Here is a 226,117-nt window from a genome sequence, read left to right on the forward strand (position 1 = left end):
GGGGTTGTCGCGGGGTCAGGTTCTGACGTCGGCTCGTCGGTGGGCGCAGCCTCTGGCATCCGCGGGCCGGCGGGCGCAGTTTCTGGCGCCGGGGTTGTGGAGTGTGCAGGCTCTGGCGTCGGTGCCATGGGGGGTGGCGTTGGATGCCGGGGTTGTCGCGGGGTCAGGTTCTGACGTCGGCTCGTCGGTGGGCGCAGCCTCTGGCATCCGCGGGCCGGCGGGCGCAGTTTCTGGCGCCGGGGTCGTGGAGTGTGCAGGCTCTGGCGTCGGTGCCATGGGGGGTGGCGTTGGACGCCGGGGTTGTCGCGGGGTCAGGTTCTGACGTCGGCTCGTCGGTGGGCGCAGCCTCTGGCATCCGCGCGCCGGCGGGCGCAGCTTCTGGCGCCGGGGTCGTGGAGTGTGCAGGCCCTGACGCTGGCGCGGTGGCGGGCGCAGTCTCTGGCGCCCGCGCTCCGACGGGCGCAGCCTCTGGCACCGGGGCCGTGGAATGCAAAGCGTGGCGTCCGACGCCGGGGCCATCGCGGGCAGCCTCTGATGCCGGGCCATGGCGTGTGCAGACTCTGACTCCCGCGGTCATGGCGGGCGTGGCGTCCGGCGTCGGCGGTTCGGTGGGTGCGGTCGGCCCCGGGGCCCTCACAGTGGCGTGAGATGTCCTGGTTCGGATGTCGGCCGGGGCAGTAGTGCCGGTTCCGCTGATGCCGTTCCCGGGCGCAGGGCGAGTACCGCTGCGACGGGGTGTTCCTCGTCGTAGGCGGGCAGGGGGTCGGGCTCGGGTGTCGCCCGGGACAGCAGCACCACGCCCCACCCGGCGAGTCCCGCGCCCGCCAGGGCGAGGAGGACGCCGGCCGCCCCGCCCTGGAGCCGCTCGCCCAGGAGGACGACGCCGATCGCCGCGGCGGCCACCGGGTTGGCCAGCGTCACCATCGCCAGCGGGGCGCCGAGCCCGCCCCGGTAGGCGGTCTGCGACAGCAGCAGCCCGCCCGTCGCGAATGCCGCGACCAGCACCGCCACCCCGATCACCTGCACGCTCAGCAGGGAGCCCGAGCGGTCCGTCGCCGCCACCGTCACCGTCTGGGTGAGCGCCGAGGCGACCCCGGAGGCGAAGCCCGACGCGGTCGCGTGCCGCAGCCCGGGCCGGGTGCCGGGCCGCGCCAGCAGCCCGATCACCGCCGCCGTGGCGCCCGCCACGGCGACCGCCTCGGAGGCGCTCAGCACGTCCTCGGGGGCCGGACCCGACGCGGTGACCAGGATCGCGCCCAGACCCGCCAGCGTGTAGAGGGTGCCCCGCCACTCGGCCGCGGTGACCCGCCGCCCCGCGACCCGGGCGCCCATCGGCACCGCCGCGACCAGCGTCAGCGCGCCCAGCGGCTGCACCACGGTCAGCGGACCGTACTTCAGCGCCACCACGTGCAGCAGCGCGGCCGAGGCGTTCAGCCCCACCGAGGCCCACCAGGCGCCCCGGCGCAGCATCCGCGCCAGCCCCGCCCCGGGGGACCGGGAGGCGAGCCGCTCCTGGGCGACGGCCGCGGCCGCGTAGGCGACGGCCGAGAACAGGGAGAGGACTATGGCGACCAGGGTGGCGTTCATCGACCCGCTCCCACCAGGACCTGGTCCCCGGTCTTCGCCCGGGCCGGCCGCAGGACCCCGCGTCCGGCGGTGGTGTTCGTCCGCGCGGGCGCGTGGACCACCGCGAGCACGACACCGAGCAGGGCGCCCGCCACGACCGCGTCCAGCCAGTAGTGGTTCGCCGTCCCCACGATCACCAGCAGCGTCACCAGCGGATGCAGCAGCCACAGCCAGCGCCACCGCGACCGGGTCGCCACGACCAGCCCGATCGCCACCATCAGGGCCCAGCCGAAGTGCAGGGAGGGCATCGCCGCGAACTGGTTCGACAGGTGGTCGGTCTGCGGCGGCCCGTACACCGAGGGGCCGTAGACCCGCGCGGTGTCGACCAGGCCCGCCGCCGCGAGCATCCGCGGCGGGGCGAGCGGGAACGCCAGGTGCAGCACCAGGGCGGCGGCGGTGACGGCGGCCAGCACCCGGCGGGCCCACACGTAGTGCGCCGGACGCCGGAGGTACAGCCAGACGAGGAAGGCCAGGGTGGCCGGGAAGTGCACGGTCGCGTAGTAGGTGTTCGCGACCCGGACCAGGGTGTCGCCGTGCAGCAGCAGGGACTGCACCGCGCCCTCCCCGGGGAGGTGCAGCCACCGTTCGGCGTGCCACACGTCACCGGCGTTGCGGAAGGCCTCGGCGGTGTGGCCCGTGGCCAGCTGCCGCCCGAACTTGTAGACGAGGAAGAGTCCTGCGACGAGCAGGAGCTCGCGGACTATGGGCGGCCGCGCCGGCGGCGCCGGCTCCGCTTCTGCAGGCTCGGTGCGGGCATTCATACCCCGGCCCCTTCACTGGCGGTGGTGCGTGTGGGTGGTGCGTGTGCGTGCGGTCGTGCGTTTGATCGATCGATACGACATCGTACCGATACGGCAGTGTACCGATACGCGCGAGTACCGGTACACTGGCGTATCGATTGACATACGACACACTGGAGTGAGGGCCCGCACGGGCCGCGCACCAGGCGAACCGGAAGCGAGGAGAAGAGAAGATGACGTCGCAGGCCGCGGACGGACCGGAGCAGGTCACCGCCACGCGCCGCTCCAAGCTCACGCCCCAGCGCGAGCAGGAGTTCTTCGACGCCGTCCTCGAGCAGATCCGCGAGTGCGGATACGAAGCGGTCACCATGGAGGGCGTCGCCGCCAGCACCCGCTGCAGCAAGTCCACGCTCTATCGGCAGTGGAAGACCAAGCCCCAGTTCGTCGTGGCCGCCCTGCGCTCCCGGCGTACGGCGCGGCTCGCCGGGATCGACACCGGCTCGCTCGCCGACGACCTGCGCGAGGCCGGACGGTGCGCGGGCCGCTGGTCGATGACCGACACCCAGCTGCTGCAGGCCCTCGGCCACGCCGTGCACGGGGACGAGGAACTCGCGCGGGCGCTGCGCGAGGCGCTGATCGACCCCGAGATCGAGGCCCTGCGGGAGATCCTGCGGCGCGGGGTCGAGCGCGGGGAGATCCCCGCCGACCACCCGGCGCTGGAGTACATCCCGGCGCAGATGTTCGGCGTGGTCCGCGCCCGGCCCGTCGTCGACGGGGAGTACGCCGACCCCTGCTACCTGGTCCGCTTCGTGGAGGCCGCCGTACTGCCGGCGCTCGGGCTCGGTCCCCCGCAGGGCCCGGACTCACCCTGAATTCCATACAGGCTCAGGCCGCCGTCCACGGGATGACCGGACGGTGACCTGCTCGCGCCGCACCGTGGGGACGGGGGCGGCGCGCACCCCCCGGCCGGGTGGGGTTCCCCTTGAGCGGAGGGGCGCCCCACCCGGCCGACTGCTGTGCCTCACACGTCCTGGCCGCTGCCCCCGCCCGACGCCACCTTGATGCCCTTGGTGATGGTGTCGATGACGGACACGCTCTGGTCCGCGTCCACGCCGAAGCGCAGCACCACCAGCCGCTTGGTGTTCGCCGGCGCCGGGAACACCAGCGACTCGACATAGCCGTCGGCGCCCTTGCTGGTGACCGCCTTCCAGCGCACCAGGTAGCCCTTCTGCCCGGCCACGGTCACCGCCTTGGAGGCGAGCACGCTGTGCGAGGTGATCGCGCCGTACGTCGTACCGCCGTAGGACTGCTCGGCGTTGGCCGCGATGTCCGCCTTGGCGACCTCCTCGGCGGTGTCCCCCTTGGTGCCCAGCACCTCGACGGGCGAGGAGTACACCCCGCCCTTGGTGCAGGTCTTGGAGGTGTCGCCGGGGCACTTGTAGGAGGACTCGGACGTCACCGCCGCGCCCCCGCTCCCCTCCTGCCCGTACCAGCCGTCCGGGATCGGGATGCTGATCCCGTTGAGCGCGTCGGTCACCGACCCGCTCTTGATCTTCGGCGCCTCGGACTCCTCGGGGGAGGGCGAGGCCCCGCCCGAACCACCGGAGCCCCCCGAACCGCCCGAACCACCGGAGCCACCGGACCCGCCCGAGCCGCCGAAGGGACCGCCCGTGCCGCCGTTGCCGCCCGGTCCGCCCTGGCCGCCCGGCCCCTGGGCCGTACCGCCGCCACCGCCGCCGTCGTCCTTGGACAGCGCGTACACGCCGACCCCGATGCTGGTGAGGACCGCGACCGCCGCCGCGACGGCTATGCCCGTCCGCAGTCCGCGCCGCGGGCCGGTGCCCGCCGGCGGCGCCGGATACGCCGGATACGTCGGGTACGCCGCGTATGCGCCGTCGGTCGGCGCCTGCGCCGGCGGCCCCCATGCGGCGGCCGAGCCCGCGGGGCGGGTCTGGTCCGTCCATGCCCTGCCGTCCCACCAGCGTTCGGTGGCGGGACCGTCACTTGTCTGCCCCGGGTCGGGGTACCACCCGGGAGGAGTCACCTGCGTCATGACCCCACCGTATGAGGCATCGGTGAAAGGCGGATGAGAGGGGAGGGCATTGCGTCGAATCCGGCGGCGCGGGCGGCCGCCCCGGAGGTCGTCCCGGATGGCGGGAAACCGACGTCAATTCGATACGCGTCGACCGCCGTTGACGTTCCGGGGCCTCAGACGCAGGCCCGTCCCGGCGCACCGGGGTCCGCGCCGTCACCCGTGCAGGCAAGACCTGCCCGGACTGCCTCCACGGCGCGGTCCGGACGGCTACGCTCGAGTTCTGTACGTCGTCCGGGCGACATTGGGGAGGTAGCGGGATGACGGAGGCACGGCCGGCGGGGGCCGCCTCGGCTTCCCTGTGGGAGCGCGAAGAGGAGGTCGCCGAGATCGCGCGGGCGGTGGACGCGCTCTGCGCCGACCGGTCCTCCTCGGGTCACCTGCTGGTGCTCCGGGGCGAGGCCGGGGTAGGGAAGACCGCGTTGCTGGCCGAGACACGTCGCATCGCCGAGGAGCGCAACTGCACGGTCTGGGCGGCGCGCGGCGGCGAGACCCTCAGGTCCGTTCCCTTCAACGTGGTACGGCAGCTGCTGCAGCCCGCGCTGCTGTCCCTGCTGCCGGAGGAGGCCCGCGAATACCTCGGCGACTGGTACGACATCGCGGGCCCCGCGCTCGGCATAGCGGAGCCGGGCGAGGGCCAGGCCGACCCGCAGGGCGTGTGCGACGGCCTCGTCGCCGCCGTGACCCGGCTGGCCTCCCGCGACTACCCGCTCGTGCTGCTGATCGACGACGCGCACTGGGCCGACCAGGAGACCCTGCGCTGGCTCGCCGCCTTCGTCGAACGCCTCGACCACCTCTGCGTCCTGGTCGTCGTGGCGCGCCGCCCGGGCGAGGTGACGGGGGAGCAGGGCCGCTACCTCGACGCGATCGGCGAGGCCGCGGGCCGCTCCGTCACCAGCGTCAGCACCCTCACCCCGGCCGCGGTCGCCGGACTGACCCGCGCCAGGCTCGGGGAGCACGCCGACGCCGCGTTCTGCCGCGAGGTGTGGGCCGTCACCGACGGCAACCCCTACGACACCGTCGAACTCCTCGCCAAGGTCAAGGACAAGGGCCTGGAGCCGACCGAGTCCTCGGCCGTCGAACTGCGTCCCCTGAACCGCGCGGCGCGCGGCGGCGGACTCGTCGACCGCCTCGAGGAACTGGGCGTGGAGGCCACCCGGTTCGCCATGGCGGCCGCCATCCTCGGCGGCGTCGGCATCTCCATCGACGAGGCGTCCCGGCTCGCCGTCATGGGCCGTGACACCGCGGTCCGCTGCGCCGAACTGCTGCGCACCGCCCGCATCCTGACCGAACCGGACCCGGCGGCCGTCCCCGCCGCCGGCGGCGACCTGGAGTTCGTCCACCCGCTCATCGCCACCGCCGTCTACGACAACATCCCGCCGAGCCTGCGCACCGCGATGCACGGCATCGCCGCCCGGATCGTCACCGAGGCCGGCAAGGGCCTCGCGGCCGCCTCCCGGCACCTCATCCAGGTCCACCCGGAGGGCGACCAGGAACTCGTCGAGCAGCTGCGCGGAGCCGCCGGCGAACACCTCGCGGTCGGCGCCCCGGACGCGGCCCGCCGCTGCCTGGAGCGCGCCCTGGCGGAACCGCCCGACCCGGAGGTCCACGCGCGCGTGCTCTACGACCTCGGCTGCGCCACCCTCCTCACCGCGCCCGCGAAGACCGTCGAACACCTGCGCACGGCACTCGCCATGCCCGGGCTCGACGGCGACGAGCGGATCGACGCCGTCTACCGCCTGTCCCAGGCGCTCCTGCACAACGACCAGATGGAGGAGGCCGTCCGCACGGTCGAGGCGGAGGCCGCCCGGCTCGGCCCCGGCCCGGCGAAGATGCGGCTGCAGGCCGTGCAGTTCATGTGGGAGGGCGTGCACGCGGGCGAGGCGACCTCACCGGGCCGCTCCGAGCGGCTCGCCGCGCTCGCCGCGACAACGCCGAACGCGCCCTGCTCATCCTGCGCGGCTTCGACGCCGTGACCCGCGGGGAGAACGCCGAGGAGGTCGTCGAGTTCTGCGACCGCTCCCTCGTCAACGGCCGCCTCGCCCCCGGCCTCGGCTGGACGGACCAGGAGTGGGGCATCGAACTCCTGATGATGCTGTCCAGCTCCTACGCCTACACCGACCGCCTCGACCGCGCCGACGCCCTCTTCAACGAGGCCCTGCGCACCTACGAGTCGGCCGGCTGGAGCGGCGGCCACCTCGCGCTCGCCCACGCCTACCTCGGACTCGGCCTGCGCCGCCGGGGCAAGCTGAAGGAGGCGGAGGAGTCCCTCAGGAAGTCCCTGCTCATCGCCGAACGCGTCGGCCGCGGCCTGCCCCTGTACTGGTCGGCCACCTGCAACCTGGTCGACGTGCTGCTGGCCCGCGGTCATGTCGACGAGGCCTGGGAGGTCGCCGAGGAGTGGGGCTTCGCCCCGCCGTACCCGTCCACCATCGTGCTGCCCGACCCCCGCTCGGTGCGCGGCCGGCTGCTGCTCGCCGTGGGCCGCACCTCCGAGGGCGTCAACGAACTGGAGGAGGCGGAGAAGGCGGCGGCCGTGCGCGGGCACCTCAACCCCGTGATGGTGCCGTGGGCGGTCGACCTCGCCCGGGCCCTCGCGACCGAGGACCCGGCCCGCGCGGCCCGGCTCGCCGCCGACGCCCGCCGCCGGGCCGAGCGGTTCGGCACCGACACCGCGATCGGCGAGGCCCTGCGCTGCGCCGCCGCCCTGGAGACCGGCCAGCGCGCGGTCCGGCTGGCCCATCAGGCGGTCACCCTGCTGGAGTCCTCGCCCAGCCAGTACGAACACGCGGCCGCCCGCATCGAGTACGGCATCCTGTCCCGCTCGGTGTCCGAGCTGAACCGCGGTCTCACCCTGGCCCGCACCTGCGGCGCCGACGGCCTGGTGACCCAGGCGGAACAGGCCCGCGAGGGACTGCTGGCACTGGACCCCCGCTAGGGGGTCAGCCGGCCAGCAGTTCCTCGGTGAGCCGGGCCAGGCGGTCGCGCACCTTCGGGTCGTAGGTGTCCTCGTGGGCGCGGGCCGGGCGCGTCCCGTCGAAGTAGCGGCCCGTGCCCAGGTCCTCGGTGGCCAGTGCCAGGACGCCCGGTGCGCCGTCGGCGACCGTGGACCAGGGCGCGACGCCGCCCTCGCGGACCATCGCCGTGTCCATGAACGTGGCCGGGTGCAGCACGTTCACCGCCACCCCGCTGCCCGCCAGCTCCTCGGCGAGGCCGAACGTATGGGCCGCGAGGGCGAACTTGCTGCGGCAGTACGCCGGGAAGCCGCCGTAGTCGCGGGTGAACTCCGGGTCGTCGGGGTCGACGGGCTCCTGGCCGACGGAGCCGACGTTGACGATCCGTGCCGGCGCGTTCGCCCGCAGCACCGGCAGCAGCGCGCGGGTCAGCGCCACCGGCGCCAGGTAGTTGACGGCCAGCCGCAGTTCGTGCCCGTCGGCGCTCACCTCACGGCCCGAGCCGGGCGCACCGGCGCCCAGGCCCGCGTTGTTGACGAGCACGTCGAGCTCCGGATGGGCCTCGGCGACCCGCGCGCCCAGCTCGCGCACCCGCGCCAGCGAGGCCAGGTCGGCGACGAACCCCTCCGCCTCGCCCTCCGCCCGCAACTCCTCGACCAGGGCCGCGGTACGGTCCGGATCGCGGCCGTGGGCGAGGACGAGGTGACCGGAGCGGACCAGCTCGAAGGCGACGTACCGGCCGAGGCCGGAGGTGGCGCCGGTGATCAGGATGGTGGACATGCTTCCACGGTAGGCACGGGGCCCGGCGGTGTGCGAGACACCGCCGGAGCTACGACCACCGGGATCACCCTTCCTCCTCCAGCACCCGCTGGGCTGTCGCGAACGCCGAGTTCGCCGCCGGGACCCCGCAGTACACGGCCGTCTGCAGCAGGACCGCGCCGATCTCGTCCGGGGTGAGCCCGTTGCGCCGGGCGGCGCGGACGTGCATGGCCAGCTCGTCGTAGTGGCCGTGCGCGACCAGCGCGGTCAGCGTGATCATGCTGCGCTCGCGGCGGCTGAGCGTGGGGTCGGTCCAGATCTCGCCCCAGGCGTAGCGCGAGATGAAGTCCTGGTAGCGGGCGGTGAAGGGGGACTGCCGCGACTGCGCCCGGTCCACGTGCGCGTCGCCGAGCACCTGGCGCCGCACCTCCATGCCCCGCTTGGCGCCGCCGGCTGCTCCGTCGAAGTGGGCGCGCATCGAGGTCAGCACGGCCTCCGGCTGCTCCGCGGGCGCCAGATGCGAGGCGCCCGGGATCTCCACGAGCGCGGCTCCCGGCACCGCGTCCGCGATCTCCCGCAGATGAGCGGGCGGAGTCGCCGGATCCTGCCGCCCGGCGATCAGCAGCGTCGGTACGGAGATCTCCGCCAGCCGCTCCCGCAGATCGAACGCGCCCAGCGCGTCACAGCAGGCCGCATAGCCGTCGGGGTCGGCGTTCCGGTGGTCGGCGACCAGCTCCGGCACGGTGAACCCGGGCGTGAACCACCGGGCGTCGGCGGTCTCCGCGAGCTTGTCCAGCCCCTCGCGCCGCACCTGCGCGGCCCGCTCCTCCCACGGCCTGCTGCCGTTGAAGTGGGCCGAGGAACAGATCACCGCCAGCTTGGACACCCGCTCGGGGTGGTGCAGCGCGAGGTGCAGGCCCACCGCGCCGCCCAGCGACACACCCGCGTACGCGAACCGCTCCAGGCCGAGCGAGTCGGCGAGCGCCAGCACCAGGCCGGCGAGGTCGCCCATGGTCGCCCCGGGCCCGATCAGGTCCGCCGGGGAGCCGCCGTGCCCCGGCAGGTCGTAGCGGACCACCCGGTGGGTGATGGACAGCTCGGGCGCGACCTTGTCCCACAGGGCGTACGAGGTGCCCAGCGAGGGGCCGAGCAGCAGCGCGGGCGCGGAAGCCGGGCCCTCGGCACGGTGGTTGAGCAGCTTCTCGGTCAACGTCGCTCCAGCGCACGGTCGGTGAGGGCTCCGGCGGAGCCGGTGTAGCGGGCGGGGTCGGTGAGGTCGCCGAGGTCGAGGTCCTTCAAGTCGGGCTCCTCGGCCAGGAGTTCGGCCAGCGAGCGGCCCTCGGTGTAGGTGCGCGGGGCGAGCCGGGTGAGCAGCTCCTTGGCACCGGCACGGCCCAGCACGCCCGACAGCTCGGCGGACAGCCGCTCGGAGACGATCAGCCCGTGGGTGAGGTCCAGATGCGCGCGCATCGCGTCCGGGTGCACCCGCAGTCCCTCGGTCAGTTCGGCCGCGTCCCGGGCGGCTCCGCCCGCCAGCCGCAGCAGGTCCCGCAGCGGCTCCCACTCGGCGTGCCAGGCCCCGGCCGGACGTTCGTCCTCCGCCGCCAGCGACCCGTACAGCACGGCCGCGAGCTGCGGGGCGCGCCGGGCGGCGGCCGCGATCAGCGTCGAGCGCACCGGGTTCGCCTTGTGCGGCATGGCCGAGGACCCGCCCCCGCTGCCCTCCGCCACCTCGGCGATCTCGGTGCGGGCCAGGGTGAGGACGTCCGTCGCGAGCTTGCCCAGCGCCCCCGCCGTGAAGGCCAGGCAGGCGGCGAGGTCGGCGATCGGCGTCCGCAGGGTGTGCCACGGCAACAGCGGTGCCGCGAGGCCCAGTTCACGCGCGTACGCGGCGGGCAGCGCGGTCGCGTCCTCGGCGCCGTACGCCGTGAAGGCGGCCAGCGTCCCGGCGGCGCCGCCGAGTTGGGCGGGCAGCGCGTCCCGTACGGCCGTGATCCGCTCCCGGGCGTCCAGGACGAGGGAACGCCACCCGGCGGCCTTCAGCCCGAAGGTCGTCGGTACGGCGTGCTGGGTGAGCGTCCGTCCCGGCATCGCCGTGTCCCGGTGCTCGGCCGCGAGCCGGGCCAGCGCGCCCTGCGTGCGGTCGAGGTCGGCCAGGACCAGGTCCAGGGTGCGCACCGCGACCAGCATCGTCGCCGTGTCCATGATGTCCTGGCTGGTGGCGCCCCGGTGGACGTACGCCCCGTACTGCGCGCCGGCCGCCCTGGTGAGGTCCCCGACCAGCGGGATCACCGGGTTGCCGCCGGCGCGGGCGCGCTCGGCCAGCGAACGGACGTCGAAGTCACCGGAGGCTGCCTCGGTGACCGCCGCCCCGGCCCCCTCCGGGGCCAGCCCCAGCGCCTCCTGGGCGCGGGTCAGCGCGGCCTCCGCGTCCAGGAGCGCCCGCAGAAAGGCGCCGTCGCCGGTCGCGGAGGCGGCGGGGGAGCCGGTCCACCCCGGGGAGAGCAGACCGGACTCGGGCTGAGCAGAAGTCACTGGAACTCCAGGAAGACCGTCTCGCCTTCGCCCTGAAGGCGGATGTCGAAACGGTAGGTGCCCAGCGGGCCGTCCTGGGCGATCAACGTGGCGTGCCGCGCCGGGTCCAGCTGCCGCAGCAGCGGGTCGGCGGCGAGGGCCGCGTCGTCACCGGGCAGGTAGATCCGGGTGAACAGGTGCACCAGCAGCCCGCGCGCGAACACACAGACACTCAGGTACGGGGCGCTCTGCCCGCGCGCGCCCGGGCGCAGCGTCCGCGCCGACCAGTGCCCGTTCGCGTCCGTCTGGATGCGGCCCCAGCCGGTGAACTCCACGCCGTTGCGGCCCAGGAAGCCGCCGGACGACGCGTCGCGCCGCATCGAGCCGTCGACCCGCGGGACGTTGCCGTCCGGGTCGGCGCCCCACAGCTCCACGAACGCGTCCGGCAGCGGGTTGCCCTCGCCGTCGTAGACGTACCCCTGCAGGGCGATGGTGTCCGGGTGGCCGATAGGGGCGATGTCGCCGCCGCCGGGGAACGGCAGGGCGTGGCCGTAGAACGGGCCGACCGTGTGCGACGGGGTCGGGAGCACGGTCTCCGGACGGCTCGTGTCGATCTTCGTCATGGCAGGTCAGCGTCCTTCTTCGATCCAGGTGGCGTTCGGTCCGTCGAGCACGATGTCCCAGTGGTAGCCCATCGAGAACTCCGGCACGGACAGGTCGTGGTCGTACGTCGCGACCAGCCGCTGGCGCGCCGCGTCGTCCGTCACCGACTGGATGATCGGGTCGTACGGGAACAGCGGGTCGCTCGGGAAGTACATCTGCGTCACGAGCCGCTGGGTGAACGCCGTCCCGAAGAGCGAGAAGTGGATGTGGGCGGGCCGCCAGGCGTTGAGGTGCTGGCGCCACGGGTACGGGCCCGGCTGGACGGTCGTGAAGTGGTACTGCCCGTCGTCGTCGGTCAGGGTGCGGCCGACGCCGGTGAAGTTCGGGTCCAGCGGGGCGTCGTGCTGCTCGCGCTGGTGGGCGTAGCGGCCCGCCGAGTTCGCCTGCCAGATCTCGACCAGCTGGCCCCGGATCGGCCGGCCGTCACGGTCGAGCAGCCGGCCGGAGACGGTGATGCGCTCGCCGATCGGTTCGCCGTTGTGCTGCCGGGTCAGGTCGTTGTCGATCTCGGTGATGTCACGCTCTCCGAAGGCGGGGGAGTGCAGCTCCACCAGCTCCGGGTCCTTCGTCACGTCGATGGTGATCGGCGGCTGCTTGGGGTGGCGCAGGACCGAGGAGCGGTACGGCGCGTAGTCGCGGCGCGGCTGGTGCTCGACGGGCGCGCCGTCGGCGATCCGCTTCTCGTACGCGGCGTGCTCGGCCGCGATCTCCTGGTCGATGTCGTGCTGGGTGAGAGTCATGGCGATTCCTGGAGGCCTAACGTTCGAGGACGAGGGCGAGGCCTTGGCCCACGCCGATGCAGAGGGTGGCGACGCCGACGCCGCTGCCCTTGCGGGCGAGCTGGTGGGCGACGGTGCCGGCGAGACGGGCGCCGGAGGCGCCGAGCGGGTGACCGAGGGCGATGGCCCCGCCCTGCGGGTTGAGGACCGCCGGGTCGAACTCGGGCCACTCGGCGACACAGCCCAGCACCTGGGCGGCGAACGCCTCGTTCAGCTCGAGCACCGAGAGGTCGTCGAACCCCTTGCCCGCCTTGGCGAGCGCCCGGTTGACCGCCTCGACGGGGGCGAGCCCGAAGTAGTGCGGGTCGATCGCCGAGACCCCGGTGGCGGACACCCGGGCCAGCGGCTCACGGCCGGTGGCGGCGAGGCCCTCCTCGTCGACGAGCAACAGCGCGGCGGCACCGTCGTTGAGCGGCGAGGCGTTGCCCGCGGTGACGGTTCCCTCGGAGGTGCGGAAGGACGGCTTCAGCTTGGCCATCGCCGCGAGCGAGGCATCCGGCCGTACGCATTCGTCGGCGCCGTACACCACCGGCTCGCCCTTGCGCCGCGGGATCGGCACCGGCGCGAGCTCGGCGTCGAACAGCCCCTCCGCCTGGGCCTTCGCGGCCTTCCGGTGGGAGGCGAGGGCGAACTCGTCCTGCTGCTCCCGGCCGATCTTGTGCTTGTCGGCGATCAGCTCCGCCGACTCGCCCAGCGGGATGGTCCACTGCGGGTCCATCTTCGGGTTGACCATCCGCCAGCCCAGCGTGGTCGAGTACAGCTCGGCATGCCCGGCGGGGAACGGCCGGTCCGACTTCGGCAGCACGTACGGCGCCCGGGTCATCGACTCCACACCGCCGGCCACGGCGACGGAGGCGTCGCCGACCGCGATGGCGCGGGCCGCCTGGATCACGGCCTCGAGGCCGGAGGCGCACAGCCGGTTGACGGTGACGCCCGGCACGGAGGTGGGCAGGCCCGCCAGGAGCGCGGCCATCCGGCCGACGTTGCGGTTCTCCTCGCCCGCGCCGTTGGCGTTGCCGAAGTACACGTCCTCGACCCGGGCCGGGTCGAGGTCCGGCGTACGGGCGAGGAGCTCGCGCACGGCGTGCGCGGCGAGGTCGTCGGGGCGCACGCCCGCCAGGCCGCCGTTGTAGCGGCCGATCGGGGTGCGCACGGCGTCGACCACGTACACGGTCTTCATCACTCGACCTCCTCACCGATACGGAGCGTGGCGGCGGTCCTCGTCACGACGTCCTCGACACTCACCCCGGGGGCGGTCTCCACCAGCACCAGCCCCTCCTCGGTGACGTCGAGGACACCGAGGTCGGTGATGATCCGGTCGACACACGCCTTCCCGGTGAGCGGCAGCGCGCACTCCTCGAGGATCTTCGGCGAGCCGTCCTTCGCGGTGTGGGTCATGACGACGATGACCTTACGAGCCCCGTGGACGAGGTCCATGGCGCCGCCGATCCCCGTGACCAGCTTTCCCGGAATGGCCCAGTTGGCCAGGTCGCCGCCCTCGGACACCTGCATCGCGCCGAGCACGGCCACGTCGATGTGCCCGCCCCGGATCATGCCGAAGGACAGGGCCGAGTCGAAGAAGGAGGCGCCGGGCAGGACGGTCACGGTCTCCTTGCCGGCGTTGATCAGGTCGGGGTCGACCCGGTCCTCGGTCGGGTAGGGGCCGGTGCCGAGGATGCCGTTCTCGCTCTCCAGCACCACCTCGACGCCCTCGGGGAGGTAGTTGGGGATGAGGGTCGGCAGTCCGATGCCGAGGTTGACGTACTGGCCGTCCTGAAGTTCGCGCGCGGCGCGGGCGGCCATCTCCTCGCGTGTCCAGGCCATCAGTTGCTCACCGTCCGCTGCTCGATCTTCTTGTCGGCCGCCTGCTCCGGGGTCAGCGCGATCACCCGCTGCACGAAGATCCCCGGCAGGTGCACCGCGTCCGGGTCGATCTCGCCGGGCTCAACCAGTTCCTCGACCTCGGCGATCGTCACCCGTCCCGCCATCGCCGCGAGGGGGTTGAAGTTGCGGGAGGACTTGTTGAAGACCAGGTTGCCGTGCCGGTCGCCCTTGGCCGCCCTGACCAGCGCGAAGTCGGTGCGGATGCCGCGCTCCAGCACATACTCCGTGCCGTCGAAATCGCGCACCTCCTTCGGCGGCGACGCCAGCGCGACGCCGCCCTCACCGTCGTAGCGCCACGGCAGTCCGCCCTCGGCGACCTGGGTGCCCACTCCGGCGGGGGTGTAGAAGGCGGGGATGCCGGCGCCGCCGGCCCGCAGCCGTTCGGCGAGGGTGCCCTGCGGGATCAGCTCGACCTCGAGCTCCCCGGCCAGGTACTGGCGGGCGAACTCCTTGTTCGCGCCGATGTAGGAACCGGTCACCCGGGAGATCCGCCCGGCGGCGAGCAGGACCGCGAGGCCCGACTCCATCGCCCCGCAGTTGTTGGAGACGACCGACAGGCCGGTGACCCCCCGCTCGTACAGGGCCTGGATGAGGACGTTCGGCACGCCGCTCAGTCCGAAGCCACCCACCGCCAGCGACGCGCCGTCCGGCACGTCGGCCACCGCCTCCAGGGCCGTGGCGACCACCTTGTCCATCCGTTGAGCCCCATCTCTGCGAATTAATCAGCGCACTGAGTATTTCAGCGAGGTGTCCCACGCTGCCACCGGAGGGTGAAGGCGTCAAGAGCTGGGACGACGAGGTGGCGCTCACGGAGACAGGCGCGGGGATGGCGAGTATTGTTCAGTGCACCGACTAATTCGGACGGGGAGTGCACATGGCCGCGCTGGACCTCACCACCCACCCCGGGCACCTCGCCCGGCGGCTGCAGCAGGCGCACTACCTGCTCTGGAACACGATGGTCTCGGAGGAGATCACCTCGCCGCAGTTCGCGGTCCTGAACACGCTCGTCGCCGAGCCGGGGCTGGACCAGCGCACGGTGGGGGAGCGGGTCGGCCTCGACCGGTCGACCATCGCCGAGGTCGTCAGCCGGCTCGGCCGCCGCGGGCTGCTCGACAAGGTCCGCGACCCCCAGGACGGCCGCCGCTCCCTGCTGCGCCTCACGGACGACGGCCTGCGCACCCACCGCAAACTGACCGTCCGCACGGCCCGAATGAACCAGGTCTTCCTCGCCCCGCTCTCCGCCGCGGAACAGGCACAGTTCTTCGACCTCATCCGCAGGGTCTCGGACGCGGCGGAAGACCTGCGCAACCCCACGGAACCGCTCGTACCCCAAGGCTGACCCCCTGGGCCGTGTCCGACCTAGGGGGCCTCCGGCGGCGCCTTCGCGAAGACGATCCACACCTGGCCCTCGGCGAAGTCGACCGGGTTGCCGTCGTCGGTGGTGAAGTCCGTGCCGTCCCGCACCGTCGGCCGCTTCCAGCGCACGTCGTAGACCCGCCCGTCGCGCAGCACCTCGGCCGTCCCCGAACCCACAGTCTCGGTGTACGGCGTGTTGTTGCCGAGGACGTCGTGGAAGCCCGACTCGCGCACCTTCACGTACTGCACGACCACCGTGGCCGGAGCCACCCGCTGTCCGTCGGCCGTCACCGTCGGCGTGCCGTCCGTGGAGACCAGCCAGCGGGCCCGGTCCGCCGACCAGGTGAAGGTGAAGCGCGCCGCCGGATAGCGGACGGTGTGCGAGGCCTGCGCCCGGCCGCCGGAGGGCGCGGGGCCGTAGTGGAAGCCGGTGGTGAGCGCGGCCGCGCCCGGCGCCGAGGTCAGCAGCCGGTCCGGGCGGAGGTAGAGGTTGTGCGGGGCGGCCCGGTCCGCGCCGCGGTAGTAGGCGCCGGACGCGTCGCCCGGTGTCACGGCGTCCAGCGGAGCCCGGTCGATCAGCGGCAGCAGTTTGCTCTGCGCCCCGGAGAAGGCCAGCACCGGCCGACGGAACTGGCCCAGCAGCTCCAGATCGGACTCCCGGGCACTGCGCACCGGCCCCACGGACCGCGGCAGCCTGCTCGCGTACACCGCCATCAGCCGGCTCAGCCCGCCCTCGACCTGCTCGACGTACACCAGGTCTGCGGCGTCCACACCGGTCTGGGGGCGGGCCGCGTCCGCGTTGTCGATCTTCACGGCGAGGACCGCGCCGAGGGCTGTCGCGGGCGGGCTGACACCGTTCGGTCTTCCCGACGTGCTGCGTCCGTCGTCGGGGCTGGGGGAGCGGGTCGTCGTACAGCCTGCGGCAAGGGCGAGGGCGGCGGCGAGTGCCGCGGCGACCGCCGGTGCCCTGGTCGTCCTGGCCCCGGCCGCCGTCGTGGAGCGTCTCGCGCGTCGTGTACCCACCATCGCCACCCCGTTCCGTGTCTCGATTGTGCGCTCGTCTGTTCGGTCACGCCTCTGCGTGACCGGGATCGCGCCGGTGCGAGCGGGCCGTGTGACGGAGGCGGCGCCCCGGGTACCCGGAGGGGCACAGTCAGGACCGGGACCCCCGGACCCGCCGGGACGGACCGGACCGGCGGAGGGAGTGCGGCACCATGAAGGCAGTGACCTGGCAGGGGAAGCGGGACGTCCGGGTGGAGACCGTGCCCGACCCGGGGATCCAGGAACCCACGGACGTCGTCATCCGCATCACGTCCACCGGGCTGTGCGGCTCCGATTTGCACCTGTACGAGGTGCTCACCCCGTTCATGACCCCGGGCGACATCCTCGGCCACGAGCCGATGGGCATCGTCGAGGAGGTCGGCGCCGGGGTGCCCGACCTCATGGCCGGCGACCGGGTCGTGGTGCCGTTCCAGATCGCCTGCGGCAACTGCTGGATGTGCCTGAACTCCCTGCCCACGCAGTGCGAGACCACCCAGGTCACCGGCGAGGGCATGGGCGCCGCCCTGTTCGGCTACACCCGCCTGTACGGCGCGGTGCCGGGCGCCCAGGCCGAGTATCTACGCGTCCCGCAGGCCCAGTTCGGCCCGATCAAGGTCCCTCCGGGCCCGCCCGACGACCGGTTCGTCTATCTCTCCGACGTCCTGCCCACCGCCTGGCAGGCCGTCGCCTACGCCGACGTCCCCGAGGGCGGCAGCGTCGCGGTCCTCGGCCTCGGCCCCATCGGTGACATGGCCTGCCGCATCGCCCAGGTGCGCGGCGCCGGCCGGGTGTTCGGCGTCGACCTGGTCGGCGAGCGGCTGCGGCGGGCCCGGGCGCGGGGCGTGGAGACGTACGATCTGCGCGCCTTCGACAGCGAGAAGGAACTGGTGGCCGCCATCCGCGACCAGACCGACGGGCGCGGACCCGACGCCGTGATCGACGCCGTCGGCACCGAGGCTCACGGCAGCGCGGCCGCCCGCCTGGTGCAGAACGCCGCCGCGCTGCTGCCGCGCACCCTGGGCGGCCCCCTCGCGGAACGCTTCAGCGTCGACCGGCTCGCCGCCCTGCACACCGCCATCGAGCTGGTGCGGCGCGGCGGCACCCTCTCCCTGGTCGGCGTCTACGGCGGCACGGCAGACCCGCTGCCCATGATCACCCTGTTCGACAAGCAGCTCCAGATCCGCATGGGCCAGGCCAACGTCCGCCGCTGGAGCGACGACATCCTGCCGTACCTCACCGACGAGGACCCCCTCGGCGTCGACGACTTCGCCACCCACCGCCTGTCACTGGCGGAGGCGCCGCACGCGTACGAGATGTTCCAGCGCAAGCAGGACGGCGCGGTGAAGATCCTGATGACGCCGTGAGTCACGGGGTCACCGGGGGCGTCCCGAGGATCTCCGCGAGGTCGTAGCGGACCGGCTCCTCCAACTGCGCGTACGTGCAGCTGGCCGGGGTGCGGTCCGGGCGCCAGCGGCGGAAGCGGGCCGTGTGCCGGAAGCGGGCCCCGTTCTCCATGTGGTCGTACGCCACCTCGGCCACCCGCTCGGGCCGCACCGGCACCCACGACAGGTCCTTCTTGCCCAACCAGCGGCTCGGCGCCCCCGGCAGCCGGGCCGTCTCGTGCGCCGCCTCCTCGGTCCAGGCCGCCCACGGATGCCCGGTCGCGTCCGCCATCCGCAGCGGCTCCAGCTCCTCGACCAGCTCGGCCCGGCGCTTCATGGGGAAGGCCGCCGACACCCCGACGTGCTGCAGGGCCCCGCGCTCGTCGTACAGGCCCAGCAGCAGGGAGCCGACCACGGGACCGCTCTTGTGGAAGCGGTAGCCGGCGACCACCACGTCCGCGGTGCGCTCGTGCTTGACCTTGAACATGGCCCGTTCGTCCTGCAGATAGCGCAGGGCGAGCGGCTTGGCGATCACACCGTCCAGGCCGGCGCCCTCGTACCGCTCGAACCACTGCCGGGCCACCTCGGCGTCGGTCGTCGCCGGCGCCAGGTGCACGGGCGGGGTCACTCCCCCCAGCGCCCTGGTCAGCAGCTCCCGCCGGCCGGTCAGCGGCACGTCGAGGAGCGAGGTGTCCGCCAGCGCCAGCAGATCGAACGCCACGAACGACGCCGGGGTCCGCTCGGCCAGCGTGCGCACCCTCGACTCCGCCGGGTGGATGCGCTCGGTGAGCGCGTCGAAGTCCAGCCGCCCCTCCCGGGCGATCACGATCTCCCCGTCCAGCACGCACCGCTCGGGCACCCGCTCCTTCAGCGCCTCCACCAGCTCGGGAAAGTACCTGGTCAGCGGCTTCCCGGTACGGCTGCCCAGCTCGACCTCGTCCCCGTCACGAAACACGATCGCCCGGAACCCGTCCCACTTCGCCTCGTACTGCATACCGGGCGGAATCGCCGCCACCGACTTGGCGAGCATCGGCTTCACGGGTGGCATCACCGGCAGATCCATGCTCCGATTCTGCGCCCCACCCGTGCGGATCGCCCGGTATGCGCGCCATGGGCGTTACGCCTACCGTGGCTCGCATGGGTGACGCGGTGGAACTGGAGGCGGGCGGTCGGACCGTACGGCTGTCCAGCCCGGACAAGGTCTTCTTTCCGGAGCGCGGCTTCACCAAGCTGGACCTCGCCCGCTACTACCAGGCGGTCGCCCCCGGCATCCTGCGCGCCCTGCGCAACCGCCCCACCACCCTGGAGCGCTATCCCGACGGCGTGACCGGCGAGTCCTTCTTCCAGAAGCGGGCCCCGAAGAACATGCCCGACTGGATCCCGACCGCCCACATCACCTTCCCCAGCGGCCGCAGCGCCGACGAGATGTGCCCCACCGAGGAGGCGGCGGTGCTGTGGGCCGCCCAGTACGGCACACTCACCTTCCACCCCTGGCCCGTCCGCCGCGACGACGTCGACCGCCCCGACGAACTGCGCATCGACCTCGACCCGCAGCCGGGCACCGACTACGACGACGCCGTCCGCGCTGCCCACGAACTGCGCGCCGTCCTCGACGAGTTCGGCGGCCTGCGCGGCTGGCCCAAGACCTCCGGCGGCCGCGGCCTGCACGTCTTCGTGCCGATCGAGCCCCGCTGGACCTTCACCCAGGTCCGGCGCGCCGCCATCGCAGTCGGCCGGGAGATGGAACGGCGCATGCCGGACCGGGTGACGATCAAGTGGTGGAAGGAGGAGCGCGGCGAGCGCATCTTCGTCGACTACAACCAGACCGCCCGCGACCGCACCATCGCCTCCGCCTACTCCGTACGCCCCCGCCCGCACGCGCCCGTCTCGGCGCCGCTGCGCTGGGAGGAGGTCGGCGAGGCCCACCCGCGCGACTTCGACATCGCGACCATGCCGGCCCGCTACGCCGAACTCGGCGACGTCCACGCCGACATGGACGACCACGCCTTCTCCCTGGAAGCCCTCCTGGACCTCGCCCGCCGCGACGAACACGACCACGGCCTGGGCGACCTCCCGTACCCCCCGGAGTACCCGAAGATGCCGGGCGAACCGAAACGGGTCCAACCGAGCAGGGCCCGCGACGAGAACAACCCGCCGCCGCCCCGCTCCCGGCGCGAGGGCGACCCGTCGGCACCCTGAGCCACGCGCCCCACTGACACTCGGTCACCGACGGCGTCGGGCGACGCGACGAGAGCGCTCTCACCGCCGCTCGTTCCCGGAGCTATCCTGAGCCGCACCCGGCGAGGAGGAGCCCCGACGTGACCGAGACCGCGCAGCGTCCCACCCTGGAGGCCGTGGCCGCGCGGGCCGGGGTGTCCAGGGCCACCGTGTCGAGGGTCGTCAATGGTGGGGACGGGGTCCGGGAGCCGCTGGTGGAGCGGGTGCGGCGGGCCGTGGAGGAGCTCGGGTACGTGCCCAACCAGGCCGCGCGGAGTCTGGTGACGAAGCGGCACGGTGCCGTGGCCGTCGTCATCGCGGAACCGGAGACCCGGGTCTTCGCCGACCCCTTCTTCGCGCTCCAGCTCCGCGGCATCAGCAAGGAGCTGACGGCACAGGACAACCAACTGGTGCTGCTGCTCACCGAGGGCCGCGACGACCACACGCGCGTCGCCCGCTATCTCGCCGGCGGGCATGTCGACGGCGCGCTGGTCTTCTCCCTGCACCTGGACGACCCCCTCCCCGGCCTCATCCAGGGCGCCGGCGTCCCCACCGTGTTCGGCGGCCGCCCCGGCTGGAGCGACGGCAGCAGTGGGGTGGTGTACGTGGACAGCGACAACCGAGGCGGCGCCCGCGAGGCCGTACGGCATCTCGTCGGCCTCGGCCGCACCCGCGTCGCGCACATCACCGGCGCCCTCGACCAGACCTCCGCCGCGGACCGGCTCGACGGCTACCGGGACGTCGTGGGCGAGGCGGCGGACCCGCGGCTCGTCGTGGAGAGCGACTTCACGCCCGGCGGCGGAGAGCGCGCGATGCGCGAACTCCTCGACCGCTGCCCCGACCTCGACGCCGTGTTCGCCGCCAACGACCTCGCGGCCTCCGGCGCGCTGCGCGTCCTGCGCGAACACGGGCGGCGGGTGCCCGAGGACGTGGCCGTGGTCGGCTTCGACGACATGCTGCCGGTCGCCGAGGGCACCGACCCGCCGCTGACGACGGTCCGTCAGGACATCGAGGAGATGGGCCGGATCATGGCTCGCCTCCTGCTGCGCCGCCTCGACCCGCGTGGCACGGACGAGGCCCCGGCCGGGGTGGTCCTGCCGACCACCCTGGTGCGGCGCGCCTCGGCCTAGGGGGTGTTCGAAAGTCCCGTGCGGGCATGCCTCACACGTCGTCCGGGGTCGCCCTCAGGTCTGCTGCGGTGCGCTCCTGATCACCGCGAAGCGGGCCCCGTACGGGTCGGCGAGCCTGGCCATGCGGCCGACGCCCTCGACGTCCGTCGCGGGCATCCGGACCGTGCCGCCCCGCCGCTCGGCCTCGGCGACGACCGTGTCCACGTCCGTGACCTCGAAGTACGGCAGCCAGTACGCGCCCGACCCCGCCTCCACCGGATCGTCGGCCAGCGGGACGACCCCGCCGAACATGGCGTCCTCGCCCGCGCCGGAGGGGTTGACGCACGTGTAGACGCCGCCGGGGAAGGACACCGCGGAGGTCTCCAGGCCCAGTGTCGTGTAGTAGAAGGCGGCCGCCGCGGCGATGTCCGGCGTGTACAGCTCCACCCAGCAGAGAGAGCCGGGCTCGCCCGCCACGTCCACGCCCTTCGTCAGACCCGGCTGCCAGAGGCCGAACGGCACCCCGGCCGGGTCGGCGACGATCGCCATGGTGCCCTGCCCCATCACGTCCATGGGTGCGAAGAGCACGCGGCCGTGGGCCTGTTCGGCGGCCTTGGTGGTGGCGTCCGCGTCCGCCGTACGGAAGTACACCGTCCAGGACGGCGGGCCCTGCTCGGGTGGGTTCTGCATGCCGCCCGCGACGGTCCTCCCGTCCAGCTGGAGGAAGCCGTAGCCACCGGCCTCGGGCCCCGCCGACCGGAAACTCCAGCCGAAGAGGGCGCCGTAGAAGGAGGTGGCGCCGTCGATGTCCGGCGTACCGAGGTCGATCCAGTTGGGAGCACCGTCGACGAAACGGGTGGTGAGCATGATCGCCCTCCTCACAAGGGTCCCCTTGCCTGCACTGCCGAGTCTTGCACCGCCCACTGACAATCGCTGCCGGAGTGCGGCCCCGGCGCGGCGGCCCCCCTTCCGGTTACCTGCGGTTACTTTTCGGAGTCCCTGTGTTTCCGCGCGCCGCCGTGCGCGACGGCCCGGCCCCGGTCATCATCGAGGCGGCCGGACGGCCCTGCCGTGCCGCGTATATCTGGCGTTGATCGAACGTTTTTCGCCGCGCGCCACGATCCTGGCCATGCATACCGACACGATCCCCACACCCGACCTCGGCTGGCAGCGCGAGGCGCTGTGCGCGCAGACCGGGGCGGACTTCTTCTTCCCCGAGCCCGGCAGTTCGGTGCGGGAGGCCAAGCGCATCTGCGGCATGTGCGAGATGCGCGTGGCCTGTCTCGACTACGCCCTGGCCAACGACGAGCGCTTCGGCGTCTGGGGCGGCCTGTCCGAGAAGGAGCGCCTCCAGATCAGGCGCACGTCCCGCTGAGCCGTCACCACGCCACTGAAGGCGGCCCGAAAATCCGAGCGACCGCATCGCGGGGGTGCGGTTAGGATCCGGGAGCGCCTCCGGACGTAGCGCAGAGGCAGTCGCGCCGGCTTGCCCAGCCGGATACGCCGGTTCGAATCCGGTCGTCCGGGCGCGACGGGGGTCCCGTAGAGCAGAGGCAGACTCGCCACCCTGTCAAGGTGGATACGCCGGTTCGAATCCGGTCGGGACCGCGGTACGGCGAGCGCGGGGGCGGGGACGGATGGGCGAGGAGAGCACGGCGGCGGCGGTCACCTCGCCGGTCACCGAGGCGGAGATGGCCGCCTTCCACCAGGTCGTGGGCAAGCTGCGCGCCCTGCCCGTCGACGATCTCGTACGGCTGCGGGCCGAGCAGGTCGCCGCGTCCTTCGCGCGCGACGGACGGCTCAGGCGGCGCAAGGCCCGGGGCGCAGAGGTGTCGGCCGCCGACGCCGCGGCGATGGCCGCCACCGTGACCGGCGCCGTGGACCGGCGCGAGGACGCACCCCTGGCGGGCTCCGGCACCGGAGGCGTCTTCCAGCGGCCGCGCACCTGCTACGTCTGCAAGTCGCCGTATCGACACATCGACACCTTCTACCACCGGCTCTGCCCCGCGTGCGCCGCCGACAACACCGCGCGCCGCGCCCTGAGCACCGATCTCGGCGGGCGCCGGGTCCTGCTGACCGGCGGACGCGTGAAGATCGGCTTCCAGCTGGCGCTGATGATGCTGCGGGACGGCGCGGAGGTCCTGGTCACCTCCCGCTTCCCGCACGACACCGTGCGCCGCTTCCACGCCGAACCGGGCAGCGGGACGTGGCGGGACCGGCTCACCGTCCTCGCCGTCGACCTGCGCGACCCGCGCCAGGTGCTGGGCCTGTGCGAGGAACTGCGCGCCGAGGGCGAGCCCCTCGACATCCTCGTCAACAACGCGGCCCAGACGGTGCGCCGTCCGCCGCAGTCGTACGCCCTGCTGGCGGCCGACGAGTACGACGCGCTGCCCGAAGGAGCGCGGCAGGCACCGGGGTTCGCGCCGATGCGGATGCTCGAGGGCGGTGCCGCCTCCCTGCCGGCGGCCCTGCGCGAGGCCGACGAGGCCGGACTGCTGCCCGACCCCTCCCCGGAGAACTCCTGGTCGGCGACGCTCGGCGCGCTCGACCCGGCCGAGGTCCTGGAGACCCAGCTCGTCAACGCCCTCGCCCCCGCCCTGCTGTGCGACCGGCTGCTGCCGCTGCTGCTCGCCTCCCCGCACCCGCGCCGCTACGTCGTCAACGTGACCGCCGTCGAGGGCCGGTTCGCCGTGCGCAACAAGATGCCGGGCCATCCGCACACCAACATGGCCAAGGCGGCCCTCAACATGCTCACCCGCACCAGCGCCGCCGAACTCGCGGGACAGGGCGTCCACATGTGCGCCGTCGACACCGGCTGGATCACCGACGAGAACCCGGCACCGAAGAAGGCCCGTATGGCGGGCGCCGGCTTCCGCACCCCGCTCGACGTCGTGGACGGCGCGGCGCGGGTGTACGACCCGATCGTGCGCGGCGAGGCCGGCGACCCGGTGTCGGGCGTGTTCCTGAAGGACTACCGGGAGGCGGAGTGGTGAGCGAGGAGAACCCGGCGACCGTGCCCGGGCCGACGACCGTGCCCGGGCCGACGGCCGGGCCCGGGCCGACGACCGCTCCCGGGCCGGCGACCGGGCGGGCCGGCTTCGCCGGAGTGCCGTACGTCGTTCCCCGCCCCGTCGCCGATCTCGCCCCGCTGCTCGACTGGCTGCGCGCCGGCCGGCCGGCGGGGGAGCGGTTGGACTTCGCGGCCGGGACGGCGCTGCCGGACGGCCGCCTGGACCTGTGCAAACAGGGGCTGGGCGCGGAGGGCGCCGCGCTGATCGCCGAGGCCCTGGCCGACGGCCCGTCACCGGTACGCCATCTGCTGCTGGGCACCGACGCCCTCGGCGACGACGGAGCCGCCGCCGTGGCCGCCACGGACGCGCCGGTCGAGACGCTCTACCTCGGCTGCAACGGCATCACCGCCGGCGGCGCCTGCCGGATCGCCGACCAGCTGCGCGCCTCGCCGCAGGTCGTCACCGGCGTGTGGCTCAAGCGCAATCCACTGGGCGGCGCAGGAGGCCGGGCGGCGGCCGAACTCATCGACTCCGCCCGGACGTTGCGCACCCTCGACCTCGTCCAGACCGGCCTCGACGCGGCGGGCCTCGCCGTCCTGGCCGACGCGTTGCGGGCCGCCGCCGGCAACGGACGCCGTATCGAGCGGCTCTTCGTCGGCGGCAACCCGCTGGGCGAACCGGGCGCCGAGGCACTCGCCGCGGTGATCGCCGCCGGCGCGATCGACGAACTCTACGTGTCCGCCGCCCGGTTGGGCGACGCCGGCGCCCTCCGCCTCGCCGACGCGCTGGCCCGGGCGCCCTACGGGCGGCTCACCCGGCTGTCGGTCGCCAGCAACGGCATCGGACCGCGGGCCGCCGCCGAACTGGTGTGCGCGGCCACCGCGGCCGGGGTCACCCTGCTGGACCTCGGCCGGGTCCGGGCCGCCGCCGTGCTCGGCGCGGCGGACAACCGGCTCGACCTCGCGGCCGCCGACACCATCGGACGGACGCTGGCCGCCGGCGAACACCGCCTCGCCCATCTGTTCCTGCGCCACACCGGCCTGCGCAGCCGCGAGGCCCACCGCCTCCTCGACCACGCTCCCCGGGCCACCACGCCCACCCGCTTCGTCCTCGGCCAGTCCATCGCGACCAGCGTCAAACGCCGCCTGACGGCCCTCAGCGCCCAGGTCCCGCCCCCGACCGTGTCCCCCGACGTCGCCGCCGTCCGCAGCGTGCACCGCACGGCACCGGCCCCACCGACGTCGTCGGAAGAGGACTGATGTCACCTCCCCCTGGCCTCACCGTCCTCCCTGCCCCGTGAACACCTCCATCCAGAACCGCTGTTGCTTCTCCGACGCCCCCACCAGGTATGTGGCCCGCAGCTTCGGCGGCAGATGGACGACCAGCCGGGCCACCACCGCGCGGTGCCTGCGCAACTGGGACAACTCCGCGTTGGCGAGGATCTGGTGGACGACGTCACTGTCGTTGCCGCCCTCGTCCGACCGCGCGGCCGCACGGCGCAGCCGGGCCTCCCAGGCGTCCGCGTCCCGGGCCAGTTCGCGCAGGCCGGTGACCTGACGGCCCTGGAGCCGGTCGATCAGGGCCGTCAGCGGCACGGGCGCGTACTCGCCGTCGCCGAGGTAGACCGTCGCCATCTCCAGCGGCAGCCCCCGCCGGTGCAGCTTGATCAGCCGCTCCAGGGTGCGCTTGGTGATCCAGGCGCGGCCCTCCTCGTCGATGTCGTGCTTCCACCACTCCAGGACCGTCTCGGCGTCCGCCCCGTACCGCTCCAGCAGCCACTCGTTGGCCGGGATGTCCTCCGGCGCCACCTCCAGGGAAGCCGTGAACCGGGTCGCCTGCGCGATGTTGTTCCGGGACACCAGCAGCTTGCGGCCCAGGTGGTACGGCGGGTTCTGCACGGCTATCTGGGCCCGCAGGTTCTCGATCCGCCGCCCGGCCAGCGACCACTCCTGGGTGATCTCCATCAGCTTCGCGAACGCGGCTCTGTCCTTGGGCCGGTTGTACTCGTCCCACACGATCGCCTTGGGCTCGGGCCCGGTGAACCGCACGGCGAGCAAATTGTCCAGGGTGCCGTCCGGCGACGGCACCGGCGCGCACAGGTCCTCCACGTTCGTCACCGGCAGCGAGAAGTACAGCGCGTCCCGGCCCAGCCCCTCCCGGACCGTCTCCCGCACCAGCTCCGTCTTCCCGCACCCGGGCGGGCCCTGCAGCAGCACCGTCCAGCGGTTGCGCAGTGCCGCCCGCACCACCTGCCGTACCGGGTCGGGGATCGTGGCCGGGTTGGGCACGCCCAGCGCCCGCGCGAGCCGGTCCAGGATCTCGGCCGTGCGGTTCTGCCCGGGCCGGCCGTCCGGTCCCGGCTCGGCGAGCCGCAGCCGCTCCCCGTCGACCAGGGGCAGGCCCCAGCGCAGCGGGAAGCCCTCGCGCGCGTTGGCGAGGACGTGGTCGAGGGTGCGCGGGGACAGCAGTTCACGCAGGGCGGGGGAGAGCGACGCCCACAGCGCGAACACCGGACGCAGGTCCCAGGGGCGGTACGTGGCCGCGAGGTGGCGCCGCCACGACGTGTCGTTCGCCGTGATCCGCAGCGTGACCATCCGGTCCAGCAGCGCGAGGTCGCCGCGCCGTGCCGAGGTCTCCGCGAGCGACTCGTTGTCCGTGAGGAAGACCCCGACACAGCCCAGGGCCCGCAGGTCGTGCTCGCCCAGCGTCCAGTTGCAGGCGATCTGCATCAGCTGCGACTGGATGGTGTCGCCCGCCTGCAGCGAGTCGTCGATGAGCAGCACGAACGGCCGGCCCGGTTTCAGCTGGCTCATCACCAGCTGACGCAGCACCAGTTCACCGGAGTGCGGGTCGCGCACCGGCGCGTTGACGAGCAGGTCGTCCGGCGTCAGGTTGGCCGCCGGCACGTACACCAGGGTGGTGTCCGGACGGGTGCGCGTGATGTGGGAGAAGAACGTCGCCGTCTTGCCGATGCCGTGTTCGCCGAAGATCTGGCCCGTCTGCCCCAGGTCGATCATCGCGTCGATGAAGGACTCGAGGCGTGAGGTGGTCGACTGCTGTGCTTCCGTGGTCATCTACCGCGATCCTGTGGTCACGCGATGGCAGGCCATCGCAGGGGTGTGCGTCTCGGGCCACTCACTGCCGCGCTCGGTGATCAGCCAAATCCATTTGTCCGGCTCGGCGGGCGTGATCGGCGGCGCGTACCCGTCGGTCAGGACGAGGACCGCGTCCGGGTTCTCGTCGAAACGGCGGCCGTTCACCTCCGTACGCCCCTCCACGTAGTCCGCCACCGCCTCGAAGCTGGTGCCGCCACCGCCGTAGACCTTCCCCCAGACGTCGTCCGGGGGCACCCCCATCTCGCTTCGCTCGCCCGGCTTGAAGGGCATCACCACGCCGTCGAAGGACAGCCAGTGCGCCTCCACCCCGTCGATCCGTCCGACCAGGTCGGTGAGCCAGCCGATCACATGGTCCGGCATCGACCCCGACGTGTCGTACGCGATCACCAGGACCTTCTCGCGGACGGGGCCGCGCCGCGCCAGCATCGGGTCCTGGCCGAGCGCCGCGAGCAGCGCGCCCCGCTTCTTGGGGTACACCAGCCGCTCGCCGTCCCGGAGTTTCGAAGCGAGCACGTCGACGAGCCAGCGCTGCCACCAGTGGACCGTACGCGTGCGCGTGGTCCCGCCGCGCAGCGCACCCGCCCCCAGGGTGCCCCAGAGCCGGGCGGCCCGCGCCGAGTCGCCCTCGGTGCGGCCCATCAGCTCGAGCAGTTCCCCCTCCGCCCCGGCGTGCCCGCGCCGGGCCGCCAGCAGGGAGTTCAGCAGCGCCGAGGACGTCACCGCGTCGACGGTCTCCTGGTCGGCGGGGACCCCGCCCAGCAGGTGCACGCAGAGCCGCCGCTCGACGACGGGCGGGTGGTGCATCCGCTTCAGCTCGCCGTACACCCGCATGTCCGTCTCGGCGAACGTCTCGTACGCCACCGGCTCCAGCCCATGGGCCGTCAGGTCCTCGACGTAGGCGTCGTACACCTGCCTCGGGTCGATGCCCGTGGGACGGCCGTCCAGCAGCGGCAGCCCCGCCCGCTCGAGCCGGACCAGGGCGACATGGTTGACGGCCACCTCGGCGGCCAGCTCGAACACCGGGTCCTCGCGCAGCTCCGGCTCGGCCAGCAGGTGCCGGTGTACCAGATGCCGCGCCTCGTGGAAGAGGACGAACTTCACGCCGTCCAGGCCCAGTCGGACGAAGAAGTCCGGGTTGTACAGCAGCAGGCAGGTGCCGTCGCCGGAGGCGACCACGGCCGCCGTGTCCACAACCGTCGTCGGGATCTGGTGGTGGCACTTCGCGTACAGCCAGGACGCCACCGCCGACTCCGTCAGCCCGAAGTCCAGCAGCGCGGCCTCCTTCAGCCGCCGGGCCTCCTCGACGACCTCCGGATCGGCCGGCCGGTACGCCTCCAGCGCCCTGCGGTCGGCCAGGTCCACCACCGGCGCACGCCGCCCCTGCTCCCCGTACCCCATGCTCACGCCCCCCGTGCCGTGCTTCCCCCGGTGCCTCATTGGTAGCAGGCCGCACTGACAACGGGCCAAGGCATTACGCTCTGCGGCAAGGGCGGGGCCGTAGCGCAGAGGCAGGCGCACCGGTCTCCAAAACTGGAACACGCTGGTTCGAATCCAGCCGCCCCGTCCCCTCGGCCGTGGTCATGCGAGGGCGCCGGCCGTCACCACCAGCTCGGGTGCAGTCCCGTGGAAGGTCTGGGCGATCTGGGCCAGCACGGCCCAGGCCTCCTCGCGCCCGCCCAGGTGCTTCCGGACGAGCGGGCGCAGCGCGTCCTCGGCGTCGTGGACGCGGTGCGGGAACATCAGCCGGCCCATGGCCAGGACTTCGAGGACCCGGACCGCCGGGCGGTGCGCGGTCGCGTACTCGGCGGGGCCGTCGAGTACGCCCGCCTCTCGCACCCGGTGGGTGAACCTGGCGTGCGAGCCGAACTGGGCGCGCAGCGCGGGCGGGCAGTCCGGGCGCACGGACAGGACCCAGCGCGTGTAGCCGGGCAGCGGTTGCTCGGAGTCGGCTGCGGTGACCGTCTCCCAGTCGTCCCGGGTCAGCACCATGGAGCCCGCCGCGCGGGCGCGGGTCAGGGAGTCCGCCGCGCGCAGGGAGCCGACGAGGCCGAGGCGGACGTAGCTCTCCGGGACGTCGGGTTCCTGCTCCCGCAGCGAGCGATCCACCGGTACGGGCTCGGTGCGGCCGGGACCGAAGGGCACCCCTCGGGCGACCGCCCGGCGCAGGCCCGCGTTCTGGCCGAGGCGCGGCCAGGCCAGGACGTTCAGCTCAGGATCGTCCTGTTCCAGCACCCACAGTGCGACGGACGACGGTACGGGGGACCAGCCCCAGGCACGCCTGATCCGTCGCCGGTCCAGTCCGGGGGCCTCGTCCTGGGGCAGCCCGACGCGCGCCCGGACGCGCGCGGAGGTGTCCTCGTCGGCCAGGCCGACCAGGAAGCCGACCGCCAGCCGTGTCGTGTCGTCCAGCATGGCGGCATGATGCCGCAGCGGACCAACAGGACGCACCGCCAATTCGACGCGCCCCACGCGCGGCGCTACGGGCCCCGGCGCACGCCGCAGATCACGTCCCGGCGCCCGCCGCGGACCAGGCTCCGGCGCTCGCCGCAGATCATGTCCCCGCGCCCGCCGCGGAGCTGGCTCCGGCGCGGCGTGCGCCGTGTGGATCAGGATCCGGCGCGTGCCGCGGTTCAGGCCCGTGCAAGCCGCGGACCAGGTCCCGGCCCGCGCTGCAGACCGGGTCGGCGCTCGCCGCAGATCATGTCCCGGCGCCCGCAGGGGAGCTGGCTCCGGAGCCCGCGCAGGGCGGGTCGGCGCACGCCGCAGATCATGTCTCCGCCCGCGCCGCGGACCAGGCTCCGGCGTGGCGTGCGCCGTGTGGATCAGGCTCCGGCGCGGGCCGCCATCCGGGCCTTGCGTGCGGCCAGCTTCTCGTCGAACTTCGCGGCCTCCGAGTCCAGGCCGCCCAGGAACAGGCCCAGCTCCTCCTGGGCCTGGCGGCCCTCGGCGCCGAGGCCGTCGATGTCCATGACCTTGAGGTGGCGCAGGACGGGCTGGAGGACGTCGTCGTGGTGGATGCGCAGGTTGTAGACCTCGCCGATCGCCATCTGCGCGGCGAACCGCTCGAAGCCGGGCATGCCGTGGCCGGGCATGCGGAAGTTCACGATGACGTCCCGCACGGCCTGCATGGTGAGGTCGGGGGCGAGCTCGAAGGCGGCCTTCAGCAGGTTGCGGTAGAAGACCATGTGCAGGTTCTCGTCGGTCGCGATGCGGGCCAGCATGCGGTCGCAGACCGGGTCGCCGGACTGGTGGCCGGTGTTGCGGTGCGAGATGCGGGTCGCGAGCTCCTGGAAGGCGACGTAGGCGACCGAGTGGAGCATCGAGTGGCGGTTGTCCGACTCGAAGCCCTCGCTCATGTGCTCCATCCGGAACCGCTCCAGCTTGTCCGGGTCCACCGCGCGCGAGGCGAGCAGGTAGTCGCGCATCACGATGCCGTGCCGGCCCTCCTCGGCGGTCCAGCGGTGCACCCAGGTGCCCCAGGCGCCGTCCCGGCCGAACAGGGAGGCGATCTCGTGGTGGTAGCTGGGGAGGTTGTCCTCGGTGAGGAGGTTCACCACGAGCGCGATACGGCCGATCTCGGTGACCTTGGACTGCTCCTTGTCCCAGGCCTCGCCGTCCTCGAAGAGCCCGGGGAAGTTGCGGCCGTCGCTCCAGGGCACGTACTCGTGCGGCATCCAGTCCTTGGCGACCTTCAGATGCCGGTTGAGTTCGGTCTCGACCACTTCCTCCAGCGCGTACAGCAGCTTGGCGTCGGTCCAGACGGCGGGGCTGCCGAGGTGAGGGGAGGTGATCGTCACGAGGTACTCCAGGGGGACAGGGAAAAACGGAGCAGAACACTCCGGCGCGCGGCACCGGAACCTACGGGATCGTAGGCTACGAATCCGTAGGTTACGAAGCCGTAGGTTAAGTTCGTTGTAAAGATCGCTGATCAGCCAGGCTTCGCAAAGGAATTCGGGACATCCGGAAGAGCCCCGGGATCCGCAGGTCCCGGAGCTGAGAAGGTGATCCGCTCACCCACTCAGGCGTACAGCTCCCGCAGCCGGACCGAGAGGCATGTCACACAGCCCTCGAGCTTCTCGAACTCGCTGATGTCGACCACGACGGGCTCGAACCCGAGATCGGTGAAGAGCTCCGCCGTCTTCGGCGCGCTCGCCGCCATGAGCAGCTTGGGACCGCCCAGCAGCACCACGTGCGAGCCGGCCTCCTCGGGCACCGACAGGAACCGCGGGAACAGCGAGGGCCGGTCCACCTTCGGGATGTGCCCGATCACCGTGCCGTCGGGCAGCGCGGTGACCGCCGACTTCAGGTGCAGCACCTTGCTCACCGGTACGCCGACCACCCGCGCCCCCAGCGGCTCGAACGCGGCCCGCACCTGCTGCAGCCCGGCGGCGTTGGTCCGCCCGCCCCGCCCGACGTAGATCGTGTCGCCGATCTTCAGCACGTCCCCGCCGTCCAGCGTGCCCGGCTCCCAGATCCAGTTCACCGAGCAGCCCAGCCGGGCCACGGCCTCCTCGACCCCGTCGGTCTCGTCCCGCCGGGACTCGGCGCCCGAGCGCGCGATCAGCGCCACGTTCCGGTACATGACCACCGTGTCCTCGACGAACACGGAGTCCGGGCAGTCCTCGGCCGGATCGACCTCGATGGTCTCCCAGCCGTGCGCGCGCAGCGCCTCCCCGTATGCCTCCCACTGCTCCAGGGCGAGCTCCGGATCGACCTTCTCCCGCTCGATGTGGGTCACCAGACCGTCGGCGAGGCGGGGGCCGGGGCGGCGGACGAGGGCCTTCTTGCTGGGCACGGACGGGTCTCCGAATCGGCGGTGGCTCGGGCCCGTACCGGCGGATCGCACCGCGGGCCCGACCGGCGCCCCTGACAAGGCGCCGGTCCGCCATCATGCAGCGCCGGTCCACCAGGACAAAACCCCTGTCGCCCGGCTGTGCCCCTCCTGAGACCGCGGGCCTAGGCCGGACCGGCCACCTCCTCGAGGCTGCTCTCCCGCACCTCCCCGTCCAGCAGCAGCCAGCGGGTGATGCCGATCGACTCCAGGAAGGGCAGGTCGTGGCTGGCCACGACGAGGGCACCCTCGTAGGACTCCAGGGCCGTGGTGAGCTGCCGGACGCTCGCCATGTCGAGGTTGTTCGTCGGCTCGTCCAGCATCAGCAGCTGGGGAGCCGGCTCGGCGAGCATCAGCGCCGCCAGGGCCGCCCGGAAGCGTTCCCCGCCGGAGAGCGTGCCCGCCTTCTGGTCGGCGCGGGCGCCCCGGAACAGGAAGCGGGCGAGCCGGGCCCGGACCCGGTTGTTGGTGGCGCCCGGCGCGAACCGCGCCACGTTCTCGGCGACGGTCGACTCGTCGTCGAGGACGTCCAGGCGCTGCGGCAGGAACCGCAACGGCACGTGCGCGTGCGCCTCGCCCGCGAGCGGCGCCAGCTCCCCGGCGATGGTGCGCAGCAGGGTCGTCTTGCCCGCGCCGTTGCGTCCGACCAGCGCCACCCGCTCCGGGCCGCGCAGTTCCAGACCGCCCGCCACGCGCGCGCCGTACGCGAGCTCCAGGTCCCGCAGGGTGAGGACGTCCCGGCCCGGCGGGACGGCCGTGTACGGCAGGTCGACGCGGATCTCGTCGTCGTCCCGTACGGCCTCCACGGCCTCGTCGAGCCGCTCCCTCGCCTCGGTGAGCCGCTCCTCGTGCAGGATGCGGTGCTTGCCCGCGGACTCCTGCGCCGCACGCTTGCGCGCCCCCATGACGATCTTCGGCTCGCGCTTCTGGTCCCACATCTTCTGCCCGTACCGCTTGCGGCGGGCCAGTTTGACCTGGGCGTCGGCCAGTTCGCGCTTCTGCTTGCGGAAGTCGGCCTCGGCGACGCGCACCATGCGCTCGGCGGCCTCCTGTTCGGTGGCGAGGGCCTCCTCGTAGGCGGAGAAGTTGCCGCCGTACCAGGTGATCTCCCCGGCGCGCAGGTCGGCGATCTGGTCGACGAGGTCCAGCAGTTCCCGGTCGTGGCTGACCACGACCAGCACGCCCGGCCAGGACGCGACGGCCGCGTACAGCCGGCGCCGGGCGTACAGGTCGAGGTTGTTGGTCGGCTCGTCGAGCAGCAGGACGTCCGGGCGGCGCAGCAGCAGCGCGGCCAGCCGCAGCAGGACGGACTCACCGCCCGACACCTCGCCGACGGTGCGGTCCAGACCGACGTGGCCGAGGCCGAGTTCGCCGAGGGCGGCCAGGGCGCGCTCCTCCACGTCCCAGTCGTCGCCGACGGTCTCGAAGTGCTCCGCGCAGACGTCGCCGGCCTCGATGGCGTGCAGGGCGGCGCGCTGTACGGCGATACCGAGGGCCTCGTCGACCCTCAGCCCGGTGTCCAGCGTGACGTTCTGCGGGAGGTAGCCGACCTCGCCCGCGACCCGCACGGTGCCGTCGGAGGGGCTGAGCCGTCCGGCGATCAGCTTCAGCAGGGTCGACTTTCCGGAGCCGTTGACGCCGACGAGCCCGGTGCGGCCGGGGCCGAAGGCGACGTCGAGGTCCTCGAAGACGGCGGTGCCGTCGGGCCAGGAGAAGGCGAGGGAGGAACAGGTGATGGATCGTGTCATGAGGGGCCTCGCGGTGGCGTGTGCGGTCAGGGGCAGACGCGTGTCGAGACACCGGAGGGCGGCGACCACCGCGGGAGCGGGGAGCGCGGGGGCATGCAGAAAGCCCTGTTGCGCAAGGACGGCTCGAACGCCGAGGTCGCACGCAGCGCCCACACGTGGGTGGGGCGAGGTGTCTCAGGACCTCAGACGAGCAACGTCCTTCTCCAATCGACGGCAACAGGACCGCTTCAGACGATAGGAGGGGCCGGCAGCCCCGTCAAAGGATTAAAAAGGCGCCGCAGCAAGGGAGTCGACGCGAGGGAGCCGCGCGGGCGACGGGAAGGGCCGCCGAGGATCAGCAGGCGTCCCGCATGAGCTCCGCCAGGTCGTGGTCGAGGTCGAGCTGGAGGTGCTCCAGACCGACCGGCACCAGCTCGCCGGCGGCCCGCAGGAAGCGGCGGATGTCCGCCGAGTGGACGTGCACGACGGCGGTGCCCTCGGGGGCGTGGAACTCCAGCACCGTGCGGTCGTACCCGTACGGGCGGACGCGGACGTCGCCGTGGCCCTCGGCCTCTTCGAGGCCGGCGGCCAGCAGTTCGCGGGCGAACGTCCAGCAGACCTCGACGCCCTCCAGGGTCGCCGGCGCCGGGAAGGTCATGCGGACGGCGAAGGGATCGCGCCGGTCGTAGTGCAGCATGGCGGGGATGCTCGGCATCCGAGGCGCGGCGGCGACCAGGCGGGCCTCTACGGGCTGCTCGATGACGGTGGACAACGCCTTGCTCCCTTGCTGAGGACGGTCGGGACTTCCGGGCGGGTGGGGCCGGACACAGGAAGAGACGCTGGAACCGGCCGATCCGTGCACACCGATTCCGAGTGACCTCGGTCACCGCCTTTCATGCACGGGAGTGACGCATCTCTTCTGCCGTGTCCGGTAGGGCGGTTGAGGCGAGCGAGGGCCTCTGGACGCCACCGGTGCCGTGGGCTAGCTTCCCCCGCCATGAGGCGCTTGGGGAAGACGCGACGCACGGTAAGGACGGTAAGAACAGCGCGGGGGAGGGCGTGGGCGGCCGCGGCGGTCGCCGCGGCGGCACTGGCCGCGCTGACCGCCGTCCCGGCACAGGCCCACGGCGATCCGCACTGGGCGCTCAAGGACACCGGCAGCGCCTCCGTGCGCTTCCGGGGGCTGTCCGCGGTGGACCGGCACACCGCGTGGGTGTCCGGAACCCAGGGCACCGTGCTGCGCACCACCGACGGTGGGGCGAGCTGGCGGAACGTCTCTCCGCCCGGCGCGGCCGACCTGCAGTTCCGGGACATCGAGGCGTTCGACGCGCGCCGCGCGGTGGTGCTCGCGATCGGCGAGGGCGAGGCCTCGCGCGTGTACCGCACGGAGGACGGCGGAGCGACCTGGACGGAGTCCTTCCGCAACACCGACGCGAAGGCCTTCTACGACTGCCTGACCTTCTTCGACCGCCGCCACGGCCTCGCCATGAGCGACCCGGTGGACGGGAGGTTCCGCATCCTGTCGACCAGTGACGGCGGCCGTTCCTGGAAAGTGCTGCCGGACAAGGGCATGCCGGCCGCGCTGGACGGCGAGGCGGGCTTCGCGGCCAGTGGCCAGTGCCTGGTCTCCTCCGGCCCGAAGGACGTCTGGCTGGCCACCGGCGGAGCCGCACGCGCGCGTGTGATGCACTCCGCCGACCGCGGCCTGACCTGGACGGTCACGGACACCCCCGTCCCGGCGGGCGATCCCGCGCGCGGGGTCTTCGCCCTCGCCTTCCGCGACCGCGCCCACGGCCTCGCCGTCGGCGGCGACTACCGCGCCGACCAGCCCTCCCCGCGGTCCGCCGCCGCTACGGGCGACGCAGGCCGCACCTGGCGCCCCGCGGCCACCCCGCCGCCCGCCTACCGCTCCGGCGTGACCTGGCTCCCGCACAGCCGCACCGCCGCCCTCGCCGTCGGGCCCACGGGCACCGACCTGACCACCGACGCCGGCCGCACCTGGCGCACCGTCGACACCGGCTCGTACGACACCGTGGACTGCGCTCCCGACCTCGGCTGCTGGGCCGCCGGTGAACAAGGGCGGGTGGCACGCCTGGAGAACTGACCGAATTCGGGGTACCCGGACCGCGGACAGGAAGCGCACCCGGAAGGAGTGAGCGCACATGCCACGCGGTTCCAGCCCCAAGCGGGAGCGCCAGTACGAGCACATCAAGAAGAGCGCGCAGGACCGGGGCGAGAGCACCGACCGCGCGGAGGAGATCGCCGCGCGGACGGTCAACAAGGAACGCGCCCGGTCCGGCGAGTCGAAGACCGCCAGCCGCACCTCCACGCAGGACATGTCGTCCGGCAGGCGGGGCGGCCTGCGGTCCGGCAAGGGCTCCCAGGGGCCCACGTACGACCAGCTCTACGAGGAGGCCAAGCAGCGAGGCATCAAGGGCCGTTCGGACATGAACAAGAGCCGGCTGCAGCGCGCCCTGGGCGGCAGGAAGAGCTGACGGGGCGCCGGGAACCCGATCGCGGGCCCGCGCGCGGGAGCCGTACGCTCGTCCCCATCATGACGACTGTAGGCATTCCCGCGGGCTGGCCCGCGACCGAGGAGGAGGCCCGCGCCGTCCAGGACGAGCTGCGGGCCGAGGTGGTGCTCGACGAGCCGGGGCCGCCGCCCGGCACGGGACAGGTGACGGGGGTGGACGTCGCCTACGACGACGAGCGGGACGTCGTCGCGGCCGCGGCCGTCGTGCTGGACGCGGCGAGCCTCGACGTCGTCGCCGAGGCCACCGCCGTGGGACGGATCTCGTTCCCCTACGTGCCCGGCCTGCTCGCCTTCCGGGAGCTCCCCACCGTGCTGGCCGCCCTCGACGCCCTGCCCTGCCCGCCCGGCCTGGTCGTCTGCGACGGCTACGGTCGTGCGCACCCGCGCCGCTTCGGTCTCGCCGGCCACCTCGGCGTCCTCACCGGCCTGCCCACGATCGGCGTCGCGAAGAACCCCTTCACCTTCACGTACGACGACCCGGACGCACCGCGCGGATCCTCCTCGTCGCTGCTCGCCGGGAGCGAGGAGGTGGGGCGTGCCCTGCGCACCCGGGCGGGCGTCAAGCCGGTCTTCGTCTCCGTCGGCCACCGCGTGTCCCTGGAGAACGCCTGCGCCCACACCCTCGCCCTGACCCCGCGGTTCCGCCTCCCGGAGACGACCCGCAGGGCCGACTCACTGTGCCGCCGGGTGCTCCAGGAGGCGACGACCCGCCCCTGACCCGTCTCCGGGGCAGGGTGCCGAGTACGCCGTTTGAGTACGTCGCCTGAGTACGTCGTCTGAGTATCCGTACGGATGTGCGCCCCGCCCGCCGCCCGCGAGGCTGTGCCCATGACGACCCACCGCATGACCACGCACCGCATGCCCACGCACCGTGCCCCGAAGCCTCTCGCCGACCCGAACCGGCCCGTCGAGCGCGCCGTGAACGCCGCCCTCGTCCTCGCCGTCCTGGCGGGCCTCGGCTGGATCGTCGGGATGGTCTACACGCTCGTCCAGTGGCCGATGTGAGCTTCGCCCTCCAGTCGGCTGAAGGCGAAGTCGATCCCTCGGATGCGGAACATCGCCACATCCACCCGGCCACCCGCGCCCATGGGGCGCCATCGCTTTCCTGCGACTTGGTCCGCCGGGCAGGCCCTACCGGCTCGCCGCCACCCGGAACCGGATGCCCGCGCGGATCAGCCGCTCGGTCAGCGCGTCGCCCATCGCCACCGCCGTGGTGACCTGTCCGGCCGTCGGCGGAAGATCGTCGCAGGCCAGGGCCAGTGCTCCCTCGGCGAACATCTTCGCCGTCTCGTCGTAGCCGGGGTCGCCGCCCGAGACCTCCGTGTACACCCGCCGGCCACCGCCCTCGCCGACGAACCTGACCGAGAACCAGCTGCGGGCCCGCTTCTGCGCGCTCGGCCCCTCCCCGGGCTTGAGCCGGTCCGACAGCCAGCGCCGGGCGGGGGGCAGCTGGGCGGCCGCGACGAGCGTCCCGACGGCCGCGACCCCGCCCACGGCGACCGGCAGCCGCCGTACGGCCGCGTAGTGGCGGTAGCGGAAGTCGGGGCCGTAACGTTCCAGCGCCTTCGCCGACCGGCGCACGATCTGCGGGTCCACGGTCGGCAGCGGCAGTGCCCAGGCGCCGACCTCCGGGGCGAACCGGGGCGCGCCGACCGGCGCCGAGGCCCGCCGGCCCACCAGGCGCGGCTCGTGCCGGCCCCGGTCCCGCGCTGCGGCGGCCATCTGCCGCCCGCGCGCGAACTGGCCCAGCGCGGAGGCGAACGTCCCGCCCGAGAAGGTCGCGTCGACCGTCACGAACCCGTCCACCGTCAGCGGCACGCCCTGCGGCAACTGTCGGACGGTGAAGTACACGCCCAGGTCGTGCGGGACGGAGTCGAAGCCGACGGCGTGCACCAGCCGCGCACCGGTCTCCCGCGCGCGTGCGTCGTGCCGGACGTACATCAGGTCCAGGAACTCCGGCTCGCCGCTGAGGTCCAGGTAGTCGGCGCCGGTGTCCGCGCAGGCGGCCACGAGCTCCTCGCCGTACTCCACGTAGGGGCCGACGGTCGTGGCCACCACGCGCGCGTGCTCCGCGAGGGCCCGCAGCGACGCCGCGTCCGAGACGTCGGCCGTCAGCACCCCGGGCGCCCCGCCGAGCCGTTCGCGCAGCCGCTCCAGCTTCTCCTCGCTGCGGCCGGCGATCGCCCAGCGCAGATCCTCGGGCGCGTGGGCGGCGAGGTACTCGGCGGTGAGCGTCCCGACGAATCCGGTCGCACCGAAGAGCACGATGTCGTACGGACGATCCGTCCTCTTTAGCCTGCTCATGACACCCCTTGCCCGTTCATGACACCTCTTGGTCCCGCAGCCCGCGCCGCTGTCGGTGGCTGAGGCTAGCGTGAGGAGTGCGGAGGCCGACGACGAGCCCGGAGGCAGCAGGTGGCCGTGGACAGGAACGCCCTGAAGAAGTGGGAGAAAGTACGCGAGTTCGCGCTCGGGATGCCGGGCACGACCGAGGAGTTCCCGTGGGGCGAGACGGTCGCCAAGGTCAACAAGAAGGTGTTCGTCTTCCTGGGCGTCGACGACGGCAGCCACCCGCTGGGCGTCACCGTCAAGCTCGGGGACGAGACGGCCCACGCCCACGCGCTGGCCTCCCCGGGCGCCGAACCCGCAGGTTACGGCCTGGGCAAGGCGGGCTGGGTGAGCGTCCCCCTGGAGCAGAAGGGCGCCCCGCCGGCCGAGCTGCTGTGCGACTGGGTCGAGGAGAGCTACCGCACGGTCGCACCCAAACGGCTCATAGCGGAGCTGGACGCCCGCTGAGCAGGCGCTCCTCGGAGGCTTCGCGTCTAGACTGGCTAAGCGCTTGCTCGCTCAGCTCTTGTGCCCACTGGAACACGTTCTTAACATCACGGGTGTTACATCGGTTGTGTCACAGCAAGGGGGCTGGATGACGACGGCACGCACGTCCGGGCACGGCCCGCTGGCCGGGGTGCGCGTGGTGGAGCTCGCCGGGATCGGTCCCGGCCCCTTCGCCGCGATGCTCCTCGCCGACCTCGGCGCCGACGTCGTACGCGTGGACCGCCCCGGCGGCCCCTCCCTCGCCGTCGACCCGGCCTACGACATCACCAACCGCAACAAGCGCTCGGTGGTCGTCGACCTCAAGGCACCGGACGGCCCCGCGCGCGTGCTCGACCTGGCCGCCCGCGCCGACGTGCTGATCGAGGGCAACCGGCCCGGTGTCGCCGAGCGGCTGGGCGTGGGCCCCGAGGACTGCCACGCCCGCAACCCCCGGCTGGTCTACGGCCGGATGACCGGCTGGGGCCAGGAGGGCCCCCTCGCCCACCGCGCCGGCCACGACATCGCCTACATCGCGCTCACCGGCACCCTGGGCATGATCGGCACCCCGGACACACCCCCGCCGGCCCCCGCCAACCTGCTCGGCGACTACGCCGGCGGCTCCCTCTACCTCGTCGTCGGCGTCCTCGCCGCCCTCCACCACGCGCGCGCGACCGGCACGGGCCAGGTCGTCGACGCGGCGATCGTGGACGGCACCGCCCACCTCTCGGCCATGATCCACGGCATGCTCGCCGCCGGCGGCTGGCGCGACCGGCGCGCCGCCAACCTCCTGGACGGCGGCTGCCCGTACTACGGCACCTACGAGACCGCCGACGGCGGGTACATGGCGGTCGGCGCCCTGGAACCGCAGTTCTACGACGAGTTCACGGACCTCCTCGGCCTCGGGGACTTCCGCGACGCCCGCCGGGACTGGACCCGCTGGGGGGAACTGCGCGAGGCCGTCGCCGCCCGCTTCAAGGCCCGTACCAGGGACGAGTGGGCGGCGCTCTTCGAGGGCTCCGACGCGTGCGTGGCGCCTGTGCTGTCGCTGCGCGAGGCCCCGCACCACCCGCACCTCGCGGCCCGCGGCACCTTCACCGACCACGGCGGCATCACCCAGCCGGCCCCCGCGCCCCGCTTCTCCGCCACCCCCACGGCCGTACGCTCCGGCCCCGCGCAGCCCGGCGCCGACACCCGCGAGGTGGCCCGGGACTGGGACCTGCCGGGGCTCACCGGCGACCTCGCGCAGACCCCCGTGAACGACCTCCCCCAGCAGGGCGACCGACCCGGTCCGGCCCACCCTCCCCGAAAGGCTTGACCAGTGAGCACCGAAGCGTACGTGTACGACGCGATCCGCACCCCGCGCGGGCGCGGCAAGGCGAACGGCGCCCTGCACGGCACGAAGCCCATCGACCTCGTCGTCGGCCTCATCCACGAACTGCGGAGCCGCTTCCCGGGCCTCGACCCGGCCGCGATCGACGACATCGTCCTCGGCGTCGTCGGCCCCGTCGGCGACCAGGGCTCCGACATCGCCCGGATCGCGGCGATCGCCGCCGGACTGCCGGACACGGTGGCGGGCGTGCAGGAGAACCGCTTCTGTGCCTCGGGTCTGGAGGCCGTCAACCTGGCCGCCGTCAAGGTCCGTTCGGGCTGGGAGGACCTCGTCCTCGCGGGCGGTGTGGAGTCGATGTCCCGGGTGCCGATGGCCTCCGACGGCGGCGCCTGGTTCAACGACCCGATGACCAACCTCGCCGTCAACTTCGTGCCGCAGGGCATCGGCGCCGACCTCATCGCCACCATCGAGGGCTTCTCCCGCCGTGACGTCGACGAGTACGCGGCCCTGTCGCAGGAGCGGGCGGCGACGGCCTGGAAGGAGGGCCGTTTCGACCGCTCGGTGGTCCCGGTCAAGGACCGCAGCGGTCTGGTCGTCCTCGACCACGACGAGCACCCGCGCCCCGGCACCACCGCCGACTCCCTCGCGGCGCTGAAGCCCTCCTTCGCCGACATCGGCGAACTGGGCGGCTTCGACGCGGTGGCGCTGCAGACGTACCACTGGGTGGAGAAGATCGACCACGTCCACCACGCGGGCAACTCCTCCGGCATCGTCGACGGCGCCTCCCTGGTCGCGATCGGCTCCAAGGAGGTCGGCGAGCGCTACGGCCTCACCCCGCGCGCGCGGATCGTCTCCGCCGCCGTCTCCGGGTCCGAGCCGACCATCATGCTCACCGGCCCCGCGCCCGCCACCCGCAAGGCCCTCGCGAAGGCCGGTCTGACCATCGACGACATCGACCTCGTCGAGATCAACGAGGCGTTCGCCGCGGTCGTGCTGCGGTTCGTGAAGGACATGGGCCTGTCCCTGGACAAGGTCAACGTCAACGGCGGCGCCATCGCCCTCGGCCACCCCCTCGGCGCCACCGGCGCGATGATCCTCGGCTCCCTCGTCGACGAACTGGAGCGCCAGGACAAGCGCTACGGCCTCGCGACCCTCTGCGTGGGCGGCGGCATGGGCATCGCCACGATCGTCGAACGCATCTGAAATCCCCGGCGGAACCAACAGACTTCTACGGAGACCCTGTCATGACCGAGAGCACCACCATCCGCTGGGAACAGGACCGCACCGGCCTCGTCACCCTCGTCCTCGACGACCCGAACCAGTCCGCGAACACCATGAACGCGGCGTTCCGCGCCTCCCTCGCCGCGGTAACCGACCGCCTGGAGGCCGAGAAGGACACCATCCGGGGCATCATCTTCACCTCGGCCAAGAAGACCTTCTTCGCCGGCGGCGACCTGCGCGACCTGATCCGTGTCACGCCCGAGACGGCCCAGGAGCTGTTCGAAGGCGGCCTGGAGATCAAGCGCAACCTCCGCCGCATCGAGACCCTCGGCAAGCCGGTCGTCGCCGCCCTCAACGGCGCGGCCCTGGGCGGCGGCTACGAACTCGCCCTCGCCTGCCACCACCGCGTCGCCCTCGACGCCCCCGGCTCCAAGATCGGCTGCCCCGAGGTCACGCTCGGCCTGCTCCCCGGAGGAGGCGGCGTCGTACGCACGGTGCGCCTGCTGGGCATCGCGGACGCCCTGCTGAAGGTCCTCCTCCAGGGCACCCAGTACAGCCCGCAGCGGGCTCTGGAGAACGGCCTGATCCACGAGGTCGCCGCCACCCCCGAGGAACTCCTCGCCAAGGCCCGCGCCTTCGTCGACGCCAATCCCGAGTCCCAGCAGCCCTGGGACAAGCCCGGCTACCGCATCCCGGGCGGCACACCCGCCAACCCGAAGTTCGCCGCCAACCTGCCCGCCTTCCCGGCGACCCTGCGCAAGCAGACCAACGGCGCGCCCTACCCGGCCCCGCGGGGCATCCTTGCTGCGGCCGTCGAGGGCGCCCAGGTCGACTTCGAGACCGCGCAGGTCATCGAGGCCCGCTACTTCGTCGAGCTCGCGGCGGGCCAGACCTCGAAGAACATGATCCAGGCGTTCTTCTTCGACCTCCAGGCCGTCAACTCCGGCGCCAACCGCCCCAAGGGCGTCGAGTCCCGCCAGGTCCGCAAGGTGGCCGTCCTCGGCGCCGGGATGATGGGCGCCGGCATCGCCTACTCGTGCGCCCGCGCGGGCATCGAGGTCGTCCTGAAGGACGTCTCGCTCGAGGCCGCCGTCAAGGGCAGGGGCTACTCCGAGAAGCTGTGCGCCAAGGCCGTCTCCCGGGGCCGTACGACCCAGGAGAAGGCGGACGCCCTGCTCGCCCGCATCACCCCCACCGCGGACCCCGCCGACCTGGCCGGCTGCGACGCCGTCATCGAGGCCGTGTTCGAGGACACCACCCTCAAGCACAAGGTCTTCCAGGAGATCGAGCACGTCGTCGCCCCCGACGCCCTGTTGTGCTCCAACACCTCCACCCTCCCCATCACGGCTCTCGCCGAGGGCGTCGAGCGCCAGGACGACTTCATCGGCCTGCACTTCTTCTCGCCCGTCGACAAGATGCCGCTCGTCGAGATCATCAAGGGCGAGCGCACCGGCGACGAGGCGCTCGCCCGCGCCTTCGACCTGGTCCGGCAGATCAAGAAGACCCCGATCGTCGTCAACGACTCGCGCGGCTTCTTCACCTCCCGGGTGATCGGCCACTTCATCAACGAAGGCGTCGCCATGGTCGGCGAGGGCATCGAGCCCGCGTCCATCGAACAGGCGGCGGCCCAGGCCGGCTACCCCGCCAAGGTGCTCTCCCTCATGGACGAGCTGACGCTCACCCTTCCGCAGAAGATCCGCCGCGAGTCGAAGCGGGCCGTCGAGGAGGCCGGCGGCACCTGGTCCGCCCACCCCGCCGAGGCCGTCATCGACCGCATGGTGGACGAGTTCGGCCGCACCGGCCGCAGCGGGGGAGCGGGCTTCTACGAGTACGGCGAGGACGGCAGGCGCGCCGCCCTGTGGCCGGGCCTGCGCGAGCACTTCACGCGCGCGGGTGCCGAGATCCCCTTCCGGGACATGCAGGAACGCATGCTGTTCTCGGAGGCCCTCGACACCGTCCGGCTCCTCGAAGAGGGCGTCCTGACGTCCGTCGCCGACGCCAACATCGGCTCGCTGTTCGGCATCGGCTTCCCCGGCTGGACCGGCGGTGTCCTGCAGTACATCAACGGCTACGACGGAGGCCTCCCCGGATTCGTGGCACGCGCGCGTGAGCTCGCCGAACGCTACGGCGACCGCTTCGCCCCGCCCGCGCTGCTGGTGGAGAAGGCGGAGCGGGGGGAGACCTTCACCGACGCCCGCTGACCGCACTCCATGAGCCGGACTCCGTAACCCCTGCCGGGCTTGCGGGGTTCGGCTCGTGGGCCCCGCCGCGTAACGCTCCTCGCGCTCCGGTCCAAGAACAGCCGTAGGACCTCCCGGGAGAAAGAGACGCGAGTGAACGGCGCGCAGCGGTCACGGTTGGACTGGCTCGACGCGCTCCGCGCCGTCGCGGCACTCGTGGTGGTCCTCGACCACGCGTCCCGCACCTTCATGCCGGAGTTCCGGCGGGACCTCATGCCGCACTTCAACACCAGCCGCTACGGGATCATGGTGTTCTTCTTCGTGAGCGGCTACATCATCCCCGCCTCACTGGAGCGCCGGGGCTGCGTCCGCAGCTTCTGGACCGGCCGGATCTTCCGCCTCTACCCCCTGTGGGCGCTCGCCGTCGGCGCGGTCCTCGTCCTCGACCTCGCGGGTGTCGCCCGGGTCCGTGGCGACTTCGGCGGGGAGAGCACGGTGAGCGTGGCCGTCGCCCATGTCACCCTGCTCCAGGAACTGCTGGGGACGCCCAACCTGCTGCTCGTCCTGTGGACGCTGTCCTACGAGATGGCCTTCTACCTGCTGGTCGTCGCCCTCTTCACGGTCCGCCGGCACGACCGGTCCGCATCGGTCGCCATGAGCCTGGCGGTACTCGCCGCCGTCGCCGCGGTGGCGGGCGCCGGCCTGCCGGTCTCCGCCCTCGCCGGCCTGATCGGCACCGGTCCGCTGATCGCGCTCACCGCTGCCGCCATGGCCCTCGCCCTGTGCTGCGCGAGCGCCGGACCGCCCGCCCTGCGCGTGGCCGGGGGAGTGCTGGGCGGGATTCTCGCGCTCGCCCTGGTGGCGTTCGACAGCACGGTGCCGCAGTGGGAGAGCCTGGTCGTCCTCGCCGTGATGTTCCTCGGCACCGCCGTCCACCGGGCGGAACACGGCGGGAGCACCTGGCGGGTCGCGGCCCGTACGGCGGCCGTGGTGCTGGTCTGCGCGGTGGGCAGCGCCTGGTCCTACGGCGACGGCGCCTACTTCACCCGGCGCGGCTGGATCACGGCGTTCCTGCTGGCCGCGCTCACCTTCGGCGCCGGACTCGCGGTGCGCAGGCGGCGGATCCCGCGGGCCGCGGCCGCGCTGGGTGTGATCAGCTACTCGGTCTACCTGCTGCATCCGGTGCTGCTCGCCGCGGTCGACGGCACGATCGGCCGGGAGCGGCGGGACCACCCCTTGCTCCTGGTGTCCTTCTTCGCCGTACTGCTGCCGCTGTGCGTACTGACCCACCGCTGGGTCGAGGTGCCGGGCCAGTCATGGGGCCGCAGACTGACCCGCCGCATGAACCGTCACTGATCCCGGGAGCCCTGTCCGTCCTGTCCGTCCCGCCCCGACCACTGGCGCAGCTCGTCCCTGAGCGACCGCTGGAACGTCGTCAGCAGGGCCTGCACCACCAGGGGATGCATCTGGGCGGTCAGCGACCGCACGTCCTCCGTGTCCCGCTCGGCCACCGCCTCCCGCAGCAGCCCGGACAGCTCCTGCGCCGCCACGCGCGCGTGCTCGATCAGCGCGGTGCGGGCCGCGAGGATCACCTCCTGCGACAGCGCTACGTCCAGCAGCCGCACCCCGAGCGGCAGCAGACCGGTGTCGACACGGAACGAACCGGCCCCGTCGGCCTCGACGATGTCCATCGCCACCAGGCGCGCCACGTCCTCCTCGGACAGCGGCCGCCCCGCCCGCCGCCTGAGCTCCTCCCCGGACACCGTCTCGACGGTGTCCGGGGCCCAGGAGGCCACGACCGCCCGGTGCACGGCGAGATCGTGCGCGTCGAGACCGGGCGGCAACTGCCCCAGATAGCGCTCGATCGCCGCCAGCGTCATGCCCTGCCGCTGCAGTTCCTCGATCAGCGCGAGACGCGCGAGGTGCTCCGGGCCGTAGTGCCCCACCCGGCGCGGACCGATCACCGGCGGCGGCAGCAGCCCCTTGGTGCTGTAGAAGCGGACGGTGCGCACCGTCACCCCCGCGCGGGCGGCCAGCTCGTCGACCGTGAGGGGCGGCCCATCGGTGTCGATCGTCATGCGCAGCAGTATCGCCGCCGCGGCGGCGGCCGTGTGAGAAGTAACGCTCTGTGACGCGGGACACGTGTGATCGCAGAGGGCTCTGGGAAGCTGCTGCCTTGGTCCGCGCCCCTACCCGGGAGCCGCCGGCCACGACAGTACGGACACCCGGACGCACAACGCCCGGGCGCACCAGAGAACGGAACCACCCGTGAGCAAGGACGCCGTGCACACGGCCGAAGTCGCCGCCCACCCCCAGGCGACCACGACGCCCGCGGACGCGGGCGACGCCGGTTACAGCAAGGACCTCAAGCACCGCCACGTCAACATGATCGCCATCGGCGGCGCCATCGGCACCGGCCTCTTCCTCGGCGCGGGAGGACGCCTGCACAACGCGGGCCCCGCGCTCGCCCTCGCCTATCTCGTCTGCGGCGTCTTCGCCTTCTTCGTCGTCCGCGCCCTCGGCGAGCTGGTCCTGTACCGGCCCTCCTCCGGCTCGTTCGTGTCGTACGCGCGCGAGTTCCTCGGCGAGAAGGGCGCCTATGTCGCCGGCTGGATGTACTTCCTGAACTGGTCGACGACCGGCATCGCCGACATCACCGCGATCGCGCTCTACACGCACTACTGGAGCATGTTCACCAGCATCCCGCAGTGGCTGCTCGCGCTCGTCGCCCTCGCGGTGGTCCTGGCGGTGAACCTGATCTCGGTGAAGATCTTCGGCGAGATGGAGTTCTGGTTCTCCGTCGTCAAGGTCGCCACCCTCGTCGCCTTCATGTGCGTCGGCATCTTCCTGCTCGCCACGCGGCACGAGGTCGGCGGCGGGACCCCCGGTCTGCACGTGATCAGCGACAACGGCGGTGTCCTCCCGCACGGCCTGATGCCCGTCGTCCTGGTCATGCAGGGCGTGATCTTCGCGTACGCCGCCCTGGAACTGGTCGGCGTCGCCGCCGGCGAGACCGCCGAGCCGGAGAAGGTCGTCCCGCACGCGGTGAACTCGATCATGTGGCGCGTCGGCCTGTTCTACGTCGGCTCCGTCGTCCTGCTCGCCCTGCTGCTGCCCGGCTCGGTCTACTCGGCCGACGAGAGCCCCTTCGTCACCGTCCTGTCGAAGATCGGCGTCTCGGGCGCCGGTGACGTGATGAACCTGGTGGTCCTCACCGCCGCCATGTCGTCGCTGAACTCCGGCCTGTACTCCACCGGCCGCATCCTGCGCTCCATGGCCATGGCGGGCTCGGCCCCGAAGTTCACCGCCCGCATGAACCGCAGTCAGGTCCCCTACGGCGGCATCCTGCTGACCTGCGCCGTCTGCGTCCTCGGTGTCGGCCTGAACTTCGTCATGCCGAGCCAGGCCTTCGAGATCGTGCTGAACATCGCCTCCCTCGGCATCATCAGCACCTGGGTGATCATCATGGTCTGCCACCTGGTCTTCGTCCGCCGCGCCCGGGCGGGCCTGGTCGAGCGGCCCTCCTTCCGGCTGCCCGGCAGCCCGGTCACCGAGATCGTCACGATCGCCTTCCTGCTCGCCGTCCTCGGCCTGATGTGGAACGACCCCGAGGTCGGCCGCAAGACCCTCCTGCTGATCCCGGTGATCGCGGCCGCCCTGGTCGGCGGCTGGTTCGGGGTGCGCGGGCGGGTGTCCCAGGCGGCGGACCGGGAGCTGGCCGACCTGACGAAGTAGCAGGTCAGGGCCACTGTCAGTGGCATCGCCTACGGTGGCGTCATGTCGGAGGAGATCACGTATGTCCGGGGTGACGCCACCGTTCCGTCGGTGAAGGGCGTCAAGGTGATCGCCCATGTCTGCAACGACATCGGGGGATGGGGGAAGGGCTTCGTCCTGGCGCTCTCGCGCCGCTGGCCGGAGCCGGAGGCGGCCTACCGCGCCTGGCACCGTGAGCGCGCCTCCAACGACTTCGGTCTGGGTGCGGTCCAGCTCGTCCAGGTGAAGCCCGACGTGTGGGTCGCCAACATGGTGGGCCAGCGCGGCATCCGCACGGGCAGCAAGGGCGTCCCCGTGCGCTACGAGGCGATCGACACGGCCCTGTCCCGCCTGGCCGACCCGGTGATCGAACTCGGTGCGTCGGTGCACATGCCCCGGATAGGCTGCGGCCTGGCCGGCGGCAAGTGGTCCCGCGTCGAACCGCTCGTCACCGAGCGGCTCGTGCGACGGGGCATCGCGGTGACGGTGTACGACCACGGGGAGGGCGGGAGTTGAGCCGTGACACGGACGTCCTGGTGCTGGGCGGCGCGGGCGTGGACACCGTCATCCCGGTGCCGGAGCTGCCGCTCCCGTACGCCGACAGCTACATGATCGACAGCGGGATCCGCACCCGCGCCGGTCACACCGGTGACTTCGTCGCCGTGGGCCTGGCCGCCCTCGGCCTGCGCACCCACCACCTGGACTTCCTCGGCGACGACCCCGAGGGCGACCTGGTCCGCGCCCTGCACCGGGAGAAGGGCATCGCCCTCACCGCGATCCCGCAGCCCGCGGGCACCAAGCGCGCCGTCAACCTGGTCGGCCCCGACGGCCGACGGCTCTCCCTCTACGACACGAGCCGCGCGCACGACGGAGACCGGCTCCCCGAGTCCGTGGTCCGGTCCCTGGCCGAGGCGAGCCGGCACGTCCACGTCTCCATCACCCACCCCTGCGCCTTTGCCCTGCCCGTGCTGCGCGAGACGGGCGTGCCCCTCTCCACCGACCTGCACGACTGGGACGGGGAGAACCCCTACCACGAGCCCTTCGCGTACGCGGCGGACGTCGTGTTCGTCTCCGCCGCCGCCCTCACCGACCCCGAGGCCACCATGCGCCGCATCGTCGAGCGGGGCCGCGCCGAAGTGGTCGTCGCCACGGCCGGCGCCGAGGGCGCCCATCTGCTGGCGGACGGCGAGTCGACCCGCATACCGGCCGCCGCGCCTCCCGCGCCGGTGGTCGACTCCAACGGCGCGGGCGACGCGTTCGCCGCCGCCTTCCTGTTCGGCCGCCTCAACGGCGAACCGCCGTCGCGGTGCGCACAGTACGGCGCGGCGGCCGGGGCGTACGCCTGTACGATCCCGGCCGCACAGAGCGCGGCCCTGTCCCACGAGGCGCTCCTGGCGGCGCTCGACCGCTGACCCCGTCGGCGGACGTCCCGGCTACTTGCGCCGCGCGGCGGTCAGCCCGATCACACCGACGATGGCGAGAGGAGCTCCCAGCAGGCCCAGGACGGGTACGCCCGCGATCAGGCCGATACCGACACAGAGCGCGCCGATCCCGGTCAGCACCCGCCACACTCCCTCGTTGCCGTTCTGCGCGCCTGCCATGACCTCTCCCCTCGGTCTCCATGACTCCTTCACGCCTTGTTACCCAAAGCCGCCTCGGGTCAGACAGGAGTTCGGGGAGCGGGTGTCCGCCGTCGCGCGGTGCCGGGTGACGGAGACTCAGGGCGCACAGCGGACCCTCAGATGCCCTCTTCTGCACGGGAGTTGACCGAGGTACCGTCCCGCGCATGCCGATACGCATGCGCTTCACGATCTGGAGACCGCTCGCGACCGTCGCCATCATCCTTCTGCTGGCGACCTTCCTCACCCCGGCAGCCGCCCACGGCACCCCGCGCGAGAGCCGGCCCGTCTACTCCTACGCGAACGCGATCCGCGAGGCCGTCTGGGTCGACACCGGACTCGACGGCGACGGGGACGGCAAGCGGGACCGCGTCGCCGTCGACATCGTCCGCCCCCGCGAACCCGCCGCACAGGGCCGCAAGGTGCCCGTCATCATGGACGCCAGCCCCTACTACTCCTGCTGCGGCCGCGGCAACGAGAGCCAGCGCAAGACGTACGACGCCGCCGGCAACGTCGTCCGGATGCCGCTGTTCTACGACAACTACTTCGTCCCGCGCGGCTACGCCTTCGTCGGCGTCGACCTCGCCGGCACCAACCGCTCCGACGGCTGCGTCGACGTCGGCGGCCGCTCCGACATCCTCTCCGCGAAGGCCGTCGTCGACTGGCTGAACGGCCGCGCCAGGGCGTACACCACCCGCACCGGCACCACCACCGCCAAGGCGCGCTGGACCAACGGCAGAACCGGCATGATCGGCAAGAGCTGGGACGGCACCATAGCCAACGGCGTCGCCGCCACCGGCGTGAAGGGCCTGAAAACCATCGTCCCGATCGCCGGCATCTCCTCCTGGTACGACTACTACTTCGCCCGGGGCGCCCCGCTCTACGACTCCGGCCCCGACTGGCTCTCCGACTACGTCGACAGCCCCGACGCCCGCGCCAAGTGCGCCGCCGTCCAGCGGAAACTCGTAGACGAGGCACCCCGCACGGGCGACTGGACCTCCCTGTGGACCGAGCGCGACTACGTCAAGGACGCGCGCAAGGTGAAGGCGAGCGTCTTCCTCGTCCACGGTCTGCAGGACCTCAACGTCCGCACCAAGCACTTCGGCCAGTGGTGGGACGCCCTCGCGAAGAACGGCGTGGAGCGCAAGCTCTGGCTCTCCCAGACCGGTCACGTCGACCCGTTCGACTTCCGCCGAGCCGCCTGGGTCGACACCCTCCACCGCTGGTTCGACCACGAACTCCTCGGCTACGACAACGGCATCGACCGTGAGCCGATGGCCGACGTCGAACGCCACCCCGACCAGTGGGTCACCTCCGAGGTCTGGCCGCCGCGCGGCACCCAGCCCACCACCCTGCGCCCCGCCACCGGCAGCCGGCCGGGCGTCGGCACCCTCGGCCTGCGCGGGGGAACCGGCACCGAGACCTTCACCGACGACCCGCGGCTGAGCGAGACCGACTGGGCCGCGCGGATCGACACCCCGACCCCCGACAAGGCCGGATTCGTCACCGGGCCGCTCACCCGCGACCTGCGCCTGTCCGGCTCCTCCGAGGTCACCGTCACCGCCACCCCGACCACCGCGACCGCCCACCTCAGCGCCGTCCTGGTCGACCTCGGCCCCGACACCGTCCGCGACTACGCGGCGAGCGGCGAGGGCATCACCACCCTTACCGACCGCACCTGCTGGGGCGAGAGCACGGCCGGCGACAGCGCCTGCTTCAAGGAGACCAGGGCGAAGACCGCGGACGTCGACTTCACCGTCCTCAGCCGGGGCTGGGCCGACCTCGGCACGTACGCCGACCCCGGCAGGGGCGTCCCGCTCACCCCGGGCCGGGCGTACACCCTCACCCTCGACCTGGCCGCCACCGACCACGTCGTCCCGGCCGGACACCGCCTCGCACTGATCGTCGCGGGCACCGACAAGGACCTCATCGACCCGCCCGCCGACACGGGGGCGCTGACGCTGGATCTGGGCCGTACGTCTGCGCGGGTGCCGGTCGTCGGCGGTAGTGCCGCGTTCACCGCGGCGACTGCGGGGGCGGCGCCGGGCAGGTCCGACTCCGGTCCGCTGGACGGTGTACGTACGCCGCACGGCACGTATCGGATTCCGTAGGGGGTGCTGGGGGTCGTCGGCCGGACGCGGGTTCGTCGTGACTGGTCGCGCCCGCGCGGCGGAGCCGCACATCGACACGGCCCCGCGCCCCTTTCAGGGCGTCGCTGCTGAGGAGGTGGCCAGATTCGCCGCCTCCTCGGCGCAGCCCCAAGCCACCGTCACGCCCGCGCCGCCGTGGCCGTAGTGATGCACCAGGACGCGCCCGTCCGGCAGGTCCTCCCGCTCCAGCCGTACCTCCGGGCGCACCGGCCGCAGCCCCACCCGGTGCTCCAGGATCCGCGCCCCGGCGATCTCCGGCCGCAGCGCCGCGCACCGCCGTACGATCCCCTCGGCCACCGTCGGGTCCGGCTCCAGCGACCAGGCGTCGTCGTCCGCCGTGCCGCCCAGCAGCAGCCGCCCCGGCTGGGGGAACAGGTAGGCCATCGCGCCGTCCGGGGCGGTGGAGACGAGCCAGGTGTCGACGCCGGGGTTCTCCACCACGACCAGTTGCCCCCGCTGGGGCCGTACCGACGCGTCCGCCACCAGGTCCCGCGCGCCGAGGCCCGTGCAGTTGACGACGACCGGCGCGTCGGCCTCCGCCAGATCGGACACCGTCCGCTCCTCGACCGCGCCGCCCGCCCGCAGCAACCGCTCCCGCAGCCACGGCAGATGCACCGCCATGTCGATCAGCGGCAGCCGCGCCCAGACGCCGCTCCCGGCCCCGTACTCCCGCGCGGTGGCCCGGCGCAGTCCGGGCAGCCGGCCCGCCGCCCAGCCCTCGACGTCCGCCAGGTCGGTCTCGCCCATCACCCCGTCGACCAGCCGCACCCCGGTCACCCCGGGCCGCTCGGCCAACTCCTCGTACACCTCCAGCGAGCGCAGCGCCCAGGTCCACGCGGACACCATGGGCTCGATGTGGTACGGCCACCACAGCGCGCCCGCGACGGCCGAGGTGGTCCGCTCGGCCGGCTCCCGCGTCCACACCCGCACCCGCCGGCCCCGCTCGGCGAGCACCACCGCCGTCGCCAGCCCGATGACCCCGCCGCCGACCACCACGACCTCGTCGTTCCCCTGAGAGTCCACGCCCGGACGGTAGCCGACCGCACCCCCGGACGGCGACGGGGAGAAACCGCGGCGACCCGGACACCGCACGCCGACTAGGATCTACGACCTGTGACCGCCATCCTCGTCGCCAAGAACCTCGCCGCCGGGCACGGCGACCGCTCCCTCTTCTCCGGGCTCGACCTCGTCGTCGCCCCCGGTGACGTGATCGGACTGGTCGGTGCCAACGGCGCGGGCAAGTCCACCCTGCTGAAGCTGCTCGCCGGGCTCACCACGCCCGAGCAGGGCGAGCTCAGGCTCTCCCCGCCGACCGCGACCGTCGGCCATCTGCCCCAGGAGCCGGAGCGCCGCCCCGGCGAGACCGTCCGGGAGTTCCTCGCCCGCCGCACCGGCGTCGCCGAGGCGCAGCGCACCATGGACGAGGCGACCCAGGCCCTGGTCGACGGGGCGCCGGGCGCGGACGACGCGTACGCGACGAGCCTGGAGCGCTGGCTCGGCCTCGGCGGCGCCGACCTCGACGAACGCGCCGAGGAGGTCGCCGACTCCCTGGGCCTGGGCGTGGACCTCGACCAGCCGATGACGTCCCTGTCCGGCGGCCAGGCGGCCCGCGCGGGCCTCGCCTCCCTCCTCCTCTCCCGCTACGACGTCTTCCTCCTCGACGAGCCCACCAACGACCTCGACCTGGACGGCCTGGAGCGCCTGGAACGCTTCGTGACCGGCCTGCGGGCCGGCACGGTCGTCGTCAGCCACGACCGCGAGTTCCTCACCCGCACCGTCACGAAGGTCCTCGAACTCGATCTCGCCCAGCAGCGGATCAACCTCTACGGCGGCGGCTACGACGCCTACCTGGAGGAGCGGGACGTGGCCCGCCGGCACGCCCGCGAGGACTACGAGGAGTACTCCGACAAGAAGGCCGCCCTCCAGGACCGCGCCCAGATGCAGCGCTCCTGGATGGACAAGGGCGTGAAGAACGCGCGCCGCAAGGCGGGCAACGACAACGACAAGATCGGCCGCAAGTTCCGCAGCGAGGCCAGCGAGAAGCAGGCTGCGAAGGCCCGGCAGACCCAGCGCATGATCGAACGCCTGGACGTCGTCGAGGAGCCCCGCAAGGAGTGGGAGCTGCGCATGGAGATCGCGGCCGCCCCGCGTTCCGGCGCGGTCGTCGCCACCCTGCGGGACGCGGAGGTACGGCGGGGCGACTTCACCTTCGGCCCGGTCACCCTGCAGATCGACTGGGCCGACCGGGTCGCCGTCACCGGCGCGAACGGCGCGGGCAAGTCGACCCTGCTCGGCGCGCTCCTCGGCCGGATCCCGCTGGACGCGGGCCACGCGGCGCTCGGCTCGGGCGTCCTGGTCGGCGAGGTCGACCAGGCGCGCAAGCTGTTCCACGGCTCCGAGTCGCTCCTGGACGCCTTCTGTGCCGCCGTCCCGGACACCGAACCGGTCGAAGTCCGCACCCTGCTGGCCAAGTTCGGTCTGAAGTCGGACCACGTCCTGCGTCCGGCGGCCACCCTGTCACCCGGCGAACGCACCCGTGCCGCCCTCGCCCTCCTCCAGGGCCGGGGCGTCAACCTCCTCGTCCTCGACGAGCCCACGAACCACCTCGACCTCCCGGCCATCGAGCAGCTTGAATCGGCCCTCGACGCCTACGAGGGCACCCTGCTCCTGGTCACCCACGACCGCCGCATGCTGGACGCGGTCCGTGTGACCCGCCGCCTGGAGGTCGCGGACGGCAAACTGACGGAACGCTGACGCCGGGGCACCGGGCCGCAGGGGCGTCAGGCCGGCCCGGCGGCCTCCTTCGCGGCCCTTTCCACCCGCTCCCGGTGGGCCGCCCACCACACGGCGTCCCCCTCGGGGGTGTTGACACCGGCGGCCCGCTGTCCGGCCGCCCCGTCGATCAGCTCCCGCACGATGTCGGCGTGTCCGGCGTGCCGGTGCGTCTCGCCGACCATGTGGGCGAGGAGCTGGTGCAGCGTCACCTCGCTGCCCTCGCCTCCCGGGATCCGGCCGACCGCGTCCAGCGGCAGCGCGGCGATCGTCTCGTCCGCGTGCGCGCAGGCCCGCCGGTACAGCCCTACGACGTCCTCGCGGCTCTCGTCGGCCCGCGCCCACAGGTCCGCGTTCGGTTCGGCGTCCCCGGTGATCCACAGCGGCGGGCCGGCGAAGGGCCGCCCGAAGGACGCGCCGAAGTACAGCGCCTCGGCGCCGGCGAGGTGCTTGACCAGGCCCAGCAGATTCGTGCCGGTCGGTGTCATGGGCCGGCGCATGTCGTAGGCCGACAGCCCGTCGAGCTTCCACAGGAGCACGTCACGGGCGTCCTGCAGACACCGCTGGAGGTTGGCCTTGGGATCCGATCCGCTCATCCGGTCAGTCTGTCGGCCACACGATCCCCGGCAACCGCTTTTCAGCGCAGGCGCGTTGCGAGCCCCGGGTAGTCGACGACGAACCCGTCCCCGTCGAACTCCACGTCACTGCGGAAGGTCCCGGAGACGAACCGGACCCGTGCGCCCCGCTCGCCCGGCCCGAGATACGTGTACGTCTGCCACGACGGCCGCACGGTCAGCGCCGGCACCGACACCCAGGCCATCAGCAGCCGCCGTTCGCCCGGTGCCCGGTGCAGGCCGTGCCGCAGCACCGGCATGGTGTTGGTGAGCGGGCACAGGCCCAGATCGCAGTCGACGGCGTCCCGGAAGCCGGGCAGCCGCTCCCCGTCGGCCGTCCAGCCGCCGTGCCCGTCGTGCCGCAGATCCAGCGACCTGGTCCGCTCGGCCGTCTCGACCGTCACCCGCAGCCGCCGCGTCACGAACCCTCCGGCGGTGTCGAGGTCGTACGACACCCAGTACGGCTCCGGCACCGTCCCGACCGCCCGGCCCCGGGCCCGCAGCATGTCGTCGCCCGTCTCGGTCCACGCGGTCTCGTAACCGCCGCTCGCCGTGACGTGCCAGGTGAGGACACGGGAAGTGGTCACCCCGTCACTGTACGAGCGAACCGGGCACCCGGCGCCCTGCCGGGCCCCGGCCCGCTCGTCCCGGCTACGGCCCGCCTCGGCCGGCCGTCCTCAGCCGCGCCCCTTCTTCGGGTCGAGCAGTCCCGCCCGGCGCAGCGCGTCGGCCATCGCGCTGTTGGCCGGCGGGGGAGCCTGCCGCGCACCGCCGCCACCGCGCTGACCCTGACCGCCGTTCCCGCCGCGCCGGTCGCCCTGCTGCCGCTGCTGCGGCGGACGCCCGCCGCTCCGCTGCGGCCTGCCCCCGCCGGAGGACCGGTCCTGGCCCTGCGGGGCGGCTTCGTCGTCCAGCCGGAGCGTCAGCGAGATCCGCTTGCGCGGGATGTCGACGTCGAGGACCTTCACCTTGACGATGTCACCGGGCTTGACCACGTCCCGCGGGTCCTTGACGAACGTCTTCGACAGCGCGGAGACATGCGCCAGACCGTCCTGGTGGACGCCGACGTCGATGAACGCCCCGAAGGCCGCGACGTTGGTCACGACCCCCTCCAGGACCATCCCGGGCGCCAGGTCGGAGATCTTCTCCACGCCCTCCTTGAAGGAGGCCGTCTTGAAGGCGGGCCGAGGGTCGCGCCCCGGCTTCTCCAGCTCCTTCAGGATGTCGGTGACGGTCGGCAGACCGAACGTCTCGTCCACGAAGTCGTTCGGCCGCAGCGAACGCAGCACGCCCGTGTTGCCGACGAGGGACGCCACCTCCTGACCGGAGGTCTTCACCATGCGCCGCACCACCGGGTACGCCTCCGGGTGCACGCTGGAGGCGTCCAGCGGGTCGGAGCCGCCGCGGATCCGCAGGAAGCCCGCGCACTGCTCGTACGCCTTGGGGCCGAGCCGCGGCACCTTCTTCAGCTCCGTACGGGACGTGAACGGCCCATTGGCGTCGCGGTGCGCCACGATGTTCTCGGCGAGGCCGGAGGTGATGCCGGAGACCCGGGCGAGCAGCGGCGCCGACGCGGTGTTGACGTCCACTCCCACGCCGTTCACACAGTCCTCCACCACCGCGTCCAGCGAACGCGACAGCTTCACCTCGGACAGGTCGTGCTGGTACTGGCCGACGCCGATCGACTTCGGGTCGATCTTCACCAGCTCGGCGAGGGGGTCCTGCAGCCGGCGCGCGATGGACACCGCGCCGCGCAGCGAGACGTCCATGTCGGGCAGCTCCTGCGAGGCGAACGCGGAGGCCGAGTACACGGAGGCGCCCGCCTCGGACACCATCACCTTGGTGAGCTTCAGTTCCGGGTGCTTGGTGATCAGGTCACCGGCGAGCTTGTCGGTTTCCCGGGACGCCGTGCCGTTGCCGATCGCGATCAGGTCGACCGCGTGCTCCTTCGCCAGCCGCGCGAGCTTGGCGATCGCCTCGTCCCACCTGTTCGCCGGGACGTGCGGGTAGATCACGTCCGTCGCGACGACCTTGCCGGTCGCGTCCACGACGGCGACCTTCACACCCGTACGGAAGCCGGGGTCCAGGCCCAGCGTCGCGCGCGTGCCGGCCGGGGCGGCGAGCAGCAGGTCGCGGAGGTTCGCCGCGAACACGTTCACCGCCTCGTCCTCGGCGGCCGTGCGCAGCCGCAGCCGCAGGTCGATGCCGAGGTGGACGAGGATGCGGGTCCGCCAGGCCCAGCGGACGGTGTCCGTCAGCCACTTGTCGGCGGGGCGGCCGCGCTCGGCGATGCCGAACCTGGACGCGACGATCGGCTCGTACGACGACGGGCCGGGCTGCTCGGAGGGCTCCTCCGGCTCCAGGACGAGGTCGAGGACCTCCTCCTTCTCGCCGCGCAGCATCGCCAGGATCCGGTGCGAGGGCAGCTCGGTGAACGGCTCGGCGAACTCGAAGTAGTCGGCGAACTTCGCGCCCGCCTCCTCCTTGCCGTCGCGCACCTTGGCGGCCAGCCGGCCGCGCACCCACATTCGCTCGCGCAGCTCGCCGATCAGGTCGGCGTCCTCGGAGAAGCGCTCGGTCAGGATCGCCCGCGCGCCGTCCAGCGCGGCCTGCGGATCGGCGACGCCCTTGTCGGCGTCGACGAACGCGGCCGCCGCGGCGATCGGCTCCACGCCCGGGTCGCCGAGCAGACCCTCGGCGAGCGGTTCGAGACCCGCCTCGCGCGCGATCTGCGCCTTGGTGCGCCGCTTGGGCTTGTACGGGAGGTAGATGTCCTCCAGCCGCGCCTTCGTCTCGGCGCCGCGGATCTGCGCCTCCAGGGCGTCGGTGAGCTTGCCCTGCTCGCGGACCGACTCCAGGATCGCCGTCCGCCGCTCCTCCAGCTCCCGCAGATAGCGCAGCCGCTCCTCGATCGTGCGCAGCTGCGCGTCGTCGAGCATCTCGGTCGCTTCCTTGCGGTAACGGGCGATGAAGGGCACCGTCGAGCCGCCGTCCAGCAGCTCCACGGCGGCCTTGACCTGCCGCTCCCGTACGCCGAGCTCCTCGGCGATCCTGCCTTCGATGGACCCTACGAGGGGTGTGGTCACGACCCGTACCGCCTTCTCCACTGAGGTTGCGCCGCAATTGTGGCAGGTGGCACCGACAACCCGCCGCTGCCCCGACGACATCACCCCTCATGGCAGGAAAGGTGGGGTACTCGTCATTGCCGCCCTCCGCGTGTCCCGCGAAGAATCGTGCCCATGGCGCAGCGCACCGTTCCCACCGTCCGCACCGTCCTCTTCGTTCTCTTCGACGACGTCCAGAGCCTCGACGTCACCGGCCCCCTGGAGGTCTTCACGGGCGCCGAGCGGCACACGCCGGGGTCGTACCGCATCCGTACGGCCTCCCTGGACGGCGCACCGGTGCGCACCTCCAGCGGGCTGACGCTGATCCCGGACGAGGCCCTCACGCGTGCGCGTGTCCCGCACACGCTCGTCGTCCCCGGCGGCCGGGGCACCCGGCGGGACGATCCGCGGCTCACCGACTGGCTGCGGACCCACGCCCCGCGCGCGGAGCGCCTCGTGTCCGTGTGCACCGGCGCGATCCCGCTCGCCGCGGCCGGGCTGTTGGACGGCCGCCGGGTGACGACCCACTGGGCCTACAGCGACACCCTCGCCCGGCACCACCCCGCCGTCCGGGTCGACCCCGATCCGATCTACGTCCGCGACGGCAGCGTCTACACCTCGGCGGGCGTCACCTCCGGCATCGACCTGGCTCTCGCCCTGGTCGAGGAGGACCTCGGCCGGGACGCGGCGCTGGCCGTCGCCCGTCATCTGGTCGTCTTCCTGCGCCGACCGGGCAACCAGGCCCAGTTCAGCGTCCAGCTCACCGCCCAGACCGCACGGCGGGAGCCGCTGCGGGAGGTCCAGCAGTGGATCACCGAGCATCCCGCCGCCGATCTGAGTGTGGAGGCGCTCGCCGCCCGCGCCCGGCTCTCGCCCCGCCACTTCGCCCGTGCCTTCCTGGCCGACACCGGCACCACCCCGGGCCGCTACGTCGACCGGGTCCGCCTCGAACACGCCCGCCGGCTCCTGGAGGACACCACCGACGGCGTCGAGGAGATCTCCCGGGCCAGCGGCTACGGCACCCCCGAGGCGATGCGGCGCGCCTTCGTCAAGGCACTGGGCACGGCCCCGGCGGAGTACCGCCGCCGCTTCCACCCGGCCTCCGCCCACTGAAGCCCCCTGAAAGGACCCCGATGCAGATCGCGATCGTCGTCTACGACCGTTTCACCGCCCTGGACGCCGTGGGCCCCTACGAGATCCTCTGCCGGACCCCGGACGCGGAGACCGTCTTCGTGTCGCTGAGCAGCGGCCCGGTCCGCACCGACCGCGGCAGCCTCGCGGTGACCGCCGACAGGGCGCTGGCCGAGGTGCCCAACCCCGATGTGCTGGTCGTCTCCGGTGGCCCGGGGCAGAGCGCGCTGATGGACCACGAGCCGCTGCTGGAGTGGCTGCGCGCCGCCGACGCCACCAGCACCTGGACGACCTCCGTGTGCACCGGATCCCTGTTGCTGGCCGCCGCCGGACTCCTGCGGGGCCGCCGGGCCACCTCGCACTGGCTGGCCCTGGAGCAGCTGGCGGCGCTCGGCGCCCAACCCACGGGTGAACGCGTCGTCTTCGACGGCAAGTACGTCACCGCGGCCGGCGTCTCCTCCGGCATCGACATGGGGCTCGCCCTGCTCGGCCGGATCGCGGGCGACGACCACGCCCGGACCGTACAGCTGGCCACGGAGTACGACCCGCAGCCGCCCTACGACGCCGGCGCCCCGCACAAGGCGCCCGGGCACCTCGTCGACGCGCTGCGGTCGCGCAGCCGCTTCATCCTGACGCAGTCCAGGTGAAGCGGGGCTCCCTGCGCTCCAGGAACGCGGCGACGCCCTCGGCGGTGTCGCCGCTCGCGCGCGCCGCCGCGGTCCAGTGGGCGTCCCGGTCGGTGCGGCCGTTCGCGAACTCCTTCGCGGCGGCCTGCGTCAGCTGGGAGCGCGACGCCAGGATCCGGGTGAACTCCGCGACCCGCTTGTCGAGTGCGTCCGCCGACAGCACCTCGTCGACCAGACCGGTACGCAGCGCCCGCTCCGTGTCGATCAACTCGCCCGAGAACAGCAGGTACTTGGCGGCCGCCGGACCGACCAGCGCCACCAGCCGCCGGGTGGCGGAGGCCGGGTAGACGATGCCGAGCCTGGCCGGGGTCACCCCGAACAGCGCGCCCTCCTCGGCGAACCGCAGATCGCACGCCGCCGCGAGCTGTGCGCCGCCGCCCACGCAGTGCCCCTTCACGGCCGCCAGCGTCGGCTTCGGGAACGCCGCGAGCGCCTCCTCGGCCCGTACCGCGAGGGCCTGCGCCTCCTCGGCGGATCCCCGCAGCGTGGAGATGTCGGCGCCCGCGCAGAAGGTGCCGCCCGCGCCCGTCAGCACCAGCGCCCGCACCTCGGGATCCGCGCCCAGCGCCTCCAGCAGCGGGGGCAGCCCGCCCCACATCGCGGCCGTCATGGCGTTGCGCTTCGCCGGGTGGTGCAGGACGACGGTGGCGACCCCGTCGGTGACGCCGTGCAGCAGTTCGGGCTCCATGGCCCGGATGCTAACCCTGGGCCGTACAACCCGAATAATGCGGGAAGGAGGCACCCACCGTGACAGGAGCAGTCGCGAATGTGGCCAGGTCATAGGCAAACGGTCGGAAACGCTCGATAATTGCTGACTTCTGTTCAGTCATCCGGAGCGAAGCGTCTCGTTACCAACACTCGAGGTGTGGTGACAATCGAGCGCGAGGGTGGCGACCGGACGATGGACAACCACGGGCGCGGGCCCGACCCACGCCCAGAGGGCGGCGCGGACGCACCTCTCGAGTCCGTGGAGAACCCGGGGCCGCGACCGCTGCCCTACGAAGGCGTCTGGCGGTTCACCGCACCCGCCGTGGACGCCTCGGTCCCGCAGGCCCGGCACGCCGTACGGGACCTGCTGTTCCGCCAGGGGGTGCCCGTGTCGGACGACCTGATCCAGGGGCTCCTGCTGATCGTCTCCGAGCTGGTGACCAACGCCGTCCGGCACGCCGCGCTGCTGTCGCCGGTGCTCGCGGTGGAGGTCGCCGTCGGGGCCGAGTGGGTACGGGTGGCCGTGGAGGACAACCACCCCTACCGCCCGACCGCCCTGGAGGCGGACCACGACGAGACCAACGGCCGGGGCCTGCTCCTGGTGCGGGAGATCACCAGGGAGGCGGGCGGGGTGTGCGACGTCGAGCACACCGCCGGCGGCGGCAAGGTGATCTGGGCCGCCCTGCCGCTCAAGCCCGTACGGGTGCTCTGAGGGTCACCAGCCGGCCGACGGCCCCGTCAGCTCCCGCACGGCGGGCCGGGCCGCGTCCAGCACGGTCATGAACCAGGAGGAGAAGGTGTCCTTGGCGTGCCGCTCGGCCAGCTCGGCGGGTGTCACGAAGGCGGTGTCGCCGACCTCCTCCGGATCCGGTCCGAGCGGCGACTGCACGAGCCCCACGAAGAGATGGTTGTACTCCTGCTCCACCAGCCCCGACGCCGGGTCCGGATGGTTGTAGCGGACCGTGCCCGCCTCGGCGAGCAGCGACGGGGACACTCCCAGCTCCTCGAACGTGCGCCGGGCGGCCGCCGCGAACGGCGCCTCGCCGGGGTAGGGGTGACCGCAGCAGGTGTTGGACCACACACCGGGGGAGTGGTACTTGCCGAGCGCCCGCTGCTGGAGCAGCAGCCGGCCCCGCTCGTCGAAGAGGAACACGGAGAACGCGCGGTGCAGCCGGCCCGGCGGCTGGTGGGCGGCGAGCTTCTCCTCGGTGCCGATCGTCACACCGTTCTCGTCGACCAGTTCCAGCAGAATCGCGTCCGCGGTGCCGCTCGACGAGCTGTGCGTCGCGGTGGCAGGTGTGATCGGCATACCCATCCTTAGCATCGGTCCTCGCATCCCCAGTCTGCCGTACGAGCCCGGCGCTCTTGGCGCTTCGTGCAAACGCCGCGCCTGTCCCGCGCGGGGCGACCGGCACCCCCGGGAGTGATCTTGCCCGGGGCTTCGGAGGGGAAATCGTCCTGAACGGGTGTGCGAATTTCTGAGCGGCTCGGCCCGGCGGACGCGTGGGTCCGGCTCAGTGGCAGAGCCGCGCCTCGTGCTCCGCGTGGCCGCTCGGCTCCAGCTGGAAGGTGCAGTGCTCCACGTCGAAGTGATGGCCGAGGCAGCCCTGCAGTTCGTGCAGCATCTTCTCGTGGCCGATCGCGTTCAGCACGTCCGAGCGCACCACCACGTGCGCCGACAGCACCGGCATCCCCGAGGTGATCGTCCAGGCGTGCAGATCGTGCACGTCCTCCACCCCGTCCAGGGCGACGATGTGTGCCCGCACCTGCGCCATGTCGACGTCCTTGGGCGCCGACTCCAGCAGCACGTCGAGCGTCTCGCGCAGCAGCTTCACCGTCCGGGGCACGATCATCAGGCCGATGACCAGCGAGGCGATCGGGTCGGCGTACTGCCAGCCGGTGGTCAGGATCACGGCCGCCGAGATCAGCACCGCGACCGAGCCCAGGGCGTCCGCCGCCACCTCCAGGAACGCCCCGCGCACGTTCAGGCTCTCCGCCTGGCCCCGCATCAGCAGCGTGAGCGAGATCATGTTCGCGACCAGGCCGATCGCGCCGAACCAGAGCATCAGCCCGCCCTCGGTACCGGCCGGCGTGAAGAACCGCTGCACCGCCTCGTACAGGACGTAGCCGCCCACCCCGAGCAGCAGCAGACAGTTGGCGAGCGCGGCCAGGATCTCGGCACGCGCGTACCCGAAGGTGCGGTTGGTGCTCGCCGGACGGTTGGCGAAGTGGATGGCGATCAGCGCCATGCCCAGGCCCAGCGCGTCCGTCGCCATGTGCGCCGCGTCCGCGATCAGCGCGAGGGAGTCCGCCAGGATCCCTCCGACGATCTCGACCACCATGACGGTGAGCGTGATCGACAGCGCGACGCGCAGCCTGCCGCGGTACGCCGCCGCTGCCGTGCCGGTGGTCGGCGCATGGGAATGCGCGTGGCCGTGGTCGTGCCCAGCCCCCATGGGAAGCACCCTCCTGTGGTCGCCCGGGATCACAGTGAACTACGGGTGGGGGGTATCCGGCAACGCGGCACTGAACACCGTTGTCATGTGCCCTGACCTGCGGAAACGAAACGCAGGTCAGGGCGCCCTCACCGGGTGCTCAGCGGTGGTGGAGCCGCCAGCCCCGCCAGGCCGAGTCCACCATCTCGCGCACCCCGAGGCGGGCCGCCCACCCCAGCTCCCGCCCGGCCAGCGCGGCCGAGGCGACCGCGCGCGGCGCGTCCCCGGGGCGCCGCCCCTCCACGACCGGGGGCCGGGTGTCGCCGGTCACCTCGCCGATCAGCGTGACCAGCTCGCGCACCGAGACGCCCTCGCCGCGCCCGATGTTCACCGTCAGGTCCCCGGACACCGCCGGGTCCGCCAGCCGCCGGGCCGCCGCGAGATGCGCCTCGGCCAGATCGGCGACATGGATGTAGTCCCGGACACAGGTGCCGTCCGGCGTCGGATAGTCGTCGCCGAAGATCCGCGGGGCCTCGTCGCGGGTCAGCCGGTCGAAGACCATCGGGACGATGTTGAACACCCCGGTGTCGGCCAGCTCGGGCGCCGCCGCCCCGGCCACGTTGAAGTAGCGCAGACACGTCGTCGCGATGCCGTGCGCCTGCCCGGCCGCCCGCACCAGCCACTCCCCGGCGAGCTTGGTCTCGCCGTACGGGTTCACCGGGGCGCACGGGGTGTCCTCCGTGACGAGGTCCACGTCCGGGTTGCCGTACACGGCCGCGGAGGACGAGAACACGAACCGCCGCACCCCGGCCTCGGCCACCGTCTCCAGGAGCGTGGCCAGACCGCCGACGTTCTCCCGGTAGTAGCGGGTGGGCTGCGCCACCGACTCGGCGACCTGCTTGTGCGCGGCCAGGTGCACCACACCCGTCACCGCGTGCTCGGCCAGGACCCCCTTGAGCAGGGCGGCGTCCAGCGACGAGCCCCGGACGAGCGGCACGTTTGCCGGCAGCCGGGCCGGGACGCCGGCCGAGAGGTCGTCCAGGACGACGACGCGCTCCCCGGCCCCGGTCATGGCACGCGCCACATGGGCCCCTATGTATCCGGCTCCGCCGGTGATCAGCCACGTCATGGCCGCCCACCCTATGCCGCCGCCCCGCGCCGCCCGCAATGTCCCCGATGTCTGCTCCGGGGGTGCGCGGTTTGTGGGGCGGGCCGCCGATCGATGATGATGATCTCGGCAAGGGCCGGTGCACACCGTGCCGCCGAACCGCGTTGATCGGAGCTGAACGGCCGGTGAACACGGCCTTCCCGGCATCCGATAGCCTCTGCCGACATGCCGCCCGCCCGGCCCCGACCGGGGCAGGCCAAGGGTGCCCCCACCGCGTACACGACCGGCGCTGACGCGTCGGGACCCAGGGAGTGAGTTCGGTTGCCGACCGCCATCCTCACCGGTCAGCCGGTCCCCGGATCGTCGATCGAGGGCGATCTGCGCTCCCTCGGCTTCGACGTCCGGCCGGCCGCCGACGCCGCCGACACCGAGGCGCTGCTCGCCGCGGTGCCGGTCCAGGAGCGGGTCGCCGTCGTCGACGCCCGGTTCGTGGGCCACGAGCACGCCCTGCGCCTCGGCCTGACCGACCCGCGTTTCCCGCTCGCCGCGATCCCGGGCGCGCTCACCGCGCAGCCCGAAGGCCGGCAGGCCCTCACCCGCGCGCTGGCCCGCGAGAACTCCTCCGGCGGCGGCACCGCCCCCGGGGGTGCCCCGGCGCGGACGCAGTCGAGCGTGGAGGACGTCGACAGCCTCGCCGACCGTGTCGTCACCGCGCTCGACGCCGAGGGCGCCGACGTCCACCGCCCCGAGCTGGGCAGCCTGGTCGCCGTGGTCCCCGCCGATCCGCAGGCCCGCAACGAGGCTCGGCAGGCCGTCGCCGCCGTCGACGACGAGGCCGTACGCCTGAAGTCGGCCGTGAAGGCCCGGGACGGCTTCTTCACCACCTTCTTCATCAGCCCCTACTCCCGCTACATCGCCCGCTGGTGCGCCCGCCGGGGCCTCACCCCGAACCAGGTCACCACCGCCTCCCTGATCACCGCGCTGATCGCGGCCGGGTGCGCGGCCACCGGCACCCGGGGCGGCTTCGTCGCGGCCGGCGTCCTGCTCATCGCGTCCTTCGTCCTGGACTGCACCGACGGTCAGCTCGCCCGCTACTCCCTGCAGTACTCCACACTCGGCGCCTGGCTGGACGCCACCTTCGACCGGATCAAGGAGTACGCCTACTACGCCGGACTCGCGCTGGGAGCCGCCCGGGGCGGCGACGACGTCTGGGCGCTGGCGCTCGGCGCGATGATCCTGCAGACCTGCCGGCACGTGGTCGACTTCTCCTTCAACGAGGCCAACCACGACGCCACCGCCAACACCAGCCCCACCGCCGCCCTCTCCGGCAGGCTCGACAGCGTCGGCTGGACGGTCTGGGTGCGGCGGATGATAGTCCTGCCCATCGGCGAACGATGGGCCATGATCGCCGTCCTGACGGCGGCCACGACTCCCCGCATCACCTTCTACGCGCTGCTGATCGGCTGCGCCTTCGCGGCGACGTACACCACCGCAGGCCGGGTCCTGCGGTCGCTGACCCGCAAGGCCAAGCGGACCGACCGGGCGGCGCAGGCGCTGGCGGAACTGACGGACAGCGGCGCGCTCGCCCAGTTGTTCGCGCGCTTCCTGCCGAGCCGGCTCCCCGTACTGGCGCCTGTCCTCGCCGCCATCGGCGCGGTGTGTCTCGTGCTGGCGGCCTGGATCGACGGGCCGGGCTGGTCGGTCGTCGTGTGCGCCGCCGTCTACGTCCTGCTGTCCGCCGACGCCGTCTCGCACGCTCTCAAGGGCGCCCTCGACTGGCTGATCCCGCCGATCTTCCGCGCCGCCGAATACGGCACCGTCCTGATCCTGGCAGCCAGAGCGGACGTGAACGGAGCCCTTCCTGCGGCTTTCGGGCTGGTGGCCGCCGTCGCCTACCATCACTACGACACGGTGTACCGCATCCGCGGCAACGCCGGCGCGCCGCCGGCCTGGCTGGTGCGCGCCATCGGGGGGCAGGAGGGGCGGACGCTGCTCGTCGCGGTGCTGGCCGCCCTGCTCACCGGCACGCAGTTCAAGGTCGCGCTCACGGTCCTCGCCGTGGCCGTCGCCCTCGTGGTGCTCGTCGAGAGCATCCGCTTCTGGGTGTCCTCCGGGGCCCCCGCCGTACACGATGAAGGAGAACCCGCATGATCGGCCTCGTGCTGGCGGCCGGCGCCGGACGGCGTCTGCGCCCCTACACCGACAGCCTGCCCAAGGCTCTGGTGCCGGTGGGCCCCGCGGGCATAGAGGGCGAACCCACGGTCCTGGACCTGACCCTCGGCAACTTCGCCGAGATCGGTCTGACCGAGGTCGCGGTCATCGTCGGCTACCGCAAGGAGGCCGTGTACGCGCGCAAGAAGGCGCTGGAGGCGAAGTACGGCCTCAAGCTCACCCTCATCGACAACGACAAGGCCGAGGAGTGGAACAACGCCTACTCCCTGTGGTGCGGCCGTGACGCCCTCAAGGACGGCGTGATCCTCGCCAACGGCGACACCGTGCACCCGGTCTCCGTCGAGAAGACGCTGCTCGCCGCCCGTGGCGAGGGCAAGCGGATCGTCCTCGCCCTCGACACCGTGAAGTCACTGGCCGACGAGGAGATGAAGGTCGTCGTCGACCCCGACAAGGGCGTCCAGAAGATCACCAAGCTGATGGACCCCGCCGAGGCCACCGGCGAGTACATCGGTGTCACCCTCATCGAGGGCGACGCCGCCCCCGAGCTGGCCGACGCGCTGAGGACGGTGTGGGAGACCGACCCGCAGCAGTTCTACGAGCACGGCTACCAGGAGCTGGTCAACCGCGGCTTCCGGATCGACGTCGCCCCGATCGGCGACGTGCAGTGGGTGGAGATCGACAACCACGACGATCTCGCCCGCGGACGGGAGATCGCGTGCCAGTACTGACCCGGCTCATCCCCTCGCCGGTCGTCGTGGACATCCGCCCGGGTGCCCTCGACGACCTGGTCGGGGTCCTCGCCGACGAACGCATCTCGCACTCCGGCAAGCTCGCCGTCGCCGTCAGTGGCGGCTCGGGCGCCCGGCTGCGCGAGCGGCTCGCGCCCTCCCTGCCCGGCGCCACCTGGTACGAGGTCGGCGGCGGCACCCTCGACGACGCGGTGCGGCTCGCCGGCGACATAAAGGCCGGCCGCTACGACGCGGTCGTGGGCCTGGGCGGCGGCAAGATCATCGACTGTGCCAAGTTCGCCGCGGCACGCGTCGGCCTCCCGCTGGTCGCCGTACCGACGAACCTCGCGCACGACGGCCTGTGCTCGCCGGTCGCCACCCTCGACAACGACGCGGGCCGCGGCTCCTACGGTGTGCCCAACCCGATCGCCGTCGTGATCGACCTGGACGTCATCCGCGAGGCCCCGGTGCGGTTCGTGCGCGCCGGCATCGGCGACGCGGTGTCGAACATCTCGGCCATCGCGGACTGGGAGCTCGCCAACCGGGTCAAGGGCGAGAAGATCGACGGCCTCGCCGCCGCGATCGCCCGCCAGGCCGGCGAGGCCGTCCTGAGGCATCCCGGCGGCATCGGGGACACCGGCTTCCTCCAGGTGCTGGCCGAGGCGCTGGTGCTCAGCGGCATCGCCATGTCGGTGTCGGGCGACTCCCGCCCGTCCTCCGGGGCCTGCCACGAGATCAACCACGCCTTCGACCTGCTCTACCCCAAGCGCGCCGCGGCCCACGGCGAGCAGTGCGGCCTCGGCGCCGCCTTCGCGATGTACCTGCGCGGAGCCCACGAGGAGTCGGCCTACATGGCCGAGGTGCTCAGGCGGCACGGACTGCCGGTACTGCCGGAGGAGATCGGCTTCACCGTGGACGAGTTCGTCCGCGCCGTGGAGTTCGCCCCCGAGACCCGGCCCGGCCGCTACACGATCCTCGAACACCTCGACCTCAAGACCGAACAGATCAAGGACATCTACGCCGACTATGTCAAGGCCATCGGTAGCTGAACTCAGACCGGTCGTCCACCCCCCGGGGGTGAAGGACCGGCGCAGCGGTGAGCACTGGATGGGACGCCTCTACATGCGAGAGGTGTCCCTGCGGGTGGACCGCTACCTGGTCAACACCAGGGTCACGCCCAACCAGCTCACGTACCTGATGACCGTCTTCGGCGTCCTCGCGGCCCCGGCCCTGCTGGTGCCGGGGATCTGGGGCGCCGTGCTCGGTGTGGTGTGCGTCCAGCTGTACCTGCTGCTGGACTGCGTCGACGGCGAGATCGCCCGCTGGAAGAAGCAGTACTCGCTGAACGGCGTCTATCTGGACCGGGTCGGGGCGTATCTCACCGACGCGGCCGTCCTGGTCGGCTTCGGGCTGCGCGCCGCCGACCTCTGGGGCAGCGGCCGGATCGACTGGCTGTGGGCCTTCCTCGGCACGCTGGCCGCACTCGGCGCCATCCTGATCAAGGCCGAGACCGACCTGGTCGGGGTCGCCCGCCACCAGGCCGGGAAGCCGCCCGTCAAGGAGGCCGCCGCCGAGATGCGCTCCTCCGGCATGGCGCTGGCCCGCCGGGCCGCCGCCGCGCTCAAGTTCCACCGGCTGATCCTCGGCATCGAGGCGTCCCTGCTGATCCTCGCCCTGGCGATCGTCGACCAGATCCGCGGCGACCTCTTCTTCACCCGGCTCGGCGTCGCCGTCCTCGCCGGCATCGCCCTGCTGCAGACCCTGCTGCACCTGGTGTCGATCCTCGCGTCGAGCAGGCTCAAGTGAGCGCCCCGAAGGTCGGCGCGGTGATCATCACCATGGGCAACCGCCCCGACGAGCTCCGAGCCCTGATCGACTCGGTCGCCAAGCAGGACGGCGACCCGGTCCAGGTCGTCGTGGTCGGCAACGGCTCGCCCGTCCCGGACGTCCCCGAGGGCGTCAGGACGGTCGAGCTGCCCGAGAACCTGGGCATCCCCGGTGGCCGCAACGTCGGCATCGAGGCCTTCGGCCCCAGCGGCCGCGACGTCGACATCCTGCTCTTCCTCGACGACGACGGCCTGCTCGCCCACCACGACACCGCCGAGCTGTGCCGCCGGGCCTTCGGGGCCGACCCGAAGCTGGGCATCGTCAGCTTCCGCATCGCCGACCCGGACACCGGCGTCACCCAACGCCGGCACGTCCCCCGGCTGCGGGCCTCCGACCCGATGCGCTCCTCCCGGGTCACCACCTTCCTGGGCGGCGCCAACGCCGTTCGTACGAAGGTCTTCGCAGAAGTGGGCGGACTGCCGGACGAGTTCTTCTACGCCCACGAGGAGACCGACCTGGCATGGCGGGCCCTCGACGCGGGCTGGATGATCGACTACCGGTCCGACATGGTGCTGTACCACCCCACGACCGCGCCCTCGCGGCACGCGGTCTACCACCGGATGGTCGCCCGCAACCGGGTCTGGCTGGCCCGCCGCAACCTGCCGGCCGTGCTGGTCCCCGTCTATCTCGGGGTCTGGCTGCTGCTCACGCTGGCGCGCCGCCCCTCGCGGTCCGCCCTGAAGGCGTGGTTCGGCGGCTTCCGGGAAGGCTGGACCACATCGTGCGGTCCGCGCAGGCCCATGAAGTGGCGTACGGTGTGGCGGCTGACCCGACTGGGCCGCCCCCCGGTCATCTGACAAGCTCGTCCCTGAGGGCTCCCGGACCTGACCGCGAGCCCCCCGGCTCATGCCGGCCCCGTCAAGGCCGCGCATCCCGAAGACGAAAGTTTCCTACTTGTGAGTGAGACAACGCATGACGGCGGAGTCGCGGTGAGTGCGCCTCCGTCGCCCGACGAGGGCCTCACGGCCGCGCAGCTGGCCGCCAAGTACGGGCTGGCCGTGAGCGGCGCCCGGCCCCCGGTGCGGGAGTACGTCCGCCAGCTCTGGGGCCGGCGCCACTTCATCCTGGCGTTCTCCCGGGCGAAGCTGACCGCCCAGTACAGCCAGGCCAAGCTCGGCCAGCTGTGGCAGGTGGCGACGCCGCTGCTGAACGCGTTCGTGTACTTCATGATCTTCGGCGTGCTGCTCAACGCCAGCCGAGGGATGTCCAAGGACGTGTACATCCCGTTCCTGGTCACGGGCGTCTTCGTGTTCACCTTCACCCAGAGCTCGGTGATGAGCGGCGTACGGGCGATCTCCGGCAACCTCGGCCTGGTGCGCGCCCTGCACTTCCCGCGCGCCTCGCTGCCGATCTCCTTCGCGCTGCAGCAGCTCCAGCAGCTGCTGTACTCGATGCTGGTGATGTTCGTCGTCGTGATCGGCTTCGGCAGCTACCCGGACGCCTCCTGGGCGCTGATCGTGCCGGTGCTGATCCTGCAGTTCGCCTTCAACACCGGACTGGCGCTGATCTTCGCCCGGGCCGGCGCGAAGACCCCCGACCTGGCGCAGCTGATGCCGTTCGTGATGCGGACCTGGATGTACGCGTCCGGCGTGATGTTCTCCATCCCCGTCTTCCTCGCGGACAAGCCGCAGTGGGTGGCGAACGTCCTGCAGTGGAACCCGGCGGCCATCTACATGGACCTCATGCGCTTCGCGCTCATCGAGGAGTACGGCGCCGAGAACCTCCCCGACCACGTCTGGGCCGTCGCCGGCGCCTGGGCCCTGCTGATGGCGGTCGGCGGCTTCCTGTACTTCTGGAAGGCGGAGGAGAGGTACGGCCGTGGCTGACCAGATTCCGGGGCAGCGCATTCCCACCGTCATCGCCGACGACGTGCACATCGTCTACCGCGTCAACGGCGCCAAGACCGGCAAGGGCAGCGCCACCGCCGCCCTCAGCCGCATCCTCAAGCGCGGCGAGGAACGCGGTGTGCGCAAGGTCCACGCGGTGCGCGGCGTCTCCTTCGTCGCCTACCGGGGCGAGGCCATCGGCCTGATCGGCTCCAACGGCTCCGGCAAGTCCACCCTGCTGCGCGCCATCGCCGGTCTGCTGCCGCCGGAGAGCGGCAAGGTCTACACCGACGGGCAGCCCTCGCTGCTCGGCGTGAACGCGGCGCTGATGAACGACCTCACCGGCGAGCGCAACGTCATCCTCGGCGGCCTGGCCATGGGCATGGCCCGGGAGCAGATCAAGGAGCGCTACCAGGAGATCGTCGACTTCTCCGGCATCAACGAGAAGGGCGACTTCATCACCCTGCCGATGCGCACCTACTCCTCCGGCATGGCGGCCCGGCTGCGGTTCTCCATCGCGGCCGCCAAGGACCACGACGTCCTGATGATCGACGAGGCGCTGGCCACCGGCGACCGCAAGTTCCAAAAGCGCTCCGAGGAACGCATCCGGGAACTGCGCAAGCACGCGGGCACGGTGTTTCTGGTCAGTCACAGCAACAAGTCGATCCGCGACACCTGCGACCGCGTCCTGTGGCTGGAACGCGGCGAACTCCGCCTCGACGGACCCACGGAAGAGGTCCTCAAGGAGTACGAGAAGTTCACGGGCAAGTAGCCGGGATCGACCTGGGCCCTGCCGGAACTGCCCGGTGGGGCCCCGCGTCTGCAAAGGAAGCGTCAACTCCTGGCCGCCGTAGGAATCTTGACACCAATCGGTGTGTTGTTGTGATCTGCGGGACACCCGCGCGAACCTCGCTGCGTTGTACAACGTAAGCTGTGACAGGTCCCGAAACGCGTCAAGTGGGGCGATAATGCGCGACACCCTTGGTCGGGGCTGCCGTGCGGACGGCCGGGCGGCGTGTCCGAAATAGTGTGTCTTGGGTCGGCGGTGTAGAACGGGAGATGTGACGGCAATGGCTACGGAAACTCCCCAGCTCAACGCAGCATGTGCCGTCCCTGCCCCGGGCAGTAAACGATGACGGCGCCGACCGTGTCCCGCACCGGCGACGTGGAGCGCGGCACCCTCGACAAAGCCGCGGACGAGAACTTCCCGGTGGCCCCGTTCTTCCTCCCCAGGGCCTGGCGCGAGGACCTGACGGCCGTCTACGGCTTCGCCCGCCTCGTCGACGACATCGGCGACGGCGACCTCGCCCCCGGCGGCACCGACGCCCGCCTGCTCGGCGTTTCGGCCACCGACGCCGAGGACCGGCTCCTCCTCCTCGACGCCTTCGAGGCCGACCTCCGGCGCGTCTTCGACGGCGAGCCCCGCCACCCCCTGCTGCGCCGCCTGCGCTCCACGGTCCACCGCCGCGCCCTCACCCCCGAACCGTTCCTCGCGCTGATCGCAGCCAACCGCCAGGACCAGCTCGTCAAGCGCTACGAGACCTACGACGACCTCCTCGCCTACTGCGAGCTCTCCGCCAACCCCGTGGGCCGCCTCGTCCTCGCCGTCACCGGTACCGCGACCCCCGAGCGGATCCGCCGCTCCGACGCGATCTGCACCGCACTGCAGATCGTCGAACACCTGCAGGACGTGGCCGAGGACCTCGGCCGCGACCGCGTCTACCTGCCCGCCGCGGACATGAAGCGCTTTCACGTCCAGGAGGCGGATCTCGCCACGAAAAGCGCGGGCGCATCCGTGCGCGCCCTGGTTGCGTACGAAGCGCAACGCGCCCGCGAACTCCTGAATGAAGGCGCCCCCCTGGTGGGTAGCGTCCACGGCAGGCTGAGGCTGCTGCTCGCAGGTTTCGTGGCGGGGGGAAGGGCGGCAATCCACGCGATCGCCGCCACCGAATACGACGTACTTCCCGGCCCGCCCAAGCCCGGCAAGCTCCGGTTGCTGCGCGAGGTGGGCGTGACCCTGCGAGGAGAGGGGTGATCCGGACCGTGGAGTCGTCACCGCACGTGTCCGCACCGGTACTCGCCGCCTACAGCTACTGCGAGGCCGTCACCGGGCAGCAGGCCCGGAACTTCGCCTACGGCATCAGGCTGCTGCCCACCGCCAAGCGCCGCGCGATGTCGGCGTTGTACGCGTTCTCACGCCGCGTCGACGACATCGGCGACGGTGCCCTGGCGGCCGACGTCAAGACCGCCCGGCTCGAGGACACCCGCGCGCTGCTCACCCGGATCCGGGCCGGTGAGGTCGACGAGGACGACACCGACCCCGTCGCGGTCGCCCTCGCCCACACCGCCCGCGCCTTCCCGGTCCCGCTGGGCGGCCTGGACGAACTGATCGACGGCGTCCTGATGGACGTACGCGGCGAGACCTACGAGACCTGGGACGACCTGAAGGTGTACTGCCGCTGTGTGGCGGGCGCCATCGGACGCCTCTCGCTCGGCGTGTTCGGCACCGAACCGGGGGCGCGCGGCGCCGAACGCGCGCCGGAGTACGCGGACACGCTCGGGCTCGCACTCCAGCTGACCAACATCCTCCGGGACGTCCGCGAGGACGCGGCGGGCGGCCGGACCTATCTGCCCGCCGACGACCTCGCCAAGTTCGGCTGCTCGGCCGGGTTCGACGGGGCGCGCCCGCCGGAGGGCTCCGACTTCGCGGGGCTCGTGCACTTCGAGGTGCGCCGGGCCCGCGCCCTGTTCGCCGAGGGCTACCGGCTGCTGCCCATGCTCGACCGGCGCAGCGGCGCCTGTGTCGCCGCCATGGCCGGCATCTACCGCCGCCTCCTCGACCGCATCGAACGCGACCCCGCGGCCGTACTGCGCGGCCGGGTCTCGCTGCCCGGCCGGGAGAAGGCCTACGTCGCCGTGCGCGGCCTGTCGGGCCTGGACGCCCGGCACGTCTCCCGCCAGACCGTCAGGAGGCACGCCTGATGGACGCCCTGGGAGACACAGTGGACCAAGGTGATGCCGCCGGAGAAAACGCAGGAACCACGGAAAAGCGGCACGCAACCCTCCGCAACGGCGCGGCGTCCCTGACTGCAACGACCCGCCGTGCAGAGTTCACCTACCACGGCGGGACCGCAGGGGAGGGTGCACGATGAGCGAGGAGCGGCAGGCCGCGGACGGGCGCCACACCGTCGTCGTCGGCGGCGGGCTCGCCGGCGTCACCGCCGCGCTCGCGCTCGCCGACGCGGGTGTGCGCGTGACGTTGCTGGAGGGCCGGCCCCGCCTGGGCGGTCTGGCCTTCTCCTTCCGGCGCGGCGAACTGACCGTCGACAACGGCCAGCACGTCTACCTGCGCTGCTGCACCGCCTACCGCTGGTTCCTCGACCGCGTCGAGGGCAGCGCGCTGGCACCGCTGCAGGACCGTCTCGACGTGCCCGTCGTCGACGTCGCGAAGCCCGAGGGGCGACGGCTGGGCAGGCTGCGGCGCGACGCGCTGCCGGTGCCCCTGCATCTGGGGCGCAGCCTCGCCACGTATCCGCACCTCTCGCTCGCCGAACGCGCCAAGGTGGGCCGGGCCGCGCTCGCGCTCAAGGGGCTCGACCTCGCCGATCCGGCCCTGGACGCACAGGACTTCGGCAGCTGGCTGACCGCGCACGGCCAGTCGGCGCGCGCCGTCGAGGCCCTGTGGGACCTGGTCGGGATCGCCACCCTCAACGCGGCCGCGGGCGACTCCTCGCTGGGGCTCGCCGCGATGGTGTTCAAGACCGGTCTGCTGTCCGACCCGGGCGCGGCCGACATCGGCTGGGCGCACGTCCCGCTGGGCGAACTGCACGACGGGCTGGCCCGCAAGGCGCTCGACTCCGCGGGCGTGCGCACCGAGGTCCGTACACGCGTCACCTCCGTCTCCCCCGACGAGAACGAGACGTGGAGCGTTCAGGTTCCCGGCGAGACGCTCACCGCGGACGCCGTCGTCCTCGCCGTACCGCAGCGCGAGACGTACGACCTGCTGCCGGCCGGGGCGCTCGACGCCCCCGAACGGCTGCTGGAGATCGGCACCGCGCCCATCCTCAACGTCCATGTGGTCTATGACCGCAAGGTGCTGGACGCCCCGTTCCTCGCGGCACTGGGCACGCCCGTGCAGTGGGTCTTCGACCGCACCGACGCCTCCGGGCTGCGCGAGGGCCAGTACCTCGCGCTGTCGCAGTCGGCGGCGCACGACGAGATCGACACCCCCGTCGCCGAGTTGCGCGAGCGCTATCTGCCCGAACTGGAACGGCTGCTGCCGGGCACGCGCGGCGCCGAGGTGAGGGACTTCTTCGTCACCCGGGAGCGCACGGCGACGTTCGCTCCCGCCCCCGGCGTCGGGCGCCTGCGTCCCGGCGCCCGCACCCAAGCCCCCGGCCTGTACCTGGCCGGTGCGTGGACCGCCACAGGGTGGCCCGCGACCATGGAGAGTGCGGTCCGCAGCGGCGTGAGTGCGGCGGACGCCGCGCTGAGCGCCCTCGGCCGGCCCCGACCAACCCGCCTCTTCGCGTTCGAGGAGGCGGCCTGATGCTCGATCAGCACGGCTCGGCACACCCCCGCACCCCCTCCGGTACCGCAACAAGAGGAGAAACTGTGCCCACTGTGCCCCCGGCCTCGCCGGCCGCTCACAGGACCGCGGTGGACGTGACCGCGCTCCTGGAGCGCGGCCGCACCCTGGCCACACCGGTGCTCCGGGCCGCCGTCGACCGGCTGGCGCCGCCCATGGACACGGTCGCCGCCTACCACTTCGGCTGGATCGACGCCCACGGCAACCCGACCGACGGCGACGGCGGCAAGGCCGTACGTCCCGCGCTCGCCGTGCTCTCCGCCGAGGTCACCGGCGCCGCCCCCGAGGTCGGGGTGCCCGGCGCGGTCGCCGTGGAGCTGGTCCACAACTTCTCGCTCCTGCACGACGACCTGATGGACGGCGACGAGCAGCGCCGCCACCGCGACACCGTCTGGAAGGTGCACGGCCCCGCCCAGGCCATCCTGGTCGGCGACGCCCTGTTCGCCCTCGCCAACGAGATCCTCCTCGAACTCGGCACCGCCGAGGCCGGCCGCGCCACCCGCCGGCTGACCACCGCCACCCGTGCCCTGATCGACGGTCAGGCCCAGGACATCTCCTACGAGCACCGCGACCGCGTCAGCGTCGAGGAGTGCCTGGAGATGGAGGGCAACAAGACCGGCGCCCTGCTGGCCTGCGCCAGCTCCATCGGCGCCGTGCTCGGCGGCGCCGACGAGCGCACCGCCGACACCCTGGAGAGGTACGGGTACCACCTCGGCCTGGCCTTCCAGGCCGTCGACGACCTCCTCGGCATCTGGGGCGACCCGGTCTCCACCGGCAAGCAGACCTGGAGCGACCTGCGCCAGCGCAAGAAGTCCCTGCCGGTCGTGGCCGCCCTCGCGGCGGGCGGCCCCGCCTCCGAGCGGCTCGGCGAGATCCTCGCCGCCGACGCCAAGAGCAGCGACTTCGAGAACTTCTCCGAGGAGGAGTTCGCGGCCCGCGCGGCCCTCATCGAGGAGGCGGGCGGCCGTGAGTGGACCGCGGAGGAGGCACGCCGTCAGCACACCATCGCCATCGAAGCCCTGAACGCCGTCGACATGCCCGAGCAGGTGCGGGCCCGGTTCACGGCGCTCGCCGACTTCGTCGTCGTACGAAAGAGATGAGCACTATCGGTCGAATAGTCCTCGCGTAGTCGCCGGCCGGTGCAGCGAGGCGAGAGACGCACCGGCCGACGGCGTTCCCACAGCAGCACGACTTCGCACGACTGCACGAAGGGGAAGCCATGACAGCGACGACCGACGGAAGCACCGGGGCGGCCCTGCCGCCCCGGGCGGCCGCGGCCAGCGAAACCGACATCACCATCCCCGTGGCGGCCGGGGTACAAGAAGCCGCCGAACGCGCGGTGCGGCGCGCCACCGACTTCCTCCTCGCCCGGCAGGACGTCGAGGGCTGGTGGAAGGGCGATCTCGAGACCAACGTCACCATGGACGCCGAGGACCTGCTGCTCCGTCAGTTCCTGGGCATCCGGGACGAGGCCACCACGCAGGCCGCCGCCCTCTTCGTCCGCGGCGAGCAGCGCGACGACGGCACCTGGGCCACCTTCTACGGCGGCCCGCCCGAACTCTCCGCCACCATCGAGGCGTACGTCGCCCTGCGCCTGGCCGGGGACGCCCCCGACGCGCCCCACATGGCCAAGGCCTCCGCCTGGATCCGGGACCACGGAGGCATCGCCTCGGCCCGGGTCTTCACCCGCATCTGGCTGGCCCTGTTCGGCTGGTGGAAGTGGGAGGACCTGCCCGAACTCCCGCCGGAACTCCTGTACTTCCCCAGGTGGTTCCCGCTCAGCATCTACAACTTCGGCTGCTGGGCCCGGCAGACCATCGTCCCGCTCACCATCGTCTCGGCGAAGCGCCCGGTGCGCCCGGCGCCGTTCCCGCTCGACGAACTCCACACCGACCCGGCCGACCCCAACCCGCCCAAGCCCCTCGCTCCGGTGAACAGTTGGGACGGGCTCTTCCAGCGGCTCGACAAGGTCGTCCGCGGCTATCGCACGGTCGCGGTGCGCAGGCTGCGCAAGGCCGCCATGAACTCCGCCGCCCGCTGGATCATCGAGCGGCAGGAGAACGACGGCTGCTGGGGCGGCATCCAGCCCCCGGCCGTGTACTCGATGATCGCCCTGCACCTGCTGGGCTACGACCTCGAGCACCCCGTGATGCGCGAGGGGCTGAAGTCGCTGGATCGTTACGCCGTGTGGCGCGAGGACGGCGCCCGGATGATCGAGGCCTGCCAGTCGCCGGTGTGGGACACCTGCCTGGCGACCATCGCGCTCGCCGACGCCGGACTGCCCGACGACCATCCGCAACTGGTCAAGGCCGCCGACTGGATGCTCGGCGAGCAGGTCGTGCGGCCGGGCGACTGGTCCGTACGCAGGCCCGGACTCCCGCCGGGCGGCTGGGCGTTCGAGTTCCACAACGACAACTACCCCGACATCGACGACACCGCCGAGGTCGTCCTGGCGCTGCGCCGGGTCCGCCACCACGACCCGGAGCGGGTGGAGAAGGCGATCGGGCGCGGGGTGCGCTGGAACCTCGGGATGCAGTCGAGGAACGGCGCGTGGGGCGCCTTCGACGTCGACAACACCAGCCCGTTCCCCAACCGGCTGCCGTTCTGCGACTTCGGCGAGGTCATCGACCCGCCGTCGGCCGACGTCACCGCACACGTGGTGGAGATGCTCGCCGTCGAGGGTCTCTCCCACGACCCGCGCACCCGGCGCGGCATCCAGTGGCTGCTCGCCGAACAGGAGCCGGACGGCTCGTGGTTCGGCCGCTGGGGCGTCAACTACGTCTACGGCACCGGCTCGGTGGTGCCCGCGCTGACCGCCGCCGGACTGCCCACCCACCACCCGGCCCTGCGCCGGGCGGTCGCCTGGCTGGAGCGGGTCCAGAACGACGACGGCGGCTGGGGCGAGGACCTGCGCTCCTACCAGGACGCGTCCCGCTGGAGCGGCCGCGGCGCCTCCACCGCCTCCCAGACGGCCTGGGCGCTGATGGCCCTGCTGGCGGCGGGGGAGAGGCACTCCAAGGCCGTCGAACGCGGTGTCGCCTGGCTGGCGGAGACCCAGCGGGAGGACGGCTCCTGGGACGAGCCCTACTTCACCGGCACCGGCTTCCCGTGGGACTTCTCGATCAACTACCACCTCTACCGGCAGGTCTTCCCGCTGACCGCGCTTGGGCGGTACGTCCACGGGGAGCCGTTCGGCACCAAGGCCCGGCCGGTCTCCGGTGAGGCGGCTTCCTCCGAGGTCAAGGGGAGCTGAATGAGCACGCAGCCCGTCCCGGCCCCGCTGCTGATCGCCTGTGCGCTCGGCATCGAGCACCTCGCCCTGCGCATGGGCGACCGCAGCGGGGCCGGCGGGCCCGTCACCGTCCTGCGCACGGGCATGGGGCCCAAGGCGGCCGAACGCTCCGTCACCCGGGTCCTCGCCGACCCGGTGCTCGGCGGGGCGGCCGTCCTGGCCACGGGCTTCTGCGCCGGGCTCGCCCCCGGCATGCACCCCGGCGACCTGGTCGTCGCCGAGGAGACCCGCGACCCGCGCGGCACCGTGCCGTGCGTGGGCACCGAACTGCTCGTCAAGGAACTCGTCCGCACCCTGCCGGGCCGTACCGTCCACACCGGCCCCCTCACCGGCTCCGACCACGTCGTACGCGGTCACGAGCGGGCCGATCTGCTCGCGACCGGCGCCATCGCCGTCGACATGGAGTCGGCGGCCACGCTCCTGAGCGCCGTGCGCGCGGACGGACGCCCGGTTGCGGCCGTCCGAGTGGTCGTGGACGCTCCAGAACATGAACTGGTCCGGATCGGCACGGTGCGCGGTGGAATATCGGCTTTCCGTGTCCTTCGTTCCGTCCTGCCTGCATTCTTCGAATGGCACCGTAATGTGCTGCTCCCCCGGAGGTGAGCCGAATGGCCATGCCGCTGCGCCAGTCCATCAAGGTCGCTACCTACCTGGCCGAACAGAAGATCCGCAAGCGTGACAAGTTCCCGCTGATCGTCGAGCTGGAACCGCTCTTCGCCTGCAACCTCAAGTGCGAGGGCTGCGGCAAGATCCAGCATCCGGCGGGAGTGCTCAAGCAGCGCATGCCCGTCGCCCAGGCCGTGGGCGCGGTGCTGGAGTCCGGTGCGCCGATGGTGTCCATCGCGGGCGGTGAGCCCCTGATGCACCCTCAGATCGACGAGATCGTGCGGCAGTTGGTGGCACGCAGGAAGTACGTCTTCCTGTGCACCAACGCCATGCTGCTGCGCAAGAAGATGGACAAGTTCACGCCCTCTCCCTACTTCGCCTTCGCGGTGCACATCGACGGCCTGCGGGAGCGCCACGACGAGTCGGTGGCGAAGGAGGGCGTGTTCGACGAGGCAGTGGCAGCGATCAAGGAGGCCAAGCGGCGCGGCTTCCGGGTGACCACGAACTCGACCTTCTTCAACACCGACACCCCGCAGACCATCATCGAGGTGCTGAACTTCCTCAACGACGACCTCAAGGTCGACGAGATGATGATCTCGCCCGCCTACGCCTACGAGAAGGCGCCCGACCAGGAGCACTTCCTGGGCGTGGAGCAGACCCGCGAGCTGTTCAAGAAGGCCTTCGCGGGCGGCAACCGGCGCCGCTGGCGGCTGAACCACTCCCCGCTGTTCCTGGACTTCCTGGAGGGCAGGGTCGACTTCCCGTGCACGGCGTGGGCGATCCCGAACTACTCGCTCTTCGGCTGGCAGCGCCCCTGCTACCTGATGAGCGACGGGTACGTGCCGACGTACCGGGAGCTGGTCGAGGAGACCGACTGGGACAAGTACGGCCGGGGCAAGGACCCGCGCTGCGCCAACTGCATGGCGCACTGCGGCTACGAGCCCACCGCCGTCCTCGCCACCATGGGCTCGCTCAAGGAGTCGCTGCGCGCGATGCGCGAGACGGTCTCCGGAAACCGGGAGTGACGCCATGACCGCCGTCTCCCTGGGCGTCCCGGAGGTGCCGGCCCGGCCGGTCGCCGAGCGGCGTGTGTCGCGGCGGATCCACGTCGGCCCGGTGGCGGTCGGCGGCGGGGCACCGGTGTCGGTGCAGTCGATGACGACGACCCGTACGTCCGACGTCGGCGCGACCCTGCAGCAGATCGCCGAGCTGACCGCGTCCGGCTGCCAGATCGTCCGCGTCGCCTGCCCCACGCAGGACGACGCGGACGCCCTCGCGACGATCGCGCGCAAGTCGCAGATCCCGGTGATCGCGGACATCCACTTCCAGCCGAAGTACGTGTTCGCCGCGATCGAGGCGGGCTGCGCGGCGGTCCGCGTGAACCCGGGCAACATCAAGCAGTTCGACGACAAGGTCAAGGAGATCGCGAAGGCGGCGAAGGAGCACGGCACGCCCATCCGGATCGGTGTCAACGCCGGCTCGCTGGACCGCCGCCTGCTCCAGAAGTACGGCAAGGCGACCCCGGAGGCCCTGGTCGAGTCCGCGCTGTGGGAGGCGTCCCTCTTCGAGGAGCACGACTTCCGGGACATCAAGATCTCGGTCAAGCACAACGACCCGGTCGTGATGATCGAGGCGTACCGCCAGCTGGCCGCCCAGTGCGACTACCCGTTGCATCTGGGTGTGACGGAGGCGGGCCCGGCCTTCCAGGGCACGATCAAGTCGGCGGTCGCCTTCGGGGCCCTGCTGAGCCGGGGCATCGGCGACACCATCAGGGTCTCGCTCAGCGCCCCGCCCGCCGAGGAGGTCAAGGTCGGCATCCAGATCCTGGAGTCGCTGAACCTGCGGCAGCGGCGCCTGGAGATCGTCTCCTGCCCGTCCTGCGGGCGGGCCCAGGTCGACGTCTACAAGCTGGCCGACGAGGTCACGGCGGGGCTGGAGGGCATGGAGGTCCCGTTGCGCGTCGCGGTCATGGGGTGCGTGGTCAACGGCCCCGGAGAGGCACGGGAGGCCGACCTCGGGGTCGCCTCCGGCAACGGCAAGGGGCAGATCTTCGTCAAGGGCGAGGTCATCAAGACCGTCCCCGAGTCGAAGATCGTGGAGACCCTCATCGAAGAGGCGATGAAGATCGCCGAGCAGATGGAGCAGGACGGCGTCGCGGCGGGGGAGCCGGCCGTCACCGTGAGTTGAACAGCACGGACCGAAGGGGGCCCGATCGTGACGATCCTGGAGAACATCCGGCAACCACGTGACCTGAAGGCGCTGTCCGAGCCGGAGCTCGGTGAACTGTCCGAAGAGATCAGGGACTTCCTGGTGCACGCGGTCGCCAGGACCGGCGGACACCTCGGGCCCAACCTGGGGGTGGTGGAACTCACCATCGCGCTCCACCGGGTCTTCGAGTCACCGGTCGACCGCATCCTGTGGGACACCGGCCATCAGAGTTACGTCCACAAGCTTCTGACGGGACGACAGGACTTCTCCAAACTGCGGGGCAAGGGCGGTCTGTCCGGCTACCCGTCCCGCGAGGAGTCCGAGCACGACGTCATCGAGAACAGCCACGCCTCCACCGCCCTCGGGTGGGCCGACGGGCTCGCCAAGGCCCGCCAGGTGCAGGGCGAGAAGGGCCATGTGGTCGCGGTCATCGGCGACGGCGCGCTCACCGGCGGCATGGCCTGGGAGGCGCTGAACAACATCGCGGCCGCCAAGGACCGGCCGCTGATCGTCGTCGTCAACGACAACGAGCGCTCGTACGCCCCCACCATCGGCGGCCTCGCCAACCATCTGGCGACCCTGCGCACCACCGACGGCTACGAGAAGGTCCTCGCCTGGGGGAAGGACGTCCTGCTGCGGACCCCGGTCGTCGGACACACCGTCTACGAGTCGCTGCACGGGGCGAAGAAGGGGTTCAAGGACGCGTTCGCCCCGCAGGGCATGTTCGAGGACCTCGGGCTGAAGTACGTCGGCCCGATCGACGGGCACGACATCAAGGCCGTGGAGTCGGCGCTCAGGCGCGCGAAGCGGTTCCACGGGCCGGTGCTGGTGCACTGCCTGACGGAGAAGGGGCGCGGCTACGAGCCGGCCCTCGCGCACGAGGAGGACCACTTCCACACCGTCGGCGTGATGGACCCCCTCACCTGCGCGCCGCTCGGGCCCGCCGGCGGGCCGTCCTGGACGTCCGTGTTCGGTGACGAGATCGTCCGCATCGGCGAGGAGCGCGACGACGTCGTGGCGATCACCGCGGCCATGCTGCACCCGGTGGGGCTCGGCAGGTTCGCCGAGCGCTTCCCGGACCGGGTGTGGGACGTCGGCATCGCCGAGCAGCACGCCGCCGTCAGCGCGGCGGGCCTGGCGACCGGCGGGCTGCATCCCGTCGTCGCCGTCTACGCCACCTTCCTCAACCGCGCCTTCGACCAGCTGCTGATGGACGTGGCGCTGCACCGGTGCGGGGTGACCTTCGTCCTGGACCGCGCCGGGGTGACCGGCGTCGACGGGGCCTCGCACAACGGCATGTGGGACATGTCCGTCCTCCAGGTCGTGCCGGGACTGCGCATCGCCGCCCCGCGCGACGCCGAACAGCTCCGCGCACAACTGCGCGAGGCCGTCGCCGTGGACGACGCGCCGACCCTGGTCCGCTTCCCGAAGGAGTCGGTCGGGCCCGAGATCCCGGCCGTCGACAAGGTGGGCGGTATGGACGTGCTGCACCGTGCGGAGGACGCGCAGGTGCTGCTGGTCGCCGTGGGCGTGATGGCGCCGGTCTGTCTGCAGGCCGCAGAGCTGCTGGAGTCGCGGGGCATCACGTGCACGGTGGTGGACCCCCGTTGGGTCAAACCGGTCGACCCCGCCCTGCCCGCACTCGCGGCCCGGCACAAGATGGTGGCCGTCGTCGAGGACAACAGCCGTGCGGCGGGCGTCGGTTCGGCGGTGGCGCTGGCCCTGGGGGACGCCGAAGTCGACGTACCCGTACGGCGGTTCGGCATCCCGGAGCAGTTCCTCGCGCACGCCAAACGCGGCGAGGTGCTCGCCGACATCGGCCTCACCCCGGTCGAGATCGCCGGACGGATCGGCGCGAGTCTCGCCGTCAAGGAGGTCGACGGCCCTGTCAAGGAGAAAGACGTATGACCAAGGAGTTCGACCTCGGCGCCCTCCTGGCCGAGCGCGGAGCCGAGCGCTACGAGCTGCACGCCAAGTACCTCAACCACCAGCTCCCGCGCATGCTGCACACTATCGGCTTCGACAAGGTCTACGAGCGGGCCGAGGGCGCCCACTTCTGGGACGCGGACGGCAACGACTACCTGGACATGCTCGCCGGGTTCGGGGTGATGGGCCTGGGCCGCCACCACCCCGTCGTCCGCAAGGCGCTGCACGACGTCCTCGACGCCTCCCTGGCCGACCTCACCCGCTTCGACTGCCAGCCGTTGCCCGGACTGCTGGCCGAACGGCTGCTCGCCCACAGCCCCCACCTGGACCGGGTGTTCTTCGGCAACAGCGGGACCGAGGCGGTCGAGACCGCGCTCAAGTTCGCCCGGCGGGCCACCGGAAAGCCCCGGATCCTCTACTGCGACCACGCCTTCCACGGCCTGACCACCGGCTCGCTGTCGGTCAACGGCGAGGACGGCTTCCGCGACGGCTTCGCCCCGCTGCTGCCCGACACGGCCGTACCGCTCGGCGATCTCGACGCGCTGGCGAGGGAGCTGAAGAAGGGCGACGTGGCCGCCCTGATCGTCGAGCCGATCCAGGGCAAGGGCGTGCACGAGGCCCCGCCCGGCTATCTGCGCGCCGCCCAGGAGCTGCTGCACCGGCACAAGGCCCTGCTCATCGCAGACGAGGTGCAGACCGGCCTCGGCAGGACCGGCGACTTCTACGCCTACCAGCACGAGGACGGTGTCGAGCCGGACCTGGTGTGCGTGGCCAAGGCGCTCTCCGGCGGCTATGTGCCGGTCGGCGCCACGCTCGGCAAGGACTGGATCTTCAAGAAGGTCTACTCGTCGATCGACCGCGTCCTGGTCCACTCGGCGAGCTTCGGCGCCAACGCCCAGGCGATGGCGGCGGGCCTCGCGGTCCTGTCCGTGATGGAGAACGAGCAGATCGTCGCGAACGCCCGGGCCACCGGGGAGCGGCTGAAGTCCCGCCTCGCCGCGCTGACCGAGAAGTACGAGCTGCTCGCCGACGTACGCGGCCGGGGCCTGATGATCGGCATCGAGTTCGGCAGGCCGACCTCGCTCGGGCTGCGCAGCCGGTGGACCATGCTGCAGGCCGCCCGCAAGGGACTCTTCGCCCAGATGGTGGTCGTACCGCTGCTCCAGCGGCACCGGATCCTCACCCAGGTCTCCGGCGACCACCTGGAGGTCATCAAGCTGATCCCGCCGCTGGTCGTGGGCGAACGGGACGTGGACCGGTTCGTCGACGCCTTCACCGAGGTGATGGACGACGCCCACGGCGGGGGCGGCCTGATGTGGGACTTCGGCAAGACGCTGATCAAGCAGGCGGTGGCCAACCGCTGACCGCCGGAGCGGGTGCTTTTGCCTCTGAGGCAAGAAATTTGCCCCAGGGGCAAGAGTGCTGCTGAATGGACGTATGAGTTCGTTTTCGTCCGAGCCCCCCGAGGCCCCGGCGGAACAGGCTGAGGTCCTCCCCGTCGTCGCCCCGCAGCTGCGGTCCCTGCGCCGCAGGGCCGCCCTCACCCTGGAGGCCGCCGCCCGCGCCGCCGGGCTGTCGCCCGCCCATCTCTCCCGTCTGGAGACCGGACAGCGGCAGCCCTCGCTGCCGATGCTGCTCGCGCTCGCCCGGGTCTACGGTACGACGGTCTCGGAACTGCTCGGCGAGACGGTCGCCGACCGGGACGCCGTCGTCCGCGCCACCGACATGGAACCGACCCACGCGGGCGGCTGGACGTACTGGAAGGCCGGCGCGTCCGGGCGGGGCATGCAGGCGCTGCGCGTGCACCTCCCGTACGGCTCCCAGGGCGACATCGTGCGCGTGCACCCCGGGGAGGAGTGGCTGTACGTCCTGCGCGGGCGGCTGCGGCTGCGCCTCGGGGACACCGCCCATCTGCTCGGCCCCGGTGACAGCGCGCACTTCGACTCGCTGACCCCGCACCGCCTCGCCGCGCAGGACCCCGACGGGGTCGAACTGCTCTTCGTCCACACCCTGCTGCAGAGCCCCACGGCCACGCTGTGCCTGGGCCCCACCCCTGGAGAGACGTCATGACCGACATGGAGGAGCGTTTTCCGCGGAGCCTCTGGATCCGGCTGATCATCTACATCGCGGTGGGGCACGTCCTCGCGGCGTTCATCTGGCTGCTGTTCGAGGTGGGGGCCAAGCAGTAGTGCCCGCTCGCGGGCGCCCTCAGTCGAGCAGGCGTCCGCGCAGCCGCTCCCGGCTCTCGGGTGCCAGCCCGAGGCCCCGCTCCAGGTAGATGTCGACGCCGCCCCAGGTCTCCTCGATGGTCTCCATGGCCGCGGTGAGGTACTCCTCCCGGGCGTCGAAGAGGGGGCTGAGCAGCTCCATCACCTCGGGGGTGTAGGCCGTCTCCGGAGAGCCGTTGCGCCGCACCTTGTAGCGGCGGTGCTTGGCGTTGGACTCCAGATAGTCCGCGAGGATCGCCTCGCGCTCCACACCCAGGGCGAGCAGCGTCACCGCGACGGACAGACCGGCGCGGTCCTTGCCGGCCGCGCAGTGCATCAGGGCCGGGACGCCGTCCTCGGCGAGGGAGTGCAGCACGCGCGAGTGCTCGGCCGTGCGCTCCTTGATGATCGTGCGGTAGGAGGCGATCATCCGGCCGGCGGCCTTGCCGTCGCCGAGGATGCCGCGCAGCTGGTCGATGTCGCCGTCGCGGACCAGCTTCCAGAACTCCGAGCCGTCCGCCGGGTCCGACAGCGGCAGGTTCACATTGCGCACGCCCGGCAGCTCGACGTCCGGGCCCTCCAGCTTCTGGTCCGCCGCGTTGCGGAAGTCGAAGATCGTGTGCAGGCCCAGGGAGGACAGGAACGCGGCGTCCTCGTCGGTCGCGTGCGCGAGATGGCCGCTGCGGAACAGCACGCCGTGCCGCACCCGCCGTCCGTCGACGGTCGGCAGACCGCCCACGTCACGGAAATTGCGGACACCGGCCAGTTCGGGCTCGGTCGACGGGATCTGCTGCGTCACGGGGGCTCCCTCCCGGTCGGGCTCCGTCGGCGCGGCTCGTGGTGGCCGGCGGGACCTCCTCGACCATACGACATGGATTCCCGGGGCAACGGGTTGTCCACAGGTGGACGAATCCCTCGTCTCCCCTGGTGAACGGTTTGTCCACAGGCGTTGCAGGACGGGGCATGTGCCCCTGATGATGTTGGGGCTTGATCGCACCTGTTCGAATCAGTGGGGGTTTGATGCCCGAGACCGTGAAGCCCGAGATCGCCGCGGGCGGCCGCACCTGGCTCCTTTCGGGGCCCACGAGCAGCTACGCCCTCCACCTCACCGAGGCCGACGAACTGCTGCACCTGCACTGGGGGCCGAGGATCGCGCTTGCCGACGCGGAGGCCCTCGCCGCCCTCCCCCTCCAGGGCCGCGCCTCCTTCGAGGCCGCCCTGGACGGCCACGAGGAGTATCCGGTGGAGGGCGGTCCCCGATTCGTCCGCCCCGCCCTGTCCGTGCGCACCGCCGAACGCCGCGGCACCGAGTGGACCTTCGAGTCGTACGAGACGGATGAAACGGACGGCGCGGACGGCGCCGAGCTGCGGCTGCGGTTCCGGGACGGTGGGCTGACGATCACCCTGCACTACCGGATGCGGGGCGATGTGCTGGAACGCTGGACGACCCTGGGCAACGAGGGCGAGGAGCCGCTGGAGCTGCTGCGCGCCGACTCCGCCACCTGGACCCTGCCCGAGCGCGACGGCTGGCGGCTGACGCACCTGCACGGCCGCTGGGCCGCCGAGTCCCGGCTCGTCCAGGCCCCCCTCGCCTACGGCGAGAAGGTCATCGGCAGCCGCCGCGGCCACACCGGCCACCAGTACCTGCCCTGGGTCGCCCTCGACACCGACGCGACCGAGGAGCGCGGCGAGGTCTACGGCTGCGCCCTCGGCTGGTCCGGCTCCTGGCGCATCGCCGTCGCCCAACTCCCGGACGCGCGCGTGCAGATCACCGGCGGAGCCGGCCACGACGACTCCGGCCTGCTGCGGCTGGCGGCGGGGGAGTCCTTCACCACCCCCCTCTTCGCCGGCCTGTGGAGCGACGGCGGCTTCGGCGGCGCCAGCCGCACCTGGCACGCCTACCAGCGCGACCATGTGATCCCGCACGCGGAGCAGGACCGGCCGGTGCTGTTCAACTCCTGGGAGGCCACCTTCTTCGACATCTCCGAGGAGCAGCAGGCGACCCTCGCCCGGCGCGCCGCGGCGATCGGCGTCGAGCTCTTCGTGGTCGACGACGGCTGGTTCGGGGCCCGCACCAGCGACCGGGCCGGGCTCGGCGACTGGCGGCCCAACCCGGACCGCTTCCCGAAGGGGCTGAAGCCCCTCGCGGACTACGTGCACGCGCTCGGCATGCAGTTCGGCATCTGGGTCGAGCCCGAGATGGTCAACCCGGACAGCGACCTGTACCGGGCGCACCCCGACTGGGTGCAGTTCCAACCGGGACGAAAGCGGACGGAATTCCGCAATCAGCTCATGCTGAACCTCGCGCGCGAGGACGTCCAGGAGTACCTCTGGCAGCAGCTCGACGGGCTCCTCTCCAGCGCCCCCATCGACTACGTCAAGTGGGACTTCAACCGCTGCTTCACCGACGCCGGCTGGCCGGACGACCCCTATCCGCAGCGCCTCTGGGTCGACCATGTGCGCGCCCTGTACGCCCTCCTGGACCGGCTGCGGGCGGCCCACCCGGGCGTGGCCTTCGAGTCCTGCTCGGGTGGCGGCGGGCGGATCGACCTCGGCATCCTCAGCCGCACCGACCAGGTGTGGACCTCCGACAACACCGACCCGCTCGACCGGCTCGACATCCAGCACGGCTTCAGCCAGATCCACCCCGCGCGCGTGATGGCCGCCTGGGTCACCGACAGCCCCAACGCCCAGCTCAACGGGCGGATCAGCTCGCTGCGCTTCCGTTTCGTCAGTGCCATGGCCGGTGTGCTGGGGGTCGGCGGGGACCTCTCCGAGTGGACCGAGGAGGAGCTCGCCGAGGCCCGGCGGTGGGTCGACCTCTACAAGGAGATCCGGCCCCTCGTCCAGCACGGGGACCTGTACCGGCTGCGCCCCCCGGCGGGCGGTCTGAGCGCCGTCCAGTACGTCCGCGGCGACGAGGCCGTCGTCCTCGCCTGGCTCCAGGCACAGCGGTACGGCGAGCCCGTTCCCGCGCTGAGGCTGCGCGGCCTCGACCCGACAGCATCGTACGAATGCCGCGAAACGGGCGAAGTGCATCGAGGCGCGGTGCTGTTGCATCACGGGCTGCGGACCGGGCTCCGGGGTGACCTTGATGCGACGGTTATCCGCCTGCGCCGGATCTGAGGGTTCTGTCCGAATTGGATCCTTCGTTCCAACTCGCTCTGGAATAAAGGAACCTGGAGAGACATCACGTGAGCAGCGTCATATTCGTGACCGTACGTCGCCCGTCATGTTCACGTAATCAAGGTGCTTTTCCTGGGCGTTAGGCGAAAAGAAGCGTGCTTGATGCACGGAGCGTCACCGGGAATTCTCACAGCGGATCAAGAGAAAGGCATTAACAGGGCAACCTCTGCTTGTTCCTGTGCGTCTGGGTCGCTTACGTTCCAGACCAATCCGGACGGACGCCCAATCCTGCCGCCGCCCGGAGTCCGCACACTTACCCGTACCCGGCAGGAGCGGGGGACCCACAGGTAGAACCGCCTGTTCCGGTCTCCGGAACAGGCTTGGGGTAAAGCCGCGCCTCGGCGCGGCCGGGCATCTCCAGTCCGCACCCGACAGCTCACCTCGCAGGCGCCGGAGAGGAATTCGTCATGCCCGCGAAGGGTAAGCACCGCCGCCCGAAGACCCTGCGCTTCACCCGTTCCATCGCCGTCGCCGGAACCGGCGGGGCCGCTCTCGCCCTCCCGCTCATGGGGGCCACCGGCGCCCATGCGGCCACCGCCGAGACGGTTTCCCAGTCGGCCGCCCAGGCCGTTTCGAAGTCGGTCGCGGAAAGCGCCGTACAGGCCGCTCCGGTCTCGCGGAAGTCCGCCGCCTCGAGCATGAAGACCTACACGGTGCGGGCGGGCGACTACCTCGCCAAGATCGCCGACGAGCAGAACGTCAGCGGTGGCTGGCAGAAGCTGTACGAGGACAACCGTGAGGCCGTGGGCAGCAACCCGTCGCTGATCCACCCCGGCCTCGAGCTGTCGATCGGCAAGAAGGCCGCGAGCACCAAGTCGTCGTCCGGTTCGTCCGGTTCCGCCTCGTCGCAGTCCTCGAAGTCCTCGCAGTCCTCCCAGTCGTCGAAGTCGTCGTCCTCCTCGAAGTCCTCCGACTCGCAGGCCTCGACGTCCTCCTCCTCGAAGGCGACCACCCAGGCCGCCGAGAGCGACACGGCCACCTCCAGCGGGTACACCCTCCCGGTGGCGGGCGCGACCGTCGGTACCGCCTACCACGTCGCCGGCAGCATGTGGTCCAGCGGCTACCACACCGGCGTCGACTTCGTCGTCCCGACCGGCACCTCCCTCAAGGCCGTCGGCGCGGGCACCGTCGTCTCCGCCGGATGGGGCGGCGCGTACGGCAACCAGGTCGTCATCAAGCTCAACGACGGCTACTACGCCCAGTACGCCCACCTGTCCCAGCTCTCCGTCTCGGCCGGCCAGACCGTGACCGCGGGCCAGCAGGTCGGCCTCTCCGGCGCGACCGGCAACGTCACCGGCCCGCACCTGCACTTCGAGATCCGCACCACCCCGAACTACGGCTCGGACGTGGACCCGGTCGCCTACCTCCGCTCCCACGGCGTCGCCGTCGGCTGACCCCCGCCGACGACCTCGTCCGACACGCCTGACACGCACAGGCGTGACACGCACACCTGACACGCAACCGAAGGCCGGACCCCGATCCCCGGGTCCGGCCTTCGGCGTGCCCTGGCTCTCCGATCCTGGGTCCGGCCTTCGGCGTGCCTGGCAGGGTGCCGTCCACCGGGCGGCGTTCGGCTTTGCTCGATCATGATCGTTTTATTGCGGTCGTGTGGCATCCCTTTTCGCCCCATCGACAGCCGGGACAAGGTGGGGACACAGTGATCTCCGTCAGGGAGCAAGCGCTTTCTATCGCTCTACGGAGGTCCCGTGTCCGGCGTCGACCGACGCACCGTCATCAAGGGCTCCGCACCAGACGTCCACGCCGGCGCCACCCGGGGTGTGCCCGACGGTTCCGTGAAGTGGACCGCGCACGTGATCGCGCCGGACGCGCCGAAGGCCGACCGGTACCTGCTGAGCGCGGGCACCCCGGCCGCCCCGGAGCACCGAGTGACGGTCACCCGGGGCAGCGCCGGCCGGATCGAGGTGTCCACCGGCGTGATCACCGCGGCCTTCGCGGCCAAGGGCACGGTCGAGCAGGACGGTCCCGTCCGCGCCGTGATCCGGGCGCACCGCAAGGTGGCCGACCGGCTCATCTCCCTTCTCCGGCAGGACCACCAAGACCAGCAGGCCCCCCGAACCACAAAGGAGCACCAGTGCACCCCACCCGACGCCGAAGAACCGTCGCCGTCACCGCCGCCGCCGCCCTGCTCGCCGGCCTCTTCTCCGCGCCCGCCGGCCACGCCGGCGAAACCCCGCGCCGGACCGTCGAGAACCTGGACCGTGGCCTGGTCGCCGTGTCCTCGGGCGAGGGCACCTTCCTCAGCTGGCGCCTGCTGGGCACCGAGTACGCCCGGTACGGCGACGCGATCGCCTTCAACGTGTACAAGAACGGCCGCCGGCTCAACCGCGAGCCGGTCCGGAAGTCGACGACCTACCAGGACGACTCCCCGGGCACGGGGACGTACACCGTGCGCGCGGTCGTGGGCGGCCGTGAGCCGAAGGCGGGTTCACCCGCCCTGGACGTTCCCGCCCTGGACTTCACCGACGGCTACGCCGAGATCCCCCTCGCGGCCGCCGACGGCTACACCGTGCAGCACGCCTGGCCCGGCGACCTGGACGGCGACGGACGCTACGAACTCGTCGTCAGCCGCCTCTCCCGGACCCGCGACCGGCCCGACCTGCTGGAGGCGTACACCCTCACCGGCGAGCGACTGTGGCGGGTCGACCTCGGCCCCGGCTCCTACACCCAGGCCGGCGGGAACGGCGCCAACGACCCGGCGCCCGCCGCGATCAGCGGCTCCACGGCGATCGGCGGCTACCGCAACGACGACAACGTCACCGTCTACGACCTCGACAGCGACGGCAAGGCCGAGGTGCTGGTGCACACGGCCGCCGGGACCACCTTCGCCGACGGCTCCCGGGTCACCGCCGCCTCGCCCGCGAACCAGTTCGTGTCGGTGATCGACGGCGTGACCGGCACCGAGCGCACCCGGCAGCCCGTCCCCGACGACTTCGTCGCCGACGGCCCCTCCGGCGGCCACTTCGGCATCGCCTACCTCGACGGCGAACACCCCAGCCTGGTCACGAAGCTGGTCACCCGGATCGGCGCCAAACGGGGGGCGTTCCGGGTGCTGTTCCAGACCTGGGACTACAACGGCACCGATCTGACCCGCCGTTGGAAGCACGTCGTGGATCCGGCCACCGGCGCGACCAGCTTCCACCAGATCCGCACCGTGGACGTCGACCAGGACGGCAGGGACGAGATCGCCGACGGCAACTACGTCGTGAACGGCGACGGCACCCTGCGGTACGTCGTCGACCGGGCCATCCACGGCGACCGCTTCGACATCGCCGACCTCGACCCCGACCGACCCGGCCTGGAGGGCTTCGCCATCCAGCAGTCCGAGCTCGGCATCGTCTCGAACTTCCCCTGGTACTACTACGACGCCGACACCGGCGAGCGCCTGGTGACCGGCGCCCACCCCACCGACCCGGTCAGCGACGCCGACCTCGACGTCGGCCGGGGCAACGCCGCCGACATCGACCCCGGCCACCGCGGCTACGAGTACTGGACGTCCACGGCCGACGTGACCCGGCCCGGCGCCGGCGTCTTCAACGTCCGGGACGGCAAGGTCTCCACCACCACGCCCAGCGTCAACTTCCGCATCTGGTGGGACGGCGACAAGGCGTCGGAACTCCTCGACTTCACCCGCGTCGAGAAGTGGGACCCGGCGACCGAGACCAGCGCCGTCGTCTTTGACCCGTCCGGGGTCGTCTCCGGCGCCCGCAACGCCACCCCCTTCTACGGCGACCTCGTCGGCGACTGGCGCGAGGAGATCCTCGCCGAGACCGCCGACCACACCGCCCTGCGCCTCTACACCACCACCGAGCCGACCCGCACCCGCGTCTACACCCTCGCCCAGAACCCCGAGTACCGCCTCGGCTGGACCGTCCGCGGCTATCTGCAGTCGACGTACACCGACTACTACCTCGGCACCGAGACCCGCCGCATCCCCAAGCCCGCCCTCACCCTTCCCGAAGGAGCCGATCGACGTGACGACCACGCGTAGAGCATTCGGAGCACTCGCGGCCGGCGCCGCCCTGGCCGCCCTCGCCCCCACCACCCCGGCCTCCGCGAGCGCCGGACCCCGCCACCGCCGGCTGATCGCCCACGACGACTTCCGGCACGGCCTGCGCCAGTGGGCCGTGGAACTGGAGAAGGGCGGCACCGTCACGGCCTCGCGCGGCACCCTGGAGGTCGATGTGCCCGCCGGCGCCACGATCTGGTTCCGCCGGCCGCTCGAAGGGCCGTACGTCCTCGAGTACGTCGCCACCCCGGTCGCCGCGGGCGGCGCCAACGACCGCGTGTCCGACCTCAACAACTTCTGGAACGCCGTCGACGTGCGCTCCCCGGACGACCTCTTCGCCACCCCGCGCGGCGGCGCCCTCGCCGAGTACGACTACCTCAAGACGTACTACGTCGGCTACGGCGCCAACACCAACACCACCACCCGGCTGCGCCGCTACGTCGGCCAGGCGGGCGTGCGGCCGCTGATCTACGACTACACCGAGCCGCTGCTGGTCGCGAACGAGCCGAACCATGTGCGGATCGTCTCCGACGGCTCCACGGTGAAGTGGTGGAACAACGGGCGGCTGGTCTTCGACTACACCGACCCGGAGCCCTACACCGGCGGACACTTCGCGTTCCGTACCACCTGGAGCCACTTCCGGATCAAAAGCTTCCGGGCGTGGTCTCTTATTCCCTGATGGGCAAATTCTTTAGGAGTGGCTTATCTCACCGCCCGTCAACCCTTTCCTACGGTCGCGTAGGTCACATTCGAAGGTGAATCATGATCTGCCGTGGCAGACGATTCGAAGAGTGACAACAGATCAGTGATCGGGTCGTACGTGGCGGTGGGGGACAGCTTCACCGAGGGCGTGGGCGACCCCGGCCCCGACGGGGCGTTCGTCGGCTGGGCCGACCGGTTCGCGGTGCTGCTCGCGGACCGGCGTCCCGAAGGCGACTTCGAGTACACCAACCTGGCCGTGCGCGGAAAGCTGCTCGACCAGATCATGGAGGATCAGCTTCCGCGGGCCGTCGAACTCGCCCCGGACCTGGTCTCCTTCTGTGCGGGCGGCAACGACATCCTCCGGCCCGGCACCGACCCCGACGAGGTCGCCGAGCGCTTCGAGCGGGCGATCGCCTCGCTCACGGCCGTCGCCGGCACCGTCATGGTGACGACCGGTTTCGACACGCGGGGGGTGCCCGTGCTCAAGCATCTGCGCGGGAAGATCGCCACCTACAACGGACATGTGCGGGCCGTCGCCGACCGGTACGGGTGTCCGGTGCTCGACCTGTGGTCCCTGAAGTCCGTGCAGGACCGGCGGGCCTGGGACGACGACCGGCTGCACCTCTCCCCGGAGGGGCACACGCGGGTGGCGCTGCGGGCCGGGCAGGCGCTCGGGCTGGAGGTGCCGGCGGATCCGGAGCAGGTGTGGCCGCCGTTGCCGCCCCGGGGGACGCTCGAGGTGCGCAAGGACGACGTGCACTGGGCGCGGGAGTATCTCGTGCCGTGGATCGGGCGGCGGCTGCGGGGGGAGTCGTCCGGGGACCATGTGACCGCCAAGGGCGCGTTGTCGCCGGAGGACATCCGGATGCGGATCGCTTCGGTGGCGTGAGGGGTGGGGTGCGGCGGGAGTTCTTCGCCCCCGCCGCCCCTACCCGTCCCGCCCCTGGGGGCTCCGCCCCCAGACCCCCGTTTCGGCCCTTAAGGGGCCTCGTCCTCAAACTCCCCCAGAGGGGGCACCCCCAGACGGGCTGATGTACTCAAGCCCAGTTCTCTCGTCAGGGTTTCCTCCACCCACTCCTGTGCCCTGGCCCGGGACACCGTGCCGCCGTACGACGTCAGTTGTACGGCCAGGCCGTCCAGGAGGGCGGTCAGGCGCAGGGCCGTTCCCGGCGGGTCCGGGCAGGTGAACTCGCCTGCTGTCACGCCCTCGGTGATCACCTCGGTGAGGGCGGTCTTCCACTGGCTGTCGAGGTCCCGGGCGACCTCCCGCAGTGCGGGCTCGCGCAGGGACACCGCCCAGCCCTCGATCCACAGCCGCCAGCCCTTGGCCTGGCCGGTGGGGGCGTACCAGCGCACGGCCGAGCGCAGCCGGCGCAGCGCCGTCGTACGGCGGCCGAGCAGCCTGCGCAGATGGGCCAGGTCGTCCTCGGCGGCGTACGCGAAGGCGGCGGCGACCAGCCTCTCCTTGGACGAGAAGTGGTAGAGGACCAGGGCGTTGCTCACGCCGAGCGCCGCGGCCACGTCGGCGATCCTGACCGCCGCCACGCCCCGCGCCTCGATCTGCTCGATGGCGGCCCGCAGCAGCTCCTCGCGCCGCTCGGCCACGCTCAACCGGACCCTCGCCACGCCGTCACCCTACACAGCGGCCCCGCCCGGTGCCGATCCGCACAGCTGCCGCGACCTGCGCCGACGTCCTCACCGGTGATGCCCGAACCGCTCCGCGATCACCGGCAGCCGCTCCGCCGCGACCGCGTGCGCGGCGGCCCGGGGTGTCGTCCCGTCCGCCTCGGCGCGCGCCAGGACCAGCTCCACCAGCGCGCGCATCGCACGCCGGGTGTACGCGAACGCCTCGTCCGCGTCCGCGCCGATGTCACCGAACAGCGTCCACCACCACCAGGCGTTCGTCCCGGAGTTGACCACGACGTCCGGCAGCACGCTCACCCCGCGCGCGTGGAGCGACGCCTCCGCCTGCGGCAGGACCGGCATGTTGGCCGCCTCGGCGATCCAGCGGGCCGTGATCCGCTCCTGCTCCTCGGCACCGATCGCGTACGACACGGCCGCCGGCACCAGCACCTCCGCGTCCACCGACAGCCAGGCCTCGCCCGGCAGTTCACGGTCGGCGGGCCGCAGCACGGCGCGGTCCACGGTGCCGTGGCCGTCCCGCGCGGCGAGCAGCGCCTCCACGTCGAGCCCGTCCGGGTTGGCGATCGTGCCCTTGACGTCGGCGACGGCCACGACCGTCAGCCCCGCGCGCGTGAGGAAGCGTGCCGTGGCGCCGCCCATGGTGCCGAGCCCCTGGAGCGCGACCCGTGTCCCGGCGTACGGCACCCCGGCCCGGTCCAGGGCCGTCAGCACCGACTCGGCGACCCCGCAGCCGCCGACCAGTTCGTCCAGGCCGATGCCGTCCACCTCGACGGCGAAGGCGTCGGCCAGGCGCGCGCGGGCCGCCTCCTCGTCGTCGAGCAGCGGGTACACGGCCTGCACGGACGAGACCAGCCCCACCTCGGCCGCCGCCCGGTCCACCAGGTCCTGGGTCAGGCCCAGGTCCTCTCCGGTGGTCCAGCAGCTCTCCACGTACGGCCGCACCGCCCGCAGGTAGCGCACCAGCAGCCCGTACGCCTCCGGGTCCCGGGGATCGCAGTCGATGCCGCCCTTGGCGCCGCCCAGGGGGACGTAGCGCGCCTCGGGGTCGTAGTGCAGCGCCTCCTTGAGGCTCATCCCGCGCGCGAGGCCCGTCACCTCCTCCAGGGTGCACCCCTCCCGCATCCGCAGGCCGCCGCTGCACACACCGCGCACGAGGCGGTCGACGACCAGGAAGCCCCGGCGGCCGGTGACGTCGTCCGTCCAGGTGAGGGACAGCACAGGGGCGGCGGGCATACGGACTCCTCGTACGGATTGCTACTGAACAGTGGGTCAGTATCGGGAGCCGGGAGGAGGGCTGTCAACGCGTTGTCGGAGCGGGCGACCATAATGGAATGCCTCAGCGACTCCACCTGGAGGTACCGTGTCCGGTTTCCGTTCCCTGAGCTCCGGGCTCCGCGCCGCGTTGCAGCCCGAGGCCTTCGGCGCGGATCCGAGCGGTGAGCGCATGGCGCGCATCCGCAGATCGCCCCACTTCAAGGACGGGGTCTTCGAGAACCCCGGCGGCCCGGCGCGCACCCGTCCCTCGGGTTCGTCGCTGGAGCTGGCCAAAGTCTTCTTCGACAAGGAGCAGCGGCCGCGCCGCGCCCCGGCGGGCACGGTCCCGGTGCACGCCACCACCCTCGCCGACCTCGCCAAGCCGCCCGCCACGGGCCTGCGGCTGACCTGGATGGGCCACTCCAGCGTGCTCGCCGAGATCGACGGGCAGCGTGTGCTGTTCGACCCGGTCTGGGGCGAGCGCTGCTCCCCGTTCTCCTTCGCGGGACCCAAGCGGCTGCACCCGGTGCCGCTGCCGCTGGCCGCGCTGGGCCCGGTCGACGTGGTCGTCATCTCCCACGACCACTACGACCACCTGGACATGCCCACGATCAAGGCGCTGGCCGGCACGGACACCCTCTTCGCGGTGCCGCTCGGCGTCGGCGCCCACCTGGAGCACTGGGGCGTCTCGGCGGACCGGCTGCGCGAGCTGGACTGGCACGAGGCGACCAAGGTCGGCGGACTCACCCTCACCGCCACCCCGGCCCGCCACTTCTGCGGCCGCGGCCTGCGCAACACCCAGCACACCCTCTGGGCCTCCTGGGTCGTCGCCGGCGAGGAGCACCGGATCTTCCACAGCGGCGACACCGGCTACTTCGAGGGCTTCAAGGACATCGGCGCCGACCACGGCCCGTTCGACGCGACGATGATCCAGATCGGCGCGTACTCGGAGTACTGGCCCAAGAACCACACGGATTCTACGCCGGTGCCGGGCGCGTGGCCGGACATTCACATGAGCCCTGTCCAGGGCGTTCAATCGCACCTTGACCTGCAGCAAGGCGAGCCCGGTGGTGTGCTGCTGCCGATCCATTGGGGGACCTTCAACCTGGCCTTCCATCCGTGGGCCGAGCCTGGTGAGTGGACCAAGGCTGCCGCTGATGCGGTGGGGCAGGCGGTTGCGCTTCCTGTTCCGGGGCAGCCGTTCGAGCCAGCTGGGGTGTTGCCGGTCGAGCCGTGGTGGAGGGGCGTTGGATTTGTGCCCGACCGCGAGTGGCCCGTCCCCGCGCTCGCATCGACGACGACTCGTGAGGATCTCGATCTGGTGGGCGAGGTCTGATCTTGGACGAGCTGAGGTGCGTGACGGATGCCTTGGCGGGCATGACGGAGGCTGAGCGGAATCAGGTGCTGCGATTCATCGATGGGCCCGCGCGTCGACCGGCAGAGGAGAGGACGTGGGAGTACCGGCCGCTGCCTTCGATGCACCGTGGAGAGGTGACTGTTCGGGTGAGGGTGACTGGCGCAAGCGTCAGCGGTACTTCGGCGACGTTGATCTGTTTGTGATGGCGCACTGTGCGGAGCGGACGCAGTAGAGGCTGAGGGCGACATGAAGAACAGGGTGGACTGGACGGACGAGCGGCTTGGATCCAACGTCTACGAAGACATGGTCTCCGTCCTTATCAGTCGTCTTCATCCGCAAGCTCAGCGCATCGATGGAGCGGGCGGAGACAAAGGACGTGACGTTCAGGTACCGCTCCTTACGGGTCTGGAAATCTTCGAGCTTAAGAGCTTTACCGGGCGCCTTGATGAAAGGTCCGGCAGGAGACGCCAAGTTTCCGACTCGCTCAAAAATGCGGCCAAGCACACCCCTGTGGCTTGGTACCTTGTGGTACCCATCAATCACACCGATGGCGAACTCGTGTGGTTCAATAACTTGACTGCCAAGTACTCCTTCCCGTGCGTTTGGCGCGGGAAGGATTGGCTCGACAGTCAGATGGCCTCCCACCCGGAGCTCCCGCGTTACTACCTAGAAGGCAGTAATGACGAGATCGTTAGCATGATGCGGGAGATCAATCAAGAGCAAGCTGCCCTCACCCGAGGTGTTGCTAATCTAGTAGATCGTGTACGCGCGCTCAAGGACCGACTCAACTCCCTCGATCCACATTACGAGTTCAGTTTTAGTGTCCAGCCAAACGGCTCCGTCAACGTCGCAACGCATCCTCGATATCCGGGTGCCGAGAAGGATCGCCCAATTCAGATTGGTGGCGCATTTACCTTCCCCGGTACTGAGGACGGAAAGAAGGCTGCACAGGCGCTTCAGGATAGTTTCGACTATGGGACAGCCACTGTTGTTCCAAGCGAGTTCGTGAAGAAATTTTCCATCGACGCACCCGCCGAGTTCGGCGGAAACTTCGATGGTGGTGAACTGCGCATCGGTGGCGAAATTGACAACACCCCGCTGTCGGACGCACGATTTGCCCTCCGTATTCGGGATGCTCAAGGCACTATTAAAGCTCACCTCCCGCTCGAAGCCAAGGAACGGACATCGGGTAGGAGGGGAATCGAGTTGAGGCTTGAAGATCTTGGTGGCGTTGCGAGGATTGTGACACGGTTTGACGTGACTACCCATCACGCCAAAATTACATACTCGTTCCAGATGCCCGAGCGCAGCTTGCCGTGCATCCTGTTGCCTGTCGTTCGCTTTCTAGCGGAAGCGAAAGAGGGTCGCGGTGCAACCTTGGTGCTTAATGGCAAGGAAATTGGTCCGCCAATGGATCTGCCTGCCTCGAATTCAAGCGTCGATGCGTCACTGCAGATTCTTCGTACCCTCGACGACATTCAGCGCATCAGTGGTGTGTACTTTCCGATTCCTCAAGACCTCACCGATGAAGAATTCAAGTCAGTCAGGGAAGTCCATTGTTACCTGATTGGCGAGACAATCGTCTCGCAGTGGGACTATGCTTCTTTCACGATCCCGCGAACAAGTTTGGAGAACCCCGAGTTTCAGCAACTCCAGCAGGGTGACAGCGTTCCCAACCTTGTTCTAAGAAATGATCTAGTCCTTCGCTTGGGTGAAGACTCCTACAGCCTGGGATTTCTCAACCGGACGTATTCCTCGGTAAAGCTGGAGTCTCTGTCCGATGTCGCCGATGACTCTGGCGCTGAAGATACCGTTAATGTGAAAATCGTGCCGGGTGATGACACGTCTGTATCAGTCTGTCTGGCCGAGTAGACGTCGCGCAACTGAAAAATCGAAAATTTGATGACCCGGCACCGCAGCGAGAACCCGGACTCAGCTACCCAAGATACCGGCGGGGTCCGGAAGCCAATAGCTCCGTCAGAGCGGCGGCTGCACCGCACCTGCGATGAGCGATGTCCTAGCGGGCACAATCCGATGCCACCCGTCGGCGACGGCGCTGCAGGACCTCGGAATGCGGTCCCGACATGGAATCCAGGATCGTTCGGCCCGTCGGGACGCGCATCCAGGTAGGTCAGCCCATGTTCCCCAGCCTGGTGTCTGGACAGCAGTGTGGGCACCGGCGGCGAGGCGAGGTTCGGGGCTCTGCCCGAGTCTGCCGTATCCGCCCCACTGCATCTCCGCAACAGGGGATGATGCGCCCAACAGCACCCTCGGGGGGATCCATGAGTACCCGCACCACATCCACTGCTCTCGCAGCCACGCTCACCGCCGGCCTGCTACTTTGCGCCTGCTCGAGCAGTGATAGCACTGACGACAGGGCGAAGGCTGAGACCGTCAAACCTGCCGCGACCATCACAGCCACCGCAACCAAACTGCTGAGTGAGGAAGAGGTCAGCCAGCAGTGCACGGACGCCGTCGCCGACGCCGCTCCCGGATGGGACGACTGGAACTTGGATTTCGCGGGCTACAAGGACAACCCTCAGGTACCCGAGGTGTGCAAGGGACTCGACACCCTTGCATTCAGCGATGCATACGTCGAGGGCTTGGACAGTGCGGCTGCGTGCGATACGCCCGCCGCCCTACCGGGCAGGTGCTGACGATGCTAGCCCCCTGAACCCAGGCGGTATGGTCCACGTATCTCGCCGAGCCCGCCTCTAACGTTTTTCGGGCGTGACCCCGCGGAATCGGACGACTTCAATTCACGCAATCACCCTGGAGCAGGTACAGGCGCTTGTCACTTGCCGATGACGACTCCGTCCCGCGTGCGAGTGTGTCCGGGGAGTGGTCGTAGCCCTGGCCGCGACGGCGCGTAGGCGCCAGACTGGGTTCCCCCGGTAGATCCCTGCTAGCAGCATGGCGCGTTCGGTGGTGGCGGTGTTTGCGCTCCGGGCTCAATCGAACGCCAGGACATCCTCGTGTGGGACATCGAGGGTCCAGTACGCGTAGCGGGCGCCGAGCAGTTCCATCAGAGCCGGGAAGTTAGGTGTCTGGCGGTGGGATTCCAGCCCGAGGCTCTGGAGCGTGGACAGGGTACTGGTGGCGAGGGCCTGCTTCAGGGCGACTGGTGTGAAGGCGTCATCCGGTGGTGCCGGATCGTCTTCGGTTTCTGGCCGTCGCAGCGCTGCTGCCCTGTGGATGACGTCCTGTGGATTCGCCGCGGGATCAGTGGTCAACTCCAGCGATAGCCGGTAGTTGATCACGATGTTGAGCACAGCGGTGAGGAGGTGCCAATCGCGCCAGCCGTCGTCCCGCAGCGTGAAGGCTGTGGCGCGAAACGACGTGGATGCAGTCAGCCTTTTCATGGTGTACCGCACGATGGGAAAGGCTTCATATCGGTGACGTACGGCCTCGATGGCACTGGCCTCGTCATACCCGGGGCCGGGTGTGTGCGGAAGGTCCAGAGCCGGGTGGGCCGCTGCACGGAAGGGAGGAACGTTCTCAAGCCGAGTGGGGCGGAGGCTTGAGAGCTGGCGGTAGTGATCGTCTGGCAGCAGGTCGGCGAGTTCGTCGTAGGCCCGGCCGGCAATGAGTTTGTGGTTGAGTCCCCGCTCGAATGCTGTTTGCACCCTCTGCATGAACTGCTCTTGGGGCAAGAGCGATTCGGCCATGAGGATAGCCATGAGCGGGGCGGCCAGGTCGGCAAGGTACTCCCCGTCGTGCGCATCGGTCTCCTCGTTCCAGGGGGCGAGGTATACGCGCCACCGACTGACGTGGTTGTCCGGGAGCTGCTCGGGCTCTGGTGCCCGGGCGTCGAGTTGCACGTCAATGTGGATGTGGGCCGGCTGCAGCAGCGGATCGAGAAGGACCAGCTCCGCGATCAGGATTTGCGCCGCGGCGACGAACCGCTCGCAGGCCAGCACGGCGTGCCGCGTGTTCTCGCACTCCGCCTGCCAGGTGGGGCCCCCGGCCGCCCAGTGGTAGACGCGCCGTGGCCCCTCATCGGCGAAGAGCCGGCCGCAGCCGCTGCGCATGGCCATCTGCATCCACTCGGCTTCATTGCGCGCAGGCGCGTCGACGTCTTCGAGCTGAGCATCGATGAGAGCATCCAACCCGGTCCGCGTATGCACGTCCGCCAGGACCGGGACGAGGTGGGGACGGATCTGCCGGGCGGCCAGGAGGGCCATACCGCTGTCGACCACCACGGCCTGGAAGTCGTCATGCTCCTCCTCGTTCCAGGGGTCATCTACGTACTGGCCTTGAGCCGTGATGGCGTACTCCGAAAGCGCGGCTGAGGTCAACAGGTTGCCGGCCTGGTAGTCGCAGTCGGAGGCCCGCAGCAGTCCCTGGGCGATGAACGGGGCCAGTGTGGGGTTTTGGGAACTTCCTGCCGCGACGCACACGGCGAGGGCACACTGCTTGGCGGCCAGCGGCAAATGGAGGAGGCTGTAGAGCCTGCCCGCCATGAGCAGTGCTTGCAGTGCCCAGGGCAGGGTGTCGCCGAACCACGTGCTGACCTTCATGGTGCGGACTTCCCCCAGCGCTTCGAGGGGGCGCTCGATCCGCAGGAATTGCAGGGCCCGGTTGCGGCTCTTGCGAGCGCGGGCGATACCGCCTTCTGTCCGTTCGACGGCCTCGTCGAGTGCCTGGCGCACCTGCGGATAGGCCGGGTGCGCGGCCAGCAGCGGGGCGGTCAGATCGAAGGCGTCGGCGATGGATGCCACAGGGAAGGTCTGCGCCTGGGGGAGCAAGTCGCACAATTGCTGCAGGTGTGCCATGACTTGAGGCAGATCGGCCACGGTGAGCCGGTTCGGATCAAGGGGGCCGATGTCCTCGGCTGTCAGATAGCGCGGCGGCGGTTCTGCCCGGTCCGCGGTCGGCTCGGGCCGATAGTTCGCTGGCTGGTCGGCCGGGCGGATCCGCAACGCCACATGCGCGGCCAGGGCGTGGAGCCTGGCCCGGCGGTTGACCGGCGGATTCTCCTCCAGGAGGGTGCGGATACGCGTGGTGAGCAAGGCCGTCCAGCGCTCTAGGTCCTGTGCCGTGAGTGCGGTCGCGTGTCCGGTCCAGGCCCCGTAGACGTAGGTCAGCAGCATCTCAGCGTCGTGTAGCAGCCCCATGTCGCTGCTGCTGAGTGCCTGATCGAAGAAGTCTCGTACCAGAGCGTCTACGGGAGTGAGGTCGCCCAGACCGCGCAAGTGGGCCACGGCGATCTCGTACTGCAATCTCGGCCGGACCCTGTCGGGGTCGGCGACCTGCAGCACGCGGCGAGCCCAGTCGAGCCAGTCCGCAAGGTCGGCGCGCGCCCCGGCGTTGAACGTGGCATGGCGAAGAGCCCGTCGCAGTTGGGCGAACTCGCCCAATTGACCGGTAAATTCCTTCTGTTCACGCCAGCGGGCGCGGGCCTGCAGGTACCACTCGGGGTGGGCTTCCGTGGGTTCGGGCGCAGGGGCGAACTCGCTGGGGACCTGCAGGTATGTCTCGGCGAGATGGAACAGCTCTGGTTCTGCGAGCTCTTGGGCCAGCCACAGGCTGTCGAAGATGTCCACGCTCACCTGGAAGTTGGTGCGGGCCTTGTCTTGCAGGTCGTGGCGGGTGCTGACAGGCACCGGGGCCACGGTGAAGTAGGCGATTCGATGCACGGGGGTGCCGGTGGAACAAATGGAGGCAATGTCGTTGCGGATCTTGCTGGCAACGTTGCTGCGCTGGATCGTGCAGGCCAGCACGATCGTCTCGTTCGAAGCGAGCCGTGCGAAGGCTGAGGCTTCAGGGGCCTTATTGCGCAGGCGGGTGAAGTAGCTTTCCGCATCGCGGCCTTGGTCTCCGCCCGTGCTCACCGGTCCGGTGGCTGGCAGTAGATTGCTTGCGATCCGCCGTCGGGCCACGGCGAGGGACAGCGTCTCGAAGTCGTGGTGGGCGTTGCGCTCCCCCAGGGTGTCCAGGCCGAACCGGATGAACTGCTGCAGTTGCGACGCGGTCGCCACGGAAGGGGCCTCCTTGCTGCTCTGCGCCAACGAGCGCAGCGGTTCGGTCATGGGGTGTCTGCCTGCAGCACACCCGGCTGGGGCTGCGGTGGGCGCAAGTCAGGGTTCCGATCGAGATACTGAGCGCGCCCTGGTGTCGGCCTGTCGTCGAAGACAGGATCTGGTCAGCGGACGTTGTCGATGATCTTCATGAGGCGGGCGACGGACCGTTTATCGTGGCCGTGCGCGACCATGTGTCCCACCACGATGTCCGTATCGATGGCGTCCTGCCGCAGCAGGTCCTCCAAGATGGAGGCGCTGCGGTCGGCGCCGAAGCCTCTCGTCCACCCGTTGTTGCCGTAGCCGTGGATCCGTTCAAGTTCTTGGCGCTGTTCGGGGCTGCGGGTATCGGCGGTCACTGCTCCGGTCGTCAGGTCCACGGCCTGAACCTCCATCGCCCACCCGATCAGGGGCGCAGTGTGGCTTTCCACCACTGCCAGAGCGCTATTGCGGGCGTATGAAGCCGCAAGATACATGTCGCCGTAGTCCGGCACGTAAGCCAGGACAGGCCGCTGCCTGAACTGCGCGCCGCGGCCCCGGCTCGTCGTAGCCTCATAGGTGCGAGCGAACCGCCTGATCACGTCCGGTCCTGCCTGCCACTGCTGCTGGGTCGGCGTCACCAACAGGGGCTGGCCTCCCAGAACATGGGCCTGCTCCAGCAGCCAAGCCGCCGCCGGTTCCGCAGCCTCGTCCCAACTCCGCTCGGGGTCGTCATCAGGCACCCAAGCTGCGGTGTAGGTCACTATCGTCATTCCTCGACCGTAACGCCAGGCACTGACATTCACCCTCGGCGGGAGCACCCCTGGGTTTCACCTCGCCCGGCCGCTGTCGCGACAGACGCAGAGTTGCCCGCCGCCCGCGCGTCGAACGGCGCACAGTGCCCCGCCCGCGTGCTACGAGTACCCGCGCCTCGTACACCTTGACCAACCGATCGGACCGTGGCCGCACGACCCATGCCGACGAGGCCGCACCACCCCGGATCCCAAGTCGACCAACGACGTCAACTTCGACGACGCTCAGCTGAATGGGTGACGGACCAGCAGCACTGGATGAGCCCCTCTGTCCGAGCCTGGCTCGGAGTTTTGGGGAGATAGCTCGCTCCGGAGCGGAACAGCCCTTGCTGCCGGCGGGCTGTGAGTGACTGACCTGGTCCTGGTGCGCTGGTCATGGTTGAGAACGCCGCTAATGGTCAACTCGCGCTATTCGCACGGCATTTGACCTAGGGATGCCGAGAACGACTTGTGCTGCAGCAAGGCGAGCCGGGTGCGGTGCTGCTGCCGATCCACTGGGGAACCTTCAACTTGGCGTTCCATCCGTGGGCTGAGCCCGGTGAGTGGACCAAGGCTGCGGCTGATGGGGTGGGGCAGGCGTTTGCGCTTCCTGTTCCGGGGCAGCCGTTCGAGCCGGATGGGGTGCTGCCGGTCGAGACGTGGTGGCGGGGTGTGGGCTACGTGCCCGACCACGAGTGGCCCGTCCCGGAGATCGCTGTGAAGACGAGCCGGGAAGACCTTGATCTTGTGGGCGAGCTGAGGCGTGTCACGAACGTCCTGGTAGCCATGTCGGAGGCGAAACGGAATCAGGCGTTGCGAGCGATCGATGGGCCCTTGCGTCGGCACAGACAGGAGCAGACGTTGGGGTACCGACCGCTGCCTTCCTTGGCGCGTAGCGTCCGAGATGCGGCGGCGTGGTGTTGATATCTTCCCGAGCCATGCTGCCTGACGGCGGTTCGCATGCCCAGCGCGGGTTCACAAGGATGCCGACGGTGGGCTCGGGCGCGGTGAACCATGCGGAAGGTGTCACTGTGCTCCGTGGCTACTCCTTGGTGAAGTCCACGAACAGTCAGCACTGCGGTGGGGGCAGAGGCGTCCAGGGGGTGTTACGGGTGTTCTCCCTGGCGCGCTGTGGGAATTGTGCTTGTCGTAGAACGGCCGCTGGTGTGATCCTTCTTGTGGACGAGAAGGACGCACGACATGGCATACGCTCGCTGGCGCCACATCCTCACGGAATCGCAGCGTCACGCCCTCAAAGCGGTCGATGAGTGGAATTGCTCGACTGGAAATTACAGCGACTTCCTCACTCACATGCACAAGGCGTGGCACTACCTGCTCCACGCGGAGTTTCACAAGGAGAAGATCGACTATCACTACCGGGATCCCAAGACCGGTCAGCACCAGCTCATCGACGGTGATCCGAAAGCATGGGATCTGGACCGATGCCTTCGGGAGCGCTTCCCTGACAACAGGCATCCGGTGCGCTTGAACGGAGAGCTGTTCGTGGCGCTCCGTAACAAGGTGGAGCACCGGTACGAGCACAACCTGAAGATCGCCACGGGCGGCAGGGCGCAGGCCCTCGTCATGAACTACGAGCAGGAGTTGGTCGCCCACTTCGGCGCCGAGTACAGCCTTGCCGACCGGCTTCGTTTCCCGATGACACTGCAGGCTCTCACCGCTGAGGGGCGAGAGCAGCTCCAGGAAGCTGCGAGGAAGCTACCGAAACGCACCCGCGACCTTGTGGCGAAGTTCGATGCCGCTGTCGATCCGGCCGTGCTCGACGATCTCAGGTACGACTACCGCGTGCGGCTCGTGCCGATCATCGGCTCGAAGACGGACGCCGACCTGGCGATCAACTTCGTCAAGCTCGACGAACTGAGCGAGGAGGAGCGTACGGTCATGGTCGAAGCCGGGCGTCTCGGCACAGTGATCGAGAAGGTCAAGCACGTCGAAGTGGTTGATAGGGGCAAGCTGCTCCCGAAGCGAGTGGCTCGTCTCGTGGAAGAGCAGGTGCCCTTCGAATTCAGCGCCAGCCACGAGCACGCGATCATGTGGCGACGCTTGGGAGTCAGGCCTGCCACAGGGGCCCTCGATCCCCTCGCCACGGACGCGAAGTACTGCGTCTACAGCGAGGCATTCGGTGCGTACGTCTACACGCACGCCTGGGTGAAGAAGGTCGTGAGGGAGATCGGCACGGTTGAGAAGTACCGCGTGTTCTTCGGCCGGGAGCCTCGCATGAAGAAGGTGACCCACTTCCCGAAACAGGCAGGGACGCCAGAAGTGAGCGAAGCGCAGCAGCACGGCAGGTCTGCTTGAATCTCCGGCAGGAGTGTCTCACTCACCGAACAAACCGTCCTGCATATATTGGATGGCCTTCCGCTCCGGGTAGAAGACGGCCAGCAACATGAAGGTCTTGGGGTGGGCCGCGATATTGCCGACGAAGAAGTGGACGGCCCGGTTCGGGGCGCACATCCGGTCGTACCAAACCTCGCGCAGTGCCTCACGGACTCCGCGCTCGCCGTACTTGCGCCGGAACTTGCGGTACGACTGGCCGGCCTCCCAGTCCTTGAGCCCCATGTCATGGGTCGGGCAGCTGTCGTCAGCACAGCGGAAGCTGTAGCGGAGGTCGAGGGGCACCCATTCCAGCGGATTCAACTCCTGTTCGAACAGGTCGAGTTGATCGGCCAATGCCGCCTTGGAGGCTGACCAGGACGCTGCGGGTTCCAGTCGGAAGCGGGTGATCTCAGCGGGCTGGAAGACGCCGAGGGATGTCCCCCGCGCCTCCTGATCCCGCTTGATGGCGCAGAGCGACGGGGCGACCAGCGGTTCGACGTAGCGGTACCGATTCTTCCAACCTCCGTCTGGCGGCACGTCCCCGACGATCTCCAGAGTGTCGAGGTCGGGGCGGAGACTCTCTGGGCGTGAGTCCCGTTCCGGCCGGTGCGGTTCGACGTCGACCTCGATGATCGAATACTTGGAGAACTGGGCTTCTTCGACCAGGAGCCGGAATGGCACCGGGAAAAGCCGTACGTGCTGCGGCTCGCGCTGGTCCAGGCGTATGCCAGCCACACAACTGGTCTCGCGGTACTTGTTGGATAGCTCTGGGTACGTCTTGACCGTGATCAGTATCCGTGCGCGCTGCCGATTCCCCGCTCCCATGGACGCCCCCTCCGTGATCTCCCGGATCTGATTGGAGGAGAGGCACGCGCCACGGGCAAGGGCGCGTGCGGGAGCAGGCGGTGAAGTCAGGCCAAGGGAATCACAGGCACTGCGGCACGCCTACGCACCGTCTCGAGGACGACCTGCCGGTGGCAGCGGTTCTCGTCCTGCTCGAAGCACAACACCGCCACCCGTGACTGCTGGGCGCGCTCGGCGAGGCGATCGAGATCGGTCTGCGCCTCCTCAGACCGCAGCACCCCCTGGAACCGGGCCCTGCCCTCGGCGACGCGGCCGTCCCAGAACGGCGCACGGTTGTCTTTCGGATTGCCCAGGCCACGTAGGTGGGTGTACTCGATGCCAGCCTCCGCAAGCGCCTCCCCGAGCCGGGTCTTACTGAAGCCCTTCTTGCGACTGATCGGCGTGAGCCGCACGTCCGCCACCACATCGATATGGCTCTCGACAAGCGAGGCGACGAACGAGTCGATGTCCCGTCCTTCATACCCCGCAGACCACAGTCCGGGCCTTGCCTTGGTTTCCCGGAACAAGTCGTCGAGAGAGACTTGAAGGGCTTCGGCGACCGCTCCAACGGTCAAGAAACCTGGCTGGATTGCTCCCTCGCTTTCCAGGCGAGCCACCGTCTGTACAGAGACGCCCCCTTCCTTGGCGAGTCGCTCACGCGACCACCCGCGTTCCTCCCGCAACGCCCGCAACCTCTGGGCGAGAACGCGGGCGTGGTCATGAGGACGCGCTGAGTGGTGGCTTGCCATGGTCGTGATCCTAATGGCCGCTGAGAACGCAAGGGGCGGCGTTCCCGGTCAGGTATGGGGCGGGACTGGCGAATACCCTCCGCCTTTCCGACGGCCATGGCGTCACACACCTCCTCTTACGAGCCAGCTGGCCCCGCCCAGGCTCGATGTGGTCGCCTCGAGCCGACTGCAAGATCTACTCCCCTGCAGGGCGGGGGCGTCGAGGACTGCTCGCAGGTGAGGGACGCCGCGAAGTCGAGGGCGGCCTGGTCCTAGAAGGCCCGGTGATGACGTTGACGCCGGTTGGCTGCCGTCGTTCTCGGCGGCTGGGACGGCGGCGGTGGCCAAGGATGGGTCTCACCATTGGTGGCCTGTCAGCTGAACCGGAGGCTTCGGAGGAATTGCCTGCGGCGCAGCTGCCTTGAAACGTGGATGGGGCGTTCAGTGTGACGGGCCGAGTGCGGGGCCCATTCGCTCGGGGTGAAGAGGACTCACAACCCTGTAACAGGTTGCCCAGTGAGGGCTTGGGCGATCTGCCAGAGTTGGCCGCCGCGGGATGCCTTGACGAGTACGACGTCGTCGGGGCGGAGGATGGAGTCGAGGTAGGCGGCGGCGGTGATGTTGTCGCCGACCAGCGCGATGTCCGGCACTCCGGCCGCACCTGCCGCGAGGGCGAGTTGCTTGGCCATGTCCCCGCCGACCGCTACGACGAGGTCGACGCCGTTCTCGGCTGCCATGCGACCGACCTCGCGGTGGGCTTCGACGGCAGCATCGCCCAGTTCCAGCATCTCTCCGAGTACGGCGATTCGCCGGCCGCCTGTGGCCTCGGTCGTGTCGCCGACTGCCTCGGTCATCAAGACTCTCCGTTGGGATTGAGGGGCGCGAAAGTGATCGCGCGGCCGGTGTAGGAAGCGGACACGCGGCTGAGGGGGACAAGGTCGTGGGTCTGGCCCCAGGCCGAGGGGTCCCGGAAGTGGATCGTCGGGTCGGGGCCGTCGTCGTAGCCGCGGAGGATGACGAGATGGCCGCCGGCGCGGCCGTCGTCGGGGAATTGCTCGGTCACGGACACGATGAGCGGGGCGTGGTCGAGGCGTGCCGTCAGGTCTTCGAGGGGGACGGGCTGGGCGGTCGAGGGGACTCCGAGGTCGGTTGCCAGGCTCGCGATGCCCGCGTGGAGTGCTCCACGCGGGGTCAGCACCTCGTGCTTGACGGCGAGTTTCAGGAGCTCCGTGACCGTGGGTGCTTCGCGGCCGTAGGCGAGCAGGATCATTCTCAGCGAGGCCAGGCCGCACGCCCGGTTGGACCATTCGATCCTGTCCCCGAGCGCCCATCCCCCGTGCAGATCCCATTCGGCGGGGTCGATCAGCTGACGGCACAGGGGGACATCGTGGACGCGCGGCACAGTGGCGGGCTCCTACGGCGAGACGGCAGCCTCCCGAGCCCGTGTGGTGTCGGCGAACGCGGGAGTGGGCAGGGGGACATCGTATGGCGGGCGGGCCAGGGCTTCGTGGAGCATCGCCAACACGACGTCCGTGTGTGTGAGTCCGACCATCGCTGCCCCCACGGCGAAGTTGCTGTCGCGGGACATGCCGGGCGTGCTGTTGACCTCCAGCACGTACGGATCGCCGTCGTCAGTGAGGATGAAGTCGATGCGTGCCGAACCACGCAGCCCGAGGCCGTCCCACAGCGTCCGGGCGTGCCCGGTGACCTGGTCCAGCACCTCGGGCTCCAACTCGGCAGCGCGCACGGTGACCGCGGCCCTGGAGTCCACGTCGAGCTTCGAGTCGGCGTCGTAGAAGTCGGCTTCGGCCGCCTCGGTGGTCAGCGGCGGGAAGACGACGACCGAGTCGCCCGGTAGTTCCAGGAGTCCCACAGTCATGGGCGTGCCCGCCACGTACTCCTCGATGAGCACCTCCGCACCCTCAGGACTGGCCGCATCCGCCAGAGCGGCGGGCAGGTCCGCCGGGTCGCGTACGAGGCTCATGCCCACGCTGGACCCGCCGAAGGGCGGCTTGACCATCACGGGACGCCCGTTCCAGGCCACCGGGCCGCCGCCGGACCAGACGTGCCAGCCGGGCGTGGGGACGCCGAGGGTCAGCATCACCCGCTTGCAGAGGATCTTGTCGGCGGCCACCGCGGATGCAGCGACTCCGCTGCCGCAGTAGGGCACGCGCAGGTAGTCGAGCAGTCCCTGCAATCGGCCGTCCTCGCCGAAGGGGCCGTGCAGATTGGAGAGTGCTACGTCGTACCCGGCCAGGTCGATGATGAAGTCGGGTTCGCACGGGTCCAGCACTTTCCAGCGGGCACCGATCTCTTCCAGCGCTGTGCCCAGGGCGGTGACGGATCGCTGCTCGACGGGGCACTTGGAGTGATAGAGCCGGTCCTCGGCGGACACGGGCCCGTAGATGAGGGCGACCCGGAGGCCCTGGCGGCTCCGCCCCCACTCGCGAAGCTCCTCGGCAGCCTTCTGCAGTGCGTTGTCCGAGCTGGGGTTGAGGAAGCGAGTCATGCGAGTACCCCTTCGAAGATGTGGGTGACCGGGCCGCCGACCCAGTGAGTTCGGGTTGGCCGGGCGTCGTGCGGCCGGACGGTGAGCGGCTGCCCGGCGCGGTTGTGGACGGTGACGGCGCGCCCTGCGACCAATCCGCGCAGGGTGGCGATGACGACGGCGGCGACGGCGCCGCTTCCGCACGACAGGGTTTCGGCTTCGACTCCGCGTTCGTAAGTGCGGATCTTCAGTGCCTGATGGCCTGCGGATTGAACGAAGTTGACGTTCGTGCCCAACGGGGCAATGTCGGTGTGGTGGCGCACGAGGCGCCCGACTGTCACCGTGTCGATGGCGTCCACGTCGTCGACGATGGCTACGGCGTGTTCCGTGCCTGTGTGGGCGCTGTCGAACCAGGTCGGTCTGCCGTTGATGACGGTCTGTAAGCGCCGAGGGTGTACCGTGCCGACCTCGGCCGTGACCCACACGGAGTCGTCGGATACGACCGCCTCGTGCTCCACGCCGGCCATGTGGAGACTCATCTGTTGAAAGCCGTGATCGCGGTGCGCGGCCCAGGCGGAGCATCGTAGGGCGTTGCCGCACATGGTCGCGGTCGAGCCGTCAGCGTTGAAGCAGGTGATGTTGAGGACGGCGGGGCTGTGGCTGATCAGTCTGCTGATGACCAGGCCGTCGGCACCCACGCCGGTACGCCGGGCGCACAGGCGTTCCGCCTCCTTGGGCCACTCCTTGTCGTCGTCCGGACCGAGGTCGGAGAGCAGGATGAAGTCGTTTCCCGCGCCGTGGATCTTGCGGAAGCGCATGGCGAAGCTCCTCGCGTCGTGAGGTGAGGGTGAGGCGCCCGAACAGGGCGGGGGTCAGCGGCGGTCGATGGGCCGGTAGGTGGTCCGGGCTTCTCGCATGACCCAGGGCTCTCGTCCGGAGAAGATCAGTACGCGGTGGGCTGCGGTGCCTGCGGACCTCATGTCTCGGACGCGCTGGTACTTGCCGTCGAGGTAGACGAAGTCACCGATGCGGACATCGCCCGGCGGTCGGGTATGCCCGATCGTTCCGACCGGCGGAGGGGGCATGGGAGGCGCTTCCTTGGTCCTGCGCTCGTACATCAGCCCCTCCAGATGCCGAGCAGGAGTGAGCCACCGAGTGCGATGAGGCTTGCCGCGTAGGCGAGTTGTTGGTTGCGGGGGCTCATTGGATTCCGATCAGGTGGTGCTCCACGCGGGCGCGGACCGACGGGATGCCTATGTCGGTCAGGGGCACCCAGGCCGCCGCACCCGTTTCGATCATCGACGGGAACACGGCGCCCGAGTGGGCTCGGTAGAGGTAGCGGATGCCGACGCGGAGGCGGGGCCCGTACCGGTGCTGGCCTGGTCTGGTCACGTCGACCAGGAAGGGTCTCTCGGCGCCGGGCTGCGTCCAGACGTCGCGGATGCCGGCCTCCTCGGCCAGCAGGCGCAGGGCCGCCTCGCTGAGGGAGTCGTCCCTCTCCTCCGGCTCCGCCTCGGCGAGGGCATAACCTCCCTCGTGCCGCAGGCACAGGACGCGATCGTGCTCGTCGACGACGACCGCTCCGGTGGTCACGAGGGGGCAGCGCTGGTCGTGGGTGCAGGCTCGGCGCTGTGAGTGGTCTCGGGCCGCGTCGTAGACCGGCATCAGCGCCATCTGGTCGGTGGGGTGCGTGTAGATGTAGTGGGAGAGTTCCCGCACGATCTGGTCGTCCCTGACGCTCACGGGGCATCCAGCCCGTTGCGCTGGGAGTAGATCCACAGCAGGCGCCGCGTCAGCAGGGCGAGATTGCGGAGGTAGAGGTAGGTCCCGAAGGTGGGCGTCTCGGGGGTCGGCCGGCTGGTGAGGTCGACCAACTTGGTGCCCTCTCGCAGGAGTTTGCGTACCTCGCTGTCGTTGTCGGCGCCCAGGTCCTCATGGAGTAGGCGGTTCAGATGCCCGGCGATCGCCGGCACCTGCTGGTCCATCGCAACGCGGGTCGTGGTGTCCATCCGCAGACCGAGGACGGTATTCGTCTGCGAGGAGATCGCCTCTACGTCGATGGGGGTGCCGTCACCCCCGATGTCCTCGGCCGCCTCGAATGCCTTGCCCGTACTTGCCACAGTCATCACTGGCCCCTCCGAACACGTTGTCAGCCGTGGCTATAACGCTAGGAAGGGAAGTGGATGGGGCTCCACGAGTGTGCCGGAACTTGCCGGGCATTCACCCTAGAGATTCGATGGCAGCGGTGATGATTTCCCGCGCTGCGGCACCGTAGACGGCAAGTTCGGCCAGTTCGCCGAACGTTTTGGCATACATGGCAAGTTCGTGGTTCTGGACGACGGTGAGATGAGCAGAAACCAGTTCGACGTTCACCAACTCGTCGTCGTACAAGAAGAATCCCTCGACCGGCCATAGGCCCGAGCGGTCGGCGTCCTGGGGGATGATGCCGATGCTCACTGACGGCAGTGCCATGACGCTGAGCAGGTAGCCGAGTTGGCCGGCCATCACGTCGGTGCCGCCGATGCGGTAGCGCAGCACGCTCTCCTCCAGCAGGATCGCGAACGTGTGGTTCCCGTAGACGACCTGCTGCTTCTCCACGCGCACCTTGACGGCCGCCGGCACGTCGTCGATGAGCCCTCGGCGGTCACGAATGGAGGTCAGAAGCGCGGTGATGTACGAGGCCGTCTGCACCGGGCCGGGGATGAGCCAGGGCGAGTAAATCCGGAAGCGCTCCGTGCGCTCCCACAGAGGAACCACGGATTCCTGCGCCCACTTGAGGCCGTGGCGTTCCATCTTGCGCCACTCGACATACATGCCCTCAATTCCGCGGGCAGTCGAGATGAGGTCCTCTGCTTGGTCCTCCGCGTTGCACGCGGAACACCACGCCAGAAGGTCGCGCTCCGAGGGCGCGCGTGTGCCGCTCTCGAAGCGCGAAGCCTTCGACTCGTGCCAGCCCAGGATTTGGGCCAGCGCTCGCTTGGTGAGTCCGGCTGTTTTGCGGATTTCGGCCAGACGTTGTCCGAGTGCCTTGCGGGCTTCCTGGACGCTCGAAGAGGGCGATGTCATATCGGTGCGAGGGTGATCTTCGCGCTGTCAGGCCGGCTCGAACTCGGCGTGGGGTGTCGCGCGCTGCCACACGGCCTCGAAGGCCGACTCGCACAGCTTTGCCACCTCGGGGTCTTCAGTGAGCTCGACCTCCATGTTCTCGCCCTCGCCGTCGAAGTGATTGACGAGGACGAGGTGGGAGTCGAACAGCCAGAAGTCGTTGCCCGGAAGCGCGATGTCGGTCGCGGAGCGCCGCGAGAGCCACCGCACGCTCTCGCCGGCCGCGATGTTCAGCCCGTCCGTCACGTCGTACTCGAAGCGGATGTACTCGCTGACCGGCATCGAGATGACGCGGGCGCGTCGCACCTCGACGCCGCGCGAGGTGGCCTCCGTGACGATGGCGTGCCAGTCGGCCCAGCGCTCGGCGGGGTCGAGAACCACGCCGGCCTTCCAGTCGATGAAGGCCGGGTCCGACTTCATGTAGGCGTCGCGCATCTCCAGATGGACGGCCGTCCTCTGGCAGTCGCGGAACAGCTCCTCAAACGTCGGGGGCCTCGTCATCCTTCTTCACCTCCAGGAAGAACTGCACCATGCGCCGGGGGATCTCCACCACCGACTCGTGACCGGGGATGTCCATCTGCCCGAGGCGCTCGGCGTCCTCCACCTTCCACCCCTGCACGAGGTAGCTGTCCTTCTCCTCGTCGAGGTAGATGGTGGGCGAGCCGCCACTGGGACTCTCCGGGTCCTTGCCGAGCCTGCGCAGGGCCATGATGTCCTCCTCGGGTGCCGGTAAGGATCTCTGTGCCAGAGCTTGCCCGCGACTGAGCCGTCAAGCCAGGAACTTGCCGAAACTTGCCAGAACTTCGGAAAGTGACCCGAGCAGGGAAGCAGGCTGCCGGCGCTGGGCGCGTGGATATCCATTCGTTTGGACAGGGCTGGCAGCTCCAGGACCGCGCCCTGGTGATCCCAGGCAGGTCGATCCCTACCGGATCGGGCCTTGATGCGAGAGCGGAGTAACACCCGCGGCGCCGACGGTGAGTCGGTATGTGCAAGATCTTCGTCGACGTGTGGACCTGACACATGGTGGGCGTTGCCTGGCGCGCACCACGGCGCACCAGGCCCTCGGGAGTCGTCGTCCCGGGCAGGGTGGATCAGGCCGAGGTGCTTCGCGTCTGTGTGATCAGGTCCAGTGCGATGTCGGTGATCATGTCCTCCTGGCCGCCGACCATGCCGCGGCGGCCGACCTCGACGAGGATGGTGCGGGTGTCGAGGCCGTAGCGGGTGGCGGCGGTCTCCGCGTGCCGGAGGAAGCTGGAGTACACGCCCGCGTAGCCGAGGCTGAGGGTCTCGCGGTCCACCCGTACCTCGCGGTCCTGGAGCGGTCGTACGAGATCGTCGGCGGCGTCCATGAGCGGGAACAGCTCGCAGGCGTGCTCCCAGCCCATCAGGTCGGCGACCGCGATGAACGCCTCCAGGGGGCAGTTGCCGGCGCCGGCTCCCTGGCCTGCGAGGGAGGCGTCGACGCGGACGGCGCCGCTCTCCACGGCGACCACGCTGTTGGCGACGCCGAGTGCGAGGTTGTGGTGGGCGTGGATGCCCAACTCCGTCGCCTGGTCGAGGACTTCGCGGTAGGCGCGGAAGCGGTCGCGGACGCCGTCCATGGTGAGCCGGCCGCCGGAGTCGGTGACGTAGACGCAGTGGGCGCCGTAGGACTCCATCAGCTTGGCCTGGCGGGCGAGTTCGGCCGGTTCGGCCATGTGGGACATCATCAGGAACCCGGCGACGTCCATGCCCAACTCGCGGGCGGCGGCGATGTGTTGGGCGGAGATGTCGGCCTCGGTGCAGTGGGTGGCCACGCGCACCGAGCGGATGCCGAGGCGGTGCGCCTGGCGGAGGTCGTGCAGGGTGCCGATGCCGGGCAGGAGCAGGGTCGTGGGTACGGAGTGGAAGGCGACGTCGGTGACGGCCTCGATCCACTCCCAGTCGGTGTGGGCGCCGATGCCGTAGTTGATGCTGGAGCCGGCCAGGCCGTCGCCGTGGGCGATCTCGATGGCGGCCACGCCTGCCGCGTCCAGGGCGGCGGCGATGGTGCGGGCCTGCTCGACGGTGTAGCGGTGCCGGACGGCGTGCATGCCGTCCCGCAGGGTGACGTCCTGGATGTACAGCCGGGTCATCGCGCGGCCCTCTCGGTGATGCGGTGGGTGGCCATGCGTTCCGCGGTGCGCAGCGCGGCCGAGGTCATGATGTCGAGGTTCCCGGCGTAGGCCGGGAGGTAGTGGGCGGCGCCCTCGACCTCCAGGAGGACCGAGGTCTTCAGGAGATCGCCGCCGGAGGCCAGGGTGCGCAGCGGATCGTCGGCGGCCACCTTCTCGTACTGCACCTTCTGCTTGAGCCGGAAGCCCGGCACGTACGCCTGGACACGGCCGACCATCTCCTCGACCGACGCCGTCACGGCCTCGGTCGCGCACTCGGAGACCAGGCAGTGCACGGTGTCCCGCATGATCAGCGGGGGTTCGGCCGGGTTGAGCACGATGATCGCCTTGCCGCGCGCGGCCCCGCCGACCTGCTCGATCGCCGACGACGTGGTCTCGGTGAACTCGTCGATGTTGGCCCGGGTGCCGGGGCCTGCGGAGCGGGAGGCGATGGACGCGACGATCTCGCCGTAGTGGACGGGCGACACGGCGTTGATCGCGGCGACGATCGGGATGGTGGCCTGGCCGCCGCAGGTGACCATGTTGACGTTCGGTGCGCCGAGGTGGGTGTCGCCGTTGACCGGCGGGACGACGTACGGGCCGATCGCGGCCGGGGTGAGGTCGACCAGGGTGCGGCCCAGCGGGCGGAGCACTTCGTCGTGGTGGCGGTGGGCGCCGGCCGAGGTGGCGTCGAAGACGATGTCGACGTCGGCGAACTCGTCGAGTTTCACCAGGCCTTCGACGCCCTCGTGGGTGGTGGCCACCTTGAGGCGGCGGGCGCGGGCCAGGCCGTCGGAGTCCGGGTCGATACCGGCGAGGGCGGCTATCTCCAGGCTCTCCGAGAGCCTCAGGACCTTGATCAGGAGGTCGGTGCCGATGTTGCCGGAACCGATGATGGCGACCTTGGTGGTCATCGCTGCTGTCCTTCCCGTGCCTGAGCGGTGGTCTCCTGGGCGAATCCGACCTGGACGGAGCCCAGTCCGAAGATGTGGGCGTCGAAGACGTCACCGGGGGCGGCGGGGGCCATCGGTCCGAGAGCCCCGGTCAGCACGAGGTCGCCGGCGCGCAGCGGGTCGCCCCGTTCGGCGAGGGCCTGGGCCAGCCAGACGGCCGCGTTGAGGGGGCTGCCGAGACAGTCGGCGCCGGTGCCCTCGGAGACGGTCTCGCCGTTGCGGGTCATGGTCATCGACACCGAGCGCAGATCGAGCCCGCTGAGCGGTACGGGGCTGCCGCCGAGGACGTACAGGCCGCAGGAGGCGTTGTCGGCGACCGTGTCGACGAGGGAGATGTCCCAGCCGGCGATCCGGCTGTCGACGATCTCCAGGGCGGGCAGCGCGAAGTCCACCGCGCGCAGTACGTCCACGACCGTGCACGTGCGGTGCGGCAGATCCTCGGCGAGGACGAGCGCGACCTCGGCCTCCACCTTGGGCTGGAGCAGCCGCCCGGCCGGCACCTCGGTGCCCTGCGGCACCGCCATGTCCGCGAACAGGGCGCCGAAGTCGGGCTGGTCCACGCCCAGTTGCCGCTGCACGGCCGTCGAGGTCAGACCGATCTTGCGGCCGACGATCCGTCGCCCGGCGTCCAGCGCGCGGCGGACGTTGACCTGCTGCACGGCGTAGGCGGCCTCCAGGTCGCCGGCGTCGAGCAGGGTCCGCACCGGTGGGCAGGCGGCCCGGGTCCGGGCGGCCTCCTCCAGTAGGTCGGCGGCCTTGACCACGGCCGGTGAGGCGGCGTGCGGCATGGATCCCTCCAGGGGGTGCGAGTGCTGACACCGATATAGACAGCTGTCTCCGGATGAGCCAAGCTTTGTTCCGTGTCACGGAACATCGCGAGCGGCAGCATGCTGGAGAAGGCCGCAGCTATCTTGGAATGCTTCAGCCCGAGCGGCGGTCCGTTCCGTTTGTCGGAACTTTCGGAGTGCGCCGGCCTCCCTAAGCCGACCGTCCACCGACTGGCGGCGGACCTCGTCCGACTGGGCTGGCTGGAGCGCTCGGGCACCCAGTACCGGCTCGGAGCCAAGCTGTTCGAGCTCGGCTCCCTGGTCCCGCACCGGCTCGACCTGCGCGAGACAGCCCTGCCGTTCCTCCAGGACCTGTTCGAGGCCACCCGCGAGACCGTGCACCTCGGTATCCGCGAGGGCATGGAGGTCGTCTACCTGGAGCGCATCCACGGCCACGAGGCCCTGCGACTGCCCTCCCGTATCGGCGGCAGCCTGCCCCTGACTTGCACGGCCGTCGGAAAGGCGCTCCTGGCCTTCTCCGGCAAGGAGTTGACCGAGCAGGTGCTGGCCGAGCCGTTGCCGAGTCTCACGCCGCACTCGATCACCGACCCGGTGCGGCTGCGCCTCGCCCTGGAGCAGATCCAGGTGTCGGGCCTGGCCTACGAGGAGCAGGAGGCCGCGGTCGGCGTGAACTGCATCGCGGCCCCCGTGTTCTCGGGGGGTACCGCGGTCGCCGCCCTTTCGGTTGCCGTACCGCGCTCCCGCTTCAGCCCGGCGCAGTTGGCTCCTGCGGTGCGCACGGCTGCCCTGGGGTTGTCTCGGGCGTTGCGTGGGGGCGGCTGAGCCGTCAGTCCGTGGTGGGTGGGGTTTTGGGGGCCCGGAGCAGGGCACCGATCGCGGCTGCGAGGACCACGCAGCAGACGGCGACGAGCGAGGCGGACAGGCCGTCCATGAAGGCGGACTTGACGCTGTCGGCGAGGGCCTTGCCCTGGGTGCCGAGCTGTTTGGCGACATGGAGGCCGCCGGCCGCCGAGTCCCTGACGTTCTCGGCGGCGTCGTGGGGGAGTCGGTCCACCGAGTCGGGCAGGCTGGAGCGGTAGTGGCTGCCGTAGATCGAGCCCATGAGGGCGATGCCGACGGCCGAGCCGACCTCGCGGGTGGTGTCGTTCATCGCGGAGGCCACCCCCTGCTGACCCCGCGCGAGCGATCCGGTGATGGCGGAGGTGCCGACGGCGCCGCTCAGACCGATGCCGACGCCGGACACGATCAGGCCGCCGAGGAAGGGGCCGTAGCCGGAGTCGACGTCGAGCCGGGAGATGACGAACAGGCCGACGGCGAGCAGGAGCAGTCCGGTCGACATGGTGACTTTCATGCCGGCCTTGCGCACCAGGTGCGGAGTGGCTTGGGAAGTGGGCAGAACGACCACGGCGACCGGCACCAGGGCGAGGGCGGCCTTCAAGGGGCTGTAGCCGAGGACGAGTTGGAGATATTGCAGACCCACGAAGAAGAACCCGAACACCGCCATGAACTGCACGAGGACCGTGACGGCGCCGGCCCGGAAGCCGGGGATGCCGAACAGCGCCGGGTCCAGCAGCGGGTGTTCGGTACGCAGGCCGAAGAAGGCGTATGCGCCGAAGCACACCACCGTGACGACGAGGGCGCCGATCACCACGGGCTCACCCCAGCCCTGTTCGTTACCCTCGATGATCGCGTACACGAGGGTGCCGATGGCCAGCGCGGTGGTCACGGCGCCGGGCACGTCGGGCGGGCCGGGGTGCTCGTCCCTGGTGTTGGGTGCCAGGAGGCCCGCGGCGATCGCGGCCGCGAGGGCCACGGCGGCGCTGGTCACGAAGATCGACCGCCAGGAGAACTGCTCCAGCAGGGCGCCCGCGGCGAGCATGCCGATGATGGCGCCCGCCGCGGCGAAGCCGGACCAGACGGCGACACCCCGGGTGCGCTGCTGAGGAGGGAAGGCCGCGGTGATGGTGGACAGCGTGCCCGGCATGATCATCGCGGCGCCGACGCCCATGACGACCCGCCAGGCGATGAGCATGCCGGTGGAGTCGGCGAAGGACGCCGCCAACGACGCCGCACCGAAGACGAACGTGCCGACGATGAGGACGTTGCGGCGGCCGACCCGGTCGCCGATCGCGCCGAGCGGGAGTACGAGGGCGGCCAGGGCGACGGTGTAGGCGTCGGCGATCCAGGTCAGGGAGGAGTTGGAGGCCGACAGGTCGAGAGCGAGGTCGGGCAGGGCGAGGTTGAGTGCGGAGACGGACGCGACGACCAGGACGAGCGCCAGGCACATCGCGAACAGGACGCCACGGTGTCCGGCCCGTCCGGTGGCGATGGACGCTTCGGGTGTGTGTGCCTCTGGTTCGGGGGTGATGGACGCTTCGGGTGCGCGCGTCTCGGGTTCGGGCGCGGTGGACATGGGGCGTGCCTCGATCGGAGTCGTGGGAAGCGAGCTTGAGGTGTGTCAGCCGGTACGCGGCTGCACGAGCTTGAAGACGAGGCGCGCGGCGGCTCGCTGCGCGGACTGTCGTAGGCGTGCCCGGGGCCGGGAGGGCGCGGCGGCCCCGCCGAAGCGGGGGAAGAGTGCCTCGGCGTTGGCGCGGTTCATGGCCTTGAGCGCGTCCGGCGTGAGCGGGTGGTTGTCGAGGCCGTTCGCGAAGTACTGCCCGGCGGGCGTGGGGGCGAAGGGCCAGTCGCTGCCGAACAGGACGTGTCCGGGCTGGGCGAAGGCCAGCAGCGTCGGCAGCGCGGCGGGGCTGGAGGAGAGCGCGGTGTCGAAGTAGAAGGCGCGGAAGTCGTCCAGGACGTCCAGCGGGCTGCGCCCGGTGTCGCCCGCGATGGCGACGGCCATGCGGTGTGAGGAGTAGGGGACGAAGCCGCCGGCGTGGCTCAGGATGAACCGGATACGGGGGTAGCGGCGCGGGATTCCGTTGCGTACGAGGAGGTAGGCGGCCCGCGTCGTGTCGAGCAGGAAGTCGGCGGCGAACGGCGGGATGCCCTCGACCGGCGGCGCGGGAAGGTCGGCCGGGTGTACGAACACGATGGCCGCGTGCTCGTCGAGGACCTGCCACAGCGAGTCCTGCCCCTCCGCTCCCAGGTAGGTGCCCCGGTTGTTGGCCAGCAGCGTGACCCCGTCGGCGCCCAGTTCGGTGAGCGCCCGCCGAGCCTCGGTCGCGGAGGCTTCGGCCTCCGGCATGGGCAGGGTGGCGAACCAGCCGAACCGGCCCGCGTGCCCGGCTGCGAGATCGGCGGAGAAGTCGTTGAGCCGGCGGGCGAGGGCGGTGGCCTCGGCCCGATCGTCGAGGAACCCGGCGCCTGGCGTGGACACCGACACGATCGCCGTCGCCGTACCCAGGAGATCCATAAGTGCCAGTGCCGCCTCGGGACTCCACTCCGGCAGCGCCCGGCCACCGGCCTCGGCGATGCCCCGCTTGGCGAGGAGGTCCCGGTAGAAGGCGGGGACGATGTGCTGGTGGACGTCGATGCGGTGCGGGGTGGAGGGCATGAGGCGGCTTCCTTGGTGAGGGGCGAAGCAAGGTGACGTGGATGCCGTGCGCCTTCCACGTGGCCCCGGCTGTCCGCCGGTCTCGGTGAGAAGGCAACGGCGGTGTCGGCCGTAGGGCGTGGAGGCGGGCGCGGTGCGACAAAGGGTCCGGGAACTACCCCTCCGGTGGCTCAGACGAAGGTCACCGACACCGGCCCGAGGACACCGAAACGGGCCTCGACTCGCTGACCGGCGCTGACGAACGGTGCGGTGGTCATGGCGCCGGGCAGCACCACCTGGCCCTGCTCCAGCCCGGTGCCGAAGGTGGCGAGGATGTTGGCGAGCCAGGCGACCGCTGCTGCGGGGTGCCCCAGCACCTCGCTGCCGCGACCGCGGGCGACGCGCTCGCCGTCGACGAGGAGATCGACGCCGACGTCGGCGAGATCGGGAACGTCGGCGAGCGGCGTCCAAGGGCCGCGGACCAGTCCGGCGGAGCTGGCATTGTCGGCGACGGTGTCGGCGAGCGTGATGCGCCAGTCACGGATCCTGCTGTCGACGATCTCCAGGGCCGGGGCGACCGCCTCGGTGGCGGCGAGGACGTCCTCGACGGTGACGTCGGGGCCGCTGAGAGGTCGGCCGAGCCGGAAGCAGATCTCCGGTTCGACGCGCGGGGCGCAGTAGCGGGTCGCGAGGACCGGCGCGCCGTCGCGGTGGAGCATGTCGTCCAACAGGTGGCCGAAGTCGGGCTCGTCCACGCCGAGCAGCTCCCGCATCGCCGCCGAAGTGAGCCCGACCTTGTGACCGACGACGCTCGCCCCGTCCTTGAGGCGCAGTGCGATGTTGTCCCGCTGGATCGCGTAGGCGTCGGCCAGGTCCAGGCCCGGCAGCAGCTCCGACGGCGGCTCGACGGGTGTCACGTGGTGCTCGGCCCGGCGCAGCATGGCTGCCGCGGTGGCTCGCTCCTCGGCGGTCAGCGTCACTGTCCGCCCACCTCCGTCAGGCGGCTCGCCGCATCGAAGACGAACCGTGCGTGCAGCTCGAACAGGGCCACCAGGTCGATGGCGTCGCCGTGGATCTCCCGGTGCACGAACAGGCCGTCGGCGCCCGCCACGGCGTAGGTGGTGAGGGTGCGCACGGCCTCCTCGTCCAGGGCCGGGAACAGGGTCTGGACCATCTCGCGGACCTTCTGGCCGGCGATGTCGCGGACCTGGAGGAAGACGGTACGGCCGCGCGGCTCGGTGGGCCGCCGCTCCAGGGCGAGCATCAGACCCAGGCGCAGGAAGTCCGGCGCGTCGACCAGGGACTTGGCGACATGGGCGGCCATGGCGGTGACCCGCTCCACCGGCGTGCCGGTCTCCTCCCCGGGCAGTTCGACGGCCGTGAGCCAGGTCTCGAAGCTGCGCTCGATGACCGCGGCGATCAGATCGTCCTTGTCCTTGAAGTGCCAGTAGATCGAGCTGGCGGGCAGTCCGCACTTGGCGCTGACCGCCGCGATCGACGTTCCGTCATATCCGCGCTCGCCCGCGATCTCGACGGCGGCGTCGAGGATGCGCTGCCGCGACTCCACCCCGTTGGCGCGCTTCTGCCGCGTCGTCCGTGGCCTGGTCATGCGCTCCGCCTTCCCGTCGCACCGACACTTGACCGCTTCCCGAGCCGAGCTTACCGTATCGGTCATTCCAATTGGAGTGAACGCTACACCAAGAGTCGACAGGGACACAGTGAGGTGGCCTGATGAGTGAAATCAGTGCCGAAGACGGAGCCGCGGAAGGCTCCTACGACGTGGCGGTGATCGGGTACGGCCCCACCGGCGTCACGGCGGCGAATCTGCTGGGGTCGATGGGCCTGAGGGTCGTCGTCCTGGAGCGCGATGCGGAGGTCTTCTCCCGGGCCCGGGCGATCTCCACGGACGAGGAGGTCGTCCGGATCTGGCAGCGGATAGGCCTGGCCGACCGGCTGAAGCAGGACATGCTGGCCGACCGGCCGCTCGACTTCGTCGACGCCAAGGGCCGTACCTTCGTCAGCGCGTGCCCGACCCCGCGCGGCCATGGCCATCCGCCGCAGATGTTCATCTACCAGCCGGCCCTGGAACAGGTCCTGCGCGACGGCGTCGACCGCTACCCGAACGTGGAGATCCTGCTCCGGCACGAGTGCCTGCGCATGCGGCAGGACGCCGAGGGAGTGGAGTTGACGGTGCTGGGCACCGCCGACGACTCCGTACGACGGGTGCGCGCGAAGTACGTCATCGCGGCCGACGGCGGCTCCAGCCTCACCCGGGCACAGCTGAACGTGGGCTACGAGGGGCGGACGTACGAGGACCGGTGGGTCGTCATCGACACCGAGATGCTGAAACCGTGGCCGGACCACGACCGGCTGCGCTTCCGCTGCGACCCGGCCCGACCCGCGGTCGACTGTCCGACGCCGCTCGGGCACCACCGCTGGGAGTTCCCGATCCTCCCTGGGGATGACGAGGAGTACCTGGTCACCCATGACGCCATCTATTCGATGGTGGCCAAGTACGGCATCGGCCGGGACCAGATCAAGATCCTGCGCGCCACGGTCTACAGCCACCATGTCCGCTTCGCCGCCCGTTTCCGGGTCGGCCGGGTCTTCCTCGCCGGTGACGCCGCGCACGCCATGCCACCGTGGATCGGGCAGGGCATGGCCGCCGGGGTGCGGGACGCGGCGAACCTGTGCTGGAAACTGGACGCGGTGCTGCGCGGCCGACTGCCCGAGTCGGTGCTCGACTCCTACGAGGTCGAGCGCAAGCCGCACGTCAAGGAGGTCACCAAGCGGGCCGTCTTCGTCGGGCGGGTCATCACCGAGCGGCGGCGGGCCGTCACACGGGTCCGTGATGCCGTGATGCCGGTGCTGAACCGGGTGGGTGGGTTCAGCGCCTGGCTCCAGGACTCCAACTGGATTCCCGTCGCCCATTACGCCGAGGGGCTGCAGGCCCGCCCCCGCACCAAGGCCTCCGGACGCCAGATACCCCAGCCGTGGGTGACCGCCGCCGACGGTGAACGGGTACGCCTGGACGACGTGCTGGGGAGTCGCTGGCTGCTGCTGCACCTCGGACTCCCCATCGCGCAACCGGCGTGGGAGCACCTGGGCGTCGAGTCGCTCGCCGTCCTCCCGGTGGGCTCGAAGCCCGCCGAGGGCGCGGTCGTCGACAGCGACGGCGTGTTGCTGCCCTGGCTGACCGAGCACCGCGCGACCACGCTCGCCCTGCGCCCCGACGCCTACGTGTACGCCGCCGCCCCCGCCGGAGGCCAACTCCCGCCCCCGCCCGCCGGGTTCGCTCCGGCATCCCGACTGATTGCGAAGTGAGGACCATCCCCATGACCGCACACACCGAGCTTCCCGAGATGCGGGAGCGCCTGCTCGACGTCGACGGTAAGAAGATCTTCGTGGCGGAGACGGGGGAGGGGGCGCCCGTACTTCTGCTGCACGGCGGCGGTCCCGGTGCCTCCGGCGTCTCCAACTATTCCCGGAACATCGCGGAGTTGGCGAAGGAGTACCGGGTCATCGTGCCCGACCTGCCCGGCTACGGCCGCAGCAGCAAGGGAGTCGACGGAGCCGACCCGTTCGGCCACCTCGCGGACTCCATCCGCGGAGTGCTCGACCAACTCGGCCTGGAAAAGGCCCACTTCGTCGGCAATTCCTACGGCGGTGCCTGCGCTCTGCGCCTCGCCCTGGACACGCCGGAGCGGGTCGACCGCATGGTGCTCATGGGCCCCGGCGGCATCGGCACCACCCGAGCGCTGCCCACGCCGGGTCTGAACAGCCTGCTCAACTACTACGGCGGGGACGGCCCTTCGCGGCTGAAGCTGGAGAAGTTCATCCGCAACTACCTCGTCTTCAACGCCGCCCAGGTACCTGACTCGGTCATCGATGCCCGCTACGAGGCGAGCATCGACCCCGAGGTGGTCGCCGCACCACCGCTCCGGCGCCCCAAAGACCTGCGCACCGTCTGGAAGATGGACTTCACGCGCGACAAGCGACTGTCCCGGCTGCCCGTGCCGACCCTCGTCCTCTGGGGCGCGGCCGACCAGGTCAACCGGCCCTCCGGCGGCCGCATGCTGGCCGACCGCATGCCCAACTGCGATCTGTACGAGGTCGCCAACACCGGACACTGGGTGCAGTGGGAGCGAGCCGAGCTGTTCAACCAGCTGTGCGCCGACTTCCTGGCAGGCCGCCGATGAACACCGCGTCCGTGTTCGGAGCCGTCCACCTCGGTTACCTCGTCATCGAGACCAACCGCTTCACCGACTGGCGCCGCTTCGGCACCGACGCCATCGGCATGCACCACGACGACATCTCACGTGACGTCATGCGCTTCCGCCTTGACGACCAGGAGTGCCGCTTCCTGCTCCGGCGCGGCCCCGCCGAGGACGTCGTCGCCACCGGCTGGCACATCGACGACCACGCCGCCTTCGAACAGATCGAGGCCCGGGTACGCGCCCACGGCGCCCCCTGTACCGAGGGCTCCGCCGAGGAGGCCGCCCTGCGCGGCGTCGAACGCCTTCTGCGCTTCCCCGGCCCCAAGGGCATCACCCAGGAGATCTACACCACCCCGGTCGTCTCCTCCGAGCCGCTGCACATGCTGGCCTCCGGCTGGGTCACCGGCGACGCCGGCATGGGCCACGTCGCGATCACCTCCGCCAAACCGGCGCAACTGCGCGGGTACTTCGACACCGTCTTCGACGCCCGCCTCACGGACTACATCGACGAGACCATCAGCGGCGTCAAGCTCAAGATCCGCTTCCTGCGCGTCAACGAACGCCACCACTCCATAGCGATCGCCGCCGTCCGAGGCCTGCCGATCGACCCGATCCGCACCCGCGTCCAGCACCTCAACATCCAGGCCACGTCGCTCGACGACCTCGCGCAGAGCTACGACCGCGTACACGAACTCGGCTTCGACATGGCCCTGTCGGTCGGCCAGCACACCAACGACAAGGAACTCTCCTACTACGCCCGCACCCCCTCGGGCTTCGAGTGGGAGGTCGGCTGGAACCCCCTCGTCATCGACGAGTCGACCTGGGAGCCCACCACCCACCAGGGCATCAGCATCTGGGGTCACAAGCCCGTCGGCCAGACCATCGTCGACCTGCTCGACCAGTTCCGCTTCGGCGCCCGCTCCCTGGCTCGCCCGGAGACGACCGTGCCGGCGCTGAGCGGCAGGGGCATCCCCGACGACTGAGCAGCGATGACGCCACGATGGCCCGACCGCACCGAAATGTCGTGCGCTGAGCGCACGGGACATCCCGCCCGAGGGCCGAGTGCGATGTCCCGTGCGACGCGGTTCAGCGCTTCAATCGGGCGGCCACACGCGGCAGTTGGACGAGCGCGTTGCCCCGCTCCACCCGTAGCCGCTCGGCGGTGCTGAAGGTCTCGTCCAGCTGGGGGGCCGGATCGCCTGCGGCGGGGAACAGCTCGGCGGTGAACGGCCAGTCGGAGGCGAACATGATGTGGCCGACACCGGCCAGTTCCCTGGTCGACTTCATCGACTGCGGCGCGGGGGAGAGGGCGGTGTCGAAGAACAGCTTCCTGTACAGGACGTTGGCGTCGTCGAGTCGGTCCAGGCCCAGGGTCTGCGCGAGCCCCACGGTCTTGGAGTAGAGCAGACTGGTCCGATACGACAGGAACGGCAGGGTGCCGCCGGCGTGGGCGCCGATCCAGCGGATGCGCGGGTAGTGCACGTATGTGTTCTTGTAGAGCATGTTGACCAGCGCGCGGGTGGTGTCGAAGGTGAACTCGTAGAGGAAGGTAGGCAGTCCCAGGTCCGGGGCGTGTTGCGGGGTGACCGGGTGGATGAAAACCATCGCGCCCAGGTCGTCGAGTGCCTTCATGAGCGGGTCGAGGAGCGGGTCGCCCAGGTAGACGCCGTGGTAGCTGCTGAAGATGCCGATGCCGTCCAACTTCAGCTCGCCCAACGCCCGCTTGACCTCGGTGACGGCGTTCTGTACGTCGTCGGAGTCCTCGATGTCGGACAGCGGCAGCACCGCGAAACCGCCGAAGCGCTTGGCGAGTTCGGCGCTGTTGGTGTGCACGAGGTCTTCGCTCATGAAGTCGTTGAGCCGCCGCGCCATTTCCAGACGCGCGTCGGAGGTGGTCAGGTGCTCGACGCCCGGTTCGGAGACGGAGACCACCTGGGTCTGGATGCCGTAGCGGTTCATGAAGTTCACCGCGAGCTCCGGGCTCCAGTCCGGGATCGGGCGGCCTCCGATGTCGGTGATGCCGGCGGAGTCCAGGGACTCGCGGTAGAAGTCGGGGAGGAGGTGGCAGTGCACGTCGATGCGGTAGCTGCCGGTCGGCAGTGAGGCGATGGCAGCACTCGCCGTGTCGCGTGACGTCAGCACCGTCGCACTGCCGACAGCGGCGGCACCGACCGCACCGGCAGCCTTCAGCACGCCCCGTCGGCCCGGGCGGTGCGCGGGGGCGCGACGGATCTGGGTCTTTTCGGGCTTCATGGGCTCTTGGGCCACGTCAACTCCTCGGAGGAGGGGGATGTGGGGAGGGAGGCGGCCACCCGGGTGTGATCCTCGATCTTGGCGATCGTCCTCGTCAATCGACATCGGTATTGACGAATTCATCATTATTGACGGATGGCGTGATTCTTATGGCTGAACCAGAGGACTCGTCCCGCAGGCCCGGGCGCATGCTCCGCCGTAAGGCACACACCCGGACAGCGTTGGTCGAGGCGACGCAGCGCCTGCTGGTCGAGCGGCACCGGGAGGGCATGACCATCAAGGAAATCACCGAGGCCGCGGACGTGGGATTCGGTACCTTCTACGGCCACTTCGCGGGCAAGGAGGAAGTGCTGGAAGCGGCGTTGTCCCTCACGCTCGAACAGCACAGCGCCTGGCTGGAGTCGGTGGTCGAGAAGCTGGACGACCCCGCCGAGATGCTGGCCGTCGGTGTGCGCCTGACTGGCCGTCTCCAGCGCAACCGACCCCAGGTGGTCCGCATCCTGCTGCGCCTGGGACTGTCCCGGTTGCTTTCCTCCGAGGGTCTGGCCCCGCGGGCCCGGCACGTCCTGAACGCCGGCAGGGTCACCGGCCGGCTGCGCGTCGGTGACGTGGACGTGGCACTGGTTGGGGCCGGGGGAGCCCTGCTGGGGCTCATGCAACTCCTGGAGGCCGAGCCGCGCGTGGACGCCGACGCTGCCGCGGACCAACTTGCGGCGAACCTCCTTTGCATGTTCGGCCTGCCGCACGACGAAGCCAGGGCCCTGGCCACGGGCCCGCTGCCGACGGCGTACGGCGCAGTCCCGGCCCCGCGACCGTGAGACTGCACCACCGCACTCCACGGCCACCCGCTCATCAGCCGTGTGACCACGAGGTCGCCGGAGCCGGCGCGAAGGCGGTGGTCGTCTGCCTCGGGAGCTCCAGCAGCGCTATGGGGTGGCCGCAGTACACTGCCGCCCTGCTGCCCGCCGACGTTAAGATCGCCGTCGTCAACCGTGGCATCGCGGGCAACCGGATACGCCTGGACGCGCCGCGACAGACTCCCTCGTGGGGCAGGGCCGGGTTGTCCCGGTTCGAGGAGGACGTGCTCGCAACCCGCGGCGCTACGCACCTGGTGATTGCTTACAACAGCAACAGCCGGGGTCTTCCCGGCGGGATCACGCCCGGCTACCGGGAGCTCGTGGAACGGGCCCGGAAGGAAGGGCTCACCGTGGTTCTCGCCACCGTCACCCCACTCGCCCCGGAGATCGCGGGCGAGCCTGGCCGAGAGGACCTTCCGCCTCGCCGTCAACGATTGGATCCGCACCTCTGGGCATGAGTTCGTTGACTTCGACACAGCGACCTGCTCCCAAGCCGACCCTTCCCATCTCGAACGCGAGTACGCCGCCCCCGACCAGACCCACCCCAACGGCAATGGGACCAAGCGCCTCGCCCAGGTGATGGCCGAAGCCCTGCGCGGTTACAGCTCCAACCGAGGAACCCCTAAAGGCCAGGCCGTCAGGGTCACCGGCCCCATGGTCCGCCACATCGCCAGGGGACGCGCTTCGCGATGCCTGGCACCCCTGCCGCGAGGGCGAGTTGCTCGGCGAGGGCTCCGCCCGACCTTGTGGTGGCGAAGGTCGCGTGTGCGCACGGAGCTACTGCGCGGACAGTGGGCTTCAGGAGCGTTTGCAGGCGGCCGCCAGCCGATGTACGTGCTCGACGGCACCAACACCCCGGCCGGTGCCGTCGCGCACGAGCGGTCGACGATCAATTGATGTGCCGGTCGACGTCGATCCACTGTCCGCTGTCGGCGGCGGCAAGCACCGCGTCCGTGATCGAGGCGGCCGCCAGCCCGTCGGCGAAGGTCGGCAGGCCCTCAGGGACCTCCCCGGTGTGGATCGCCGCATAGGTGTCCCCGACGAAGGCCTCGAAGCAGGATGCGTACCCTTCCGGGTGACCGGCGGGGAGCGTTGCCATCCGGCCGCCGGCCGCGGTCAGCTGAGCAGGGTCCCGTCGCAGGACAGTGGCCGACTCCCGGCGGCCGCACCACAGAGTCTCGGGCTCTTCCTGGTTGAAGACCAAGGACTCGTCGCTGGCGTCCAGTTCGATCCACAGCCGGTTCTTGCGCCCGGGGGAGACCTGGCTGACGGTGACCGAGCCGAGCACGCCTTCCGCCGTCTCGAAGTGGACGAGCACGGCGTCCTCGGTGTCCACGAGCGAGGTCCCGCCCGCCGTGGCGGCGCCGGTGAAGGAGGAAGCGCCATCGCCCCGATGACGCCGGGGGACGGCGATGAGCTTGCGCGCGCTCACGCGGACGATGCTCTGCTGGGAGATGAACTGGGCCAGGTCGCACCAGTGAGAGCCGATGTCGGCGAAGGCCCGGGACGCACCGCCCAAAGCCGCGTCGACGCGCCAGTTGTCGTCGTCCTCCCGCAGCAGCCAGTCCTGCAGGTAGCTGCCGTGCATCAGCCTGAGCCGACCGGCCTTCCCGCTGTGCAGGCGCTCCCGGGCCTCCCTGACAAGGGGGTAGTAGCGGTAGACGAAGGGAACCGTCGCAATACGTCCGGAGCTGTTCGCCGCCTCTACGAGGCCGGCCGCCTCCGCGGAGGTCAGGGCGAGGGGCTTCTCGCAGATGACGTGCTTGCCCGCCGCAAGGGCTCGGACCGCGAGCGGAGCGTGCAGATGGTTCGGGGTGCAGATGTGCACGACGTCGACACCGTCGTCGTCGATGAGATCCTCGGCCGATGCGTAGGCGCGTGCGGCGCCCAGGGCTTGGGCGGCGGCCTGCGATCGCTCGGGAGTCGAGGACACCACCCCGGCGAGGCGCGCGCCGGCTTGGAGTGCGGCGCGGGCGTGGACGGAACCGATGAAACCGGTACCGATGAAACCTGCCTTGAGCGGTCGGAGCATGGGCGGTCCTTGGTGTGGTGGGAGGAGAGGGGGCTGGATCAGGCCGTCGCGGCCTGCGGCAGGGGATCGCGGCAGAGTCTGTGCGTCCATCCGGGCAGCTGCCGGGGTGCGAGCAACTCGTCTATGGCCGTGAAGGCCGCGCCGACCATGCCCGCCTGACTGCTGAGCGCCGACATCTCGACGCGCAGCGTGCGGGTGGCCAAGGGCAGGGACAGCGCGTAGACGGAGTGCCGGATGGAGGCGAGCAGGAGGTCTCCGGAGAGGGCGACGCCGCCCCCGATGACGACCAGTGAGGGATTGAAGAAGTTGATGAGTCCGGCAAGGGTTCGGCCGATCTGCTCGCCTGCCTGCTTGAGCAGGTCGGCGCAGGTGTGGTCTCCCGAGCGAGCCCCGGCCGCCACATGGGACGCCATGAGCGCCGGCCGGTCGTCTCCGAGCCGTGCCGAGAGGTAGGGGCTGCTCCCGTTCTCGGCGCAGGCGAGGGCGTCCCTGGCCAGGGCGGCGCCGCCGGCCAGGGCCTCCAGGCACCCTCGCTTGCCGCACCTGCAGGGCTGAGGCGCGCCACCGACCACCGCGATGTGGCCGATGTCCCCGGCGCAGCCCCCCGTGCCCCGGTGCAGGCGCCCGTCGGACACCAGCCCTGCGCCGATGCCCGTGCCGACCTTGACGTAGAGGAAGTCCCGTACGCCGACCGCGGTTCCCGCCCGTAGTTCGCCCAAGGCCATGACATTGACGTCGTTGTCCACCCACACGCCGACGCCATGACGGGCGGCGAGGTGATCTCTTACGGGGTATCCGTCCCAGCCGGGCATGATCGGCGGGGCCACGGGCGTACCGGTAGCGAACTCCACCGGGCCGGGAAGACCCACACCGATGCCCACCAGGGGGACCGCTCGGGGCTGGTGTGCGGTGCGCAGGCGATCGATGATCACGTCGATCTGGTCGAGGGTGGCGTCCGGTCCACGCGCGACGTCCCAGGACTGCTCGTGACAGCCGAGGGGACGCCCTGCCAGGTCCGTCAGGGCCACGTCGATGCTGGAGGCCCCCACTTCCACACCCACGACGCACGCGGCCTCCCGTCTGAAGCGCACTTCGCGAGGGGCGCGGCCTCCGGTGGATTTCCCGCGGCCGGTCTCAGCGAGCAGGCCGGTCTCGATCAGCTCGTTGACCCGCTGCGTGACGATGGTCCGGCCCATCCCACTGCGCTCGGTGAGGGAGGCGCGGGTGCTGGTCGGCTCGGAGCGGACCAGTTGGAGCAGGGTCCCGACGAGAGCGTCGTGGTCGGTGCCGGGCGGGTCAGGCAGGGCGGACATGGGCCCTTTCCCCCTTCTTCTCCTGTGGCTGGTTGATGCGGTTCAGACTGTTGACTTACGTCGCAGTCAGACTTAACTTTGCCGCAATCTGGCGAGAGGTTAACTCAGTAACCGACTCTTCGGACAGTCCCAAAACTGAAGTAGGTCGCCGACGGCATCCATTGCCCCGCCGTTCGGCAGCAGGCGGTAGCCCGGCGGGAAAGCGCCGACGCCGCCGGTCCATTCCGCCGGCCAACCCCCGCCCGAAAACGCCTCGCTCCATCGCTCAGGCGGAGCGAACGCCGCCCGTCCCAGAGGAGTACCTGTGAGATCAATGACGACTCGACGCCTCAGCTCCGCCGCTATAGGCCTGACCTGCGCCATCACTCTGGGCGCATGCGCGAACAGCGCGGCGGACTCCTCTGGTGCGTCGACGACGGGCGCACCGAAGAAGATCGACTCCGCTCTCGGCGCGACGTTCAGCGGCGGGAAGAGCGGCACCAAGGCCAAGGGCACGCCGGTGACGATCGGGCTGGTCAACCAGCAGGGTGGCGCCGTGTCCAATCCCGAGTTCACCGTCGCGGCTCAGGCCGCCGCGGAGTACATCAACGCCAAACTCGGGGGCATCGACGGACACCCGATCAAGCTGAAGACCTGTTACATCGTCAGTTCGGAGGAGCAGGGGCAGGTGTGCGCCCAGCGCCTGCTCGCCGACCGTTCGATCAGCCTGATTCTGCAGGGCGGGCTCAACGTCGGCACTCAGTCCCTGCACCGCACCATCGCCGGCGAGAAGCCCGTCCTGATCGGGCAGGCGAACCCGGGACCGGACACCGTCGCCGCCAACAGCTATGCCACCAACGCCAGCGCACTGGCGTCGCTCAACGGCGTCGGCCCGTACCTGAAGAACACTCTCAAGGCCAAGAAGGTCGCGATCGTCTCCAATGACAACGCCGGAGACCTGGCCATCGCGAAGATCTTCAAGACCGACCTCGAGTCGCGGGGCATCAAGGTCACCTATGCAACGTTTCCGGCCACCAGCACCGACCTGATCTCTCCGCTCACCGCCGCGGGCGCGCAGAGCGCCGACGCCGTCGTCCCCATCGTCGTCACCACCACCGGATGCACGGCCCTGGCCAAGGCGTACCAGCAGATGAGCCTGACGACGCCCGCCGTCGTCTCCAACCTCTGCGCCACCGACCAGATCAAGAATGCCCTCGGCGACTACCCGAAGTGGATCTACAGCAGCTCCACACTCAGCCTGCTGGTCGACGATCCGACGAAGCAGACCAACCTCTACCGCGCTGTCATGGCTGCCTACGCGCCGAAGAACGCCGAGCTGGGCATCAACGCCCCCTACGGGTTCTCCTCGGTCTTCTCCGCCGCCACGATCCTCAACAAGGTGGGCTACGGCGAGATCAACGCCAAGTCCGTTAAGGCGGCGGCCCGCGACTACACCGGACCGGTGCTGCTCGGCTCACCGACTCTCGACTTCGGCTCCGTGCCCGACAACCCCACCATCGGATCCCTGGCCGTGCGCTTCTACCAGTACGAGGGCAGCGGTACCTGGAAGGCCTCCGGGTCCTGGATCAACGCGCCCAAGTAACACCGCGACGACGCGTAAGGAATCCCACCGTGGAACAGCTGCTCCTTTTCGTCCTGCTCGGACTGGGACCGGGCGCCCTGATCGCGGGCATCGCCCTGGGCCTGGTCCTCACCTACCGGGGCTCCGGTGCCATCAACGTCTCCGCCGGAGCCATGGCCATGTTCGGCGCCTACTTCTACTACGGGCTGCGCGAGGGACACCTACTGCTGCCCCTGCTCTACCCGGACATCGGCGGACCGCTTCCGCTGCCCGTGGCCTTTGTCGTCGCGGTCGCGGCCACCGGCGCGCTCGGGCTGCTCATCGACTTCGCCGTCTTCCGCCCCCTGCGCCGGCAGTCACCACTGGCCAAACTCGTGGCCGGAGTCGGCGTCCTGATGACCATTCAGGCGGTCATCGTGCTGCGCTTCGGCGGCCAAGGCCAGAGCGCGAGCGACGTCCTGGACACCACAGCCCTGCACGTCCTGGGCGGAACCGTGCCCGTCAACCGGCTCGAACTCGTCGGCATCGTGCTGCTCGCCGCCGTACTCCTCGCCGCCGTCAACCGTCGCTCCCGCTTCGGGCTCGCCACCCGCGCCGCCCAGGAGAACGAGGCGGAGGCCCTGCTGACCGGCCTGTCGCCGCAGAAGCTCTCGATGGCCAACAGCTTCCTGGCCGCGACCGTCTGCGGAGCCCTGGGCATCCTCGTCGCGCCGATGACCCAGCTCGATCCGAACACCCTGACCATCGCCGTGGTCCCCGCGCTCGGCGCCGCCCTGATCGCCCGCTTCACGTCGTTCCCGATCGCCGCCCTGGCCGGAATCGGCATGGGCGTACTGCGCGCCGTGACGACCTACTGCCAGACCCAGCCGTGGTTCCCCACCGCCGACGGAACCGCCGTCGTCGGCCTCACCGACGTCGTCTACTTCCTGGTCATCGTTGCCGCGCTGATCTGGCGCGGGAAGTCGCTCCCGGTGCGCGGCGCCTATGTCGAGCCGCGACTGCCACCCGCCCCCGCGCCGAAGCGGGTCGTCCGGCCCGCCGTCGTCCTCACCGGGCTGTGCGTGCTCGCGCTGCTCACCTTCCCCTACGACATGCGCCAGGCCCTGACCAACACCATGATCGGTGCCATCGCCTGCCTCTCCCTGGTGGTGCTCACCGGATTCGTGGGCCAGATGTCCCTGGCGCAGTACGCGTTCGCGGGCGTGGCAGGCCTGACCGTCTCCAAGCTGGCCATCAACGCCGGCATCGGTTTCCCCTTCGGCCCTGTGCTGGGCGTGCTGGCCGCAACGGCTCTCGGTGTCCTCATCGGCATCCCGGCCCTGCGAGTGCGCGGAGTCCAGTTGGCTGTCCTCACGATGGCCGCCGCGGTGGCCGTCCAGGCCTTCGGCTTCAACAACCCCTCCTGGGGCGCGGGAGGCAACGGCTCTCCGGTCGCCGCCCCGACCCTGTTCGGCGTCAATCTCGGCCCGACGGGCTCGTTCCCCATCAACGACGCCGACCAGCCCAGCCCCTTGTTCGGGTTCGTCTGCCTGATCCTTCTGCTCGCGGTCGTGAGCCTGGTCGTGGGCGTCCGCCGCAGCAGCCTGGGCAAGCGCATGCTGGCGGTGCGCTCCAACGAACGGGCGGCAGCGGCGGTCGGCATCTCGACCCGGACCGTCAAGCTCACCGCGTTCGCTCTCTCCGCCTTCATCGTCGGGATCGCGGGTGTGCTGTACGCGTACAACTTCGGCTCGGTCGACCCTTCGCGGTTCGACATCGTCAACACCTTCGCCCTGATCGCCTTCGCGTACATCGGCGGCATCACCACCGTCAAGGGCGCGCTGATCGCCGGGTTCATGGTCACCGAGGGCGTCGCCAGCCACATCCTCGACAGCTACCTGGGACTGCCCACGAACTACCAACTGCTCATCGCGGGCGTCCTCCTCGTCGTCACGCTGATCATGAACGGAAGTGGCATCGCCTTGCAGCCACCGCCGAAGTTCACCTTCGTCCGACGCCTCCTGCGCCGATCTGACGACGACGCACCCGCGACTGCGACTACGGCTGCCGCCATGTCCATGGCCAAGGTCGGAGGAAAGTGATGGCCGAGACCCTGACCATCGATTCACTCAGCGTCCGATACGGGGGCGTGGCCGCCCTCACCGACGCGTCTGTGTGCATCGCTCCCGGAGAACTGGTCGGACTCATAGGTCCCAACGGCGCCGGCAAGACCACCTTCATCGACGCGGCCACCGGCTTCACCCCCGCGTCGGGCACCGTGCGACTCGGCGACACGGAGCTGAGCCGGCTCGGCGCCGCCAAACGCTCCCGACTGGGCCTGGCTCGCACATGGCAGCAGGCCGAACTGTACGACGACCTGACCGTGCGCGAGAACCTGGCCGTCGCGGCTTCGCCGCCAGGCCTTCTGCACGCCCTGCGGGATGTGGTCGGCGTCGGGACGAGCGAGCCCCCCGCCGTCTCGATGGCACTCGAACTCCTCGACCTGGAGGCCCTCGCCGACTGCGCCACCGACGAGTTGACCCAGGGCCAGCGCAAGCTCGTCGACGTGGGCCGGGCCCTCGCCTGCTCGCCCGACGTGGTGCTGCTGGACGAGCCGGCCGCCGGCCTGGACACCGACGAGAGCCGGACCCTCGGCGAGCACCTGCGCACCATGGTCACCCAGGGCATCGGCATGCTCCTCGTGGACCACGACATGGGGCTGGTCATGGGGGTGTGCGACCGCATCGTCGTCCTGGAGTTCGGCAAGGTCCTCGCCGTCGGCACCCCCGACGAGATCCGCAACAATCCGCGCGTCGTCGACGCCTACCTCGGCCAGAGCGGCACCTCCCAGGACACCGGAGTCATGACATGACAGCGCAGCCCCTGCTCCAGGTCGATGCACTCGCCGCCGGCTACTTCGGTATGCCGGTCGTCCGTGGCCTCTCCCTGAAGGTCGGCGCCGGAGAGGTGGTGGCCCTGCTGGGCCCCAACGGGGCCGGCAAGTCGACGACGCTTCGGGCGATCTCCCGCCTGCAGCCCGCCATGGCCGGCACCATCCGGTTCCGCGACGAGGACATCACGTCCCTGAAACCGCAGGCTGTCGCCCGCAAAGGGCTCGTCCACATGTCCGACCGGCGGGGCATCTTCCATGGCCTCAGTGTCGAGGAGCACTTCCGGCTCGGCGACGGGGGGAAGTCACTGGACCTGGGCACGGCCTTCGCGTACTTCCCCGCGCTCGAACCGCTGCGCCACCGCCGTGCAGGGCTGTTGTCAGGCGGTGAGCAGCAGATGCTCGGCCTGGCCCGGGCGCTGGCGCGCCGGCCCTCGGTGCTCATCGTGGACGAGCTCAGCCTGGGGTTGGCACCGGTCATCGTCGAGCAGTTGCTGCCGGTGGTCCGCCGCTACGCGACCGACTCCCAGGCCGGCGTCCTGCTGGTCGAACAGCACATCCACCTCGCCCTGGAAATCGCCGACCGCGGGCTGGTGCTGTCGCACGGCGACCTCGTGCTGGAGGAGTCCGCGGAGGCCATGAGGGCGGACCGCCAACTGATCATGTCCAGTTACCTCGGCGAGGGGCCGCAGAGCGGAAAGCGGCCGGCGGCTGCCGGATAGACCGGCGACCGACCGGCGCACGGGCCCGCCGTGTGCCTCGTCGTCCACCGCATCATGGTGCGAGCAAAGGAGTCAGCGTGTCCCGTCCCCATACTCTGTTCACCGGCCAATGGGTGGACCTCACGTTCGAACAGGTCGCCAAGAAGGCCGCGGACTGGGGATTCGACGGTTTGGAGATCGCTTGCGATCCCCGCCATTTCGACGTGCACCGGGTGGTGAACGACGCGGCCTACCGGACCGAGCGGCGGGAGATCCTCGACCGCTACGGGCTCGGCTGCTGGGCGATCTCCGCCCACCTGGTCGGCCAGGCCGTCTGCGACGACCCCATCGACTTCCGTCACCAGGCCATCGTGCCGGCGTCCGTGTGGGGCGACGGCGATCCCGAGGGGGTCCGGCGCCGGGCGGCCGACACCATGAAGGTCACCGCGCAGGCGGCCCGCAGCTTCGGGGTGGATGTCGTGGTGGGCTTCACCGGCTCCGCCATCTGGCCTTACGTGGCGATGTTCCCGCCGGTGGGGGAGGACGTCATCGACCGGGGATACCGGGACTTCGCCGACCGTTGGCGGCCGATCCTGGACGTCTTCGCCGAGCAGGGAGTGAGGTTCGCCCTGGAAGTGCACCCGTCCGAGATCGCCTACGACTACTGGACGGCACAGCGTGCGCTGGCGGCGGTGGACCATCATCCGGCCTTCGGGTTCAACTGGGATCCCTCGCACCTGATGTGGCAGCGGGTCGATGTCCGGGCCTTCATCCACGACTTCCGCGACCGCATCTTCCACGTCGACTGCAAGGACACCAAGATCCAGCTCGACGGGCGGGCGGGGGTCCTGGGCTCGCATCTGGGCTGGGGCGACCCCCGGCGCGGCTTCGACTTCGTCTCGGTCGGCCGCGGGGACGTGCCCTGGGAGGCGTGTGTACGCATGCTCAACGCGATCGGCTACGACGGGCCGATGTCGGTGGAATGGGAGGACGCCGGTATGTCACGGGACGAGGGCGCGCCGGCCAGCCTGGCCTTCCTGCGCGGCCTGGACTTCGCACCGGCGACCACGCGCTTCGACGCCGTGTTCGCCCAACCCGAGGTCTGACGCCACGTAGTGCAGCGAGCCCGGACATCGTGAGGTGGCCGGGCTCGTTGTCAGTCCTTGAGCGGCTGCTCGGCCCACCACGCGAGACGGTCCGCACGCAGCACCGCGTCCAGCGCGGTGAAGGCGGCTCCGACGATGCCCGCGGTTTCGCCCAGGCCCGCGGGCACGATCTGGAGGTGGCGTGTGGCGAGCGGTAGTGAGAACTCGTAGACCGCTTGACGAATGGCCGCCAACAGAACGTCGCCCGCTTTCGACACGCCTCCCCCGATCGCGACGAGCGAGGGGTTGAAGAAGCTCACGTACGTGCCGAGGGCGGTTCCGATGAACCTGCCCGTCTGCACCAGCAACTCGGTCGCGGCGGGATCGCCGGCGCGGGCGGCCGCCGTGACATGGGCGGCTTCCAATACCGTCCCCTCGGCTGCCAGCGACGCCAGATAGGGGCTCTCCCCGGTGTCCGCCAGGCGCTGTGCCTCGCGTGCCAGCGCCGCACCGCTGGCGTGCGCGGCCAGACAACCCCGGCGTCCGCACCGGCACAGTGCCGGCGACTTCGCGGGCACGACGATGTGGGCGATGTCGCCGGCACAGCCGTCGGCGCCGCGATGCAGCCCACCGCGCGAGACCAGGCCCGCCCCGACGCCCCAACCGAGCTTGACGAACATGAAATCCGACGCGTCGCGGGCGAGTCCGGCGCGCAGTTCCCCGAGGGCCATGGCGCTGACGTCGTTGTCCACCCAGGCCTCTACGCCGAAACGGTCGGCGAGTTGGTCACGGACCGGGTAGTCGTCCCAGCCCGGCATGTAGGGCGGAGAGACGGGCCTGCCGCTGGAGAACTCGACCGGTGAGGCCAGGCCGGCTCCGACGGCGACCAGCGGTGCGTCAGGCGCTCGCGGATCGGTGCGAAGTACGTTCACGATCTGCTGGAGCTTGTCGAGGGTGGCCTCCGGGCCCTGCGCGACGTCCCACGCTTCGTGATGGGTGACAGCCGGGTGACCGGCAAGGTCGGTGATGCCGACGTCGATTCCGGAGCTGCCCACTTCGATGCCCACGACCGCTGCCGCCTCACTGCGGAAACGAACCTCGCGCGGGATGCGTCCTCCGGTGGACTTTCCGATGCGGTCCTCGACCAGCAGGCCGACGTCGATCATTTCGTTGATCTTCTGCGTGACGAGGGTGCGGCCCGCGCCGACTCGCTCGGTCAGTGCCGGCTTGGTGGCGGGCCCGGTGAACCGCAGCATGTTCAGCAGGGTCTGTGAGAGATCCTCAGGACCGCTGTCCGTCCCGCTCCTGACCGTGTTCACCAATCTCCCCTATGCGTCGACGCCTGCTTCTGTCGCCATGCGACATTAGCATCGACAAGCCGGACGGAAGGGGTCGGGGTTCATGATCGACACGGGAAGGGGGGCCGCAGCCGTCGCTCGGCTGCGGCCCCCAGGGGCATCGGAGTGTCACGGAGACTCCGTGACGGGCCCCTCCTGTTCGGTCTCCACCTGACGGTTCCACTGCCGCTTGGACTCCTGCCATCCGTCCTCGTCCTGGCCCGCACGCCAGTAACCGGAGATGGACAGATCCTCCCGCGGCACGTTCCGCTCGTTCCTCAGCAGCCCGCGCAGCTGCTTGACGAATACGGCCTCACCGTGCGCGAAGACCTGTGGTCGACCTGAGGGAAATTCGAGGGCCCGGACCGCGGCCACCAGTTCCTCGCCCACCTGCCCGTCACCGCGATGGAGCCAGCGGATCACCGCCTTCTCGGGGCAGGCCAGCTTCAACTCCTCGTCAGGCCCGGCGACTTCCACGAACACGTACGCCTCGGCATGTGCGGGCAGCCGCTCCAGGGCCGCCGCGATCGCGGGCAGCGCGCTCTCGTCACCGGCCAGCAGATGCCAGTCGGCGGCGGGGTCGGGGACGTATCCGCCTCCCGGTCCTACGAAGTAGAGCTCGTCGCCCGGCTGCGCCCGGGCCGCCCACGGTCCCGCCAGGCCGTCGTCGCCGTGGACGACGAAGTCGACGGTCAGCTCCCGCGCCTCGGCGTCCCAGCGGCGGACGGTGTAGGTGCGCATGCGTGGCCACTGTTCCCGCGGCAGCTCCTCCCGTACACGGCGCAGGTCGAAGGGCTCGGGATAGACGGCGCCGGGCGCGGGGAACAGCAGCTTCACGTAGTGGTCGCTGTACTCGCCGGCGTCGAACCCCGACAGGCCCTCGCCGTCGAAGACGACGCGGATCATGTGTGGTGTGAGGCGCTCGACGTATCGCACTCGCGCGCGCAGCGCGGTCGGAGTGGCGCGTCCACGACGAGCGGGAACCGGTGGTGTCACGGGTGCTCCTTGCTCCGGCTCGACCGCCGGCGGGTTCGTCTCGATCACCGGCTACAGCGATTCCAGGATGTCTCGGCTGAGCCGGTGGTGACGCTGCACCGTGGCTGCGGCGTCCGGCGTCGGGTCCCAGTGCCAGCCCTCCCACTCGCTGCTGAGGTATCCGGTGTAACCGGCGTCGACAAGCACCTTGAGCAGGTCGGCCAGCGGGATCGCGGGTTCGTCGCCGTCCTCGTCGAACCCGAAGAACTTGCTGTGTACGTGAATGATCTGGGAGCCGATCTCAGCCCAGTCCTGCGGATCCTGGTGCCCGTGGATGCCCGCGCAGAACATCGCCAAGGGGTGGGCGAAGGCGCCCAGCCCGAGGGAGTGGGTGAGCTCCGAGAACTCGCCCATCAGCTCGCTCTCCGAGGGCCGCTGGTCGGAAGCGTGAATCTCGTTCCAACGTGCGTCGAGCGTGTCCAGGGCCTCCTGGGAGACCCCGCGCCGACGGTACTCCTCCCACACACTGGGGGAGACCCGCCGGGTGCTGGAGCCGAAGTCGGGGATGAACCCCAGGTACGGCGAGTCCAGCCGGGCGTACAGCTCACGCAGCGCCATGACCCAGTCGCTGTGGACGCTGTCCGGAGCGTGGATCTCGAAGCCCATCTTGACCTGTTCCTTCTCGGCGACAGGCAGCAGCAGCTCCACGGCCTCGGGTGCGGCGGGCTTCTGCAGCCGCACCGCGGGGAAGCCCAGCTCGGCCGCGGCCCGCACCTGGGGGGCGAGATAGTCGGCCATCTCCTGCGGCGACAGCAGCCGGTCGGGCAGCAGGCCGAGGTCGGCGTTGACCGCCAGGCAGGACGGCTCCAGCCCGTACTCGTCGACCAGGCCGCGGAAGAGGCGTACGAAATCGTCCGGGATCTCGGGGAAGCCCTTGATGCTCTGGAAGCCGACGATCTCCAGCCCGGGCCCGATGCCGAGGGACCCGATACGGCGGACGATGTCCTCGAAGGACAGCTCCAGACCATGGTACTGAGGGGTGAAGCTGTAGGTCGTGACGCCGAGCTTCGGCAGCGGGCGGCTCATGCGGCGCTCCTTGCGTTCAGGGGGAGGGCCCTGGTGAGGGTCTCCTTGATGACGAGGGCCTCGGTGCCCAGGACGATGTAGGGCACGCGCGCCCCGACGGTCGCCGTCACCTTGTACTCGCCGTCCGCGACCGGCTCCAGGCCGCGAACGCGCACCCGCAGCGGATCCAGCACGAACCACCACGCGTCGCGGAGCCCCGCCACGTCTTCGTAGGGCCGCCAGGTGCCGTCGATCTCCACGTCCAGTCGGTCGGACGCGACCGGCCGGCCGTCGAACGCGACGTCGGACAGGTGGAGCCCGTCCATGGGCAGCGCCCGGTACCACGGAAGCCGTACCCGGAAGGTCACCGCGGTCGCTCCACCGGCGTCTTCCTCGACTCCCAGCTCCTCCGGGACGATGAGGCGATCAGGAAACACGGGCGTTCTCCTCGTGGTACCGGCGGGCGATGTCCTGGGCTCCCCGGGCGGCCAGTGCGACCGAGGTCAGGGTGGGATTGCAGGCGGTCTCGGTGGGGATCACGCCGTTGCCCGCGACGTAGACGTTCTCGGTTCCCCAGACTCGGCAGTGCGTGTCGCACACGGACGTGCCGTCGTCGACGGCACCCATCCGCACGGTCCCCTGGTAGTGCAGCGAGGATCCGCTGGGCAGCCGACGCGGTCCGCGCGGGTCGAGGAAGGCGCCCAGCAGCCGAGCCGCCCGGGCGGCCGCACGCTTGGCGGCCTCGATGCGGTCCTCGTCCACCTCGGTCAACCGGTAGTGGAGGGTCATCGCCGGCATGCCGTAGGGATCGGTCTCGGTCTCGCTGAACTCCACACGGTCCTGGGCGCGCACGTCCTTGGCGCAGAACCAGCCCAGGCCGACGATGGAGCCGGGTTCGACCTCTTCCTCCAACGGGACGGGGGAGGCGTCGAGTTGCATGACCTGTCCGTGGAACGGGTGCGTCTCGTGGTCGTAAGGGACCCAACTGACGCCACTGACCGGGTTGAACGAGGCGTCCGGGCGTTCCACGGCGGCCGCGTCACGGGCCGCCGCCAGGACCGCGGGGTCCAGCCGGACGGCGACGACGATCTGCGGCTGGTCGTTGAGGTAGCGGCCCAGTGCGGCCGGCCGGATACCGGACGCGAACAGCAGCTGGGGCGTGCGCAGCGCATCGCCGGCGACGACCACCCAGCGGGCGTTCACCGTGGTGCGCCGGCCGGTGGGGAGGTGTTCCAGCTCGGCGCCGTTGACGGTGGCCCCCTCCAGCAGCAGCCGTCGGCACAGCGTGTCGGGGCGCAGCTCGAAGGTATCGGTGTCCTTGTCGGCGAGATCGCCGAGGATGACGTCGGTTCCCGACCAGTGCCGGCTGCCGTCGGGCCAGGTCTCCACGGCCAGTGGCATGGTCTGCACGCGCCGCTCGGGCGAGCGCCCCGCGTCCAGTTCGGCCGACAGGCGCTTGCGCACCTCGTCGGCGAAAGGAGCGTCGGTGAAGGCGGTCGTGGTGACGTTCAGCAGCTCCTCGGCCCGATCCAGCGCCGCGTCCAGTTCGGCGTCCGGGATGTCGGTGATCCGCTCGCCCTCGCCCGGCCTTGGGCAGGCGCACGTCCAGTGAGCGCCCATGCCACCGACGTTGGTCGACAGCGATGCCCCGGGCATGCCCACCGAGCCGTCGGCGGAGTCCCCTTCGTCCGGCACGCCCGACGCCTTCTCGCCCAGCAGGTAGGTGCCGGGGCGCACCATCACTCCCGGCGGGCGCGAGTGGACCGGATCTCCGGGGCGGATGTCCCGGTCGGGTCCCTGGGAAGCGGTCTGGGCCGCGACGCGCAGCGCGGGATCCGTGATGTTCTTGACGTGGCGGCCCCTGGGGGTGCTGACCTGAGGGCCGGCCTCGACCATCAGCACGCGGGCGCCGGGTGCCTCGTCAGCGAGAACGCGGGCGTACGCGGACCCGGTCGGTCCACTCCCGATGATCAGTACGTCGACGTGCTCGACGGGCCCGACCGGGCCGTCGCTGCTCACTCCGCGCGGTGCGGAGTGCGGTGATGTCATAGCAGGTTGCTCCCTAGCGGCTCTCGTGGCGCATGCGGTCCAAGACGGGGTCGGCGCGGGCGCGGTGGCTGTCTGCGGCGGCGTCGATCGGCCGTCAACGCGGTGGTGCGGGGCCACAGTCGCCCCTCAGCATCTTACGTTGCCTAACGGGAGACTAATGTCGCGCTGCGGCATTAGTCAATGAGGATTCGGTTCCGCTGGGTGGTACATCGGCCTGAGTCGCACCGAACTGCGGCCGACGTTCATCAAGGTCTGCTTGCCGCGGTCGACGGTCGCAGGAATCGGCTGGTGGGCGCGCGCTCCGGATAGTGGTCGCGTGGCCGCCTGCCTACTGTCGCCCCTCGCTCGAACAGACCATTCGTCGAGGAGCCGCATTTCATGGACGCATCCCGAAGCCCCTCCGCCTCTCCGGCGCCGCACTGGCAGCCAGGAAGGCGGCAGGCCGCCATACTGCTGACGGCCGCCTGCGCGTCCGTCCTCGGGTCGCTGCTGATAGCCCCCGTGCTGCCCGAACTCGAGCGTGCCTTCGCGGGCACCCCAGGCGTCGACACGCTCGCCCCCATGGCGATGACCCTGCCCGCCTTGGGTATCGCCGTGCTCGGTCCGCTCGCAGGGTCGGTCACGGACCGCTTCGGCAGGACACGGCTGCTGTTCGGTGCGATGCCGGCCTATGCGGTACTCGGCACGGCGCCCCTGTGGCTCGACTCCCTCCCGCTCATCCTGCTCAGCCGTGCACTGCTGGGAGTCGTCGAGGCGGCGGTGATGACCGTCGCTTTGACATTGCTCGGTGACTACTTCACCGGTGCGCGGCGAGACCGGTACATGACCTGGCACTCGGTGATCACGTCCGTCGCTGCAGTCGGCATCCTGGCGGTCGGGGGCGGCCTCGGTGCAGCGGGCTGGCGTACGCCCTTCTGGCTCTATGCCGCAGCGCTTCCGCTGCTGGGGGCCATGGTCGTGCTGCTGCGCGAGCCGTCCTTCGACCGGGCGGCGGCAGGGCTGGCCGACCGACAGGTGACCTCCTTGCCCTGGCGGGCTCTCGCCCCCCTGCTGGTGCTCACCGTGGTAGGCGCGGCCTGCATCTTCTTCGTGCTGCAGGTGCAGCTCGGTTTCGTGCTCGACGACCTCGGCGTGGCGAGCGCCGGGATCGGTGCATCGGCGGCGATCGCCAATGCCGGAGTGGTGGCCGGGTCGTTGTGCTTCGTGCGGTGGGTGCGTGATGGTGCGGGCCGTCTTCTGGTCGCGGCCTTCGTCGTCGGTGGTCTTGGGCTGATGCTCGTCACCGCGGGCCACGGCTGGGTGGCCGTGACGGGCGGCGGCTTCGTGTCGGGCGTCGGCTGTGGGCTGATGCTTCCGTCCCTGCTGATCGGCACCACTTCGCGGCTCGCCTTTGATCAACGAGGAAGAGGCACTGCTGCCTGGACGTCGGCCTTCTATCTGGGGCAGTTCCTCTCGCCGGTCGCGATCGGAGCGCTGGGTGCCGCCGTAGGGGGTCTGGCTCACGCCATCAGGTTCTGTGCCGTGGGCGGCCTGCTTGCCGGCCTGGCGGCGATTCTTGTCCTGCGTCGCCGTCCGCTGGCTGTCAGCGGGCAGGATGACGTGGGGTGCTCCGGTGACGCCACTCGCGCGGCACCCGCCGGGCGGGGCTGATCGAGGCGGCGCAGCGGCGTCCGATGCCCTGTCGGGGGCGCGGTGGACCGGGCGGACCCACTCATGGAACTTCCGACCGCTATTCGTTGACTTACGCTTGATTGCGGCATAACTTGCGTGTAACGCGATCTATGTAGGTCGCGGAACCCAGCCGAGCCCCCAGGCACACCCTGGGCGGCCCGAAGCACCACGGGAGTTCTCGATGACGAACGCCTTGGCGTACCCGCCGACGGGGCATCCCGATGCGAACACCGAGATCCTCGGTCGATTTCCCCTGGTGCGCTCAGATGATCCCGAGCAGTTCGTCGCCGCCGTCAACCGGGCCTATGGGACACCGACCGTCGCGCTGGCCGAGCCGGCCCGTGGGAAGCAGCACTACGAGTTGCGGGCGTTGATCGGCCACGGCTTCACCGTCGGCTACGTGCGATCAGGCCTGGCGGTGACCATCACTCCACCACCCGATACCGGCCCCTACTACCTCAACCTCGCGCCCAGCGGCGCCGTACTGTCGGAAGTCGGAGATGTGCGGATCCTCAACGATCCGACCACCGCAGTGATCATGCCGGCCGGTGCCCGGCAACGGCTGACCCCCAGTGCCGATGCGACCGAATCCATCGGCATCAAGATCGATCGAGCCCTGGTCGACGCCGAACTCACCGCCTTGCTCGGCAGGGAGCCGCGACGCCCCGTCCAGTTCACTCCGATGCTGGATCTGACAGGCGCCGCGGGCAGCGGCATAGTGGCCCTCATACGGTTCATGCTCGTCGAAGCGAGCCGAATGCCGGGAGGGCTCTTCGACCAGCCGGCCGTGCAACTGCACCACATCCGCACCTTGGTGGTCGCACTGCTGACCACGCATCAGCACAACTACTCCGACGCGCTGGCCCTGCCTGATTCCACGCCCCGCCGCTCCCGCACCCTGCGCCTGGCGCTCGAATACGTGGAGAGGCACCTGACCGAGCCGATCACCGTCAGCGACATCGCGGAAGCAGTGGGGTGCAGCGTCCGTACACTCCACGAACACTTCCAGGCAGGCGTGGGTGACACTCCTATGGGCTGGGTCCGTGAACAGCGTCTGCAGCATGTGCACGACGAACTGCGCATCAGTGGCCGTTCGGTGACCGATGTCGCGTCCGCCTGGGGCTTCACTCATCTCAGCCGTTTCTCCGCGAGTTACCGCAGCCGTTTCGGCGTTCTGCCCTCGGAGACCGTCCGCAACGCATGACGCCGTCAGGGGTTGCAGCGTGCGCCCTGAGGCCGTCGCAGAGTGCGCTGGGATCACGACGACTCCAGGCGATGAAGGACCCGTAGTGTCGCCCGCCTGCCGCGCACCTCCTCTGACCTGCACGAAGAGACCCCGCAACTTCGATGCAGGAAGCGGACAGCCCCCTCACGATCCGGATAGTTGCGGCGCTCCCATGGTCCTACGGTCACCTCCGTCACGTTGTCTGTTTCTGGAGGCCGAATGAACGCGCGCGACGACGCACGCCGTCAAGTCCTCATCGTGGGAGGAGGAATCGCGGGTATGACCGCGGCCATCGCCTTGGCCGGCCGCGGACATACCGTCGACGTGGTCGAGCGAAACCCCGACTGGTCCGTCACGGGCTGGGGGCTGAGTCTGACCGGGCCGTCACTGCGGGCTCTGCAGCGGCTGGGACTCGCCGATGCCTGCATCGACGGCGGTTTCGGACTCACCCAGATCTCGAACTGCGACTCCGCGGGCCGGACGCGGAACGTCATCGACCTGCCGTTGCTGCTGGGTCCGGACATGCCCGCACTTGCCGGCCTCAGCCGGGGCGTGCTGCACGAGGTTCTGCGTGACGCCGCACTCGCCCGAGGGGCGGTACTGCGCACGGGTATGAGCGTCGCGGCGCTGGAGCAGACCGCGGACGGTGTCACCGCGCGGCTCACGGACGGCTCCGCACGCCACGTCGACCTGGTCGTCGGGGCGGACGGCATCCGTTCGACGGTGCGCGACATGCTCGGCATGCCCGCCGAACCCGCATACACCGGCCAAATGGTGTGGCGCGCGATCGTTCCCCGGCCGGGATGGGCCACCACGCTGCACACCTTCGCCGGGCCGGTGCACAACGCCGGTCTCATCCCGATCTCCCAGGACCAGGCCTACGCGTTCGTCACCGAGAACCACGCCGATTCAGGTGTCCTGCCACAGGAGGAACTGGCGGAACGTATGCGGGACTTGCTGAACGTGTTCTCCGGTCGGGTCGCCGAGGTCGCCGCGACGATCAAGGACCCCGAACTCGTCGTGCGCAGGCCGGTGCACGCAGGGGTCGTGGACGGACCGTGGCACCGAGGCCGCACCGTACTGATCGGCGACGCGGCGCACGCGCCCTCTCCGCAGATGGTCAGCGGAGCGGCGCTGGCGATCGAGGACAGCTTGGTGCTCGCCGAGGAACTCGGACTGCACGACGACGTCGAGACCGCCCTGGAGGCCTTCGGGCGGCGTCGTCTGGAGCGCTGCCGACTGGTGGTGGAGACCTCGGTGAAGGTGGGCGAACTGGAGCGTGAAGGCCGCCACGCCGAAGCCCACAAACTGCAGGACCGCTGCCACCAGGTGATGGCTCAGCCCATCTGATCCCCAACCCCCACATATTCAGGAGCCGTCATGTCACACACCGACGCCCAGCGTGTCACCTTCGCGGGACGCAGTTACCGCCTGGTCGATCTCAGCCAGCGCATCTCCAACAGCACCTCGGCCATCGAGCCGATGCCGCATCACATCGAGTACACCGATCACCGCACCAAAGCCAAGAACATGAGCTACATGCTGGGCGAGGGGGTGCACTGGCCGCACGAGTGCGCCGCCGCGACCGAGGTCGTCAAGCTGGGCACCCACTGCGGCACCCACGTCGACGCCCCGTACCACTACTGGCCGCAGAGCGCGGACGGCAGTGAGGCGACGACCATCGACAACGTGGACCTCGGCTGGTTCGCCGGTGACGGCTTCGTGCTCGACATGACGCACAAGAAGACCGGTGAGGGCATCACGGACACCGACGTCATCGCCGCCCTTGAGCAGATCGACTACGAGGTCAAGGCCGGGGACGTCGCCCTCATACGGACGGACACATCGCTGCGCTTCAGCGAACCCGGGTATCACAACGCCCATCCCGGGATGCGGCGCAGCGCCACCGAGTGGCTGATCGACCACGGGGTCCGCCTCATGGGCATCGACGCCTGGGGCTTCGACCGGCCCTTCGACGTGATGTCCCGTGAGTACCAGGCCGGGGACGTGGACCAGCTCTGGGAGTCGCACCTGCTCGGCAGGGAGAAGCCCTACTGCCACATCGAGAAGCTGGACAACCTGGCGGCCCTGCCCGTGAGCCACGGCTTCCACGTGACCGCGTTCCCCGTCAAGGTCGACCGGGCCAGTGGTGCCTGGACCCGCGTCGTCGCCTGGATCCCCGAGGAGGGCGACAAGTGACCGACCAGCTTTCCCGCGTGGCCCTGCCCGTGACGTCCGAGACGCCGCCCACGCTGTACGACCGCCCGGCCGAGTACGACGACTTCATCGCCGAACGGGATGTACGCGTCCCGATGCGCGACGGGGTCGAGCTGTGCGTGGACATCTACCGCCCGCGCACCGAGGAACCGTTGCCCGCCCTGCTCGCCTTCGCGATCTACAACAAGGACCTGCAGGGCCCGGACATCGCCACCACGATCCCGCCGCAGCCCTCCTGGTCGCCGCTGTGGTGCGGTCCGCAGGAGGCCGGCGACACCCGCTTCCTCACCTCCCGCGGCTACATCCATGTGATCGGTTCCCCGCGCGCCATCGGCAAGTCACAAGGCGGCGGTGAACGCACGTGGGACTCCTATGACTTGATCGAGTGGATCGCCGAACAGCCGTGGTGCGACGGCCAGGTCGGCATGGTCGGCATCTCCGGCTTCGGCGCCGAGCAGATGTATGTGGCCCGGCAGCAGCCCCCGCACCTGAAGGCGATTTTCCCCTTCGACCCGCGCGGCGCCTACGGCACCCTCGGCGGCTTCCGCGAGGAGTACCCCGGCGGCGTCGTCCATCTCTTCCGCTACCTCGTCTCCCACTTCGGGGTCTTCCACCAGGACAAGGGCGCGCCCGGCGAACTGAGCGCCGAGAAGGAGACCTTGTGGAAGGAGGCGATGAACAACGACGACTACAAGCTCCACCCGCACCTGTACAACGTGCTGACGATGAAGGGCCAGCACCTGCCGGCCTACTTCGACGTCCTGATCGACCCGTACGAACCCGAAGGCACCGTCGAGCGCAGCGAACACGAGTTCGCGCAGATCGACATCCCCGTCTACACGGGATCCGGCTGGTACGCGTACACGTACAAGACGCACCTGCAGGGCGCCCAGACCTACTGGCGTCACCTCGACAAGGCACCCAAGAAGATGCTGTTCGCGGGACCGGCCCACCTGGAGCGGCCCTTCCACGGCCTGCACAGCGAGATCCTGCGCTGGTACGACCACTGGCTGAAGGGCCTCGACACCGGCATCCTCGACGAGCCGCCGGTCCGCTACTGGGTGACCGGCGCCAACGAGTGGCGCACCGGTCAGGACTGGCCGCTGCCCGAGACGCAGTGGACCCCTTTCTACCTGAACAGCTGGGAGCGGTTGCGGCCCACACCGTTCGTGCCCGCCTCGGCCGACGACACCATCCCGCCCGACTCGTTCGTGCAGATGCCGCTCACGCACACCCGGCAGGTGGCCTCTCTGCGCTATCTGTCGGAGCCGCTGCCCGAGGACCTGACCATCGCCGGGCCCGCGGTCCTCAAACTGTTCGCCGCCATCGACCAGGACGACACCAACTGGATCGTCACCCTCTCCGACGTCGGCCCCGACCCGTCGGTGCGCACCGTCCGCGAGGGTGAGCGTGACATCGACGAGACCCTGCCCAAGCGGGAGTTGACGCGCGGCTGGCTCAAGGCGTCCAACCGGGCGCTGGACGAGAAGCGGTCCACCGAGTGGAAGCCGTTCCACAAGCTGACCCGAGACGCGCGGCAGCCGGTGGTGCCTGGCGAAGTCGTGGAGTACGACATCGAAATCCTCGCCACCGCCAACGAGTTCCGCCGCGGCCACCGCATCTGCCTGGAGATCTCCAGCCTGGACACCCCGACCGGTGTGGCCGGCGCGACCAACGCCGAGTACGTGCCTTACCACGTCGGCAGCTCCAGGACGACGCTGCACCACGTCCACCACAACACGGCTTACCCGTCCCGACTGCTGCTGCCGGTGGTTCCCCGTGAGCGCTGACCTGATCCGCACCCTGCCCGACGCGCAGGAGTGGCTGCGTACCCATCTGACGGAGCGACGCAACCCGTTCAACGCCATCGACGATGCCGCGGCCCGCCAGGCCATCGACACCCTGCCGGGGACGGACCCGGTGGCCTGGGCCGGACACTGGACCCGGTTCGCCGCCGACTTCGCGGACCGTGCGCAGGCCTGCGAGAAGAGCGGCGAGCTGGAAGCGGCCCGCGAAGCATGGTGGCAGGCCTACCAGTTCGCCTTCCTGGGACGCTATCCGTCACCCGTCCACCCGGCGAAGCTGGATGCGTACGTCCAGGCCCGTGTCTACTTCGACCGGGCAACCGCTCTGGACAATCCGGCCGTTGAGCACGTCACCGTCCCCTTCGAGGGCCGCGACGGCGAAGGGGACAGTGTCTCCTTCTTCGTGGCCAGGCCCCGCGGCGTAGAGCGGCCTCCGGTGGTGATGATGTGGGGCGGCATCGACGTCTGGAAGGAAGAGACGTACGCCCGCGGCCGGTTGCTGCGCGAGCGTGGCTTCGCGACCCTCCACATCGACAAGCCCGGCGTCGGCCAGTCGCCGGTCCTCGCCGGTGTCGACGCCGAACGCCAGTGGGACCCGGTCTTCGCCTGGCTCGACGAGAGCGACCTGGACGCCTCGCGCTGCGCCGCACTGGGCTTGTCGTTCGGCGGCTACTGGGCGATGAAGCTCGCCCACACCCACCGTGATCGGCTGACCGCGGCCGTGAACTGGGGCGGCGGCGTACACCTCACCTTCCAGCCCGAGTGGCAGGAGAAGTCCCGCAACGCCTCCTCGTACCTCATGGATCTGATGGGCGCCCGCTCCCGGATCTTCGGCGGGCACACCTTCGAGGACTACGTCGCCGCCTGCCCGCGGCTGTCCCTGCTCGACCAGGGAATCCTCGACCGGCCGTCCGCGCCTCTGCTGCTGGTCAACGGCATGGACGACCGGCAGAACAGCTCCGAGGACATCCACCTCAGCCTGCGCCACGGAGACCCGAAGACCGCGCGGCTCTTCCCCGGCGGCCACATGGGCACCGGACCGGTCATGCCGACCATCGCCGACTGGCTCACCGACCGTCTGACCAAGGAAGGCTCCTGAGATGAGCACCAAGCACCTGATCACCCACCTGCGGCACATCGACATAGCGATGCCGGACTTCGAGGCCCAGCACGCCTTCTACACCGACATGTGGGGGCTGACCGAGACCCACTCCGACAGCGGGGTGTCCTTCCTGGCGGCCGAGGGCTCGCCCGAGCAGTACGTGGTGCGGCTGCGACGTGACGCTCAAAAGCGCATGGACCTCGTCTCGTTCGGTGCCGCCACACCCGCCGACGTGGACACCCTGACCGAGCGTCTGACCGGGCAGGGCGTGAAGCTGGTGCACGAACCGAGGCCCCTCACCACGCCGGGCGGAGGCTACGGCGTGCGCTTCTTCGACGGCGACGGCCGCGTCGTCGAGGTCTCCGCCGACGTCGCGACCCGCACGCACCGCAAGATCGAAGAGCGCGAGTCGATCCCCGTCCGCCTGTCCCACGTGGTCATGAACTCGCCTAACCCCGAGCAGACCGTCGCCTGGTACGTCAAACACCTGGACTTCCGCCTGTCCGACACCCTGCGGATCGGCTCCAAGGGCGAGTTCATGTGGTTCCTGCGCTGCAACCCGCTCCACCACAGCTTCGCCATCGCCCGCGGGCCCCATGTCGCCCTGCACCACGCCTCCTTCGAGATGCGCGGCGTGGACGAGTTCATGCGAGGCACGGGTCGCATGCTGCGCGGCGAGGTCGAGAAGGTCTGGGGGCCCGGCCGTCACCACGCCGGCGACAACACCTTCAGCTACTTCCTCGACCCGGCGGGCAACACCGTCGAGTACACCACGGAGTTGGAACTCGTCGACGAGGACACCTGGCACCCTTCCGTCCACGACCTCACCAACCCCGAGATCATCGACCAGTGGGGCACGGCCAATCAGATGAACGAGTTCGTCGCCGGCCGCTCCTTCAACGACGTCGACCCCGGGCTGTTCATCGCGCCGCCTCTGTAGGACCACCGGTCCCGCAGCGCCGACACAGCGGGCCCGGCCCCGGCCGTCCCCTTCGGGACGGCGCGGGCGGGCCTTTGCCCAGCCCCACCGACGGGAGAAACACCATGACCGGGCTCGCACTGCCCGCCGACCTCGACGAGACCACCGTCACCGCGGCGGCCGTCGCCAGCTTCGACAACACACCTGACCCCAGGCTCCGCGCCTGCCTGTCCATCCTCGTCAAACATCTGCACGCTGCCGTCCGCGAGATGGAACCCACCATCGAGGAATGGGAGCAGGCCGTGGACTTCCTCACGGCCACCGGGCAGAAGTGCGACGACACCCGCCAGGAGTTCGTGCTGCTCTCCGACGTCCTGGGCATCTCCTCCCTGGTGGAGAACATCAACCACCGCAAGTCGCCCAGCGCCACCGAGGCCACCGTACTCGGCCCCTTCCACATGACCGAGTCTCCCCAGCGGGAACTGGGCGAGAGCATCGACGAGGTCGCCAAGAGCGAGCCCTGTCTGGTCACCGGCCGCGTCGTCTCCGTGGACGGGACTCCGCTGCCGGGCGCGGGCGTCGACGTCTGGCAGGCGGACGAGGACGGCTACTACGACGTGCAGCGTCCCGACGTCCTGCCGCCCGGCAACGGGCGCGGTCTGTTCACCACGGACGACGACGGCTGCTTCTGGTTCACCACCGTCGTCCCCTCCCACTATCCGATCCCCACCGACGGACCCGTGGGCCGGCTCCTGCTGGCCACCAGCCGCCATCCCTACCGTCCGGCTCACATCCACTTCATCGCCACCGCCGACGGCCATCTCCCCGTGACCACGCACATCTTCGTCGCCGACAGCCCGTACCTCGACTCGGACGCGGTCTTCGCCGTGAAGAGCAGCCTGGTCCGGGACTTTTGCCACACCGACGACGCGGACACGGCCGCCCGGTACGGGCTGCCCAACCCCTTCATGCGCGCGGAGATCGAACTGGCCCTCGAACCCGCGAGCGGACAGGGATCCGCGTGAACTTGTTCCCCGGCGGGCACGGCTTCACCGTTCCCGCACTGCCTACACGGGTGCTCTTCGGCCCAGGCCGTATCGCCGCCCTGGGCGACGAACTGGCGACGTCCGCACCAGGCCCGGCACTGCTGCTCTGCTCGGGCAGCGGACGCGAACTGGCCCGACGGCTGACCGCAGAGCTCCCCGACACCGTCGTGGGCGTGTTCGACCAGGCACGCATGCACGTACCCCGGCACACCGTGGAGGCCGCCCGTAAAACCGCGGTCACGGTCGGAGCCCGAGTGTGCGTCGCCGTCGGGGGCGGCTCGGCCATTGGCCTGGCCAAGGCTCTGGCGCTGGAAGCCGGCCTGCCGTATCTCGCGATACCCACGACCTACTCCGGCTCGGAGATGACGCCCGTGTGGGGCATCACCGAGGGAGGGCTCAAGACCACCGGCCGCGCTGAGAGGGTGCGTCCCGTGAGCGTGATCTACGACCCCGACCTGACATACTCCCTGCCACCCGGCGTCTCCGTCACCAGCGGTCTCAACGCCGTGGCCCACGCCGCCGAGGCCCTCTATGCTCCCGACCGCTCCCCCCTGACCGACCTGATGGCACAGGAAGCGGTACGAGCCATGGCCGACGCCCTGCCGGCCATTGCCGCTCGACCGCCCGCTGTCTGGCCCAGGGAAGCCGCCCTGTACGCCGCATGGCTGTGCGGAATGTGCCTGGGCCTGACGACCATGTCCCTGCACCACAAGCTCTGCCACGCCCTGGGCGGCACCCTGGATCTGCCGCACGCGGCGACACACGCCGTACTGCTGCCCCACACCCTGGCCTTCAACCTGGAGGGCGCACCCGAGGCCCGCACGCTCATGGCGCGAGCCCTGGGCCACGACGATCCGCCGGCCAGGCTGTGGCGGCTCAACCGGAAACTGGGCGTACCGGCGTCCCTGCGGGACCTGGGCGCCGACCGGGCCGATCTGGCGACGGTGGTGGAGCAAGCCCTCTCCGTGCCCTACGCCAATCCCCGGCCAGTGGACCGGGACAGCCTCGACACCATCCTGACGGCAGCATTCACCGGCGACGCGCCGTGCCGGCTGCCCCGCACCGCTTGAAGGAACCTCATGGCCCCCCTCTTTCCGGCACTGACCCGGACCCCGGAACGCACCGCCCTGCAGTTCGGCGACCATCGCATGACGTACGGCGCACTGGCTGCCGCGGCGAACGGCCTGGCCCGGCAGATCGGCGCCGCGCAGCGAGTCGCCGTCTGGGCCACCTCGTCGCCGGAGACCGTGATCGCCGTAGTGGCCGCACTGCTGGCCGGAGTGCCGGCCGTCCCGCTCAACCCCAAGTCGGGCGAGGCGGAACTCGGTCACATCCTGACCGACAGCGCCCCTGCCCACATCCTGGCCGCACCCTCGGTTCAACTCCCCGCAGCCTTGGCGGAGATCGACCGTATCGACGTCGACAGGATTCCGGCGGACACTCTCGCCTCGGCCGTAACCGAACCGGCCGACGGCGCCGCCGCCGCTCTCGTCGTCTACACCTCGGGCACCACCGGGCCGCCGAAGGGCGCCGTCCTGCCGCGCCGGGCCATCACGGCCACCCTCGACGGGCTGGCCGACGTGTGGGAGTGGACCGCCGAGGACGTACTGGTCCACGGACTGCCGCTCTTCCATGTACACGGCCTCATCCTGGGTGTGCTCGGTCCGCTGCGCCGCGGCGGCACTGTCCGGCACCTGGGACGATTCAGCACCGACGGCGTCACCAGGGAACTGTCTTCCGGCGCCACGATGCTCTTCGGCGTGCCGACCATGTACCACCGCATTGCGGAGGAACTCCCCGAAGATCCCGCCCTCGTCAAGGCGCTGTCCTCGGCCCGCCTCCTCGTGTCGGGGTCCGCGGCGCTGCCGGTCCACGACCACCGGCGCATCACCGCCGCCACCGGCCGTCGTGTCATCGAGCGATACGGAATGACCGAGACCTTGATGAACACGAGCGTGCGCCTCGACGCCCCGCCGGTGGCTGGCACTGTGGGTCATCCCCTTCCCGGTGTCGAACTCCGCCTGGTCGACGACGCCGACACGGAGATCACCGGCGAAGGACCGGACTCCGTCGGAGAGATCCAGGTGCGCGGTCCCAACCTCTTCTCCGAGTACCTGAACCGGCCCGATGCCACCGCGGCCGCCTTCACCGGGGACGGCTGGTTCCGCACCGGCGACATGGCGGTCCGCGACACCGACGGATCGATCCGCATCGTCGGCCGACGGGCGACCGACCTCATCAAGAGCGGGGGCTACAAGATCGGTGCCGGCGAGATCGAGAACGCGCTCCTGGAGCACCCCGCTGTCGCGGAAGTCGCGGTCACCGGTGAGCCGGACGACGATCTCGGCGAGCGCATCGTCGCCTGGATCGTCCCGGCCGACCCTCAGGCACCGCCCTCTGCGGCCGAGCTGGCCGACCACGTCGCACGACGACTGGCTCCGCACAAGCGTCCCCGCGTCGTGCGTCTCATCCCCGCGATGCCGCGCAACCACATGGGCAAGATCATGAAGCGGGACCTGCATGGGTGACACACGGTCGCGCCTGTCAGCACGCGAGGCGATAGCCCTCGCGACCGCCCCCGGCAGTTTCCGCGCGCTTTCGCCGCCTCCTGCGACGACAGGCGCCGACGTCGACGGGCCGCTGACATGGCATGGATACGATGCCATGCGGGCACAGGCCGCTCGCCGCACCGGCGAGCAGGAGGCCGTCGTGTGCGGCACCGCGCTGGTCGGCGACACACGCGTGGTCCTGATGTCCTTCGAGTTCGGCTTCCTCGGCGGATCACTCGGCCAACGCGCAGGGGATCTCGTCGAGTTCGCCCATGTCTTCGCCCGGGACCACTGCCTCCCGGTGGTCAGCCTGATCGCCACGGGCGGCAGCAGGATGCAGGAGGGCATGCGTGCTCTCTCCCAACTTCAGGCGGTGGCCCGGCAGTCGGCCCGTACCCGCGCCGTAGGGCTGCCGCAGGTCGCGGTCCTGCGGGACCCCTGTACAGGGGGAGGCTGGGCGACGCTCGGAGCCGGAGCCGACATCACCCTGGCGCTGCCGGGGGCCCAGGTCGGCTTCGCGGGCGCGCGAGTTCGGCCGGTCGACGCATCCGACTGGCACTACACGGCCGAAGCCCAGTGGTCGAGCGGCGCGGTCGACGGTCTGGTCACCCCTGAGGAACTCCGGGACAGACTCGCGCTCTGGCTCGGACTGCTGACCCGCGGGTCCACGGAACCGGCGCCCGTGCCGTACGCACTGGGCCGAACGGACTTGCCGACGACGGGCTGGGAAGCCGTACTGCGCGCTCGGCATCCCAGCCGTCCACGTGCCGCGGAGTACCTCGACGCGTACTTCTCCCGCAGGGTGCTCCTCAGCGGAGACAGAGCGGGCGGCGGCCGAGACGAAGGTGTGATGTGCGGAGTGGGTGAACACGGAGGTCGTGCGATCGCCTTCGTCGCACAGCAGGGAACCGCCACGCGACCAGCCGGCTACCGGACCGCGACACGGCTCGTCCAGCTGGCCGGGCGGCTGTCCCTGCCCGTTCTCACTCTCGTGGACACCCCGGGGGCCGCGAACGATCCGCAAGCCGAACGCGAGGGAGTCGGGGGAGCCATCGCCGGACTGTTCGAGGCGCTGGCCACCACTACTACACCCGTCACCACGCTCGTCATCGGAGAGGGTGGCTCAGGTGGCGCTCTGGCGCTTGCCGCAGCCGGCAACACCTGGGTCACTCCGGACAGCTACTTCTCTGTGATCGCCCCTGAGTCGGCTGCCGCGATCTTGAAACGTCCGATGGGCGATGCTCCCGACATCGCGGACGTCTTCCGCCTCCGTCCTCAGGATGTCGTGCGCTTGGGCGTCGCCCGTGGCATCAGGGGCGCGGCCGGGGAAGGCATGATTCCTGACGTGGAGAATTCACCGGACTCCGCTCTGTACAAGTCGAGTTGAGAGGATCGGTTGATGGACAGAGTGCTCGCCATGGCTGGGGGTGAGCCCGGTTTCTGCTTCGGGGCCGTAGTCAGCCCCGAAGCAGAAGGCCCCTCGGGTAGCCCCTGGAGGGTTGCTCGAACGGAGTTCAGGCTGCCGGCGTCGGCAGCGAACGCACCGCGGGTTCGGTCTTGGCTCGGACCTCGTCGAGAGTGACGTTCGGTGCGAGTTCGACCAGGAGTAGGCCGTCAGTAGTGACGTCCAGCACGCACAGGTCGGTGATGATCCGATGGACAACGCCCCTGCCGGTGTACGGCAGAGAACACTCCTCGACGATCTTGAAACTGCCGTCGCGCGCCACGTGCTCCATGAGGACGACGACCTTCCTGGCGCCGTGCACCAGATCCATCGCCCCGCCCATGCCCTTGACCATCTTCCCGGGGATCATCCAGTTGGCGATGTCGCCGGTGGCGGAGACCTGCATCGCGCCGAGGACGGCTGCGTCGATCTTGCCACCGCGGATCATCCCGAAGGACGTCGCGGAGTCGAAGAAGCTCGCGCCACGGCGTACGGTCACCGTCGCCTTGCCGGCGTTCACGAGGTCAGGGTCGACCTCGTCCTCGGTCGGGTATCGGCCGGTGCCGAGGATGCCGTTCTCCGACTGCAACACCAACTCCACGTCATCGGGAACGTGGTTGGGAATGAGCGTGGGAAGCCCGATGCCGAGGTTGACGTAGTCGCCGTCCTTGAGTTCCCGGGCCGCGCGTGCGGCCATCTGCTCCCGTGTCCAACTCATTCGGCCCGTACCGTCCTCTTCTCGATCCGTTTTTCTGCGGCCTGCTCCGGGGTTAGGGCGACAACCCGGTGGACGTAGACGCCGGGGACGTGGACCTCGTTGGGCTCGATGGCGCCGGGTTCGACCAGGTGCTCGACCTCGGCGATCGTGATCCGGCCGCACATCGCCGCCAGCGGGTTGAAGTTGCGGGCCGCGTCCTTGAAGACGAGGTTGCCGTGGCGGTCACCCTTCCAGGCCCGTACCAGCCCGAAGTCGGCCACGATGGCGTGCTCCAGGACGTGGTCGACGCCGTCGAAGGCCTCCACCCTCTTGGCCGGGGAGGTCACCAGGACCGTGCCGTCGGCGCCGTACTTCCACGGGATGCCGCCCTCGGCGACCTGGGTGCCGACACCGGTACGGGTGTGGAACGCGGCGATGCCGGAGCCGCCGGCGCGCATCCGCTCCGCGAGCGTGCCCTGCGGAGTCAGCTCCACCTCCAGCTCACCGGCGAGGTACTGCCGGGCGAACTCCTTGTTCTCCCCGACGTAGGAGGCCACCACCCGGCGCAGCCGGCCCGCGCCGAGCAGGATGCCCAGCCCCCAGTCGTCGACGCCGGCGTTGTTCGACACCGTCTCCAGTTCGTCGACGCCGGATTCCAGCAGGGCCTGGATCAGCACCGCCGGGATGCCGCACAGCCCGAAGCCGCCCACGGCGAGGGTGCTGCCCGAGGGGATGTCGGCGACCGCCTCGGCGGCGGAGGCCATGACCTTGTCCATCACGCCCTCCCCGCGGTCGGGGCGAGCCGTTCCCGCAGCGGCGGGGGGACCGGTGCCGGGCGGCCCTCGGCGTCGACGTGGACGACGGTGTGCTCGCCGTGCACGCAGACGCCCGACGCGCCCACGACGGTCCAGGTGTAGGCGATCGAGGTGTTTCCGACATGCTCGACATCAAGGCGGACGGTGTACGAGTCACCGGCCCTGAGCGGCCGTTCGTACGCGGCCGCCGTCGCACGGCGCGGGAACCGGCCGATGTCGATGTCCGGCATCACCGAACGGTAGAAGGCGTGCTCGGTGTTCTCCGCCCACCGGTACGCGGCGGTGTAGTGGAACCGGCCGGAGGCGTCGGTGTCGGACCAGGCGACGACGCCGGACGTGCTGTGGACGCTCATGCCGACACCTCGTCGAGCTGCTTGAGCCCCAGCATCTCGCGTGCCTCGCTCGGGGTGGCGAGCTCGTAGCCGAGTTCGCGGATGATCCGCACGGCACGCTCGGCGAGCTCCAGATTGGTCGCGAGCCGGCCGCGCGAGTAGTAGAGGTTGTCCTCGAGGCCGACCCGCATGTGGCCGCCGAGGAGCAGGCCGTGGGTCGTCGCCGGGAGCTGGGTCGGCCCGATGCCCGAGACCCCCCACACCGTTCCCTCGGGAAGGTGCTCCACGAGCAGCTGGAGGATCTTGGGGGTGTACGGCAGGCCGCCCTGGAAGCCGCGCTGGCCGCCGAGCACGATGTTGCAGTAGTACGGCCGGGAGTCCAGGCCCTCGGCGGTCAGGGTGGTGAAGTCGGACAGGATGTGCCCGAGGTTGAAGACCTCCCACTCCGGCTTGATGCCGCGCCTGGTCATCTCCTCCAGCAGCCAGCGGGAGCGCTTCGGCGTGGTGGTGACGAGGTATTCGCGGTCGGGGGTGCTGGCCGTGATCGTGTGCGAGTCGAGGGTGGCCATCTCGCAGCCCACGCCCTCGATGCCCCTGATCCGCTGGTGCCAGTCGAGTTCCCACAGGTCGTCGTTGAGCTGGACCGGCATGTCGCCGTGGATGCCGCCGCCGGTGGAGTTGTTGATGACGATGTCGGTCCGGGCCCGGATCAGCGCGTTGATCTCGGAGTAGACGTCGGGATCGCAGGTGGCAAGACCGTCCGCGCGGCGGGCGTGGACGGCCACGACACTGGCGCCGATCTCCCAGCAGCGGGCCACGTCGTCGGCGATCTCCTGCGGGGTGACGGGCAGGTGCGGACTGTGCTCCTTGGTGGCCATGCCGCCGGTCGGGGCGATGGTCAGGATGATCTTGCGGCTCATCGGTGGTCTCCCGCGGTGGTGCCGGTGCGTTCGAAGGATTCGAAAGAGGCGAGGTCGAGTTCGAGATCGTGGAACGGCTCGTGGCCGCTCAGATGCACGTCGACCGCGAGCAGGGCTCCGGTGCTCGGACAGGCCCAGCCGGTCACCGCCAGGTCGGAGTGGAGGGTGGTGCCGACGGATGGTGGCAGGGGCAGGGCGAACCGGCGGGCGCCCTCGCGCCACCTGGTGGAGCCGGAGGAGAGCACGACGCCCTCGGGGGTGCGCACCTGGAACTGGCCGGTGGCCGCGTCCTTGACCAGGAGGAGCCGGTCGCCCAGCCGTACCGCGTCGTCGGGGACCGCCTCGGTTACCGCCACCGGGTCCATGACGGCGGCCGGTTCGACGCCCAGCCGGGCGGCGCGCCGATCCCGGCGGGCGGCGGAGGTGGTGCTCGCGTCGACCGATCCGCCGTCGCCGGCGAGGACCACGCCGTAGCTCTCCCGGGCCTCTTCCTCGGTGACCAGGCCGTAGCGGATGTCGTCCAGGACGTCGGCGGGGTCCCGGTCGAGCGGGTCGCCGATGCCGCCGCCGCCCTGCCAGGTCACCTCGAACAGGTCGGCCGGGGTGATCGGGAAGGAACCCGGCTTCGGCCCGAGGTCCCGGGGCTGTTCCCCGGCGGCCCGGAAGCGCTGGCTGATCATGGCGCCGGGCAGGCCGCCGCCGAGTCCGACGGAGTTCGGCACCTCGGCGCCGTGCGTCATCACGAGCGCCTCGGCCTGCGGCACGGAGACGGTGACACCGACCTCGGCGCCCAGACCGCCACGGCGGCGACCGGCACCGCCGGTACCGGGGGCGAGACGCCGGTAGTGGTAGAAGAGCGGGGTCTTCTGCTCGTTGACCTCCACGTCGGCGATCGACGGGCAGGGCGCGTTGATGGGCCCTGCGGCGTTCTGCCCGTCGTGGTCGGCGAAGGCGCCGAAGCCGCCTGCCAGTGGGTCCATCAGGTGGAGGCCGAACACCTTGCCGTGCCGGTCGCGGCCGGAGAGGTTGAACGTCGCCATCGTGCCGCTGCTGACGGCCTGGGCGCGGTGCGCGTACTTCGGCGAGGCGAGCAGCAGCCGGTTCAGGGCCGCGGAGACGACGTTGCTGACCGTCCAGACGGCCTCGACGGTGGCGGACCCGACCGGTGCCGGCGGTACCGCGGTGCAGACCAGTCCGTCCGGTGCCGAGATCTCCACCGGGCGCAGCAGACCCTCGTTCCACGGGATGCCGAAGCCCAGGGTGGGGATCACCGCACCCGCGACGCCACCGGCCAGGCCGGCCCGCGAGGAGTTCACGAATCCGTTGGCCTGCGGCGAGGAACCGGAGAAGTCGAAGTGCAGACGGTCACCGCTCTTGGTCAGCACACAGTCGATGACGAAGAGGAGGTTCTGTTTGCCGTCGTGTTCGAGGAAGTCGCGGGTATGGACGACTCCGTCCGGCAGTTCGCGCAGACGCGCGCGCATCAGTGCCTCGGCGTCGTCGACCATCGTGTGCATCACCGAGAGCACGGTGGACTTGCCGTACCGGTGGGAGAGTTCGGTGAGACGCTCGGCCGCGACGTTCAGGGTGGCGATGAAGGCCCGGATGTCGAGGCCCACCTCGGCCGGAAGGCGCGACGCGGTGAGGATCATCTCCAGGACGTCCTCGCGCAGTTCACCGCCGTCGACCAGCTTGACAGCCGGGATGCGCAGACCCTCCTGCCACACCTCGGTGGCCTTGGGCGACCACGAGGCGAAGTCCATGCCGCCGATGTCCGTCTCGTGGGCCATCACACCGGCCCAGCCGAGCAGTTCGCCATCCACGATCAGCGGCGCGCACATCTGCACGTCGTTCTGGTGCAGTGCGCCGATGAACGGGTCGTTGCCGATGATGCGGTCGCCGTCCTTGAGCCTGGTGCCGTTGCTCAGCAGGTGCCGGATGAGCGATCCCACGGGGGGCGCCTCGAAGGTCACCTGGTGCCCCATCGTGACGAAGGCGCCGTCCGGCAGGTAGATGCCGGTGAAGAAGTCGCTCGCCTCGGTCACCGTCGGGCTGCCGCTGACGGACTGCAGCGCGAGCCGCATCTGGTCGGTGATGGCGACGAGGCGGCTGCGGACGACCTGGCGGATCACCGGGTCCGTTGCGGCGCCGTCCAGTGAGACGGGGGCGACGTCGATCGCGACGGTCATGTCAGTTCACCTTCACGTGGATGAGGCCGAGTGCGTCGGTGGTGGCGACCCCGCGCGGGGGAATCACCACGACACAGCCGGGGAGCTGGACGAGCGCGGGACCGGCGATCTCCTGACCGGCCGCCGGACGGCGGACGGTGTACACGGCGGTCTCGTCGGGCCGGTCGGCGTCGTCGAACACGACCGGGCGCGTCCCGAGCCGGGTGAAGGGCTCGCCCGTGCCCTGGCCGTCCGCCCCGGCCGCGGGCAGGGCAGCCACCGAGCGGACCGAGAGGATCTCGAACCCGGCTTCCCGGAAGCCGGATCCCTTGCCCCACAGCTGCTCGTACTCCTTCTCGAAGCAGAGGAGGAGTTCCGCGACGGCGTCCTGGTCGGGTGCGGCGGCCACGGTGACGTCGACGTGGTGCGCCTGGCCGAAGTAGCGGATGGACGCCGTGTGGGTGACCCTCCCGACCCCGGGGTCGGGAAGGGCCGCGAGGGCGCGCGCCCGGGTGTCGTCGAGCGCGTCGGCGACGACCCGCGCGTCCTGGTCGCTCGGGCCGACCTCCGCGAGCACGCGCCGGTAACAGGTGCGGGAGGCCGTGGTCCTGAGGTCGGAGGTGCCGGCGCCGAAGGCCGACTGCGCCGTCGCGGTCGGCGGCACGACGAAGCCGGCCAGGCCCGCCTCGCGGCACAGCGCCCACGCGTGCGACGGCCCGGATCCGCCACCGGCGACCAGGGTGAACTCCCGCGGGTCGTGGCCGCGTTCGATGGTGACGGCGCGCAGCAGGTCGGCCATTGCGTTGTCGAAGACGACCCGGATCGCCCGGGCCGCTTCGACGGCGTTCAGCCCGAGCGGCGTTCCGACCCTGTCCGCGATGGCCCGCCGCGCGGCCTCGCGGTCCAGGACGATGCCCCCGCTGCCGAACTGCTCCGGGTCGAGCACCCCGAGGACGAGGTCGGCGTCGGTGGTCGTCGGCTCGGTGCCGCCCTTGCCGTAGCAGACCGGGCCGGGTTCGGCACCGGCGCTGCGCGGTCCGACGCCGAGCGCGCCGCCCTCGACCGCCGCGATCGATCCGCCGCCGGCGCCGATCGAGGCGATGTCGATGCTCGGCACGCGCATGTCGGCGCCGCCGAAGGTGACCTCGTCGCTCATCAGCGCGACGCCGCCCGCGATGACGCCGACGTCGAAGCTGGTGCCGCCGACGTCCATGGTCAGCACGTGCGGGGTGCCGAGTTCCGCACCGAGCTTCTGGCCGGCCACGACGCAGGACGCCGGACCGGAGAGCAGGTTCGACACAGGCCGCTCGGTGACCGTCCGGGCCGGGACCACGCCGCCGGCGCTCGTCGTCATCATGATGGGGGCAGTCATGCCGAGGGCGGCCAGCCGCTCCTCAAGGAGGGTGAGGTAGCGCCCCTGGACCGGCCCCAGTGCCGCGTTCGCCACCGTGGTCGATGCGCGTGCGTACTCGCCGACCGAGGGGGCGATCTCGTGGGAGAGGGAGAGGAAGACGCCGGGCAGCTTCTCCTCGACCAGCCGGGCGACGGCGAGTTCGTGGGCCGGGTTCTCGGTGGCCCACAGCAGGCAGACGGCGACGGCCTCCACCCCGATCTCCCGCAGCCTGCCGATCGCGTCGAGCACGCTGCCCTCGTCCAGCGGGGTGCGGACGACACCGTCCGCGTCGACGCGCTCCGTGATCTCGACGACCTGGGTGCGGGGCACCAACGGCGGGACCTGGCCGCGCAGATGGTAGTCGCCGAGGTCCAGGCCCTGCAGCCCGGCCGTGCCGCGACGCAGCCTGCCTATCTCCAGGACGTCGCCGAAGCCGGCGGTCGTGATGAGCCCGGTCCTCGCCGAGCGTCCGGTCAGCAGCGCGTTCAGGCCGACGGTGGTGCCGTGCCCGAACCGGGTCACCCGGGAGCACAGCTCGCCGGTGTCCAGACCGACGGTCCCGGCGGCCAGGTGCACGGCGTCGATCACGCCCGTCACCACGTCGGACGTGGTGGGGGACTTGCACACCCAGGACTCGCCCTCCGGGGACCGCAGCCACAGGTCGGTGAACGTGCCCCCGACGTCGGTGCCGATCGCCCAGCCGGAGGCGGTGGATGGAGTGGTCATGGCTCCCTTTCAGAGTCGGTCGGCGACCCAGTCGGCGATGTAGTGCGCGGGAACGGATTCGTTGTCCGCGCCGGCGTGCGACGCACCGCCCTCGGTGCGGCTGAACACCTTGAAGTGACGGTCGGGGCTGCCCACGGCGTTCTCGTACTCGGGTACGGCGAACTCCATGGGGATCTGCCGGTCGTCCTCGCCGTGGGTGACGAGGAAGGGGACGGTGATCCGCTCGACCACGCCCTCCAGCGTCATGCTCGGGGCGAACGCCATGAAGTCGTCGAGGCCGTCCTTGCCGAACACCCACTGGACGTGGTCCCAGTAGTGCGGCACGGGGTTCTCGCCCTCGCGCTGCAGGCGGCGCTTCTGGAGTTCGCCCCAGTTGTGGTTGGCGCCCCAGACCGCGCAGAGTTTGAAGCGCTTCTCGAACGCGGCCGCGCGCGGGGCGTAGTAGCCGCCCAGCGAGACACCGCTCATGCCGATCCGGGTGGCGTCGACGTCCGGCCGCGTCTCCAGGTAGTCGACCGCGGCACTCGCCCAGCGTTCGCTGTCGTGGACCGCGTGCAGTCCGCGCTCGCGCAGCGAGGCGCCGGTGCCGGGCTGGTCGACGCAGAGCGTCGCGATGCCGCGACGCGCCAACTCCCTCGGCAGGCCCAGCCGGAACAGCATCTCCTTCATCGAGTCGAGGCCGTTGCAGAAGACCATCACCGGGTAGCCGTCCGCCGGGGGCTCACCGTCGGCGGGCACGAACAGCGCGGGGTACGAAGTGCCCTCGTAGGGGACCTCGACGAACTCGGCGCGTTCCCCGCCGTGTTCGATCGCGAGCCGGCACGTCTCGACGGACTTGCGGTAGGCGGTCTCGCGCGGCGCGTAGTGACGGCTCTGCATGCGCTCGGCGACCAGGTAGTAGACGGAGGCGCGGGCGTAGCGCGCACCGGCCGACAGCGGATGCCCCTCGGCGAGATCCCGCTCGGCGCCCCGGACGAGTCCGTCGGCGAAGTCGCACCACGACCGGAAGAACTTCTCGGTGCCGGCGTCGTCGCCGTCCTTGGCCGCGTCGGCGAGCGGGGCGCAGATCTGCTCGACCTCGCCGATCTGGCCACCGCAGTTCATGGCGATGCTGACCGACAGGCTCCACACGTAGTTGGTCGGGAAGTAGCGGAACATGGTCACTTCCCGACGCGGTCGGCGGCGCCGTTGCTGATCACGGCGCGGTTGAACACGCCCTGGTCGGCGACGATCGTCTGGCCGGTCATGGTGGTGTTGGCGCGGGAGGCGAGGTAGGCGTAGAGCGGCGCGTACTCCTCCGGGGTCGGCAGCGTGGGCAGCAGCGCGAGGGTGAGGAACTGCGACTCGAAGTCCTCCTTGGGGATGTCGGACTGCTTGTTGTTCTCCAGTCCGAGCGCGCGGGGGCCGCGGAGCTGGCTGTTGGCGATCCCCGACGGGGCGACGCCGTTGACCCGGACCCTCGGCGCGAACTCGAACGCGAGCTGGTTGACCACGCTGCGCACGGCGCCCTTGGCGGCGGTGTAGAAGAGCCCGCCGCCGTCGGCGGCGTAGGCCGCGGTGGAGGAGGTCAGCACGATGGCGCCGCCGGTCTTCTCCAGGTCGTCGACGAAGACCTTGGCGGCCAGGATGTAGCCGAGGGTGTCGACGTGGAACACCTCGTCGAACAGCGACTCGACGCGGTCCAGGGGTACGTCGCGCAGCGGGATGTTGCCGTCGAAGATGCCGTGTGCGCCGACGAGGGCGTCGATACGGCCGAAGCGGTCCAGGACCGCCTGCCGACAGGCGAGGAGGTCCTCGGTGCGGGTGACGTCACCCTGGACGAGAAGCACGTCGTCGCCGAACTCGGCCTTGAGGTCGGCCAGTTTGTTTGCGGAGATCTCCATGACGGCGACCTGCGCGCCCTCGCCGATGAAGTGGCGGGCGAGGCCGAGGCCGAGGCCGGAGCCGCCGCCGGTGACGAGGACGACATGGTTGTCGAGCATCTGCATGGTGGGTCCTTGCTGGGGGAGTCGAAGAGGGGAGGTCAGGCGGACGCCGCCGCGCCCAGGGCGTCGTTCAGAGAGGCGCCGGCGCGCAGCAGTTTCCGGTACGTCCGCAGGGCGCGGACGCGGCCGCAGACGGTGGCGCCGTGCAGCTCGTCGCCGGCGCCGTGGACGACGACGAAGTCTCCGGTGGAGACGGAGCCCTCGACGACGATGTCGGTGTCGCCGGGGCGGCGCTCGCCGAGCAGGTGGAGGGTCAGGCCGAACTGCTCGGTCCAGACGTAGGGCACGGCGTCGTAGGCGGTGGCCTCGCCGCGGGCGATGTTGAGACCGACCCGGCGGCCCTGCTCGACGGCGTGGGTCCAGTGCTCGAAGCGCCGGTGACGGCCGTGGAGCGGGTCCCGGCGGGCGGCGATGTCACCGGCGGCCCACACCCCCTCGACGTTCGTCCGCCCGGCCGCGTCGGTGACGACGCCGTGGTCGAGCTCGACGCCCGAACCGATCAGCCAGTCGGTGGCCGGCTCCGCGCCGATTCCCGCGAGCACGCTCGTGGCCCGGTGCACCCGCCCGTCGGCGAGACGGACGTCGTGGCCCCGCGCCGTCTCCTCGACGGAGACGGTGGCGGCGCCGAGCTCGAAGCGGACCCCGTTCGCCAGGTGCAGACCGTGCAGCCAGCCGGCGACCTCGTCCCCGAGGGCTCCGGCGAGGGGCAGTCCGGTCGCGCACAGCAGGGTCACCTCGACGCCGCGCGAGCGGAGCGCCGAGGCCACCTCCAGGCCGATGAACCCGCCGCCGATCAGCGTCACCGGACGCCCGCTCGTCGCGAGCCGCTTGGCGGCGGCCAGATCGGCACGGGTGCGCAGGGTCGGCAGGGCGGTGCCGCCGGCCGTCACCATCGGGCGGGCCGTGACGCCGGTCGCGACGACGACGTGCCGCCAGCCGATCGCCTCGCCCCAGTTGGTGACCACGAGGCGGCGATCGATGTCCAGCCCCATGGCTCCGTGGCCGGCGAGCAGGTCGATTCCCCTGGCGGCCAGGTGCTCCTCGGTCCGCAGCGGAGCCGGTGCGGAGTGTTCCTCGGCGGCCAGCAGGCTCTTGGAGAGCATCGGCCGGTCGTACCCCGGCTCGGCCTCCTCGTCGAGCACGGTGAGGGGGCCGGTGTACCCGCCCTCGCGCAGCCCGTCGGCTGCGGACAGCCCCGCCGCGGACGCGCCGACGATCACGACGCCGTCGTTGATCCGTCCCACGGATCAGCCCTCGACCAGGCGCAGGGCCTGCGCCGGACAGGCCCGGACGGCCTCCCGTACGTCTTCAAGGTCGTCCTCGGTCAGCACGTCGCGGGTGACGACCGCGAGCGGGCTGCCGGGCGGCACGGCGAACACCTCGGGGTGGATGCCGACGCAGATTCCGTAGGCGGTGCAGCGCCCGGGGTCGACGGTCACGCTGGTCACAGGAACACCCCCAGGTTGGCGGTCTTGAGGCTGGTCTCGGTCAGGATCACTTCGCGGGTCAGGAGCCGCGGACCGGCGGCCGTGAGCCGGATCCGGTCGTTGCGGCGGCACGGGATCAGGTCGAAGTGGACGTCGATCCCGCGCTGCCGGTAGAGCAGCAGTGAGCTGTGCGCCGCGACGACGCCGGGCTCGGAGGTCGCATGGACCTCGACGCTGCCGACGAGCCGCATGGTGCGCGACGGGGGCACCTCGGAGTAGGCGTGGCCGGTGTTCTGCCGGTCCAACCGCGTCCGCACGTGTGCCTTGGTGTCCCGGATGCGCCACGCGGAGCGGTTGACCTCGATGTCGCGCGGTTCGGTCGACTGACGCGACGGCACGGTGTAGAGCAGGTCGTCGTCGAGCAGTTCGAACCACTCCTGCTCGCGTCCCTCGTCGAGCAGCCGCGCCTCGTGCGCGAGGAACTGAGCCACCAGGGTGTACGTCGCGGTGTCCACCGTGAGGGTGTCCGGAGCTTCGGCGGCGGCGGTCATGCCTGCGTCCCTTCGGTGGTCCCGTTGCCGGTGGCGCTCTCGCCCTTCATCATGCGGAGCCACTGGCGGAGGAAGTTGAACTGCACGTGCTCGCCGTAACCGCTGTTGCGGTGGACGCCAGGTCCCCTCCAGTCCGGGTCCGGAGCGTCGTCGACCGGCGAGTTGCGGCCCTGCTGGTAGTTGAACTTCAGCCGTTCCTTGCGCATCCACGGGCTGGCGGCGGCGCGCGCCACGCCCTCCCAGGCCACGGTGTCGTCCTGCTCGTAGAGCCCGGCCGAACCGAAGCAGTACTGGCCGCCGACGTAGTCGCGCTGTGCGGACTCCTCGTCCTGGAAGTTCCACACGAACTGCCAGTTCCACAGTTCGAGCTTGCCGGGGGCGACCGGCTGCCACTGGCGGAAGCTGGTCATGACGGCCGGCGGGCCGTCCGGGAGCGGGGAGAAGATCCGGATGAAGCTGAGATTGGGGAAGATGGTGCCCACGGTGGGGGGCTGGTGGTCGACGACGAAGCGCTGGGTCTCGTCCAGGCCGCTGAGGTCGAACTGCTCCTTGTACTCGTCCGGGTAGCCCCACAGGGTGAAGCCCGGGTGGATCGCCTCGGTCCAGGCGTGGCCGATGAAGGTGTGTCCGTTCTCGAACTCGTAGGTCCGGCCTATCTCGCAGGTGCCTTGGATGCCTTGGATCAGGTCGACCTCCTGGACGCTGAAGTGCAGCGTCGGCAGGTGATAGACGTCTCCGGCGAAGTTCTCGCCCGCCGTCTTCCAGTCGCCGTTGACCGTGTACCGCTCGGGCGGGCCCGCCACGCGCATTCCGTCGGGGTGCAGTTGGGTGATCAGGTCGAGCATCCAGGCGCCGCCGCCGAGCCATTCCTCCAGCTCGGGCACGTCGTCGGACAGCGAGGCGAAGACGAAGCCCTTGCGGTTCTCGACCCTCGGGGCGCGCTTGAGGCTCCACTGGTTCGGGTCCAACGGCTCGCCGTAGGCGCGGTTCATGAGCGGCGTGCCGACGAGCCGGCCGTCGTTGGCGTAGGTCCAGCCGTGGTAGGGGCAGGTGAAGAAGCGGGAGTTGCCCGCGTCGGTCTGGCACACCTGGGTGCCGCGGTGGCGGCAGTAGTTGGACAGCACGTTGATGCCGCCCTTGCCGTCGCGGGTCACGATGACCGGGTCGAGTCCGATCCTGCGCTGGACGAAGTCGCCGGCCTTGGGTATCTCGCTCTCGTGGGCGACGAAGACCCAGGTGTTGGTGAAGATCCGCTCCATCTCGGCCCGGAAGACGTCGTCGTTGTTGAAGATCTCGGCCGGGACGAGATCCTCCTGCATGTCCTGCTCGACGCGGTCGAGCAGCACGTCCAGCGGGGTGGAGAAGGGCGCCGACGACGGGGGTTCGTTCGTGAGAGTCATCGTTGACTTCCTGTTCACGGGAGGGTTCAGAGCCGGTTCAGAGCGGGGGTGCGACGAAGACACCGCGGTCGGGGTCGTTGAACTGCTGCTTGGCCACGAACTCGTTCATCTGGTTCGCCGTGCCCCACTGGTCGATGAAGTCGGGCTTCGTGACGTCGTAGACGGACGGGTGGTGCCGGTCCCAGTCGACGGTCTCCAGCTCGGTGGTGTACTCGACGCAGTTCCCGACCCGGTCCAGGAAGTAGGAGTAGGTGTTGTCGCCGGCCTTGTGACGGCCAGGACCCCATATCTGCTGGACACCCTCACGCAGCATCCGTCCGGTGCCGCGCATGAACTCGTCGACCCCGCGCAGCTCGAAGGACAGGTGGTGGACCGCGACGTGCGGACCGCGCGCGACAGCGAAGGAGTGGTGCCAGTCGTTGCAGCGCAGGAACCACATGAAGTCCCCGCGGGCGCCGAGGCACAGCGTGTCGGAGAGCTTGAAGCCGAGGTGCTTGACGTACCAGTCGACGGTCGCCTCGGGGTTGTCGGAGTTGACCACGAAGTGCGAGAGGCGGACGGGGATCGACTCACGGGCCTCGATCGTCCGGCAGCTCCGGGTGGCGACGTCCGAGGAGACCTCGACCACGCGTCCGTCGCCGTCGAAGAACCGGAAGCCGTAGCCGGCGCCGGGTGTGTCGAGCTTGCGTGGCTCGTGGACGATGCGGACGCCCTGCTGGGTCAGCCGTGCGGCGAGGGTGTCGACGTCCGCCGCGGAGGCGGCCCCGAACGACACCAGGTCGAGCCGCTTCTGGTCGTCCTTCCGCAGGCGGACGATGTACTGCTCGGGGGAACCCTCGGCGGCCAGGAAGTGCACCCCCGTGTCTGACTCGACAGGGGTGAGGCCCCAGAGGTCGCGGTAGAAGGCCAGCTGGCGGTCGAGGTCGGGGGCCGCGATCGCCACATGGCGCAGGTGGGTGATCAGAGGCTTCGTCACGTTGTCTCCTCGTTGAGTGGCGACGACAGCGGCGATGAAGTGCAAGTTCACGCGTCGTTAACGTGAACGTAGTGACGCCTGACATCGCGATCAAACAATTCCTGACAATGCGGCACATTGATGAAATCAATTACTCTGGCCTCGTGGATCTCCGACGCGTTGACCTCAACCTGCTCGTCGCCTTCGACATGCTGATGATCGAGCGGAGTGTGACCAGAGCGGCGAAGCGGCTCTCGATCGGGCAGTCGGCGATGTCGTCGACGCTGTCCCGGCTGCGGAAGCTGTTCAACGACCCGCTCCTGACCAGAGAGGGACGTGTTCTGGTCGCCACACCGCTGGCGGAGTCACTCGCCGGGCCGGTGCGCGAGCTCCTCACCGGCATCGAGATCGTGCTCTCCCAGCGTGAGGCGTTCGACCCGACCACGGCCGAGCGGACCTTCTCGGTGATCGCGAACGATTACCTGACGATGACGTTCCTTCAGCCGCTCATCGCCCGGCTGTCCGTCGAGGCGCCCGGCATCCGGTTGAACATCTTCCCGACGGGCGACGACTTCGCCGACCAACTCCGCGGGCACCGGGCGGACTTGCTGGTGATGCCGAGGGAGGCTTTCGAGGAGCACGAACAGTTCCCGCACCGGGTGCTCTTCCGGGACCGCTATCTGGTCGCCGTCGACAAGAACCATCCCGAGGTGGGTGACGAGATCACCTTGGAGCAGTTCACGAGCCTTCCCTACCTGGCCGCTTCCTCGGGGCATCTGCGGGGCCTGTCGGAGATGCAGCTCGATTTCCTGGGCGTGCCACGCAACGTGGAGATCACCGCCGGGTTCGGTATGGCGCCGTTCCTGCTGAGCGGTACACGGCTGATCACGCTGGTCCACGAGCGGCTCGGGCGCAGGATCGGAGAGGCCGCGGGGATCCGCCTGCTCGAACCGCCGATCCCTCAGCTTCAGCCGATCACCGAGATCATGGCGTGGACCAACCGCACCGACCGCGATCCCGGACACCGCTGGTTCCGCCAGTGCCTGCTCAGGCTGGCCGAGGAGGAACCGACGAGCCGTCCCTGAGCCCTGTCCCGCGGTCGGGAGCTCACCGCTGCTCGGTCAGATCCTTCTCCACAGCACGCGCCGCGGCGTTCAGGGTGGCGACCAGCGGCTGGAGACGATGCCGGTCGTAGCGCACGCTGGGCATGGAAATGGCCAGGCTGGCCAGCGCGGTGCCCTCCCGGTCGCGCACCGGCACTCCGACGGCGACGAGGCCGCGTTCGGACCGTTCCTGATTGACGGCGAACCCGTTGCGGCGAATGCGCCTCAGCTCGTTCCGCAATGTGGAGAGGTCGGGGCGATCGTCGGGCCGATCGCGATAGCGCTCGCGGGCGTAGAGGTCGTCCAGTTGCTCGTCGGGAAGGTCGGCCAGCAGCAACACTCCCGCCGTCGTCCGATGGGCCGGGAAGACCATGCCCTCCCGGGAACCGACCCGCAGAGTCTGCCGGCACTCGACGCTGGCGATGAACCGGACCGTGTCTCCGGTGCGCACGATCAGGTTCGTGGTCTCGTCCAGAAGCCCCACGACCTGATGCAGATGAGGCAGAGCCGCCGCGCGCAGCCGCGAGACGAGGGACTGGGAGTGACCGGCGAGTTCCAGTACGGGTCCCGCACGGTAGACGCGGTCCTCGTCCTGTACGGCGAAGTCCCGGTAGACGAGCATGGCCAGGAGTCGGTGAGCGGTGGATCGGGCGACCCCCAGCCGCTCGGCGATCTGCGAGACAGTCGCCCCGCCTTCCAACTGCAGCATCGTCGCCAGCCTGAGCGCATGGTCGACGCTCGCGATGGGGTACGGCGGTGGCGTTTTGAGCGGCTTGTCCACAGGGCCTCCCGGTGCGGCCTTCCGGCCTTGCGCCCGGTGCGCCTTTGTTCTGGCCCGACCTCGCGGCCCGGCCCACGGTTCTGCTCTCCAGAATCTACATGTCCAGTGGACGAGCCCGGCGCACGCTGTCGTCCGTGACTCAGTCTTCCCTCGCCCCAGACACCGCCCTGGGTTCCCCCGTTCGACTGCAAGCCGTTTCCGCGGAGGGCCAGCCCGAGGTCACCCCGGCACTCGAAGAGCTGTACCGGGGCTTCGAACAGGAACTCCTCGTCCCGCTGTGGACCGAGATCGGGGACCTGATGCCGGCACACCCACGCTCGCGTGCGACCCCGTACGTGTGGCGCTGGCAACGCCTGCGGGCGCTCGCGGCACAGGCCGGTGACCTCGTCCCGGTCGGTCGCGGTGGTGAGCGCCGGGCCATCGCGCTGGCCAATCCCTCGCTGGGCGGCCGGCCGTTCGCCACGCCCACCCTGTGGGCCGCCATCCAGTACCTCATGCCCGGGGAGGACGCCCCGGAGCACCGGCACACCCAGCACGCCTTCCGGTTCGTCGTCGAGGGCGAGGGTGTGTGGACGGTCGTCGGCGGCGATCCGGTGGCCATGCGACGCGGCGACTTCCTGCCGCAGGCCGGATGGAACATGCACGCCCATCACAACGCCACCACCGAGCCGATGGCCTGGATCGACGGCCTCGACATCCCGTTCCAGTACGCGAACGAAGCCCAGTTCTTCGAGTTCGGCCGCGACGAGATCAGCGCGGCTGAGCACGCCACCCCCGACCGTTCGCGAGCCGAGCGGCTGTGGGGGCATCCAGGTCTGCGCCCGGTCTCGTCTCCCGAACCACCTTCTGGCACGCCCCTGTTGGCGTACCGCTGGGAGCACACCGACCGGGCGCTGAACGACCAACTCGCGCTGGAGGCCGAAGGCTTCACCGGCACTGTCGAGCCCGGCCACGCCGCTGTTCGGTTCAGCGACCCGTCGACCGGTGCTGACGTGCTCCCCACTCTGCGCGCCGAGATGCACCGGGTCGCGCGCGGCGCCGAGACCGCGCCGGTCCGCGAGACCGGCTCGTCGGTCTACCAGGTCTTCGACGGCTCCGGCACCGTCACCGTCGGGGAGGAGTCCTGGTCCGTGACGCGCGGCGACCTCTTCGTCGTGCCGTCCTGGCAGCCGCTGTCCGTGCGCTCCGAAGCGGGCACCAGCGACTCCGACTCCGGCGCCCTGGACCTGTTCCGCTTCAGCGACTCCCCGATCTTCGAGGCCCTCCGGCTCGATCGCACCCACGTGGAAGGAACCACCCGATGAAGCTCGCCACCCTCCGTACCGCTGGCACGACCAGGGCCGTACGGCTCGACGGCGACGCCCTGGTCGACCTCGGCGTCCCGGACGTCGGAACCCTGCTGGGCCAGGACGACTGGGCCGAGCGTGCCGCCACGACCACGGTCGCGAACGCCGAGACGTACGCCGTGGACGGCGCCGACTACGCACCCTTGGTCCCGCAGCCTTCGAAAGTGGTCTGCGTCGGACTCAACTACCGTAACCACATCCAGGAGATGGGTCGGGACCTGCCAGAACACCCCACTCTGTTCGCGAAGTTCGCCGACGCGCTGATCGGTGCGGGCGACGACATCCTCCGCCCGGAGGAGACCGACCAGTTCGACTGGGAGGTGGAGCTCGCGGTGGTCATCGGCACGCGGGTGCGCCGCGCCCGGGGCGAGGAGGCCGAACGGGCGATCGCCGGATTCACCGTGCTCAACGACATCACCTGCCGGGACTGGCAGTTCCGCACCCGTGAGTGGCTCCAGGGCAAGATGTGGGACTCCAGCACACCGGTCGGCCCCTACCTGGTCACCCCCGACGAACTGCCCGGCGGCGTTCGCCCCGCCCTGGACGTCCGGCTGACCGTCGACGGCGAGGTCATGCAGTCCGACACCACCGCCGACCTGCTCTTCGACCCGGTCGCCCTGGTCGAGTACGTTTCGACGACCACCCGCCTCAACCCCGGCGACATCATCGCCACCGGTACCCCCGGAGGCGTCGGGCACGCGCGCAAGCCGGGACGCTACCTTCTCGGCGGTGAGACGGTCGTCGCCGAGATCGGCGGCATCGGCCGTCTGGAGAACCGGGTGGTCAAGGAGAAGTCGGCCTGATGTCCCGAACCTTCGACGACGCTCGTAGCTGGGCTGAGTTCGGCACCGCCCTGTTCCTGCAAGCCGCGGACCTTGACGACGCCGGGCTGGACGCGCCGAGCGCGCTGCCCGGCTGGACCCGCAAGCACCTGGTCGCGCACGTCGCCGCCAACGCCGACGCCCTGGGCAACCTCGTCCACTGGGCAGCCACCGGCGAGCGCACGCCGATGTACACCTCCTCCGAGGAACGCGCCGCAGGCATCGAACGGGGCGCCGGGATGGTGGCCGTCGAACTGGCCACGTGGCTGCGCCGTTCCGCGGAGGCGCTGGCCGCTGCCATGGCCTCACTCGACGATGCGCAGTGGCAGTCCCTGGTCGTGACGGCGCAGGGCCGTACCGTGCCCGCGACCGAACTGCCCTGGATGCGCTCCCGGGAGGTGTGCGTCCACGCGGTCGACCTGGGCACCGGCCTGACTTTCGCCGACCTGCCCACCGGCTTCCTCGCCGCGCTCGGCTACGACGTCGTGGCCAAGCGGACCAAGGAGCACGGCCCGGCGCTGCGCCTGGAGGCAACGGACACGGCTGCTTCCTGGGAGTTGCCGGGGGAGGGGGAGCCGACCGTGCTCGCCGGTCCCGTCCATGAGATCACCGCCTACCTCACCGGACGCGAGCACGTCCTCACGGCCGTCGATGGCGGGCCCGCCCCCACCTTGACTCGCTGGCTCTGACCGCTGGGACGGGTCACATCCCAGGTGTCTCCCTCGACGGGGCTGAGCAGCTCTTCGCCGCTGTCAGGCGTGGCCTGCGCGGGACTCCATGGCCTCCACAAGTCTGCCCAGCGCCTTGAGCACCCACTCGCGATCTTCCCCGAGTCCCGCCAACAGGTCCGCCTCGGCGGCGAGTTGGCGGGGGAAGAGTTCATCGACGGCCTTGGCGCCGGGCTCGGTGATGGTGACGAGAGCGGCGCGCCGGTCGGCGGGGTTGGGGGTGCGCGCGATGAAGCCCCGCTTTTCCAGCTTGGCGAGGGTCTTGCTGACCCCGGCGCGGGACATGCCCAGGCGTTCGGCGAGGCTGCGGGCGATGACCGGATCGTCGGCATGGCGGAGGGGGATGAGCATGTCGACCTCCGGGGCGGTGAGCGGGGCACCCGCATAGAGGGGTTCGACGGAACGTCCCAGTAGGCCGTTCGCGTGTTTGAGGAGGGCGACGACCTCCATGGGGGAGGTGTCCAGCCCGGGATGGCGCTCGGCCCACCGGGCGCTCACGTCGGAGTGGGAGGAGGACATGCGGCTCGCCTTCTCATTCGCCATTTGTTAGCTGGTGAACTATCGGTTACTGTTTTTCCATGATAGCTCCGTCCCCCTCCAGTACCACCTCCGTTCCGTCCCCCGCAGGTCCCGCCTCCGCCAGGAGCCGAACCGCCGCGCTCGTCGCCGTCCTCGGCGCCCTGACCGCGGTGGCACCGCTCGCCACCGACATGTACGTGCCCGGCTTCCCCGCGATGGGTGACGCGCTCGGTGCGAGCAGCTCGGCCGTGCAGTTGACCATGACCGCGTTCCTGGCCGGGCTGGTTGTCGGCCAGCTGGTCATCGGACCGCTCAGTGACGGGCTGGGCCGGCGCCGGCTTCTGATAGCCGGGTCGGTCGGGTTCGTCCTCTTCACCCTCGCGTGCGCAGTCGCGCCCAACGTCGCCTTCCTCACCGGTGCGCGCTTCCTGCAGGGGCTGGCCGGAGCGGCCGGCATGGTGCTGGCACGTGCCGTGCTCACCGACCGGTTCCACGGCGCCGAACTCCCGCGCTACTTCGCGGTGCTGTCGCAGGTGATGGGCGTGGCCCCGATCGCGGCGCCGGTACTGGGCGGGGTGATCCTGTCCGTGTCCACCTGGCGCGCGGTGTTCGCCGTACTGGCCCTGCTCGGCATCCTGCTCCTGCTGGCCGTCATCAGGGGGGTGCCGGAGTCGCTGCCGCCCGAGCGGCGGCACAGCGGCGGGGTCGCCAGCACCTTCCGTGCGATGGGCTCGCTGCTGGCCCGCCGCACGTTCATGGGGTACGTCCTCGTCATCGCCCTTGTCTCGGCGGCGCTGTTCGCCTACATCAGCGGCTCCAGCTTCGTCTTCGAGAGCCTGCACGGGGTCTCCTCGACGACCTACTCGCTCATCTTCGCCACCAACGCCGTCGGCATGCTGATCGCCGGGGCCGTCTTCTCCCGCCTCGCCGGGCGAGGTGTACGCCTCAACACCCTGCTGTCGGTCGGTGTCGGCATCTCCCTGGTGGGGGCGCTCGCCCAGGTGGTGCTGGTCCTGGCCGTTGGGGAGAGCCTCGTGGGCACCTGGGTCACGCTGTTCGTGACGGTCAGCGGCATCGGCCTGATCTTCCCCGGCGGCATGAGCATCGGTCAGGCGGTGGGCCGGACGGCTCCCGGCGCCGCGTCCGCGCTCCTGGGCGGCCTGCAGTTCTTCCTCGGCGCCCTCGCCTCGCCCCTGGTGGGTCTGTTCGGAGAGGACAGCTCCCTGCCCATGGCGCTCATCATGCTGATCGCCGTGGCCGCGGCAGGCGTCGCCCTTGTCGGGCTTGCCCGGCCCTGGCAAGGGCACGGCGAGCCGGGTGACTCGGCGAAGCACGTCTTGGGGTAGCTCCTCTTGACCAGGAGCTGGCCGTTGGGATGAATGAAGAAGGCGTCGCCTCGTGCGGGATCGTTCGTGGAGGGGGCGGGGAGAGGGGAACAGCCGCAGCCGGCACGAATTGGTCGCCTGTCCTGCAGGTGCGCCGGTTCTCCATGACGTCGCGAGATGGAAGCGTGCTGCGGAGCACAAAGCAGGTGTCGCTGTCGTGGGGGCGGCTCATTCTGATTCGGTCAACGCAGCGATGCGATCGAGGCTGCGGCGCATGGCCTCACGTGCCGGCCGGCGGCCGAGGACGACGAACCCACGCAGCGGCTCTTCGCTCAGATCCCAACTCTCGCGAACCAGGGTGGTGTCGCCATCCGGCTCGAACTCATAGCGCCAGATCCGGCCGCCGAACATGAAGCGCCATTTGGCGCAGTCCTTGTGCGGCCGAGCCTGCCAGGCGAACCGCTCACCGGGCACGGCTTCGACGACAGTGCTCGTCATGGCGTACTTGCCACGGAGGTCCATGTCCATGCTGAACCAGTCGCCGCGACTGAGCGGCCGGACCGGCGAGCTGATGTCGAACGCCTTGACCAAACTGCCTGAGCCGTCGAAGTCCTTGTGGCGTGCGGGGTCGCCGACCAACGCGTAGATCCGGTCGACGGGGGCGGCGATGCGGCGTTCGACTGACTCCACCCAGCGGCTCATGATCGGAGCCTACTGAATTGGTCACACCCTCGGAAAGGGAATGCCTGATTGCTACTACAGAGCCACGGGCCGGCGCCCGCACTGGCCGATTACCGAGTGCGTGCCCGCGCCGTCGCTGGTCGAATGCGTCACGGACCAAGGCCTGCTGCCGCACAGCTCTCGCTCGCCGCCGAACTGTGATGACTGAGGGCGAGAGCAACGTCGGTTGAGTGAACTCGCCGGGGCGCTGCTGCCGTTCCGGTGTGCGGACCGGATTGGGTGGAGCTGCCCGGAGCCTGCCGCTCGTCCCGGACACCGCTCGGCATATGGAGGGGTCAGGATCCGGCCCTCGGCCGCGAGCTTGGCCGCCACATCGTGGCGCAGAGTGTCCAGGGTGACGAGCAGCAGATCGTGACTGCCAACCATCTGGTTCGTCTTTGACTCAGCCAGCGGTACCGCGGGGCACCTCTTGATTTGCGGTGCCGTGGGTCACGGCCGCAACCTTGGGCGGTGTACGTGTCTCCCCTAGGCGTTGTTGCCGTCAAGGCCGGTCAGCCGCAGCAGCAGATCACCGAAGGAGTTGACCTCACCGACCGCGAACCGTCGCCCCCCGGTGGTGGGAAGCAGATCGACACCCACGCACAGCGTCCAGGGAATGCAGGCGGCGGCCTGCTCGGCGAGGACCGGCACATCACCGGCCCAATCCGCCCCCGTCGCCGCGGTGGCGGCCCGGGCTGCGGCCAGATCATCGGGTACGCCACCGAGGTGGAGGCTGGCCATCCGGGATCGGCTCGCGCGGACAACGGCATGAGTGGCCCGGCCGCCGACCACGACGACCCGCTGGTCGGCGGAGCGGCCGGAGCGTGCCGCGTTGGGCAGCCGACGCTCGATGTGAAGCCCGTCCAGAGCGAGGGCGTCGACGATCGCCACGATGTCCGTCTCCCTGGAGCATCCGCGCACTCGCAGGCAGTTGAAGAGCTTGCCCTCCGGCGTGAGCCAACGGAGGTGACCGCACGGAACAAGCTGGGACCAGCCGCCGTGGTGGCAAGCAGGCCGGAGGCCGGCGAGCCGTGCGCGAGTTTCACGAACACGCGCCGCACTCCCTTGTAGGAGAGCAGCGCCGCTCGTACGTCGTCTCAGCCATCGACCCGTAGGGCGTCGGGACCCGAGGGAGCGATGGCGGGTTCGCGGCCCCGGCCGTGCTCAGCACGCCATGGCACAGCCGCTTGTCGATCGTCTCGGCGAGTTCGGCCGGATCGTCCAGCAGGGGGCGCCCGCCTCCCGCGCGTCGGCCGCGACATCTCGTACGGCGCCGGTGAACCGTGCGTACGAGCGGCCCCCACGCTCTACTCGCGTGGGGTTGCCGGAGTCGCTCCACCTCCTCGTCGTTACCCGGCGAGTCGATCCGTACGGTCTTGCCGGGCTCGAACCGCGCACGGTCGCGGGGCACATCACGCCAGGCCGGCAGCCGGAACACGGGCGGTCCGGCCTCCCATGCAGCGGCGGAGAACATCGTCACCCGACGGGGTTCCGGATCGCCGACAACCCCCAAGCGGGGGCTCGCCCCGGCCGCCGCGCGAGAACCTGCTCGCGCAGCGGCCGTGGCGGCCTATTCGGAGATGGCGACGGAGCGCTCCTGGTCCGGGCCCATCGTTGAGGACAGGTCGACCTCGACCCCGTTCGGTTCCAATGCCTCGCGGACCCGGCGCACGGCCTCCGCAGTCAGATAGTTGTGCTGGAGGTCGAGCCGGGACAGATGAGTTAGCGACTGCCCGTCGAGCAGGGCGTCGGCGCCCGCGTCGGAGAGCGTGCCATGGGAGAGGCTGAGAGAGTCGAGCCGGGCCACCACGGGGGCTCTGGCGACGGCGGCGGCGATCTCGTCCTGGAATTCGCTATTCCGGATGCCCAGATGGCGCAGGGCCGGGAAGCGACCGCCGGCGAGCAGCGGCTCGAGGTCGTCGAGGGTCGTACCCGCGCCCCATTCCTCGGCACCCAGCCAGACCTCCAGGTGTTCCAGGGCGGGTAGTTCGCTGCCCGCGATCCCTTGGACGACTACCTTCGGCAGCCCGCCCGACTCGAACCTGAGATCACGCACCTTGTCGTGCCGTACGGGTCTCAGCGCCACGCCGAAGTTGCCACGGACGGTAAGGTACTCCAGCTGGGGGAACGCCTCCAGGACGGGCGTGACATCGGCCATGTAGCCCAGGGACGGCCGCTCCCGTTCACCGATGAAGAGGGCGCGCAGGCTAGTCATCTGTGACGCGTCGTCCGTCAGGAGCCCGAGCACGGGCTCCAGATACAGGCTCTCTTCGTACTGGTCTCCGTAGGACCACCAGTCGCTGATGACCAGAGCCTCGACCGTGCCGAGGTCGAAGGTTTCCTTGAACTCCTGCCATATCTCGGAGAACGGGGCGTCGTTTTCCCAGTGTCTGCGCAGGCGAACTGCCTCGCCGGACTCGTCGACGTCATTCCAGTCGAAGTAGTACCCAGCGAAAACAGTCACGTCCTCGAAGAACATGGGTTGCTCATTTCATTCAACTTCTTTGTCAGTGAGGGGTGTTCACTCGGAGGCTACGGTGCAGGGGAAGAACCGCGCGAACACGGGCACCTATTGGTCGGTTCCCCCACCCGGCTCTTCACATGACAACAACTGCGTCCTTCCCGCCGTCCACGGTCAGTGTTGCTCCGTTGACGTACGACGCCTGGGGTGACACCAGGAGCCGGATCACGTTGGCGACCTCTTCGGCGTCTCCGCCACGTCCGGCGGGCAGCGAGGCGAGGTAGGTCTCGAACATGTCACGGATGCCTTCGTTCACCGGGGTGAGGATGAAGCCGGGATCGACGGAGTTGATCCGGACGCCTGGGGACCGTACTCCGCGGTCCACGACTTGGTCATCATGGACGACGCCGCCTTTGATGCCTGGAAGGCGGCGGTGCCGGCAGTGGCCATCGACATGCTCGGGCTCCCCACGTTCACAATGGCCCCGGCCACGCTCGGCCATGGCCGGATCGAGCTCGTTTCAGGCCCGGGGGTTCGTCTCGTCGGCGTCGAACCTGCGCACCTCGTTGCGTATGCGCGGGCCCCACTTGGTGAGGAGCGCCGTGATTTCCGGTGTGGCCACGTGCCGATCGAGGGCCTCCTGGGAGGCCCACTGTTCGAGCACCGTCACGGTGCCGGTCGCCGCGTCCTCCACGCAGAACGAGATCATCACGTTTCCCGGGTTCGCCGCGGCGAGCGGGTACGACGTCGCCCGTGCCTCGGCTATGAACGTCTCCACGTCCTCGGCGGGGACGTGGACCCGGCCGGCGATGATGACGGTCGTACGGGCGTCATCCTGGGTCTTGTTTGGCGAACTCATCGTTCTTCCTTGTCCTTCGTGTCGGGTCAGGCGGTGTGCTGGTAGGCGGGGTAGGTGAGATAGCCCGTGTCACCGCCCTGGTAGAAGGTGTCCGGGTCGGCGGGCGCGAGGGGCAGGCCGGTGCGGAGCCGTTCCACCAGGTCGGGGTTGGCGAGGAAGGCGCGGCCGAAGCTGATGAGGTCGGCGCCCAGACCGAGCCAGTGGTCGGCGGCGGCCCGGTCGGTCTGCTTCGGGCCCATCGGCATCACCGGGTTCACGACGAGGCTGCCCGGCCAGGCGCGGCGCAGTCCGACCAGCACCTCCTCTGCGGCTGTTGCCGTCAGGTGCACGTAGGCGAGGTCGAAGCGGGCGAGTTCTGCGAGCAGGGCTCCGTACAACTCTGGCACCTCTTTCTCCTCGATGCCCCAGAAAGTGCCGCCGGGGGAGAGCCTGATCGCGGTGCGTGCCGCGCCCACGGCGTCCACCGTGGCGGCGACCGCTTCGATGGCGAAGCGGATGCGGTGGGCGATCGGGCCACCGTAGGAGTCGGTGCGGAGGTTGGCGTTAGACGACAGGAACTGTGAGATCAAGTAGCCGTTCGCGCCGTGCAGTTCGACGCCGTCGAAGCCCGCGTCGACGGCGCGCCGGGCGGCATCGGCGTACGAACGGGCCTGCTCGGGCACCTCGGAGAGTTCCAGGGCACGGGGGACCGGCGCGGGCTGCGGCCCCGTCGGGGTGAACACCTCGCCCACGGCGGCGATAGCGGAGGGCCCGACCGGCTGCAGCCCGGTGGTGTCGGGATGCGAGACCCGGCCGCCGTGCATGACCTGGGCGAAGACGCGCCCGCCGTTGGTGTGCACGGCGTCGGTGACGGACTGCCAGGAGGCCACCTGTTCATCGGTGTGGAGCCCCGGGGTGCCAGGGTTGGACTGTCCGACCAGGTTGGGCTGCACCCCCTCGGTGACGATCAGTCCGGCGCTGGCCCGCTGGGCGTAGTAGGCCGCCATGGACGGGGTGGCGAGACCCCCGGCCGCGGCCCGGACCCGGGACATCGGGGCCATCACGATTCGGTTGGGCAGCTCCAGACCGCCGAGGCGGTGGCGGTCGAACAGCGTGGTCATGCAGGAACTCCTAAATATGCGTCGAAGACCCGGGGGAAGTGGGCCCGACCAGTACGCTAAAACCTGACATCAATGTGAGATGCAAGCCCTGGGACCCAGGTCACAGTCGGGAGGGTGAGATGCGGATCGGCGAACTCGCGGCGCGCACCGGAGTGAGTGTCCGTTCACTGCGCTACTACGAGGAGCAGGGACTGCTCGTCAGCACCCGCAGCGGCGGCGGGCAGCGGCATTACACGGAGGACGACATCGATCGGGTCGACTTCATCCAGCGCCTGTACGTGGCCGGACTGTCCAGCCGCACCATCATGGAACTGATGCCGTGCCGCGACGCGCCCAGCGATGAGAACTCCGACTCCGCGCTGGAACGCATGGCCCAGGAGCGCGACAGGCTCTCCACCCACATCAAGGAGCTGCTGCGCACTCGTGATTCGCTCGACGGCCTGATCGCTGCGGCCCGGGCCGACCGTGACGGCCGCCGGACCGCCGCATGAGCTGTTCGGTGCTTTTGTGCGGTGCCGTACTGCCGCACAAAAGCACCGGGAGTGTCGAGAAGTTACTCAGGCGAGGAAGTCGGTAGTGACCTTCGTGAACCAGCGCGGATCCTCCTCGGCGATGAAGTGCCCCGTTGACGAGACCTCGCTGTGCAGGCTTTTCGTGTGAGAGCTCAGCGCTTCGGCGGCGGCTGTGCCGGAGTGGGCGCTGCCGACGGTCAGGACGGGCATGGGCAGTGGGCGGTCGGCCAGCAGAGCACGGTTCTCCCGGCCGTCCTCAAAGAGCGTGCGGTAGTGCTCGAAGCCGCCGCGAAGCCGGTCCCGTCCGGTATACGAGTCCGCGTACGCGACGAGGTCGTCGGGGCTGAAGGTGCCGGGGTTGGACAAGGCGGTGAAGGTGGCTGTGATGAACTCCAGTTCGTGCCCGTCGAAGAGCGTCTCCGGGATGTGGGGGGTCATGAAGAAGCCGAAGTGCCACATGCCGCCCTCGGCGACGTTCATCGCCTCCTCCAGGCCGAGCCCCGGCAGAAGCGCATCGACCAGGATGAGCCGGTCGATGTCGTCGGGGTAGGCGGCTGCCCATGCCAGGGCGACCATCGCGCCGATGTCGTGACCGGCCACAGCTACTGGACCGGAGCGGTCGAGCTCTTTGAGGATGCCCCGCATGTCACGTGCCTGGTTGGTCTTTGTGTAACCGGTCTCGGGGCGATCGCTGGCTCCGGTGCCCCGCAGGTCGGGTACCACCACGGTGTGCCGCTTGGCGAGGTCCGGCATGACGCGTGCCCAGGCGCGTGAGGTCTGCGGCCAACCGTGGAGCAGAACCAGAACCGGGCCCGTGCCGCCGACAGCGACGGAGAGATGGGTGCCGTTGGTCGAGATCCGGCGGATCTCGAAGCTCTCCGGAACCCAGTCGAACGTGCTCATGAACGCCTTCTTTCCGTGTACGAGTGAAGGTGAGTGATGCGCTGGGCCTGAGAAGTGCGGTGTCCGTCACGTGCTGTGGGCGGCGAGTTCCCGCAGGCTTGCCGCACCGATCGTGGTCAGCATGTCGGTGTGCTCGGGGCGCCAGCCCAGTTCCTGCTGCGCGCGCACCGCACGCAGTCGGCTGGAGGCCGCCATGATGAGGGCCCCGAACTCGCCCCACACCAAGGCCGCCTCCTGCGGTGTGACGCTGCGGATGTCGCAGCCGAGATCGCTTGCGACCCTCTCCGCGATCCAGCGATTGGGCGCTTCCCCGGCCACGGCGTGGTACAGCCCTCCCGCGCGTCCTGCTTCCAGAGCGAGGGTGAACAGGCGGATCACGTCGTCGATGTGGACGTGGCTGTAGGTGTTCAGCCCCGGCCCGACGTAACAGGCCGCGCCGGTCGCGGCGACCGACTGGTAGATCATCGGCACGTGACCGTGGTCGCCCGGGCCCCAGATGACACCGGGGCGGACGACCATGGCCCGCAGCCCGCCGGACGCGGCGGCCAGGATGGTGTCCTCGGCGGCCTTGCGGGAGACCGCCAAGGGTTCGACGACGAAAGGGTCGTGCTCGGCGAAACTGTCCTGGCTCCACGCGCCCGCGGTGCGCTGTAGCAGTACACCGCTCCCGGAGAGGAAGACCAACGTCTTGCCCGTTCCCGCCAGGGCGCGGGTGAGCCTGTCGACCGTCGCTGTCTCGAGTGCCGGGTCGGCTTGGGCTGCGTAGAGGACGGCATCGGCCCGCAGGGCCGCGTCGATCGTGGCCGAGCGCCGGGAATCCAGGTCTGCGGCGACAGGGGTGATTCCATCGGCGGCGAGCGCGATGTCGGCGGACTCGGTGCGGGCCAGGCCTGTGACCAGGTGGCCGCGGGCCGCCAGGTGGCGTGCGAGGGTGCCACCGACGAAGCCTGTGGCACCGATGACGAAGACGTTCACGACTCCATGCCTCAGCTGGGCAGAGTGCTGAGCTCGCCGCCGTCGGCGAACAGGATGGAGCCGTTGACGTAGCTGCTGGCCGGGCCGACCAGGAACGAGACGATGTCGGCGATCTCGCTCGGTTCGCCCGCCCGTCCGCGCGCGTTGGTCTTGTCCAGAGCCGCGATGTGCTCACCGAGCATCGCCGAGGTGCCCTCTGTACGCACCGGGCCGGGAGACACCGAGTTGACACGCACACCGGAAGGCCCGAACTCGGTGGCCCAGTAGCGGGTGAGGACCTCCACCCCGGCCTTGGAGGCACCGTAGGCCGCTCCGATGGGAGCGGGCACACGCGCCGCACTCGACCCGATCAGCACGATCGATCCCCGTCCGCGCTGGACCATGCCGGGCGCCAGCGCACCGACCAGCAGGAACGGGGCCCGCGTGTTGACCGCGACCTGCCGGTCGAAACTCGCGGCATTCGTCGCGGAGGTCGGCGCGAACTCGTACAGGCCCGCGTTGCTCACCAGAATGTCCACGTCGCCGGCGCGCGAAGCCAGCCGCAGCGTGTCCTCGGCATCGGTGAGATCGGCGGCGATGAACCGGGCGGTGCCGCCTTCGGCTGCGATCTCCTTCACCAGAGCCTCGCCGCGACCTCGGTCACGCCCGTGCGCCACGACCTCGACGCCCTGCCGGGCCAGGCTGTGTGCGATGGCCTTGCCGATGCCCGACGTCGCTCCGGTCACCAGTGCGGTGCTGCTCTGCAAGGCAGTGCTGATGTTCATTGCAATCCCTCGTGCCGTTGTCATGACGCGTCAGCGTGCGGACCACACGCGCAGCGCCCCTGCTCCATCAACTATGCACAACAGATGTTCTGTCCACAAGAACATCTGCTGGGTAGCTCTTAGGTGCTACATTGGACGGGTGAGCGCACCGACTTCCGAAAACGACAAGCGGCGCGGCAAGACCGAGGACCTGGCGCTGGAGACCGATCTGGGCTGGGCGATCCGCATGGTCTCCGCCGCGTTCAGCCGTGTCGCCACCGAATCCGTCTCCCAGCTGCCCGGGGGGCCGCGCGGCTACCTCGTACTGGTCGCCCTGGCCGGCGGCGAGCCGCCCTCACAGCTCGCTCTCGCCAAGGAGGTCAGCCTGGACCGCACCGTGATGACCTACCTGCTCGACGACCTCGAAGCACAGGGGCTCATCACTCGAAGGCCCGATCCTCGTGACCGACGTGCACGTCAGGTCCTTCTCACCGACGCCGGACGCGCCCGGCTCAAGCAGGTACGACAGGGCCTGTCCGCCGCCGAAGCGCGTCTCCTCGCCGATCTGAGCGACGAAGACGCCGAAGACCTGCGCACCCTTCTCTCCCGCGTCGCGCGGACCGCCCAGCGGGAGTCGATCGCCCCTGAAGAAGCCGACTGTTGAGAAGCAGGCTCCACGCATTGCGAGCCGGTGACGTCGACCCAAGGGACCGACATCTTCGCCATGCCCCGCACGTCGGCCGACCGGCTGCACTCCCGGCCCAACGGAACTTCCACGTTGCGCATGCCGATGGTCTTCGGCCGCGCGACCCACAGGAGGAGGACCTGGCGCCTGGCTTTTGTATGCGGGTCAGCGTGGGAAGCCGGCCGCTCGGGCAGCGGCGACCGCACGCTGTTTTCGCCTGCTCGGTGTACCGCATCACCACCGATGCGTCCTTGTGGCTGACAGTTGGTAGGGACCGTTGTCCGTGACAGCCGTTACGCACACAGTCGTGGACGGGGCTGGGAGGGCCGTCGAGATGGTGGACGACCAACTCGCACTGTGCACCGACCGGCAGCACTCGCCGAACACGCTGCAAGTGCGTGCGTTCGACCTGAAGGAACCAGTTCGCCGACCGGTTGCACCGCCGGGTCAAGCCTGGCGCGGGAGGCATCGACAGTGAAGCGCGTGCCGAACAGCGTCTACATGTTCTACGAGTTCCCCCTGTCGCGCCGCGACTTCACCGCGAGTGCACCGAACCGGCTGTGGGTCACCGATTTGACGATGATCGCGACCGATGGGGGTCTGTTTCGGAGACTCGGACGACGATGACTTGAAACCCCGTCAACCCGTTCTGGCCATCTGATCAGTGCTTCCCGCACGCCGAGGGATGCTCATCAGGGCAAACGCACCAGCAGCATTGCTACGGGACGGGTAGGCAATGTCTGCCGTCGGCTGTCCTGGATTCAGCTCTGCTGGAAGATAATCACTTCGCGGCTGTAGAGGGCGAAGGAACGGGACGAGTCGTAGCAGTCGTCGTTCTCGGCGGAATGTTGACGCAGGGCCCGCTCGTACGATGGGAAGTGGGTCAGCGCCTCGTCCGGGGAGTCGTAGTAGAGGGTGGTGATCCCTGCGTACGCGGGTTCGCCCCCGCCGCCGAAGTGGCGCAGTGCCTTCTCGGCCCCGTGCGCCTGCCGGTACTGGACACAGCCGCGCAACGCCTTGGCGTGTGATTCCTGTTCGGCCAGGGCCGCCTCATGGGCGGCGCGCCACCGCTTGTCGAAGTCGTCCGGGCCCGGTCCCTCCGGCATGCGCAGGAAGTGGAGAACCTTCACGGGGCCGTCGTCCTCGCTGGACGTGGGCGGTGGTACGAGTACCACGGGGCGGGTCAGCAGGGCCAGTGCGCTGGGCAGGTCGTTGAAGTTGGCGCCGTCGGGGCCGATGACCTCGCGCGAGTACGGGTCGGACATCGTGGCGGCCAGCGCCTCCATGTCCTCGAAGTGCAGTTCGGTTACGGAGTCCCGGCCGAACTCGGTCAGGTAGGCAGGGTCTTCCTCGGTGCCGAACGACGAGTCGAAGACGTGGTTCTGGATGTAGCGGCTGATCCGGAGAGGATTCGCGGCGGCCAGAGAGCCGTGCACGTGCTGGAGGTAGTGCAGGTATGCCTGGTGTGTCATTCCCGGCTTGCGGCGGATGGCGGCGATCAGGTTCAGCATCTTCTCTCCTTGGAACTGGTGCGATCGGCATCGCGGGGTCTGCCCTCGATGCCGATCACGGTGTGTCCGTGTGTGGCGTGGTGTGTCAGAGGGCCGTTTGCTCGGTCGGTTCCGGCGCGGTGCTCGTGCGGCGTCGCCGGGCGGCGGCACCGAGTACGGCGGCGGCGACCGCCCCGGCGAGGGCGAGCACGCCCATCGCGCCCGCCAGGCCGCCGACGGCGGAGCTGAGCGCGAGTGCCACGAGCGGGCTGATGAACTGGCCGACGAAGAAGGAGCCCGTCCACAGGCCGGTGCCGCGTCCGCGGTCGGCGTAGTCGAGCTTCGACATGGCCAGGGTGAGCAGGCTCGGCAGCATGATCCCGCTGCCGAGGCCGGTGATCACGGCCCCGGTGGTCAGGATGACGGGGTTGGGGGCGAGCCAGACCACCGCGAAGCCGAGGGCGCACAGGCCGAACACCGTGGGCATCCAGACTTGCGGACTCCGGCCGGCCTTGGTGAAGACGACGGCGCCGATCACGATCGCGGCGCTGGAGACGGCGGTGGCCAGTCCGATCACGGCGGGGTCGGTGATGCCCATGTCGTCGAGGAGGAAGGACATCTCGACCTGGAGGGTGTAGAAGAGGACGGCTCCGAAGACGGTCAGCGCGCATGTCCCGGCCAGCGGCCGCCAGGGGAACGGCCGCTTGACCGGCTCCCCGGCGGTGGGGGAGGGCGCGTTCACGGGGGTGGTGGGTCCGGGCTTGGGCAGGAAGGCGGCCATGGCGGGGGCGAGCAGGAGGCTCACGGCGTAGGCCCAGAACGGGGCCCGCCAGCCGGCTGAGCCGACCGCGCCGCCCAGGACGAAGAAGGCCGTCGCGGAGATCGACGCGCACATCGTCTGCAGGGCGAGGCAGCGGTCGCGTTGCCGGCCGGAGTAGTAGTCGCCGATCAGGGTCGTGCAGCAGGTCATGATGGCGGCTTCGGCGACACCGACGAGGGCGCGGCTGGCGACGATCGCGCCCAGGGAGTCCAGCCACAGCGGAGCGGTGCCGAGGAAGGCGTAGATCACGGTGGCGACGACGAGCAGGCGTTTGCGGCCGATCCGGTCGACGATCACGCCGGCGAAGGGGGCCAGCAGTGCCAGGGACAGGGCGGGGACGGTCAGGGCCATCGGCACCAGCGCGTCCACGCCCGGCACATCGGCGAAGTGGTCGCGCATCTGCGGCAGGACCGGGGCGATGAGCACGGCGCCCAGGATGGGCAGACAGCTGCCGGCCATCAGCAGGGTGATGCGAAGCCGATGGCCTGCCCCGGACGTGGTCGCGACGGCGGGGGCGTCCTCGACGGCGGCGGGGGAGGGGGACGGGGGCATGGGTGCAGGCATGCGAAACTCCACCTGGCGTGTAGGGAGGGGACGGGGGCGGCCGTCTCGGTGAGGCCGCCCCGGCGTCCCGGGCAGGGTCGGTGAGTGATACGCGCCGATGACTGCCATGGCGTCGCGAAGGGCCGGCTCGTCGGGCTCCCGCGCGGTCCCGGCGACGGTGGGTGGTGCGGCTCCGGCGCCGGGTTGAGACGACTATGGGCTACCGACCAGGTCATGCCTAGCCCCCTGCTGATCGATATCGGGGATGTGGATCATCGATGTCTTGGATGCTCGGTTGTCATCGGCGCCTGCGTCAGTGCGACGGCGGTGATCCGGCGGGCTCGGACGTCGCCAGCGCCGTTCCCACGCGGGCGGCTGTCTCACGCAGCCAGATGTGGGCGGCGTCGTGCGTGTGTACCGGGTGCCACCACAGAGTCTCCTGGACAGGAACCGTCTGGTAAGGCGGCTCCATGATCCGTACGGCGGCCACCCCCCTCAGCCGCTCGGCGAGCCGGTGCTGCACCAGGGCGATCCGTCGGGTGCCGGCGACCAGGAACGGCAGCACCTGAAAGGTGTCGACGGAGACCTCGACGTGGGGGTCGATGCCGAGCATGCTCAGCTGTCGGGCGGCCGGAGCGTCGTAGGTGCGCTGGTAGCTGACCCAGGGCAGACGTGCCAGGTCGTCCATGGTCAGCCGGTCGCCGACCTCGTCGTTGGTGTCGGCGACGAGGAACGCCCAGCGGTCGGTGAACAGCTCCACCGCCGGGAAGCCGCTGATGACACCGCGCGGCATCAGCAGCCCGTCCGCCGTGCTGAGCGGCGTGGCGGTGTCCTCCATGACATCGGTCGGCGGCCGCAGGAAACGCAGCCGCACCCCGGGGGCCTCGGCGTGCACGGTCCGGGCGAGTTCGGCCCCGAACACGGCGACGGCGTAGTCGGAGGCGAACAGGGTGAACTCGCGCTCCTCGCTGCCGGGGAGGAAGTCGGCCCTGCTGGTGAAGACCCGCTCCAGCAGGTCGCAGGCCGTCGCCGTGCGGTCGAGGAGCGCGCGGCCGAGTGCGGTCAGCTCGTACTGCTTGCCGGCACGGGCGAGCAGTTCGTCGTCGAAGTGGCGGCGCAGCCGGGCCAGTGCCGCGCTCATCGCGGGCTGGCTCAGCCCGACGCGTTGCCCGGCGCGGGTGACGTTGCGTTCTTCCAGAAGGGCTCGCAGGGACAGAACGAGGTTGAGATCGAGGCCGGAGAGGGACACGACGCCTCCAGAGTTGAGCCGCACGAGACAGATGCATTTGTTCGGCAGATGATCAATATTCAAAGAATCTATTTCCCAGATTACTGGGTGGCGTGCACATTGGTCCCACCGCAATCTGGAGGACATTTCCGTGAAACCCGCAGCCCTTTCGGCGTCCTTCTCCGGACCCTTCGCCCTTGGCACCCTCTCCGCCCCTGACCAGGCGCCCTTCCCTGGTCTGGTGGTCCCCGGGGGGCGCGTGCTGGACCTTCGTACGGGCCTTGAGAACCCTGCCCTGACGGCCCGGGGGATCTTCGAGCACTGGGACGAGTTCCTTCCGCGACTGCGCGCCCTGGCGGCTGACGCCACCGGCGACGCCTGGCAGCCGCTCGACGGTCTGCGGGTGCACGCTCCCGTGGAACCCCGGCAGGTCTTCCAGTCCGGTGCGAACTACCGGCAGCACGTGATCGACCTGGAGGTCGCCCACCGCGCCCCCGACGACCCGCGCACGGTCGAGGAGGCCCGCGCCGAGATCGCCGAGGTCATGGACCGCCGGGCCGCCGAGGACCTGCCGTACGTCTTCATCGGACTGCCGAGCGCGATCACCGGCCCGTACGACGACGTCGTCCTCCCCTCGTGGGCCGAACAGCCGGACTGGGAGCTGGAGTTGGCGGCTGTGATCTCCCGGCCCGCCTACCAGGTCGGGGTCGAGGAGGCGCTGGAGTACGTGGCCGGGTACACGATCGCCAACGACCTCACCGACCGTGCCACCGTCTTCCGCCGGGACATGAAGGCCATCGGCACCGACTGGCTGCGCTCCAAGAACGCGCCCGGCTTCACCCCGCTCGGCCCGTGGACCGTGCCCGCCTCCTCACTCGCCGATCCCGGCGATCTGCGGGTCACGCTGAAGCTCAACGGCGAGACGATGCAGGACGAGTCGACCAAGGACATGCTCTTCAGCGTCGCGCGGATCGTGTCGTACGCCTCGCAGACGTCTCAACTTCTTCCCGGCGACCTGGTGTTGACGGGTTCCCCGGCCGGAAACGGCATGCACTGGGGCCGGTTGCTGCGGGACGGCGATGTGATGGACGGGTCGATCACGGGGCTGGGCGCCCAGCGCACACGCTGTGTCAAGGAGGGGTCGTGAACCGGCGCGATCCCGAGGGCGCGATCGCCGAGGCCGCCAAGGAGTTCTCGAACTGGGGGCGTTGGGGTGCGGACGACGTCCTCGGCACCCTCAACTTCCTCGACGAGGCCAAGCGCCGCGAGGGCGCCGCCCTGGTCCGCCGGGGGGTGAGCTTCTCGCTCTCCCAGCGCTTCGACATGAACGGCCCGCAGAAGGGCTGGCGGCGGCGCACCAACCCGGTGCACACCATGCTGGACACCGGCACCGACGCGGCCCTCGGCAATCAGGGCTTTCCGCACGGTATCGGTGGCGCGGACGACGTGATCGCGATGCCGCTCCAGTGCTCGACGCAGTGGGACGGGCTCGGCCACATCTTCGACCACGGCAACGCCTGGAACGGGCGCCGGGCCGAGAAGGTCGTCACCTCCGACGGCGACCTGGTCACCGGCATCGAGCACATGGCGCCGTACGTCGCCGGACGCGGAGTCCTCCTGGACGTCGGCCGAGTCATCGGCGAGGACGGCGAACTGCCGGACGGCTTCGCGATCACCGAGGAGCACCTGACCGCGACCGCCGAGGCCCACGGCGTGACCGTCGGCCACGGGGACATCGTCGTCGTCCGCACCGGGCGGCTGGCCCGCGCGCGCCGCGAGGGCTGGGGCGACTACGCGGGCGGCGACTCGCCGGGCCTGTCCTTCGCGACGGCCGGCTGGCTGCACCGCAGCGAGATCGCCGCGATCGCCACCGACACCTGGGGCTTCGAGGTCCGGCCCAACGAGTTCGAGCACGCCTTCCAGCCGCTGCACCAGGTCGCCATCCCGCACATCGGCCTGCTCATCGGCGAGATGTGGGACCCGGACGCACTCGCCGCCGACTGCGCGGCCGACGGCGTGTACGCGTTCTGGCTGACCGCCGCACCCCTTCCCATCACCGGAGCCGTCGGCTCCCCCGTCAACCCGGTCGCCGTCAAGTGACCCGTCCAACAAAGGAGTTGGCCATGGCAAGGCAGAAGAGCGTCCTGGTCATCGGAGGGGGCACCTCCGGCAACGCCATCACCGTGCTGCTGCGCCGTGCGGGCATCGAGGTCGACCTCGTCGAGGTCAAGCCGGACTGGAACGTGCGCGGCTCCGGCATCACCCTCCAGGGCAACGCCCTGCGCGTGCTGCGCGAACTCGGTGTCTGGGACGACGTCCGCGCGCACGGCTTCGGTTTCGACTCCCTCGGGCTGACCACGCCCGACGGCACCGTTCTCCACGTCAGCGAGGACATCCGCACCGGCGGCGACGACCTCCCGGCCACCCTGGGCATGCAACGCCCGGTCCTCCAGCGCGTCCTCATCGACGCCGTGCGGGCGTCCGGCGCCCACGTCCGGCTCGGCACCACCGCCGAGATCGTCGCCCAGGACGACACCGGGGTCGCCGTACGCTTCAGCGACGGCACCGAGGGGCGCTACGACCTCGTCGTGGCCGCCGACGGCCTCAGCTCCACGACCCGCGCCGCCATCGGCATCGACGCGAAACCCGAACCGACCGGCATGGCCATCTGGCGTGTCCCGGCGCCCCGCCCGGCCGGCGTGGAACGCAGCGACCTGGCCCACGGCGGACCCTGCTACATCGCCGGCTACACCCCCACCAGCAAGGACACCCTCTACGCCTACCTGGTGGAGCCCAACCGCGACCGCGCCACCATCCCGCCCGAGTCCTACGCGGACGAGATGCGCCGGCTCGCCGAGGGCTACGGCGGCGCCTGGGACGAGATCCGCGAGTCGATCACCGATCCGACGCAGGTGAACTACACCTGGTTCGACCGGCTGCTGGTCGAGGGCTCCTGGCACCGGGCCCGCGTCGTCCTCGTCGGCGACGCCGCGCACTGCTGCCCGCCCACCATGGCGCAGGGCGCGGCGATGTCCCTGGAGGACGCCTGGGTGCTGTCCCAGATGCTGACCAGCGCGGCCGTGTGGGACGAGCGGCTGCTCATGGACTACTACGAGCGGCGCGTGGACCGGGTCCGCATGGTCGTCGAGGCGTCGGTGCGGATCGGGCAGTGGCAGCTGGACGGCGAAGCCGGTGACGTGGCCGGCCTGATGGGCACCACCATGACCGCCCTCAAGGAACTGCCGTGACGGGACCCACCGTCGATGTGCACGCGCACGTCCTGCTCCCCGAGGTCGAGGCCCTCGTGGCCGGTCTGCCCGCCCTGGCCGAGGCCAAGGCGCTGGACGCCCGGCGGGGCGGCCCGGCCTCCCTGGCCGTCAACGGCCCCATGATCCGCGAGCGGATCCCACGGCTGACGGACGTCTCCGTACGGCTGGCCGCGATGGACGCCCAGGGCGTGGACATCCAGCTGGTCAGCCCGTCCCCGTCGCACTACCACTACTGGGCGGACGAGGAGACGGCTGAGAAGGTGTACCGGCTCGCCAACGAGGCGACCGCCGCGCACTGCGCACAGGCGCCGGACCGGCTGCGCGGGCTGGGACTCGTGCCGCTGCAACATCCCGAGCAGGCCGTTCGAGCCCTCGCCCACGCCCTGGAGCAGGGCCTGGCGGGAGTGGAGATCTCGTCGCACGCTCCCGGCAGGGAACTGTCCGACCCCGCCTACGCCCCCCTGTGGGCCCTGGCCGAGACGACCGGCGCACTCCTCTTCCTGCACCCCTTCGGCTGCACCCTCGACGAGCGCCTGGACCAGTGGTACCTGTCCAACGTCGTCGGCCAGCCCACGGAGAACGCCGTCGCGCTGTCCCACCTCATCTTCTCCGGCGTGCTGGACCGCCACCCCGGCCTGAGGCTGATCGCCGCGCACGGCGGCGGCTACCTGCCCACCCACATCGGCCGCTCCGACCACGCCTGGTCGGCGCGCCCCGACGCGGGCGCCGGCTGCGCCCACCTGCCGAGCAGCTATCTGAAGCGGATCTGGTTCGACTCCCTCGTCCACGACCCGCACGTGCTGCGGGAATTGATCCGGGTCGTCGGCGCCGACCGGGTCGTGCTCGGCTCCGACTTCCCCTTCGACATGGGCACCGAGGACCCCGTCGGCGCCCTGCGCGCGGCCCGGCTCCCCGACCCCGACTTCCACGCCGTACGGGGCGGCAACGCCGCCGCCCTCCTCCGGAAGGACTGACCTCATGCGCCTGCTCACTCATCTGCGCCACGTCGACCTCGCCGTGCCCGACTACGACAAGCAGCTCGACTTCTACGCCGGCGTCTGGGGCCTGACCAAGGTCGCCGAGGACTCCGGGATCTCCTTCCTGGCGGCCGAGGGCTCACCGGAGCAGTACGTGGTCCGGCTGCGCAAAGCCGACGAGAAGCGCCTGGACCTCGTCTCCTACGGTGCCGCTTCGGCGACGGACGTGGACACGCTCGCCGAGCAACTGCTCGCGGGTGGCGTCCAGTTGACCTCCCAACCGGGCAAGGTCGAGACGCCCGGCGGCGGTTACGGCTTCCGCTTCTTCGACGTCGACGGCCGCACCATCGAGGTCTCGGCGGACGTCGAGGTCAGGCAGCACCGCAGGATCGAGGAGAAGGAGGCGATCCCGGTCAAGCTGTCCCACGTCGTCCTCAACTCCCCGGACCTGAACCGCACCAGGGAGTGGTACGAGAGCCACCTGGGCTTCCGCCTCTCCGACACCCTCATGCATCCGAAGATGGGTGAGGCCATGCACTTCATGCGGATCAGCAACCAGCACCACTCCATGGCCATCGCCCAGGGCCCGCACACCGCCCTGCACCACATCTCCTTCGAGATGCGCGGCTTCGACGAGTACATGCGCGGCTCCGGCCGGGTGATCCGTTCCGGCGCCCGCAAACTGTGGGGCCCGGGCCGCCACCTGGCGGGTGACAACACGTTCACGTACTTCCTGGATCCGCAGGGCAACACCGTCGAGTACACGACGGAGCTGGAGGTGCTGGACGAGGACACCTGGCACCCCCACGTCTACGACTTCTCCCAGCCCGAGGTCACCGACCAGTGGGGCACCGCCAACGCGATGAACGAACTGGTGGCCAGGGAGTCGTTCAACGACGTCGACCGCGGCGTGTTCGTCGCCCCGCCGGTCTGATCCCCCCGAGTTCCGGGGACACGGCGGCCCTGTCAACTGCCCTGACTGTCCACACCGTGTCCCCGGTCCCCCTTCTGCCGACGCCTGTCCGACACCCGTCGGAGCCTGGAGCCGCACATGCGTTTCGCCACCTACGAACACCAGCACCAACGCCGTGTCGCCGTCGTCGAGGAGGACGGCACCCTGTACCCGCTCCCCGGAGCGCGCTCGCTCACGGAACTGATCGGCTCCGGCGGCGGCCTCGCCGCCTTGCTCGCCGCCGGTGCCGCCACCCTTGACGTACCGGCAGGACCTCATGTGTCCGAGGTGCGTCTGCTGCCGCCGCTGGCGCCCCCGACCGTCCGGGACTTCGTCACCTTCGAGGAGCACGTCGAGGGCGTACGGCGGTCCGTGGACGGCGTGGGCGGAGTACCCGACGCGTGGTACGACGCCCCGACCTTCTACTTCACCAACCCGTACGCCATCATCGGCGCGCACGACGACGTGCCGGTGCCGCCGGGCAGCGCCGTGCTCGACTTCGAGCTGGAGGTCGCCGCCGTCATCGGCCGGGAGGGGCGTGACCTCACCCCTGAGCAGGCCCGAGACCACATCGTCGGCTACACGGTCTTCAACGACTGGTCCGCACGCGATCTCCAGTCCCGCGAGATGCAGGTCCGCCTCGGCCCGTGCAAGGGCAAGGACACGGCCGCCACCCTCGGGCCGTACCTGGTCACCGCCGACGAGCTGGAGCCGTACCGGGACGCGGACGGCTTCCTGCGGCTCGCGCTGACCGCCGAGGTCAACGGCGAGGTCATCGGCAAGGACCTGCTGTCCAACATGAGCTGGACCTTCGAGGAAATGGTCGCCTACGCCTCACGCGGCACCGTCGTCCGCCCCGGCGACGTGCTCGGTTCGGGCACGTGCGGCAACGGCGGCTGCCTGGCGGAGCTGTGGGGTGTACGGGGCCGTCAGGACCCGCCGCCCCTCAAGCCCGGCGACACCGTCACCCTCACCGTCGAGGGCATCGGCACCGTCTCCAACGCCGTGGTCGCCGGCGTCGACCCGGTGCGGTTGCCGACCGCCCGCCGTCGCACCCGGGAGCGGCCGTGACCGACCTGTACCCCAAGCGGCTGCTCGGCAAGGTCGTCGTCGTCACGGGCGCGGCCCGCGGCCAGGGTGCGGCCGAGGCCGAGGCGCTGACCCGCCAGGGCGCCCGAGTGATCGCCGCCGACGTGACGGACGCGCCCGGCTGTCGTCGGCTCGACGTCACCAGCGACAAGGAGTGGGCCGAACTCGCCGCCGAGCTGGGGGAGTCGTACGGACAGGTCCACGGCCTGGTCAACAACGCGGGCATCACCTGGCGCGCCCGCGTCGGCGACGTACGCCCCGAGGACTTCGACCGCGTCCACGCCGTCAACGTCACCGGCCCGCTCCTCGGTATCCAGCACCTCGCCCCGCTGATGCCGCCGGGCTCGTCGATCGTCAACGTCGGCTCCGCCGCCGCGCTCACCGGCCACTACCCGGTCGCGTACACGGCCAGCAAATGGGCCCTGCGCGGTCTGTCGAAGGCGGCGGCCACGGAGCTGGGCCCGCGCGGCATCCGCGTCAACACCATCCATCCCGGCTTCATCGAGACCGAGATGACCGCCTCCGCGCACCCCGCCTTCCGTGAGGCCAACATCCGTGAGACGCCGCTCGGCCGCACCGGCACGGTGGACGAGATCACGCCGCTGGTGGTGTTCCTGCTGTCCGACGACGCCTCCTTCATCACCGGCGCCGAGATCCCCGTGGACGGCGGCCTCACCGCGCACGGCGGCGTCAAGTCCATCTCGGACGCGCTGCGGGACGGGGTCGCATGAGACGGCTCGAAGGGAAGGTGGCCCTGATCTCGGGTACGGCCCGTGGTCAGGGGCGGGCGGCGGCGCTGCGGTTCGCGGCCGAGGGCGCGATCGTCGTGGGCGGTGACCTGCTGCACGAGGGCGCCCTGGAGACACAGCGGCTCGTCGGGGAGGCGGGCGGCACCGCCCTCACCCCGATCCCGCTGGACGTCACCAGCGAGGAGTCCGTGCGGGCCTGGGTGGCGGAGGCGGTCGTCGCCTTCGGCGGGATCGACATCCTGTACACCAACGCCGGCGCCGTCCGGTTCGGCGCGGTGGACGAACAGCCGTACACGGACTTCGCGTTCACCATGCGCGCGGAGCTGGACTCGGTGTGGCTGGCGGCGAGCATCGCCTGGCCGCACCTGGTCGCGAGCCGCGGCTGCATCCTCACCGTCGGTTCGACGGCCGGCCTCACCGGCTCCCTCACCAACGCTCGTACCGCCCACTCGGCCTCCAAGGGCGCGGTGATCGCCCTGACCCGCCAACTCGCTGCCGAGGGAGCCCCGTACGGCATCCGCGCCAACTGCGTCAGCCCCGGAATGATCGACACCGAGGCCACGCGCGGCGACCTGCTCGCCGCCGATCACCCGATGCGCACCATCGCACGCCATATCCCGCTCGGTCGTGTCGGGCTGCCCGACGAGGTGGTCAACGCGGCCGTCTTCCTGGCCTCCGACGAGGCCTCGTACATCACCGGCGCCAACCTCGTCGTCGACGGCGGCTGGTCGTCCGTCCTCCCCGGCGCCGCCGGCTGAAAGGCACTTCCCCCATGGACAAAGTCAGTTCCAGCGCGGCCGAGGCGGTCGCGGACATCCGCGACGGCGCCTCGCTCGCGGTCGGAGGCTTCGGTCTCAGCGGGGTCCCGGAAACCCTCATCCGGGCCCTGCACGAGCAGGGCGCCACCGCCCTGTCCGTCGTCTCGAACAACTGCGGCGTCGACGGCCGCGGCCTCGGCGTGCTGCTGGCCGCCGGGCGTATCACCCGGGTGACGGGCAGTTATGTCGGGGAGAACAAGGAGTTCGCCCGCCAGTACCTGTCCGGGGAACTGGAGGTGGAACTGGTTCCGCAGGGCACGCTCGCCGAGCGGCTGCGCGCCGGCGGTGCCGGCATCCCCGGCTTCTACACCCCGGCGGGCGTGGGGACGCAGGTGGCCAAGGGCGGTCTGCCCTGGCGGTACGCCGAGGACGGCTCGGTCGCGGTCGCCTCCCCACCCAAGGAGACCCGCGAGTTCGCGGGCCGCCCACATGTCCTGGAGCACGGCATCACCACCGACTTCGCCCTCGTCCGGGCCTGGCGCGGCGACCGGCACGGCAACCTCGTCTTCCGGAAGGCCGCCGCGAACTTCAACCCGCTCGCCGCGATGGCCGGACACGTCACGATCGCCGAGGTCGAAGAGCTCGTCGAACCGGGCGAGTTGAGCCCCGACGAGGTGCATCTGCCGGGCATCTACGTCCAGCGGGTGGTGGAGCTGACGGCCGAGCAGGCCGCGGACAAGCAGATAGAGAAGAGGACGGTACGTTCCTGATGTCCTGGACCCGCGACCAGATGGCCGCCCGCGCCGCCGCCGAACTCACCGACGGCTCCTACGTCAACCTCGGCATCGGCCTGCCCACCCTGATCCCCGGTCACCTCCCGCCCGGAGTACGGGTCGTCCTGCACTCCGAGAACGGCATCCTCGGCACCGGCCCCTATCCGACGGAGGGACAGGTCGACCCCGACCTCATCAACGCGGGCAAGGAGACGGTCACCGTGCTGCCGGGTGCCGCGTTCTTCGACTCGGCGCTGTCCTTCGGCATGATCCGCGGCGGCCACATCGACACCGCCGTCCTCGGGGCCATGCAGGTCTCGCAGAACGGCGATCTCGCCAACTGGATGATCCCCGGCAAGATGGTCAAGGGGATGGGCGGCGCGATGGACCTCGTCCACGGCGCGCGCCGGGTCATCGTGCTGATGGACCACACGGCCAAGGACGGCACCCCGAAGATCCTTCGCGCGTGCACCCTGCCCCTGACCGGTGAGGTCTGCGTGCACCGGATCATCACCGACCTCGGTGTCCTCGACGTCACGTCCGGCGGCCTCGCCCTCGTCGAGACCGCCCCGGGCGTGACCATCGAGGACATCACCGCCCGCACCGACGCCCCCCTGCACACCGACGCGGTGACTGCCGCCTGCTGACGCCGGTTCGGACGCCCTCGGGGCCCGCTCCCCGGCCTGTTGCCGATGAGCGGGCCCCGAACGTCTGTGTTCAGGCCTGTGGCATCTCCCGCGATCACGCCGTCCGGCGGACGAGGGGCAGCAGTCCGGCCGCCGTGAGCAGGGAGGCGAGGCCGAGGAAGCCGACGGCGGTGGCGAGGCTGCCGGTGGCGGACTCGGCGGCGGACAGGGCGAGTGGACACATGAACTGTCCGAGGAAGAAGGACGCGATCCACAGGCCGGTCCCGCGACCGCGGTTGCCGTAGGAGAGTCCGGACATGGCCCAGGTGACCAGTGAGGGCAGCAGGAAGCCGGTGCCGACGCAGTTGAGGATCGCGCCGACGACGAGGACCAGGGGGTTCTGGGCCACGGCCATCAGCGCGCATCCGGCTCCGCACACGGCGAACACGGCGGGCAGTCTGCGCCCCGGCCGGCCCGTCAGCGAAGCGAAGAGGACGCAGCCGGCGACGGTCGCGGCGCTGGCGATCGCCGTGACGATGCCGATGAGCTCGCTGGATCTCACGCCCAGGCCGTTAAGCAGGAAGGCCGTCTTCACCGGGACGGTGTAGAAGACGAGGGCGCCGAGAACCGACAGCAGGCAGATGCCGGTCAGGCGGAGCGCGGGGAGCGGCCGGGCTTCGAGGGCGGTGGTGTTCTCCATGGCCGCACCCGGTTCGGTCCGGGACAGGAACACGGCCGTCGCGGGGGCGAAGAGGAGCCCGACCGCGTAGAGCCAGAACGGGGTACGCCAGTCGGCGGAGCCGAGGGCGCCGCCGAGTACGAAGAAGGCGGTGGCGGAGGCGGAGACGCAGACCGTCTGCAGGGCCAGGTGGCGGTGGCGTGCCCGGCCTGTGGAGTGGTCGCCGATCAGGGTGGTGCAGGAGGTCATGATGAAGGCCTCGGTCACGCCGAGACAGGCGCGACTGACCACGATGGCATCAAGCGAGTCCAGCCACAGGGGCGCGGTGCCGAACAGCGCGTACAGGGTGGACATGACGACGAGCAGGCGCCCGCGTCCCAGCCGGTCGATGACGACGCCGGCGACGGGAGCCGTCAGAGCGAGCGCGAGCGCGGGGATCGTCAGGACCATCGGGATCAGCACCATGGCACCGGGCGCCGCCGCGAAGTGCTCCTGCATCTTCGGCAGTACCGGAGCGAGCAGCACGGCGCCGAGGATGGGCAGACAACTGCCAGCCATCAGGAGCCATACCCCCCTGCGCTCGCCGACGCCTTCGGGGAGCGGCCCTGTGCCGTGGACGGCGGCGCCGTCGGACGACACGGGTGGCGAAGTGAACGCGGGCATGGGAGACCTCCACGAGGGCGACGGTGAGGGCGCGGCCGAGCCGTCGCCGTGGCCGTGCCACATCGCGGGGCGGCGCCGCACCCGAAGCGAATGCGCCCGGAACATCGGGCGTCAGGAACCCGCATGACTATGGGCCATGCTCTGGGCGCCGCCTACCCCCCGAGTGATCGAACTCTCCGCAGGCTTCCATCCAGCCGCTGGATGCCTTGTCGCTCCGTCACTCGGCTGCGGCGCCGCCCGGGTCCGCGTCCAGTGCGGGCAGTCCCTGCCCGGGGAGCCGGGCGAGGGCGAGCCGCAGGAACGCCTGGGCGGCGGGTGAGGTCGGGGCCGGGTCGCGATGGGCGAGGGCGAGCGGTTGCAGTGCCTGCGGGTCGTCGAGGCGCAGCACACAGTCGGCGTGGTCGGCGGGGACGATGGCGTCGGCGACCGGGCGGGGCACGACGGTGACTCCGATGCCCTCGAACGCCAGCGAGGCGAGGTCTCCGGCACTGCGCAACGCGCAGACCCCCCGGCGGCGGGCGCGGGCCCGCTCGAACGCGGCGTCCACCTGGGCGCGCAGTCCGGTGTCCGGTCCGCAGTCGAGGAAGCGCTCGTCGGCCAGGTCGCCCAGGTGCGTCACGCCGGTCCCGCGCAGCCGGTGCTGCCGGCCCACCACGGCCACGAGCGGCACCAGGCTCAGCAGGTGGTGCGCGATGCCGGCGGGCAACTGGTGTTCGTGCAGGGCGATCACAGCGATCTCCAGTTCGCCGGTCAGGAGCTGGGCGGCGGACTCCACTCCGTCCGCATCGGACACGGTGACCTCGACCGCGGGGTAGGCCTCCTGGTACTCCCGCAGCAGGCCGAGCTGGTCGATGTTCCCGGCCGTCAGGGTGACCGAGCCGACGCGCAGCCGTCCGCGCACGGGTCCGTCCAGTGAGGCGATCTCCGCCTGCATCTCCTGCACCGCCGTGAGGACGCGCCGCGCGCAGGCGACGAAGGTCTGCCCGGCGGGCGTCAGCCGGACGCTGCGGCTGGTCCGCTCGAACAGCCGGGCTCCCAGCTCGCGTTCGAGCTGGGTGACCTGGTGGCTGAGCCCGGACTGGCCGATGCGGCAGCGGGCCGCGGCGCGCGTGAAGTTGAGCTCGTCGGCGATGGCCACCGCGTACTCCATCTGCCGCAGATCCATCGAAGACTCCGATCATTTCGTGCATGTTTCACTGTTGGACACCCGAGATGCGCCGGGGACATCATGGTCGGAACGAGCCGATCGACGCTGGCTCTTCGGCGGATTCAGCAGGATTCGCGAGGTCGCTCTCGCGGTCAGGGAACTGTCGCCCGCCGGCATCCATCACATTCTTCGCTTGATCCAACCTTGCCACAGGGGAGAGAGCCATGGCTACCACTGCAACGACGCAGTCCAGCGGGACACCCGGGCAGCGGCCCGTGGGGACCCAGCCGCCGCCGGAGACCATGACGTGGCCGGACACCCCGAAGTTCCGGGGATTCTTCGCGCCGTCGCGGATCGAGGCGGACGTCTACGACCTGGAGATCGAGGGCCGCCTCCCGCCGGAGCTGAACGGCGCGTTCTACCGTGCCGCCGCCGACACCCAGTACCCGCCGCGGTTCCCGAACGACGTGTACATCAACGGCGACGGCATGATCCACATGGTGCGGTTCGAGAATGGCCACGCCGACCTCAAGACCAAGTACGTCCGCACCAAGCGCTTCGAACTCGAACGCGCCGCCCGCAAGGCCCTGTTCGGCGCCTACCGCAACCCGTACACCGACGACCCGTCCGTGGCCGGCATCGACGACGGCAACGCCAACACCTCGATCATCTGGCACGCCGGCAAGCTGCTCGCCCTCAAGGAGGCGGCCCTCCCGTACGAGCTGGACCCGGTGACGCTGGAGACGAAGGGGATCTACGACTTCGACGGCCAGATCCCGGGCCGCACCTTCACCGCCCACCCCAAGCACGACCCGCGCACCGGCGAGCTGATCGCCTTCGCCTACAACGCGACCGGTCTTCCGGACAAGCAGATCCACATCCACGAGATCTCGGCCTCCGGCAAGGTCACCCGCTCGCAGACCTTCGAGGTGCCGTACTCCTCGATGGTGCACGACTGGCTGGTCACCCGGGACCACTTCGTGTTCACCATCTCGCCGATGGTCGCCGACCCGGAGCAGCTGAAGCGGGAGGAGCAGTACTTCGTCTGGGACCCGAACCAGGGGACGTACGTCGCGATCATCCCCCGTGACGAGGGCGTGCGCGGCATCAAGTGGTTCCGCAGCGAACAGCTCATGGAGACCCACTCGCTGAACGCCTGGACGGACGGCGACACCCTCGTCGCCGACCACTTCACGACGAAGTCCGGCTGGTTCTCCCAGTTCCCGAAGACGACCGTCGGCCTCCTGCCCGAACAGCCGCCGTTCCTGCACCGCTGGACGTTCGACCTCAGGGGCGGCGCCGCGCACTGGGACGACGCCACCGACACCTACCGCAGCGAGCAGCTCATCGCCTCACCCGGCGACATGCCCCGCGTCGACCCGCGCATCCTGATGGAGAAGAACCGCCACGCCTGGATCGGCGGCATGCACCCCGACGTACCGAAGGTCGAGATCGGCCCGATGGGCCCGCCGTTCAACTCTCTCATCCACCGCGACGACCACACCGGCGAGTCGGTCTTCTGGACGCCGGGTGAGCACGCCGCGCCGGAGGAGCCGGTGTTCGTCCCCAAGGCGGGCGACTCCGGCGAGGGCGAGGGCTACCTGCTGGTGCTGGTCGGCCGTCGCGACCAGAACCGGCACGACCTGGTCGTCCTCGACGCCCTCGACATCGCCGCCGGTCCCGTCGCCACGGTGAAGATCCCGTTCCGGCTCCGCTACGGCTTCCACGGCACCTGGGTCCCCGACAGCGAGCTGGGCCGGTGAGCGGGCCGATGCGACTGACCCGGTACGGCCACGCCTGCGTCCGGCTGGAGTGCGACGGCGTCGTCATCGTCATCGACCCCGGCGTCTACTCCGACCCGCACGCGCTCGCCGGCGCCGACGCGGTGCTGGTGACCCACGAGCACGTGGACCACTTCGCCGAGCCCGTGCTCCGCGCGGCGGCCGAGGCCGATCCCGCCCTGCGGATCTGGGCGGACCGCTCGGTGGCGGCCCGGCTCGACGGGCTCGGCGGCGGCCGGGTCACCGTCGTCGGGGACGGGGACTCCTTCGACATCGAGGGCATCGGAGTCGAAGCGCACGGCGAACTGCACGCGCCCACCCACCCCGATCTGCCCCGCGTCACCAACGTCGGCTTCCTCGTACACGGCGCCGTCTTCCACCCGGGCGACGCGTTCACCGTGCCCACCCGCCCGGTGGACACGCTGCTGGTGCCGGTCCACGGCCCGTGGTCCAAGACCGGCGAAATCATCGACTACGTCCGGGAGATCAAGCCCCGGCACGCTCTGTCGATCCACGACGGCGGCCTCAGCGAGGGCGGCAACGCGCTGACGGACAGCCTGCTCACGGCAGGTGTACGAGACTTCGCGACCGACTACCTGCGGGTGGCGGCCGGAGCCGGAAGGGAGCTCACATGACGGGATGGCTGGGTTTCGAGGAGCGCCGGGCGCTCGTCGTCGGGGCCGGGGGACTGGGCGCCGTGTGCGTACGGGGGCTGGCGGAGACCGGAGCACGGCTCATGGTCGTCGACGCCGACGAGACCAGGCTCAAGGCCCTGCGCGAGGATCCGGCCCTTGCGGCTGCCGGGATACGGACCCTCACCGCGGACCTGTCCTCGTCCGCCGCGTGCGAGGAGGCCGTCACGACGGCGGCCCGTGAACTGGGCGGCCTGGACGTGCTGGTGCACGCCGTGGGGACGAACGACCGCCGTCCCGTGCTGGAGACACCCGACGAGGTGTGGGACCGCATCCTGACCCTGAACCTGTCCAGCGCCTTCTGGACCGGTCGTGCCGCGGGCCGGCTGATGCGCGAGGCCGGCCGGGGCAGCATGGTGTTCTTCTCCTCCGTCTCCTCCCTGCTCGCGCACAAGCACCACGCCCCCTACGCGGCCTCGAAGGGCGGCCTGGACCAGCTGGTCAAGGTAATGGCCCGGGAATGGGCCCCCGACGGCGTCACCGTCAACGCCGTGGGCCCGGGCTACACCGAGACCGAGCTGACCAGCGCCTACCTGGCCAAGCCGGGGATGCGCGAGGAGATGACGAGCCTGGTCCCCGCCGGGCGCCTGGGCACCCCGCAGGACGTGGTTGGCGCCGTGCTCTTCCTCGCCTCGGCCCGCGCGTCGTTCGTCACCGGCCAGGTGCTGTACGTCGACGGCGGCCGCACCCTCGTCTGACGACCCGTCGACCGCCCTGAAGGGAAACGCGCATGAGCGCACGCCTCGCCGGTCTGCTGCCCGGCGAACTGAACGAGCGACAGACCGAGGTCTACCGCGCCATCGTCGGCGGCCGACGGGCGTCGGGACCGCAGGCGTTCTCCCTCACCGACGAGGAGGGCCGGTTGCGCGGCCCGTTCAACGCCATGCTGCTCAGCCCGCCCGTCGGGCTCGTCGTCCAGGCGGTCGGGGCGGCCGTGCGCTACGAGTCGGTCCTCACCGACCGGGTACGCGAGATGGCCATCCTGGTCGTCGCCGCCGCCTGGGGCAGCGCCTTCGAGCGGGAGGCCCACGAGGCGGTCGGAAGGACATGCGGCCTGACCGAGCCCGAGCTGGACACCCTGCGCGAGGGCGGACTGCCGGAGCTGGCGGACCCGGCCGAGCGGACCGCTCTGCGGGCGACCGCCGCACTGACGCGCACCGGCGCGTTGAGCGACCGGGAGTACGACGACACGGTGGCCGCGTGGGGCGAGCGAGGCCTGTTCGAACTCACCACCCTGGTCGGCTACTACTCCCTGCTCGCCCTCCAGCTGCGGGTCTTCGCCGGAGAGCGCCCCGCAGAACGCCCGTAGAACACCCGTAGAACACCCCACCCCTCCATCCGAAAGCGGCACATCATGAAACTGATCACCTTCGACGACGGACGCGTAGGCCGGCTGGAGCTGGAGGAACGGCTCGTTCTTCCGCTGAACGTCGGTTCGACACGTGAGTACTTCGAGCGCGACGGCCGGGTCACCGAGACCGGCGAGCGGTTGTCGCTGGACGACGTGCGGCTGCGGGCGCCGATCGTGCCGAAGAAGTTCTTCCACACCTCCGGCAACTTCCGTGAGCACGAGGACGAGTCGAAGAACGTCGACTGGTCGCACCCCATGCACAAGGGCATCGTCTTCTTCCAGAACGTCGACGCGATCGTCGGCCCCGAGGAACCGGTGATCCACCCGGAGCACCTGACCAGCGAACTGGACTACGAGCTGGAGATCGCCGTCGTCATCGGCAAGCCGGGCAAGTTCTTCGGCGTGGACGACGCCCCCGACCACATCGCCGGCTACGTCGTCTTCAACGACATCACCGCCCGCGACATCCAGCGCCGCGAGATGGAGTCCGGCGTCTTCTCCTTCTGCAAGGCCATCGACACCTTCTGCCCTGTCGGCCCCTACATCGTCACCGCCGACGAGATCCCCGACCCGCACAACCTGGACATGGAACTGCGCGTCAACGGCGTGGTCCGGCAGAAGTCCAACACCAACCGGATGTCGGTCTCCATCCCGCACCTGGTCGCATACCACTCCCCGCAGGGATACAGCGCCGGCGACCTGATCACCACCGGCACCGTCCAGGGCGTGGCCGGCTTCAGCGGCGACCCGGACATGTACCTCAAGCCCGGCGATGTCGTCGAGGCCGAGGTCGAACGCCTCGGCGTCCTGCGCACTCCGATCGTCAGCTGGCAGGAAGGGCACGGCACGCCCGTACCGAAGAAGGTGGACTGGTGAGGCTCGCAGTCGTCGACGGCCGTGCCGTGCTGGTCCGTGGCGACCGGGCCGTGGATGTCGGCGCGGTTTCGCGGGGCGGGTTGCCCGCCGACCCGATGGCTCTGCTGGAGCGGTGGCAGGAAGCGCGTGACTGGGCGGCCGGACTGGCCGACACCGCGTACGACATTCCTGTCGATCCGGGTGCTCTCGGCGCGCCCGTGCCCCGCCCCCGCCAGGTGTTCGCGGTCGCCCTCAACTACCCGCCGCACGCGGCCGAAGCCGGATACACCCCGCCCGAAGAGCCGCTGGTCTTCACCAAGTTCCCGGCGTGCGTCACCGGCCCGCACACCACCGTCCCCCTTCCGCCGGGCAAGGTCGACTGGGAGGTCGAACTCGTCGCGGTGATCGGCCGGGAGACGTACCGGGTGAGCGAGGACCGCGCCTGGGACGCCGTCGCCGGACTCACCGTCGGTCAGGACCTGTCCGAGCGGGTGTCCCAACTCCGGGGGATACCTGCTCAGTTCAGCCTGGGCAAGTCCTTCCCCGGCTTCGGGCCCACCGGCCCGGTGCTCGTCACCCCGGACGAGTTCGACGACCCGGACGACCTGGAGATCACCGGGCTGCTCAACGGGAAGGTCGTCCAGCACGACCGCACCAAGTCCATGATCTTCCCGGTGCCGGACCTCGTCGCCCGCCTCTCGGCCGTTGTGCCCCTGTTCCCCGGCGACCTGATCTTCACCGGCACCCCGGCCGGCGTCGGCAACCGCATGGACCCGCCCCGCTACCTCACCCCGGACGACGAACTCGTCAGCCGTGTCGAGGGCATCGGCGAGCTCCGTCAGCGCTTCACCCCCGCACACCTCTGAAGGGACCTCTCATGGCACCACAGCCCATGCCCCGCCGCTTCGAAGGGCGCTCCGTCCTCGTCACCGGCGCGGGCACCGGCTACGGCGCGGAGATCGCCGTCCGGGCCGCCCAGGAGGGCGCCCGGGTCGCCGTCCACTACCGCAGCTCCGCCGCCGGAGCCGACCGGACCGTCGCCCGCATCAAGGACGTCGGCGGCGAGGCGTTCACCGTCCAGGCCGACATCGCCGTCCACGCCGACGTCATCCGCATGGCCGAGGAGGTGTTCGACCGGTTCGGCACCCTGGACGTGCTGGTCAACAACGTCGGTGACGTGGCGGCCGACCAGATGTCCTGGCGGGACGTCACCGAGGAGTCCATCGACCACGTCCTCGCCGTGGACATCAAGGGCACCATGCTGTGCGTCCACGAGTTCGGCTCCCGGATGCTGGACCAGGGCCACGGCTCGATCGTCAACATCGGCTCCACCGTGATCGTCCGCGGCAGCGCGCGGGCGCCTCAGTACGCCGCCGCGAAGTACGGCCTCCTCGGCGTCACCAAGTCCTACGCCCAGGCCTTCGCGCCGACCGTGCGGGTCAACACCTTCGCGCCCGGGTTCATCGAGACCGAGCGTCTCCTCAGCCGCGAGGACTGGCGGTCCGGCCGCCGTGAGGAACTGATCTCCAAGACCCCGCTCGGCCGTATCCCGGGCCCCGCCGAACTCGCCGGCACCGCCCTCTTCCTCGCCACCGACGACGCCGCCCACATGACCGGCGTCTACCTCAACGCCGACGGCGGCTTCAACATGATCGGCGCCTGAGCAGGCGCTGCCGGCCCGACCCGACACAAAAGGCGGACGACCCATGCCCCTCCACCGGAACCTGCTGATCGGCGGCAAGGAGATTCCCGCCGCCTCGGGCCGGTCCACGGCCGACATCAACCCGTGGACCGGCGAACCGTACGCCACGGTCGCGGCCGCCGGGCCGCAGGACGTACGGGCGGCGGTGGACGCGGCGGACGCCGCCTTCGCCGAGTGGTCCGCGTTCGCGCCGTACGCCCGGCGGAAGATCTTCCTGGACGCGGCGGACCTCATGGACCGGCGCGGTGAGCAGGCCGTGGGGCTGATGGCGGGGGAGGTGGGCGGCACCCGGGGCTGGGCACTGTTCAACGTCACGCTGGCCGCGAACATGCTGCGCGAGGCCGCCGCCGCGATCACCGCACCGCGCGGGGACGTGCTGGCCACCCAGGAGCCCGGCGGCCTCAGCATGGCCGTGCGCGAACCGCTCGGCGTGGTCGCCGCCTTCGCGCCGTGGAACGCGCCGGTCATCCTGGGCACGCGAGCGGTCGCCGCCGCGCTGGCGGCGGGGAACACCGTCGTGGTCAAGGCCAGCGAGGACGCCCCGATCTCCTGCGGTCTGTTCGTCGCCGACGTACTGCGCGACGCCGGACTCCCCGACGGCGTCCTCAACGTCATCACCAACGACAAGGAGGACGCCGCCGCGATCGCCGAGACGCTGGTAGCGGACCCGCGTGTCCGCGCCGTCAACTTCACCGGCTCGACCGGCGTCGGACAGCTCATCGGCACCCTCGCCGCACAGCATCTCAAGCCGGCCGTGCTCGAACTCGGCGGCAAGAACTCGGTGATCGTGCTGGAGGACGCCGACCTCGACCACGCCGTGAACGCCGCCGCCTTCGCCGCGTTCATGAACTCCGGCCAGATCTGCATGTGCGCCGACCGCGTCCTGGTGCACGAGTCCCTCGCACAGGAGTTCACCCGCCGCTTCACCGCGAAGATCGCCGACCTGCCGAGCGGGGACCCGGGCCTGTCCACCACCGTCATCGGACCGCTGGTGAACGAGGCCGCCGCCCACCGAGTGGCCGCCCTGGTCGCGGACGCGGTCGAGAAGGGCGCGCGCGTGCTCACCGGCGGTGGCGCGCCGGAGGGCGCGCTGCACCCGGCGACCGTCCTGGCGGAACTTCCCGAGGACGCGGCCCTGCATCACGGCGAGGCCTTCGGGCCCGTTGTCGTCATCAGGCCGTTCGCGGACGACGACGAGGCCGTGCGGTTGGCCAACGACACCGAGCACGGCCTCAGTTGCGGCGTTCTCACCGAGAACGCCACCCACGGCCTGAAGGTGGCCCACCGCATCCGCACCGGCATCGTGCACGTGAACGACCAGTCCGTGGCGGACGAACCGCAGGCCCCCTTCGGCGGCTTCGCGGCCTCCGGCTACGGCCGCTTCGGCGGACGCTGGGGCATCGAGGCCTTCTCCAACACCCGCTGGATCACCCTCTCCACCGAGCAACCGCACTACCCCTTCTGACCGTTCGAGGCAGGCGCCGACAAGGCGGAGGAGAACACATGGCAACGCTGCGTTTCGACACCCGGGTCGAGCAGGACCCTGACCGGGTCTGGACCGTGCTCACCGATGTCCGCACGATCCCGGACTGGTTTCCCGCCGTCCTGGAGGCCCGCTTCGACGGGGAGTACCGCCACCTGCGCACACCCGAGGGCACGCTGAAGGCCCTCGTGGTGACGAAGAACGACGAACTCCGGCGCTTCCAGTACCGGTTCGTCGAGGGTCTGCCGTCGCCGATCGAGTACCACCTCGGCACCATCGACGTACTCCCCGACGGAGACGGTTCACGTGTGGTCTACAGCCAGGAGATCCTTCCGCAGAACCTGGCACCGATCGTCGAACGGGCCGTCGGTGAGGGAATCGCGGGCATCGCGCGGTACTTCGCCGCACGTCCCTGAAACAGGACGCGGCTGTCGGCGTCGTCGGTGTGCGGCCGTGTCGGAGCCCGTCATACGGGGTGTGCCTGGCTCGGTCGCGCCCGGCACGGGGGCACCTCGGCGGGGTCGGCGAGGACGCGGTCACGGCCGGTCTGCACCGCACCGTGGAGTGCGGCCCGGGCACCCAGAACACCCGGTGTGACAGCGATCGGGAGGGTGGGGAACGCGCGCCGTCGTGCGGCGAGCCGGGTGTCGATGCCCGGGGTGAGCCAAGGAATCCAGTCGGTGAGATGGCCGCCGAGGATGATCTCCTCGGCGTCCGTCAGCCCGACGATGGACTGGATCGCCGCGCCGAGAGCGTGACCGGCCTGGTCGAGGGTGGCGAGGGCGCGAGGTTCCCCGGCACGCAGGCGTCGGCCGAGTTCGGCGAGTGCCGCGTCGATGCCTTCGGGCACGGACTCCCTGCCGAGACCGGCCGACTCCAGAACCGCGTGGGTGCTCACATACGCGGTCAGACAGCCGTGAGCGCCGCATCTGCACCTGGGCCCGTCGAGCGAGACGGGCAAGTGCGCGACCTCGCCGCCCAGACCGTGACTGCCCTGGTGGATACGGCCGTTGATGAGCAGGCCACCACCGACTCCGGAGTCGGACTTGACGTAGGCGACGGTGCTGGGCCCCTCCGTCCCCGGCAGCCTCAGAGCGTGGTACTCGGCCAGCGCCGCCAGGTCGGCGTCGTTGACCACCTCGACGGGGCAGGACAGGCCGGGCAGCCGTTCGGCGACGAGGGCGCCGAGCGTGGGCGCGTGCCAACCGACTCCCTCGGTCGGTGCCTTCGCGCGTCCGGAAGTGACCGGCCCGGACATGGCGATCACCAGCCGGCCCAGATGCACGTCCGGGCCGGGGGAGACCGCCTCCGTGACGGCGGTGGCGATGGCGTCGGCCATCGGTTCGGGGGGCCCGAAGGGACCGGGGTGCCGAGCCCGCCCGGCGTCGATCAGCTCGCCCGTGACCCCGGCCGTGACCAGCCGGATGTCCCCCCAGGTCACATGGGCGGCGACGATCCGCACCCGCTCCGCCACCAGGTGCAGGAGTCGGCGCGGCCGGCCGCGGCTGCCCGACGCGGTAACGCCCACCTCTTCCACCAGGCCGCGCGTCATGAGGTCGGCGACCAGAGCGGTCACCGTGGCGTGCACCAGGCCGGTGGCGGCGGCGATCTCCGTACGGGCACAAGGGCCGTGTGCCGCGATGTGGCGCAGGACGAGGGAGAGGTTGCCGCGGCGGACGGCCGCGGAATCGGCGGGGCTGTTCACGTCATTGATTCTGCCTGCTCGGGACACGGTGGCGGGACCATAGGAACTTCTAATTTTTCGTAGCTTGAAAAAAATAGTGGAGGGTCGGCAGACTCAGTCAAGCCGGGTGGGCACACCCGGCGCGACCGGATGCGTGTCCGGTTCGAATTCGCCAGGCGGCAGCTGGTATGCCGCGTCACCAGGAGACGAAGCTGTGAAGAGCAGGGCTATCAAGCGAAGGACCGTTGTGATGGGAATCGGTGCGACGGCCGGTGTCGTGGGGCTCGGCGCCTACGCCCTGGGCGCGCAGGCGGACAACGACGCGTCCTCCGGCGACCTGGTCTTCGACAAGGACGACTACACCGAGGTGGCCGAGACGCTCGCCGACGCGGCGGGCGACAGCCACGAGGTGACGTACCACTTCTACAAGCCCCGCAACTACGTCACCGACCCGAGTGACGACACCCACCAGAGCCTGGTCGTGAGTGTGCCGGTGAAGATCGACGGCAAGGCGGTCGACGCCTCCCGTGCTCCGATCGTCTTCGCCAACGCGGTGGGCGCCTACATGTCGTCGACCGTCGCCAAGGCGACCGGCGTGGGACAGAACTCACTGGAGATGACAGGGATGGGCGGTGGCTCCGGCGGAGGCATGCCCAGCGGGGGCTCGGGCGGGATGCCGAGCGGGATGCCGACCGACATGGCCGGCGGGATGCCGAGCGGGATGCCCACTGACATGGCCGGTGGCATGCCGAGCGGGATGCCCACCGACATGGCGGGCGGCGGTATGGGTGGCGGCGGTGCGGGCGGTGGTACGGGCGCCATCAACGGGATGGTCAACCTCGCAAAGCTCGCGCTCGTCGCGGGTTACGTCGTCGTGGAGCCCGGTGCGCGCGGCCGCAGCCTCACGGACTCCTCGGGCACCTACTACGGCACCGCGCCTGCCGCCATCGTGGACCTGAAGGCGGCTGTGCGGTACGTCCGGTTCAACAAGGACCGTATCCCCGGCGACACCGACCGGATCGTGTCCACGGGTACCAGTGCGGGTGGAGCGCTGTCCTCGCTGCTCGGCGCGTCCGGCGACAGCAAGATCTACGACAAGTACCTCAAGGAGCTCGGCGCCGCCGACGCCTCCGACGCGATCTTCGCGACCGGCGCCTGGTGCCCGATCACCGACCTGGAGCACGCCGACGGCGCCTACGAGTGGAACTGGGGCGCCAGCGTCACCCAGTCCACCAGCAAGGTCGTAGACCAGTCGGTCTCCAAGGAACTGCAGTCCCAGTTCGCCGAGTACCAGGCGGGTCTGAAGCTCAAGGGCCTGAACGGATTCGGCACACTGACTGCCCGCAACTACGACGAGTACCTGGTCAAGCAGTACCTGGAGCCCTCCGCCACCAAGTACCTCGCCGCCCTCTCCGACTCGGACCGGACGGCCTACCTGGCCAAGAACACCTTCATCACCTGGTCCGGCGGCAAGGCCACCTTCACCTGGGACGACTACCTCACCCACGTCGGCGCCCGCAAGAAGACCACCCCGGCCTTCGACGCCTTCGACCTCTCGGCGGGGGAGAACAACGAGTTCGGCTCCGGCACCACTGAGACGCGCCACTTCACGGCGTACAGCGCCAAGAACGACACCACCGGGCTCAGCAGCAAGCGGGTCCCGAGCGACATCCCCGAGCTGCTGAACCTGATGAACCCGATGTACCACCTGGTTGACAAGGTCAATGGCAAGCGCTCCAAGTACTGGTGGATCCGCCTGGGCACCAGCGACACGGACACGTCGCACGTCATCTCCGCCAACCTGGCGGCCCGCCTGGACAACCTCGGCGACGACGTCAACCACGAGTTCTACTGGGACAAGGGTCACGCCACCAACGAAGACCCCGGTGACTTCCTCACCTGGGTCGCCGAGGTCACGGGTTACAAGAAGTAGGCCGATTCCCCTCCGGGCCGGGAGATATGGCCGGCCCGGAGGGGAGTGGTTCAGCCCGTCTCACGTACCAGGTGGACGAGCGTGGACGCGCAGTCGTCGGCGGCCAGGTCCAGGGGCAGACCGTGACTGAGCAGGACGGCTCCGTGGTGCACGGCTCCGGACGTGGTGTCGCGGTAGCGGGCCGTGGGATCGAGGGCCCGCAGGGGCAGCGCGGGATCGTGGTGGCCGAAGTGGCGTGAACGGCGCAGGGCGATGACGGCGCACTCCTTGCCGTCTGGGGCGAGGAACTGCACCGCGTGCAGCTCGCCGTTCCCCTGGACCTCCAGCCGGTACTGCTCGCCCAGTTGGACGAGGTGCCGTACCCGCTTGTATTCGGCCACCAGTTCGGCGGCCCGAGTCACATCGGACGCGCTCCACCGGTTCAGGTCGCCGCCGATTCCGAGCACGCCGGCCATGGCCGTGCGGAACCGGAAGTCCAGCGGCGCGCTGCGCCCGGTGTAGGGATTGGGGCTGTCGGTGACCCAGGCGCCCATCACCCGGGCCGGATACAGCTGCGAGAAGCCGTGCTGGATCTCGACGCGGTCCAGGGCGTCGGTGTTGTCCGATGTCCACACCTGGTCGGTGCGAGCGAGGATGCCCAGATCGAGGCGGCCACCGCCGCTGCTGCACGACTCGATGCGCAGGCCGGGGTGGTCGGCGCGCAGCCGGTCGAGCAGGGCGTACAGGTTGCGTACGTGGTCGACCCAGAGCCGGTCGGGGTCGGCCTCGGCATCGGGCCAGCCCGCCTCGGTGAAGGGCCGGTTCATGTCCCACTTGAGGAAGTCGATCTCGTTCTTCGTCACCAGTTCGTCCAGCCGGCCGTGCAGCCAGGCGGCGACGTCGGGCCGCGCGAGGTTGAGCACCAACTGGTTGCGGTGCTCGGTGCGCTGCCGGGTCGGGTGGTGGAGCACCCAGTCGGGGCGGGCGCGGTAGAGGTCGCTGTCGGGGTTGACCATCTCGGGCTCGACCCACAGGCCGAACTGCATGCCCAGCTCGTGGACCCGGTCGATCAGCGGGCCGAGGCCGTCGGGGAAGCGTTCAGGGTTGGGGGTCCAGTCACCGAGCCCGGCGGCGTCGTGGGTGCGGGCGCCGAACCAGCCGTCGTCCATGACGAACAGCTCGACGCCGAGTTTCGCGGCCTTCTCCGCGAGAGCGATCTGTCCGGTGACCTCGATGTCGAACTCGGTGGCTTCCCAGGAGTTGTAGAGCACGGGCCGAAGCTCGTCCGGGTGCGGCAGGACCTGGTCGAGGACATGCCGGTGCCACAGGCGGGACGCGGCGCCGAAGCCGCCCTCGGTGTAGGCGCCCGCGCACAGCGGGGTCGTCAGTTCCTGACCGGGTGCCAGCTCCCAGGTGACCGGGTCGTGCCCGAAGCCTGCCGACAGCGTGACGCGTTCGGTGGGCAGCCGCTGGGCGGTCAGCCGCCAGCTGCCGCTCCAGGCGAGCGCACACGACCACACCGCACCGTGCTCCTCGTCGGTACGGCCGTCGTCGATCATGGCCCAGGGGTTGGCCTGATGGCCCGTCGTGCCGCGGCGGCTGGTGAGCATCAACTCCCCGTACGGCAGCGCCGTCCGGTGCAGCCGGGTCTCGGCCGACCACTGGCCGCGCACCTGGCTGAGCCGGTACTCGCCGAGGCGGGGCAGGACCCAGGTCGCGGAGTCGGCGCGGACGACCGTGACCGGGCCGTCGGTCTCGGTGCCGGTGTGGCGGAGCACGAGGTGACGCTCGATGACGTCGGTGGTGGTTCTGACGCGGTAGTGGGTGTCCACGGTGAGGGGGTAGCGACGGTCGGCGAACCGGAGCACCAGTTCACTGCCACCGTCGGGGTGATCGATCTGCTCGTACCCGAGGAGCCGGGGCTCCAGATCGCGCACGCCGTCGGGGAAGCGGACCTGGACACCCGCGTGGGCGTAGCGCATGGCGCCCGCGGTGTCGAGGTCCAGTGTGCCGTCGGCTGGATCCTCGAACGAGCGGCGGCCCGGCGCCGGCCGCTGGAGCAGAGAGGCGGCCTGTTCGAGAGTGAGGACAGGCCCCCAGTGCAGGCCACGCAGCCGGTGGTCGTCGTCGAGGTGCAGCACGTAGCTGGAGCCGGGTCCGGACAGGACCCACAGCCGGTGCGCGGGGTCGTGGGCGATGCTCGGCATGGCCGCCTTTCGGTCTGGCGCGGGGTCGCGGTGGAGGGCCGCCGCGGTTGACGGTGCGGGGCCCCGCCGGACCGGTTCACGGCCCGGCGGGGCCCCTGGAGAAGGGGTACTGGACCGGCCTCAGCCGCTCACTGGGGCGACCTCGATGTAGTCGATGTCGGGCGCCCAGGCGGACGAGTTGGAGAACTTGAGGGTGTTGGTGCCGGCACCGAGACTGACGGTGGTCGGCAGCGCCCAGTAGTCGTTCCAGCTGTAGGTGTTGCGGAAGGTCATCGTGGTGGCCGTGCCGCCGTTGACCGACAGTTGCGCGGTGCGGGACATGACGTTGGTGTTGTAATTGCCGGAGCCCGACCGGTCGTTGTGGGCGTAGTGGACGACGACCGTGTAGCGGCCGGCGGCCGAGGCGCTGACGTTGGCGAAGGTGAGCGTGTTCGCGCTGCCGCCCCCGACGTAGCCGACGTTCTTGCCGCCGGAGGCCCAGCTGTCGGACTGCGCCTTCGCTTGGCCCGCGAGGGTGGCGCTCTCCGCCTCGTACTTGGTCACGCCGGTGGTGTCACCCGCGCCCGCCACCTTCAGGTCGCGCAGGCTGAGCATGGTGCCGCTGTCCGGGCCGACCGTGATGCGGTTGACGCCGGCCGCGAGGTACAGCCGGGTGCTGGAGGTCGTGGCCTTGCCGCCGGACGAACCGTAGGTGGCCACGGAGTTGCCGTTGAGAGCCAGCGTGGTGCCGTGACCGGCCGAGGTGTAGTCGGTCTTGACGGTGTAGTAGCCGTCGGCCGGCGCGTACACGTCGAAGGTGGCCTTGTCCCCGTTGGTCATGATCAGGCGGCCGGTGCCGGTCTCACCGATGGAGTCGTACGAGAAGGCCGGGTTGCCGCTGATGTCGGCGAACGTCGCCTCGTACACCGTCTCCGGTGTGCTCTGGGCGGCGGTGAGGTCGATCTTGTCGAGGGTCACCTGGCCCTTGGAGGTGCCCAGCGTCGGGTCCGTCACCGCGAGCGAGACGGTGTGGCTGCCGGCGCCCAGGGTGACCGGGACGGTGACGGTGGAGCGGTACTGCCAGTTCAGCGTGGAGGGGTAGGTGACGAACTTCGGGTCGGCGCCGTCGACGCGCAGGACCTGCTGGGAGGGCGAGCCGTTCATGTTGCCGTAGAAGACGCGCAGGTTGTACGTACCGGCGGAAGGAACGCTGACACCGAAGACGACCTTGCTGTCGCTCGCTGTCAGATAGCCGACATCCTTGGTGCCGGACGTGGCGTACCGCTGGGCGGTGCCGTAGTTGTCGCCGGTGGCCTGGGTGACGACGGTGCCGTTGGTGATGGCGGCGTTCTCCGCCTCGTAGGACGCGCTCCACGGCACGCTCGGCGCCGTCGCGGTGCCACCGCCGTTCGGGGTGACCGTGATGCGGTACGCCGACATGGCGTTCAGGCCCGTGAGCGGCACGGTGATGGAGCCGTTCGAGGGCGTGTACGCGGTGCGGGAGATGGTCCGCGGAGGTGTGGAGGCACCTTCGTAGCCGCTCCAGTCCAGGGCCTGGACAGTGACTTCGACCTTGCTGCCGAAGGTGGCGGCCGGGATGTTGTCGATGACCACGTCGGTGTCCGAGGCGGAGCCGCCGACGATCACCTGCGCCTGCCGGCGACCGGTGTCCAGCGAGGCCATGCCCTGCAGCGTGTCCTTCACGTCGGCCTGCGGCGGAGTCGTCCTGACGGTCTGCCCCGTCATCCCGGCGTACCAACGCCAGAACCACCACGATCCGTTTGGGATGTTGGCCTGGACGGTGTTGCCGTCCATGTTGCCGGCGATGTCCCAGTACGGCTGCTGAGCGTAGACCTTGGTGTCCTCGAACATCGCGGCCCACTGCGCGAGTTGGCCGGGAACCGACATGTCGCGCCGGTTGCCGTACTCGTCGATGTTGATCGTGATCGGGCTGATGCCCCGGGCACTCTCGAGGGAGCGGTAAGTGGTGTAGTGGTCCCGGTAGTTGGCGAGTGACGACGGATCCAGCTCGTGCCAGGTGAAGACGTCCGGCAGGACGTCGTTGTCGCGGGCGAAAGTGAGGAAGTCGCCGAACAACCGCTGGTTCCAGACCGCCGTGTTCGGACCGCCGATCTTTGCCCCGGGGAAGTCGGAGCGTATCCGCTGGTAGACGGTCTTCCAGTCGGCGAGGAACCGGTCGCGGGCGGTGGTGTAGGTGGTGGAGTTCGTGCTGTTGAGGCCGGTGTACCAGTTGCCGTCGGGTTCGTTGAACGGGACGAACACCACCTTGTCGGCGTACGAGGTCGCCTCGATGGTGTCGACCGCGGTGTCGACCTTGGTCAGGTAGTCGCTCAGGCCCAGGTTCTGGTAAGGCCAGGCCGAGTACATGTCCTGGATGTTCGTGTACATCGTGCCGCCGCCGTTGCGGAAGAACGAGGGCGCGACGTCCAGGATGTCGCCGTTGGGGTGCTGGGCTCCGTTCGGGGGCTTCTGGGAGCCGGTGGTGAGCTTCAACGGGGCCAGCAGGTTGTCACCGGGGACGCCGTCGTCGCTCTGCCCGTAGAGCGCGCCGTTCGAACCGCGCAGCACCTTTCCCGTGGTTGTGCCGAGGTCCACGGTGTAGGTCTGGGAGGCCGCCTCGGCGGACTGCGGGACGGCAAGGACCGTGCCGACGAGGGCGGTGACCGCGAGCAGAGCCCGGGTGAGGGTCAGTCTTCCGCGCTTGGGCGGTGACGCGCCCGGCGTCGGGGGGTTGAGGTAAGGAGACATGGAGGAACCTGGCTTTCCCCTCCCGCCGCGCTGCGGGAGGACGGCTCATGGGAACGAGATGTGACCGCTCACATCCCCCGCGGAGGGAGCGGTGCGGCGTCACCGTCGCTGACGGTGGGTACGGAAGGCGCGCCCCGGCCGCGCCGGACACGTACGGCGCGGGGGCAGGTGAGGACGAGGGTGAGGCGGGCCCGGAGGAAGTCAGGCCGAGCGGTGTGGTGCCGGGCCGGAGCTCTCGCGGACGATCAGCTCGGGCTCGGCCCACAGCGGCGGTGTAGGTGCGTTCTCGGGGTCGAGCAACCGGTGCAGCATCGCGAAGGCACCGCGCCCCAGTCCTTCGAAGTCCAGCCGGACGGTGGTCAGGAGGGGGTGGGTGAACGCCGCGTACGGTGCGTCGTCGAAGCCGACGACGCTCAGGTCTCCGGGCACGTCGCGGCCCGCTTCCCGGGCCGCTCGAAGTACGCCGAGCGCAAGGTCGTCGTTACCGCACAGCACGGCGGTGACCTGTGGATCCGCGATGAGGGAGCGGGCGGCCAGATACCCGGATCGCGGGCTCCAGCCACCTCCCACCGGCTCGGGAACGGGGCGGTCGGCGTCCACGAGTGCCTGTCGCCAGCCGGCCGCGCGCTGGCTGACGCGGGCCGTGGAGGAGGGGATGGCCATGTAGTGGACCGTGCGGTGGCCGAGGCCGAGCAGATACCGGGTGGCCTGCGCCGCCGCGGCGCGGTCGTCGAGCCACGCCTCGGGCCGGGTGCTGGTGTGCCCCTCCTGGGGCAGCTCCACCACGGCCGCCGCCGGACAGTCCACCGGCAGGGCGCGCCAGGCGCGTTCGCCGGGTGCGTTGAACGCGATGACCAGGACAGGCTCACCGGGACGGGCGAGCCGGCCCGCGATGTCGTCCGGGGTCAGCGGAGCGTTCTCGTCCAGAACACTCACCGCCACCGCGAACTCCGCCCCGCGCGCCGCCTCCTCAATGCCGCGCAGTGCCAGAGACGCTCCGTACAGCGTCGTGTCCGAGGTCAGGACCGTCACTGAGCGAACGGTCCCGCCGGCCAGGGCCCGGGCCAGCCGATTGGGCTTGTAGCCCAGGTCCTCGACGGCCTGAAGTACGCGCTCCCGAGTCTCCTTCTTCACCCTCGGGCTGCCGTTGATGACACGGGAGACCGTCTGGTGGGAGACCCCTGACGCCCTGGCGACATCGAGGATGCTGACCGACCGGTGCCGGTCGGTGCCCTCGTGGGGCAGCTCCTCGTCATGGCGGGCCGGGGACGCTTCCTGCATGGTGGTGGGCTCCTGGTCGCTGGTCGTCGCTAAGGCTACTCGTCCGCGGCTGCTACTTGACCGCGGCGTTGGACTGTTCGTTCACGGACTCCGCGGCCTTCTGAGCGGACTGCTGGCCCAGCCAGACCTGGTTGAAGGCGTCCAGCACCTTGATGTTGTAGGTCGCCGACGACGTGGTGAGCGGGTAGCCCGTCGTCGTGCCGGCGGCTTCCTCCGAGAAGGCGCTGACGTCGACGCCCTTCTTCTTCCAGACGTCCACGAACTCCTGGTTGAGCGTCGGGATGCCGGGCCACACCGAACCCGTCGCGACGATGATCTTCTGGGACTCCTCGGAGCCCAGCCACTTCACGAGCTCCCAGGCTTCCTTCGGGTGCGCGCTGCCGGTGTACAGGGCGTTGCTCAGACCGTTGTAGACCGTGCCCTTGCCGACCGGTCCCGAGGGCAGCTCGGCGACGCCGAAGTTGTCCTGCATGGAACTCTGGTACGCGTTGAGGTCCCAGCTGCCGTCCCACACCACCGCGGCCTGCTTCCGGGCCATGACCTGCGGCAGGGCGGCGCCGTTCGGGGTGTTGGTGACCGAGGCGGGAACCGCGACGTGGTACTTCAGCCGCAGGTCCCGGATGAACTGGATCGCCTCCACACAGGACGGCTGGTCGATCGTCCACTTGCCCCACGCCTTGTCCTGGAGCTTGCAGCCGTTCTGCGTGGCGGCGTTCCACCAGTCCGTCTGGCCGTTGGGCGAGGCCAGCGCGAGGCCGTACTGCTTGACGTGCTTGCTGTCGAAGCCGGCCTCGTCCGGGTGCTTGCCGTTCTCGTCGATGGTCAGCTTCTGCAGCGCCTTGACGAAGGTGCCGCCGTCGGCGGTGTTCCACGACAGCGCGCTCAGCTGCTCCTGGGTCAGTCCGGCAGCCTTCAGCATCGTCTTGTTGTAGACCTGCGCGATGGTGTCCCAGTCCTTCGGCAGGCCGTACTGCTTGCCGTCCTGCTCCCAGCCGGACAGCAGCTTGGGATCGTAGACCGAGGTGTCCAGCTTGTCGGCCTTGATGTACGGGGTCAGGTCGGCGAGCACGCCCTGCTGGGCGAACTGCGGGAAGTAGGCCACATGGTCCCAGAAGACGTCCGGCGCGGTCCGGCCGGCCAGCTGGGTCTGGAGCTTGCTCCAGTACTGGGCCCATGCGTTCAGCTCGATCTTGACCTTGATGTTCGGGTGCTGCTTCTCGAAGGCGGCGATCGACTTCTCCAGAGCGGGCTTCTGGACCGCGTCCCAGATGGCGTACCGCAGGGTGACGGTGCCGTCGGAGGAGGTGGAGCCGGAGGAGCCGCAGCCGGTGGTGAGGCCGAGCAGGAGGGCGCCGGTGGCGGCACCGGCCAGGATTCTTCTGACGGATACGGACATGGTTCGGGTGTCCCTTCGAGTGCGGGCGTGCGGAGCAGGGGGTACGTCTCCCGACACTCATGTGAACGTTCACATGGCGAGGGGGTCGACAGGTGGGTAGGGAGGGGAGGGGGACTTACTTCAGGCCGGTGAGGGCGATGGAGCGGACGATGTGCCGCTGGAAGACCAGGAAGACGACGATCAGGGGGAGCAGGGCGATCGCCGCTCCGGCGAGCACGATGTGCGGGAGATCGGAGGCGTGCTGGCCCTGGAGCGCGGCGATGCCCACGGTGATCACCCGGGTGCGGTCGCTGTTGGTGATGATCAGCGGCCAGATCAGGTTGTTCCAGGTGTTGATGAACGTGATGGTGGCGAGGGTGGCCAGGATCGGACGGCTCAACGGCAGCATGATGCGTACGAAGATTCCCCACGTGGTCGCCCCGTCGATACGGGCCGCGCTCTCAAGGTCCTTGGGGATGGTCATGAAGTGCTGCCGTACCAGGAAGACGCCGTACGGGGTGCCGAAGACGGTGGGCAGGATGAGCCCGGCGTAGGTGTCGACCATGCCCAGGTCGCGCATCATGAGGAACAGCGGCACCAAAGTGATCATCTGCGGCACCATCATCGTGGCGAGGTAGCCCCAGAACAGCCAGTCCCGCCCTGGGAACTCCAGCCGGGCGAGTGCGTATGCCGCCATCGCGCTGAACACCACCTGACCTGCGGTGACGACCACCGACACGGCGAGGGTGTGCAGCAGGAAGGAGGACATCCCGTACTGGTTCCACACGTCGGCGAAGTTGGCGAACGTGGCGGGGTGCGCGGGGGTCCAGGCGTCGGTCGACAGCAGGTCCGCCGGGCGTTTGAACGCGGCGTTGAGTGTGAGCAGATACGGCCCGACCGACAGCAGCGCTCCGATGAGGAGGATCGCGTACAGCGTCGACCTGCGCAGGACGGCGGGTATCGACATCGAGGACGAAGAGGTGATGGACGAAGACATGACGGTGGCCGCCCTCAGCTGAAGTCGTAGACGGTGCGCTTGCGGAAGTACAGGACCTGGGCGGCCGTCACCAGCAGGATCAGGGCGAACAGCAGCATCGCCAGGGCCGAGGCGTAGCCGCTGCGGAACAGCTGGAACGCCTGCTGGTAGATGTGGAAGTTCATCGTGTCCGTCGAGCCGCCGGGCCCGCCCTGGGTCATCACATAGACCGTGTCGAACATCTGGAACGACCCGATGGTGTTGGTGACCAGGACGAAGAACATCGACGGTCGCAGCAGCGGCAGAGTGATCCGGAAGAACCTCTGCACGGGACCCGCCCCGTCCAGGTCGGCCGCCTCGTACAAGGACTCGGGTATCGCCTGCAGGCCGGCCAGCAGGAACAGCATGGTGTAGCCGGTGTACTGCCACACGTTCACCGAGGCGAGCACCGGCATCGCCCAGGTCGTGGACGACAGCCAAGCCGGGCCGTCGACGCCGAACAGCGACAGGAACTGGTTGATCACGCCGTGCTGCGGGTCGAACGCCCAGTTCCATACGATGCCCAGGGCCACCGGCATCGCCATCCAGGGCAGGACGAACAGCACCCGCAACACCTTGCCGCCGCGCATCCTCCGGTTCATCGCCAGAGCGAGCAACAGTGCCAGGACCGTCTGCGCCGGAATGTTCAGCACCACGTAGTAGACGGTGTTGCGCACCGCCCGCCACACCTCGCTGTCACCCGCGATCTCGCGGTAGTTCGCCAGTCCGACGAAGCGGGGGGAGCCCATCAGGTTCCAGTCGAAGAAGCTGATCACGACGACCCCGGCGATCGGCGCGAGCAGGAAGAGCAGGAACCCGATCAGGCTGGGTGTCAGCAGGATGTACGCCTCCACGGCGGTGCGGATGCGGTTCCTCCTGCGGTGGGGTGCGGCATTGTCCATGGGCGGCTCCTTGGACGGGGGTAGATCTCGGCCAGTCGATGGACGGCCTGCGTCGGCAACAGTGTTAACGTTCACACTAAAACTCCGTCGGGGGCGGCTCGTTCGGTGCGGCAGGGAATGCGACAGGATGCCGCTGGCGAGCCAAGACGATGATGTGCGGATCACGTCTCGATCGTGCAGCGACTTCGGCGGCGTTAAGAGAGTGTGAACGCTAACACCAGTCCGGTCAATGGCTTGTGGCGGATTTGCGATGGTGTACCGGCCGTCGGGCCGTGGCTGGACGGCCGGTACGGTCTCTGTTCCGAACCGGACGGTGCGTGGCTCATCCGCACCTGAAGACGTCGGTACCCGGCATCGCATGCTGACCGCGCGGCTCTACTTCAAGGACGGCGCGTACGTCCACGAGGACGTGAACGTCGCCGACGTCACCGACAACGACAAGCTCAACGAGACGCTGTGGAACCTGCCGCTCTTCCCCTGTATGAGCATCTCAGTGACGTCGCCGGCCCGGCATCCTTCCGGCATTCACCGAGGAAGCGTCACCGGCTGGGGGCGACGGAACCCGGGATCTCGCAGCGGAGCGCCGTCAAGATCGTCGGCGCTCCGCCGACTCGTGCACGACGCCCCGGACGCGCAGCGTGGCCGTGTCCGGAGACACGCCGGCGGCGACGAGAAAGGCGGCCGTCGCAGCCTCGCCGGTGGGATCCGTCCACACAGATGTGGCGTGTGCCTCGGCGAGGGTCAGCATCAGTGCTTCCAGTCCCAGGGCCAGGACGGGTGCGGGGACCCGGTCGTCGAAGACGCCCTCATCCTGACCACGCTTCAAAATGAACGTGGCCTCTTCCCGGGCGGGCGCCAGTGCGAGGCGCAGGGCGTCCTCGCCGAGGTGGCGGCGCCCCAACGAGATGAGCATGCGGTACTCGTCGCCCACCGCCCAGGCGGCCAGAACCATCCGTGCCATCGCCTCCACCGGATCGGCGCCGGGAGCCCTGGCCTCCGTGAACGCTTGCTCAAGTGCCTGCCCGGCTTCCTGTGTCAGGGCGGTGATCAGTTCATGCCGGCCTGGGAAGTGCCCGTAAACAGTGCGTCGCACGACGCCGGCCGCCTGAGCGATGTGGTCCAGAGTCGCGTCAGGGTTGTCCCGAAGCTCCTCCCGGGCGGTCGCGAGAATCCGTGCGCGATTCGAGCGTGCGATGCTGCGCCTCGGTGTGTGACTCGGAGGATCGGTCAGCTGCATGGTTGTGCCCTCTCCGCCATGCGGGTCGCCGCGTCGTAGACCAGTCGCGCATGCAGCTCGAACAACGCCACCAGGTCGACGGTGTCACCGGTGATCTCCCGGTGTGTGAACAGGCCGTCGGCGCCGGCGATGGCGTAGGTGGTCAGCGTCTCGGAGGCGTCGTCGTCCAGGTCGGGGAAGAGAGTCCTGACCACATCGACGGTTCTCCGGTGGGCGATCTCGCGGACCTGCAGGAACACGGTTCGGCCGCGAGGCTCGGTGGGACGGCGTTCGAGGGCGAGCATGAGGCCGAGGCGCAGGAAATCCGGTGAGTCGGCGAGCGCCTTCGCCACGTTCGTGGCCATGGCGGTGACCCGCTCCAGTGGTGTCCCGGTCTCCTCTCCAGGCAGTGCGACGGCCGCGAGCCAGCTCTCGAAGCCGCGTTCGATCACTGCCGCGATCAGGTCGTCCTTGTCCCTGAAGTGCCAGTAGATCGAGCTCGCGGGTAGTCCGCACTTGGCGCTCACGGCCGCGATGGACGTGCCGTCGTAGCCGCGCTCACCCGCGATCTCCACCGCGGCATCGAGAATGCGACGACGGGACTCCGCGCCGTTGGCGCGTTGCTTGCGGTCCGTATTCCCCCTGGTCATAGCTGTGTATCTCCCGTTCGTGCAGACGGTGGGCCGACCGCGGATCGCCGCTGGGGTGACGCCGGCGCCTGCCGGTCCGGCGGGCGCTTCGTTCAGCCGACCATCGTGTCGACAAGATCGAAATCCGGCAGGCCGAGCGAGCAGATCCGCTCGGCCTCCTCGGCGGGCATGCCGAACTGGAGCAGCAGGCCGAGGGCGACCCGATCCGCGGACTTGCCGTCGTCCCGGTCCGGTTGCGCGTGCAGCAGTGCGCCCAGCGCCAGCGCGGCGCCCGCCGTCATCGCCAGCGCGAGGTCCAGGTCCTCCACCTCGAATCGTCCGGCGTCCACCGCGGCACGGATGTCGTTGAGGGCGCGTGGAGCCAGGCCCCGGTTGGAGTGGGCCAGCTCAAGCCCGTGATTGAGGAGGACCTTGCTCAGCTCCTGGTGGCGGCGGTGCAGGCGGCCCGTCATGCGGAAGCTCTGCGCGTACGAGACCGCGGGATCGTCGACATCGGCCGTGAGACGGTCCATGAGGGAACCCCACCACTCCAGTGCCTCCTCGACCGCGACGCGGAAGAGCTCCTCCTTGCTGTCGAAGTGGTTGTAGAAGGAACCGACTCCTATGTCGGCGAGTTCGGTGATCTCCAGGATGGGGACGTCGGTCCGTCCCTCGGCCAGCATGCGCTGGGCCGCGCACACCAGTGCCTGTCGTGTCCGTGCCCGGCGCCGGTCGATGCGCCGGGGTGCGCTCTTCTCGGCCACGGTCTTGTCGGCCATCGAGTCCTCCATCCCACCCGTACGTGCTCTGTCTGCACTCTAGCCGCTGAGACTTGTTTCTTGAATATTTCTTCAGTTCTATTGACTGACGTCAGCTTCGTTAGTGAATATTTCTTCAGGAGGTGGTGACCATGGCTGTTCACCCCAGCGCCGGAGCCGGTACGCACGACGGCCATCACGGCACGCACAATGACCTGCACTCCGAGCGGGGCGCCCTGGCCGGGGAGCATCCGGGCCGGGCGGCGAACCCGGTGATCAAGGTTCACGACATCGCGTGGCTGGAGTTCTTCAA

The 226,117-nt window shown here is 70.4% G+C and carries 207 protein-coding genes, 3 tRNA genes, 3 pseudogenes and 1 riboswitch (1 of these 214 only partly in view); of the genes and pseudogenes, 109 read left to right on the forward strand and 104 right to left on the reverse strand.

The window, feature by feature from the left end; all coding sequences use genetic code 11:
• Positions 1-633 precede the first annotated feature (633 nt).
• Positions 634-1,587 (reverse strand): hypothetical protein, encoded by a 954-nt coding sequence (locus tag ACIRF9_RS18365; RefSeq protein ID WP_403822716.1) that lies wholly within the window; start codon positions 1,585-1,587, stop codon positions 634-636.
• The gene (locus tag ACIRF9_RS18370; protein WP_403822718.1) at positions 1,584-2,387 is read right to left on the reverse strand and encodes a phosphatase PAP2 family protein; all 804 of its coding nucleotides are present in this window, start codon (positions 2,385-2,387) and stop codon (positions 1,584-1,586) included. Before ACIRF9_RS18370 ends, ACIRF9_RS18365 begins: the two co-directional genes overlap by 4 nt.
• Positions 2,388-2,599: 212 nt before the next feature.
• Here ACIRF9_RS18370 and ACIRF9_RS18375 point away from each other — a divergent pair, with 212 nt between their 5' ends.
• A complete protein-coding gene (locus tag ACIRF9_RS18375) occupies positions 2,600-3,238 on the forward strand; it encodes a TetR/AcrR family transcriptional regulator (RefSeq protein WP_403822720.1) in 639 nt (212 codons plus the stop codon).
• A gap of 149 nt (positions 3,239-3,387) precedes the next feature.
• Here the strand turns inward: ACIRF9_RS18375 and ACIRF9_RS18380 are convergent, their stop codons facing one another.
• The gene (locus ACIRF9_RS18380) at positions 3,388-4,419 is read right to left on the reverse strand and encodes a DUF2510 domain-containing protein (RefSeq protein ID WP_403822723.1); all 1,032 of its coding nucleotides are present in this window, start codon (positions 4,417-4,419) and stop codon (positions 3,388-3,390) included.
• 299 nt (positions 4,420-4,718) lie between these two features.
• On the opposite strand from ACIRF9_RS18380, the pseudogene ACIRF9_RS18385 reads away from it, so the two are divergent.
• A pseudogene (locus tag ACIRF9_RS18385) lies at positions 4,719-7,396 on the forward strand (ATP-binding protein).
• A gap of 4 nt (positions 7,397-7,400) precedes the next feature.
• On the opposite strand, the gene ACIRF9_RS18390 reads toward ACIRF9_RS18385, so the two are convergent.
• The 8 genes from ACIRF9_RS18390 to ACIRF9_RS18425 all read right to left on the reverse strand — a co-directional run bounded on the left by ACIRF9_RS18390 (position 7,401) and on the right by ACIRF9_RS18425 (position 14,706).
• The gene (locus tag ACIRF9_RS18390; RefSeq protein ID WP_403822726.1) at positions 7,401-8,192 is read right to left on the reverse strand and encodes an SDR family NAD(P)-dependent oxidoreductase; all 792 of its coding nucleotides are present in this window, start codon (positions 8,190-8,192) and stop codon (positions 7,401-7,403) included.
• A 64-nt stretch (positions 8,193-8,256) separates the two neighbouring features.
• On the reverse strand, positions 8,257-9,381 hold the full coding sequence (gene pcaD / locus ACIRF9_RS18395; RefSeq protein ID WP_403822728.1) for a 3-oxoadipate enol-lactonase: 1,125 nt from the start codon (positions 9,379-9,381) through the stop codon (positions 8,257-8,259).
• On the reverse strand, positions 9,378-10,706 hold the full coding sequence (gene pcaB, locus ACIRF9_RS18400) for a 3-carboxy-cis,cis-muconate cycloisomerase (protein ID WP_403822731.1): 1,329 nt from the start codon (positions 10,704-10,706) through the stop codon (positions 9,378-9,380). The genes pcaD and pcaB overlap by 4 nt, the downstream gene beginning before the upstream one ends.
• Positions 10,703-11,308 (reverse strand): protocatechuate 3,4-dioxygenase subunit alpha, encoded by a 606-nt coding sequence (gene pcaG / locus ACIRF9_RS18405; RefSeq protein ID WP_403822734.1) that lies wholly within the window; start codon positions 11,306-11,308, stop codon positions 10,703-10,705. The genes pcaB and pcaG overlap by 4 nt, the downstream gene beginning before the upstream one ends.
• A gap of 6 nt (positions 11,309-11,314) precedes the next feature.
• On the reverse strand, positions 11,315-12,088 hold the full coding sequence (gene pcaH, locus ACIRF9_RS18410) for a protocatechuate 3,4-dioxygenase subunit beta (protein WP_403822737.1): 774 nt from the start codon (positions 12,086-12,088) through the stop codon (positions 11,315-11,317).
• 16 nt (positions 12,089-12,104) lie between these two features.
• Complete coding sequence (locus ACIRF9_RS18415) at positions 12,105-13,307, reverse strand: thiolase family protein (protein ID WP_403822740.1); 1,203 nt, start codon at positions 13,305-13,307, stop codon at positions 12,105-12,107.
• Positions 13,307-13,951: a CoA transferase subunit B gene (locus ACIRF9_RS18420; RefSeq protein ID WP_403822743.1), complete on the reverse strand. Its 645-nt coding sequence runs from the start codon at positions 13,949-13,951 to the stop codon at positions 13,307-13,309. The genes ACIRF9_RS18415 and ACIRF9_RS18420 overlap by 1 nt, the downstream gene beginning before the upstream one ends.
• Complete coding sequence (locus tag ACIRF9_RS18425) at positions 13,951-14,706, reverse strand: CoA transferase subunit A (protein WP_403822746.1); 756 nt, start codon at positions 14,704-14,706, stop codon at positions 13,951-13,953. Before ACIRF9_RS18425 ends, ACIRF9_RS18420 begins: the two co-directional genes overlap by 1 nt.
• Before the next feature lie 179 nt (positions 14,707-14,885).
• Here ACIRF9_RS18425 and ACIRF9_RS18430 point away from each other — a divergent pair, with 179 nt between their 5' ends.
• Positions 14,886-15,350 carry a MarR family winged helix-turn-helix transcriptional regulator gene (locus ACIRF9_RS18430; protein ID WP_403822748.1) on the forward strand — a complete coding sequence of 155 codons (465 nt, stop codon included), beginning with the start codon at positions 14,886-14,888 and terminating at the stop codon, positions 15,348-15,350.
• Between the two features lie 20 nt (positions 15,351-15,370).
• On the opposite strand, the gene ACIRF9_RS18435 is transcribed toward ACIRF9_RS18430, so the two are convergent.
• On the reverse strand, positions 15,371-16,393 hold the full coding sequence (locus tag ACIRF9_RS18435; RefSeq protein WP_403822751.1) for a DUF3048 domain-containing protein: 1,023 nt from the start codon (positions 16,391-16,393) through the stop codon (positions 15,371-15,373).
• Positions 16,394-16,581: 188 nt separating this feature from the next.
• On the opposite strand from ACIRF9_RS18435, the gene ACIRF9_RS18440 reads away from it, so the two are divergent.
• Positions 16,582-17,772 (forward strand): zinc-dependent alcohol dehydrogenase, encoded by a 1,191-nt coding sequence (locus tag ACIRF9_RS18440; RefSeq protein WP_403822754.1) that lies wholly within the window; start codon positions 16,582-16,584, stop codon positions 17,770-17,772.
• 1 nt (position 17,773) lies between these two features.
• Here the strand turns inward: ACIRF9_RS18440 and ACIRF9_RS18445 are convergent, their stop codons facing one another.
• Positions 17,774-18,853 (reverse strand): ATP-dependent DNA ligase, encoded by a 1,080-nt coding sequence (locus ACIRF9_RS18445; RefSeq protein WP_403822757.1) that lies wholly within the window; start codon positions 18,851-18,853, stop codon positions 17,774-17,776.
• A gap of 74 nt (positions 18,854-18,927) precedes the next feature.
• Between ACIRF9_RS18445 and ligD the strand changes: the two genes are divergently transcribed.
• Together ligD and ACIRF9_RS18455 are read left to right on the forward strand one after the other, a co-directional pair.
• Complete coding sequence (gene ligD, locus ACIRF9_RS18450) at positions 18,928-19,989, forward strand: non-homologous end-joining DNA ligase (RefSeq protein ID WP_403822760.1); 1,062 nt, start codon at positions 18,928-18,930, stop codon at positions 19,987-19,989.
• A gap of 119 nt (positions 19,990-20,108) precedes the next feature.
• Positions 20,109-21,137 (forward strand): LacI family DNA-binding transcriptional regulator, encoded by a 1,029-nt coding sequence (locus ACIRF9_RS18455; RefSeq protein WP_403822763.1) that lies wholly within the window; start codon positions 20,109-20,111, stop codon positions 21,135-21,137.
• Between the two features lie 54 nt (positions 21,138-21,191).
• Here the strand turns inward: ACIRF9_RS18455 and ACIRF9_RS18460 are convergent, their stop codons facing one another.
• A complete protein-coding gene (locus ACIRF9_RS18460) occupies positions 21,192-21,983 on the reverse strand; it encodes a VOC family protein (protein ID WP_403822766.1) in 792 nt (263 codons plus the stop codon).
• A 262-nt stretch (positions 21,984-22,245) separates the two neighbouring features.
• Here ACIRF9_RS18460 and ACIRF9_RS18465 point away from each other — a divergent pair, with 262 nt between their 5' ends.
• The 5 genes from ACIRF9_RS18465 to ACIRF9_RS18485 all read left to right on the forward strand — a co-directional run bounded on the left by ACIRF9_RS18465 (position 22,246) and on the right by ACIRF9_RS18485 (position 25,386).
• Complete coding sequence (locus tag ACIRF9_RS18465) at positions 22,246-22,491, forward strand: WhiB family transcriptional regulator (protein WP_403822769.1); 246 nt, start codon at positions 22,246-22,248, stop codon at positions 22,489-22,491.
• 80 nt (positions 22,492-22,571) lie between these two features.
• Positions 22,572-22,643 (forward strand) — tRNA-Gly (locus tag ACIRF9_RS18470).
• Positions 22,644-22,652: 9 nt separating this feature from the next.
• A tRNA-Asp gene (locus tag ACIRF9_RS18475) sits at positions 22,653-22,724 on the forward strand.
• Between the two features lie 29 nt (positions 22,725-22,753).
• Positions 22,754-24,109, forward strand: a complete 1,356-nt coding sequence (locus ACIRF9_RS18480) for an SDR family NAD(P)-dependent oxidoreductase (RefSeq protein WP_403822771.1) — start codon at positions 22,754-22,756, stop codon at positions 24,107-24,109.
• Positions 24,106-25,386 (forward strand): ribonuclease inhibitor, encoded by a 1,281-nt coding sequence (locus ACIRF9_RS18485; protein WP_403822774.1) that lies wholly within the window; start codon positions 24,106-24,108, stop codon positions 25,384-25,386. The genes ACIRF9_RS18480 and ACIRF9_RS18485 overlap by 4 nt, the downstream gene beginning before the upstream one ends.
• Positions 25,387-25,404: 18 nt before the next feature.
• Here ACIRF9_RS18485 and ACIRF9_RS18490 read toward each other — a convergent pair whose 3' ends face one another.
• Positions 25,405-27,201, reverse strand: a complete 1,797-nt coding sequence (locus ACIRF9_RS18490) for an AAA family ATPase (protein WP_403822777.1) — start codon at positions 27,199-27,201, stop codon at positions 25,405-25,407.
• Entirely contained in the window at positions 27,202-28,641 is a 1,440-nt protein-coding gene (locus ACIRF9_RS18495; protein WP_403822780.1) for a hypothetical protein, read from the reverse strand.
• Between the two features lie 92 nt (positions 28,642-28,733).
• Here ACIRF9_RS18495 and ACIRF9_RS18500 point away from each other — a divergent pair.
• Positions 28,734-28,807 (forward strand) — tRNA-Trp (locus ACIRF9_RS18500).
• Positions 28,808-28,821: 14 nt separating this feature from the next.
• Here ACIRF9_RS18500 and ACIRF9_RS18505 read toward each other — a convergent pair.
• The 5 genes from ACIRF9_RS18505 to ACIRF9_RS18525 all read right to left on the reverse strand — a co-directional run bounded on the left by ACIRF9_RS18505 (position 28,822) and on the right by ACIRF9_RS18525 (position 34,573).
• The gene (locus ACIRF9_RS18505) at positions 28,822-29,655 is read right to left on the reverse strand and encodes a hypothetical protein (protein WP_403822783.1); all 834 of its coding nucleotides are present in this window, start codon (positions 29,653-29,655) and stop codon (positions 28,822-28,824) included.
• A 410-nt stretch (positions 29,656-30,065) separates the two neighbouring features.
• Positions 30,066-31,040, reverse strand: a complete 975-nt coding sequence (locus ACIRF9_RS18510; protein WP_403822785.1) for an acyl-ACP desaturase — start codon at positions 31,038-31,040, stop codon at positions 30,066-30,068.
• 221 nt (positions 31,041-31,261) lie between these two features.
• A complete protein-coding gene (gene ddaH / locus ACIRF9_RS18515) occupies positions 31,262-32,038 on the reverse strand; it encodes a dimethylargininase (RefSeq protein ID WP_403822788.1) in 777 nt (258 codons plus the stop codon).
• 161 nt (positions 32,039-32,199) lie between these two features.
• The gene (locus ACIRF9_RS18520; RefSeq protein ID WP_403822791.1) at positions 32,200-33,822 is read right to left on the reverse strand and encodes an ABC-F family ATP-binding cassette domain-containing protein; all 1,623 of its coding nucleotides are present in this window, start codon (positions 33,820-33,822) and stop codon (positions 32,200-32,202) included.
• A 334-nt stretch (positions 33,823-34,156) separates the two neighbouring features.
• Entirely contained in the window at positions 34,157-34,573 is a 417-nt protein-coding gene (locus ACIRF9_RS18525) for an SsgA family sporulation/cell division regulator (RefSeq protein ID WP_403822794.1), read from the reverse strand.
• Between the two features lie 225 nt (positions 34,574-34,798).
• On the opposite strand from ACIRF9_RS18525, the gene ACIRF9_RS18530 reads away from it, so the two are divergent.
• The 4 genes from ACIRF9_RS18530 (at position 34,799) to mmpA (ending at position 37,339) form a co-directional block, all read left to right on the forward strand.
• Positions 34,799-35,905, forward strand: a complete 1,107-nt coding sequence (locus ACIRF9_RS18530) for a WD40/YVTN/BNR-like repeat-containing protein (protein WP_403822797.1) — start codon at positions 34,799-34,801, stop codon at positions 35,903-35,905.
• Between the two features lie 58 nt (positions 35,906-35,963).
• A complete protein-coding gene (locus ACIRF9_RS18535) occupies positions 35,964-36,296 on the forward strand; it encodes a plasmid stabilization protein (protein ID WP_403822800.1) in 333 nt (110 codons plus the stop codon).
• A gap of 59 nt (positions 36,297-36,355) precedes the next feature.
• Positions 36,356-37,051: an endonuclease V gene (locus ACIRF9_RS18540; RefSeq protein WP_403822803.1), complete on the forward strand. Its 696-nt coding sequence runs from the start codon at positions 36,356-36,358 to the stop codon at positions 37,049-37,051.
• A gap of 141 nt (positions 37,052-37,192) precedes the next feature.
• On the forward strand, positions 37,193-37,339 hold the full coding sequence (gene mmpA / locus ACIRF9_RS18545) for a morphogenic membrane protein MmpA (RefSeq protein ID WP_403823609.1): 147 nt from the start codon (positions 37,193-37,195) through the stop codon (positions 37,337-37,339).
• Between the two features lie 126 nt (positions 37,340-37,465).
• Here the strand turns inward: mmpA and ACIRF9_RS18550 are convergent, their stop codons facing one another.
• Positions 37,466-38,638, reverse strand: a complete 1,173-nt coding sequence (locus ACIRF9_RS18550; protein ID WP_403822806.1) for a saccharopine dehydrogenase family protein — start codon at positions 38,636-38,638, stop codon at positions 37,466-37,468.
• Positions 38,639-38,749: 111 nt separating this feature from the next.
• Between ACIRF9_RS18550 and ACIRF9_RS18555 the strand changes: the two genes are divergently transcribed.
• The 5 genes from ACIRF9_RS18555 to ACIRF9_RS18575 all read left to right on the forward strand — a co-directional run bounded on the left by ACIRF9_RS18555 (position 38,750) and on the right by ACIRF9_RS18575 (position 45,235).
• Positions 38,750-39,130: an MmcQ/YjbR family DNA-binding protein gene (locus tag ACIRF9_RS18555; protein ID WP_403822809.1), complete on the forward strand. Its 381-nt coding sequence runs from the start codon at positions 38,750-38,752 to the stop codon at positions 39,128-39,130.
• Positions 39,131-39,257: 127 nt separating this feature from the next.
• A complete protein-coding gene (locus tag ACIRF9_RS18560; RefSeq protein WP_403822812.1) occupies positions 39,258-40,463 on the forward strand; it encodes a CaiB/BaiF CoA transferase family protein in 1,206 nt (401 codons plus the stop codon).
• 3 nt (positions 40,464-40,466) lie between these two features.
• Positions 40,467-41,681, forward strand: coding sequence for an acetyl-CoA C-acetyltransferase (locus tag ACIRF9_RS18565; RefSeq protein WP_403822815.1), 1,215 nt, complete (start codon positions 40,467-40,469; stop codon positions 41,679-41,681).
• A 41-nt stretch (positions 41,682-41,722) separates the two neighbouring features.
• Positions 41,723-43,900, forward strand: coding sequence for a 3-hydroxyacyl-CoA dehydrogenase NAD-binding domain-containing protein (locus tag ACIRF9_RS18570; RefSeq protein ID WP_403822819.1), 2,178 nt, complete (start codon positions 41,723-41,725; stop codon positions 43,898-43,900).
• 132 nt (positions 43,901-44,032) lie between these two features.
• Positions 44,033-45,235, forward strand: coding sequence for an acyltransferase family protein (locus ACIRF9_RS18575; RefSeq protein WP_403822822.1), 1,203 nt, complete (start codon positions 44,033-44,035; stop codon positions 45,233-45,235).
• Here ACIRF9_RS18575 and ACIRF9_RS18580 read toward each other — a convergent pair.
• Positions 45,229-45,957: a MerR family transcriptional regulator gene (locus ACIRF9_RS18580; RefSeq protein WP_403822825.1), complete on the reverse strand. Its 729-nt coding sequence runs from the start codon at positions 45,955-45,957 to the stop codon at positions 45,229-45,231. The genes ACIRF9_RS18575 and ACIRF9_RS18580 overlap by 7 nt on opposite strands.
• A 190-nt stretch (positions 45,958-46,147) precedes the next feature.
• On the opposite strand from ACIRF9_RS18580, the gene ACIRF9_RS18585 reads away from it, so the two are divergent.
• The 3 genes from ACIRF9_RS18585 to ACIRF9_RS18595 are packed head-to-tail and all read left to right on the forward strand — an operon-like array spanning position 46,148 to position 49,044.
• A complete protein-coding gene (locus ACIRF9_RS18585; RefSeq protein WP_403822828.1) occupies positions 46,148-47,614 on the forward strand; it encodes an amino acid permease in 1,467 nt (488 codons plus the stop codon).
• 42 nt (positions 47,615-47,656) lie between these two features.
• The gene (locus tag ACIRF9_RS18590) at positions 47,657-48,148 is read left to right on the forward strand and encodes a macro domain-containing protein (protein WP_403822831.1); all 492 of its coding nucleotides are present in this window, start codon (positions 47,657-47,659) and stop codon (positions 48,146-48,148) included.
• Entirely contained in the window at positions 48,145-49,044 is a 900-nt protein-coding gene (locus ACIRF9_RS18595; protein ID WP_403822834.1) for a PfkB family carbohydrate kinase, read from the forward strand. Before ACIRF9_RS18590 ends, ACIRF9_RS18595 begins: the two co-directional genes overlap by 4 nt.
• A gap of 21 nt (positions 49,045-49,065) precedes the next feature.
• Here the strand turns inward: ACIRF9_RS18595 and ACIRF9_RS18600 are convergent, their stop codons facing one another.
• Positions 49,066-49,233, reverse strand: coding sequence for a hypothetical protein (locus ACIRF9_RS18600; RefSeq protein ID WP_403822837.1), 168 nt, complete (start codon positions 49,231-49,233; stop codon positions 49,066-49,068).
• 185 nt (positions 49,234-49,418) lie between these two features.
• Between ACIRF9_RS18600 and ACIRF9_RS18605 the strand changes: the two genes are divergently transcribed.
• On the forward strand, positions 49,419-51,362 hold the full coding sequence (locus ACIRF9_RS18605) for a Xaa-Pro dipeptidyl-peptidase (RefSeq protein ID WP_403822840.1): 1,944 nt from the start codon (positions 49,419-49,421) through the stop codon (positions 51,360-51,362).
• Between the two features lie 93 nt (positions 51,363-51,455).
• Here ACIRF9_RS18605 and ACIRF9_RS18610 read toward each other — a convergent pair whose 3' ends face one another.
• Positions 51,456-52,424, reverse strand: a complete 969-nt coding sequence (locus ACIRF9_RS18610) for an FAD-dependent oxidoreductase (RefSeq protein WP_403822843.1) — start codon at positions 52,422-52,424, stop codon at positions 51,456-51,458.
• A 90-nt stretch (positions 52,425-52,514) separates the two neighbouring features.
• On the opposite strand from ACIRF9_RS18610, the gene ACIRF9_RS18615 reads away from it, so the two are divergent.
• The gene (locus tag ACIRF9_RS18615; protein WP_403822846.1) at positions 52,515-54,155 is read left to right on the forward strand and encodes an ABC-F family ATP-binding cassette domain-containing protein; all 1,641 of its coding nucleotides are present in this window, start codon (positions 52,515-52,517) and stop codon (positions 54,153-54,155) included.
• A gap of 26 nt (positions 54,156-54,181) precedes the next feature.
• On the opposite strand, the gene ACIRF9_RS18620 is transcribed toward ACIRF9_RS18615, so the two are convergent.
• The 3 genes from ACIRF9_RS18620 to ACIRF9_RS18630 all read right to left on the reverse strand — a co-directional run bounded on the left by ACIRF9_RS18620 (position 54,182) and on the right by ACIRF9_RS18630 (position 57,873).
• Positions 54,182-54,769, reverse strand: coding sequence for a DinB family protein (locus ACIRF9_RS18620; RefSeq protein WP_403822849.1), 588 nt, complete (start codon positions 54,767-54,769; stop codon positions 54,182-54,184).
• Between the two features lie 41 nt (positions 54,770-54,810).
• Positions 54,811-55,374, reverse strand: a complete 564-nt coding sequence (locus tag ACIRF9_RS18625) for a putative glycolipid-binding domain-containing protein (protein WP_403822852.1) — start codon at positions 55,372-55,374, stop codon at positions 54,811-54,813.
• A 90-nt stretch (positions 55,375-55,464) separates the two neighbouring features.
• A complete protein-coding gene (locus tag ACIRF9_RS18630) occupies positions 55,465-57,873 on the reverse strand; it encodes a Tex family protein (RefSeq protein WP_403822855.1) in 2,409 nt (802 codons plus the stop codon).
• Between the two features lie 153 nt (positions 57,874-58,026).
• On the opposite strand from ACIRF9_RS18630, the gene ACIRF9_RS18635 reads away from it, so the two are divergent.
• Positions 58,027-59,004, forward strand: a complete 978-nt coding sequence (locus ACIRF9_RS18635) for a GlxA family transcriptional regulator (RefSeq protein WP_403822858.1) — start codon at positions 58,027-58,029, stop codon at positions 59,002-59,004.
• Positions 59,005-59,024: 20 nt separating this feature from the next.
• Positions 59,025-59,669 (forward strand): DJ-1/PfpI family protein, encoded by a 645-nt coding sequence (locus tag ACIRF9_RS18640; RefSeq protein ID WP_403822861.1) that lies wholly within the window; start codon positions 59,025-59,027, stop codon positions 59,667-59,669.
• On the opposite strand, the gene ACIRF9_RS18645 is transcribed toward ACIRF9_RS18640, so the two are convergent.
• Entirely contained in the window at positions 59,647-60,396 is a 750-nt protein-coding gene (locus ACIRF9_RS18645; RefSeq protein ID WP_403822864.1) for an enoyl-CoA hydratase/isomerase family protein, read from the reverse strand. The two genes, ACIRF9_RS18640 and ACIRF9_RS18645, sit on opposite strands and share 23 nt — an antisense overlap.
• A 213-nt stretch (positions 60,397-60,609) precedes the next feature.
• Here ACIRF9_RS18645 and ACIRF9_RS18650 point away from each other — a divergent pair, with 213 nt between their 5' ends.
• Positions 60,610-61,128, forward strand: a complete 519-nt coding sequence (locus tag ACIRF9_RS18650; protein WP_403823611.1) for an ATP-binding protein — start codon at positions 60,610-60,612, stop codon at positions 61,126-61,128.
• Positions 61,129-61,131: 3 nt separating this feature from the next.
• Here the strand turns inward: ACIRF9_RS18650 and idi are convergent, their stop codons facing one another.
• The 3 genes from idi to galE all read right to left on the reverse strand — a co-directional run bounded on the left by idi (position 61,132) and on the right by galE (position 63,980).
• Positions 61,132-61,725, reverse strand: coding sequence for an isopentenyl-diphosphate Delta-isomerase (gene idi / locus ACIRF9_RS18655; RefSeq protein ID WP_403822867.1), 594 nt, complete (start codon positions 61,723-61,725; stop codon positions 61,132-61,134).
• Positions 61,726-61,930: 205 nt separating this feature from the next.
• Positions 61,931-62,872 (reverse strand): cation diffusion facilitator family transporter, encoded by a 942-nt coding sequence (locus ACIRF9_RS18660; RefSeq protein ID WP_403822870.1) that lies wholly within the window; start codon positions 62,870-62,872, stop codon positions 61,931-61,933.
• 139 nt (positions 62,873-63,011) lie between these two features.
• Positions 63,012-63,980, reverse strand: a complete 969-nt coding sequence (galE, locus tag ACIRF9_RS18665) for a UDP-glucose 4-epimerase GalE (RefSeq protein ID WP_403822873.1) — start codon at positions 63,978-63,980, stop codon at positions 63,012-63,014.
• 300 nt (positions 63,981-64,280) lie between these two features.
• Between galE and ACIRF9_RS18670 the strand changes: the two genes are divergently transcribed.
• The 20 genes from ACIRF9_RS18670 to ACIRF9_RS18765 all read left to right on the forward strand — a co-directional run bounded on the left by ACIRF9_RS18670 (position 64,281) and on the right by ACIRF9_RS18765 (position 85,381).
• Positions 64,281-66,110 carry a DUF5941 domain-containing protein gene (locus ACIRF9_RS18670; protein ID WP_403822876.1) on the forward strand — a complete coding sequence of 610 codons (1,830 nt, stop codon included), beginning with the start codon at positions 64,281-64,283 and terminating at the stop codon, positions 66,108-66,110.
• A complete protein-coding gene (locus ACIRF9_RS18675; RefSeq protein ID WP_403822879.1) occupies positions 66,107-66,859 on the forward strand; it encodes a sugar phosphate nucleotidyltransferase in 753 nt (250 codons plus the stop codon). Before ACIRF9_RS18670 ends, ACIRF9_RS18675 begins: the two co-directional genes overlap by 4 nt.
• On the forward strand, positions 66,847-67,908 hold the full coding sequence (locus tag ACIRF9_RS18680) for an iron-containing alcohol dehydrogenase family protein (protein ID WP_403822882.1): 1,062 nt from the start codon (positions 66,847-66,849) through the stop codon (positions 67,906-67,908). Before ACIRF9_RS18675 ends, ACIRF9_RS18680 begins: the two co-directional genes overlap by 13 nt.
• On the forward strand, positions 67,886-68,665 hold the full coding sequence (locus ACIRF9_RS18685; RefSeq protein WP_403822885.1) for a CDP-alcohol phosphatidyltransferase family protein: 780 nt from the start codon (positions 67,886-67,888) through the stop codon (positions 68,663-68,665). The genes ACIRF9_RS18680 and ACIRF9_RS18685 overlap by 23 nt, the downstream gene beginning before the upstream one ends.
• 32 nt (positions 68,666-68,697) lie before the next feature.
• Entirely contained in the window at positions 68,698-69,543 is an 846-nt protein-coding gene (locus ACIRF9_RS18690) for a glycosyltransferase family 2 protein (protein WP_403823614.1), read from the forward strand.
• A gap of 99 nt (positions 69,544-69,642) precedes the next feature.
• Entirely contained in the window at positions 69,643-70,572 is a 930-nt protein-coding gene (locus ACIRF9_RS18695) for an ABC transporter permease (protein ID WP_403822888.1), read from the forward strand.
• Positions 70,565-71,344 (forward strand): ABC transporter ATP-binding protein, encoded by a 780-nt coding sequence (locus ACIRF9_RS18700; RefSeq protein WP_403822891.1) that lies wholly within the window; start codon positions 70,565-70,567, stop codon positions 71,342-71,344. Before ACIRF9_RS18695 ends, ACIRF9_RS18700 begins: the two co-directional genes overlap by 8 nt.
• 360 nt (positions 71,345-71,704) lie before the next feature.
• Positions 71,705-72,607 (forward strand): squalene synthase HpnC, encoded by a 903-nt coding sequence (hpnC, locus tag ACIRF9_RS18705; protein WP_403822893.1) that lies wholly within the window; start codon positions 71,705-71,707, stop codon positions 72,605-72,607.
• A complete protein-coding gene (hpnD, locus tag ACIRF9_RS18710; RefSeq protein ID WP_403822896.1) occupies positions 72,604-73,554 on the forward strand; it encodes a presqualene diphosphate synthase HpnD in 951 nt (316 codons plus the stop codon). The genes hpnC and hpnD overlap by 4 nt, the downstream gene beginning before the upstream one ends.
• On the forward strand, positions 73,554-73,724 hold the full coding sequence (locus tag ACIRF9_RS18715; RefSeq protein WP_403822899.1) for a DUF6380 family protein: 171 nt from the start codon (positions 73,554-73,556) through the stop codon (positions 73,722-73,724). Before hpnD ends, ACIRF9_RS18715 begins: the two co-directional genes overlap by 1 nt.
• Positions 73,721-75,121, forward strand: coding sequence for a hydroxysqualene dehydroxylase HpnE (gene hpnE, locus ACIRF9_RS18720; RefSeq protein ID WP_403822902.1), 1,401 nt, complete (start codon positions 73,721-73,723; stop codon positions 75,119-75,121). The genes ACIRF9_RS18715 and hpnE overlap by 4 nt, the downstream gene beginning before the upstream one ends.
• Positions 75,122-75,195: 74 nt before the next feature.
• On the forward strand, positions 75,196-76,260 hold the full coding sequence (locus ACIRF9_RS18725; protein ID WP_403823617.1) for a polyprenyl synthetase family protein: 1,065 nt from the start codon (positions 75,196-75,198) through the stop codon (positions 76,258-76,260).
• A gap of 119 nt (positions 76,261-76,379) precedes the next feature.
• A complete protein-coding gene (shc, locus tag ACIRF9_RS18730) occupies positions 76,380-78,413 on the forward strand; it encodes a squalene--hopene cyclase (RefSeq protein WP_403822905.1) in 2,034 nt (677 codons plus the stop codon).
• Positions 78,414-79,055 (forward strand): 1-hydroxy-2-methyl-2-butenyl 4-diphosphate reductase, encoded by a 642-nt coding sequence (locus ACIRF9_RS18735; protein WP_055635841.1) that lies wholly within the window; start codon positions 78,414-78,416, stop codon positions 79,053-79,055.
• A gap of 5 nt (positions 79,056-79,060) precedes the next feature.
• The gene (gene hpnH, locus ACIRF9_RS18740; protein ID WP_403822909.1) at positions 79,061-80,083 is read left to right on the forward strand and encodes an adenosyl-hopene transferase HpnH; all 1,023 of its coding nucleotides are present in this window, start codon (positions 79,061-79,063) and stop codon (positions 80,081-80,083) included.
• Between the two features lie 4 nt (positions 80,084-80,087).
• Positions 80,088-81,245, forward strand: a complete 1,158-nt coding sequence (gene ispG, locus ACIRF9_RS18745; RefSeq protein WP_403822912.1) for a flavodoxin-dependent (E)-4-hydroxy-3-methylbut-2-enyl-diphosphate synthase — start codon at positions 80,088-80,090, stop codon at positions 81,243-81,245.
• A gap of 27 nt (positions 81,246-81,272) precedes the next feature.
• Positions 81,273-83,174: a 1-deoxy-D-xylulose-5-phosphate synthase gene (dxs, locus tag ACIRF9_RS18750; RefSeq protein ID WP_403822915.1), complete on the forward strand. Its 1,902-nt coding sequence runs from the start codon at positions 81,273-81,275 to the stop codon at positions 83,172-83,174.
• Positions 83,171-84,556, forward strand: coding sequence for an aspartate aminotransferase family protein (locus tag ACIRF9_RS18755; protein ID WP_403822918.1), 1,386 nt, complete (start codon positions 83,171-83,173; stop codon positions 84,554-84,556). The genes dxs and ACIRF9_RS18755 overlap by 4 nt, the downstream gene beginning before the upstream one ends.
• A 73-nt stretch (positions 84,557-84,629) precedes the next feature.
• Positions 84,630-85,262: a helix-turn-helix domain-containing protein gene (locus ACIRF9_RS18760; protein WP_403822921.1), complete on the forward strand. Its 633-nt coding sequence runs from the start codon at positions 84,630-84,632 to the stop codon at positions 85,260-85,262.
• Positions 85,259-85,381, forward strand: coding sequence for a DUF6126 family protein (locus ACIRF9_RS18765; RefSeq protein WP_390849426.1), 123 nt, complete (start codon positions 85,259-85,261; stop codon positions 85,379-85,381). The genes ACIRF9_RS18760 and ACIRF9_RS18765 overlap by 4 nt, the downstream gene beginning before the upstream one ends.
• A 19-nt stretch (positions 85,382-85,400) precedes the next feature.
• Here the strand turns inward: ACIRF9_RS18765 and ACIRF9_RS18770 are convergent, their stop codons facing one another.
• Positions 85,401-86,198, reverse strand: a complete 798-nt coding sequence (locus tag ACIRF9_RS18770; RefSeq protein WP_403822925.1) for a tyrosine-protein phosphatase — start codon at positions 86,196-86,198, stop codon at positions 85,401-85,403.
• A gap of 221 nt (positions 86,199-86,419) precedes the next feature.
• Here ACIRF9_RS18770 and ACIRF9_RS18775 point away from each other — a divergent pair, with 221 nt between their 5' ends.
• The 5 genes from ACIRF9_RS18775 (at position 86,420) to ACIRF9_RS18795 (ending at position 94,203) form a co-directional block, all read left to right on the forward strand.
• The gene (locus tag ACIRF9_RS18775) at positions 86,420-88,525 is read left to right on the forward strand and encodes an alpha-galactosidase (RefSeq protein ID WP_403822928.1); all 2,106 of its coding nucleotides are present in this window, start codon (positions 86,420-86,422) and stop codon (positions 88,523-88,525) included.
• Positions 88,526-88,829: 304 nt separating this feature from the next.
• Positions 88,830-88,988: riboswitch (cyclic di-AMP (ydaO/yuaA leader) on the forward strand.
• A gap of 4 nt (positions 88,989-88,992) precedes the next feature.
• Positions 88,993-89,979 carry a peptidoglycan DD-metalloendopeptidase family protein gene (locus tag ACIRF9_RS18780; protein ID WP_403822931.1) on the forward strand — a complete coding sequence of 329 codons (987 nt, stop codon included), beginning with the start codon at positions 88,993-88,995 and terminating at the stop codon, positions 89,977-89,979.
• 698 nt (positions 89,980-90,677) lie between these two features.
• Complete coding sequence (locus ACIRF9_RS18785) at positions 90,678-92,594, forward strand: hypothetical protein (protein WP_403822934.1); 1,917 nt, start codon at positions 90,678-90,680, stop codon at positions 92,592-92,594.
• Positions 92,578-93,291 (forward strand): DUF6250 domain-containing protein, encoded by a 714-nt coding sequence (locus ACIRF9_RS18790; RefSeq protein WP_403822937.1) that lies wholly within the window; start codon positions 92,578-92,580, stop codon positions 93,289-93,291. Before ACIRF9_RS18785 ends, ACIRF9_RS18790 begins: the two co-directional genes overlap by 17 nt.
• 126 nt (positions 93,292-93,417) lie before the next feature.
• Positions 93,418-94,203 carry an SGNH/GDSL hydrolase family protein gene (locus tag ACIRF9_RS18795; RefSeq protein WP_403822940.1) on the forward strand — a complete coding sequence of 262 codons (786 nt, stop codon included), beginning with the start codon at positions 93,418-93,420 and terminating at the stop codon, positions 94,201-94,203.
• Positions 94,204-94,292: 89 nt separating this feature from the next.
• Here ACIRF9_RS18795 and ACIRF9_RS18800 read toward each other — a convergent pair whose 3' ends face one another.
• Both ACIRF9_RS18800 and ACIRF9_RS18805 read right to left on the reverse strand, forming a co-directional pair.
• Positions 94,293-94,940 (reverse strand): TetR/AcrR family transcriptional regulator, encoded by a 648-nt coding sequence (locus ACIRF9_RS18800; RefSeq protein WP_403822943.1) that lies wholly within the window; start codon positions 94,938-94,940, stop codon positions 94,293-94,295.
• A gap of 69 nt (positions 94,941-95,009) precedes the next feature.
• Positions 95,010-96,191, reverse strand: coding sequence for a Glu/Leu/Phe/Val dehydrogenase dimerization domain-containing protein (locus ACIRF9_RS18805; protein ID WP_403822946.1), 1,182 nt, complete (start codon positions 96,189-96,191; stop codon positions 95,010-95,012).
• 127 nt (positions 96,192-96,318) lie between these two features.
• Here ACIRF9_RS18805 and ACIRF9_RS18810 point away from each other — a divergent pair, with 127 nt between their 5' ends.
• From ACIRF9_RS18810 to ACIRF9_RS18820, 3 genes are all read left to right on the forward strand, one after another.
• Positions 96,319-97,548, forward strand: a complete 1,230-nt coding sequence (locus ACIRF9_RS18810; protein ID WP_403822949.1) for an MBL fold metallo-hydrolase — start codon at positions 96,319-96,321, stop codon at positions 97,546-97,548.
• Positions 97,549-97,827: 279 nt separating this feature from the next.
• Positions 97,828-99,441, forward strand: coding sequence for a hypothetical protein (locus ACIRF9_RS18815; protein ID WP_403822952.1), 1,614 nt, complete (start codon positions 97,828-97,830; stop codon positions 99,439-99,441).
• Between the two features lie 410 nt (positions 99,442-99,851).
• Entirely contained in the window at positions 99,852-100,226 is a 375-nt protein-coding gene (locus tag ACIRF9_RS18820; protein WP_403822955.1) for a hypothetical protein, read from the forward strand.
• Between the two features lie 294 nt (positions 100,227-100,520).
• Here the strand turns inward: ACIRF9_RS18820 and ACIRF9_RS18825 are convergent, their stop codons facing one another.
• Entirely contained in the window at positions 100,521-103,601 is a 3,081-nt protein-coding gene (locus tag ACIRF9_RS18825) for a hypothetical protein (RefSeq protein WP_403822958.1), read from the reverse strand.
• Positions 103,602-103,714: 113 nt separating this feature from the next.
• On the reverse strand, positions 103,715-104,341 hold the full coding sequence (locus ACIRF9_RS18830) for a hypothetical protein (protein ID WP_403822961.1): 627 nt from the start codon (positions 104,339-104,341) through the stop codon (positions 103,715-103,717).
• A 1,218-nt stretch (positions 104,342-105,559) separates the two neighbouring features.
• Here ACIRF9_RS18830 and ACIRF9_RS18835 point away from each other — a divergent pair.
• Positions 105,560-106,675 carry a DUF3644 domain-containing protein gene (locus tag ACIRF9_RS18835; RefSeq protein ID WP_403822965.1) on the forward strand — a complete coding sequence of 372 codons (1,116 nt, stop codon included), beginning with the start codon at positions 105,560-105,562 and terminating at the stop codon, positions 106,673-106,675.
• Between the two features lie 18 nt (positions 106,676-106,693).
• On the opposite strand, the gene ACIRF9_RS18840 is transcribed toward ACIRF9_RS18835, so the two are convergent.
• The 15 genes from ACIRF9_RS18840 to mhpD form a co-directional block, all read right to left on the reverse strand.
• Positions 106,694-107,518: a hypothetical protein gene (locus ACIRF9_RS18840; protein WP_403822968.1), complete on the reverse strand. Its 825-nt coding sequence runs from the start codon at positions 107,516-107,518 to the stop codon at positions 106,694-106,696.
• An 86-nt stretch (positions 107,519-107,604) separates the two neighbouring features.
• Positions 107,605-108,285, reverse strand: coding sequence for a DUF488 family protein (locus ACIRF9_RS18845; protein WP_403822971.1), 681 nt, complete (start codon positions 108,283-108,285; stop codon positions 107,605-107,607).
• 470 nt (positions 108,286-108,755) lie between these two features.
• On the reverse strand, positions 108,756-109,118 hold the full coding sequence (locus ACIRF9_RS18850) for a glutamate ligase domain-containing protein (RefSeq protein ID WP_403822974.1): 363 nt from the start codon (positions 109,116-109,118) through the stop codon (positions 108,756-108,758).
• Positions 109,118-109,666: a C39 family peptidase gene (locus ACIRF9_RS18855; RefSeq protein ID WP_403822977.1), complete on the reverse strand. Its 549-nt coding sequence runs from the start codon at positions 109,664-109,666 to the stop codon at positions 109,118-109,120. The genes ACIRF9_RS18850 and ACIRF9_RS18855 overlap by 1 nt, the downstream gene beginning before the upstream one ends.
• 12 nt (positions 109,667-109,678) lie before the next feature.
• Positions 109,679-110,773 carry an ATP-grasp domain-containing protein gene (locus tag ACIRF9_RS18860; RefSeq protein WP_403822979.1) on the reverse strand — a complete coding sequence of 365 codons (1,095 nt, stop codon included), beginning with the start codon at positions 110,771-110,773 and terminating at the stop codon, positions 109,679-109,681.
• Positions 110,770-111,570, reverse strand: coding sequence for a diaminopimelate epimerase (gene dapF, locus ACIRF9_RS18865; protein WP_403822982.1), 801 nt, complete (start codon positions 111,568-111,570; stop codon positions 110,770-110,772). Before dapF ends, ACIRF9_RS18860 begins: the two co-directional genes overlap by 4 nt.
• A gap of 54 nt (positions 111,571-111,624) precedes the next feature.
• The gene (locus tag ACIRF9_RS18870; RefSeq protein ID WP_403822985.1) at positions 111,625-111,837 is read right to left on the reverse strand and encodes a hypothetical protein; all 213 of its coding nucleotides are present in this window, start codon (positions 111,835-111,837) and stop codon (positions 111,625-111,627) included.
• A 115-nt stretch (positions 111,838-111,952) separates the two neighbouring features.
• Positions 111,953-112,495, reverse strand: a complete 543-nt coding sequence (locus ACIRF9_RS18875; protein ID WP_403822988.1) for an NUDIX domain-containing protein — start codon at positions 112,493-112,495, stop codon at positions 111,953-111,955.
• Complete coding sequence (locus ACIRF9_RS18880; protein WP_403822991.1) at positions 112,492-112,878, reverse strand: hypothetical protein; 387 nt, start codon at positions 112,876-112,878, stop codon at positions 112,492-112,494. Before ACIRF9_RS18880 ends, ACIRF9_RS18875 begins: the two co-directional genes overlap by 4 nt.
• A 94-nt stretch (positions 112,879-112,972) precedes the next feature.
• Complete coding sequence (locus tag ACIRF9_RS18885) at positions 112,973-113,818, reverse strand: helix-turn-helix domain-containing protein (RefSeq protein ID WP_403822994.1); 846 nt, start codon at positions 113,816-113,818, stop codon at positions 112,973-112,975.
• 27 nt (positions 113,819-113,845) lie between these two features.
• Positions 113,846-114,358 carry a DUF6879 family protein gene (locus ACIRF9_RS18890; RefSeq protein WP_403822997.1) on the reverse strand — a complete coding sequence of 171 codons (513 nt, stop codon included), beginning with the start codon at positions 114,356-114,358 and terminating at the stop codon, positions 113,846-113,848.
• Positions 114,336-114,566: a hypothetical protein gene (locus tag ACIRF9_RS18895; RefSeq protein WP_403823000.1), complete on the reverse strand. Its 231-nt coding sequence runs from the start codon at positions 114,564-114,566 to the stop codon at positions 114,336-114,338. The genes ACIRF9_RS18890 and ACIRF9_RS18895 overlap by 23 nt, the downstream gene beginning before the upstream one ends.
• A 382-nt stretch (positions 114,567-114,948) precedes the next feature.
• Entirely contained in the window at positions 114,949-115,971 is a 1,023-nt protein-coding gene (gene dmpG, locus ACIRF9_RS18900; protein WP_403823004.1) for a 4-hydroxy-2-oxovalerate aldolase, read from the reverse strand.
• On the reverse strand, positions 115,968-116,903 hold the full coding sequence (locus ACIRF9_RS18905) for an acetaldehyde dehydrogenase (acetylating) (RefSeq protein ID WP_403823007.1): 936 nt from the start codon (positions 116,901-116,903) through the stop codon (positions 115,968-115,970). Before ACIRF9_RS18905 ends, dmpG begins: the two co-directional genes overlap by 4 nt.
• Positions 116,900-117,730: a 2-keto-4-pentenoate hydratase gene (gene mhpD / locus ACIRF9_RS18910; RefSeq protein ID WP_403823010.1), complete on the reverse strand. Its 831-nt coding sequence runs from the start codon at positions 117,728-117,730 to the stop codon at positions 116,900-116,902. The genes ACIRF9_RS18905 and mhpD overlap by 4 nt, the downstream gene beginning before the upstream one ends.
• Positions 117,731-117,829: 99 nt before the next feature.
• On the opposite strand from mhpD, the gene ACIRF9_RS18915 reads away from it, so the two are divergent.
• Complete coding sequence (locus ACIRF9_RS18915) at positions 117,830-118,552, forward strand: IclR family transcriptional regulator (RefSeq protein ID WP_403823620.1); 723 nt, start codon at positions 117,830-117,832, stop codon at positions 118,550-118,552.
• Positions 118,553-118,556: 4 nt separating this feature from the next.
• Here ACIRF9_RS18915 and ACIRF9_RS18920 read toward each other — a convergent pair whose 3' ends face one another.
• The 4 genes from ACIRF9_RS18920 to ACIRF9_RS18935 form a co-directional block, all read right to left on the reverse strand.
• Positions 118,557-120,143: an MFS transporter gene (locus ACIRF9_RS18920; protein WP_403823013.1), complete on the reverse strand. Its 1,587-nt coding sequence runs from the start codon at positions 120,141-120,143 to the stop codon at positions 118,557-118,559.
• A 45-nt stretch (positions 120,144-120,188) separates the two neighbouring features.
• Positions 120,189-121,229, reverse strand: coding sequence for an amidohydrolase family protein (locus ACIRF9_RS18925; RefSeq protein WP_403823016.1), 1,041 nt, complete (start codon positions 121,227-121,229; stop codon positions 120,189-120,191).
• Between the two features lie 170 nt (positions 121,230-121,399).
• A complete protein-coding gene (locus tag ACIRF9_RS18930; protein ID WP_278195818.1) occupies positions 121,400-122,182 on the reverse strand; it encodes a fumarylacetoacetate hydrolase family protein in 783 nt (260 codons plus the stop codon).
• A gap of 2 nt (positions 122,183-122,184) precedes the next feature.
• Complete coding sequence (locus ACIRF9_RS18935; RefSeq protein ID WP_242762169.1) at positions 122,185-122,817, reverse strand: TetR/AcrR family transcriptional regulator; 633 nt, start codon at positions 122,815-122,817, stop codon at positions 122,185-122,187.
• A 122-nt stretch (positions 122,818-122,939) separates the two neighbouring features.
• On the opposite strand from ACIRF9_RS18935, the gene ACIRF9_RS18940 reads away from it, so the two are divergent.
• Genes ACIRF9_RS18940 through ACIRF9_RS18950 form a run of 3 tightly spaced genes read left to right on the forward strand, consistent with a single transcriptional unit; the run spans position 122,940 to position 126,408 of the window.
• Entirely contained in the window at positions 122,940-124,532 is a 1,593-nt protein-coding gene (locus ACIRF9_RS18940) for a bifunctional 3-(3-hydroxy-phenyl)propionate/3-hydroxycinnamic acid hydroxylase (protein ID WP_403823019.1), read from the forward strand.
• Between the two features lie 11 nt (positions 124,533-124,543).
• Complete coding sequence (locus ACIRF9_RS18945; RefSeq protein WP_242762166.1) at positions 124,544-125,407, forward strand: alpha/beta fold hydrolase; 864 nt, start codon at positions 124,544-124,546, stop codon at positions 125,405-125,407.
• Positions 125,404-126,408 (forward strand): VOC family protein, encoded by a 1,005-nt coding sequence (locus tag ACIRF9_RS18950; protein WP_242762165.1) that lies wholly within the window; start codon positions 125,404-125,406, stop codon positions 126,406-126,408. Before ACIRF9_RS18945 ends, ACIRF9_RS18950 begins: the two co-directional genes overlap by 4 nt.
• Before the next feature lie 103 nt (positions 126,409-126,511).
• Here ACIRF9_RS18950 and ACIRF9_RS18955 read toward each other — a convergent pair whose 3' ends face one another.
• A complete protein-coding gene (locus tag ACIRF9_RS18955) occupies positions 126,512-127,693 on the reverse strand; it encodes an amidohydrolase family protein (protein ID WP_242762164.1) in 1,182 nt (393 codons plus the stop codon).
• Positions 127,694-127,866: 173 nt separating this feature from the next.
• On the opposite strand from ACIRF9_RS18955, the gene ACIRF9_RS18960 reads away from it, so the two are divergent.
• Both ACIRF9_RS18960 and ACIRF9_RS18965 read left to right on the forward strand, forming a co-directional pair.
• On the forward strand, positions 127,867-128,496 hold the full coding sequence (locus ACIRF9_RS18960) for a TetR/AcrR family transcriptional regulator (protein WP_403823024.1): 630 nt from the start codon (positions 127,867-127,869) through the stop codon (positions 128,494-128,496).
• Between the two features lie 110 nt (positions 128,497-128,606).
• Entirely contained in the window at positions 128,607-128,993 is a 387-nt protein-coding gene (locus tag ACIRF9_RS18965; RefSeq protein WP_403823027.1) for a hypothetical protein, read from the forward strand.
• A 431-nt stretch (positions 128,994-129,424) separates the two neighbouring features.
• On the opposite strand, the gene ACIRF9_RS18970 is transcribed toward ACIRF9_RS18965, so the two are convergent.
• Positions 129,425-130,567: a Gfo/Idh/MocA family protein gene (locus ACIRF9_RS18970; protein ID WP_403823030.1), complete on the reverse strand. Its 1,143-nt coding sequence runs from the start codon at positions 130,565-130,567 to the stop codon at positions 129,425-129,427.
• Positions 130,568-130,605: 38 nt separating this feature from the next.
• Positions 130,606-131,880 carry an ROK family protein gene (locus tag ACIRF9_RS18975; RefSeq protein WP_403823033.1) on the reverse strand — a complete coding sequence of 425 codons (1,275 nt, stop codon included), beginning with the start codon at positions 131,878-131,880 and terminating at the stop codon, positions 130,606-130,608.
• A gap of 313 nt (positions 131,881-132,193) precedes the next feature.
• Here ACIRF9_RS18975 and ACIRF9_RS18980 point away from each other — a divergent pair, with 313 nt between their 5' ends.
• The 5 genes from ACIRF9_RS18980 (at position 132,194) to ACIRF9_RS19000 (ending at position 138,117) form a co-directional block, all read left to right on the forward strand.
• Positions 132,194-133,462, forward strand: a complete 1,269-nt coding sequence (locus tag ACIRF9_RS18980) for an ABC transporter substrate-binding protein (RefSeq protein ID WP_403823036.1) — start codon at positions 132,194-132,196, stop codon at positions 133,460-133,462.
• Positions 133,463-133,491: 29 nt separating this feature from the next.
• Positions 133,492-135,522, forward strand: coding sequence for an ABC transporter permease (locus tag ACIRF9_RS18985; protein ID WP_403823039.1), 2,031 nt, complete (start codon positions 133,492-133,494; stop codon positions 135,520-135,522).
• Positions 135,522-136,292, forward strand: a complete 771-nt coding sequence (locus ACIRF9_RS18990) for an ABC transporter ATP-binding protein (protein ID WP_403823042.1) — start codon at positions 135,522-135,524, stop codon at positions 136,290-136,292. Before ACIRF9_RS18985 ends, ACIRF9_RS18990 begins: the two co-directional genes overlap by 1 nt.
• On the forward strand, positions 136,289-137,032 hold the full coding sequence (locus ACIRF9_RS18995) for an ABC transporter ATP-binding protein (RefSeq protein ID WP_403823046.1): 744 nt from the start codon (positions 136,289-136,291) through the stop codon (positions 137,030-137,032). Before ACIRF9_RS18990 ends, ACIRF9_RS18995 begins: the two co-directional genes overlap by 4 nt.
• A 77-nt stretch (positions 137,033-137,109) precedes the next feature.
• On the forward strand, positions 137,110-138,117 hold the full coding sequence (locus ACIRF9_RS19000) for a sugar phosphate isomerase/epimerase family protein (protein ID WP_403823049.1): 1,008 nt from the start codon (positions 137,110-137,112) through the stop codon (positions 138,115-138,117).
• Between the two features lie 50 nt (positions 138,118-138,167).
• Here ACIRF9_RS19000 and ACIRF9_RS19005 read toward each other — a convergent pair whose 3' ends face one another.
• From ACIRF9_RS19005 to ACIRF9_RS19025, 5 genes are all read right to left on the reverse strand, one after another.
• Positions 138,168-139,352: an ROK family protein gene (locus ACIRF9_RS19005; protein WP_242762135.1), complete on the reverse strand. Its 1,185-nt coding sequence runs from the start codon at positions 139,350-139,352 to the stop codon at positions 138,168-138,170.
• A gap of 210 nt (positions 139,353-139,562) precedes the next feature.
• Positions 139,563-140,429: a siderophore-interacting protein gene (locus tag ACIRF9_RS19010; protein WP_403823054.1), complete on the reverse strand. Its 867-nt coding sequence runs from the start codon at positions 140,427-140,429 to the stop codon at positions 139,563-139,565.
• Positions 140,430-140,480: 51 nt separating this feature from the next.
• Positions 140,481-141,494: a sugar phosphate isomerase/epimerase family protein gene (locus tag ACIRF9_RS19015; RefSeq protein ID WP_403823057.1), complete on the reverse strand. Its 1,014-nt coding sequence runs from the start codon at positions 141,492-141,494 to the stop codon at positions 140,481-140,483.
• The gene (locus tag ACIRF9_RS19020; RefSeq protein ID WP_403823060.1) at positions 141,491-141,910 is read right to left on the reverse strand and encodes a DUF6379 domain-containing protein; all 420 of its coding nucleotides are present in this window, start codon (positions 141,908-141,910) and stop codon (positions 141,491-141,493) included. The genes ACIRF9_RS19015 and ACIRF9_RS19020 overlap by 4 nt, the downstream gene beginning before the upstream one ends.
• On the reverse strand, positions 141,900-143,522 hold the full coding sequence (locus ACIRF9_RS19025) for a GMC oxidoreductase (protein WP_403823063.1): 1,623 nt from the start codon (positions 143,520-143,522) through the stop codon (positions 141,900-141,902). The genes ACIRF9_RS19020 and ACIRF9_RS19025 overlap by 11 nt, the downstream gene beginning before the upstream one ends.
• A 378-nt stretch (positions 143,523-143,900) precedes the next feature.
• Here ACIRF9_RS19025 and ACIRF9_RS19030 point away from each other — a divergent pair, with 378 nt between their 5' ends.
• From ACIRF9_RS19030 to ACIRF9_RS19080, 11 genes are all read left to right on the forward strand, one after another.
• On the forward strand, positions 143,901-145,172 hold the full coding sequence (locus ACIRF9_RS19030; protein ID WP_403823067.1) for an MFS transporter: 1,272 nt from the start codon (positions 143,901-143,903) through the stop codon (positions 145,170-145,172).
• Positions 145,173-145,374: 202 nt separating this feature from the next.
• Positions 145,375-146,397 carry a helix-turn-helix domain-containing protein gene (locus tag ACIRF9_RS19035; protein WP_403823070.1) on the forward strand — a complete coding sequence of 341 codons (1,023 nt, stop codon included), beginning with the start codon at positions 145,375-145,377 and terminating at the stop codon, positions 146,395-146,397.
• A 240-nt stretch (positions 146,398-146,637) separates the two neighbouring features.
• Complete coding sequence (locus ACIRF9_RS19040) at positions 146,638-147,768, forward strand: FAD-dependent oxidoreductase (RefSeq protein WP_403823073.1); 1,131 nt, start codon at positions 146,638-146,640, stop codon at positions 147,766-147,768.
• 30 nt (positions 147,769-147,798) lie between these two features.
• A complete protein-coding gene (locus ACIRF9_RS19045; RefSeq protein WP_242762125.1) occupies positions 147,799-148,617 on the forward strand; it encodes a cyclase family protein in 819 nt (272 codons plus the stop codon).
• Positions 148,614-150,425, forward strand: a complete 1,812-nt coding sequence (locus ACIRF9_RS19050; RefSeq protein WP_403823076.1) for a CocE/NonD family hydrolase — start codon at positions 148,614-148,616, stop codon at positions 150,423-150,425. Before ACIRF9_RS19045 ends, ACIRF9_RS19050 begins: the two co-directional genes overlap by 4 nt.
• Positions 150,415-151,539: a S9 family peptidase gene (locus ACIRF9_RS19055; protein ID WP_242762121.1), complete on the forward strand. Its 1,125-nt coding sequence runs from the start codon at positions 150,415-150,417 to the stop codon at positions 151,537-151,539. Before ACIRF9_RS19050 ends, ACIRF9_RS19055 begins: the two co-directional genes overlap by 11 nt.
• A gap of 1 nt (position 151,540) precedes the next feature.
• Complete coding sequence (locus tag ACIRF9_RS19060; RefSeq protein ID WP_403823080.1) at positions 151,541-152,482, forward strand: VOC family protein; 942 nt, start codon at positions 151,541-151,543, stop codon at positions 152,480-152,482.
• Positions 152,483-152,586: 104 nt separating this feature from the next.
• Entirely contained in the window at positions 152,587-153,486 is a 900-nt protein-coding gene (locus ACIRF9_RS19065) for a dioxygenase (protein ID WP_403823083.1), read from the forward strand.
• Entirely contained in the window at positions 153,483-154,577 is a 1,095-nt protein-coding gene (locus tag ACIRF9_RS19070) for a maleylacetate reductase (RefSeq protein WP_403823086.1), read from the forward strand. Before ACIRF9_RS19065 ends, ACIRF9_RS19070 begins: the two co-directional genes overlap by 4 nt.
• Before the next feature lie 9 nt (positions 154,578-154,586).
• Entirely contained in the window at positions 154,587-156,035 is a 1,449-nt protein-coding gene (locus tag ACIRF9_RS19075; RefSeq protein ID WP_403823089.1) for an acyl-CoA synthetase, read from the forward strand.
• On the forward strand, positions 156,028-157,443 hold the full coding sequence (locus ACIRF9_RS19080) for a carboxyl transferase domain-containing protein (protein ID WP_403823092.1): 1,416 nt from the start codon (positions 156,028-156,030) through the stop codon (positions 157,441-157,443). The genes ACIRF9_RS19075 and ACIRF9_RS19080 overlap by 8 nt, the downstream gene beginning before the upstream one ends.
• 127 nt (positions 157,444-157,570) lie before the next feature.
• Here the strand turns inward: ACIRF9_RS19080 and ACIRF9_RS19085 are convergent, their stop codons facing one another.
• From ACIRF9_RS19085 to ACIRF9_RS19145, 13 genes are read right to left on the reverse strand one after another with little or no spacing between them, the layout of a single operon-like run.
• Entirely contained in the window at positions 157,571-158,218 is a 648-nt protein-coding gene (locus ACIRF9_RS19085; protein WP_403823095.1) for a CoA transferase subunit B, read from the reverse strand.
• Positions 158,215-158,973, reverse strand: coding sequence for a CoA transferase subunit A (locus ACIRF9_RS19090; protein WP_403823098.1), 759 nt, complete (start codon positions 158,971-158,973; stop codon positions 158,215-158,217). The genes ACIRF9_RS19085 and ACIRF9_RS19090 overlap by 4 nt, the downstream gene beginning before the upstream one ends.
• Positions 158,973-159,365 carry an acyl-CoA thioesterase gene (locus ACIRF9_RS19095; RefSeq protein ID WP_403823101.1) on the reverse strand — a complete coding sequence of 131 codons (393 nt, stop codon included), beginning with the start codon at positions 159,363-159,365 and terminating at the stop codon, positions 158,973-158,975. Before ACIRF9_RS19095 ends, ACIRF9_RS19090 begins: the two co-directional genes overlap by 1 nt.
• Positions 159,362-160,264, reverse strand: a complete 903-nt coding sequence (locus ACIRF9_RS19100; RefSeq protein WP_403823104.1) for a 3-keto-5-aminohexanoate cleavage protein — start codon at positions 160,262-160,264, stop codon at positions 159,362-159,364. Before ACIRF9_RS19100 ends, ACIRF9_RS19095 begins: the two co-directional genes overlap by 4 nt.
• Positions 160,261-162,453, reverse strand: a complete 2,193-nt coding sequence (locus ACIRF9_RS19105) for a hydantoinase B/oxoprolinase family protein (protein WP_403823107.1) — start codon at positions 162,451-162,453, stop codon at positions 160,261-160,263. Before ACIRF9_RS19105 ends, ACIRF9_RS19100 begins: the two co-directional genes overlap by 4 nt.
• A gap of 1 nt (position 162,454) precedes the next feature.
• The gene (locus ACIRF9_RS19110) at positions 162,455-164,551 is read right to left on the reverse strand and encodes a hydantoinase/oxoprolinase family protein (RefSeq protein WP_403823110.1); all 2,097 of its coding nucleotides are present in this window, start codon (positions 164,549-164,551) and stop codon (positions 162,455-162,457) included.
• Positions 164,552-164,560: 9 nt separating this feature from the next.
• Positions 164,561-165,709, reverse strand: a complete 1,149-nt coding sequence (locus ACIRF9_RS19115; protein WP_403823113.1) for an alpha/beta hydrolase family protein — start codon at positions 165,707-165,709, stop codon at positions 164,561-164,563.
• Positions 165,710-165,711: 2 nt separating this feature from the next.
• Positions 165,712-166,539 (reverse strand): SDR family oxidoreductase, encoded by an 828-nt coding sequence (locus tag ACIRF9_RS19120; RefSeq protein ID WP_403823116.1) that lies wholly within the window; start codon positions 166,537-166,539, stop codon positions 165,712-165,714.
• Positions 166,540-166,574: 35 nt separating this feature from the next.
• The gene (locus ACIRF9_RS19125) at positions 166,575-167,780 is read right to left on the reverse strand and encodes an NAD(P)/FAD-dependent oxidoreductase (RefSeq protein ID WP_403823119.1); all 1,206 of its coding nucleotides are present in this window, start codon (positions 167,778-167,780) and stop codon (positions 166,575-166,577) included.
• Between the two features lie 3 nt (positions 167,781-167,783).
• The gene (locus tag ACIRF9_RS19130; protein WP_393535885.1) at positions 167,784-167,984 is read right to left on the reverse strand and encodes a ferredoxin; all 201 of its coding nucleotides are present in this window, start codon (positions 167,982-167,984) and stop codon (positions 167,784-167,786) included.
• The gene (locus ACIRF9_RS19135) at positions 167,981-168,514 is read right to left on the reverse strand and encodes an aromatic-ring-hydroxylating dioxygenase subunit beta (RefSeq protein WP_242762077.1); all 534 of its coding nucleotides are present in this window, start codon (positions 168,512-168,514) and stop codon (positions 167,981-167,983) included. The genes ACIRF9_RS19130 and ACIRF9_RS19135 overlap by 4 nt, the downstream gene beginning before the upstream one ends.
• On the reverse strand, positions 168,511-169,914 hold the full coding sequence (locus tag ACIRF9_RS19140; protein WP_403823123.1) for a Rieske 2Fe-2S domain-containing protein: 1,404 nt from the start codon (positions 169,912-169,914) through the stop codon (positions 168,511-168,513). The genes ACIRF9_RS19135 and ACIRF9_RS19140 overlap by 4 nt, the downstream gene beginning before the upstream one ends.
• A 37-nt stretch (positions 169,915-169,951) precedes the next feature.
• Positions 169,952-170,890 (reverse strand): VOC family protein, encoded by a 939-nt coding sequence (locus tag ACIRF9_RS19145; RefSeq protein ID WP_403823126.1) that lies wholly within the window; start codon positions 170,888-170,890, stop codon positions 169,952-169,954.
• A 71-nt stretch (positions 170,891-170,961) separates the two neighbouring features.
• Between ACIRF9_RS19145 and ACIRF9_RS19150 the strand changes: the two genes are divergently transcribed.
• Positions 170,962-171,954, forward strand: coding sequence for a LysR substrate-binding domain-containing protein (locus ACIRF9_RS19150; protein WP_403823129.1), 993 nt, complete (start codon positions 170,962-170,964; stop codon positions 171,952-171,954).
• Between the two features lie 22 nt (positions 171,955-171,976).
• On the opposite strand, the gene ACIRF9_RS19155 is transcribed toward ACIRF9_RS19150, so the two are convergent.
• On the reverse strand, positions 171,977-172,753 hold the full coding sequence (locus tag ACIRF9_RS19155; RefSeq protein WP_403823132.1) for an IclR family transcriptional regulator: 777 nt from the start codon (positions 172,751-172,753) through the stop codon (positions 171,977-171,979).
• A 134-nt stretch (positions 172,754-172,887) separates the two neighbouring features.
• Between ACIRF9_RS19155 and ACIRF9_RS19160 the strand changes: the two genes are divergently transcribed.
• From ACIRF9_RS19160 to ACIRF9_RS19170, 3 genes are read left to right on the forward strand one after another with little or no spacing between them, the layout of a single operon-like run.
• On the forward strand, positions 172,888-174,057 hold the full coding sequence (locus ACIRF9_RS19160) for a cupin domain-containing protein (RefSeq protein ID WP_403823135.1): 1,170 nt from the start codon (positions 172,888-172,890) through the stop codon (positions 174,055-174,057).
• Positions 174,054-174,902, forward strand: coding sequence for a fumarylacetoacetate hydrolase family protein (locus tag ACIRF9_RS19165; protein WP_403823137.1), 849 nt, complete (start codon positions 174,054-174,056; stop codon positions 174,900-174,902). Before ACIRF9_RS19160 ends, ACIRF9_RS19165 begins: the two co-directional genes overlap by 4 nt.
• Positions 174,902-175,609, forward strand: coding sequence for a maleylpyruvate isomerase family mycothiol-dependent enzyme (locus tag ACIRF9_RS19170; RefSeq protein WP_242762069.1), 708 nt, complete (start codon positions 174,902-174,904; stop codon positions 175,607-175,609). Before ACIRF9_RS19165 ends, ACIRF9_RS19170 begins: the two co-directional genes overlap by 1 nt.
• Before the next feature lie 63 nt (positions 175,610-175,672).
• On the opposite strand, the gene ACIRF9_RS19175 is transcribed toward ACIRF9_RS19170, so the two are convergent.
• Positions 175,673-176,191 carry a MarR family winged helix-turn-helix transcriptional regulator gene (locus ACIRF9_RS19175; RefSeq protein ID WP_242762068.1) on the reverse strand — a complete coding sequence of 173 codons (519 nt, stop codon included), beginning with the start codon at positions 176,189-176,191 and terminating at the stop codon, positions 175,673-175,675.
• Positions 176,192-176,226: 35 nt separating this feature from the next.
• Here ACIRF9_RS19175 and ACIRF9_RS19180 point away from each other — a divergent pair, with 35 nt between their 5' ends.
• Positions 176,227-177,513, forward strand: a complete 1,287-nt coding sequence (locus tag ACIRF9_RS19180) for a multidrug effflux MFS transporter (RefSeq protein ID WP_403823141.1) — start codon at positions 176,227-176,229, stop codon at positions 177,511-177,513.
• 207 nt (positions 177,514-177,720) lie between these two features.
• Here ACIRF9_RS19180 and ACIRF9_RS19185 read toward each other — a convergent pair whose 3' ends face one another.
• The 7 genes and pseudogenes from ACIRF9_RS19185 to ACIRF9_RS19215 all read right to left on the reverse strand — a co-directional run bounded on the left by ACIRF9_RS19185 (position 177,721) and on the right by ACIRF9_RS19215 (position 182,632).
• A complete protein-coding gene (locus tag ACIRF9_RS19185; RefSeq protein ID WP_242762064.1) occupies positions 177,721-178,194 on the reverse strand; it encodes an SRPBCC family protein in 474 nt (157 codons plus the stop codon).
• 257 nt (positions 178,195-178,451) lie between these two features.
• Positions 178,452-178,599, reverse strand: a pseudogene (locus ACIRF9_RS19190) (metalloenzyme domain-containing protein); the annotation flags it as partial.
• Positions 178,600-178,698: 99 nt separating this feature from the next.
• Complete coding sequence (locus ACIRF9_RS19195; RefSeq protein ID WP_403823145.1) at positions 178,699-179,103, reverse strand: hypothetical protein; 405 nt, start codon at positions 179,101-179,103, stop codon at positions 178,699-178,701.
• Positions 179,104-179,782: 679 nt separating this feature from the next.
• The gene (locus tag ACIRF9_RS19200; protein ID WP_403823148.1) at positions 179,783-180,691 is read right to left on the reverse strand and encodes an STM4015 family protein; all 909 of its coding nucleotides are present in this window, start codon (positions 180,689-180,691) and stop codon (positions 179,783-179,785) included.
• A 118-nt stretch (positions 180,692-180,809) separates the two neighbouring features.
• A complete protein-coding gene (locus tag ACIRF9_RS19205; protein ID WP_278195739.1) occupies positions 180,810-181,175 on the reverse strand; it encodes an SDR family oxidoreductase in 366 nt (121 codons plus the stop codon).
• Positions 181,176-181,193: 18 nt separating this feature from the next.
• On the reverse strand, positions 181,194-181,532 hold the full coding sequence (locus ACIRF9_RS19210) for a putative quinol monooxygenase (protein WP_403823153.1): 339 nt from the start codon (positions 181,530-181,532) through the stop codon (positions 181,194-181,196).
• A 26-nt stretch (positions 181,533-181,558) separates the two neighbouring features.
• Positions 181,559-182,632, reverse strand: coding sequence for an alkene reductase (locus ACIRF9_RS19215; RefSeq protein WP_403823156.1), 1,074 nt, complete (start codon positions 182,630-182,632; stop codon positions 181,559-181,561).
• 119 nt (positions 182,633-182,751) lie between these two features.
• Between ACIRF9_RS19215 and ACIRF9_RS19220 the strand changes: the two genes are divergently transcribed.
• The gene (locus ACIRF9_RS19220; RefSeq protein WP_403823159.1) at positions 182,752-183,123 is read left to right on the forward strand and encodes a MerR family transcriptional regulator; all 372 of its coding nucleotides are present in this window, start codon (positions 182,752-182,754) and stop codon (positions 183,121-183,123) included.
• Positions 183,124-183,189: 66 nt separating this feature from the next.
• Here ACIRF9_RS19220 and ACIRF9_RS19225 read toward each other — a convergent pair whose 3' ends face one another.
• The 3 genes from ACIRF9_RS19225 to ACIRF9_RS19235 form a co-directional block, all read right to left on the reverse strand.
• The gene (locus ACIRF9_RS19225; protein WP_403823162.1) at positions 183,190-184,047 is read right to left on the reverse strand and encodes an alpha/beta fold hydrolase; all 858 of its coding nucleotides are present in this window, start codon (positions 184,045-184,047) and stop codon (positions 183,190-183,192) included.
• Positions 184,048-184,113: 66 nt separating this feature from the next.
• Positions 184,114-185,022 carry an NAD-dependent epimerase/dehydratase family protein gene (locus ACIRF9_RS19230; protein ID WP_403823165.1) on the reverse strand — a complete coding sequence of 303 codons (909 nt, stop codon included), beginning with the start codon at positions 185,020-185,022 and terminating at the stop codon, positions 184,114-184,116.
• An 11-nt stretch (positions 185,023-185,033) separates the two neighbouring features.
• Positions 185,034-185,786: an SDR family NAD(P)-dependent oxidoreductase gene (locus ACIRF9_RS19235; protein ID WP_403823168.1), complete on the reverse strand. Its 753-nt coding sequence runs from the start codon at positions 185,784-185,786 to the stop codon at positions 185,034-185,036.
• Positions 185,787-185,925: 139 nt separating this feature from the next.
• Here ACIRF9_RS19235 and ACIRF9_RS19240 point away from each other — a divergent pair, with 139 nt between their 5' ends.
• Positions 185,926-186,429, forward strand: coding sequence for a MarR family winged helix-turn-helix transcriptional regulator (locus tag ACIRF9_RS19240; RefSeq protein WP_403823171.1), 504 nt, complete (start codon positions 185,926-185,928; stop codon positions 186,427-186,429).
• Between the two features lie 782 nt (positions 186,430-187,211).
• Here ACIRF9_RS19240 and ACIRF9_RS19245 read toward each other — a convergent pair.
• The 3 genes from ACIRF9_RS19245 to ACIRF9_RS19255 form a co-directional block, all read right to left on the reverse strand.
• A complete protein-coding gene (locus tag ACIRF9_RS19245) occupies positions 187,212-187,961 on the reverse strand; it encodes an EthD domain-containing protein (protein ID WP_403823173.1) in 750 nt (249 codons plus the stop codon).
• 85 nt (positions 187,962-188,046) lie between these two features.
• Positions 188,047-189,324: an MFS transporter gene (locus ACIRF9_RS19250; protein WP_403823176.1), complete on the reverse strand. Its 1,278-nt coding sequence runs from the start codon at positions 189,322-189,324 to the stop codon at positions 188,047-188,049.
• Positions 189,325-189,616: 292 nt separating this feature from the next.
• A complete protein-coding gene (locus ACIRF9_RS19255) occupies positions 189,617-190,552 on the reverse strand; it encodes a LysR family transcriptional regulator (protein WP_242762046.1) in 936 nt (311 codons plus the stop codon).
• A 130-nt stretch (positions 190,553-190,682) separates the two neighbouring features.
• Here ACIRF9_RS19255 and ACIRF9_RS19260 point away from each other — a divergent pair, with 130 nt between their 5' ends.
• The 10 genes from ACIRF9_RS19260 (at position 190,683) to ACIRF9_RS19305 (ending at position 199,745) form a co-directional block, all read left to right on the forward strand.
• Positions 190,683-191,678: a fumarylacetoacetate hydrolase family protein gene (locus ACIRF9_RS19260; RefSeq protein ID WP_403823181.1), complete on the forward strand. Its 996-nt coding sequence runs from the start codon at positions 190,683-190,685 to the stop codon at positions 191,676-191,678.
• Entirely contained in the window at positions 191,675-192,631 is a 957-nt protein-coding gene (locus ACIRF9_RS19265; protein ID WP_403823185.1) for a cyclase family protein, read from the forward strand. Before ACIRF9_RS19260 ends, ACIRF9_RS19265 begins: the two co-directional genes overlap by 4 nt.
• A gap of 23 nt (positions 192,632-192,654) precedes the next feature.
• On the forward strand, positions 192,655-193,779 hold the full coding sequence (locus ACIRF9_RS19270; protein WP_403823188.1) for an FAD-dependent oxidoreductase: 1,125 nt from the start codon (positions 192,655-192,657) through the stop codon (positions 193,777-193,779).
• On the forward strand, positions 193,776-194,774 hold the full coding sequence (locus ACIRF9_RS19275; protein WP_403823191.1) for an amidohydrolase family protein: 999 nt from the start codon (positions 193,776-193,778) through the stop codon (positions 194,772-194,774). The genes ACIRF9_RS19270 and ACIRF9_RS19275 overlap by 4 nt, the downstream gene beginning before the upstream one ends.
• A gap of 4 nt (positions 194,775-194,778) precedes the next feature.
• The gene (locus tag ACIRF9_RS19280; protein ID WP_403823194.1) at positions 194,779-195,711 is read left to right on the forward strand and encodes a VOC family protein; all 933 of its coding nucleotides are present in this window, start codon (positions 194,779-194,781) and stop codon (positions 195,709-195,711) included.
• A 117-nt stretch (positions 195,712-195,828) separates the two neighbouring features.
• Positions 195,829-196,800, forward strand: coding sequence for a fumarylacetoacetate hydrolase family protein (locus ACIRF9_RS19285; protein ID WP_403823197.1), 972 nt, complete (start codon positions 195,829-195,831; stop codon positions 196,798-196,800).
• Entirely contained in the window at positions 196,797-197,549 is a 753-nt protein-coding gene (locus ACIRF9_RS19290) for an SDR family NAD(P)-dependent oxidoreductase (RefSeq protein WP_403823200.1), read from the forward strand. Before ACIRF9_RS19285 ends, ACIRF9_RS19290 begins: the two co-directional genes overlap by 4 nt.
• Positions 197,546-198,325 carry an SDR family NAD(P)-dependent oxidoreductase gene (locus tag ACIRF9_RS19295; protein ID WP_403823202.1) on the forward strand — a complete coding sequence of 260 codons (780 nt, stop codon included), beginning with the start codon at positions 197,546-197,548 and terminating at the stop codon, positions 198,323-198,325. Before ACIRF9_RS19290 ends, ACIRF9_RS19295 begins: the two co-directional genes overlap by 4 nt.
• Positions 198,326-198,339: 14 nt before the next feature.
• Positions 198,340-199,095, forward strand: coding sequence for a CoA transferase subunit A (locus ACIRF9_RS19300; RefSeq protein ID WP_403823205.1), 756 nt, complete (start codon positions 198,340-198,342; stop codon positions 199,093-199,095).
• A complete protein-coding gene (locus ACIRF9_RS19305; protein ID WP_403823207.1) occupies positions 199,095-199,745 on the forward strand; it encodes a CoA transferase subunit B in 651 nt (216 codons plus the stop codon). The genes ACIRF9_RS19300 and ACIRF9_RS19305 overlap by 1 nt, the downstream gene beginning before the upstream one ends.
• 94 nt (positions 199,746-199,839) lie before the next feature.
• On the opposite strand, the gene ACIRF9_RS19310 is transcribed toward ACIRF9_RS19305, so the two are convergent.
• Complete coding sequence (locus ACIRF9_RS19310) at positions 199,840-201,066, reverse strand: MFS transporter (protein WP_403823210.1); 1,227 nt, start codon at positions 201,064-201,066, stop codon at positions 199,840-199,842.
• 217 nt (positions 201,067-201,283) lie between these two features.
• Complete coding sequence (locus ACIRF9_RS19315) at positions 201,284-202,231, reverse strand: LysR family transcriptional regulator (RefSeq protein ID WP_403823213.1); 948 nt, start codon at positions 202,229-202,231, stop codon at positions 201,284-201,286.
• A gap of 206 nt (positions 202,232-202,437) precedes the next feature.
• On the opposite strand from ACIRF9_RS19315, the gene ACIRF9_RS19320 reads away from it, so the two are divergent.
• From ACIRF9_RS19320 to ACIRF9_RS19360, 9 genes are read left to right on the forward strand one after another with little or no spacing between them, the layout of a single operon-like run.
• Entirely contained in the window at positions 202,438-203,976 is a 1,539-nt protein-coding gene (locus ACIRF9_RS19320; RefSeq protein WP_403823216.1) for a carotenoid oxygenase family protein, read from the forward strand.
• Between the two features lie 8 nt (positions 203,977-203,984).
• Complete coding sequence (locus ACIRF9_RS19325; protein WP_403823219.1) at positions 203,985-204,629, forward strand: MBL fold metallo-hydrolase; 645 nt, start codon at positions 203,985-203,987, stop codon at positions 204,627-204,629.
• The gene (locus ACIRF9_RS19330; protein WP_403823222.1) at positions 204,626-205,384 is read left to right on the forward strand and encodes an SDR family NAD(P)-dependent oxidoreductase; all 759 of its coding nucleotides are present in this window, start codon (positions 204,626-204,628) and stop codon (positions 205,382-205,384) included. Before ACIRF9_RS19325 ends, ACIRF9_RS19330 begins: the two co-directional genes overlap by 4 nt.
• Positions 205,385-205,416: 32 nt before the next feature.
• Positions 205,417-205,995, forward strand: a complete 579-nt coding sequence (locus ACIRF9_RS19335; RefSeq protein ID WP_403823225.1) for a carboxymuconolactone decarboxylase family protein — start codon at positions 205,417-205,419, stop codon at positions 205,993-205,995.
• A 45-nt stretch (positions 205,996-206,040) separates the two neighbouring features.
• Complete coding sequence (locus ACIRF9_RS19340) at positions 206,041-206,913, forward strand: fumarylacetoacetate hydrolase family protein (RefSeq protein ID WP_403823228.1); 873 nt, start codon at positions 206,041-206,043, stop codon at positions 206,911-206,913.
• Positions 206,910-207,758 carry a fumarylacetoacetate hydrolase family protein gene (locus ACIRF9_RS19345; protein WP_403823232.1) on the forward strand — a complete coding sequence of 283 codons (849 nt, stop codon included), beginning with the start codon at positions 206,910-206,912 and terminating at the stop codon, positions 207,756-207,758. The genes ACIRF9_RS19340 and ACIRF9_RS19345 overlap by 4 nt, the downstream gene beginning before the upstream one ends.
• Positions 207,759-207,769: 11 nt before the next feature.
• Positions 207,770-208,555, forward strand: a complete 786-nt coding sequence (locus ACIRF9_RS19350; RefSeq protein ID WP_403823235.1) for an SDR family NAD(P)-dependent oxidoreductase — start codon at positions 207,770-207,772, stop codon at positions 208,553-208,555.
• A gap of 43 nt (positions 208,556-208,598) precedes the next feature.
• A complete protein-coding gene (locus ACIRF9_RS19355; protein WP_403823238.1) occupies positions 208,599-210,059 on the forward strand; it encodes an aldehyde dehydrogenase family protein in 1,461 nt (486 codons plus the stop codon).
• Between the two features lie 38 nt (positions 210,060-210,097).
• A complete protein-coding gene (locus tag ACIRF9_RS19360; protein ID WP_242762009.1) occupies positions 210,098-210,493 on the forward strand; it encodes an SRPBCC family protein in 396 nt (131 codons plus the stop codon).
• A gap of 50 nt (positions 210,494-210,543) precedes the next feature.
• Here ACIRF9_RS19360 and ACIRF9_RS19365 read toward each other — a convergent pair whose 3' ends face one another.
• Positions 210,544-211,782 carry an ROK family transcriptional regulator gene (locus tag ACIRF9_RS19365; protein WP_242762007.1) on the reverse strand — a complete coding sequence of 413 codons (1,239 nt, stop codon included), beginning with the start codon at positions 211,780-211,782 and terminating at the stop codon, positions 210,544-210,546.
• Between the two features lie 229 nt (positions 211,783-212,011).
• Between ACIRF9_RS19365 and ACIRF9_RS19370 the strand changes: the two genes are divergently transcribed.
• Positions 212,012-213,694 carry a subtype B tannase gene (locus tag ACIRF9_RS19370; RefSeq protein ID WP_403823243.1) on the forward strand — a complete coding sequence of 561 codons (1,683 nt, stop codon included), beginning with the start codon at positions 212,012-212,014 and terminating at the stop codon, positions 213,692-213,694.
• 50 nt (positions 213,695-213,744) lie between these two features.
• Here ACIRF9_RS19370 and ACIRF9_RS19375 read toward each other — a convergent pair whose 3' ends face one another.
• The 6 genes from ACIRF9_RS19375 to ACIRF9_RS19400 form a co-directional block, all read right to left on the reverse strand.
• Complete coding sequence (locus ACIRF9_RS19375; protein ID WP_403823246.1) at positions 213,745-215,880, reverse strand: alpha-galactosidase; 2,136 nt, start codon at positions 215,878-215,880, stop codon at positions 213,745-213,747.
• Between the two features lie 120 nt (positions 215,881-216,000).
• Complete coding sequence (locus ACIRF9_RS19380; protein ID WP_403823249.1) at positions 216,001-218,628, reverse strand: CBM35 domain-containing protein; 2,628 nt, start codon at positions 218,626-218,628, stop codon at positions 216,001-216,003.
• Positions 218,629-218,829: 201 nt separating this feature from the next.
• Positions 218,830-219,909, reverse strand: a complete 1,080-nt coding sequence (locus tag ACIRF9_RS19385; RefSeq protein ID WP_403823252.1) for a LacI family DNA-binding transcriptional regulator — start codon at positions 219,907-219,909, stop codon at positions 218,830-218,832.
• 52 nt (positions 219,910-219,961) lie between these two features.
• On the reverse strand, positions 219,962-221,305 hold the full coding sequence (locus tag ACIRF9_RS19390) for a sugar ABC transporter substrate-binding protein (RefSeq protein WP_242761999.1): 1,344 nt from the start codon (positions 221,303-221,305) through the stop codon (positions 219,962-219,964).
• A gap of 115 nt (positions 221,306-221,420) precedes the next feature.
• Entirely contained in the window at positions 221,421-222,281 is an 861-nt protein-coding gene (locus ACIRF9_RS19395) for a carbohydrate ABC transporter permease (RefSeq protein WP_403823256.1), read from the reverse strand.
• Positions 222,282-222,295: 14 nt separating this feature from the next.
• Positions 222,296-223,201 (reverse strand): carbohydrate ABC transporter permease, encoded by a 906-nt coding sequence (locus tag ACIRF9_RS19400; RefSeq protein WP_403823260.1) that lies wholly within the window; start codon positions 223,199-223,201, stop codon positions 222,296-222,298.
• 358 nt (positions 223,202-223,559) lie between these two features.
• Here ACIRF9_RS19400 and ACIRF9_RS19405 point away from each other — a divergent pair.
• Positions 223,560-223,709 (forward strand): annotated as a pseudogene (locus ACIRF9_RS19405) (muconolactone Delta-isomerase family protein); the annotation flags it as partial.
• 78 nt (positions 223,710-223,787) lie between these two features.
• Here ACIRF9_RS19405 and ACIRF9_RS19410 read toward each other — a convergent pair.
• From ACIRF9_RS19410 to ACIRF9_RS19420, 3 genes are all read right to left on the reverse strand, one after another.
• Positions 223,788-224,438 (reverse strand): TetR/AcrR family transcriptional regulator, encoded by a 651-nt coding sequence (locus ACIRF9_RS19410; protein ID WP_403823263.1) that lies wholly within the window; start codon positions 224,436-224,438, stop codon positions 223,788-223,790.
• Positions 224,429-225,067, reverse strand: coding sequence for a TetR/AcrR family transcriptional regulator (locus tag ACIRF9_RS19415; RefSeq protein WP_403823266.1), 639 nt, complete (start codon positions 225,065-225,067; stop codon positions 224,429-224,431). Before ACIRF9_RS19415 ends, ACIRF9_RS19410 begins: the two co-directional genes overlap by 10 nt.
• 92 nt (positions 225,068-225,159) lie before the next feature.
• Positions 225,160-225,825, reverse strand: a complete 666-nt coding sequence (locus tag ACIRF9_RS19420; RefSeq protein WP_403823270.1) for a TetR/AcrR family transcriptional regulator — start codon at positions 225,823-225,825, stop codon at positions 225,160-225,162.
• 131 nt (positions 225,826-225,956) lie between these two features.
• On the opposite strand from ACIRF9_RS19420, the gene ACIRF9_RS19425 reads away from it, so the two are divergent.
• Positions 225,957-226,117, forward strand: the start of a protein-coding gene (locus ACIRF9_RS19425) for a VOC family protein (RefSeq protein ID WP_242761990.1). The gene runs 1,006 nt beyond the window's last position; 161 of the gene's 1,167 nt are visible here — the first part of the coding sequence; its start codon is at positions 225,957-225,959; its stop codon lies beyond the right edge, outside the window.

Source organism: Streptomyces sp. NPDC096132, from assembly GCF_044763345.1.
In the GTDB taxonomy this organism is placed as follows: Bacteria; Actinomycetota; Actinomycetes; order Streptomycetales; family Streptomycetaceae; genus Streptomyces.

Coding starts and splice junctions, on each gene's coding strand:
- ACIRF9_RS18365 (WP_403822716.1), bottom strand. CDS start 1,587: ATGAACGCCACCCTGGTCGCCATAGTCCTCTCCCTGTTCTCGGCCGTC.
- ACIRF9_RS18370 (WP_403822718.1), bottom strand. CDS start 2,387: ATGAATGCCCGCACCGAGCCTGCAGAAGCGGAGCCGGCGCCGCCGGCG.
- ACIRF9_RS18375 (WP_403822720.1), top strand. CDS start 2,600: ATGACGTCGCAGGCCGCGGACGGACCGGAGCAGGTCACCGCCACGCGC.
- ACIRF9_RS18380 (WP_403822723.1), bottom strand. CDS start 4,419: ATGACGCAGGTGACTCCTCCCGGGTGGTACCCCGACCCGGGGCAGACA.
- ACIRF9_RS18390 (WP_403822726.1), bottom strand. CDS start 8,192: ATGTCCACCATCCTGATCACCGGCGCCACCTCCGGCCTCGGCCGGTAC.
- pcaG (WP_403822734.1), bottom strand. CDS start 11,308: ATGACGAAGATCGACACGAGCCGTCCGGAGACCGTGCTCCCGACCCCG.
- pcaH (WP_403822737.1), bottom strand. CDS start 12,088: ATGACTCTCACCCAGCACGACATCGACCAGGAGATCGCGGCCGAGCAC.
- ACIRF9_RS18415 (WP_403822740.1), bottom strand. CDS start 13,307: ATGAAGACCGTGTACGTGGTCGACGCCGTGCGCACCCCGATCGGCCGC.
- ACIRF9_RS18420 (WP_403822743.1), bottom strand. CDS start 13,951: ATGGCCTGGACACGCGAGGAGATGGCCGCCCGCGCCGCGCGCGAACTT.
- ACIRF9_RS18425 (WP_403822746.1), bottom strand. CDS start 14,706: ATGGACAAGGTGGTCGCCACGGCCCTGGAGGCGGTGGCCGACGTGCCG.
- ACIRF9_RS18430 (WP_403822748.1), top strand. CDS start 14,886: ATGGCCGCGCTGGACCTCACCACCCACCCCGGGCACCTCGCCCGGCGG.
- ACIRF9_RS18435 (WP_403822751.1), bottom strand. CDS start 16,393: ATGGTGGGTACACGACGCGCGAGACGCTCCACGACGGCGGCCGGGGCC.
- ACIRF9_RS18440 (WP_403822754.1), top strand. CDS start 16,582: ATGAAGGCAGTGACCTGGCAGGGGAAGCGGGACGTCCGGGTGGAGACC.
- ACIRF9_RS18445 (WP_403822757.1), bottom strand. CDS start 18,853: ATGGATCTGCCGGTGATGCCACCCGTGAAGCCGATGCTCGCCAAGTCG.
- ligD (WP_403822760.1), top strand. CDS start 18,928: ATGGGTGACGCGGTGGAACTGGAGGCGGGCGGTCGGACCGTACGGCTG.
- ACIRF9_RS18460 (WP_403822766.1), bottom strand. CDS start 21,983: ATGCTCACCACCCGTTTCGTCGACGGTGCTCCCAACTGGATCGACCTC.
- ACIRF9_RS18465 (WP_403822769.1), top strand. CDS start 22,246: ATGCATACCGACACGATCCCCACACCCGACCTCGGCTGGCAGCGCGAG.
- ACIRF9_RS18480 (WP_403822771.1), top strand. CDS start 22,754: ATGGGCGAGGAGAGCACGGCGGCGGCGGTCACCTCGCCGGTCACCGAG.
- ACIRF9_RS18490 (WP_403822777.1), bottom strand. CDS start 27,201: ATGACCACGGAAGCACAGCAGTCGACCACCTCACGCCTCGAGTCCTTC.
- ACIRF9_RS18495 (WP_403822780.1), bottom strand. CDS start 28,641: ATGGGGTACGGGGAGCAGGGGCGGCGTGCGCCGGTGGTGGACCTGGCC.
- ACIRF9_RS18505 (WP_403822783.1), bottom strand. CDS start 29,655: ATGCTGGACGACACGACACGGCTGGCGGTCGGCTTCCTGGTCGGCCTG.
- ACIRF9_RS18520 (WP_403822791.1), bottom strand. CDS start 33,822: ATGACACGATCCATCACCTGTTCCTCCCTCGCCTTCTCCTGGCCCGAC.
- ACIRF9_RS18530 (WP_403822797.1), top strand. CDS start 34,799: ATGAGGCGCTTGGGGAAGACGCGACGCACGGTAAGGACGGTAAGAACA.
- ACIRF9_RS18535 (WP_403822800.1), top strand. CDS start 35,964: ATGCCACGCGGTTCCAGCCCCAAGCGGGAGCGCCAGTACGAGCACATC.
- ACIRF9_RS18540 (WP_403822803.1), top strand. CDS start 36,356: ATGACGACTGTAGGCATTCCCGCGGGCTGGCCCGCGACCGAGGAGGAG.
- mmpA (WP_403823609.1), top strand. CDS start 37,193: ATGCCCACGCACCGTGCCCCGAAGCCTCTCGCCGACCCGAACCGGCCC.
- ACIRF9_RS18550 (WP_403822806.1), bottom strand. CDS start 38,638: ATGAGCAGGCTAAAGAGGACGGATCGTCCGTACGACATCGTGCTCTTC.
- ACIRF9_RS18560 (WP_403822812.1), top strand. CDS start 39,258: ATGACGACGGCACGCACGTCCGGGCACGGCCCGCTGGCCGGGGTGCGC.
- ACIRF9_RS18570 (WP_403822819.1), top strand. CDS start 41,723: ATGACCGAGAGCACCACCATCCGCTGGGAACAGGACCGCACCGGCCTC.
- ACIRF9_RS18580 (WP_403822825.1), bottom strand. CDS start 45,957: ATGACGATCGACACCGATGGGCCGCCCCTCACGGTCGACGAGCTGGCC.
- ACIRF9_RS18590 (WP_403822831.1), top strand. CDS start 47,657: ATGTCGGAGGAGATCACGTATGTCCGGGGTGACGCCACCGTTCCGTCG.
- ACIRF9_RS18600 (WP_403822837.1), bottom strand. CDS start 49,233: ATGGCAGGCGCGCAGAACGGCAACGAGGGAGTGTGGCGGGTGCTGACC.
- ACIRF9_RS18605 (WP_403822840.1), top strand. CDS start 49,419: ATGCCGATACGCATGCGCTTCACGATCTGGAGACCGCTCGCGACCGTC.
- ACIRF9_RS18620 (WP_403822849.1), bottom strand. CDS start 54,769: ATGAGCGGATCGGATCCCAAGGCCAACCTCCAGCGGTGTCTGCAGGAC.
- ACIRF9_RS18635 (WP_403822858.1), top strand. CDS start 58,027: ATGGCGCAGCGCACCGTTCCCACCGTCCGCACCGTCCTCTTCGTTCTC.
- ACIRF9_RS18640 (WP_403822861.1), top strand. CDS start 59,025: ATGCAGATCGCGATCGTCGTCTACGACCGTTTCACCGCCCTGGACGCC.
- ACIRF9_RS18645 (WP_403822864.1), bottom strand. CDS start 60,396: ATGGAGCCCGAACTGCTGCACGGCGTCACCGACGGGGTCGCCACCGTC.
- ACIRF9_RS18650 (WP_403823611.1), top strand. CDS start 60,610: ATGGACAACCACGGGCGCGGGCCCGACCCACGCCCAGAGGGCGGCGCG.
- idi (WP_403822867.1), bottom strand. CDS start 61,725: ATGCCGATCACACCTGCCACCGCGACGCACAGCTCGTCGAGCGGCACC.
- ACIRF9_RS18660 (WP_403822870.1), bottom strand. CDS start 62,872: ATGGGGGCTGGGCACGACCACGGCCACGCGCATTCCCATGCGCCGACC.
- galE (WP_403822873.1), bottom strand. CDS start 63,980: ATGACGTGGCTGATCACCGGCGGAGCCGGATACATAGGGGCCCATGTG.
- ACIRF9_RS18675 (WP_403822879.1), top strand. CDS start 66,107: ATGATCGGCCTCGTGCTGGCGGCCGGCGCCGGACGGCGTCTGCGCCCC.
- ACIRF9_RS18685 (WP_403822885.1), top strand. CDS start 67,886: ATGTCAAGGCCATCGGTAGCTGAACTCAGACCGGTCGTCCACCCCCCG.
- ACIRF9_RS18690 (WP_403823614.1), top strand. CDS start 68,698: ATGGGCAACCGCCCCGACGAGCTCCGAGCCCTGATCGACTCGGTCGCC.
- hpnC (WP_403822893.1), top strand. CDS start 71,705: ATGACGGCGCCGACCGTGTCCCGCACCGGCGACGTGGAGCGCGGCACC.
- ACIRF9_RS18715 (WP_403822899.1), top strand. CDS start 73,554: ATGGACGCCCTGGGAGACACAGTGGACCAAGGTGATGCCGCCGGAGAA.
- hpnE (WP_403822902.1), top strand. CDS start 73,721: ATGAGCGAGGAGCGGCAGGCCGCGGACGGGCGCCACACCGTCGTCGTC.
- shc (WP_403822905.1), top strand. CDS start 76,380: ATGACAGCGACGACCGACGGAAGCACCGGGGCGGCCCTGCCGCCCCGG.
- ACIRF9_RS18735 (WP_055635841.1), top strand. CDS start 78,414: ATGAGCACGCAGCCCGTCCCGGCCCCGCTGCTGATCGCCTGTGCGCTC.
- hpnH (WP_403822909.1), top strand. CDS start 79,061: ATGGCCATGCCGCTGCGCCAGTCCATCAAGGTCGCTACCTACCTGGCC.
- ispG (WP_403822912.1), top strand. CDS start 80,088: ATGACCGCCGTCTCCCTGGGCGTCCCGGAGGTGCCGGCCCGGCCGGTC.
- ACIRF9_RS18755 (WP_403822918.1), top strand. CDS start 83,171: ATGACCAAGGAGTTCGACCTCGGCGCCCTCCTGGCCGAGCGCGGAGCC.
- ACIRF9_RS18760 (WP_403822921.1), top strand. CDS start 84,630: ATGAGTTCGTTTTCGTCCGAGCCCCCCGAGGCCCCGGCGGAACAGGCT.
- ACIRF9_RS18765 (WP_390849426.1), top strand. CDS start 85,259: ATGACCGACATGGAGGAGCGTTTTCCGCGGAGCCTCTGGATCCGGCTG.
- ACIRF9_RS18775 (WP_403822928.1), top strand. CDS start 86,420: ATGCCCGAGACCGTGAAGCCCGAGATCGCCGCGGGCGGCCGCACCTGG.
- ACIRF9_RS18780 (WP_403822931.1), top strand. CDS start 88,993: ATGCCCGCGAAGGGTAAGCACCGCCGCCCGAAGACCCTGCGCTTCACC.
- ACIRF9_RS18805 (WP_403822946.1), bottom strand. CDS start 96,191: ATGCCCGCCGCCCCTGTGCTGTCCCTCACCTGGACGGACGACGTCACC.
- ACIRF9_RS18820 (WP_403822955.1), top strand. CDS start 99,852: ATGAGTACCCGCACCACATCCACTGCTCTCGCAGCCACGCTCACCGCC.
- ACIRF9_RS18825 (WP_403822958.1), bottom strand. CDS start 103,601: ATGACCGAACCGCTGCGCTCGTTGGCGCAGAGCAGCAAGGAGGCCCCT.
- ACIRF9_RS18830 (WP_403822961.1), bottom strand. CDS start 104,341: ATGACGATAGTGACCTACACCGCAGCTTGGGTGCCTGATGACGACCCC.
- ACIRF9_RS18835 (WP_403822965.1), top strand. CDS start 105,560: ATGGCATACGCTCGCTGGCGCCACATCCTCACGGAATCGCAGCGTCAC.
- ACIRF9_RS18840 (WP_403822968.1), bottom strand. CDS start 107,518: ATGGGAGCGGGGAATCGGCAGCGCGCACGGATACTGATCACGGTCAAG.
- ACIRF9_RS18845 (WP_403822971.1), bottom strand. CDS start 108,285: ATGGCAAGCCACCACTCAGCGCGTCCTCATGACCACGCCCGCGTTCTC.
- ACIRF9_RS18850 (WP_403822974.1), bottom strand. CDS start 109,118: ATGACCGAGGCAGTCGGCGACACGACCGAGGCCACAGGCGGCCGGCGA.
- ACIRF9_RS18860 (WP_403822979.1), bottom strand. CDS start 110,773: ATGACTCGCTTCCTCAACCCCAGCTCGGACAACGCACTGCAGAAGGCT.
- dapF (WP_403822982.1), bottom strand. CDS start 111,570: ATGCGCTTCCGCAAGATCCACGGCGCGGGAAACGACTTCATCCTGCTC.
- ACIRF9_RS18870 (WP_403822985.1), bottom strand. CDS start 111,837: ATGCCCCCTCCGCCGGTCGGAACGATCGGGCATACCCGACCGCCGGGC.
- ACIRF9_RS18880 (WP_403822991.1), bottom strand. CDS start 112,878: ATGACTGTGGCAAGTACGGGCAAGGCATTCGAGGCGGCCGAGGACATC.
- ACIRF9_RS18885 (WP_403822994.1), bottom strand. CDS start 113,818: ATGACATCGCCCTCTTCGAGCGTCCAGGAAGCCCGCAAGGCACTCGGA.
- ACIRF9_RS18890 (WP_403822997.1), bottom strand. CDS start 114,358: ATGACGAGGCCCCCGACGTTTGAGGAGCTGTTCCGCGACTGCCAGAGG.
- ACIRF9_RS18895 (WP_403823000.1), bottom strand. CDS start 114,566: ATGGCCCTGCGCAGGCTCGGCAAGGACCCGGAGAGTCCCAGTGGCGGC.
- dmpG (WP_403823004.1), bottom strand. CDS start 115,971: ATGACCCGGCTGTACATCCAGGACGTCACCCTGCGGGACGGCATGCAC.
- ACIRF9_RS18905 (WP_403823007.1), bottom strand. CDS start 116,903: ATGACCACCAAGGTCGCCATCATCGGTTCCGGCAACATCGGCACCGAC.
- mhpD (WP_403823010.1), bottom strand. CDS start 117,730: ATGCCGCACGCCGCCTCACCGGCCGTGGTCAAGGCCGCCGACCTACTG.
- ACIRF9_RS18915 (WP_403823620.1), top strand. CDS start 117,830: ATGCTGGAGAAGGCCGCAGCTATCTTGGAATGCTTCAGCCCGAGCGGC.
- ACIRF9_RS18920 (WP_403823013.1), bottom strand. CDS start 120,143: ATGTCCACCGCGCCCGAACCCGAGACGCGCGCACCCGAAGCGTCCATC.
- ACIRF9_RS18925 (WP_403823016.1), bottom strand. CDS start 121,229: ATGCCCTCCACCCCGCACCGCATCGACGTCCACCAGCACATCGTCCCC.
- ACIRF9_RS18935 (WP_242762169.1), bottom strand. CDS start 122,817: ATGACCAGGCCACGGACGACGCGGCAGAAGCGCGCCAACGGGGTGGAG.
- ACIRF9_RS18940 (WP_403823019.1), top strand. CDS start 122,940: ATGAGTGAAATCAGTGCCGAAGACGGAGCCGCGGAAGGCTCCTACGAC.
- ACIRF9_RS18945 (WP_242762166.1), top strand. CDS start 124,544: ATGACCGCACACACCGAGCTTCCCGAGATGCGGGAGCGCCTGCTCGAC.
- ACIRF9_RS18950 (WP_242762165.1), top strand. CDS start 125,404: ATGAACACCGCGTCCGTGTTCGGAGCCGTCCACCTCGGTTACCTCGTC.
- ACIRF9_RS18960 (WP_403823024.1), top strand. CDS start 127,867: ATGCTCCGCCGTAAGGCACACACCCGGACAGCGTTGGTCGAGGCGACG.
- ACIRF9_RS18965 (WP_403823027.1), top strand. CDS start 128,607: ATGGGGTGGCCGCAGTACACTGCCGCCCTGCTGCCCGCCGACGTTAAG.
- ACIRF9_RS18970 (WP_403823030.1), bottom strand. CDS start 130,567: ATGCTCCGACCGCTCAAGGCAGGTTTCATCGGTACCGGTTTCATCGGT.
- ACIRF9_RS18975 (WP_403823033.1), bottom strand. CDS start 131,880: ATGTCCGCCCTGCCTGACCCGCCCGGCACCGACCACGACGCTCTCGTC.
- ACIRF9_RS18980 (WP_403823036.1), top strand. CDS start 132,194: ATGACGACTCGACGCCTCAGCTCCGCCGCTATAGGCCTGACCTGCGCC.
- ACIRF9_RS18990 (WP_403823042.1), top strand. CDS start 135,522: ATGGCCGAGACCCTGACCATCGATTCACTCAGCGTCCGATACGGGGGC.
- ACIRF9_RS18995 (WP_403823046.1), top strand. CDS start 136,289: ATGACAGCGCAGCCCCTGCTCCAGGTCGATGCACTCGCCGCCGGCTAC.
- ACIRF9_RS19005 (WP_242762135.1), bottom strand. CDS start 139,352: ATGCTGCGGTTCACCGGGCCCGCCACCAAGCCGGCACTGACCGAGCGA.
- ACIRF9_RS19015 (WP_403823057.1), bottom strand. CDS start 141,494: ATGAGCCGCCCGCTGCCGAAGCTCGGCGTCACGACCTACAGCTTCACC.
- ACIRF9_RS19025 (WP_403823063.1), bottom strand. CDS start 143,522: ATGACATCACCGCACTCCGCACCGCGCGGAGTGAGCAGCGACGGCCCG.
- ACIRF9_RS19030 (WP_403823067.1), top strand. CDS start 143,901: ATGGACGCATCCCGAAGCCCCTCCGCCTCTCCGGCGCCGCACTGGCAG.
- ACIRF9_RS19035 (WP_403823070.1), top strand. CDS start 145,375: ATGACGAACGCCTTGGCGTACCCGCCGACGGGGCATCCCGATGCGAAC.
- ACIRF9_RS19040 (WP_403823073.1), top strand. CDS start 146,638: ATGAACGCGCGCGACGACGCACGCCGTCAAGTCCTCATCGTGGGAGGA.
- ACIRF9_RS19045 (WP_242762125.1), top strand. CDS start 147,799: ATGTCACACACCGACGCCCAGCGTGTCACCTTCGCGGGACGCAGTTAC.
- ACIRF9_RS19060 (WP_403823080.1), top strand. CDS start 151,541: ATGAGCACCAAGCACCTGATCACCCACCTGCGGCACATCGACATAGCG.
- ACIRF9_RS19065 (WP_403823083.1), top strand. CDS start 152,587: ATGACCGGGCTCGCACTGCCCGCCGACCTCGACGAGACCACCGTCACC.
- ACIRF9_RS19075 (WP_403823089.1), top strand. CDS start 154,587: ATGGCCCCCCTCTTTCCGGCACTGACCCGGACCCCGGAACGCACCGCC.
- ACIRF9_RS19080 (WP_403823092.1), top strand. CDS start 156,028: ATGGGTGACACACGGTCGCGCCTGTCAGCACGCGAGGCGATAGCCCTC.
- ACIRF9_RS19085 (WP_403823095.1), bottom strand. CDS start 158,218: ATGAGTTGGACACGGGAGCAGATGGCCGCACGCGCGGCCCGGGAACTC.
- ACIRF9_RS19090 (WP_403823098.1), bottom strand. CDS start 158,973: ATGGACAAGGTCATGGCCTCCGCCGCCGAGGCGGTCGCCGACATCCCC.
- ACIRF9_RS19095 (WP_403823101.1), bottom strand. CDS start 159,365: ATGAGCGTCCACAGCACGTCCGGCGTCGTCGCCTGGTCCGACACCGAC.
- ACIRF9_RS19100 (WP_403823104.1), bottom strand. CDS start 160,264: ATGAGCCGCAAGATCATCCTGACCATCGCCCCGACCGGCGGCATGGCC.
- ACIRF9_RS19105 (WP_403823107.1), bottom strand. CDS start 162,453: ATGACCGTCGCGATCGACGTCGCCCCCGTCTCACTGGACGGCGCCGCA.
- ACIRF9_RS19110 (WP_403823110.1), bottom strand. CDS start 164,551: ATGACCACTCCATCCACCGCCTCCGGCTGGGCGATCGGCACCGACGTC.
- ACIRF9_RS19115 (WP_403823113.1), bottom strand. CDS start 165,709: ATGTTCCGCTACTTCCCGACCAACTACGTGTGGAGCCTGTCGGTCAGC.
- ACIRF9_RS19120 (WP_403823116.1), bottom strand. CDS start 166,539: ATGCAGATGCTCGACAACCATGTCGTCCTCGTCACCGGCGGCGGCTCC.
- ACIRF9_RS19135 (WP_242762077.1), bottom strand. CDS start 168,514: ATGACCGCCGCCGCCGAAGCTCCGGACACCCTCACGGTGGACACCGCG.
- ACIRF9_RS19140 (WP_403823123.1), bottom strand. CDS start 169,914: ATGACTCTCACGAACGAACCCCCGTCGTCGGCGCCCTTCTCCACCCCG.
- ACIRF9_RS19165 (WP_403823137.1), top strand. CDS start 174,054: ATGAAGCTCGCCACCCTCCGTACCGCTGGCACGACCAGGGCCGTACGG.
- ACIRF9_RS19170 (WP_242762069.1), top strand. CDS start 174,902: ATGTCCCGAACCTTCGACGACGCTCGTAGCTGGGCTGAGTTCGGCACC.
- ACIRF9_RS19175 (WP_242762068.1), bottom strand. CDS start 176,191: ATGGCGAATGAGAAGGCGAGCCGCATGTCCTCCTCCCACTCCGACGTG.
- ACIRF9_RS19180 (WP_403823141.1), top strand. CDS start 176,227: ATGATAGCTCCGTCCCCCTCCAGTACCACCTCCGTTCCGTCCCCCGCA.
- ACIRF9_RS19185 (WP_242762064.1), bottom strand. CDS start 178,194: ATGAGCCGCTGGGTGGAGTCAGTCGAACGCCGCATCGCCGCCCCCGTC.
- ACIRF9_RS19200 (WP_403823148.1), bottom strand. CDS start 180,691: ATGTTCTTCGAGGACGTGACTGTTTTCGCTGGGTACTACTTCGACTGG.
- ACIRF9_RS19205 (WP_278195739.1), bottom strand. CDS start 181,175: ATGGCCGAGCGTGGCCGGGGCCATTGTGAACGTGGGGAGCCCGAGCAT.
- ACIRF9_RS19210 (WP_403823153.1), bottom strand. CDS start 181,532: ATGAGTTCGCCAAACAAGACCCAGGATGACGCCCGTACGACCGTCATC.
- ACIRF9_RS19215 (WP_403823156.1), bottom strand. CDS start 182,632: ATGACCACGCTGTTCGACCGCCACCGCCTCGGCGGTCTGGAGCTGCCC.
- ACIRF9_RS19220 (WP_403823159.1), top strand. CDS start 182,752: ATGCGGATCGGCGAACTCGCGGCGCGCACCGGAGTGAGTGTCCGTTCA.
- ACIRF9_RS19225 (WP_403823162.1), bottom strand. CDS start 184,047: ATGAGCACGTTCGACTGGGTTCCGGAGAGCTTCGAGATCCGCCGGATC.
- ACIRF9_RS19235 (WP_403823168.1), bottom strand. CDS start 185,786: ATGAACATCAGCACTGCCTTGCAGAGCAGCACCGCACTGGTGACCGGA.
- ACIRF9_RS19245 (WP_403823173.1), bottom strand. CDS start 187,961: ATGCTGAACCTGATCGCCGCCATCCGCCGCAAGCCGGGAATGACACAC.
- ACIRF9_RS19250 (WP_403823176.1), bottom strand. CDS start 189,324: ATGCCTGCACCCATGCCCCCGTCCCCCTCCCCCGCCGCCGTCGAGGAC.
- ACIRF9_RS19270 (WP_403823188.1), top strand. CDS start 192,655: ATGGCAAGGCAGAAGAGCGTCCTGGTCATCGGAGGGGGCACCTCCGGC.
- ACIRF9_RS19280 (WP_403823194.1), top strand. CDS start 194,779: ATGCGCCTGCTCACTCATCTGCGCCACGTCGACCTCGCCGTGCCCGAC.
- ACIRF9_RS19285 (WP_403823197.1), top strand. CDS start 195,829: ATGCGTTTCGCCACCTACGAACACCAGCACCAACGCCGTGTCGCCGTC.
- ACIRF9_RS19295 (WP_403823202.1), top strand. CDS start 197,546: ATGAGACGGCTCGAAGGGAAGGTGGCCCTGATCTCGGGTACGGCCCGT.
- ACIRF9_RS19300 (WP_403823205.1), top strand. CDS start 198,340: ATGGACAAAGTCAGTTCCAGCGCGGCCGAGGCGGTCGCGGACATCCGC.
- ACIRF9_RS19305 (WP_403823207.1), top strand. CDS start 199,095: ATGTCCTGGACCCGCGACCAGATGGCCGCCCGCGCCGCCGCCGAACTC.
- ACIRF9_RS19310 (WP_403823210.1), bottom strand. CDS start 201,066: ATGCCCGCGTTCACTTCGCCACCCGTGTCGTCCGACGGCGCCGCCGTC.
- ACIRF9_RS19315 (WP_403823213.1), bottom strand. CDS start 202,231: ATGGATCTGCGGCAGATGGAGTACGCGGTGGCCATCGCCGACGAGCTC.
- ACIRF9_RS19320 (WP_403823216.1), top strand. CDS start 202,438: ATGGCTACCACTGCAACGACGCAGTCCAGCGGGACACCCGGGCAGCGG.
- ACIRF9_RS19325 (WP_403823219.1), top strand. CDS start 203,985: ATGCGACTGACCCGGTACGGCCACGCCTGCGTCCGGCTGGAGTGCGAC.
- ACIRF9_RS19330 (WP_403823222.1), top strand. CDS start 204,626: ATGACGGGATGGCTGGGTTTCGAGGAGCGCCGGGCGCTCGTCGTCGGG.
- ACIRF9_RS19335 (WP_403823225.1), top strand. CDS start 205,417: ATGAGCGCACGCCTCGCCGGTCTGCTGCCCGGCGAACTGAACGAGCGA.
- ACIRF9_RS19340 (WP_403823228.1), top strand. CDS start 206,041: ATGAAACTGATCACCTTCGACGACGGACGCGTAGGCCGGCTGGAGCTG.
- ACIRF9_RS19350 (WP_403823235.1), top strand. CDS start 207,770: ATGGCACCACAGCCCATGCCCCGCCGCTTCGAAGGGCGCTCCGTCCTC.
- ACIRF9_RS19355 (WP_403823238.1), top strand. CDS start 208,599: ATGCCCCTCCACCGGAACCTGCTGATCGGCGGCAAGGAGATTCCCGCC.
- ACIRF9_RS19360 (WP_242762009.1), top strand. CDS start 210,098: ATGGCAACGCTGCGTTTCGACACCCGGGTCGAGCAGGACCCTGACCGG.
- ACIRF9_RS19370 (WP_403823243.1), top strand. CDS start 212,012: ATGGGAATCGGTGCGACGGCCGGTGTCGTGGGGCTCGGCGCCTACGCC.
- ACIRF9_RS19375 (WP_403823246.1), bottom strand. CDS start 215,880: ATGCCGAGCATCGCCCACGACCCCGCGCACCGGCTGTGGGTCCTGTCC.
- ACIRF9_RS19380 (WP_403823249.1), bottom strand. CDS start 218,628: ATGTCTCCTTACCTCAACCCCCCGACGCCGGGCGCGTCACCGCCCAAG.
- ACIRF9_RS19385 (WP_403823252.1), bottom strand. CDS start 219,909: ATGCAGGAAGCGTCCCCGGCCCGCCATGACGAGGAGCTGCCCCACGAG.
- ACIRF9_RS19390 (WP_242761999.1), bottom strand. CDS start 221,305: ATGTCCGTATCCGTCAGAAGAATCCTGGCCGGTGCCGCCACCGGCGCC.
- ACIRF9_RS19395 (WP_403823256.1), bottom strand. CDS start 222,281: ATGTCTTCGTCCATCACCTCTTCGTCCTCGATGTCGATACCCGCCGTC.
- ACIRF9_RS19400 (WP_403823260.1), bottom strand. CDS start 223,201: ATGGACAATGCCGCACCCCACCGCAGGAGGAACCGCATCCGCACCGCC.
- ACIRF9_RS19410 (WP_403823263.1), bottom strand. CDS start 224,438: ATGCAGCTGACCGATCCTCCGAGTCACACACCGAGGCGCAGCATCGCA.
- ACIRF9_RS19415 (WP_403823266.1), bottom strand. CDS start 225,067: ATGACCAGGGGGAATACGGACCGCAAGCAACGCGCCAACGGCGCGGAG.
- ACIRF9_RS19420 (WP_403823270.1), bottom strand. CDS start 225,825: ATGGCCGACAAGACCGTGGCCGAGAAGAGCGCACCCCGGCGCATCGAC.